At 51.9% G+C, this 230,686-nt stretch carries 198 protein-coding genes, 1 tRNA gene, 3 pseudogenes and 1 riboswitch (1 of these 203 cut by a window edge); of the genes and pseudogenes, 109 read left to right on the top strand and 93 right to left on the bottom strand.

Going from position 1 to position 230,686, the window contains the following annotated elements:
• Nucleotides 1-841 carry the 3' portion of a lysophospholipid acyltransferase family protein gene (locus tag GW590_RS16160; protein WP_169404085.1) on the top strand. 887 nt of this gene lie to the left of the window's left edge, so the window shows 841 of its 1,728 coding nt (coding positions 888-1,728); the start codon falls outside the window, past its left edge; the stop codon is at nt 839-841.
• Nucleotides 842-861: 20 nt separating this feature from the next.
• Here the strand turns inward: GW590_RS16160 and GW590_RS16155 are convergent, their stop codons facing one another.
• Nucleotides 862-1,794, bottom strand: coding sequence for a sugar-binding transcriptional regulator (locus tag GW590_RS16155; protein WP_211186800.1), 933 nt, complete (start codon nt 1,792-1,794; stop codon nt 862-864).
• Nucleotides 1,795-2,028: 234 nt separating this feature from the next.
• On the opposite strand from GW590_RS16155, the gene GW590_RS16150 reads away from it, so the two are divergent.
• The 12 genes from GW590_RS16150 (at nt 2,029) to GW590_RS16095 (ending at nt 13,183) form a co-directional block, all read left to right on the top strand.
• Nucleotides 2,029-2,973 carry a tagatose-bisphosphate aldolase gene (locus GW590_RS16150; RefSeq protein ID WP_169404084.1) on the top strand — a complete coding sequence of 315 codons (945 nt, stop codon included), beginning with the start codon at nt 2,029-2,031 and terminating at the stop codon, nt 2,971-2,973.
• On the top strand, nt 2,966-3,544 hold the full coding sequence (locus GW590_RS16145) for an AAA family ATPase (protein WP_169404083.1): 579 nt from the start codon (nt 2,966-2,968) through the stop codon (nt 3,542-3,544). The genes GW590_RS16150 and GW590_RS16145 overlap by 8 nt, the downstream gene beginning before the upstream one ends.
• Before the next feature lie 222 nt (nt 3,545-3,766).
• Nucleotides 3,767-4,210, top strand: a complete 444-nt coding sequence (locus GW590_RS16140) for a PTS sugar transporter subunit IIA (protein ID WP_169404082.1) — start codon at nt 3,767-3,769, stop codon at nt 4,208-4,210.
• Nucleotides 4,211-4,282: 72 nt separating this feature from the next.
• A complete protein-coding gene (locus tag GW590_RS16135) occupies nt 4,283-4,588 on the top strand; it encodes a PTS sugar transporter subunit IIB (RefSeq protein ID WP_169404081.1) in 306 nt (101 codons plus the stop codon).
• Nucleotides 4,589-4,680: 92 nt separating this feature from the next.
• The gene (locus GW590_RS16130) at nt 4,681-5,946 is read left to right on the top strand and encodes a PTS sugar transporter subunit IIC (protein ID WP_169404080.1); all 1,266 of its coding nucleotides are present in this window, start codon (nt 4,681-4,683) and stop codon (nt 5,944-5,946) included.
• A gap of 17 nt (nt 5,947-5,963) precedes the next feature.
• Nucleotides 5,964-6,269: a hypothetical protein gene (locus GW590_RS16125; protein ID WP_169404079.1), complete on the top strand. Its 306-nt coding sequence runs from the start codon at nt 5,964-5,966 to the stop codon at nt 6,267-6,269.
• A 126-nt stretch (nt 6,270-6,395) separates the two neighbouring features.
• Nucleotides 6,396-7,205: a Cof-type HAD-IIB family hydrolase gene (locus tag GW590_RS16120; RefSeq protein ID WP_169404078.1), complete on the top strand. Its 810-nt coding sequence runs from the start codon at nt 6,396-6,398 to the stop codon at nt 7,203-7,205.
• Between the two features lie 30 nt (nt 7,206-7,235).
• On the top strand, nt 7,236-8,609 hold the full coding sequence (gene hglS / locus GW590_RS16115; protein ID WP_169404077.1) for a 2-oxoadipate dioxygenase/decarboxylase HglS: 1,374 nt from the start codon (nt 7,236-7,238) through the stop codon (nt 8,607-8,609).
• A 157-nt stretch (nt 8,610-8,766) separates the two neighbouring features.
• Nucleotides 8,767-9,879: an FIST N-terminal domain-containing protein gene (locus GW590_RS16110; protein ID WP_169404076.1), complete on the top strand. Its 1,113-nt coding sequence runs from the start codon at nt 8,767-8,769 to the stop codon at nt 9,877-9,879.
• Between the two features lie 4 nt (nt 9,880-9,883).
• Complete coding sequence (locus tag GW590_RS16105; protein WP_211186799.1) at nt 9,884-10,984, top strand: sensor histidine kinase; 1,101 nt, start codon at nt 9,884-9,886, stop codon at nt 10,982-10,984.
• Nucleotides 10,975-12,072: an HDOD domain-containing protein gene (locus tag GW590_RS16100; protein ID WP_169404075.1), complete on the top strand. Its 1,098-nt coding sequence runs from the start codon at nt 10,975-10,977 to the stop codon at nt 12,070-12,072. Before GW590_RS16105 ends, GW590_RS16100 begins: the two co-directional genes overlap by 10 nt.
• Nucleotides 12,065-13,183 (top strand): response regulator, encoded by a 1,119-nt coding sequence (locus GW590_RS16095; protein WP_169404074.1) that lies wholly within the window; start codon nt 12,065-12,067, stop codon nt 13,181-13,183. Before GW590_RS16100 ends, GW590_RS16095 begins: the two co-directional genes overlap by 8 nt.
• Here GW590_RS16095 and GW590_RS16090 read toward each other — a convergent pair.
• The 5 genes from GW590_RS16090 to GW590_RS16070 all read right to left on the bottom strand — a co-directional run bounded on the left by GW590_RS16090 (nt 13,180) and on the right by GW590_RS16070 (nt 16,262).
• Complete coding sequence (locus GW590_RS16090; protein WP_328803082.1) at nt 13,180-13,440, bottom strand: type II toxin-antitoxin system YhaV family toxin; 261 nt, start codon at nt 13,438-13,440, stop codon at nt 13,180-13,182. The genes GW590_RS16095 and GW590_RS16090 overlap by 4 nt on opposite strands.
• A gap of 50 nt (nt 13,441-13,490) precedes the next feature.
• Nucleotides 13,491-13,595: an AbrB/MazE/SpoVT family DNA-binding domain-containing protein gene (locus GW590_RS16085; RefSeq protein WP_169404073.1), complete on the bottom strand. Its 105-nt coding sequence runs from the start codon at nt 13,593-13,595 to the stop codon at nt 13,491-13,493.
• 233 nt (nt 13,596-13,828) lie between these two features.
• A complete protein-coding gene (locus tag GW590_RS16080; protein ID WP_169404072.1) occupies nt 13,829-14,509 on the bottom strand; it encodes a type 1 glutamine amidotransferase domain-containing protein in 681 nt (226 codons plus the stop codon).
• 95 nt (nt 14,510-14,604) lie between these two features.
• Entirely contained in the window at nt 14,605-15,210 is a 606-nt protein-coding gene (locus tag GW590_RS16075; protein WP_169404071.1) for a TetR/AcrR family transcriptional regulator, read from the bottom strand.
• Nucleotides 15,211-15,347: 137 nt separating this feature from the next.
• The gene (locus tag GW590_RS16070) at nt 15,348-16,262 is read right to left on the bottom strand and encodes a LysR substrate-binding domain-containing protein (protein ID WP_169404070.1); all 915 of its coding nucleotides are present in this window, start codon (nt 16,260-16,262) and stop codon (nt 15,348-15,350) included.
• Between the two features lie 95 nt (nt 16,263-16,357).
• Here GW590_RS16070 and GW590_RS16065 point away from each other — a divergent pair, with 95 nt between their 5' ends.
• Complete coding sequence (locus tag GW590_RS16065) at nt 16,358-17,215, top strand: aldo/keto reductase family oxidoreductase (protein WP_169404069.1); 858 nt, start codon at nt 16,358-16,360, stop codon at nt 17,213-17,215.
• 111 nt (nt 17,216-17,326) lie between these two features.
• On the opposite strand, the gene GW590_RS16060 is transcribed toward GW590_RS16065, so the two are convergent.
• Entirely contained in the window at nt 17,327-18,514 is a 1,188-nt protein-coding gene (locus GW590_RS16060) for a BaiN/RdsA family NAD(P)/FAD-dependent oxidoreductase (protein WP_169404068.1), read from the bottom strand.
• 343 nt (nt 18,515-18,857) lie between these two features.
• On the opposite strand from GW590_RS16060, the gene pitA reads away from it, so the two are divergent.
• Nucleotides 18,858-20,357: an inorganic phosphate transporter PitA gene (gene pitA / locus GW590_RS16055; protein ID WP_169404067.1), complete on the top strand. Its 1,500-nt coding sequence runs from the start codon at nt 18,858-18,860 to the stop codon at nt 20,355-20,357.
• Nucleotides 20,358-20,542: 185 nt separating this feature from the next.
• On the opposite strand, the gene uspB is transcribed toward pitA, so the two are convergent.
• Nucleotides 20,543-20,878, bottom strand: a complete 336-nt coding sequence (gene uspB / locus GW590_RS16050; RefSeq protein WP_169404066.1) for a universal stress protein UspB — start codon at nt 20,876-20,878, stop codon at nt 20,543-20,545.
• A gap of 500 nt (nt 20,879-21,378) precedes the next feature.
• On the opposite strand from uspB, the gene uspA reads away from it, so the two are divergent.
• Together uspA and GW590_RS16040 are read left to right on the top strand one after the other, a co-directional pair.
• On the top strand, nt 21,379-21,822 hold the full coding sequence (gene uspA / locus GW590_RS16045; RefSeq protein ID WP_169404065.1) for a universal stress protein UspA: 444 nt from the start codon (nt 21,379-21,381) through the stop codon (nt 21,820-21,822).
• A 297-nt stretch (nt 21,823-22,119) separates the two neighbouring features.
• Nucleotides 22,120-23,022 carry a MerR family transcriptional regulator gene (locus GW590_RS16040; RefSeq protein ID WP_169404064.1) on the top strand — a complete coding sequence of 301 codons (903 nt, stop codon included), beginning with the start codon at nt 22,120-22,122 and terminating at the stop codon, nt 23,020-23,022.
• Here the strand turns inward: GW590_RS16040 and rsmJ are convergent.
• The 3 genes from rsmJ to GW590_RS16025 form a co-directional block, all read right to left on the bottom strand.
• Nucleotides 23,019-23,765, bottom strand: coding sequence for a 16S rRNA (guanine(1516)-N(2))-methyltransferase RsmJ (gene rsmJ, locus GW590_RS16035; RefSeq protein ID WP_169404063.1), 747 nt, complete (start codon nt 23,763-23,765; stop codon nt 23,019-23,021). The genes GW590_RS16040 and rsmJ overlap by 4 nt on opposite strands.
• A 9-nt stretch (nt 23,766-23,774) precedes the next feature.
• The gene (gene prlC, locus GW590_RS16030) at nt 23,775-25,847 is read right to left on the bottom strand and encodes an oligopeptidase A (protein ID WP_169404062.1); all 2,073 of its coding nucleotides are present in this window, start codon (nt 25,845-25,847) and stop codon (nt 23,775-23,777) included.
• Nucleotides 25,848-26,014: 167 nt separating this feature from the next.
• Nucleotides 26,015-26,446 carry a TOBE domain-containing protein gene (locus tag GW590_RS16025; RefSeq protein ID WP_169404061.1) on the bottom strand — a complete coding sequence of 144 codons (432 nt, stop codon included), beginning with the start codon at nt 26,444-26,446 and terminating at the stop codon, nt 26,015-26,017.
• 224 nt (nt 26,447-26,670) lie between these two features.
• Here GW590_RS16025 and GW590_RS16020 point away from each other — a divergent pair, with 224 nt between their 5' ends.
• Together GW590_RS16020 and gorA are read left to right on the top strand one after the other, a co-directional pair.
• Nucleotides 26,671-27,513, top strand: a complete 843-nt coding sequence (locus tag GW590_RS16020) for a 23S rRNA (adenine(2030)-N(6))-methyltransferase RlmJ (RefSeq protein WP_169404060.1) — start codon at nt 26,671-26,673, stop codon at nt 27,511-27,513.
• Nucleotides 27,514-27,678: 165 nt separating this feature from the next.
• Nucleotides 27,679-29,031 (top strand): glutathione-disulfide reductase, encoded by a 1,353-nt coding sequence (gene gorA / locus GW590_RS16015; RefSeq protein WP_169404059.1) that lies wholly within the window; start codon nt 27,679-27,681, stop codon nt 29,029-29,031.
• A 316-nt stretch (nt 29,032-29,347) separates the two neighbouring features.
• On the opposite strand, the gene GW590_RS16010 is transcribed toward gorA, so the two are convergent.
• On the bottom strand, nt 29,348-30,727 hold the full coding sequence (locus tag GW590_RS16010) for an NAD-dependent succinate-semialdehyde dehydrogenase (RefSeq protein WP_169404058.1): 1,380 nt from the start codon (nt 30,725-30,727) through the stop codon (nt 29,348-29,350).
• 163 nt (nt 30,728-30,890) lie between these two features.
• Here GW590_RS16010 and GW590_RS16005 point away from each other — a divergent pair, with 163 nt between their 5' ends.
• Nucleotides 30,891-31,760, top strand: coding sequence for a LysR substrate-binding domain-containing protein (locus GW590_RS16005; RefSeq protein ID WP_169404057.1), 870 nt, complete (start codon nt 30,891-30,893; stop codon nt 31,758-31,760).
• Nucleotides 31,761-32,025: 265 nt separating this feature from the next.
• Here the strand turns inward: GW590_RS16005 and GW590_RS16000 are convergent, their stop codons facing one another.
• On the bottom strand, nt 32,026-32,778 hold the full coding sequence (locus tag GW590_RS16000) for an SDR family NAD(P)-dependent oxidoreductase (RefSeq protein ID WP_169404056.1): 753 nt from the start codon (nt 32,776-32,778) through the stop codon (nt 32,026-32,028).
• Nucleotides 32,779-32,890: 112 nt separating this feature from the next.
• Between GW590_RS16000 and GW590_RS15995 the strand changes: the two genes are divergently transcribed.
• On the top strand, nt 32,891-33,802 hold the full coding sequence (locus tag GW590_RS15995) for a LysR substrate-binding domain-containing protein (protein ID WP_169404195.1): 912 nt from the start codon (nt 32,891-32,893) through the stop codon (nt 33,800-33,802).
• A gap of 37 nt (nt 33,803-33,839) precedes the next feature.
• Here GW590_RS15995 and GW590_RS15990 read toward each other — a convergent pair whose 3' ends face one another.
• On the bottom strand, nt 33,840-35,054 hold the full coding sequence (locus tag GW590_RS15990; protein WP_169404055.1) for an alpha/beta hydrolase family protein: 1,215 nt from the start codon (nt 35,052-35,054) through the stop codon (nt 33,840-33,842).
• A gap of 636 nt (nt 35,055-35,690) precedes the next feature.
• On the opposite strand from GW590_RS15990, the gene GW590_RS15985 reads away from it, so the two are divergent.
• A complete protein-coding gene (locus GW590_RS15985) occupies nt 35,691-36,800 on the top strand; it encodes an ABC transporter substrate-binding protein (RefSeq protein WP_169404054.1) in 1,110 nt (369 codons plus the stop codon).
• 132 nt (nt 36,801-36,932) lie between these two features.
• Here GW590_RS15985 and GW590_RS15980 read toward each other — a convergent pair whose 3' ends face one another.
• Nucleotides 36,933-37,352, bottom strand: a complete 420-nt coding sequence (locus GW590_RS15980) for a DoxX family protein (RefSeq protein ID WP_169404053.1) — start codon at nt 37,350-37,352, stop codon at nt 36,933-36,935.
• A gap of 58 nt (nt 37,353-37,410) precedes the next feature.
• Nucleotides 37,411-38,052, bottom strand: a complete 642-nt coding sequence (locus GW590_RS15975; RefSeq protein WP_169404052.1) for a hydrolase — start codon at nt 38,050-38,052, stop codon at nt 37,411-37,413.
• A gap of 479 nt (nt 38,053-38,531) precedes the next feature.
• Between GW590_RS15975 and wrbA the strand changes: the two genes are divergently transcribed.
• From wrbA to GW590_RS15960, 3 genes and pseudogenes are all read left to right on the top strand, one after another.
• Nucleotides 38,532-39,131 (top strand): NAD(P)H:quinone oxidoreductase, encoded by a 600-nt coding sequence (gene wrbA, locus GW590_RS15970; protein ID WP_169404051.1) that lies wholly within the window; start codon nt 38,532-38,534, stop codon nt 39,129-39,131.
• Nucleotides 39,132-39,176: 45 nt separating this feature from the next.
• Nucleotides 39,177-39,320, top strand: a pseudogene (locus tag GW590_RS15965) (helix-turn-helix domain-containing protein); the annotation flags it as partial.
• 102 nt (nt 39,321-39,422) lie between these two features.
• Entirely contained in the window at nt 39,423-40,547 is a 1,125-nt protein-coding gene (locus GW590_RS15960) for a GNAT family N-acetyltransferase (RefSeq protein ID WP_169404050.1), read from the top strand.
• A 12-nt stretch (nt 40,548-40,559) separates the two neighbouring features.
• Here the strand turns inward: GW590_RS15960 and GW590_RS15955 are convergent, their stop codons facing one another.
• Entirely contained in the window at nt 40,560-42,392 is a 1,833-nt protein-coding gene (locus GW590_RS15955; protein ID WP_169404049.1) for an ABC transporter ATP-binding protein, read from the bottom strand.
• Nucleotides 42,393-42,591: 199 nt separating this feature from the next.
• Nucleotides 42,592-44,097, bottom strand: a complete 1,506-nt coding sequence (locus GW590_RS15950; protein ID WP_169404048.1) for an MDR family MFS transporter — start codon at nt 44,095-44,097, stop codon at nt 42,592-42,594.
• Between the two features lie 86 nt (nt 44,098-44,183).
• On the opposite strand from GW590_RS15950, the gene GW590_RS15945 reads away from it, so the two are divergent.
• The 5 genes and pseudogenes from GW590_RS15945 (at nt 44,184) to cytX (ending at nt 47,803) form a co-directional block, all read left to right on the top strand.
• Nucleotides 44,184-44,903 carry a TetR/AcrR family transcriptional regulator gene (locus GW590_RS15945; protein WP_169404047.1) on the top strand — a complete coding sequence of 240 codons (720 nt, stop codon included), beginning with the start codon at nt 44,184-44,186 and terminating at the stop codon, nt 44,901-44,903.
• A 354-nt stretch (nt 44,904-45,257) separates the two neighbouring features.
• Nucleotides 45,258-45,779, top strand: coding sequence for a hypothetical protein (locus GW590_RS15940; protein WP_169404046.1), 522 nt, complete (start codon nt 45,258-45,260; stop codon nt 45,777-45,779).
• A gap of 1 nt (nt 45,780) precedes the next feature.
• Complete coding sequence (locus tag GW590_RS15935) at nt 45,781-46,284, top strand: hypothetical protein (protein WP_235955965.1); 504 nt, start codon at nt 45,781-45,783, stop codon at nt 46,282-46,284.
• Nucleotides 46,283-46,384: pseudogene (locus tag GW590_RS24400) on the top strand (type VI secretion system tube protein Hcp); the annotation flags it as partial. The gene GW590_RS15935 and the pseudogene GW590_RS24400, both read left to right, overlap by 2 nt.
• A 147-nt stretch (nt 46,385-46,531) precedes the next feature.
• The gene (gene cytX / locus GW590_RS15930; protein ID WP_169404045.1) at nt 46,532-47,803 is read left to right on the top strand and encodes a putative hydroxymethylpyrimidine transporter CytX; all 1,272 of its coding nucleotides are present in this window, start codon (nt 46,532-46,534) and stop codon (nt 47,801-47,803) included.
• An 8-nt stretch (nt 47,804-47,811) separates the two neighbouring features.
• Here cytX and GW590_RS15925 read toward each other — a convergent pair whose 3' ends face one another.
• On the bottom strand, nt 47,812-48,474 hold the full coding sequence (locus GW590_RS15925; protein WP_169404044.1) for a GntR family transcriptional regulator: 663 nt from the start codon (nt 48,472-48,474) through the stop codon (nt 47,812-47,814).
• A 160-nt stretch (nt 48,475-48,634) separates the two neighbouring features.
• On the opposite strand from GW590_RS15925, the gene GW590_RS15920 reads away from it, so the two are divergent.
• A complete protein-coding gene (locus GW590_RS15920) occupies nt 48,635-49,570 on the top strand; it encodes a ketopantoate reductase family protein (protein ID WP_169404043.1) in 936 nt (311 codons plus the stop codon).
• A 204-nt stretch (nt 49,571-49,774) separates the two neighbouring features.
• Here the strand turns inward: GW590_RS15920 and mqo are convergent, their stop codons facing one another.
• On the bottom strand, nt 49,775-51,379 hold the full coding sequence (gene mqo, locus GW590_RS15915) for a malate dehydrogenase (quinone) (protein WP_169404193.1): 1,605 nt from the start codon (nt 51,377-51,379) through the stop codon (nt 49,775-49,777).
• A gap of 670 nt (nt 51,380-52,049) precedes the next feature.
• On the opposite strand from mqo, the gene GW590_RS15910 reads away from it, so the two are divergent.
• Nucleotides 52,050-52,796: a flagellar brake protein gene (locus GW590_RS15910; RefSeq protein WP_169404042.1), complete on the top strand. Its 747-nt coding sequence runs from the start codon at nt 52,050-52,052 to the stop codon at nt 52,794-52,796.
• A 71-nt stretch (nt 52,797-52,867) separates the two neighbouring features.
• Here the strand turns inward: GW590_RS15910 and GW590_RS15905 are convergent, their stop codons facing one another.
• Nucleotides 52,868-53,626, bottom strand: coding sequence for an SDR family NAD(P)-dependent oxidoreductase (locus GW590_RS15905; RefSeq protein WP_169404041.1), 759 nt, complete (start codon nt 53,624-53,626; stop codon nt 52,868-52,870).
• 138 nt (nt 53,627-53,764) lie between these two features.
• Between GW590_RS15905 and GW590_RS15900 the strand changes: the two genes are divergently transcribed.
• The 4 genes from GW590_RS15900 to GW590_RS15885 all read left to right on the top strand — a co-directional run bounded on the left by GW590_RS15900 (nt 53,765) and on the right by GW590_RS15885 (nt 58,298).
• A complete protein-coding gene (locus GW590_RS15900) occupies nt 53,765-54,664 on the top strand; it encodes a LysR family transcriptional regulator (protein WP_169404040.1) in 900 nt (299 codons plus the stop codon).
• A gap of 99 nt (nt 54,665-54,763) precedes the next feature.
• The gene (gene yhjD / locus GW590_RS15895) at nt 54,764-55,783 is read left to right on the top strand and encodes an inner membrane protein YhjD (protein WP_169404039.1); all 1,020 of its coding nucleotides are present in this window, start codon (nt 54,764-54,766) and stop codon (nt 55,781-55,783) included.
• Between the two features lie 362 nt (nt 55,784-56,145).
• The gene (locus GW590_RS15890; protein WP_169404038.1) at nt 56,146-57,468 is read left to right on the top strand and encodes an MFS transporter; all 1,323 of its coding nucleotides are present in this window, start codon (nt 56,146-56,148) and stop codon (nt 57,466-57,468) included.
• Nucleotides 57,469-57,527: 59 nt separating this feature from the next.
• Nucleotides 57,528-58,298, top strand: a complete 771-nt coding sequence (locus GW590_RS15885; protein ID WP_169404037.1) for a CDP-diacylglycerol diphosphatase — start codon at nt 57,528-57,530, stop codon at nt 58,296-58,298.
• A gap of 80 nt (nt 58,299-58,378) precedes the next feature.
• Here the strand turns inward: GW590_RS15885 and GW590_RS15880 are convergent, their stop codons facing one another.
• Together GW590_RS15880 and pdeH are read right to left on the bottom strand one after the other, a co-directional pair.
• Nucleotides 58,379-60,442 (bottom strand): AsmA family protein, encoded by a 2,064-nt coding sequence (locus GW590_RS15880; protein WP_169404036.1) that lies wholly within the window; start codon nt 60,440-60,442, stop codon nt 58,379-58,381.
• Nucleotides 60,443-60,581: 139 nt separating this feature from the next.
• Nucleotides 60,582-61,358 (bottom strand): cyclic-guanylate-specific phosphodiesterase, encoded by a 777-nt coding sequence (gene pdeH / locus GW590_RS15875; protein ID WP_169404035.1) that lies wholly within the window; start codon nt 61,356-61,358, stop codon nt 60,582-60,584.
• A gap of 493 nt (nt 61,359-61,851) precedes the next feature.
• Between pdeH and kdgK the strand changes: the two genes are divergently transcribed.
• Entirely contained in the window at nt 61,852-62,790 is a 939-nt protein-coding gene (kdgK, locus tag GW590_RS15870) for a 2-dehydro-3-deoxygluconokinase (protein WP_169404034.1), read from the top strand.
• An 88-nt stretch (nt 62,791-62,878) separates the two neighbouring features.
• On the opposite strand, the gene GW590_RS15865 is transcribed toward kdgK, so the two are convergent.
• From GW590_RS15865 to hmsP, 3 genes are all read right to left on the bottom strand, one after another.
• Nucleotides 62,879-64,327, bottom strand: coding sequence for a M16 family metallopeptidase (locus GW590_RS15865; RefSeq protein WP_169404033.1), 1,449 nt, complete (start codon nt 64,325-64,327; stop codon nt 62,879-62,881).
• Nucleotides 64,328-64,899: 572 nt separating this feature from the next.
• Nucleotides 64,900-66,180 (bottom strand): dicarboxylate/amino acid:cation symporter, encoded by a 1,281-nt coding sequence (locus GW590_RS15860; RefSeq protein WP_169404032.1) that lies wholly within the window; start codon nt 66,178-66,180, stop codon nt 64,900-64,902.
• A 332-nt stretch (nt 66,181-66,512) separates the two neighbouring features.
• Complete coding sequence (gene hmsP / locus GW590_RS15855; RefSeq protein WP_169404192.1) at nt 66,513-68,513, bottom strand: biofilm formation regulator HmsP; 2,001 nt, start codon at nt 68,511-68,513, stop codon at nt 66,513-66,515.
• A 565-nt stretch (nt 68,514-69,078) separates the two neighbouring features.
• On the opposite strand from hmsP, the gene GW590_RS15850 reads away from it, so the two are divergent.
• The 8 genes from GW590_RS15850 (at nt 69,079) to GW590_RS15815 (ending at nt 82,602) form a co-directional block, all read left to right on the top strand.
• A complete protein-coding gene (locus tag GW590_RS15850; protein ID WP_169404031.1) occupies nt 69,079-69,789 on the top strand; it encodes a cellulose biosynthesis protein BcsO in 711 nt (236 codons plus the stop codon).
• Nucleotides 69,780-70,583: a cellulose biosynthesis protein BcsQ gene (bcsQ, locus tag GW590_RS15845; RefSeq protein WP_169404030.1), complete on the top strand. Its 804-nt coding sequence runs from the start codon at nt 69,780-69,782 to the stop codon at nt 70,581-70,583. The genes GW590_RS15850 and bcsQ overlap by 10 nt, the downstream gene beginning before the upstream one ends.
• A 29-nt stretch (nt 70,584-70,612) precedes the next feature.
• Nucleotides 70,613-72,712, top strand: a complete 2,100-nt coding sequence (gene bcsA / locus GW590_RS15840; RefSeq protein ID WP_169404029.1) for a UDP-forming cellulose synthase catalytic subunit — start codon at nt 70,613-70,615, stop codon at nt 72,710-72,712.
• Complete coding sequence (gene bcsB / locus GW590_RS15835) at nt 72,709-75,162, top strand: cellulose biosynthesis cyclic di-GMP-binding regulatory protein BcsB (RefSeq protein ID WP_169404028.1); 2,454 nt, start codon at nt 72,709-72,711, stop codon at nt 75,160-75,162. Before bcsA ends, bcsB begins: the two co-directional genes overlap by 4 nt.
• Before the next feature lie 54 nt (nt 75,163-75,216).
• Nucleotides 75,217-79,050: a cellulose biosynthesis protein BcsC gene (locus tag GW590_RS15830; protein WP_169404027.1), complete on the top strand. Its 3,834-nt coding sequence runs from the start codon at nt 75,217-75,219 to the stop codon at nt 79,048-79,050.
• A gap of 12 nt (nt 79,051-79,062) precedes the next feature.
• Nucleotides 79,063-79,542, top strand: coding sequence for a cellulose biosynthesis protein BcsD (gene bcsD / locus GW590_RS15825; RefSeq protein WP_169404026.1), 480 nt, complete (start codon nt 79,063-79,065; stop codon nt 79,540-79,542).
• Between the two features lie 9 nt (nt 79,543-79,551).
• Nucleotides 79,552-80,568, top strand: coding sequence for a glycosyl hydrolase family 8 (locus GW590_RS15820; RefSeq protein ID WP_169404025.1), 1,017 nt, complete (start codon nt 79,552-79,554; stop codon nt 80,566-80,568).
• 555 nt (nt 80,569-81,123) lie between these two features.
• A complete protein-coding gene (locus GW590_RS15815; protein WP_169404024.1) occupies nt 81,124-82,602 on the top strand; it encodes a PhoPQ-activated pathogenicity-related family protein in 1,479 nt (492 codons plus the stop codon).
• 83 nt (nt 82,603-82,685) lie between these two features.
• Here GW590_RS15815 and dppF read toward each other — a convergent pair whose 3' ends face one another.
• The 6 genes from dppF to GW590_RS24630 form a co-directional block, all read right to left on the bottom strand.
• Nucleotides 82,686-83,696, bottom strand: coding sequence for a dipeptide ABC transporter ATP-binding subunit DppF (gene dppF, locus GW590_RS15810; RefSeq protein ID WP_169404023.1), 1,011 nt, complete (start codon nt 83,694-83,696; stop codon nt 82,686-82,688).
• On the bottom strand, nt 83,686-84,708 hold the full coding sequence (dppD, locus tag GW590_RS15805; protein WP_169404022.1) for a dipeptide ABC transporter ATP-binding protein: 1,023 nt from the start codon (nt 84,706-84,708) through the stop codon (nt 83,686-83,688). The genes dppF and dppD overlap by 11 nt, the downstream gene beginning before the upstream one ends.
• A 10-nt stretch (nt 84,709-84,718) precedes the next feature.
• Nucleotides 84,719-85,633: a dipeptide ABC transporter permease DppC gene (gene dppC / locus GW590_RS15800; RefSeq protein ID WP_169404021.1), complete on the bottom strand. Its 915-nt coding sequence runs from the start codon at nt 85,631-85,633 to the stop codon at nt 84,719-84,721.
• A gap of 10 nt (nt 85,634-85,643) precedes the next feature.
• Nucleotides 85,644-86,663 carry a dipeptide ABC transporter permease DppB gene (dppB, locus tag GW590_RS15795; protein WP_169404020.1) on the bottom strand — a complete coding sequence of 340 codons (1,020 nt, stop codon included), beginning with the start codon at nt 86,661-86,663 and terminating at the stop codon, nt 85,644-85,646.
• 212 nt (nt 86,664-86,875) lie between these two features.
• Nucleotides 86,876-88,483: a dipeptide ABC transporter periplasmic-binding protein DppA gene (gene dppA, locus GW590_RS15790; RefSeq protein WP_169404019.1), complete on the bottom strand. Its 1,608-nt coding sequence runs from the start codon at nt 88,481-88,483 to the stop codon at nt 86,876-86,878.
• A gap of 718 nt (nt 88,484-89,201) precedes the next feature.
• Nucleotides 89,202-91,127, bottom strand: coding sequence for an anthrax toxin-like adenylyl cyclase domain-containing protein (locus GW590_RS24630; protein WP_169404018.1), 1,926 nt, complete (start codon nt 91,125-91,127; stop codon nt 89,202-89,204).
• A 306-nt stretch (nt 91,128-91,433) separates the two neighbouring features.
• On the opposite strand from GW590_RS24630, the gene GW590_RS15780 reads away from it, so the two are divergent.
• A complete protein-coding gene (locus GW590_RS15780) occupies nt 91,434-91,658 on the top strand; it encodes a YdgH/BhsA/McbA-like domain containing protein (RefSeq protein ID WP_169404017.1) in 225 nt (74 codons plus the stop codon).
• A gap of 104 nt (nt 91,659-91,762) precedes the next feature.
• On the opposite strand, the gene GW590_RS15775 is transcribed toward GW590_RS15780, so the two are convergent.
• Nucleotides 91,763-92,635, bottom strand: a complete 873-nt coding sequence (locus tag GW590_RS15775) for a LysR family transcriptional regulator (RefSeq protein ID WP_169404016.1) — start codon at nt 92,633-92,635, stop codon at nt 91,763-91,765.
• Nucleotides 92,636-92,807: 172 nt separating this feature from the next.
• On the opposite strand from GW590_RS15775, the gene GW590_RS15770 reads away from it, so the two are divergent.
• The gene (locus GW590_RS15770) at nt 92,808-93,233 is read left to right on the top strand and encodes a VOC family protein (RefSeq protein WP_169404015.1); all 426 of its coding nucleotides are present in this window, start codon (nt 92,808-92,810) and stop codon (nt 93,231-93,233) included.
• Between the two features lie 388 nt (nt 93,234-93,621).
• Complete coding sequence (locus GW590_RS15765; RefSeq protein ID WP_169404014.1) at nt 93,622-94,197, top strand: hypothetical protein; 576 nt, start codon at nt 93,622-93,624, stop codon at nt 94,195-94,197.
• A 159-nt stretch (nt 94,198-94,356) separates the two neighbouring features.
• On the opposite strand, the gene GW590_RS15760 is transcribed toward GW590_RS15765, so the two are convergent.
• The 3 genes from GW590_RS15760 to GW590_RS15750 form a co-directional block, all read right to left on the bottom strand.
• A tRNA-Pro gene (locus GW590_RS15760) sits at nt 94,357-94,433 on the bottom strand.
• A gap of 135 nt (nt 94,434-94,568) precedes the next feature.
• The gene (locus GW590_RS15755; RefSeq protein ID WP_169404013.1) at nt 94,569-94,994 is read right to left on the bottom strand and encodes an organic hydroperoxide resistance protein; all 426 of its coding nucleotides are present in this window, start codon (nt 94,992-94,994) and stop codon (nt 94,569-94,571) included.
• Nucleotides 94,995-95,160: 166 nt separating this feature from the next.
• On the bottom strand, nt 95,161-95,625 hold the full coding sequence (locus tag GW590_RS15750) for a MarR family winged helix-turn-helix transcriptional regulator (RefSeq protein ID WP_169404012.1): 465 nt from the start codon (nt 95,623-95,625) through the stop codon (nt 95,161-95,163).
• A gap of 277 nt (nt 95,626-95,902) precedes the next feature.
• Between GW590_RS15750 and atzF the strand changes: the two genes are divergently transcribed.
• The 8 genes from atzF (at nt 95,903) to urtE (ending at nt 107,848) form a co-directional block, all read left to right on the top strand.
• Nucleotides 95,903-97,756, top strand: a complete 1,854-nt coding sequence (gene atzF, locus GW590_RS15745) for an allophanate hydrolase (protein ID WP_169404011.1) — start codon at nt 95,903-95,905, stop codon at nt 97,754-97,756.
• 12 nt (nt 97,757-97,768) lie between these two features.
• Nucleotides 97,769-101,398: an urea carboxylase gene (uca, locus tag GW590_RS15740; RefSeq protein ID WP_169404010.1), complete on the top strand. Its 3,630-nt coding sequence runs from the start codon at nt 97,769-97,771 to the stop codon at nt 101,396-101,398.
• 13 nt (nt 101,399-101,411) lie between these two features.
• Complete coding sequence (locus GW590_RS15735) at nt 101,412-102,131, top strand: GntR family transcriptional regulator (protein WP_169404009.1); 720 nt, start codon at nt 101,412-101,414, stop codon at nt 102,129-102,131.
• A 126-nt stretch (nt 102,132-102,257) separates the two neighbouring features.
• Complete coding sequence (gene urtA / locus GW590_RS15730; protein WP_169404008.1) at nt 102,258-103,526, top strand: urea ABC transporter substrate-binding protein; 1,269 nt, start codon at nt 102,258-102,260, stop codon at nt 103,524-103,526.
• A 112-nt stretch (nt 103,527-103,638) separates the two neighbouring features.
• A complete protein-coding gene (urtB, locus tag GW590_RS15725) occupies nt 103,639-105,246 on the top strand; it encodes an urea ABC transporter permease subunit UrtB (RefSeq protein WP_408014943.1) in 1,608 nt (535 codons plus the stop codon).
• A complete protein-coding gene (urtC, locus tag GW590_RS15720) occupies nt 105,246-106,319 on the top strand; it encodes an urea ABC transporter permease subunit UrtC (protein ID WP_169404007.1) in 1,074 nt (357 codons plus the stop codon). The genes urtB and urtC overlap by 1 nt, the downstream gene beginning before the upstream one ends.
• Nucleotides 106,319-107,125, top strand: coding sequence for an urea ABC transporter ATP-binding protein UrtD (urtD, locus tag GW590_RS15715; RefSeq protein ID WP_169404006.1), 807 nt, complete (start codon nt 106,319-106,321; stop codon nt 107,123-107,125). The genes urtC and urtD overlap by 1 nt, the downstream gene beginning before the upstream one ends.
• Nucleotides 107,126-107,149: 24 nt before the next feature.
• Nucleotides 107,150-107,848: an urea ABC transporter ATP-binding subunit UrtE gene (urtE, locus tag GW590_RS15710; RefSeq protein ID WP_169404005.1), complete on the top strand. Its 699-nt coding sequence runs from the start codon at nt 107,150-107,152 to the stop codon at nt 107,846-107,848.
• A gap of 49 nt (nt 107,849-107,897) precedes the next feature.
• Here the strand turns inward: urtE and GW590_RS15705 are convergent, their stop codons facing one another.
• A complete protein-coding gene (locus tag GW590_RS15705) occupies nt 107,898-108,146 on the bottom strand; it encodes a GlsB/YeaQ/YmgE family stress response membrane protein (RefSeq protein WP_169404004.1) in 249 nt (82 codons plus the stop codon).
• Between the two features lie 393 nt (nt 108,147-108,539).
• On the opposite strand from GW590_RS15705, the gene bhsA reads away from it, so the two are divergent.
• Entirely contained in the window at nt 108,540-108,800 is a 261-nt protein-coding gene (gene bhsA / locus GW590_RS15700; protein ID WP_169404003.1) for a multiple stress resistance protein BhsA, read from the top strand.
• A gap of 198 nt (nt 108,801-108,998) precedes the next feature.
• Complete coding sequence (locus GW590_RS15695) at nt 108,999-109,445, top strand: GNAT family N-acetyltransferase (protein ID WP_169404002.1); 447 nt, start codon at nt 108,999-109,001, stop codon at nt 109,443-109,445.
• 109 nt (nt 109,446-109,554) lie between these two features.
• Here GW590_RS15695 and yfcF read toward each other — a convergent pair whose 3' ends face one another.
• The gene (gene yfcF, locus GW590_RS15690) at nt 109,555-110,190 is read right to left on the bottom strand and encodes a glutathione transferase (protein WP_169404001.1); all 636 of its coding nucleotides are present in this window, start codon (nt 110,188-110,190) and stop codon (nt 109,555-109,557) included.
• 312 nt (nt 110,191-110,502) lie between these two features.
• On the opposite strand from yfcF, the gene GW590_RS15685 reads away from it, so the two are divergent.
• Nucleotides 110,503-111,042: a hypothetical protein gene (locus GW590_RS15685; protein ID WP_235955964.1), complete on the top strand. Its 540-nt coding sequence runs from the start codon at nt 110,503-110,505 to the stop codon at nt 111,040-111,042.
• Here the strand turns inward: GW590_RS15685 and GW590_RS15680 are convergent.
• Both GW590_RS15680 and GW590_RS15675 read right to left on the bottom strand, forming a co-directional pair.
• Nucleotides 111,039-111,491, bottom strand: coding sequence for a GNAT family N-acetyltransferase (locus tag GW590_RS15680; protein ID WP_169404000.1), 453 nt, complete (start codon nt 111,489-111,491; stop codon nt 111,039-111,041). The genes GW590_RS15685 and GW590_RS15680 overlap by 4 nt on opposite strands.
• A gap of 64 nt (nt 111,492-111,555) precedes the next feature.
• Nucleotides 111,556-112,128, bottom strand: coding sequence for a helix-turn-helix domain-containing protein (locus tag GW590_RS15675; protein ID WP_169403999.1), 573 nt, complete (start codon nt 112,126-112,128; stop codon nt 111,556-111,558).
• A gap of 147 nt (nt 112,129-112,275) precedes the next feature.
• Here GW590_RS15675 and GW590_RS15670 point away from each other — a divergent pair, with 147 nt between their 5' ends.
• The 6 genes from GW590_RS15670 (at nt 112,276) to GW590_RS15645 (ending at nt 118,915) form a co-directional block, all read left to right on the top strand.
• Nucleotides 112,276-113,481, top strand: a complete 1,206-nt coding sequence (locus GW590_RS15670) for a benzoate/H(+) symporter BenE family transporter (RefSeq protein ID WP_169403998.1) — start codon at nt 112,276-112,278, stop codon at nt 113,479-113,481.
• 152 nt (nt 113,482-113,633) lie between these two features.
• Nucleotides 113,634-114,665, top strand: a complete 1,032-nt coding sequence (idnD, locus tag GW590_RS15665; protein WP_169403997.1) for an L-idonate 5-dehydrogenase — start codon at nt 113,634-113,636, stop codon at nt 114,663-114,665.
• A 294-nt stretch (nt 114,666-114,959) separates the two neighbouring features.
• Nucleotides 114,960-115,403 (top strand): hypothetical protein, encoded by a 444-nt coding sequence (locus GW590_RS15660; protein ID WP_169403996.1) that lies wholly within the window; start codon nt 114,960-114,962, stop codon nt 115,401-115,403.
• Nucleotides 115,404-115,440: 37 nt separating this feature from the next.
• Nucleotides 115,441-116,811, top strand: coding sequence for an FKBP-type peptidyl-prolyl cis-trans isomerase N-terminal domain-containing protein (locus GW590_RS15655; RefSeq protein ID WP_169403995.1), 1,371 nt, complete (start codon nt 115,441-115,443; stop codon nt 116,809-116,811).
• Between the two features lie 150 nt (nt 116,812-116,961).
• Nucleotides 116,962-117,993, top strand: a complete 1,032-nt coding sequence (locus tag GW590_RS15650; protein ID WP_169403994.1) for an isochorismatase family protein — start codon at nt 116,962-116,964, stop codon at nt 117,991-117,993.
• A 1-nt stretch (nt 117,994) separates the two neighbouring features.
• Nucleotides 117,995-118,915: a GlxA family transcriptional regulator gene (locus GW590_RS15645; RefSeq protein WP_169403993.1), complete on the top strand. Its 921-nt coding sequence runs from the start codon at nt 117,995-117,997 to the stop codon at nt 118,913-118,915.
• A gap of 2 nt (nt 118,916-118,917) precedes the next feature.
• On the opposite strand, the gene GW590_RS15640 is transcribed toward GW590_RS15645, so the two are convergent.
• On the bottom strand, nt 118,918-119,913 hold the full coding sequence (locus GW590_RS15640; protein WP_169403992.1) for an acyltransferase: 996 nt from the start codon (nt 119,911-119,913) through the stop codon (nt 118,918-118,920).
• Between the two features lie 244 nt (nt 119,914-120,157).
• Here GW590_RS15640 and GW590_RS15635 point away from each other — a divergent pair, with 244 nt between their 5' ends.
• On the top strand, nt 120,158-121,393 hold the full coding sequence (locus tag GW590_RS15635; protein WP_169403991.1) for an MFS transporter: 1,236 nt from the start codon (nt 120,158-120,160) through the stop codon (nt 121,391-121,393).
• Between the two features lie 68 nt (nt 121,394-121,461).
• Here the strand turns inward: GW590_RS15635 and exaC are convergent, their stop codons facing one another.
• Nucleotides 121,462-123,000, bottom strand: a complete 1,539-nt coding sequence (gene exaC / locus GW590_RS15630) for an acetaldehyde dehydrogenase ExaC (RefSeq protein WP_169403990.1) — start codon at nt 122,998-123,000, stop codon at nt 121,462-121,464.
• A gap of 197 nt (nt 123,001-123,197) precedes the next feature.
• Nucleotides 123,198-123,803 carry a glutathione S-transferase gene (locus GW590_RS15625; protein WP_169403989.1) on the bottom strand — a complete coding sequence of 202 codons (606 nt, stop codon included), beginning with the start codon at nt 123,801-123,803 and terminating at the stop codon, nt 123,198-123,200.
• Between the two features lie 220 nt (nt 123,804-124,023).
• On the opposite strand from GW590_RS15625, the gene fdhD reads away from it, so the two are divergent.
• From fdhD to yiiM, 5 genes are all read left to right on the top strand, one after another.
• On the top strand, nt 124,024-124,818 hold the full coding sequence (fdhD, locus tag GW590_RS15620; protein ID WP_235955967.1) for a formate dehydrogenase accessory sulfurtransferase FdhD: 795 nt from the start codon (nt 124,024-124,026) through the stop codon (nt 124,816-124,818).
• A gap of 199 nt (nt 124,819-125,017) precedes the next feature.
• Complete coding sequence (sodA, locus tag GW590_RS15615) at nt 125,018-125,638, top strand: superoxide dismutase [Mn] (RefSeq protein WP_169403987.1); 621 nt, start codon at nt 125,018-125,020, stop codon at nt 125,636-125,638.
• Between the two features lie 306 nt (nt 125,639-125,944).
• Nucleotides 125,945-127,894, top strand: a complete 1,950-nt coding sequence (locus GW590_RS24560; protein WP_169403986.1) for a methyl-accepting chemotaxis protein — start codon at nt 125,945-125,947, stop codon at nt 127,892-127,894.
• Nucleotides 127,895-128,092: 198 nt separating this feature from the next.
• The gene (locus tag GW590_RS15605) at nt 128,093-130,036 is read left to right on the top strand and encodes a methyl-accepting chemotaxis protein (protein ID WP_169403985.1); all 1,944 of its coding nucleotides are present in this window, start codon (nt 128,093-128,095) and stop codon (nt 130,034-130,036) included.
• A gap of 270 nt (nt 130,037-130,306) precedes the next feature.
• Complete coding sequence (yiiM, locus tag GW590_RS15600; RefSeq protein WP_169403984.1) at nt 130,307-130,990, top strand: 6-hydroxyaminopurine reductase; 684 nt, start codon at nt 130,307-130,309, stop codon at nt 130,988-130,990.
• Nucleotides 130,991-131,075: 85 nt separating this feature from the next.
• Here yiiM and GW590_RS15595 read toward each other — a convergent pair whose 3' ends face one another.
• Nucleotides 131,076-131,438, bottom strand: coding sequence for a YibL family ribosome-associated protein (locus tag GW590_RS15595; protein WP_169403983.1), 363 nt, complete (start codon nt 131,436-131,438; stop codon nt 131,076-131,078).
• Nucleotides 131,439-131,527: 89 nt separating this feature from the next.
• Complete coding sequence (locus GW590_RS15590) at nt 131,528-133,018, bottom strand: aminotransferase-like domain-containing protein (protein ID WP_169403982.1); 1,491 nt, start codon at nt 133,016-133,018, stop codon at nt 131,528-131,530.
• Between the two features lie 160 nt (nt 133,019-133,178).
• On the opposite strand from GW590_RS15590, the gene GW590_RS15585 reads away from it, so the two are divergent.
• Complete coding sequence (locus tag GW590_RS15585; RefSeq protein WP_169403981.1) at nt 133,179-133,787, top strand: LysE family translocator; 609 nt, start codon at nt 133,179-133,181, stop codon at nt 133,785-133,787.
• A gap of 19 nt (nt 133,788-133,806) precedes the next feature.
• Here GW590_RS15585 and GW590_RS15580 read toward each other — a convergent pair whose 3' ends face one another.
• The 4 genes from GW590_RS15580 to GW590_RS15565 all read right to left on the bottom strand — a co-directional run bounded on the left by GW590_RS15580 (nt 133,807) and on the right by GW590_RS15565 (nt 139,159).
• The gene (locus GW590_RS15580; protein WP_211186797.1) at nt 133,807-134,355 is read right to left on the bottom strand and encodes an MltR family transcriptional regulator; all 549 of its coding nucleotides are present in this window, start codon (nt 134,353-134,355) and stop codon (nt 133,807-133,809) included.
• Nucleotides 134,356-134,535: 180 nt separating this feature from the next.
• The gene (locus tag GW590_RS15575) at nt 134,536-135,684 is read right to left on the bottom strand and encodes a mannitol-1-phosphate 5-dehydrogenase (RefSeq protein WP_169403980.1); all 1,149 of its coding nucleotides are present in this window, start codon (nt 135,682-135,684) and stop codon (nt 134,536-134,538) included.
• A gap of 144 nt (nt 135,685-135,828) precedes the next feature.
• Nucleotides 135,829-137,739 (bottom strand): PTS mannitol transporter subunit IICBA, encoded by a 1,911-nt coding sequence (locus GW590_RS15570; protein WP_169403979.1) that lies wholly within the window; start codon nt 137,737-137,739, stop codon nt 135,829-135,831.
• A gap of 628 nt (nt 137,740-138,367) precedes the next feature.
• A complete protein-coding gene (locus GW590_RS15565; RefSeq protein ID WP_169403978.1) occupies nt 138,368-139,159 on the bottom strand; it encodes a DsbA family protein in 792 nt (263 codons plus the stop codon).
• A 370-nt stretch (nt 139,160-139,529) separates the two neighbouring features.
• Between GW590_RS15565 and GW590_RS15560 the strand changes: the two genes are divergently transcribed.
• The 3 genes from GW590_RS15560 (at nt 139,530) to GW590_RS15550 (ending at nt 142,042) form a co-directional block, all read left to right on the top strand.
• Nucleotides 139,530-140,108: a hypothetical protein gene (locus GW590_RS15560; RefSeq protein WP_169403977.1), complete on the top strand. Its 579-nt coding sequence runs from the start codon at nt 139,530-139,532 to the stop codon at nt 140,106-140,108.
• Nucleotides 140,109-140,466: 358 nt separating this feature from the next.
• On the top strand, nt 140,467-141,645 hold the full coding sequence (locus GW590_RS15555) for a hypothetical protein (RefSeq protein ID WP_169403976.1): 1,179 nt from the start codon (nt 140,467-140,469) through the stop codon (nt 141,643-141,645).
• Nucleotide 141,646: 1 nt separating this feature from the next.
• Nucleotides 141,647-142,042 (top strand): hypothetical protein, encoded by a 396-nt coding sequence (locus GW590_RS15550; RefSeq protein ID WP_169403975.1) that lies wholly within the window; start codon nt 141,647-141,649, stop codon nt 142,040-142,042.
• A gap of 170 nt (nt 142,043-142,212) precedes the next feature.
• Here the strand turns inward: GW590_RS15550 and GW590_RS15545 are convergent, their stop codons facing one another.
• Nucleotides 142,213-142,929: a DUF3053 domain-containing protein gene (locus tag GW590_RS15545; RefSeq protein ID WP_169403974.1), complete on the bottom strand. Its 717-nt coding sequence runs from the start codon at nt 142,927-142,929 to the stop codon at nt 142,213-142,215.
• A 416-nt stretch (nt 142,930-143,345) separates the two neighbouring features.
• Nucleotides 143,346-143,448, top strand: a riboswitch (guanidine-I (ykkC/yxkD leader).
• 68 nt (nt 143,449-143,516) lie between these two features.
• Here GW590_RS15545 and GW590_RS15540 point away from each other — a divergent pair.
• From GW590_RS15540 to uca (GW590_RS15515), 6 genes are all read left to right on the top strand, one after another.
• Nucleotides 143,517-144,581, top strand: a complete 1,065-nt coding sequence (locus GW590_RS15540) for a putative urea ABC transporter substrate-binding protein (protein ID WP_169403973.1) — start codon at nt 143,517-143,519, stop codon at nt 144,579-144,581.
• 30 nt (nt 144,582-144,611) lie between these two features.
• Entirely contained in the window at nt 144,612-145,424 is an 813-nt protein-coding gene (locus GW590_RS15535; protein WP_169403972.1) for an ABC transporter permease, read from the top strand.
• A 16-nt stretch (nt 145,425-145,440) separates the two neighbouring features.
• Nucleotides 145,441-146,235: an ABC transporter ATP-binding protein gene (locus tag GW590_RS15530; protein WP_169403971.1), complete on the top strand. Its 795-nt coding sequence runs from the start codon at nt 145,441-145,443 to the stop codon at nt 146,233-146,235.
• Nucleotides 146,236-146,252: 17 nt separating this feature from the next.
• Nucleotides 146,253-146,987 (top strand): urea amidolyase associated protein UAAP1, encoded by a 735-nt coding sequence (locus GW590_RS15525; protein WP_169403970.1) that lies wholly within the window; start codon nt 146,253-146,255, stop codon nt 146,985-146,987.
• Nucleotides 146,987-147,622, top strand: a complete 636-nt coding sequence (locus GW590_RS15520; protein WP_169403969.1) for an urea amidolyase associated protein UAAP2 — start codon at nt 146,987-146,989, stop codon at nt 147,620-147,622. The genes GW590_RS15525 and GW590_RS15520 overlap by 1 nt, the downstream gene beginning before the upstream one ends.
• 98 nt (nt 147,623-147,720) lie before the next feature.
• A complete protein-coding gene (gene uca / locus GW590_RS15515) occupies nt 147,721-151,320 on the top strand; it encodes an urea carboxylase (protein ID WP_169403968.1) in 3,600 nt (1,199 codons plus the stop codon).
• Between the two features lie 31 nt (nt 151,321-151,351).
• Here the strand turns inward: uca (GW590_RS15515) and GW590_RS15510 are convergent, their stop codons facing one another.
• The 3 genes from GW590_RS15510 to glyQ form a co-directional block, all read right to left on the bottom strand.
• The gene (locus tag GW590_RS15510) at nt 151,352-152,542 is read right to left on the bottom strand and encodes a trans-sulfuration enzyme family protein (RefSeq protein ID WP_169403967.1); all 1,191 of its coding nucleotides are present in this window, start codon (nt 152,540-152,542) and stop codon (nt 151,352-151,354) included.
• A 281-nt stretch (nt 152,543-152,823) separates the two neighbouring features.
• A complete protein-coding gene (gene glyS / locus GW590_RS15505; protein WP_169403966.1) occupies nt 152,824-154,893 on the bottom strand; it encodes a glycine--tRNA ligase subunit beta in 2,070 nt (689 codons plus the stop codon).
• 9 nt (nt 154,894-154,902) lie between these two features.
• Nucleotides 154,903-155,817 (bottom strand): glycine--tRNA ligase subunit alpha, encoded by a 915-nt coding sequence (gene glyQ, locus GW590_RS15500; protein WP_169403965.1) that lies wholly within the window; start codon nt 155,815-155,817, stop codon nt 154,903-154,905.
• A gap of 284 nt (nt 155,818-156,101) precedes the next feature.
• On the opposite strand from glyQ, the gene GW590_RS15495 reads away from it, so the two are divergent.
• A complete protein-coding gene (locus tag GW590_RS15495) occupies nt 156,102-157,628 on the top strand; it encodes a SidE phosphodiesterase domain-containing protein (RefSeq protein ID WP_169403964.1) in 1,527 nt (508 codons plus the stop codon).
• 88 nt (nt 157,629-157,716) lie between these two features.
• On the opposite strand, the gene GW590_RS15490 is transcribed toward GW590_RS15495, so the two are convergent.
• The gene (locus GW590_RS15490; protein ID WP_169403963.1) at nt 157,717-159,732 is read right to left on the bottom strand and encodes an autotransporter outer membrane beta-barrel domain-containing protein; all 2,016 of its coding nucleotides are present in this window, start codon (nt 159,730-159,732) and stop codon (nt 157,717-157,719) included.
• Between the two features lie 221 nt (nt 159,733-159,953).
• On the opposite strand from GW590_RS15490, the gene GW590_RS15485 reads away from it, so the two are divergent.
• Both GW590_RS15485 and GW590_RS15480 read left to right on the top strand, forming a co-directional pair.
• Complete coding sequence (locus GW590_RS15485; protein WP_169403962.1) at nt 159,954-160,520, top strand: DNA-3-methyladenine glycosylase I; 567 nt, start codon at nt 159,954-159,956, stop codon at nt 160,518-160,520.
• Complete coding sequence (locus GW590_RS15480; RefSeq protein ID WP_169404188.1) at nt 160,517-160,981, top strand: N-acetyltransferase; 465 nt, start codon at nt 160,517-160,519, stop codon at nt 160,979-160,981. Before GW590_RS15485 ends, GW590_RS15480 begins: the two co-directional genes overlap by 4 nt.
• Before the next feature lie 5 nt (nt 160,982-160,986).
• On the opposite strand, the gene GW590_RS15475 is transcribed toward GW590_RS15480, so the two are convergent.
• From GW590_RS15475 to GW590_RS15460, 4 genes are read right to left on the bottom strand one after another with little or no spacing between them, the layout of a single operon-like run.
• The gene (locus tag GW590_RS15475) at nt 160,987-162,753 is read right to left on the bottom strand and encodes a bifunctional alpha/beta hydrolase/class I SAM-dependent methyltransferase (RefSeq protein WP_169404187.1); all 1,767 of its coding nucleotides are present in this window, start codon (nt 162,751-162,753) and stop codon (nt 160,987-160,989) included.
• On the bottom strand, nt 162,753-163,382 hold the full coding sequence (locus tag GW590_RS15470) for a lysophospholipid acyltransferase family protein (protein WP_169403961.1): 630 nt from the start codon (nt 163,380-163,382) through the stop codon (nt 162,753-162,755). The genes GW590_RS15475 and GW590_RS15470 overlap by 1 nt, the downstream gene beginning before the upstream one ends.
• 9 nt (nt 163,383-163,391) lie before the next feature.
• A complete protein-coding gene (locus GW590_RS15465; RefSeq protein ID WP_169403960.1) occupies nt 163,392-164,321 on the bottom strand; it encodes a phosphatidate cytidylyltransferase in 930 nt (309 codons plus the stop codon).
• Complete coding sequence (locus GW590_RS15460; RefSeq protein ID WP_169403959.1) at nt 164,314-164,916, bottom strand: CDP-alcohol phosphatidyltransferase family protein; 603 nt, start codon at nt 164,914-164,916, stop codon at nt 164,314-164,316. The genes GW590_RS15465 and GW590_RS15460 overlap by 8 nt, the downstream gene beginning before the upstream one ends.
• Nucleotides 164,917-165,626: 710 nt before the next feature.
• Between GW590_RS15460 and GW590_RS15455 the strand changes: the two genes are divergently transcribed.
• The 6 genes from GW590_RS15455 (at nt 165,627) to GW590_RS15430 (ending at nt 172,463) form a co-directional block, all read left to right on the top strand.
• Nucleotides 165,627-166,289, top strand: coding sequence for an OmpA family lipoprotein (locus GW590_RS15455; protein ID WP_169403958.1), 663 nt, complete (start codon nt 165,627-165,629; stop codon nt 166,287-166,289).
• Nucleotides 166,290-166,447: 158 nt separating this feature from the next.
• Complete coding sequence (locus GW590_RS15450) at nt 166,448-167,485, top strand: LacI family DNA-binding transcriptional regulator (protein WP_169403957.1); 1,038 nt, start codon at nt 166,448-166,450, stop codon at nt 167,483-167,485.
• Nucleotides 167,486-167,845: 360 nt separating this feature from the next.
• Nucleotides 167,846-168,625 carry a sugar phosphate isomerase/epimerase family protein gene (locus GW590_RS15445; protein ID WP_169403956.1) on the top strand — a complete coding sequence of 260 codons (780 nt, stop codon included), beginning with the start codon at nt 167,846-167,848 and terminating at the stop codon, nt 168,623-168,625.
• Between the two features lie 93 nt (nt 168,626-168,718).
• Nucleotides 168,719-169,987 (top strand): MFS transporter, encoded by a 1,269-nt coding sequence (locus GW590_RS15440; protein WP_169403955.1) that lies wholly within the window; start codon nt 168,719-168,721, stop codon nt 169,985-169,987.
• Between the two features lie 59 nt (nt 169,988-170,046).
• On the top strand, nt 170,047-171,027 hold the full coding sequence (gene ghrB / locus GW590_RS15435; protein ID WP_169403954.1) for a glyoxylate/hydroxypyruvate reductase GhrB: 981 nt from the start codon (nt 170,047-170,049) through the stop codon (nt 171,025-171,027).
• A 176-nt stretch (nt 171,028-171,203) separates the two neighbouring features.
• Nucleotides 171,204-172,463 carry a valine--pyruvate transaminase gene (locus GW590_RS15430; RefSeq protein ID WP_169403953.1) on the top strand — a complete coding sequence of 420 codons (1,260 nt, stop codon included), beginning with the start codon at nt 171,204-171,206 and terminating at the stop codon, nt 172,461-172,463.
• A gap of 73 nt (nt 172,464-172,536) precedes the next feature.
• Here GW590_RS15430 and ibpB read toward each other — a convergent pair whose 3' ends face one another.
• Nucleotides 172,537-172,986 carry a small heat shock chaperone IbpB gene (gene ibpB, locus GW590_RS15425; protein ID WP_169403952.1) on the bottom strand — a complete coding sequence of 150 codons (450 nt, stop codon included), beginning with the start codon at nt 172,984-172,986 and terminating at the stop codon, nt 172,537-172,539.
• Nucleotides 172,987-173,103: 117 nt separating this feature from the next.
• Nucleotides 173,104-173,514, bottom strand: coding sequence for a small heat shock chaperone IbpA (gene ibpA / locus GW590_RS15420; protein ID WP_169403951.1), 411 nt, complete (start codon nt 173,512-173,514; stop codon nt 173,104-173,106).
• 428 nt (nt 173,515-173,942) lie between these two features.
• On the opposite strand from ibpA, the gene GW590_RS15415 reads away from it, so the two are divergent.
• On the top strand, nt 173,943-174,287 hold the full coding sequence (locus GW590_RS15415; protein ID WP_169403950.1) for a YceK/YidQ family lipoprotein: 345 nt from the start codon (nt 173,943-173,945) through the stop codon (nt 174,285-174,287).
• A 23-nt stretch (nt 174,288-174,310) separates the two neighbouring features.
• Here the strand turns inward: GW590_RS15415 and GW590_RS15410 are convergent, their stop codons facing one another.
• From GW590_RS15410 to dnaA, 6 genes are all read right to left on the bottom strand, one after another.
• Nucleotides 174,311-175,588, bottom strand: coding sequence for a DUF3748 domain-containing protein (locus tag GW590_RS15410; RefSeq protein ID WP_169403949.1), 1,278 nt, complete (start codon nt 175,586-175,588; stop codon nt 174,311-174,313).
• 69 nt (nt 175,589-175,657) lie between these two features.
• Entirely contained in the window at nt 175,658-176,473 is an 816-nt protein-coding gene (gene yidA / locus GW590_RS15405) for a sugar-phosphatase (RefSeq protein WP_169403948.1), read from the bottom strand.
• Between the two features lie 161 nt (nt 176,474-176,634).
• Nucleotides 176,635-179,049, bottom strand: coding sequence for a DNA topoisomerase (ATP-hydrolyzing) subunit B (gyrB, locus tag GW590_RS15400; RefSeq protein WP_169403947.1), 2,415 nt, complete (start codon nt 179,047-179,049; stop codon nt 176,635-176,637).
• A gap of 19 nt (nt 179,050-179,068) precedes the next feature.
• Nucleotides 179,069-180,157: a DNA replication/repair protein RecF gene (gene recF, locus GW590_RS15395; RefSeq protein WP_169403946.1), complete on the bottom strand. Its 1,089-nt coding sequence runs from the start codon at nt 180,155-180,157 to the stop codon at nt 179,069-179,071.
• Nucleotides 180,158-180,298: 141 nt separating this feature from the next.
• Complete coding sequence (gene dnaN / locus GW590_RS15390; RefSeq protein WP_169403945.1) at nt 180,299-181,399, bottom strand: DNA polymerase III subunit beta; 1,101 nt, start codon at nt 181,397-181,399, stop codon at nt 180,299-180,301.
• A gap of 4 nt (nt 181,400-181,403) precedes the next feature.
• On the bottom strand, nt 181,404-182,798 hold the full coding sequence (dnaA, locus tag GW590_RS15385) for a chromosomal replication initiator protein DnaA (RefSeq protein ID WP_169403944.1): 1,395 nt from the start codon (nt 182,796-182,798) through the stop codon (nt 181,404-181,406).
• Between the two features lie 924 nt (nt 182,799-183,722).
• Between dnaA and rpmH the strand changes: the two genes are divergently transcribed.
• From rpmH to GW590_RS15355, 6 genes are all read left to right on the top strand, one after another.
• Complete coding sequence (gene rpmH, locus GW590_RS15380) at nt 183,723-183,863, top strand: 50S ribosomal protein L34 (RefSeq protein WP_169403943.1); 141 nt, start codon at nt 183,723-183,725, stop codon at nt 183,861-183,863.
• 18 nt (nt 183,864-183,881) lie between these two features.
• On the top strand, nt 183,882-184,241 hold the full coding sequence (rnpA, locus tag GW590_RS15375; protein WP_169403942.1) for a ribonuclease P protein component: 360 nt from the start codon (nt 183,882-183,884) through the stop codon (nt 184,239-184,241).
• A complete protein-coding gene (gene yidD / locus GW590_RS15370) occupies nt 184,205-184,462 on the top strand; it encodes a membrane protein insertion efficiency factor YidD (RefSeq protein ID WP_169403941.1) in 258 nt (85 codons plus the stop codon). The genes rnpA and yidD overlap by 37 nt, the downstream gene beginning before the upstream one ends.
• A gap of 2 nt (nt 184,463-184,464) precedes the next feature.
• Nucleotides 184,465-186,102, top strand: coding sequence for a membrane protein insertase YidC (gene yidC, locus GW590_RS15365; RefSeq protein ID WP_169403940.1), 1,638 nt, complete (start codon nt 184,465-184,467; stop codon nt 186,100-186,102).
• Nucleotides 186,103-186,237: 135 nt separating this feature from the next.
• Nucleotides 186,238-187,602, top strand: coding sequence for a tRNA uridine-5-carboxymethylaminomethyl(34) synthesis GTPase MnmE (gene mnmE / locus GW590_RS15360; protein ID WP_169403939.1), 1,365 nt, complete (start codon nt 186,238-186,240; stop codon nt 187,600-187,602).
• A gap of 1,039 nt (nt 187,603-188,641) precedes the next feature.
• Complete coding sequence (locus tag GW590_RS15355) at nt 188,642-189,286, top strand: acyl-homoserine-lactone synthase (protein WP_169403938.1); 645 nt, start codon at nt 188,642-188,644, stop codon at nt 189,284-189,286.
• 8 nt (nt 189,287-189,294) lie between these two features.
• Here the strand turns inward: GW590_RS15355 and GW590_RS15350 are convergent, their stop codons facing one another.
• The 3 genes and pseudogenes from GW590_RS15350 to GW590_RS15340 form a co-directional block, all read right to left on the bottom strand.
• A complete protein-coding gene (locus GW590_RS15350; protein ID WP_169403937.1) occupies nt 189,295-190,017 on the bottom strand; it encodes a helix-turn-helix transcriptional regulator in 723 nt (240 codons plus the stop codon).
• A 128-nt stretch (nt 190,018-190,145) separates the two neighbouring features.
• Entirely contained in the window at nt 190,146-190,451 is a 306-nt protein-coding gene (locus tag GW590_RS15345) for a hypothetical protein (RefSeq protein ID WP_169403936.1), read from the bottom strand.
• A 459-nt stretch (nt 190,452-190,910) separates the two neighbouring features.
• Nucleotides 190,911-191,312: pseudogene (locus GW590_RS15340) on the bottom strand (methyl-accepting chemotaxis protein); the annotation flags it as partial.
• Between the two features lie 384 nt (nt 191,313-191,696).
• Here GW590_RS15340 and GW590_RS15335 point away from each other — a divergent pair.
• Both GW590_RS15335 and GW590_RS15330 read left to right on the top strand, forming a co-directional pair.
• Nucleotides 191,697-192,419, top strand: a complete 723-nt coding sequence (locus GW590_RS15335) for a 4'-phosphopantetheinyl transferase family protein (RefSeq protein WP_169403935.1) — start codon at nt 191,697-191,699, stop codon at nt 192,417-192,419.
• A gap of 73 nt (nt 192,420-192,492) precedes the next feature.
• Nucleotides 192,493-193,062: an NADPH-dependent FMN reductase gene (locus GW590_RS15330; protein WP_169403934.1), complete on the top strand. Its 570-nt coding sequence runs from the start codon at nt 192,493-192,495 to the stop codon at nt 193,060-193,062.
• A gap of 202 nt (nt 193,063-193,264) precedes the next feature.
• On the opposite strand, the gene GW590_RS15325 is transcribed toward GW590_RS15330, so the two are convergent.
• Nucleotides 193,265-194,596 carry an NCS2 family permease gene (locus GW590_RS15325; RefSeq protein WP_169403933.1) on the bottom strand — a complete coding sequence of 444 codons (1,332 nt, stop codon included), beginning with the start codon at nt 194,594-194,596 and terminating at the stop codon, nt 193,265-193,267.
• Between the two features lie 279 nt (nt 194,597-194,875).
• On the opposite strand from GW590_RS15325, the gene yieH reads away from it, so the two are divergent.
• Complete coding sequence (gene yieH, locus GW590_RS15320; protein ID WP_169403932.1) at nt 194,876-195,541, top strand: 6-phosphogluconate phosphatase; 666 nt, start codon at nt 194,876-194,878, stop codon at nt 195,539-195,541.
• A 731-nt stretch (nt 195,542-196,272) separates the two neighbouring features.
• Nucleotides 196,273-196,854, top strand: a complete 582-nt coding sequence (locus GW590_RS15315) for a TetR family transcriptional regulator (RefSeq protein ID WP_328803081.1) — start codon at nt 196,273-196,275, stop codon at nt 196,852-196,854.
• A 121-nt stretch (nt 196,855-196,975) separates the two neighbouring features.
• Here the strand turns inward: GW590_RS15315 and phoU are convergent, their stop codons facing one another.
• The 5 genes from phoU to pstS form a co-directional block, all read right to left on the bottom strand.
• Entirely contained in the window at nt 196,976-197,716 is a 741-nt protein-coding gene (phoU, locus tag GW590_RS15310; RefSeq protein ID WP_169403931.1) for a phosphate signaling complex protein PhoU, read from the bottom strand.
• A gap of 164 nt (nt 197,717-197,880) precedes the next feature.
• Nucleotides 197,881-198,648 carry a phosphate ABC transporter ATP-binding protein PstB gene (gene pstB / locus GW590_RS15305; RefSeq protein WP_013577692.1) on the bottom strand — a complete coding sequence of 256 codons (768 nt, stop codon included), beginning with the start codon at nt 198,646-198,648 and terminating at the stop codon, nt 197,881-197,883.
• Nucleotides 198,649-198,690: 42 nt separating this feature from the next.
• The gene (gene pstA, locus GW590_RS15300; protein ID WP_169404185.1) at nt 198,691-199,578 is read right to left on the bottom strand and encodes a phosphate ABC transporter permease PstA; all 888 of its coding nucleotides are present in this window, start codon (nt 199,576-199,578) and stop codon (nt 198,691-198,693) included.
• 2 nt (nt 199,579-199,580) lie between these two features.
• Nucleotides 199,581-200,537 (bottom strand): phosphate ABC transporter permease PstC, encoded by a 957-nt coding sequence (gene pstC, locus GW590_RS15295; RefSeq protein ID WP_169403930.1) that lies wholly within the window; start codon nt 200,535-200,537, stop codon nt 199,581-199,583.
• A 102-nt stretch (nt 200,538-200,639) separates the two neighbouring features.
• Nucleotides 200,640-201,680: a phosphate ABC transporter substrate-binding protein PstS gene (pstS, locus tag GW590_RS15290; protein ID WP_169403929.1), complete on the bottom strand. Its 1,041-nt coding sequence runs from the start codon at nt 201,678-201,680 to the stop codon at nt 200,640-200,642.
• 488 nt (nt 201,681-202,168) lie between these two features.
• Between pstS and GW590_RS24210 the strand changes: the two genes are divergently transcribed.
• Nucleotides 202,169-202,609, top strand: coding sequence for a hypothetical protein (locus tag GW590_RS24210; protein WP_211186795.1), 441 nt, complete (start codon nt 202,169-202,171; stop codon nt 202,607-202,609).
• Between the two features lie 282 nt (nt 202,610-202,891).
• Here GW590_RS24210 and glmS read toward each other — a convergent pair whose 3' ends face one another.
• The 17 genes from glmS to ravA all read right to left on the bottom strand — a co-directional run bounded on the left by glmS (nt 202,892) and on the right by ravA (nt 221,305).
• The gene (gene glmS, locus GW590_RS15280; RefSeq protein WP_169403928.1) at nt 202,892-204,721 is read right to left on the bottom strand and encodes a glutamine--fructose-6-phosphate transaminase (isomerizing); all 1,830 of its coding nucleotides are present in this window, start codon (nt 204,719-204,721) and stop codon (nt 202,892-202,894) included.
• 230 nt (nt 204,722-204,951) lie between these two features.
• On the bottom strand, nt 204,952-206,325 hold the full coding sequence (gene glmU, locus GW590_RS15275; RefSeq protein ID WP_169403927.1) for a bifunctional UDP-N-acetylglucosamine diphosphorylase/glucosamine-1-phosphate N-acetyltransferase GlmU: 1,374 nt from the start codon (nt 206,323-206,325) through the stop codon (nt 204,952-204,954).
• Between the two features lie 305 nt (nt 206,326-206,630).
• Nucleotides 206,631-207,053 (bottom strand): F0F1 ATP synthase subunit epsilon, encoded by a 423-nt coding sequence (locus GW590_RS15270; protein ID WP_169403926.1) that lies wholly within the window; start codon nt 207,051-207,053, stop codon nt 206,631-206,633.
• Nucleotides 207,054-207,104: 51 nt separating this feature from the next.
• Nucleotides 207,105-208,487, bottom strand: a complete 1,383-nt coding sequence (atpD, locus tag GW590_RS15265) for a F0F1 ATP synthase subunit beta (RefSeq protein ID WP_169403925.1) — start codon at nt 208,485-208,487, stop codon at nt 207,105-207,107.
• Between the two features lie 32 nt (nt 208,488-208,519).
• Nucleotides 208,520-209,386 (bottom strand): F0F1 ATP synthase subunit gamma, encoded by an 867-nt coding sequence (gene atpG / locus GW590_RS15260; protein WP_169403924.1) that lies wholly within the window; start codon nt 209,384-209,386, stop codon nt 208,520-208,522.
• A gap of 71 nt (nt 209,387-209,457) precedes the next feature.
• Complete coding sequence (atpA, locus tag GW590_RS15255) at nt 209,458-210,999, bottom strand: F0F1 ATP synthase subunit alpha (protein ID WP_169403923.1); 1,542 nt, start codon at nt 210,997-210,999, stop codon at nt 209,458-209,460.
• Nucleotides 211,000-211,011: 12 nt separating this feature from the next.
• Nucleotides 211,012-211,545, bottom strand: a complete 534-nt coding sequence (gene atpH / locus GW590_RS15250) for a F0F1 ATP synthase subunit delta (protein WP_169403922.1) — start codon at nt 211,543-211,545, stop codon at nt 211,012-211,014.
• Nucleotides 211,546-211,559: 14 nt separating this feature from the next.
• Complete coding sequence (gene atpF / locus GW590_RS15245; RefSeq protein ID WP_169403921.1) at nt 211,560-212,030, bottom strand: F0F1 ATP synthase subunit B; 471 nt, start codon at nt 212,028-212,030, stop codon at nt 211,560-211,562.
• Nucleotides 212,031-212,096: 66 nt separating this feature from the next.
• On the bottom strand, nt 212,097-212,336 hold the full coding sequence (gene atpE / locus GW590_RS15240; protein WP_004093904.1) for a F0F1 ATP synthase subunit C: 240 nt from the start codon (nt 212,334-212,336) through the stop codon (nt 212,097-212,099).
• A 49-nt stretch (nt 212,337-212,385) separates the two neighbouring features.
• Nucleotides 212,386-213,168, bottom strand: coding sequence for a F0F1 ATP synthase subunit A (atpB, locus tag GW590_RS15235; RefSeq protein WP_169403920.1), 783 nt, complete (start codon nt 213,166-213,168; stop codon nt 212,386-212,388).
• A 42-nt stretch (nt 213,169-213,210) separates the two neighbouring features.
• Entirely contained in the window at nt 213,211-213,603 is a 393-nt protein-coding gene (atpI, locus tag GW590_RS15230; protein WP_211186794.1) for a F0F1 ATP synthase subunit I, read from the bottom strand.
• 641 nt (nt 213,604-214,244) lie between these two features.
• On the bottom strand, nt 214,245-214,865 hold the full coding sequence (rsmG, locus tag GW590_RS15225) for a 16S rRNA (guanine(527)-N(7))-methyltransferase RsmG (protein WP_169403919.1): 621 nt from the start codon (nt 214,863-214,865) through the stop codon (nt 214,245-214,247).
• Nucleotides 214,866-215,043: 178 nt separating this feature from the next.
• Complete coding sequence (gene mnmG / locus GW590_RS15220) at nt 215,044-216,933, bottom strand: tRNA uridine-5-carboxymethylaminomethyl(34) synthesis enzyme MnmG (protein WP_169403918.1); 1,890 nt, start codon at nt 216,931-216,933, stop codon at nt 215,044-215,046.
• A gap of 378 nt (nt 216,934-217,311) precedes the next feature.
• Nucleotides 217,312-217,755 (bottom strand): FMN-binding protein MioC, encoded by a 444-nt coding sequence (gene mioC / locus GW590_RS15215; protein WP_169403917.1) that lies wholly within the window; start codon nt 217,753-217,755, stop codon nt 217,312-217,314.
• A 90-nt stretch (nt 217,756-217,845) separates the two neighbouring features.
• Nucleotides 217,846-218,307, bottom strand: coding sequence for a transcriptional regulator AsnC (gene asnC / locus GW590_RS15210; RefSeq protein WP_169403916.1), 462 nt, complete (start codon nt 218,305-218,307; stop codon nt 217,846-217,848).
• Nucleotides 218,308-218,323: 16 nt separating this feature from the next.
• Nucleotides 218,324-219,793 carry an ATPase RavA stimulator ViaA gene (gene viaA / locus GW590_RS15205; RefSeq protein WP_169403915.1) on the bottom strand — a complete coding sequence of 490 codons (1,470 nt, stop codon included), beginning with the start codon at nt 219,791-219,793 and terminating at the stop codon, nt 218,324-218,326.
• Nucleotides 219,794-219,796: 3 nt separating this feature from the next.
• The gene (gene ravA, locus GW590_RS15200; RefSeq protein ID WP_169403914.1) at nt 219,797-221,305 is read right to left on the bottom strand and encodes an ATPase RavA; all 1,509 of its coding nucleotides are present in this window, start codon (nt 221,303-221,305) and stop codon (nt 219,797-219,799) included.
• Nucleotides 221,306-221,645: 340 nt separating this feature from the next.
• Between ravA and kup the strand changes: the two genes are divergently transcribed.
• The 7 genes from kup (at nt 221,646) to rbsR (ending at nt 229,620) form a co-directional block, all read left to right on the top strand.
• Nucleotides 221,646-223,514, top strand: a complete 1,869-nt coding sequence (gene kup / locus GW590_RS15195; RefSeq protein WP_169403913.1) for a low affinity potassium transporter Kup — start codon at nt 221,646-221,648, stop codon at nt 223,512-223,514.
• A 234-nt stretch (nt 223,515-223,748) separates the two neighbouring features.
• Nucleotides 223,749-224,168: a D-ribose pyranase gene (gene rbsD, locus GW590_RS15190; protein WP_169403912.1), complete on the top strand. Its 420-nt coding sequence runs from the start codon at nt 223,749-223,751 to the stop codon at nt 224,166-224,168.
• Between the two features lie 7 nt (nt 224,169-224,175).
• A complete protein-coding gene (gene rbsA, locus GW590_RS15185; RefSeq protein WP_169404183.1) occupies nt 224,176-225,681 on the top strand; it encodes a ribose ABC transporter ATP-binding protein RbsA in 1,506 nt (501 codons plus the stop codon).
• 6 nt (nt 225,682-225,687) lie between these two features.
• Nucleotides 225,688-226,659 (top strand): ribose ABC transporter permease, encoded by a 972-nt coding sequence (gene rbsC / locus GW590_RS15180; RefSeq protein ID WP_169403911.1) that lies wholly within the window; start codon nt 225,688-225,690, stop codon nt 226,657-226,659.
• A gap of 29 nt (nt 226,660-226,688) precedes the next feature.
• Complete coding sequence (rbsB, locus tag GW590_RS15175; protein WP_169404182.1) at nt 226,689-227,579, top strand: ribose ABC transporter substrate-binding protein RbsB; 891 nt, start codon at nt 226,689-226,691, stop codon at nt 227,577-227,579.
• Between the two features lie 103 nt (nt 227,580-227,682).
• Nucleotides 227,683-228,612 carry a ribokinase gene (rbsK, locus tag GW590_RS15170; RefSeq protein ID WP_169403910.1) on the top strand — a complete coding sequence of 310 codons (930 nt, stop codon included), beginning with the start codon at nt 227,683-227,685 and terminating at the stop codon, nt 228,610-228,612.
• Nucleotides 228,613-229,620, top strand: coding sequence for a ribose operon transcriptional repressor RbsR (rbsR, locus tag GW590_RS15165; RefSeq protein ID WP_169403909.1), 1,008 nt, complete (start codon nt 228,613-228,615; stop codon nt 229,618-229,620). It abuts the gene before it with no gap.
• On the opposite strand, the gene GW590_RS15160 is transcribed toward rbsR, so the two are convergent.
• A complete protein-coding gene (locus tag GW590_RS15160; RefSeq protein ID WP_169403908.1) occupies nt 229,613-230,305 on the bottom strand; it encodes a FadR/GntR family transcriptional regulator in 693 nt (230 codons plus the stop codon). The genes rbsR and GW590_RS15160 overlap by 8 nt on opposite strands.
• Nucleotides 230,306-230,686: the final 381 nt, after the last annotated feature.

Raw genomic sequence — 230,686 nt, 5'->3', positions numbered from 1 at the left:
CCCCGATGGCAAGCACATTTATCTCTATCGCCGCCAGGACGAAGATTATGTGCCGGTGCTGCGCGAGCTGGGACGCCTGCGCGAAATCGCCTTTCGTGCCGTCGGTGAAGGCAGCGGTCGCCGCCGCGATCTGGACAGCTATGATGACGACTATTATCACCTGGTGCTGTGGGACCCGCAGGCGCTGGAGATCGTCGGCGCCTATCGATTTATTCCCACCGCCGAACAGCTGGAAAAACGCGGCATTAACAGCATCTACAGCCAAAGCCTGTTCAATTATGGCCATCAGATGGACCCGATCCTGGCCCAGGGTATTGAGTTGGGCCGCAGCTTTATTCAGCCGGCTTACTGGGGCAAACGCGGTCTGGACTATTTGTGGCTGGGTATTGGTGCCTATCTGGCGAAATATCCACAGTATCGTTACCTGTTTGGACCGGTATCGATTTCCGGCGGATTGCCACTGGCGGCACGCGACCTGCTGATTGCCTTTTATCGCCTCTATTTTGCCCCAACCCTGCCGCTGGCCACCTCACGACGTCCCTATCCTGCCTCTTTACCGGAGGTGCTGGCACAGTTTGAGGGTGATAATTATCAGGAGGATTTACAGCGGCTTAAACGGCTGCTGGCCAATTTAGGCTGCAGCATTCCGCCACTTTATAAGCAATATACCGAACTTTGCCAATGCGGCGGTGTGCAGTTTATCGACTTCGGCTGCGATCCGGCGTTCAATAACTGTATTGACGGCCTGGTACTGGTCGATTTGTCGGCGCTAAAACCGTCAAAATATGAGCGTTATATTGCCGTGCATCAGGATAAGGCGGCAGTGGCCCAAGCGGATTAGGCTATTGATGGATACCTTGGTTAATTCATTGGCAATCTGTCCAAAATAGCCTGAGCCGTATTGACGTCGGTGACCAGCGAATTAATCATGCCGGAACGCACGGCACCGATAATCCCGGCGGCTTTTTCTGGCGTGGCGGCGACGCCGATAGTCAAAGGCGTACGGCGCAGTTGTTCAACGGAGGCGGCAATCATGCGGTCTTCGCCCTCCCAATGGAGGATCTCCCCGGACTCGGTAACGTAGTGTCGCAATACATCGCCCGCAGCCTGGTTTAATGCCTGCTCTCCCGGTGTGGCAGTAGTGGATTCGCTGGCTTTTGGCGCGTGGGTCAAGCCGACGCCGACAATGGCCACATCCAGCCGATCCCACAGGGAAATAATCTCCTGGACACTGCGGTCACGCAAAAAAGCATCGCGCAGCTCGGCGGAAGAGATATAGGGCGCATGCAGAAAATAGGGCGTGCCTTCCATCTGCTCGGCGGCACGGCGCACAAACTCGGTGATCTGAAAATGCGGGGCTGACTGCTGCATACCGCCGTTTAACGCCACGGTCAAAATTCCCGGCAGACGCGGCAATCCCGCCAGCGTCACTTCCCGCACCGCCCTTCCCCAGCCAATACCCAGTACCGACCCCGCACCCAATGCCGACTGCGACAGAATGGATGCCAATGGCGCAGTCAGCGAGCCCAGCACGTTATTGGCTGGCGCATCCACTACATAGGCATTCTTCAATCCCAGGCGGGTCATAAGGTCAGCGGTCATATTTTCGGGAGAAGATAAGCCGATGACTTCTATACGTACAATCCCCGCCGCACGGGCTTTATTCAACAGTCGAGAGATGGTGGCCGTAGACACATCCAGCTTGCGGGCAATCTCCACCTGCGACATATCTGACTCGTAATGCAGCTTGGCAACCATATGCATCATTGTGCGCGTTGCTGCAATATCTTGCAAAATTGGCTCTTTCAGCTTGAAATTCCTTTCAGTAATGAATTACACTCAAATTGTCGATTGAGGAATTATTGCGCATCAACTGCTAGATTGCAATCTTCCTCACCGGGGAAAAACCCTTTAAAACCGGCGTTTTCCGTGGGTTTTAGCCACCCTGGACCCAGAGGGTAACGACAGAGCATCCAGTGTAATCGAGATTTTTTAATCTGTAATAAATTTCACGCAAAGGAGCGTTCCATGTCAAAGATGTCTACTTCAGAGTTACGCAGCTACCAGCAAATTTGTGGTAAAAACGGTGCCATGCTGGTGATCGCCTGCGACCAGCGCGGCGGAATGCGTACACTGCTCAGTAATGACCCTCAGCAGCAATCCACCATCTCCGAGCAGCAACTGGGACTGATCAAAGCCGATATTACTCAGTATCTGGCCAGCAAGGCGTCCTGCGTGCTGGTCGATCCGGTCTGCGCAGTGCCGCAACTGGTGGATGATGGCATTATTGCCCGTGATACCGCCCTGCTGATTGGCCTCGATGCCTCCGGCTGGGATACTTCTGCGCAAGGTTATCGCCTGTCTCGACTGGCAAAAGATGTCGATGCTCGCCGTGTACGTGAACTGGGGGCCACCGGAGGGAAAATTATGGTCTATCTGCGCGCCGACCAGCCGGAAGCCAACCGCCATAATATCGCTATCCTCAACCAGTGTATCGAGGACTTCAGCCGCGAAGATCTGCTGTTGGTGGTGGAGTTCCTGACCTATAAACTGGAAAACGAAAGCGATGCCGACTATAAAGCCAAGATCCCCGAACTCATCTATGGCGGCACCAAGATTTGCCTCGAGTGTGGTGCCAAGGTGCTGAAACTGCCTTACCCGGGTTCTAAACAGGCCTGTGCCGCCATTACGCAACTTGCCGGCGATGTGCCTTGGGCGGTACTGTCAGCAGGTGTCGATCATGAGACCTTCCTTAAACAAGTAGAAGATGCCATGAGTACCGGGGCGTCGGGAGTGATTGCCGGGCGTTCATTGTGGAAAGACTGTATTTCACTGGATCGCAGCACCACCAAAAACAAACTGGAATCGCTGGCTATTCCGCGGCTAAAAGAGCTGCAGGCAGTGATCCAGCAATATTTCCATGCCGCTCAACACGGTAAAAATGCATCAGCAGAACAGGTGGAACATGTCTGAGAACAGAGCAGCTTTTAACGCCGACACGCGCAGCCAGCCAGGTAAAAGGGTCATTCTGGTCAACGGGATCCCCGCTTCCGGTAAAAGCAGTCTCGCCGTTGAGCTCTCTGCCTGTACCGGCTGGTTAGCGCTGTCCCTTGATGGCATCAAAAATCCTTTTCTCCAGCGCCTTGAAGGGGTAGATCGTGCCTTTAACCGCGTACTGGGCCAGGCGAGCTATCAGGTTATCTGGTCAATCGTCGGCGATGCACCGCAGGGCAGTACCTTTATTATCGATGCCTGGTTTGGTTTTCAACCCAAAGCGCTGCTGATCGATTATCTGCAGCAAGCAGGGGTTAGCCAGGTGGTGGAAGTCTGGTGCCAGATCACTGCCGAGCGAGCAGCCGCACGTTACCAGGCCAGATTGGGAGAACGCCTTCCCGGCCATTTGGGGGCGGAATATATTCCAGAGTTAAAAATCTTGGCAGGCAAGGCACAGCCTTTGGAATTGGGTCCGGTCTATTATTGTGATCAGGAAAAGCCGGTAGATATTAACGCCATTAACAGTTGGATAGCTAATGTATTAAAATAATAACGGCCACTATGGCTTATTTATAATACCCACTATCTTTCTATTGATAAAAGTTAGCTAAAGATATTTTTGGCCGACGTTAATACCCTGCGCCCTTAATTTATTAAATAAGATTAATATGAATATTTTTTAGCAATCACTAATAGGCATAGATAGATCACAGTTTTTATATTTTGCCGCAATGATACTGCTAGAAGCCACTGTTTATTATTAAGAGGACCTATGTTAACCGACTGGATTAATGAACATAATATTCGCATCATTGAACATACGGATAACTGGCAAAGTGCCGTGGCATTAGCCGTACAGCCGTTAATTGATGTCGGCGCAGTGGAGAGCCGTTACCTGCAGGCAATATATGATATGCACCGGGAAATCGGCCCATATTATGTATTGGGCGAAGGTATCGCCATGCCCCATGCCAGACCAGAAGAGGGGGTGATTCATACGGCATTATCCCTGGTTATTGTTTCCGGTGGCGTGACGTTCAACAGTGAGGAAAACGATCCGGTCTATATTATTTTTGCCTTGGCCGCGATAGACAGTCATTCACATATTGAAATGATCGCCAGTCTGTCTCATTTATTTTGCGACGATGAAGTGGTCGAAAAACTACGCGGATGTCGCAGTAAGCAAGAAGTGCTGCAGACCATCCGTCAGTACTGAAAACCGGCCCTGTGGCGCTGCCCCGGGCTTTACCAGACATGTGTCTTACTCACGATCACCTAAGGAATTCCTATGAAAAAGTTATCCATTTTGGCGGTATGTGGCGCAGGCCTGGGCAGCAGTTTTGCCTGTGAAATGAGTATTGAAGCCGCATTAAAAGATTTGGGGATTGATGCTGACTTGTCTCATTGCGATATCTCCAGCGCGACCTCAACGCGTGCCGATATTATCTTTACCGGCGAAAATTTCAGAACACAATTCCAGCACTACAATATTAGTGCCACCATTATTTACCTGAAACGTTTAGTGGATAAAAATGAAATCAAAGAAAAAATTACGCCCGTTCTGCAAGAGATGGGACTGATGATCCATCAGTAATCATATTCACCTATAAAAATAACGTATATATAAAAACGTAAAAATACCTTATCCGATAGCTCGATCACCGTGAACTCTACAGGGGACTTATTATGTCTTTCCTTCACTTTATTGTTAACGACGTGCTGGGCCAGGCGTCAATATTAATCTCCCTGATCGCCATGATCGGGTTGATCGCCTTAAAGAAAAGCCCGGGGCAAATCATTACCGGCACGCTAAAAACGCTGCTTGGCTTTTTAGTCTTGCTGTCAGGCGCCACTATTATTGTTAATGCGTTAACCTTTCTGGGAGAAATATTCCAGAAAGGTTTCCATATGCGCGGGATTGTCACCGACGTCGGCTCTATTGCCGGGATCGCGCAGCAAACCCTTGGGCGAGAAACGGCATTAATTATGGTTTTGGCTTTTATTGTCAATATTCTGATTGCCCGTTTTACCCGTTATAAATATATTTTCCTTACCGGCCAGGCTTCACTGTGGATGGCCACCGTCTGTTCAGTTATCGGCTATATGGGCGGCTTACGCGGTACCGAGCTGATCCTGATCGGCGGGGTGATTGCCGGGGTGATGGCGGTGGGCATGCCGGTGCTGGCACAGCCGATTGTGCGTAAAATTACCGGCTCCGATGATATCGCCCTGGGGCATTTCTGCACCATCGGCTATATCGTTCAGGCGGGCGTGGCAAAAGTGACCGGCGACGTCAGCAAAAGCACCGAAGATTTTGAACTGCCACAGTCATTCTCCTTCCTGCAAGATACCTATCTGTCGATGATGGTGGTGATGATCCCCATTTATCTGATCCCGGCGGTAGCAGCAGGTCCTGAGGTGATTGCACCTTACGCCAGCAATGTTAACTACCTGATTTATGCTTTCCTGCAGTCAGTGCAATTTGTGGTCGGTGTCTATGTACTGCTCTCCGGTGTACGTCTGTTACTGGCGGAGATCGTGCCGGCCTTCCGCGGTATTGCCCTGCGCATTGTGCCTAACGCCATTCCGGCCCTCGACTGCCCGGTGCTCTTTCCCTACGCCCCTAACGCGGTGATCATTGGTTTTATCTCCACCACCATCGGTTCGATTATCGGTATGTTTCTGTTCCCCAGCATCGGGCTGGCGATGATCCTGCCGGGGATGTTGACCAACTTCTTTGCCGGTGGCACCGCCGGGATTTTCGCCAATGCGGTTGGCGGACGTCGCGGTGCCATTATCGGCGGCATCTTCCACGGGCTGTTTATCACTCTGCTTCCCGCGCTGCTGCTGCCGCTGCTGGGCAAATTCGGCTTCTCCAACGTGACCTTCAGCGACTCGGACGTGATCAGCGTCGGGCTGGTATTTGGTCACATCCTTAACTTCTTCCACTAAGTTTAACGGAGGTGAAAATGAACAGCGAAATCGAGGCCATTCTGGCCAAAAACCTGGCACCGGCCGACTGCGCCAAGGCGCTCAATGAACTGGGTAAAAGCTATGCCGAGCAACAGGATAGCGACAACGCCATCGCCTGCTGGGAAAAAAGTATGGAATGTTATGGCAAACCCGGTTTTGCCCAGGCGCAACTGATGAAAGCCTACAACGCCAAACGGCGTCAATGTTCACAGGCCGGTGACGGCAACGGACTGGAGTTGTATTCGAATAAAATCGACGGTCTGATGCAAAAAAGCAAAGACGCCATTCGTTACGGCTACTGAAGACGGCGCCATCAGCCGATAGTCCCGACAAAAAGTCAGTAACTGCCTGTTACTGGCTTTTTTTTTGACCTTTACGGGATAGCTTTTATGATAAAGGTGATATTTTGAGCAACACAAGAGGGATTTATGTCAGTCAAACTTATTGCAGTGGATATGGATGGTACCTTTCTCGATGATAAAAAGCAGTACAATAGAAGTCGGTTTCTTTCACAATATACGCAATTAAAACAGAAAGATATCAAGTTTGTTGTCGCCAGCGGCAACCAATATTATCAGCTGAAATCCTTTTTTCCGGAAATTGCCGACGAGATCGCTTTCGTCGCCGAAAACGGCGCATACATTGTAAATCAGGGACAGGATTTTTCTGTTGCTGCGCTGGACAAGGACGCCGTCAAAAAAATCCTGGATTTTATCGACCATACTCCCGGACTGAATACGGTGATTTGCGGTAAAAACAGCGCCTATATTCTGGCCACACAGCCGCAAGCTTTTTACCAGAAAATGCACAGGTACTACCCTCGATTAAAAAAAATCGAAAGTTATCACGAAATCGACGATATCCTGTTCAAGTTTGCCACCAATATTGACGATAACCATTTAGCAAACTTTATGAGTTCACTCGAACGCGCCCTTGGCCATATTATCACGCCAGTATCCAGCGGCCACGGCTCGGCAGATCTGATTATTCCCGGCAGACACAAAGCGAGCGGACTGCGTATGCTGCAAAAAGTCTGGGGAATTGATGACAGCCAGGTGGTGACCTTCGGCGACGGTGGTAACGACGTCGAAATGCTCAAACAAGCGGCTTTCGGTTTTTCCATGGCTAACGCGATGCCGGTGGCAAAAGCCGCCGCCCGCTATTCGACGCTTTCTAATAACCAGGAAGGCGTATTACATATCATTGATAAAATATTGGCGGGCGAAGCGCCGTTTTAACGCCTGTTCGGTGTTTTCGGGAGTTATGCCATGGATCCTGAGTATGTGAGCCCCGATGCGATCCGCGATCGTTTCTCAAAGGCCATGTCGTTGATGTATCAGCAAGAAGTGCCACAATACGGCACGCTGCTGAATATTGTCCGCCAAGTCAATGAGGAGTGTCTGGCCCGCAGCCCTGATACTTTCCTGCATAACGAGTACGCCCAGGCAGTTAATCGTCTAAGCGTCGAGCGTCACGGCGCTATCCGTCTCGGAAGCGCCCGTGAACTGGATGAAATCCGTCAAATGTTTGCGGTTATGGGCATGTACCCGGTCGGCTATTACGATCTCTCGGCGGCGGGCGTACCTGTCCATGCCACCGCTTTTCGTCCGGTTACCGAAGCCTCATTAGCCTTTAACCCTTTTCGCATCTTTACCTCTCTGTTGCGACTGGAACTGATCGACGATCCCGCGCTGCGCGACAAGGTGGCCGCTATTATTGCCCACCGCCATATTTTCACGCCGCGTGCGCTGGAACTGATCGCCGAAAATAACCGCCAGGGAGGATTAAAGGATTGTCAGGCCGCCGAATTTGTTAGCGAAGCGCTGGAGACCTTCCGCTGGCATCATCACTCTCCGGTCGATAGGACCATTTACCAACAGCTGTTACAGCAGCATCGGCTGATTGCCGACGTTGTCTGTTTTAAAGGGCCGCATATTAATCATCTGACGCCAAGAACGCTGGATATTGATGAGGTGCAAAGGCGCATGCCGCAGCAGGGTATTGCTCCCAAAGAGACCATCGAAGGGCCGCCGCCACGCCGTTGCCCAATATTGTTGCGACAGACCAGCTTTAAGGCGTTAAGCGAAAATATCCTGTTTGCCGACCAAACGGCAGGTACTCACACCGCCCGCTTTGGTGAAATTGAACAACGCGGACAGGCTCTGACCCCTAAAGGCCGTGCCTTGTACGATAAGCTGTTATTGGCTGCTTCTGCGGTACCAAGCGACGGCAATGTCGATCGTCAGGCGCAGCTGGCGCAGGCATTTGCTGACTTCCCCGATGATATCGCCAGCCTTCGTCAGCAAGAGTTGGGCTTCTTTCGCTATCTGCGCGGCCCCAATCGGCAGGCGATTAATCTGGCCAAGGTCAGCGAGATAGAATCATTGATCGCCTCGGGCCATGTACTGGCTGAACCTATTATCTATGAGGATTTTCTGCCGGTCAGCGCGGCGGGGATTTTTCAGTCCAACCTGGGCGGCGATACCAGCAGTGTCAGCCGCGGTCACCCCGACAAAAACGCATTTGAAGCCGCACTGGGTAGTGGCGTTATCGATGAATTTACTCTTTACGCCACCCTTGAGCAGGCATCGTTGCAGGAACTATGGCAAGCACTGGAGGCGGAGCAGCAGCCAGCAAACTAGCCCGGAAAATACATAAGATAAAATGCTAGATCTTTACTATCTGTGCAACAAACCCCTGATGTATCTGCATCACGATCGCTTAAAGAATGATCAAGAGATCGAACGCAGGCTCGCAGGCGAAGCTTTCTACTTATAATTACAATCAGGAGAATTCGTCGTGAATACCCAACTCAAATATGCCAGCAGTGAGTCGCCGGACCCTGGCCAGGCCGTCGCAGAATTTGCCAGCCAGCTCGACATGGAAGGCATAGAGACTATTATTTTCTTCTGTTCACCGGACTACGATCTGGAGGTACTGGGTCGGGAGTTAAAAAACGTATTCTCCTGTCAATGTATTGGTTGCACCTCCTCTGGCCAGATTGGCAAACAAGGCTTCCAGCACTCGGGGATCCTCGGGCTCGGACTGGGTACAAACTTTCGCACCCGCTCCTTTATGATCCAGCCATTGATGAACTACGCCGCAACCGTGGCCGACATCGCCGAAAAGCTGCGCCATGATACCGAGGCGAGGCCGAATCTGCAGCGTTTTGGTCTGTTGCTGGTTGACGGCCTGTCTATGGCCGAAGAACGCCTTATTGCCAACCTCTATCAGCAGATTGGTAACGTTCCGATTGTCGGCGGGTCCGCTGGTGATGATCTGCGTTTCGAGAAAACTTACGTCTATAACGGCGATGGGCAGTTTGTTTCCGACGCCGCCATATTCGCCGTTATCGAAACCAGTGCACCGGTCACCATCTTTAAGGTGCAGCATTTCGAAGCCAGTGAGGTAGAGCTGGTGATCACCGAGGCCGATCCCGAGAAGCGACTTATCCTCGAGATCAACGGCGAACCCGCTGCTCAGGTTTACGCCGATGCCCTGGGTATCAGCGTGCAGGAATTGACACCAACAGTATTCTCGCGCAATCCGCTGGTGCTCTCTTTCGGCGATGAGCCCTATATCCGTTCGATCCTGAAATGGAATCCGGACCTCTCTCTCACCTGCTACTGCGCCATAGAGGCGGGGCTGATCGTGGCTATCGGCAAAGCCAAGGACCCGGTGCAAACCTTCGAGCAGGCCTTTGTCCGGGTCCGCGAGACGATTCCGCAACCCGCGGTCATTCTTGGCTGCGATTGCATTTTGCGTCGTCTCCAGTTCGAACAAGAAGGACTCGAGCAGCAGATCGGCGATATCATGGTGCAGAACCGGGTGGTGGGCTTTTCTACCTACGGCGAACAATATAACGGATTGCACGTGAACCAGACATTCACAGGCATCGCCATTGGAGGATAGAATATTGACTGAAGAAGCCTTTGCTGCACTGACCGCTGCCGAATATCAGCGCAAGCTCGCCGCGCGGGACAAGACCATCGATGTACTCAAGCGCCGCATTGCACAAGAGGCGAGGCACAGCAGCACCACGCCTTTTGCCATCCTCGAGCAAAATGTCGGTCTGGAGCAGGTGGTGGTGCGCAAGACCCTGGAGTTGGAAAACGAGCGGCATGAATTGGAAAAAGCCCTGGCCGAGCTACGTCTCACTCAGGTACAGCTGCTGCAGGCGCAAAAGATGGAGTCCATCGGCCAACTCGCTGCCGGCATTGCCCACGAGATAAATACGCCAACCCAATACGTCTCGGACAATGTGGGTTTCGTTAAAACGGCTACCATCGCTCTGCTTAGCCTGTTGGACTCGGCGATGGCGATGTCCGCTGCCGCGCAGGAAAAAATGGCCGATGAGCCAACCGTGGCAGAATTCGAGGCGCTGCTCAAGCGCACTAAAATGGCTTTCCTGCGCCGCCAGATCCCCAGCGCCCTGGACGAGTCACTGGAGGGTCTTGGCCATATTGCCAAAATCGTTTCTGCCATGAAAGAATTCTCGCACCCCTCCAAAGACGAAAAGGAATTGGTGGACGTGCGTGAGGTGATCAATACCACGGTAACCGTTGCCCGTAACGAATGGAAATACGTATCAGAACTTGAGACAGACTTCGAGGACGACTTACCGCTGCTGCCCTGTCTGCGCGATATGATTGGCCAAGCCATTCTCAACCTGGTGGTGAACGCCGCCCACGCTATCGCCGATACCATCCAGGAAGGAGTCAAAGAGAAAGGCAGCATTATCGTATCTGTAATGCGCAACGGCGAGTATATGGAGATCCGCGTCAAAGATGATGGCGGCGGTATCCCGGTGGCGATCCGCAGCCGTATTTTCGATCCCTTCTTCACCACCAAAGCCGTCGGTAAAGGCACGGGACAAGGGCTCGCCATTGTCTATTCAACCGTGGTGGACAAACATAAAGGCCGCATCCGTTGTGAATCTGAAGTAGGCGTGGGTACGACTTTCATTCTGCAGTTGCCGCTTCGCTGCGAAAAAGAGGAATCCCCTGTATGCAAGTGATGTTCGTCGATGACGAAAGTCGGGTGCTCTCCGGAATTGAGCGGGCGGTCATGATGCAAGAGAGCGATTGGGAATGTCGCTTTGCCAATAGTGGCCACGAAGCCCTTATGATGCTGGAGGAATTGCCAGCCGACGTGGTGGTCTCTGATATGCGCATGCCCTTTATGGATGGCGCTGAATTGCTGACGCAAGTACGCAACCGCTGGCCGGCCACCATACGTATCATCCTGTCCGGCTACTCAGAGCCGAGCGCCACCCTGCGAATGGTGGACGTGGCTCACCGCTTTGTTGCCAAACCCTGTGACAGCTCGACGCTGCTAACCATGGTAGCCAGCGCGCTGGCTCTGCGTGATATGTTCCAGGATCCCGCCGTGGTCGGGGCCGTGGGCCGTACCAGCCGACTGCCTGCCGCGCCAAAAGTGTTCAGCGAAGTATGCCGGCAGCTGGCCAATCCCGGCAGTGATATCCGACAGATTGCCGAGCTTATAGGCAGCGATCCGGCACTAAGCGCCAAAATTATGCAGCTTGCCAATTCGGCCTATTTCGCCAGAGGTACGCTGATTCATGATATCGGTAATGCCATCACCCACCTGGGACTGGAACAGGTAAAGCTGCTGGTTCTGGCTTCTCAAGTGTTTGCCGACGCCAAGACCGACCCTTATGTCGACCGATTACAACGTAGCGCCCTGCTGGCTTCTACCCTGGCGGCTCGCATTTCCGGTCATCAGGGGCTGGAACCCACCGCCGCGCTACTGGCAAAAATTGCACTGCTAATCCCCGAACTAAGGCAGGCCGACATCGAAGAAGTGACAGTTCTCGGCGAAACGTCGCTGCAAGCCGCAGTGAGCGCCTACCTGCTCGCCTTATGGGGTTTGCCTATGGATATCGTCGAAGCCGTGGCGCGTCATATGCAACCATCCCTTAGTGCAGATAAAGACTTTGGCGCGACCGGTACCGTACATGTCGCGGTCGCGCTCGCCAATCACGGTGTCCTCGATTTGGACTACCTGGAAAAAACTGGTGTGCTGAATAAACTGCCTCAATGGCAGAATATGCTCGCCCATACGCAGGAAAATCTTGATGACTGAAACTGCCTTACCTCGGGTGTTATGTGTAGATGATGAACCCAATGTGCTCGCCGCAATGGAGCGCAATCTCTTTGGTGATTTCGACGTCGTGGTTGCTCCCAGTGGTGAAGCCGGCCTCGATGCCGTCCGCTGGGGCAAACCTTTTGCCGTGATCATGTCCGATATGCGTATGCCGGGCATGGATGGTGCCACCTTTCTGTCGAAAGTGCGGGAGATCGCCCCCGACAGTGTGCGCGTGCTTCTCACCGGGCAGGCCGATCTGGAATCCTCCATTGCCGCCATCAATAAGGGAGCCATCTTCCGCTATCTCTGTAAACCTTGCCCCAAGGAAGAACTGGTTGCGGCGCTTAACGACGCCGTCAATCAGCACCGCCTGATCTGTGCGGAAAAGGAATTGCTGGCTACCACCCTGACTGCGTCGGTGCAAACGCTGACCGAGATGCTGGCGATGGTGGCACCATGGGCTTTTCAGCGCTCGGCTTTCGCCCAATCCTGTGTTATCCACGCCATGCCAGAACTAAAGTGGCCGGATGAATGGATATACACTATTGCCGCCTCGTTAAGCCAAATCGGCTGTGTAGGTATTCCCGCCGACGTGGTGCAGGCCGATGCCGCGCAGCGAAAACTCTCGGATGAAGAGAAAAAACTTCTCCAGGATCATCCCGATGTCGGCAGCAATTTGGTGGCACGCATCCCGCGCCTTGAGTTAGTGGCCGAGATTATTCGTCACCAGGCTACGGTGGCACCCTCTGATGCTCCGATCACGGTGATCCGCGGTGCCCATCTGCTGCGGGCAGCCCTTGAACTCGAGCGCCATGCCTCACGGGGACGGAGTCTGAGCAATGCCTGGGACGTCCTGCGCGCAGTAAAACCGCCGATCCCTGAGCACATTATCAAAGCGCTGGCTGATTTCCGTTCTAATGTCGCCGTTGTGCGCAGTGTACATATCGGCGAATTGCTTCCGGGTTGGGTGTTGGAGGAGGATATCCGCACCAGCAATGGTTTGATGGTATTGACCAAAGGTCATGAACTGACCGATACCGCTATCTCAGCGTTGCAGCGCCTGCTGACCTTACACGCCGTCAAGGACCCGATCCGCGTGCGTTATTAGCAGAGATTATCCCAGCGTCCTGGAGACGGGAGGCTGGGTGTTATTTTCGTCGTTGACCCAGGCAACACAATCGTTTTGTATTGATTGCTGTAACGAAAGAATAAACGGTATTGCGGTAAAAATTTTGCACGGAACCAGTGCTTATTTTCAGCGCCTGGCGTATTTCCCCGTAGGAAATGTGCCCCAAGCGGGTCTAAAGCTATGCGCTCAATAACTTGGCTGATAGCAGCTAACAGCTTCGCTGGCCGCTTGTTAATGTAGTCGTCCTGATTTGACGTTTTAAGTGAATCTACTTCTTGTCACAGCTTCAGTAGTTGCTCGACAAAATCACCTGCCCACCGGGCAACAGGGAATAAACTATATTTCCCCTTGGTTTCAGATGCAGTGCATCACGAATTGATGCGGGGATCATGGTCTGGCTACGTTCAGTGAGCCGAGACTCGGCACGTAAAGAACGTCCGCAATATTTAAAGTAACCCTATTTTATTCTCCAGTCCTCACGGGTTATCCATCCGTAAGGTTATGGGTTGACCTCGCCTGCCCATACTACAATGCAAACGCATTATAACTTCCCCTTTAGTATGTTTATGAAGCAGTTTTACCGCCCTGAAAGGGCGGTAAAATTATAAATAGAATGGGTATCGATTATTCCGCCAGTTGCTTAATCAGCTGTTCTGCCGTCGCCGTTGAGGACATTGGATTTTGCCCGGTGATCAACAGACCATCACTGACCACATAAGAACTCCAGTCAGCGCCTTTGGAATAAATACCGCCCTTGGCAATCAGCTCGTCTTCAACCAGGAAAGGAACAATCTCAGTCAGACCTACCGCTTCCTCTTCTGTATTGGTAAAGCCGGTCACTTTTTTGCCTTCCACCAGCGGTTTGCCTGCCGGTGTTTTTACATGGCGAAGTACGCCTGGTGCATGACAGACAAAGGCAACCTCTTTGTTTGCGGCCAGAAATGCTTCGATCAGCGCGATTGAGTGCTTATCTTCTGCCAGATCCCATAGTGGGCCGTGACCGCCCGGATAAAAAACAGCATCGTAATCAGCTTGCGAGACGCTGTCGAGACGGACAGTCGACGCCAGTTGGGCCATGGCCGCAGAATCTGCCTCAAAGCGGTGAGTCTGCTCGGTTTGAAAATCAGGCTCATTGCTTTTTGGATCTAATGGCGGGTTGCCGCCTTGCGGTGAAGCCAGGGTGATCTCCGCACCAGCATCCTTGAAGACGTAATAAGGTGCTGCCAGCTCTTCCAGCCAGAAGCCTGTTTTATGTCCGGTATTGCCCAGTTTGTCATGTGAGGTCAGAACCATAAGAATTTTCATATTACATCTCCAGTATTGCAGGTTTTGGATTAGACCGGTCGTATAGTTACCGGATAAAAAAAAGCGATTTCGTTTGTGCTCTCTATCCCTCCCCCCTAAGGAGAGAGATGAATAACTTGCCGGGTCATGCGCATTGCCGAATCAAACGGGTCGGTAGTGCGTACAATCTTGACCATAACGCTTGCGCCAAGCCACAGCTGATAAAGACTTTCGGCCACTTTGCCGGGTTCATCATCAATAACCAGAGAACCTTCAGCCACCCCTGCGGCTAATGCCTGCGCCAGCCGCGATATTATCCCTGACGTGCCTGATTTTAACGTCAGACGCATACTGTCAGAAAGGTCGGCCACTTCAGCCCCCAGTTTCACCGCCAGGCACTTGCCCTGACAGTCAAAAAACGACTGCGATGCTTGCCATTGCTGCCAGTAATTCATCAGTCGTTGCGCCATATTGAGACCCGGCTGACTCAGCGTGCTATCGAGTTCTGCCAGATAGTCGGCAAAATAGCGTGCCAGCATCGCCACACCAAAGGCTTCTTTGGAAGCAAAATAGTGATAGAACGACCCTTTTGGCACACCTGCGTCAGTGAGGATCTCATTCAATCCGACAGCCGAGAATCCCTTGCCCGCCATAATACGTTGGCCGGTTGCCAGGATGTGTTCGCGGATATCATTGTTATGGAGTTGGGTTGTCGTCGTCATGTAGGTAAACTATCAAATAATAGACCAGTCGTCTAGATGTAATTTAAAAGAATTTGATCACTGACGATCTGCTGAGGATAACCTGTCCCCCCGCAAGCTTATACCAACCAGATTAAGGCCTCGTCGCTACCCAAGTCTTAGCGGGTAAGTCGGAGATTGTCTTCCCGGACAAAGTCGATAAACGCCTGTAAGGGCGCAGGGATCAAGCGACGATCGTTATAGTAAAGATAGGGACCGGAAAACGACAACCACCACGGCTGCAATATTGCTTCCAGCTGGCCGCTGGCCATCGCCGGCTGCAGCCACTCTTCAAACAAATAGATAATACCGCTCCCGGCAATCGCTGTTGTCACCGCCAGATCTACCGCGCCCCCGACGCTAACCACCAGCGGGCCACTGACCTGCACGCTAAGGTTTTCGCCATCACGCTCAAATTCCCAGTCCGGCATAATGCCGCTGGCATAGCGGCCACGCAGACAACGGTGTTGCATCAACTCGCGCGGGTGCAGCGGCCGCCCATTAAGGTCAAGATAAGCCGGTGAAGCCGCAGCGGCATAGCGCTGACGACGCGGCCCGATGGGTATCGCAACCATATCCTGCTCAAGTCGTTCGTCATAACGAATACCGGCATCGCAGCCGTCACGAAACACATCCTGTACGTTACTTTCGGCGATAATCTCCAACTGAATATCCGGATAGCGGCGAAGAAATTCCGGTACCAGCGCCGGCAATACCAGCCGCGTGGCGCTGACCGGCACATTCAGGCGCAGCGTACCACCGGGCGTATTACGATAGCGATTGAGGGCATCCAGCGCAGCATTCACCTCATTCATTGCCGGTAGCAGACGCTCGATCAAAGCTCTGCCTGCTTCTGTCAGCACCACGGCGCGGGTAGTGCGGTGAAATAAGCGGATACCAAGCTGCTGCTCGGCGCGGCGCACCGCATCACTCAGCCGGGAGGCATTGCTGCCGGTAATGCGCGCTGCCTCGCGAAATCCACCGGCTTTCGCCACTTCAACCACTGCATGCAGCAGAGCGATATCCATCGACATTGTGCGTAACCTCGTACAGTTTGTCCTGATTTCACCGGATAGTTACACAGTAAGAACGCCGCTACAATCAATGAACACTCACACAGGAGATGGCCATGTCACAACCCTCAATGATTTATCGTCTCGGCGACCGCCAGGTAGGGCGTTTAGGTTACGGCGCGATGCAACTGGCAGGTCCCGGTGTTTTCGGCCCGGTAAAAGATGAAGCGCGGGCCATTCAGGTGCTGCGGGATGCTGTGGCTAGCGGCGTAAACCATATCGATACCAGCGACTTTTACGGGCCGCATGAAACCAACAGACTGATCAAGAAAGCGTTGCATCCGTATGCCGACAATCTGTGTATCGTGACCAAAGTCGGCGCCAGACGCGATGAAAAAGGCGGCTGGCACCCGGCCTTCAGCCCTGAAGATCTGACCCGGGCGGTGGAAGATAACTTGCGCAATCTCGGACTGGAAGTGATGGAGGTAGTAAACCTGCGCAGTATGCTCGACGTCCATAAACCATCAGAAGGATCGCTGGAGCCACAGCTGGAGGCGCTGATCGCGCTAAAAGAACGCGGTTTGGTTCGCCATATCGGCCTGAGCAATGTTACGGCCAGGCAGATAGAAGATGCCCAGAAGATGACAGCAGTGGCCTGCGTTCAGAATATGTATAACCTGGCCAACCGCCAGGACGATGCGCTGGTCGATCAACTGGCAGAACAGGGCATCGCCTATGTTCCCTTCTTCCCGCTTGGCGGTTTCTCGCCGTTGCAGTCAACGCAGCTTGACGAGGTGGCGGCCTCATTACAGGCGACGCCAATGCAGGTGGCCCTCGCCTGGCTGCTCAAGCGTTCACCCAATATTCTGCTGATCCCCGGCACCTCTTCGCCGCAGCATTTACAAGAGAATTTGGCCAGCGCACAGCTGACACTGTCCGATAAAATCATGGCTAAATTGAACAGTATGGGGTGAGTTGCACAACGCTTAACCCGCCAGGGGAGTCTATACCGGCTGGTGACAGGGTTTTCGCGTCACCAGCCGTTGCTATGCTGCCAGGTTATTGCCAGTCAGTGCCGGTAGTATTCAAATCAAAGCCTGCGCACAAGCCCAGGCAGAGCTCCAGGCCCACTGGAAGTTATACCCGCCCAACCAGCCGGTAACATCCACCACCTCGCCAATAAAGTAGAGGCCGGGGACTTTGCTGGCGGCCATGGTTTTCGACGACAGCTCACGAGTATCAACCCCGCCCAGCGTCACTTCGGCGGTGCGATAACCTTCGGTGCCGTTTGGCTGCACCTGCCAGTTTTGCAGTTGTGCCACCAGCGCCATCTGTTGCGGCAGGTTGAGCTGTTTCAGGGTAACGTCCGGTAACTGCTCCAGAGTTTGCAAACATTCCACCAGCCGTTTCGGCAGCCATAACGCCAGGGTGTTTTTTAGGCTTTGATTAGGGTGCTGCTGCCGTTGCTCATCGAGTAATGCGGCGAGATCGACATCAGGAAGTAAGTTAACGCTCACATACTCCCCCGGTTGCCAATAGCTGGAAAGTTGCAAAACGGCAGGTCCGGACAGTCCGCGGTGGGTAAAGAGAATATTTTCACGAAATACCGTGCCATCCTCTGCCGTCAGCACCGCTGGCACCGAAACGCCGGAAAGCGTCTGTAAATGCTCCAGCAGCGGTTTATGCAAGGTAAAAGGCACCAGACCGGCGCGAGTTGGCAACACCTTTAGCCCAAACTGCTCGGCCAGACGATAGCCAAATGGCGAAGCCCCCAACCCCGGCATCGACAGGCCCCCGCTGGCGACAACAAGTGAGTGTGCGCTCACATCTTGACCATTCACCGACAGGCAAAAACCTTGCTCAACCTTTTCTACCGCAGTAATTTCACTGCGCAGGCGCACCGTGACCTGGCCCTTTTGACACTCTTGCTCGAGCATGGTGACAATCTGCTCGGCAGAATCATCACAAAACAGTTGCCCCAGGGTTTTCTCATGCCAGGCGATACCATAGCGATTAATCAGATCGATAAAGTCCCACTGGCTGTAGCGCGCCAGCGCAGATTTGCAAAAATGCGGGTTTTGCGACAGATAGGCGGCAGGTTCAGTATAAAGGTTGGTAAAGTTGCAGCGCCCCCCGCCCGACATCAGTATCTTGCGGCCAAGCTTTTTACCGTTATCCAACAACAGTACGCTGCGGCCACCCTGGCCCACTTGCGCCGCGCAAAACATTCCTGCCGCACCGGCACCAATGACAACAACGTCGTACTGTTCCACATAAACCTCTCAAAATTACGCTATGTTAGTGTCTGCTCACGGGCAATTTGCCTTGCAACGCACCGCGGTGGCGAACAAAAAGCCGCCAATCTTACTGCCGGGGCGCACGATTGTATGCGTTGCTCCGGCGATAAGCCAGAAAACGGCGGTTCAATACCCTGTTCGTAAGGAAATGTGAGGAAAAAAATATCAACAGTAACTCAATGAGTTATATCGTCATTTTAGCTATTTGCTCGTTGTTTAACCCGGGTTTAGTCAAAAAAATGTCATATTTTTCTTTTCCCATCCCCCTGTTCTCGCAGATAATGCGTGGCGTTCATGTCCACAAACTGGCGTAACAATTATGCTGCATTTATTTGCCGGGTTGGATTTCCATACCGGCCTGTTATTGATTCTCGCACTACTCTTTGTACTGTTTTATGAGGCCATCAACGGTTTTCATGATACTGCCAATGCAGTAGCGACAGTGATTTACACGCGTGCCATGCGCTCGCAGCTTGCCGTAATGATGGCAGGCGTCTTTAACTTTTTGGGTGTTATTCTCGGTGGCTTGAGCGTGGCCTATGCCATTGTGCACTTGCTGCCAACCGATTTGCTGTTGAACGTAGGTTCTACGCATGGTCTCGCTATGGTGTTTTCTATGCTATTGGCGGCAATTATCTGGAACCTGGGAACCTGGTATCTTGGCCTGCCGGCCTCCAGTTCACATACGCTTATCGGAGCAATTATCGGCGTCGGCTTGACCAACGCGCTGATGACGCATAGTTCTGTTGTGGATGCCTTAAACATTCCCAAAATGATTGGGATTTTCCTGTCGCTGATTATCTCGCCAATCGTCGGGATGGTACTGGCTGGGACCATGATTTTTGTGCTGCGTCGCTGCTGGAACGGAACACAAAAACGTCAGCGCATCCATCTGACACCGGCAGAGCGTGAAAAGAAAGACGGTAAGAAAAAACCGCCATTCTGGACGCGTATCGCGCTGATCCTTTCCGCTATCGGGGTCAGTTTCTCCCATGGTGCGAACGACGGTCAGAAAGGTATCGGGTTGATTATGCTGGTGTTGATTGGCGTAGCCCCGGCAGGATTTGTGCTTAATATGAACGCGACAGGTTACGATATTACTCGTACCCGTGATGCCGTCTCACATTTGCAGCAATATTATCAACAGCACGCCGATGCCCTGCCGCATGTGGTGGCACAGACCCCGCTGGTGCCTGCGCCAACGGACGTGGCACCGAGTGCCGTGGCGGAATTCCACTGTAACAACGGCCACGCCATGGATGCCATCAACCGCGCTCAGGAACTGCTGACTAACCTGCAAAGCTACAATGATTTGGCACCGGAGCAACGCAGCCATATGCGCCGCCTGCTGATGTGCGTGGCGGATACCGCAGACCGGGCCGCCAAATTGGATGAAACCAGTGGCGCCGACAAGCGCTTCCTTGGCGATCTGCATAGCGATCTGCTGCAAACCGTTGAGTATGCGCCCATCTGGATTATTGTTGCCGTCGCGCTGGCTTTGGCGCTGGGCACCATGATTGGCTGGAAACGTGTCGCCACCACCATCGGCGAGAAGATTGGCAAAAAGGGCATGACTTACGCACAGGGTCTCTCTGCGCAGGTCACCTCCGCAGTGTCTATCGGTATCGCCAGCTATACCGGCATGCCGGTATCTACCACGCACGTGTTGTCCTCCGCAGTGGCGGGCACCATGCTGGTCGACGGCGGTGGTGTACAGAGTCGCACGGTTAAAAACATTGCCATGGCCTGGATACTGACCCTGCCGGTGTGCATTGTACTTTCCGGCGCACTCTACTGGTTGTCGCTAAAACTGATTTAATCACATAGCGAAAGCCGGTATTCGCGGCAAATAAAAAAGGCGGTGCAATTGATATTGCGCCGCCTTTTAGTTTTCAATACCCCGATAATGATTCACTGTCGTGCCACTCTCATTCCATCTTCCTTATGTTCCATGGGTCCTGCCATTTTTACTCGCCAGGGTAACGCCAGATGATAATCCGCGATTTAATACCAAATCAGCATTGCCAGCATACTGACCAGAATTAACCCGCATAAGCCGGTGGTCAGAACAAACTGGCCACGAACGCGCTCACAGCGGCGAATAAACTCGGGATCGTGATGATCGACATAGCGTTGAGCATAGATATAGCGCACCAGTCTTATCTGCTTGCTGGGTTGCCCGTGAGCCGTAAAAAAACCGCCACCATCAACATACTGATAAAGAAGCGGATCGCAGCCACGTAACACCACCAGTAATGCCCGCAGAGAAGAGTAATAACGCAGCATATTTATCACACATACCACACACAAAGCCCAAAATAGCGCAGTGGGACTGATCATGATACCCCCTTAAGGCGACATCAACCCGACAACAACAGCCTGTGAGTTTCTCGCCCTGACTCTCTGCATATTGCACGATACCCCCGGGCAACCATCTGCCCTTCCCCCAGACCTTTACAGGTCAGTCATCTCGGCGTGTACCTGATAAAACACGCTACGCGTCGGCTCATTATTAATTGTAGGAAATGAACGATAAAGCGGGGACAAAATAGTGATCTTTTCTCTCACCAGCGCCCCCCACGACCCGTTGCTCATCATTTGACCACAGGATGTATCATTATCATCGGCGGCTTAGCGCTATACTTGAATTATGTTATGGTCAAAAAAGCGATTTATGACACAAAAATGTCCACTTTGTGAGTTAACACGCCGATCTTGGGTTGTTGTGATCCTGATGACATTTTGCGTCAGTATTGCGGTGGTACATTATTGATAACGGCAGGAAGATACGCAGATAATAATCGGAATAAACATTAACTGACTTATGGAAGGAGTTTCTTATGGCTTACAAACACATCCTTATTGCTGTTGATCTCTCCCCAGAGAGCAGAGTACTGGTTGAGAAAGCCGTTTCTATGGCCCGGCCTTACAATGCCAAAGTGTCTCTTATCCACGTCGATGTCAACTATTCGGACCTCTACACCGGCCTGATTGATGTCAATCTTGGTGATATGCAAAAACGCATCTCTGAAGAAACCCATCATGCCCTGACCGAACTGTCAGAAAATGCCGGTTATCCGATTACCCAGACCCTCAGCGGCAGCGGCGATCTGGCTCAGGTGCTGGTGGATGCGATCAGAAAATATGACGTAGATTTGGTGCTTTGCGGCCATCATCAGGACTTCTGGAGCAAGCTGATGTCTTCAGCACGACAGCTGATTAATACCGTTCATATCGATATGCTGATTGTTCCTCTGCGCGATGAAGAAGGAACCGCAGAGTAAAATTCACTCACTGAAAGGTAATCAAACCTTAAGTATCGAGAAGCAGTAACGGAACACATCCCCGGTCGCTTAGCATTAAAGTCGCCGGGGATTATTCCATAATGTCTATATTTCACCCAATATGTATATTATTTAAGCCGACATGTATCCAGGCTCGGCTTTCTGTTACATGCCGTTAACTGATTTAGCTCAATGTTTGACTTATTAAACTTAACTCAAATTAAATCTTACTATACAAAGCAACCTTTTTGTCATATAGCTAAAGGCTGAATATTGAGCAAATGGAATTGTTAACTTATGGAAAGACATTATTCGCATAAAGGGCCCGTGACGCCCTGTCATTACAATATTGAAACGACTGCCCAGCTTTGTGGTGTGCTTCCGGTTACCTTGCGTGCCTGGCAACGCTATGGCTTGATTAATCCGCAGCGTGATGAGAACGGCAGCCGTTGGTACAGCGAAAACGATCTCACCCGCCTGCATTTGATCGTGCAAAAAGTTAATGCCGGGATCCCGATCGCGCAGATCGATACCCATCTCCAATCTCATGATCCCGCCCAAACCCACAACGATGCCGATAGTCCCCCTCGCCATAACAGCAACTGGCGTGATTTACAGGCGGAGATACTGCATTGTCTCGGTGAAGGCGAACTGCAAAAACTACGGCGTTTAGTCTGGCGCTTTGGTCGCGAATATCCGGCCAGCTGCCTGGTCAAACAGGTTTTGCGCCCGATCAGAGAGTTTATGTCCACCAGCCGCCAGGCCGCTTGCATTCAGCAAAGGGGATTGCTGGACAGCATCATCATTGAATATGCCACTTTTGTCATGGCGTCCTCCCGCAAACGCAATCGCCCGCGAGTACTGCTGATCCCGATGCAATATGATGACTCGCTGGAGCTGTGGCTGGAAGCGCTGAACCTGTCGGGGGAAGGTCTTAACGTCGAGCTGATCCGCTCTGCGGTGAGCGAACCCGATTTATCGCCCTTTACCATGGAGCACTATCTGATCTGGTCAGATAGCCCACTGAGCGAACGTCAGCGGGCGCTGTATAACTATTGGTTGATCCAGGGGTTGCCGGTAATGCTACTTGGCCGCGCCGGACCATTACTGCAATCTTCGTCATCCCGCTTGTTGTCGCCGCATCCGTTGAACTCGGTGTTGGTAGACCACTGGATCAAACAGGGTGCCTGCGAGGCTTAAAGCGGCGTATAAATATCGAAACGATGGCTTTTGGTGGTGACTGCCGCCTGGGCGGGCGTATCGGCCATGGGCGGTGCGTAATCCGGGCGCTTCACCACAATACGTTTGGTTGCCAAATGTCGTGCGGGGACCAATAAGCCATCCGCATCCTCGTCTGCCCCCACCAGTCCCTGAAATACTCGCATCTCCTTTTTCACCAGCGCACTTTTCTGCCGATGAGGATACATGGGATCGAGATAGACCACCTGGGGACGCGGTGAAATCTCGCTAAGCGCAGTCAGACTTGAACCATGCAGCAGGGTCATACGCTCGCGCAGCCAGGGACCGATTTCGCCATCCTGATAGCCGCGGGTAAGTCCGTCATCCAGCAAAGCCGCCACTACCGGGTTACGTTCAATCATGCGCACATGGCAGCCCAGCGCCGCCAGCACAAAGGCATCTCGCCCCAGCCCCGCCGTCGCATCCACCACATCGGGAAGATAGCTGCCTTTAATGCCGACTGCTTTCGCCACCGCCTCACCGCGCCCCCCGCCAAAACGACGGCGATGCCCCATGGTGCCGCCGACAAAATCGACAAAAATCGCCCCCAGTTTCGGCTCATCGCGCTTACGCAATTCCAGCCGCTCGGCGGTCAACACCAGCGCCATCACGGCATCGGCATCGGAAACCAGCTGCCAGCGCTGCGCCAGAATAGATAAGGCGCCTGCATCGGCGCCTTCTTCACATGCTAAAAACACACTCACGGGATGTTGTTATCCTTTAATGCCGTAATGACGCAGCATAGCATCCAGCTGTGGTTCACGACCACGGAAGCGTTTAAACAACTCCATCGGCTCTTCTGAACCACCGCGCGACAGGATGTTATCAAGGAACGACTGGCCGGTTTCACGATTGAAAATCCCTTCTTCTTCAAAGCGTGAGAAGGCGTCTGCCGATAACACTTCCGCCCACAAATAGCTGTAGTAACCCGCCGCATAACCGCCGGCAAAAATATGGCTAAAGGCATGAGGGAAACGGCCCCAGCTCGGTGTCGGCACCACGGCAACCTGCTTTTTGATCTCTGCCAGGGTTTCGAGGATCTGTGCACCTTTCGCCGGAGAGTATTGCGCATGCATGCGGAAATCAAACAAGCCGAACTCCAGCTGACGCAGAATAAACAGCGCCGCCTGATAGTTTTTCGCCGCCAGCATTTTATCGAGCATTTCCTGCGGCAGCGGCTCATTGGTCTGATAGTGACCGGAAATAAAGGCCAGCGCCTCAGGCTCCCAGCACCAGTTCTCCATAAACTGGCTTGGCAGTTCCACCGCATCCCAAGGCACACCGCTGATGCCGGCAACGCCGGAGGTGTCGATTTTGGTCAGCATATGGTGCAAGCCGTGACCAAATTCATGGAACAGGGTGGTGACTTCATTGTGGGTAAACAGCGCAGGATCGCTGCCCACCGGACGGGTGAAGTTACAAGTCAGATAGGCGACCGGTTTTTGCAGTTCGCCGTTGCTACGACGCAGGCTACCGACATAGTCGTTCATCCAGGCGCCGCCGCGTTTGTTTTCGCGAGCGTAGAGGTCAAGATAGAAGCTGCCGCGCAGTTCACCGTCTTCAGCAAACAGGTCAAAGAAACGCACGTCTTTATGCCAGGTATCAACGCCCTGGCGTTCTTTGGCGGTGATGCCATAAATGCGTTTGACTACTTCGAACAGGCCGTCAATCGCCCGCTGTTCCGGGAAGTAAGGACGCAACTGCTCGTCATTAATAGAGAACAGATGCTGTTTCTGTTTTTCGCCGTAGTACGGCAAATCCCAGGCGTTCATCTCTTCAACAGCAAAATGCTCTTTGGCAAAGGCACGCAGCTGCGCCAGCTCCTGCTCGCCCTGTGGACGGGCACGTTTGGCCAGATCATTGAGGAAATCGATAACCTGCTGCGGATTCTCTGCCATTTTGGTGGCCAGCGACATATCGGCATAGGAGTCAAAACCCAGCAATTGAGCCAGCTCGTGGCGCAACGCCAGCACTTCGGCCATCACTTCGCTGTTGTCCCATTGACCGGCATGAGGTCCCTGATCCGAGGCGCGGGTAACAAAGGCGCGGTACATCTCTTCGCGCAGCTCGCCACTGTCGGCATAGGTCATCACCGGCAAATAGCTCGGCGCATCGAGGGTCAACAACCAGCCCTGCTGTTCTTTGGCTTCAGCCAGCGCCTGAGCGGCCGCCAGCGCACTTTCCGGCAAACCGGCAAGGGCAGTTACATCGGTGATCAGCTTGCTCCAGCCCATGGTGGCATCGAGCACATTATTGCTATAGGTCGAGCCGAGTTCGGACAGACGGGAAGTGATTTCGCCGTAGCGTTTTTGTTTCTCCGCCGACAGGCCAATCCCCGATAATTCAAAATCACGCAGGGCGTTATCCACGGCTTTCTTTTGTGGCAGGGTCAACGCCGGGTAGTTATCACCGTCGCGCAGATCGCGGTAGGCCTGATACAAACCGGCGTGTTGCCCGGCCCAGGTGGCAAATTCCGATAGCAGCGGCAGGCACTGCTCGTAGGCTTCACGCAGCTCGGCGCTGTTTTTTACCGCGTTAAGATGACTAACCGGCGACCAGATACGACTGAACTTATCGTCACTTTCTGCCAGAGGCTGACACAAAGAGTCCCAGGTATAAGGACCGGGCGCGGCGACAACCTGTTCAATGGTGGCACGGCAGGTATCAATGGCGGACTTCACGGCGGGAACAATATGCTCCGGGCGGATAGCAGAAAAAGGCGGTAAATCGAACGGCTCCAGGAGCGGATTATGGGCTAACGAATGGTTTGAGGAAGATTGGGTCATAGGGCAGTCCTGGTTATCCTTAAGAGTCGGCCGGCGGCGGTACTTGCATCGACGCGCCGCGGGCCGATTAATCAGTATGAGACATTATCAGTGAAGCGCGATACCTATTAACATGAGGACAGGCGCCGCGAAAATCAAGGGTCAAGATGCTGCCCGCTCACGGCTCCTCAGGACTTTTTCACCGCCAGGATCACGCTGGACGCCTTGACCAGAGCAATAATTGGCGAGCCGCTGGCCAACGCCATATCATCGACGCTGTCATTGGTGATCACCGCAGTCAACACCAGACCATCGTCGGTTTTGATGGCTACGGTGGCATTGATCGCCCCTTTTTCCAGCGAGGTAATGGTGCCGCTAAACTGGTTACGCGCCGAGAAGACCAGATCGCTGTCCGGCGTCGCCAACAGCACCCAGGACGCCTTGATTAACGCCGTCACTTCTTTACCGAGGGTCAAACCCAGGGTATGGGAGCTTGACTGGGTGACTACCGCCACCAATTTTCCTCCACCATTAAGTTGAATTTCAATTTCATCATTAACTGCGCCTTCGGAAAGCGAAGCGATAACACCGGTAAGCTGATTGCGTGCAGAAACAGACATAAAGAACTCCTTAAAATAAACAAAAAATAGCGGCCTACTAAGAGGTTAGCATGCCGTTGCCAGAAGGGTTTATACTAGGGAACATGATATGCTTTGTATTGAGAAATTAGCGCTGACAATCACGCCGCAATTCGGCAAAGCATGGCATCCTTGCACAGTATAAACTTTCGGTAACCTACTGATTTTACTGTCACTATACATTATTCGGAAAACGTAAAAACACTATGTTGAGTTACCGCCACAGTTTTCATGCAGGCAACCATGCCGACGTTTTAAAACACAGCGTACAAAGTCTAATCATTGAATCCCTCAAAGAAAAAGACAAACCCTTTCTGTATCTCGATACCCACGCCGGTGCCGGGCGCTACCAATTGAGTAGTGAACATGCCGAACGTACCGGTGAATACCTCGAAGGTATTGCCCGTATCTGGCAGCGCGATGACCAACCCGCCGAGCTGGCGGCCTATATGTCGGCGGTCAAACACTTTAATCGCAATGAAAGCCTGCGTTACTATCCCGGCTCGCCGCTGATCGCCCGCCAGTTGCTGCGCGAATATGACAAACTGCATCTGACCGAACTGCATCCCAGCGATTTCCCGTTGCTGCGCAATGAGTTTCAGAAAGATGCCCGCGCCCGTGTACTGCGTGCCGATGGTTATCAGCAAATCAAAGCGCAGCTACCGCCGCCGAGCCGTCGCGCGCTGATCCTGATGGATCCGCCTTATGAGCTGAAAACCGATTACCAGGATGTGGTAAAAGGCATTCAAGAAGGCTACAAACGTTTTGCTACCGGCACCTATGCGCTGTGGTATCCGGTGGTGATGCGTCAGCAAATCAAACGCCTGCTGCGCGAACTGGAAGCCACCGGCATTCGCCGTATTTTGCAGATTGAGCTGGGCGTACGTCCGGACAGCGATCAACGTGGCATGACCGCCTCCGGCATGATCGTGATAAATCCGCCGTGGAAACTCGAGCAGCAAATGAACAACTTGTTGCCATGGTTGCTGGAAGCGCTGGTGCCCAACGGCCACGGCCATCAACTGGTTAAATGGGTCGTCCCCGAGTAAGTCCGGCCCTGCCTGGCCGAAGCGCTGCTTCGGCCATCATTCCTGCCCAACCTATCACAATCATCGTTGCAAACTTTGCGACAAAATCGAATCTGGCGTTAAACTCTATACCAATATATTTTGGGAACAACAGCTTCCCGGCCTTCTTAACTTATGGAAAATTCGATGACCAAACATTATGACTATCTGGCAATTGGCGGCGGCAGCGGCGGTATCGCATCAATCAACCGCGCAGCCATGTATGGACAAAAATGTGCCATTATCGAAGCAAAAGCCCTCGGCGGTACCTGCGTCAACGTCGGTTGCGTTCCAAAGAAAGTGATGTGGCATGCGGCGCAAATTGCTGAAGCTATTCGTAACTACGGCCCGGATTATGGCTTTGATACCCAGGTTAACGGTTTTAACTGGAAAACCCTGGTCGCCAACCGTACCGCTTATATCGATCGTATCCACACCTCTTATGACAATGTGCTGGGTAAAAACAACGTCGAGGTGATCCGCGGTTTTGCGCGCTTTGTCGATGACCATACGGTAGAAGTGAACGGTGAAACCATCACCGCCGACCATATTCTGATCGCTACCGGCGGCCGTCCAAGCCATCCGCAAATTCCCGGCGCAGAATACGGTATCGATTCCGACGGTTTCTTTGATTTAAAGGAAATGCCGCAGCGCGTCGCGGTAGTCGGCGCGGGTTATATTGCCGTGGAGATCGCCGGGGTCATGAACGCCCTGGGCGCAGAAACCCATCTGTTTGTGCGTAAACAGACGCCATTGCGCAGCTTTGACCCAATGATTATCGAAACCCTGGTGGAAGTGATGAACACCGAAGGACCGGCCTTGCATCCGGAGTCTATCCCGCAGGAAGTGGTGAAAAATGACAACGGCAGCCTGACGCTGAAACTGGAAAACGGCAAAAGCTTTGAGGTTGACTGCCTGGTCTGGGCCATTGGCCGTCAGCCGGCAACAGACAACTTTAATCTGCAGGCCACCGGCGTAAAAACCAACGCCAAAGGCTATATCGAAGTCGATAAATACCAGAACACCAGCGTCAAAGGCATTTATGCCGTTGGTGATAACACCGGCGCGGTAGAACTGACCCCGGTGGCGGTAGCCGCCGGACGTCGTCTGTCCGAACGCCTGTTTAACAACAAGCCGGAAGAACATCTCGATTACAACCTGATCCCGACCGTGGTCTTTAGCCATCCGCCTATTGGCACGCTGGGTCTGACCGAGCCACAGGCTAAAGAACAGTACGGCGACGATCAGGTAAAAGTCTATAAATCGTCGTTTACCGCCATGTACACCGCCGTAACGCAGCATCGCCAACCCTGCCGGATGAAACTGGTTTGCGTCGGCGAAGAAGAAAAAATCGTCGGCATTCACGGCATTGGCTTTGGTATGGATGAAATTCTGCAAGGTTTTGCGGTCGCAGTCAAAATGGGCGCGACCAAGAAAGACTTTGATAATACCGTTGCCATCCACCCTACTGCGGCGGAAGAGTTTGTGACGATGCGCTAAGAGGGAGCAGGTAAAATATACCTGCGCCTTTGTCATTTTTAAAAACTGGCCGTAACAAGCCAGTTTTTTTTATTTCTATTTTGCTAGCGCAAAGCAGGGATTCACTTCAAAAGAGGTCAACGGAGTATGCTTTATCACTCAGGCTCCACAAATGTACCCCGCTGAAAATTGCTGCATGCCGTCGAAATTGCAATAAACACCGGCCCCACAGTTGATACAGCGGTGACAGGCCAGGCATCAGGAAAAAACACCCTTTTCGCCTTACTGAGTTAACTGGCAGCAATTATGGCGGCAATGGCGCTCCCCCTGAGAGGTGTTAGCGGTTTTGACCCGCCATCAGAACATATTTGACATGGACATACTCTTCAATGCCGTAGTGACCGCCTTCACGACCATAGCCGGAATGCTTAATACCACCGAACGGCACTGATGCGGTGCCCACTGAGCCTGAATTGAGGATCACCATGCCAGCCTCCAACTGTTTAGACAGACGGAAAGCACGGCCCAGATCGCGTGTCCAGGCATAGGCCACCAGACCGTATTCGGTGTTGTTAGCGCAGCGGATCGCCTCTTCTTCCGTGCTGAAGCGATAGATAGCAAATACCGGTCCAAAGATCTCCGTATTGTGCACGGCAAAGGTTTCATCCAGATCACAAAGAATGGTCGGCTCATAGAACAAGCCACCTTTCTGATGCGGTTTACCACCAAGGCGCACTGTGGCGCCGTTGAGCACCGCGTCGTTAACCAGCGTGGCGACTTTATCAATCGCCATCTGGTTAATCAGAGGGCCAACAACAAAATCTTTTTGCATCCCTTGATCAACAGGGATTTTAGTGACCGCAGCCACCAACTGCTCGACGAATTGGTCGTAAATGTCGTCTTGCAGAAAGACACGGTTAGGCGAGATACACACCTGACCGGAGTTACGTAGTTTGGCGCTGACCAACCCGGCAACAGTCTCTGCAATTGGGCTGTCGTTAAAGACGATAAAGGGCGCGTTTCCACCTAATTCCATGGTCATCTTTTTCAGGGTTTCGCCACAACTTTGCGCTAACAGCTTGCCTACGCGAGTCGATCCAGTGAAAGAGATTTTGTGGATGCGCGGGTCTTTAGTGAAGGCTTCGCCGATAGCTTTCGCATCACCGCTCACCATCTCAAATACGCCCTGGGGAATGCCCGCTTGTCGTGCATATTCTAACAGTTTGTAGGCCGTCAACGGTGTCTCTTCCGCCGGCTTGATCACCATAGTGCAACCCGCCGCCAATGCGGTGGCGATTTTGCGGGTGATCATCATAAACGGGAAGTTCCAGGGTGTGATAGCGGCAGTCGGGCCGACCGGCTCTTTTACGATCAATACCGTGGCATTGGGATCATGAGACGGCAAGGTGTCACCGTTCAGGCGCTTGGCTTCTTCGGCATACCATTCGATAAAGCCCAGCCCATATTCAATTTCACCTAGTGCTTCGCTTAAACATTTACCGTTCTCTTTCACCAGTAGTTCAGCAAAAACCTGTTTGTCAGCGCGCACCAAATCGTACCAGCCGCGTAACAGGTCTCCACGCTCTTTAGCCGTTCTGCGCGCCCAGGCGGGGAATGCCTCACAGGTCCGGTTAATGGCAGAGGCCACTTCTGCTGCATCCATGCAAGGCACTTGGCCGACAATGCTGCCATCGGCAGGGTTAGTCACTTTAATCATCGAAAGTTATTCCTACACAGGGGGACGCTGAACCTCAGCGGAGTTGCACAGGCAGAGATTATTACCGAGTGCGTTTGACGTGACTGATAATGCGGCAGTAGCTATTTGCCAACAATCGATTAAAATTGCTCGATTGTTGAGAAAAACTAAACGGTCATAATCTATGCGCGAGCTTCCCCCGTTAAATGCTTTACTCGCCTTTGAATTTGTTGCCAGAACAGGAAGTGTTCGTGCGGCTGCCGAAAGTATGTCGGTGACACCAGGCGCAGTAAGTCGACAGATTCGTCTGTTGGAAGAGCACTTCGGTACCGCGCTTTTTCAGCGACAGGGGCGCGGGTTAATCCTTACTCTCCCCGGCAACGCTTATTTCCAGCAAATCAGTGTACACTTCGAGGGTCTGCGCCGCGCAGGTCAGGTGCTCCAGCGCAACGCCGGACGGGCGGTGATCCGCTTACATTCCTTTACTACTTTCGCCACCCGCTGGCTTATTCCACGGCTGGCCAAATTCCAAATGGCTTATCCCGATATCGACGTCCGCCTGACCACCGCATCAGAGTGGGATGACGACATGGATTGTGACGCGGCTATTCGACTGGGTAACGGAGAGTGGCCACAGCGCCACGCCACTGCATTGGTGAAAAATGTGCTGATGCCGGTGTGCCGCCCAACGGAAGGACGTAAAGCGAATAGGGATCTCGACGGGTTGTCGCAGCACACACTACTGATGGTGCGAGGGCGTCCTGATGATTGGCAACTGTGGTGTAGTGCCTTCGGGATTGATATGAACACCCTGCCGCATCGGCGAGAAATGGAAAGTTCGGCGCTAGCCTACCAGGCTGCATTGGAAGGGCAAGGTATTGCTCTGGCACAACGGGTACTGGTGGAAGATGAGCTGCGTTCAGGCTCACTGATCGCCATGGACAATTATCAATTGGACTGCGGAAGCTTAACTTACTATCTGGTCTGGAATAAAGACAGCCCAAAAGAATCGACGCTGATGAGGCTGGAAGCCTGGCTGACTACCCCCCTCTGATACAGCGAGAAATGGAGAATTCCCGGCGTCATGTCTATTTTAAGGCCTGCAACTGCGGATAAGCCAACAAGCCCACTTAATAAATCAAGTGGGCTTGTGAGTTTGATGACAACGTCGTCTTGATGATCGAGATACCCGGGCATAGCACACCTAGGGGCGCTCCGGCGGGCAAGCCCGCTACGACCCCAACGGTGCACTCTCCCTAATAATGGACTTTGTCAGCAGTCTGACAAGCCCACTTAATAAATCAAGTGGGCTTGTCACCTCAGATCTGCGCCTGACCGCCATCAACAAACAGCTCCACGCCATTCACAAAACTGGCTCGGTCCGAGGCGAGGAAAAGCACCGCCTGGGCGATCTCTGCGGGTTGACCTATCCGCCCGACCGGGATCTGCGCCGCCAGATATGACTTGGTGCCTTCGGCCTGTTCACCATTGCCAAACAGTTCATTCAATCCGGCAGTTTCCGTTAACCCGGGGCTAATGGCATTGACGCGAATATGACGTTCTTTCAAATCCAAAATCCAGTTGCGGGCAAAGCTTCGTACCGCCGCTTTGGTTGCCGAGTAGACGCTAAAGGCCGGGGTACCGGAAATACTGGTGGTTGATGACGTCAGTACCACTGAACCGCCGTCACGCATCAGGGGTAACGCTTTCTGCACGGTAAACAGCACCCCCTTCACATTGGTGTCAAATGCGCTGTTAAAGTGCGCCTCGCTGATTGCCCCCAGTGGCGCAAATTCGCCGCCGCCAGCATTGGCGAAAACGGTGTCAATATGGCTGTGTTTTTGCTGAACGGCATCGTACAAACGGTCGATATCTTCCAGTCTGCTCATATCAGCCCGTACGCCCGTTACCTGACCACCAATTTCACGGACAGCGGCATCAATGGCGTCCTGACGACGACCGGTAATAAACACATAGGCCCCTTGCTCAGAGAAGGCTTTTGCCGTTGCCAGACCGATACCACTGGTGCCACCGGTAACAATAACGACTTTTTTATTGAATTCGTTGCTCATGGTATATCTCCTGTTATTGACGACCCTTCGTCATAGGAAGGAGAATATATCTGCAACGATAACCTGAATAGCTGGCAAAAGTGGGTTGCATCGTTCCAAAAGGAGAACAATGATGCGGGCAGATTTTAACGATTACTATTGGTTTGTGCAGGTGGTCTCTCACGGTGGATTTGCCGCGGCCAGCCGGGCTATCCATCAGCCGAAATCCAAGCTGAGCCGAAGAGTGGCCGGACTGGAAGAGCGGCTGGGCGTGCGTCTGATTGAACGTTCCAGCCGCCGGTTTCGGGTCACGGATATCGGCCAGGCTTTCTATGAACGCTGCTGCACACTGCTGCTGGATGCAGAACAGGCAGAAGCCGTGGTCGCGGAGGTGAAAACCGAACCCTACGGGCCAGTACGCTTTAGTTGCCCTACCGGGTTGGTGGAGATTATCCAGGACAATGTCCCCACTTTTCTCAACCGTTATCCCAGAGTAAAACTTCAAATTATCGCTAGCGACCGGGCGGTGGATTTGATTAATGAACGCATTGATGTGGCACTTCGCGTGCGTACTTCGTTGACCAGCGATGCCGATATGGTGATGCGCTCGCTGGGTGAGTCCTATCGCATCTTGGTGGCCAGTCCGCAGCTGGCAAACACCCTAAGCAGTGATATCAACACCCTCACCCAGTGGCCAACATTGGGCACCAGCGATGAATCGGGAGAGATCACCTGGCAGCTTGCCGATCCGCAGAACAACAGCCTGCTAATCCGCCATCAGCCACGGATGACCTGCAGTGACTTTGCCGCGGTTCGCGCCGCTGCGGTCGCCGGCATAGGTATTGCGCTCCTGCCGGATCACACCTGCACAGAATATCTGGCCAAGGGGCAACTGGTACGCGTTTTTCAGCCGTGGCGAGGACAAGCGGGAATTGTGCATCTGGTTTTTACCACTCGTCGAGGACTGCCACCGGCGGTCAGGGCATTTATCGATCATCTGGCCGCCACCTTCCCGGTGATCGACAAAACGGAAAAGGGCCATTGATCGCAAGATCAATGGCCCCGGGCTATTTCATAACCGATTAGCGTTTACTGTCGAACCAGATTTTCCACAGCGGTACGGCGGTGGCAAAGGTGCCTCGGTGGGTGGTTTTACCGGTGGAGATGGCTTCAACCTGCATGTTGCCGGAACCCATTGACTGCGCATAGGTCATGGCCATTTTACCCACGCCAATGGTAATCGCCTCATCACTCTCACCGTAGTAATTATGCACCGGAGAAGCGATCACCCAACGATATGCCTGTGCAGAGGCAATCAACCGACCATAGGCTGAATTGGCAAAATATTGCGCATTGAAATATTCCGGGCGGATCAGTTTATGCAGGTCCTGAGGAATATCCGCCGGATTAAATGGCTGACGATCGTAGGCTTTTTTAGCCACATCATAATATTCATCGGTCAGCACCGAGTGGGCCAGGCCTGGAATACCGTAATAGTTTTCATAGGCAAAAGAGGAAAGGATCACGATGCTATTTAACCAGTTAGCATCAAACTTGCGTGGAAAGGACAAAAAGCCGTTCAGCAGGGCAAAAACGTCCAGCGGCGCACTGGCGGTGGCAGTCCCCTGCACTTTCATGCCGATACCTTCGAGCTTCTCCAGCAAGGCCATGGTTACAAAGCCGCCCTGTGACCAACCGGCCAAAAACAGGCGAGAATCCGCCAGCTTCATCTGCGCCAGCACCTGCCGTGATGCGTTAATCATGTCATAGGTGGCTTGTTGATGGCTGCCTTTCACCATATAACCTTCAGGCTCGCCGGAGATCCCCAGGCCAAAATAGTCAGCGCCAGTCAGCAGATAGCCCTGCCCGGCAAACTGGGCGATCATTAACTGCGTTTCTGGCGACTCTTCCGGGAAAGAAGGCACCTGATGTTTGCCATATACGGTCCCATGCTGATAGGAAACCATTGGCAATGACTTGTCGGTGGTATCGGGGATCGCCAGCAGGCCAGAGGTGAGGGTCGGTTTATTGCCGTGTTCCGGGATCACCGAAGGATAGGTAACGCGATACAGTTTTACCGCATTGCGCGCCGGGGTATATTTGACATCTACCCCCGAAAACGCTGGTGTATCGCTGGTAAGAATTTTATTTAACCGCGCGACATCCCAACTGCCGATCAACTGATAGGTGATGCCGCCCGCCACCGGGATCGGAGCGCTTTTGGTCTCCTGCGCTAAAGCCGGGAGCAGCCAAAAAGTCAGCAGTAGATAGATAACAGAATTAAAAGCTTTTAACATTCCCTTCCCCTTAATATCGTTATAAAAATAATTTTGTTTATGTCATTAAACACAGGGATCGCTATGCTGTTAGTAGTATTGGTTATTAACGTTGAAAATAGCGCGGTTAAGTGACCTGGATTAGGCAGATTTTGAGTCCCGCGGATGGCAAACCGGCGCTAATCGGTTCTCACGGGTAGAGTGTAGGTCATGATGGAGATTGGGTAGCAAACATAGTTGCTTGCATCTGGTTGAATATCAAAAAATCAGGCAGTATTCAAGACACCTAACCGGCAAAGTGAGAAGGCAATAACATCCAGCGTTGCTTCTTGATAACCCCACCACAGTTGCCAAAAATCGACACTAATCTGCCTTCTGACAGACTGACGTCCCCTCGTTTAACTTCGATGGATATTAATGTTGATAACACGAATTAATACCATTACCATTTTCTTTCAAATAAACAGAATCCATATAGATAGCAAAACCATGAAACCCATTTTTTCGGCTTGCGCTCACCAGGTGACGTTACTTTCTGCCGTCGTCTTTGCCTCCGCACTCAGTGATCGAAGTGTCCGACACCTTCAATAGGTATAACCCGGTCGCAGGACAAGAAACCAGTTCTCCTCACCCGCCAACATTCAGGGATAATTTTTTATGCTCAAGCGCTTTCTTGTGGTCTCGCTGCTGTTGCTGACAACCATCAGCCAGGCAAAAACCCTTACTGATATCAGGCAGCGCCAGGTGGTCATTCCCGACAATCCTCAGCGCATTGTCATTGGCGAAGGCCGGATGATTTACACGCTGGCGTTGGTTGAAGAGGGAAATCCGCTAAAACGCGTGGTGGGCTGGCCGGCTGACCTGCAGCATTTCGATAAACAGACCTGGAACAGCTACGTCGCCAGATTTCCCGATATCGCCCGCATCCCGATTATTGGTCAATCCAACTTTGCCGATATCAGCGTCGAAAAGGTGATAGCTCTGCATCCCGATGTGGTGATTTTACCGGTCTATGCGAAAAAACTGCCCAATCAGGACCAGCTCGAGTTGCAGCTGGATCAGGCCCATATTCCGCTGGTATATGTTGATTTTCGTGTCGATCAATTAAACAACACCGTGCCCAGCCTGCGTATTCTTGGCGAAGTATTGGACGATCAGCCCAAGGCCGAGAAATTTATCGCTTTTTATCGCCAGCATATGGCGGTGATTAGCGATCGCCTGAAGGCTGCGGCTCCCGCCAACCCCTCGGTGATGCTTCAGTTGCATCTTGGCCGCAGGGCAGAGTGCTGCACCACGGTAGGACACGGTAATCTGGCCGACTTAATTACCTTTGCCGGTGGACGCAATATCGCTGCCGGTAAGTTTCCCGCTGTTTTTGGTCAGATCAGCCCGGAAGTGCTCATTACCGCCAATCCGGATATCTATCTCGCCACCGGCATGGCGGGTCCCGATACGCCGGAGTCTCTGCAGTTAGGTCCGCAAGTCAGCAGGCAAAGCGCACAACAAAGTTTTGTGCAATCGCTGTCAAAAGACGCGATCATTTCCGGTTTACCGGCGGTACGCAACGGGAAAACCTATGCTGTCTGGCAAAATCTCTATTTAAGCCCCTGGCACTTGCTGGTTGCCGAATTTTTTGCCAAAACCTTCCATCCGGAGATTTTTGGCGATGTTGACCCGCAACGTACCCTGGATGAAATGAACCGAGATTTCCTGACGGTAAAAGAAACCGGCACCTTCTGGACCGGTGTCAAGGCCTCGCCGTTTTAACCCTCGGCCAAGGGTAAAAGCGGATTTACCCCTGGCAGGGGGTAAGTTTGCTTTTACCCGGCAACAAAATCCCGATAACTACCCACATCGAAGCCTTTGGTGGCAATTGACCATGCCAGACAGATCTCAGGCTCACCTTTTTTGCCGTAAATCTTCCCAGGCCACATAAACAAAACCCCCGACCAAACCGATATGTTCAAAAAAACCGTTCATCGCCATTCCACGCTGCGCCAGCGGCTGCGACCAGAAATTATTGGCCATCAAATTGGCGCTAAAGGTAAACAACGCCAGCGCTAACGCCCCTAACCCGCGATAGCGGCCAGTCAGGATCAGCGCTGAGGCACCGAGTTCCAGCACAATCACCGCCGCCGCCAGCGGCGCTGCCGGTGATAGCCCAAAATGTTGCATTTCAGCAATGGCCGAAGAGAAATCAAACAGTTTGACCAGCCCGCCTTGCAGATAGGCGGCACACAGAGCCAGCAGCGCCAGCCAACGGACAGTTGGCCGTGGAACTACGGCCGACGACCAGCCAGATACAGATGGATTACGCATGTTTATCTCCTGCCGACCCCTGATGCGGGGTCGGCGTCAAGTCACGGCTAGAGTAAGATCAAGCCTGTCGCGCCGGGGCTTTATGCACCATGGTGTAAGCATAATCGACGCCCATACCGTAGGCCCCGCTGTGTTCGCGCACCAAATCCATCACCGCATCGTAAGTCTCTTTGCGTGACCAGTCGCGTTGGTACTCCAGCAACACCTGCTGCCAGGTAACCGGCACGGCACCGGCCTGCACCATACGGTCAATAGAACGTTCATGGGCATCTACGCTGGTGCCGCCGGAAGTGTCAGTGACCACATACACTTCATAACCCGCCTTCAGCGCCATCAATGCCGGGAAAGTGAGACAGACTTCAGTCCACAGGGCGGAGATAATCAGTTTTTTACGCCCCGTGGCTTCCACGGCATCGACAAAGGCGGCATCTTCCCAGGAGTTCATGGAGGTACGTTCAATAGGTTTGACATCGGGATGTACCGCCAGTAATTCCGGCCAGATATAGCCGCTAAAGCTGGCCGTTTCTACTGAGGTGTAAATCACCGGCACGTTAAAAACCTTGCCCGCTTTCGCCAGGGCAACGGTATTATTTTTAAGCTGCTGGCGATCGATATTGGCAACGCCGAAGGACATTTGCGGTTGATGATCGATAAAAATCAGCGCGGAGTTCTGTGGATCGAGCAGATCAAGTTTAGACATTTCTATTTCCTCTCAGAGCCTGTTTCCAGAATGTATGGTTATGTTTCGTCATCGGTTGTTGTGCTGCTGGAACTTACAATACGGGAGGGAGGATCGCGCTGATAGCGGAAAGAATTTATCATCTTGTTAAGAAAATTTTGATAAAAAGTAAAGATAAAATAAGCATATAAATCATAGCACTAGAAAAAAATAACTTAAAAAACCCTCTACACAAGGCCTTAAGCCAGCCATTTTACCGCCAGTTAACAGCCTATTTATCATTCAGACCCCAGGACACGCTGTGCAAAAAAGGTTCGAAAAAACTGAAGGAAGCGGTCAAAAGTTTGCGGTTGTTAACAGGGGATAATAGGCCGAGGATGTAATCTTTAACTAAGCAACTGTCCAGGGTTGTGGAGCATCACGTGGGATTACTGAGTAATTTCTTCGCAAAGATAGTGGGTAATGATCCAGCACCTAAACATCCAAGAGAGGAACCAAAAATGGTCAAAGTATTAGTACTTTATCATTCAATGTACGGACACATTGAAACCATGGCGCAAAGTGTTGCAGAAGGCGCAAATAGCGTGGCTGGCGTAGAAGTCACCCTGAAACGTGTACCTGAAGTGATGGATGCGGCGTCCTTTGCCGCCGCCGGTGGGAAAGCTGATCAACAGGCACCTATTGCCGATCCGATGGAACTGGCTGATTACGACGCCATTATTATCGGCACCCCGACTCGCTTTGGTAATATGTCCGGCCAAATGCGCAATTTCCTCGACCGCACCGGTGGCCTGTGGGCCAAAGGCGCACTGGTCGGCAAAGTAGCCAGCGTCTTTACCTCCACCGGTACCGGCGGTGGTCAGGAAATGACCATCACTTCTACCTGGACCACGCTGGCACACCACGGCATGATCATTGTGCCAATTGGTTACAGCACCCCGGAACTGTTTGATATCTCCCAGGTCAGCGGCGGCACCCCTTACGGTGCGAGCACCATTGCCGGTGGCGACGGCTCTCGTCAACCTGATACGCGTGAACTGAGCATTGCCCGTCATCAGGGCCAACATGTTGCGCAGATTGCCGTTAAACTCAGCGCATAATCTCGCACACGCACAGGCAATTTTGGCCTGTGCGTATTGCACAACGGGCTGAAAGCGGCAAATCTTGCCTCTGAACTGGGTTCAAAATCTAACGTAAGCAATATTCTTAACGGCCGCCGGGCGTTGACGGTTCAACCTCTCAAAGCATTATCCCGATGTTTTGGCGTACCGGCAGATTGGTTTATCTGATCCAGAGTAAAGCCAGATTACCTTAAGCAGCCGGCTTTTTAATTTGCCCCACAAATGTCATTATCAGCCTGATACCCTTTTGCTATCGTTCGGGGACAAGCTATGTCGTTAACCTCACTTGCGCATCTCGGCGAGTTATCCGCCGGGCAGTGGGATGCGTTGGTTCCTGCCGGACAACCCTTCCTGCGTCACGCCTTTCTGAGTGCGCTGGAAGACAGCGGCACGCTCGGCCCACACTCTGGCTGGCAGAGTGAACACCTGCTGTGGCGCGATACCCAGGGCACCTTACTGGCAGCGATCCCCGGCTATCGCAAATCCCATTCCTACGGTGAATATGTTTTTGACCATGCCTGGGCTGACGCCTGCTATCGGGCGGGCATTGACTATTATCCCAAATGGCTGGGCGCGGCCCCCTTTAGCCCGGTAGGTGGGCGGCGACTGCTGGGCGATCCCCAGGCCGCAGGTCAGTTATTACAGGCACTGCCGGATTATCTTGAACAACACGACCTATCCGGCGCTCATATCAATTTCACCGACGACCGCGATAACCAACTGCTGGCTGAAACCTCGCCGTGGCTGCATCGCCTCGGCTGCCAGTATCATTGGCATAATCGTGGCTATCGCGATTTTCAGGATTTCCTCGATACCTTGACCTCGCGCAAGCGCAAGCAGATGCGCAAAGAGCGTGAGCAGGTGGCGGCGCAAGGCTTTGATTTTGTCTGGTACCACGGCGGCCAGATCAGCGAAGCGCAATGGGACTTTATTTATGCCTGCTATGCCAATACCTATCAGGTCCGCGGCCGCATGCCCTATCTGACCCGCCCGTTCTTTAGCCTGCTGGCCGAACGCATGCCCGAAGATATCCGCGTGGTGATGGCGCTACAGCAAGGACAGCCGGTAGCGATGGCGTTAAGTCTGGTCAGCGGTGATACCTTCTACGGACGTTATTGGGGATGCCTGGCCGAATTTGATCGGCTGCATTTTGAGACCTGTTTTTATCAGGGCATGGATTACGCCATCGCCCATGGGCTGACACGCTTTGATGCCGGTGCCCAGGGCGAGCATAAACTGATCCGCGGTTTTGAGCCGGTGCTGACCGATTCCTGGCACTATTTACGCCATCCTGGGCTGCGCAGCGCGGTGGCGAACTTTCTCGAACAGGAAAGGGCCGGGGTGCGCGCCTGGGCATCTGAAGCCCGCGACGCGCTGCCCTACCGCCAGGCGTAGCGCCAAGGCCCATCAATCCATGCCGACAAAACCCCCGGTCTGATGCTGCCACAGACGGGCATAAAGCCCCTGTTTTGCCAGCAGTTGCGCATGGCTACCAATCTCGACAATATTGCCCTGGTCCAGCACCACCAGGCGGTCCATTTTGGCAATGGTCGATAAACGGTGGGCAATGGCGATCACCGTTTTATGGGTCATCAGGGTTTCCAGGCTCTCCTGAATCGCCGCCTCGACCTCGGAATCCAGCGCCGACGTGGCCTCGTCCATAATCAGGATCGGCGCATTCTTCAGCAGTACCCGGGCAATGGCAATACGCTGGCGTTGACCGCCAGAAAGCTTGACGCCGCGCTCACCGACGTGGGCATCCAGCCCCATCCGCCCCTGAGGATCGGAAAGCAGTGGGATAAATTCGTCGGCGCGAGCCTGACGAATAGCGCGTACCAACTCCTCGTCGCTGGCACCCGGTTTGCCATACAACAGGTTGTCACGTATTGAGCGATGCAGCAGCGAGGTATCCTGGGTGATCATGCCAATTTGCGCGCGCAGGCTCTCCTGAGTAACCTGGGCGATATCCTGGTTATCAATCAGAATACGACCACCGTCGAGGTCATACAGCCGCAACAGCAGATTGACCAACGTTGACTTACCGGCACCGGAAGGACCGATCAGGCCAATTTTTTCACCGGGACGGATCGCCAGTTCAAGATGATTAATTACGCTGCGGCTTTTGCCATAGTTAAAATTCACCTGCTCAAAATGAATCGCGCCTTCACTGACCCGCAAGGCGGGTGCCTGCGCTTTATCGGTAACACTATTGGGCTGAGTAATGGTTTGCAGGCCGTCTTGCACCATGCCGATATTTTCAAAAATGCCGTTAACCACCCACATGATCCAGCCCGACATATTGACAATGCGGATCACCAACCCGGTGGCCAGCGCAATCGCCCCGACGCTAATCAGCGACCCGGTCCACAGCCAGAGCGCCAGGCCGGTAGTGGCCACAATCAGCAGGCCGTTAAGCGTGGTGATCGCCACATCCATACTGGTCACCAGGCGGCCGGCCAGCTGGGTTTTTTCCGTCTGCTCGCCGATTGCCTGACGTGCATATTGCTGTTCAAGATCGGTATGGGCAAAAAGTTTAAGGGTGGTGATATTGGTGTAGCCATCAACAATACAGCCCATCAGGCGAGAGCGTGCCTCCGAAGAGATCACCGACCGGGCCTTGACGCGCGGAACGAAATACCACAGACACAGGCTATAGAGCACAATCCAGGTAATCAGCGGGATCATCAAATGCCAGTCCGCTTCGGCAAATAGCACCAGTGCACTGGCGGCATAGATCACCACATGCCAGATGGCATCCACCGCCTGCACGGCGGAATCCCGCAGCGAGTTACCGGTTTGCATAATGCGCTGCGCAATGCGTCCGGCGAAATCATTCTGAAAGAAACTCAGGCTCTGACGCAGCACGGTATTGTGGTTTTGCCAGCGGATCATACTGGTCATGCCGGGGCTGATGGTCTGATGCACCAACAAATCGTGCAACCCGATAAATACCGGGCGCAGGATCAGCGCCACCACGGCCATCCACAGTAATTCCGCGGCATGATCGCCAAAGAAATGGGCAGTGGGCGTCTCGCGAGTCAAATCGATAATGCGGCTAAGGTAACTAAACAGCGACACCTCAATCAGCGAACCGATCAGCCCGACCACCAGCAGCGCGGCAAAGCTCGGCCACACCTGGCGCAGATAATAGAAGTAGAAAGGCCAAACCTTGTCGGGAGCCGCGCCGGCAGGCGGCGCTTTAAAGACATCAATCAACCGTTCAAAACGACGGTACAACATACCAGCCTCTCAAATCCTGGTGGCAACGCGGCGAGGGGCCACCCCGTTCCATGCAAGAAAACAGCGTAAAACAGACAGCTTAGTGCATTTTGATGAATGTTTTTGGCTGGATATATTTGAACTATCAATTCAACACAGGGCGTTTCCGGCAATAGCGCCCGCGAAGGGCGCAGGCTTTGCGTTGAGCGCAGCCGCTTAATTACTCTCTGCGCAGCGGCTGGTCCTTAATAAATAACGCCAGCAAAAAGGCAATCACCATGACACCGGCAGCAATCTGGTAAACGCTATGTATCGCGCCGCCAAACGCCTGCAAATAGTCGATGCGTATTTCATCGGGCAACTGACGAATACTGTCCGCCCCCATTGCCCGAGGCAAGGCGGTGCCTTCCGGTATCAAGGCCATTAAACGGCCCTGTAGCGAGTGGGTAAAGATCGCGCCAAACGCCGCGACGCCAATCGAGCCGCCAATTGAACGAAACAGCGTGGTGCTGGAAGTGGCTACGCCAATTTGCCGGGGTTCAACGCTATTTTGTGCCGCCAGCACCAGCACCTGCATCACCATGCCTAACCCGCTGCCAAGCAGTCCGACATAGAGATAGAGGGTATGTACCGGCGTGGCATTTTTCAGTGTTCCCAGCAGCACCATAGCCGTGAGTGCCAACAGCGTGCCGGCAATGGGAAAGAAGCGGTATTTGCCAACTTTGCTGATAATCCGACCGCTGATAATGGAGGTAATCAACAATCCGCCCATTAACGGCAGCAGTTGCATCCCCGCCTCTGACGGCGTCGAGCCTTTGACCACCTGCAAATAAAGCGGCAAAAAGGTCATCGACCCCAGCAGCGCCATACCGAGAATAAAGCTGATCAGGCAACCGAGCACAAAGGTTCGCTGCCGAAACAGCATCAGCGGAATAATGGGTTCTATCGCCAACCGTTCTTCATAGATAAACCCGCCCAGACACACCAGACCAAAGGCCAGAATGCACCACAACTGCCCGGAATCCCAGGGCATTACCGTGCCGCCTTCGCTGGTAAACAGAATAACGCAGGTCAGCGCTGCCGCCAGGTATATCGCCCCGAGATAGTCGATTTCACGACGAATTCTCGCGATATGTGGCTGAAAAACCGCGCCGATCACCAGCAGCGCAAACAGACCAAGGGGCAAGTTGATATAAAAAATCCAGCGCCAGGAAAAGTGCTGCACCAGAAAACCGCCAATTAGCGGCCCCACTACCGTGGCCAGGCCAAATACGCCGCCAAATAGTCCCTGATACCGCCCGCGATCCGCCGGGGGAATAACATCGGCAATCGCCGCCATGGTCACCACCAACAGCCCACCACCGCCCAAGCCTTGCAATGCGCGCATCAGGATCAGTTGAGTCATATTTTGCGCCAGCCCACACAGCGCCGACCCCAGCAGAAAGATAACGATGGCAATTTGCAGCACCCGTTTGCGACCAAATAAATCACCAAATTTGCCGTATAGCGGCACCACAATGGTGGACGACAGCAGGTAGGCGGTGACCACCCAGGAGAGTTGTTCCAGGCCCCCCAGCTCGCCGACAATGGTTGGCAAGGCGGTAGAGACAATGGTCTGATCGAGCGCGGCAAGCAGCATCACCAGCAGGAGTGCCGAAAACAGTAAGCGGATCGATGGCGCAGCTTGCTGCTCAGGTTCAGCAGGCAGTGGAGTAGAAGATGTCATGGTTGACCTGAACGACCTTGATATTAATTAACAAGGTAATTAATATAGGGGGTAATTTCACGTTGGGTCAATGGATATGATGGATCATGGTGAGTAAAAAATCTGAAAAGGCCCTTGTGCCCAAGCCACAAGCACCGCATGACTCGGCAAATCTGCCGCGCCGACCGGGCCGACCGGCGGGTGCGGCCAAAGGAACCGAACGCCGTACCCTGTTGCTTGATACCGCGCTGGCGCTTTTTGCCCGCTGGGGCATTGCCGATACGCCGTTAACCATGATTGCCCGCGAAGCCGGGGTTACCCCAGCAATGTTGCATTACTATTTTAATACCCGCGAACAACTGCTCGATGTGCTGATTGAGGAACGCTTTTTGCCGATCCGCGCCTCTTTCCGCAACCTGTTTAACGACCAGGCAGACGATCCGGTTGCGGCGCTCACCGCCCTGGCAAAACATTTTATCGATATCTCAGTCGCCCATGACTGGTTTGCCCCGCTGTGGATCCGCGAAATCATCAGCGAAAGCGGCATGTTGAAACAGCGGATGGAAGCACGTTATGGCGATAGTCAACGCAATGAATCTCTGCGTAGTCTGTTACGCTGGCAGCAAGAGGGCAAACTGAATGCCGATCTTGATCCCGAGTTGATTTTTATTTCGCTATTCGGCTTAACCTTTCTGCCCATTGCCGCCGCCAAGCGACGTCACCATGCTCATGTCAGCCCTTTTAATAGCGAGCAATTAGCCAAACATGTTGTTGCCCTTTTGCTGCACGGTATAAGCCCGTTGCCCGAACAGCAAACTGGCCAATAAGAGATCGCAGAGGGTTATATTTACGGCTAAGATAAGCCGTAAATATAAGTAATAACGCCGAACACTAAATAAAATATATAATTTAATTTGTATTAATAGCTGCATTAAATTAATTAAAAAATAAATTCTCATTGCGCAACCATAGATACATGCTTTATATTCCCCAAGCCGTTCCATAGCCATAAATTAAACCCAATCCCGGTTTACCGGCCTGAATTTAATATATTTAAAGAACCACAAGTGCGTTACAAAAAGAGAATAAATCACCTCATTAAATTTAATAGAAGGAATATTTAATGGTGCATATCTACGGCAACGAATGGTCACTTCGGGCGATACTATCCTGGTGGTAAGATGAAAAAAAATATTTTCTGTATTATGGCCGCAGTCCTTACTTTCTCTTATAGCACATTGGCAGCCAACGCCCCTCCCTTGACAGCAAAACAGTTTATTGACTCCGTAAAAAAGGAGGGGGCACAAAAGGTTATTGCCGGAATTCCCGATGCAGATAACGGGGAATGGGATTACATCATGCACAATATCACCAACGGTAACGATGATTGGTTAAAGGCTGTGCCCTGGGTATCCGGCACAAACTCTGAGGCGTGGCACGAAGACATAATCAGCGCACTGGCGGGGGCTATTCCAGCCAATGTCGAAGGGGTTATGTCAGTTATTAAGTCAGGTGATATTACTCCCTCTATCAATCAGGTATGCTCAATGCCTATTTATAATAAAAACATACCCCAACTAAACGAATATTTTGTTCAGGCGGTTCAGGCCCTCTATAAAAGCCACAATCCCAAGGCAAAAAAGTGTCTTGAACAATTGGTAAAAACCGTAGGTCAAGCTGGTCCATTCAAGGAGGTGGATTAATTTGAAAAAAATAATCCTTCTTTATTGCCTGCTCTCTTCATGGGCTTATGCCGTTCCTCAGCCGCCCTCGTCAGCACAGTTAGTCACACAGATACAAAAAAATGGCGCAAAATCCGTTATTGCCAAACTTTACACTGATGATGAAAAAGAATGGCTGTATGTATTGGAAAAAATAGAAAAAGGTAACGATGATTGGTTGAAAATTGCCTCTCTGCTGGCTCCAGGTAGTGATGCTGATTCAGCGGAATCACTCGCAACAGCGGTCGCAATGGCGATCCCCCATAACCCATCCGGTGTACTGGCGATTCTCAATCACGAGAATATCTTGCCCTTAAGCACCGACGTGGTATGTGCTCTGCCTTTTTATAGCATTACTCGGCCACAGTTCAATCAATATATTGTTGACTCTATTCAGGCGCTTTATAAGGTAGCTGCCAGCAAGTCATGTATCGATACCATGGTAAATACCCTCGGTCGCTCAAATGGATTTAAAGAGGATAATTAATATGGAAGCCATCGAGTTAAGCTACGAAAAGATCACCTGGCACTATCTGGATGGTAATATCAAGCATGCAGATAGCTGGCAAGCGCGCCAGACAGCCTGAGAGCTGGCGGGCATTAAGCTGTTATCTCGCCCGCCAGTTGCCATTTATCTCCCCCTGCCCCGCTATGACTAAAAAATGCGCCATTTATCACCTTGATGCACAGAGTATGATATAAACAGCGCTCTATTTGCTTATGATATTAACCACATGAAAAACAATAGCATTTATACCCCGGATCGCCCGGTCACTCCCCAACAGCGCGTGTTGGGCTGGCGTGACCTGTTTTCACTCTGGTTCTCTTTGGGTATGGGCTTAATGGTGCTACAGGCGGGTGCCATTCTGGCTCCCGGCCTCGGTATGGCCGGCTCGCTACTGGCCATTTTTATTGGCACGCTGGTTGGCGTCGTGCTATTGGCGCTGGTGGGAGTGATTGGCGGGCAAACCGGTCTGTCATCCATGTCATCTTTAACCCTTAGCCTGGGTAAAAAGGGCATTGCCTTACCGGCTCTGTTTAATATTTTACAACTGATTGGCTGGGGCGCCTTTGAGATCGTGGTAATGCGCGACGCGGCCACGCTGCTGGCAAAGCAGGCGTGGGGTGCACAGAGTCCCTGGGCCAACCCGACGTTGTGGACCTGGGTGTTTGGTTTTCTGGCGACCCTGCTGGCAGTATGCGGTCCGCTGGCTTTTATTCGCGTGGTATTGCGCCGCTGGGGCATTTGGCTGCTGATCGCCAGCTGTGCCTGGCTGACGATCAATCTGTTGCAACATAGCTCGCTAACCGAGTTATGGCACAAAGCCGGCGATGGCAGTATGCCCTTTGCCCTGGCCTGCGATATTGTCGTCTCGATGGCGCTGTCATGGTTGCCGCTGGTGGCCGATTACACCCGCTTTGGTAAAACGTCGCGCCAGAATTTCCTCGGTACTGCCTGCGGTTTTTTTGTTGGCAGTTTGTGGATGATGGCATTAGGTGCCGCCTATACCCTGGCCTTTGTCAGCTCGCAAGACAGTAATGCGCTGCTGCTGGCCCTTTCTGGTGTGGCGCTGGGTATTCCGCTGTTGCTAATTCTGGTGGATGAGCACGAGAATACCTTTGCCGATATTCACTCTGCGGCCCTGTCTACTGGCGCGCTGTTACCGATGGATATTGGTAAACTCAGCTGGGCTATCGGCCTGCTCTGTACGCTGATTGCCTGGGGCATTCCCCTCGACCGCTATGAGAATTTCCTGCTGCTGATTGGTTCGGTCTTTGCGCCGCTGTTTGGTGTGGTATTAACGGACTATTTTGTGCTGCGTCGCCGTCAGACGGTGGAGAAAAACCTCAAAGCACCTGCGCTGGCGGCCTGGGTGATCGGTATTGCCACCTACCATCTGGTCGCCCATTTCTATCCCGACTTAGGAGCGACGCTGCCCTCTCTGCTGATTGCCGCCCTGTGCTGTGCACTGTTTACCCGTCTGCCAGCACGCAGCGGAAAATAGCGACCGGATTATTTCCCTGACGATTGCAGCACCGCTTGCCGCGCGTTGGTCATATGCCAACGCGCGGCTTTTTCGGCTGCCTCGCCATCGCGGGCGACAATGGCTTGATACAGGGATTCGATCTCTTGCAGGCTTTCGGCCAGGCGATCGGCGGGTACCTGCAAGTTGACCGGCAGTAGATTAAGCCGCAAGTGCAGGCCAGTCAGCGATTCGTTCAGCAACTGATTGTCACAGCGCGCCAGCATAAGGCGATATAACGCCTTTTCCGCAGGCAAATAGCCCGCATGATCCTGCGCCACAGCGGCGGCATGCAGTTGCGCTACCGCGGCAGCAAACTCGGCAAGTTCCTCTGTGCTGGCAGATTGCGAAAACTCGCGAGCAATAAAACCTTCGAGCAGTCCACGCAGGGCCAAGAGATCGGCCGCTTCTTTTACTGACAGGCTGGCGACCATCGGACCTTTATTGGCCACGATGGTCACCAGCTTTTCGGCCTCGAGCTTGCGTAACGCCTCGCGGATCGAGGTACGGCTAACGCCAAGTGAGGCGCATAGCTCCCGTTCAATTAGCCGCTCACCCGGTGCAAAACGGCCATCAATAATCGCTTGTCGCAACACATTTTCTACCTGAAAACGCAGGGTTTCAGGTCGCACCAGGCTCATATCAGCCGCCATTATTGTCTTCCTGTCTGACAAATTAACCTGCCTGCTATCATAGCCATCCGGCCAGTGAAAAGCGATGAAAGCAACGGTTACGATCTGCCGCTTGACGACTGCAACACTATCGCCCATGTTGGAAATCGCTTTATTCTCAATCATCAACAAGGAACTCAGCATGCGTATTCTGGTCGTGGGAGCCGGGGCAACCGGAGGATACTTTGGTGGCCGTCTGGCGCAGGCAGGGAGAGATGTCACCTTCCTGGTGCGTGAAAAACGCGCGCAAGCGCTGAAAAAAACCGGTCTGTATTTACACACTGCCGAGGGTATCAGCAAGGTAGAACCCAAATTGCTGGTGGCAGCCGATTTAAAGGAAAGCTTTGACCTGATTATTCTGACGGTAAAAGGCTTTTCGCTGACGGCGGTATTGGACGAATTTGCGCCCGCCGTCGGTGAACAGACGCTGATTTTACCGGTGCTCAACGGCATGCGCCATCTACAGATCATTGAAGACCGCTTCGGTAAACAGGCCGTGATCGGCGGCTTATGCCGCATCAATGCTACCCTGGATGCGGAAGGTCAGGTTCATCAAATGACCCCGCTGCACCAGTTAACCTACGGGGAAGTCAGCGGCGAGCGCAGTGCACGCATTATCAAGCTGGATGAGACCTTGCAGCATGCCGGCTTTGAAGCCCGCCTGTCAGACGATATCATCAGCGAAATGTGGGAAAAATGGCTGTTTTTATCCAGCCTTGGCGGGATCACCTGCCTGATGCGCGGGAACATTGGTCAGGTGGCGCAGGCCCCGGGTGGTGAAGGTTTTGCCAAAGCCTTTATTCAGGAAGTACTCTCGGCGATCGTCGCCGGTGGCTATCAGGAGCGTCCGCAGGCCACGGCTCATGCCATCAAAGAGCTAACCAATAAAGCGTCGGTTCAGACCTCGTCGATGTATCGCGATATGATGCAAGGTTTTGCGGTCGAGGCCGAGCAGATCCTCGGTGACCTGGTGACCCTCTCGGCAAATGCCGGGCTAAGTACACCGCTGATTGACGCCGCCTTTACCCATATGTCGGTCTATCAGCAACAGCGGGAAAAAACATTGGCGGGGCAATAAACGAGCCAAAAAAACCGGAGCATCAGGCTCCGGTCAGACTGCTGACAAAGCTCGTTTTTAGGGAGAGTACACCGTTGGGGTCGTAGCAGGCTTGCCCGCCGGAGCGCCCCTGGGTGTGCTATGCCCGGGTATCTCGATCTTCAAGACCACTTTGTCACCAAACTCACCGGAGCATCAGGCTCCGGTTTTATCCATACGATGATGTTACGAAGCCAGCTCTTGCGGTTGCTCGTCGGCATCATGATTATTCACCACCGGTTGTACGCTGGTTAAGGATTTCACCTGCGGCGTTTCCAGTTGCAGGATACGGCTGGTGCGATCCAGTTCGCGTTCGGACAGCTCAACGTTGTCGTTCATACTTTGCCCGTAAGTCGGCAGCATCTCTTTCAGTTTTTTCTGCCAGGCCGCTGACGCCATTTTATCCTTAAACACCTGATCCATCAGTTCCAGCATAATGGATGCGGCGGTAGAAGCCCCCGGCGAAGCCCCCAACAAGGCAGCAATAGTGCCATCCTGCGAAGTCACCACTTCGGTCCCCATACGCAGTACGCCGCCCTGTCTGGCGTCTTTCTCAATAATCTGTACGCGCTGACCGGCAACCATGCGCCGCCAGTCTTTTTGGCTGGCATCGGGGAAATACTCACACAGTGCGCCATAACGCGCGTCTTCGTTGAGCAGCACCTGATTGATCAGATATTTGACCAGGTCAAAGTTATCCAGGCCTACCCGCAGCATCGGCAGAATATTGTGTTTATTGATGGTGCCAAACAGGTCCCACAGCGAACCGTTTTTCAGGAACTTACTGGAGAAGGTGGCGAAAGGTCCGAACAACAACACTTTCTTGCCGTCAATAACCCGGGTATCGAGATGCGGTACCGACATCGGCGGAGAACCGACCGCTGCTTTGCCATAGACTTTCGCCTGATGACGTTTGACGATCTCCGGATTATCCGTGACCAGGAATTCGCCCCCGACCGGGAAGCCGCCGTAACGATCAGCTTCCGGAATACCCGATTTCTGCAGCAGCGTTAACGAGGCACCACCAGCACCAATAAAGATAAAGCGAGTTTTAACGCTGACTTCATGGCTGTTTTTACTGAGATCGCTAAAGATAACGGTCCAGGTACCATCGGCATTGCGATTGATATTTTTTACTTCATGGCCGAGATGCAGATTGAAATTTGCCTTTTTCTCCAGCGAGGCCACCAACTGCTGGGTGATGGCACCAAAATTCACATCGGTGCCAGTGGCAATGCGGGTCGCGGCGATCTTCTGTTTGGCATCGCGTCCTTCCAGCACCAGAGGGATCCATTTCTCAATCTGTGCCGGATCTTCCGAGTATTCCATACCACGAAACAGCGTGCTTTGTTGCAGCGCGGCATAGCGTTTGCGCAGAAACTCGACGTTAGTATCGCCCCACACAAAACTCATATGCGGCACACTGTTGATAAAGGTGCGCGGTTCCCCCAACACGTTTTTTTCAACCTGATAGGACCAGAACTGGCGCGAAATCTGGAAAGCTTCGTTAATCTCCACCGCTTTGCTGATATCAATGGAGCCGTCGGCTTTTTCCGGGGTGTAGTTCATCTCTGCCAGCGCGGAATGCCCGGTGCCAGCATTATTCCAGCCATTAGAGCTTTCATCGGCGACGCTAGCCAGTCGTTCATACATATGAATCGACCAGTCAGGCTCCAGTTCCTGGAGATAAGTACCTAATGTGGCGCTCATAATACCGCCGCCAATCAGGACCACATCAACGATTTTTTCTTCCGCCGCTGCCGCGTGGTTAGCCAACGCCATCAGGCCCATAACACCCGGCGCACTGGAGAGTCGATTTTTCATGTTTTACTTCTCACTTATTAGTTAAAGCAGGTGAAAAACCCTACATCCTTGAGACCAAGGCGGCTTTATCTCGCAATACGTGGGTATACAAAAGCGGCCTGACGTTTTCCACACTAACCGAAAGGTTATTTTTAACAAAACACACCAATTTATGTAACCAACATAACATTACTGCTACGTCTGCGATAATAAATTTAATTATTCAAATATTACGATAATGGCACAGTTATGAGAAAAAATTAACCAGCTTTTCGGGTAAAAAACCGCAGCAATCAGCATAAAAGTTCGCAAAAAATTGAATTCAAAGATGAAATAATTCCCCGAACTGGTCAATAAATATCCGGACTATCCACAGACGGCGGCCAAGAGAGATGAACAGAAAGCGCACAGAATGATTAAGAAAACTCGACAGCCAGACGGCAGTGAGAGGTCAGCCCATAAAATCGGCAACAAAAAGTAAGGTGTTACTCACTAATGTGGTTTGGCGCGCATTTTTTTGCGTAACAAATAACCACAATTTTATGTAAAGATTTCGTCAGCTCAACCGATAACCATAATTAATGCTCTGTCGAAGCCAACAGTTCTATCGCGCGAAACACACCGGGCAATCAGAAAAATAACAATCGGGGAACGGCGGGTGAGTGAAAAAAATAAAGAACAGTTTATTAAACGCAATAAACTAGGGATCCTCTCGGTACTTCGCGATCTCAAGAAAAACAATACCTTGATAATGATAAACCACGCCCGAGGGCAGTTTATCAGCCGCATCCTGGAAGTCGATTCCGATAGCAATCAGATGTTATTTGATCTCGGCGGCGTCGAGTATGAGAACAAATTGGCCCTGGAGGCGCAAAGCCTGAATTTTATTGCCGAACCAGCCGGTGCCAAAGTTGAATTCAGCTGTGGCCGTATCACCGAAACGCTCTTCGAGTCCTTGCCGACTTTCAGCTGCGAAATCCCGGCCGAACTCTACTTTATCCAGCGTCGTGAATATTTCCGCGTCAATATTCCTTTGCATGCCGCCTATACCTGTCAGGGGAAATTCGACGATGAAAACAATTTTGACCTGAAATTAAAGGATATTTCCCTCGGCGGTCTAGGCCTGCACGTCGATCATCCGATGTCACTGCCCATTGAGCGCGGGGCGACGATCCACAATGTCACCATCGACATGATTGAGTTCGGTTCTTTTGTGTTGGACATTGAATTCATTAGTGCCTTTGAGCGGCCGACAATCAACAACAAGGGAGAAACGGTACTTCAGCAGCGATTGAGCTTTAAGTTCCCGCATCTGTCCGCTACGCAGGAACGAGATTTACAGCGTGCCATTTTTGAACTGGAAAAAATGCAGCATGAAAAGGCGCGGCGTTTTCAGGAAGATTAACAACGCGACGCCTCCAAGGCTGCCAGAAAGTGCAGAGCTCTCGGCTGGCAAGCAGCCAGCCGATATCGCAGTTACAGGAACATGCCCCCTGATGCTTCAATGCGCTGACCGGTGGCCCAGCCGCTCTGATCACTAAGCAGCATAGCGATCATCGCACCAATATCGTCCGGCAGACCTACGCGACCCAGGGCAGTGTTCTCGGCGATCTGCTGATTAACCTGCGGGTTGTCGCGTACTGTTCCGCCACCAAAATCGGTTTCAATGGCCCCCGGAGCCAGGATATTTACCGTGATACCGCGCGCGCCCAGCTCTTTCGCCTGATAACGTGTCAGCACTTCCATACCGCCTTTCATGGTGGCATAGGCGGCATAACCCGGCAGAGAAAACCGCGTCAATCCTGAAGAAACATTTAATACCCGTCCTCCGTCAGCAATCAGCGGCAGCAGTTTTTGCGTCAGGAAAAACGGTGCTTTTAAATGGATGTTCATCAGTAAATCAAACTGCGCTTCGCTGGTGTCGGCAAAGGCCGCGTAAATCCCGATCCCCGCATTATTGACCAAAAAATTAAACGACTGCCGTTGCCAGACTTTTTCGAGCTGCACTTTTATCTCGGCAACAAAACGGTCAAAGCTCTGGCTGTCGGCAACATCCAGCTGCAAGGCCACGGCTTTTGCCCCTTTGGCGGTAATTTCACGCACCACCGACTCAGCCTCTTCACGCTGACTGTGATAAGTCAAAATGACATCAATACCTTGTTCTGCCAGCTTTAATACCGCGCTTTTACCTAATCCGCGGCTTCCTCCGGTCACTAAAGCGATTTTTTTGTTCATTTTAAGACTCCAGGCTGATGATGTTATGTAATAAAGGACAAAAACTACTCTATTAGACACAATGAAAATAATAAATAGTCTAAAATGAGTTTCACTGTCTCGGTTTAAACAACAATATCGACTTTCAGCGGGGAAAATGTGGATAAAATTCAATCAATGCAGGTTTTTGTCCGTGTGGCAGAACTGAACAACTTTACCCGAGCAGCAGAAAGTCTCGGCTTGCCCAAGGGCAGCGTGTCGCGTCTGGTACAGCAACTTGAAACCCGAATGGCCACCCGGCTGTTACATCGCTCCACCCGGCGGGTGCAGCTTACCCAGGACGGCCAGGTGTTTTACGAGCGCTGCAAAGAGCTGCTGGCCAATATGGACGAGCTGGAGTCAATGTTTCAGTCTAACCCGGCGATGATCAGCGGCCGTCTGAGGGTGGATATGCCGTTGACTATGGCAACTCACCTGGTGTTGCCCCGTTTGACAGAGTTTCTTAATCGCTACCCGGCGCTGGAAATTGAGCTAAGCAGCACCGACCACCGGGTCGACGTGGTACGTGAAGGTTTTGACTGCGTGATCCGCGTTGGGCATTTAAAAGATTCAGGGCTGATCGCCCGCCCTCTGGGACACCTTAGCGTGCTTAACTGCGCCAGCCCTGGCTATCTGGAACGTTACGGCACGCCGGATCATCCCGACCAGTTATCCCAGCATGCGATGGTGAATTACGATCACGCCCTCGGCAACCGCAGCAACGATTTTCTCTACCTGGATGGCAAGGAGCTAAAAACGGTAAAAAGTGGCGGCTCTATTACGGTTAATAGCACCGAAACTTACGCCGTCGCCTGTGTGGCCGGTCTGGGGATTATTCAGGTACCCATTCTAGGTATTGGTACCTATCTGACCAGCGGGCAACTGGTGAGTATTCTGCCAAAATTCCGCGCACCGCCTATGCCGGTCAGTCTGGTTTACCCGCACCGCCGACATGTCTCCCGGCGGGTAAAAATTTTTATGGATTGGCTCTCTGATATTATGCAGGGCTTTGTTGTATAGCGAATTTATCATGAGTCAAGCTTCGCTGGCGGGTCAAAAAACGGATGATGACTATACTTATGGCTGGAACCTGAATATTGCTAAGGACTGAGTGGATTAATGCCATTACCCGCAGATGATAAAAAAACACCGCAAGAGCAGGATACACCGCTGATTACCCTTAAAACCGGCAATCAAAAAATGGATGCCACCCTGTCGGGATTTTCCCGGGTGCTAAGCCGCATCCAGGCCTGGCACTGGGTGGCGCATCTGCTGCGCGCCACCGATCGTTTTAACGATCGTCTGGGCAGCCAGTTTGGTGCCGCCATCACCTATTTTTCCTTTCTGTCGTTGATCCCGATTTTGATGGTCTCCTTTGCCGCCGTCGGTTTTGTGCTGGCTTCCAACCCCGACCTGTTGGCCAAACTGATCAATAAAATCGTCAACAGCATCAGCGACCCCAATCTGGCCAATACCTTAAAAAGTACGGTGAATACCGCCATTGAGCAAAGAACCGCCGTAGGCCTATCGGGGCTGTTGATCGCGCTCTATTCCGGCATCAGCTGGATGGGTAATCTACGTGAAGCTATTCGCGCGCAGTCGCGAGATGTCTGGGAACGCAATCCGCAGGATCGGGAAAAAATTTATACCCGTTACCTGCGCGATTTTATTTCGTTAACCGGCCTGGTGCTGGCGCTGATAATCACTCTGTCATTAACCTCGATTGCCGGTTCGGCGCAGAAAAGTATTGTCGATGCCCTCGGCCTTGGCGGCATTGAGTGGCTGCGCCCGGTGATGACCATTATTACGCTGGCGATCTCCGTAGCGGCCAATTACCTGTTATTTCTGTGGATTTTCTGGATACTGCCGCGCCATAAGCCAAAGAAGAAGGCGCTGCTGCGCGGCACCTTGATCGCCGCCATTGGCTTTGAAGTGATTAAATTTGTCATGACCATGATGTTGCCGCGTCTGGCAAGTTCCCCCTCCGGTGCTGCTTTTGGTTCAGTGATTGGCTTGATGGCCTTCTTTTATTTCTTTGCCCGGCTGACGCTGTTTTGCGCCGCCTGGATCGCCACGGCGCGTTATCACGGTGACACCCCGGTGTCAGAGCCAGAACAGGCGACTGGCTCTAAACAATAGGCTGACTTCTGACGACACAATCAGTCCCTTCATGCCAGACAGGCCCGTCTGTCTGGCATATAATGCTAGCTTCGACAGAAAAAAGCAGTGTAAAGCTCCAATAAATAACCATGGCGATCGGCAAAACCAGAATAACTCACTACTCTGCGCACTTTTCTTTCACTCTTTTCCAGAATGTTACTCTGAAAATATATCATTCGACAAACTTATCACTGCCAGCTGATAACTTTGTGGGTAAATCTGCCATATCAGCCGAAAACTCTGTTTTTATCCCCCTGCATCCGGTTGAAACTGCCTATTGCAGTGCTTAAGATGTTTTTTTTATCAAATCAATTTACATAAAAAACAAATAAGAAACACTTATGCAAGCCATCATCGCTCCAGAACTCGAGGCTGACGCCGAACTCGTTAGCCAAAACTCGCGCGGCAAAGTTATTGTTGCTTCTCTGATCGGCACCGCCATCGAATTTTTTGATTTTTATATCTATGCTACGGCGGCAGTCATTGTTTTCCCGCACATCTTCTTTCCACAGGGCGATCCAACGGCAGCCACGCTGCAGTCACTGGCCACCTTTGCCATCGCCTTTGTCGCCCGCCCGATAGGTTCTGCATTGTTTGGTCACTTTGGTGACCGTGTGGGCCGTAAAGTCACGCTGGTTGCCTCGCTGCTGACCATGGGTATTTCCACTGTGGTGATTGGCCTGTTACCTACCTATGCCACCCTGGGAGTATTCGCCCCGATGCTGCTGGCCCTCGCCCGTTTTGGTCAGGGTCTTGGCCTGGGCGGAGAATGGGGAGGCGCGGCGCTGTTGGCGACCGAAAACGCACCACCGAAAAAACGCGCCCTGTACGGCTCTTTTCCACAGCTTGGCGCACCCATTGGTTTCTTCTTTGCCAACGGCATGTTCCTGCTGCTCTCCTGGCTGCTGACCGACCAGCAGTTTATCGACTGGGGATGGCGTGTCCCTTTCCTGTTGTCTGCCGTGCTGGTGCTGATTGGTCTCTACGTCCGTGTTTCACTGCATGAAACCCCGGTATTTGCCAAAATCGCCAAAGCGGGCAAACAGGTAAAAGTGCCGATCGGTCGTCTGTTTAGCAAACACCTGAAAGCCACTCTGTTGGGCACCTTTATCATGGTGGCCACCTACACGCTGTTCTACATTATGACCGTTTACTCGCTGACCTACGGCACCACGCCAAAACCCGCCGGTTTGGGCATTGCCCGCAACGATTTTCTGCTGATGCTGATGCTTGGCGTAATAGGTTTTGGCGTGATGGTGCCAATCGCCGGTCAACTGGCCGACCGTTTTGGCCGTCGCAAAACCATGATCACCATTACCCTGCTGATTATTCTGTTTGCTCTGACATTCCCGTCAATCATCAGCGGCGGTTCCATTGGTATGGTGATGCTATTTTTGCTGTGTGGCTTTAGCGTGATGGGCCTGACCTTCGGCCCCATGGGTGCACTGCTCCCCGAGCTGTTCCCGACGGAAGTTCGCTATACCGGCGCGTCATTCTCCTATAATGTGTCTTCAATATTGGGCGCTTCCGTGGCACCTTATATTGCAACCTGGCTGGCAACCCACTACGGGCTGTTTTATGTCGGTGTTTATCTGGCGTCAATGGCAACCCTGACCCTGATTGCTCTGCTGTTGACCAAAGAGACCCGCCACCAGTCACTCTGATTATTTCGCCCGGCATCGTCTCTTGTGTCGATGCCGGACTTTATCAAAGAGACTTCTGTATGCGTTTAAAACCTCGCCTGCTATTGCCACTGCTTGTCGTCCTGCTGGTCATTCTTGCCGTGGCTTATTATGTCTGGCCTCATTCCGGTAACCCCAGTGCGTTATGGAACATCGTCAGCCAGAAGTGCCTGCCTAATCAACGTACTCATGGGCAACCGGCACCTTGCACGCAGGTAGATGAACAACAGGGCTTTGTGGTACTAAAAGATATTAATGGCCCCTTGCAGTTCTTGCTGATGCCCACCGCGCGTATTACCGGTATCGAAAGCCCGCTGCTGCTGGAAGACATTACGCCAAATTTCTTTGCCGAGGCCTGGCAGGCGCGACGTTTTATGGCCGCCAAATATGGCAAACCTATTGATGACAGTAATATTTCTTTGGCGATCAATTCAGAGTATGGCCGCAGCCAAAATCAGCTACATATCCATATTTCCTGCCTGTTGCCGCAGGTCAAAACCCAGTTGAGCCAGAATGTCAGCCAGTTTGGCTATCGCTGGCAAGCGCTGCCGGACAAGCTGATAGGCCACACTTATCTGGCACGCAAAGTCACCGCCGCCGAGTTGGGCGAGAAAGGGGCATTTCGCCTGCTGGCAGAGGGGGTACCGCAGGCGCGTCAGCAGATGGGACACTATGGGATAGCCATGGTCAGCCTGAATGGCGGCGATTTCCTGCTGCTGGCCACGCAGCGCGATCTGTTGCAGCTTAACCAGGCGTCGGCAGAAGAGATACAGGATCACCAATGCCAGTTGCTTAATCCTTTACCGCAATAAATGTTGCCGTCGTTTCCCTGCGCGGGTCTTAGCCAGGGAAACGACGCGGCTAATGTAATAAACAAGGGCGGAAACCCGAGCTATTTTTTCGCCTTCATCTTTTGCAGGATAGGGCCACACTGGTTACTTTCGTTATCGCTGGGAGAAATCAGCGCCAACAAAGCCGCCGCCGGTGTCAGTACCGCGCCAAGCGCCACTGCGGCAGCGCCACGGACGATCAGTGGGCCGGGCTTGACGCCGGCATCAGGATGCTTAAAGGTGCCGCGAACATAGAGCGGCGAACGCAATGTCAAAATCCGCACCCCTTTGCTTTCCGGGTCTATCGACAGATCCAGCCGTTCACTGGCAAAGTTGCTGGTGCCGCTGACGTTAATTACCGCATTCTCGGTGTCAAATACCAGCAGGTCCGGCTTTGCCAATCCGCTTTGAATATTGATATCCGCCGCCGCACAGTTAATGGCCACCTCGTCGTCACCAAACAACTGGGCAACCACATAATTACCCACGTTTAGCCCGGCAATCTCCATCAGACTGCGACTGATTACCCCTTTATTGATCAGCAGTTTCAGTTCCCCATTACTGCTCCCAAGTAGAGCCGCCACGGAATTGCCCGTGCCGGTGAGTTTGGCATCACCGTTAAGCTGACCGAGACTTTTTTTCATCGATGCCAGGTTGGGAACCAGCTCTTTAAGCTGTAGCCGACGAGCATGTATATCTGCCCGTCCCTGCATCGGGCTTTTATCGCCTTCAAGTCGGACGGTGGCGTTCAGATCGCCGCCCGCAACGCCAAAGCGCAAAGGATCCAGCAGCAAATCGCCGTTGTTTAATTTCAGATGGGTGTTGAGATTATTCAATGGCAAGGAGGTGCCATGTTCAATCTTTTTGGCGCTAAATTTGACATCGGCATCCATGACTCGCCAGCTCTTGGTATCAAACTTCTCCACCGGCAATACTTTATCGTCGGGCTGACGGCTGGTTTCGCCCCGTTTGGCCTTGTCACTATTGGAGTCGGCACCGATTAATGGCGCAAGATCGGCAAATCTCAGTTGATTGGAGGTGATATCGCCGCTTAATTGCGGACGGGGCTGGCTGGCAAGATAGGTCAGAGAGCCATGAATATCGCTGTCGCCGATTTCGCCGTTAAAATCCTGATACTGGAATTTGGCCCCGGCCGGGTTATGCAATTGGGCCGTCAAATGACCGTCGGTTTCATACGGCGGGGTCTGTGGCAGCAGAACACCGGTCAGTCCATAGAGATCAGACAGCGTTTGTCCGGAAAATTTCAGCCGCAAATCCAGCGCCCCCAGGTTCATGGGGTCAGTCAAGGTGCCCGCCACCACTACGCGGGTATTTCCCGAACGCACATCGGCCTGCAGCGGGAAGCGGACATCGGGGTCCTGCATGGCCAGCATGCCGCCAATTTTACCGCTACCGACAAGGGATTCACCCTTGTATTTCCCCTCGACTTTCCAGCCAAAAACATAGTCAGGCGTCGCTGATTTCGCCGCATCCTGATTTTCCTGCCCACTGCTTTTGCCGGTAACCTCGGCAAATGGCAAAGGTTTACCCAAAGGATCGATCAGCGCACGGAAATCGGCTTTTAGCGTAGCGTCTTTAAAATCGATTTGCCCGCGATCAAAAACAATATCATTGACCTTGAATGACCAGGCGGATGCCGGCTGGCTGCTGTCATGGCTGTCGCTGTTGGCAAGGTTAAAGGTCCAGTTATTTTTTCCGTCAGCCAGACGTAGCAGCGAGGCATCCGGCTGCTTTAACCCGATCCGCGGGATTAGCACTTCTTTATTAAGGAGCGCCAATGGCGACAGGCTGGCATCAACGCGCTGCAAATGCACCATCGGCTTATCGCCTGGCATATCCGGCGGATTTCCCAGCACAATATCTTCAGCATGTAGATGCGGCCAGGGTACCCAGGCACGCCAGCCGCCTTCCTCTTTTTGCCGTGACCAGTCAACACCCAGGTCGCCACGGATGGCAAAAGGTCGATTCAGTTCAGCAGAAACTTTCTGATTGATGGTTGGCTTAAGACGATTCCAGTCAAAAGTCGCCACCAGAATAACGATGCCAACCAGTAAAATAACCAATACAGCAGCCGTCCAACTTATCGTTTTTCCTGTGCGGGTCATAAATCTGTTCCTGTGAAACGATGAATGGATAATTTTAGGCTGTGTCCCGCCACGCAGGCGGCTAACCGACGGGGGCACAGTTTATAAAGATAGTTGAATTTGCACAGGAATGCATAAAGGGGGCAAGCGGACGGGTGACTTAATCTGGAAAGTGAATAGGAATATCGGCAAGAAAATCAAAGGTTTTCGGGCGTGATAAATAGTAGCCCTGCGCGGCCATGGCATCAGAGTTGCGCACCATTGCCCACTCTTGTTCGGTCTCAACGCCTTCAATAATCACCCCTTTGCTATAGCGATTCATCAAGGTGACTAGCGTATAGAACAGACGTACGCCCTCGTCACTCTGACGCAATAAAATAAACAGATCGCGAGCAATTTTGATGTATTCGTAATTCCAGGAGGTGAACGACGAAAAGTTGGCAATCCCTTCACCAAAGTCATCTAGCCACAGGCGGTCGGAATGCTCAATCTGCGAAAGCGGGATACTGAGGGCATTTTCAGCTGTTTCGACCAACTCAAAACGCAGAAACGGCATCTGGTTGATTTTTTTCTTCAAATTCTTATGAGTTTGCAGAAGCTCCAGCACTTGGCCATCAACGTTGATGGAGACCAGCAGGTCGTGTTGTTCAAACATCGGCTGCCATTTTCGCAGCAGATCGATCTGCTCTTCAACAATCAGCAAACGCCGGTTGAGTGACACCGCCGCAAAATAAAGCTCCGGCGAGACAAATTTTTGCGGTTCAGCGGGATGAAAAATGCCACTGAGCAACTCAATGCCCATCATCTGACCGTTAGTGCGATAAATCGGTTGAAAGCGGTATATCCGTTGGCACTGGCGCCAATATGACTGCGCCTTGACGCGCTCTAATGCCGAAAAAGACGGCGTAAAGAGGCCAAGCATCATCTTAGTTATCATATTCTTTTGCCGCCATGAATTTAAAGTCAGATAATCAGGTGACATGCGGCAACATGTTTGCGCGACTACACAAGTAGCCCGGCTCCCTGGCTTTCTATAAGTAGTATTATCTATCGGCGAAGCACGAAGAAACTTTAATCAACTTCCTTTCTGTGGTTTTAAATGCCACTGTAAAAGCACAAAATGCTCCCGGTACTGCCAGACAAATATCAAACAACTCTTGCAGTTATCCCTGGTAATGCCTTGACGACAATCGACGTGAACCTGAAATTTAGCGCCTAAACTTCGAGCCAGCCCTAAAAATTATAAAACCCTGTTTTAATATTCTTGACTGTTCAGCTGCATGCGAAGAGACTAGACACCATCTTTATCTGTAATTTTCCACTTCCTGATTTTATATACCCAATAGATTGCAACGTGCAGGAATGCAACCAACAAGCCTGCTGCTTGAAAGATAACGGGTGGTACCCTTAAACGAGATGGGCAGGTTTGCATGACCAGTAAAAATATTGCCGTTATCGGCGAATGCATGATCGAGTTATCGCAGAAAGGCGATTTGCTAAACCGCGGTTTTGGCGGAGATACTCTTAATACTTCAGTTTATATTGCCCGTCAGGTTGCCGAGGAGGCACTCAAGGTGCACTACGTCACCGCCCTGGGCACCGACAGCTTCAGCAGCGATATGCTCGCCGCCTGGCAGCAGGAAGGGGTAAAAACCGATCTGGTGCAGCGACTGGACAATAAACTGCCGGGTTTGTACGTCATTGAAACCGATACCAGCGGAGAGAGAACTTTCTACTACTGGCGCAATGATGCTGCCGCACGCTATTGGCTGGACAGCCCTGACTCAGAAGCCATTTGCCAGCAACTCGCCGACTTTGACTACCTGTATCTCAGTGGCATTAGCCTGGCGATCCTCAGCGAAGAGAGCCGCGAACGTCTGATGTCATTGCTTAAAACCTGTCGTGCGCGCGGTGGGAAAGTTATTTTTGACAATAACTACCGTCCACGCCTGTGGCAAAGCAAAGAGCAAACGCAACAAGCCTATCAGGCAATGCTCGCCTGTACCGACATCGCCTTCCTGACCCTGGATGACGAAGATATGCTGTGGGGCGCAGTGCCTTATCAGGACGTGATTGCCCGTACTCACGCCCTGGGCGTCAGCGAAGTGGTAGTCAAACGCGGTGCGGACAGCTGTATTGTCTCCAGCGCCGAGGGTGAACTGCATGAGGTTCCGGCAGTGAAACTGCCAAAAGACAAGGTGATCGATACCACCGCAGCCGGTGATTCTTTCAGTGCCGGTTATCTGGCTCGTCGCCTGACCGGTGCCAACGCGGTCGAAGCGGCGCAGCGTGGCCACTTAACCGCCAGCACGGTGATCCAGTATCGCGGTGCCATTATCCCGCTCGATGCCATGTCATCCTGGCAATAAGCGGCCGGTAACGGCAAAAAGCCCCGCTCGTATAACGTTCGGGGCTTTTTTATTGTTTCAAACAATGGAACGCAGTTACCAGGCAGATTTACTGCGCCGATCCCACCACGGCATCATAGGTATCTTGCAAGGTTTTGACGCTTAATTCCGACTCGCCTTTCGGCTGGATCAACAGCAAGGAAGGCGCGTGAGACAGTTGCTGTTTTAGCTCCTGATTAAATTCAGGTAATGTCAGCGTGGTTAAAAACTCCTGACGCAGCTTCTGATACTGTTCAGGAGCGATATCCACCACGGCATTTTGCTGCGATCGCAGACGCTGGCTCATCAATACGCCAGTATCGGTGCGAGCATAGGTGGCAAACAGCTGACTCAGTTGCTCTTTTTTCCTGGCGATCAAGGTATCGAATTCTGCCTGCGAAAGACCGCTATCACGGACTTTTACCAGCTCGCTGGCCAGACGCTTCAGGGCTGGCTGTAAGGCCTCCTGCGGGGCTTCCATACGGATGGCACACTGCGCATGCTGATACTGGACATGGCAATCAAAGCCCAATGCCGGTTTCCCTGCACTGCCTTCTTTGTCTTCGGTCGATGTTTTCAGCCCCTGCTGTAAATGCAGGAACAGTGCCTCACGCGCCAAATCACTGCGCCAGTAAGCGCTTAAAGCCGTTGAGTCCTGAATGGGTTGCCACGACATGCTCCACATCAAAGAGAGACGATCCTGACTGATTGCCGGATCGAACATCGACATGGATTTTGCCGGCACATCCACCAACGTAGGCACAGTCTGCGGGGTTTCACGTCGCCCTTTCAGACCGGAGAAAGCTTTATTAATTTGTTCGGCCATTGCGCGGCTATCGACATTGCCCACCACGTACAGGGTCATGGCGTCCGGGGTATACCACTGATGATAAAACTTGCTCAGATCCGCTGCTTTAGCCGGTTTGGCCGGTAATAAATCCGGCCCATGGCCCACCAGCGTCGAGCCACTGATACGATAGCGCCACCAGAGATCCTGCGAGTCCGCCGGTACGGAGTCAATGGCGTCCTGCGGTGCCTGATAAGCGGCATGCACCGACTCCGGGGTGATCACCATTTTTTCCGTGGTCGATACCATCCAGCTCAGTGCCGACTTGAGCAGATCGGGGCGTCCGTTAGGCAAGCTGAGGTTATAGGAGGTAAAGTCATAAGAGGTGACTGCCGGTGAAGTTGGCCGTTGATTATCAATCACCTGCTGCCAGAAAGAATGCAACTGGGCAGTGGTAAAGCCTTCACTGTGGAGCAACGCCAGGCGCGGTAAAAAGTGCGCAAAACCCTGCTGCTGCGCATTTTCTGCCAGCGATCCGGTGCGCACCAGTAATCTGAGTTCAATGCGATCGTTGGGACGCTGCGGCGTAGTCAATAATTGCCAGGTGAAGCCGTTATCCAGTTTTCCCTGTTGCCAGGCCGGATCGGGTTGTAGTGCTTCAGCCTGCACGTTGCTGCCGGCTGAAGCCAACAACAACCCACCAAGGAGTAAGCGAATTCTGGTGCCCTGCATGTGAACCCCTACGTAAATAACTCTACCCATTGTCTCCGCCGCTGCTGGTGCCAAAGCATGGCGCAGTCATCCGCCGTAAAATGCCTCGGCATTCGCTTGTCGCAGCTGCAGTGACGCTGGATAAATCAAATTTTCAATAATTAAATCTTGCACTTACCTGGTCTGCAAGGTGGCAAGTTCCAATGTAAAAACGAAACAGGCGAATATCGCACTGTGTTAGACAGCGCGACTTCGCAGATGTCACGGCTCACATTGAAAATAATATGATGTCTATATTTTTCATATGGTTATGCCATATTTACTGGCCATCAAGGGCCATAAATATCCTCGGGCCAGCCGGAGAATGCCCTGCACTGGCAGAGACGCGTTGCGGCTAACCGGACGGTGGCGCTGGCAGCGAAAGCGCAAGCTCAGGTCCAGGCTACGGCCATTCAGTCAGGCATATTATGAAGATAATCCATCGGTTACATCAAGTAACCGATGGATTAAAGGGGAAATGAACGGTTAATGTCACTCTTTTGGGGTAAAAAATGTCGCTTTTTACCTGCGAGTCAACACCGGGAAGTCGGGTATCAGGCTATTTTATCCACACCTATTGCCGATTTTTTACTCAGCGTAGCCTTGAGTTGTTTTTCATCCAGTTGATTGCAATATTTTGCCACCACGATGGTCGCGACACCGTTGCCGATCAGATTGGTCAAGGCACGCGCTTCCGACATAAAGCGGTCGATGCCGAGGATCAATGCCAGACCGGCCACCGGCAAATGCCCCACCGCAGAAAGAGTGGCCGCCAGGACAATAAAGCCACTGCCCGTGACCCCGGCCGCACCTTTAGAAGAGAGCAATAACACCACCAGCAAGGTGATCTGATGCCAGATATCCATATGCGTATTGGTCGCCTGGGCGATAAACACCGCAGCCATGGTCAGATAGATCGAGGTACCGTCCAGATTAAACGAGTAGCCGGTAGGAATGACCAGCCCGACAACCGATTTCTTGCAGCCCAGCTTTTCCATCTTGTCCAGCATACGCGGCAGCGCTGATTCGGAGGAAGAGGTTCCCAGCACGATCAGCAGCTCTTCTTTTATATAACTGACGAATTTGAAAATGCTGAAGCCGGTGAAGCGAGCGATTAGCCCCAGCACTACAATGACAAATACCACGCAGGTCAGGTAGAAACAGAGGATCAACTGACCCAGTTGCACCAGTGAACCCAGACCATATTTACCGATGGTAAAGGCCATGGCACCAAATGCGCCAAGCGGGGCCAGACGCATAATCATATTAATGATGCCAAAGATAACGTTCGAGAAACTCTCGATAACGTTAAACATCAGCTGCCCTTTAGGGCCCAGGTGATGCAGAGCAAAACCGAACAACACGGCAAACATCAGCACCTGCAAGATATTACCGCTGGCAAAGGCGCCAATCACGCTGCCGGGAATAATATCCATCAGGAAGGGGATAATGCCCTGGCTTTGCGCCTGTTCGGCATAAACCGCCACCGCTTTGGCGTCCAGCGCCGCCGGATCAACATTCATTCCGGCCCCGGGTTGAACCACATTAACGATAATCAGGCCGAGAATAAGCGAAAGGGTGCTGACGATTTCAAAATACAACAGGGCAATGGCACCGGTGCGACCTACCGCCTTCATACTTTCCATACCGGCAATACCGGTAACAACGGTACAAAAAATAACCGGTGCAATAATCATTTTGATCAGTTTGACAAAACCATCTCCCAATGGCTTCATCTGCGCCCCGAGTTCGGGGTAAAAATGCCCGAGCAACACCCCGAGGGTTATTGCAGCAAGCACTTGAAAATAAAGACTTCTAAATATGTTTTTTTTCATTTACGGCCATCCTGTAGTGAAAGTCTACCCGTGAGGTTCCAAAAAGCAGCAAGGCGGATAATATTCGGATCACCAGACGCTGACTCTGCCCATTGACCGGGCGATTGCGTACCTGCAATGTAAAAAAATGAAAGGTAAAAAGTGTCTCGCCGTATCATTACAACAAACGACAGCGGGAAAATAGCATTGAGATAACAGGATGGAAATAAATTGTTTCTTATTGCAATGTTTGTTGTTAAAAAATAGAACTGAAAGCGTTCAGCAAAAACATTTCCTGTCACTTTATCTGAATAAAAACAGCAGAGAAGCGGTGGTATTCACAGCAGGAGGGGTTATTCGGGGCGGGCATATTCGCTGAGGTATTTTGCTTCAAATTCCGCCTGCGGCAGTGGTGGAGAGAAAAGGTAACCCTGTCCCAAGACGATATTCCGGGAAAGTAACCAATCACGCTGTTGCGGCGTTTCCACCCCTTCAGCAACCAGACGGATCTGCATGGCGCGGGCGATGGTGGCCACAATATTGACCATCACCTCATCATCGGGCAGCGCAGCGACAAACATGCGGTCAATTTTAATCACATCAATCGGCAGGTTGCGCAGGCGGTTGAGGTACTCCAGCCCCGAGTAACCCAGGCCAAAGTCATCCAGCTCCACAGAAACGCCCACCGCGCGCAGCTCCCTCAGCAATAGCAGCGCCCGATCCAAGTCGGTGATACGCGCTGTCTCGGTAATTTCCAACACCAGTTGCCCGAGATCAATTTGATAGCGGCTGAGCAGGCTGCGTAATTCAGGCAGGAAATTACGCTGCTGAATTTGCACCCCGGATAAATTGACCGATAACGGCAAACGGATACCGCGGCGCTGCCAGTCGGCCAGAATATGGCATCCCAGCTCCAGCACCTTATAACCCAACTGCGCCATCACCCCAATTTCTTCGGCAATGACAATAAAATCATTTTCCAGACCGTAGCTGCCATCGCTCATTTTACGACGCAGCAGCGCTTCAGCACCGACAACCGCGCCGGTCAACATATTAATCTGCGGCTGAATAAAGAGAGTGAAATCATCTTTCTCCATGGCGTGGAGGATTTCATTTTCCTGTAATAACCGTTTTTGAATTTTGGCCGTTAAATCCGCTTCGAAAAACAGGATCTGATTTTTGCCCTGCTGATAGGCGGAAACACGCGCCGCTCTGGCATTAACCATTAACTGGTGACCACTGATATTCTGACCGGCAATATGCTGGGCAATACCAATACTGCCCGTAGGATGCAACGTCATTGCCATGGCATCGTTGGCCTGCGGGGCATTAATGCGTTCCATCAACTGCCGGGCCAGCCGCATGGCCATAAAGGGACGTTCAATATCACTGGCTAATAAGGCAAACTCGTTATAACTCAATCGCGCCAGCAAACTTTGTTCCGATAATAATTCGCTAAGCGCGGCAATAACCGGACAATAATCACCTTCACCCTCCCCCAGGCTTTCAATGCCAATCAGCATAATATGGAAATTTTTATCTGCCAGAGAGCCGTGCATGCGCTGTTCCAGCCAGTGAATAAATTGCTGCTCATCCGGAAAACGGGCGGGGGCAGGTACCCGAGTCTCCTGCATAAATTTAACTTTTTTATCAATTAATTGCTGATGGCGATTATAGCTACGGATCAGCATCCCTAATTCATCGTCCTCATGATGCGGCAGCACCGTCAACTGATGAGCATGGACTTCACTTTCCGGCACGGCTCCCAGTTCACGGGCAATCGAACGCAAAGGATGAATAATCAATCTGTTGATACACCAACTGGTGGCAATGGAAAGGATTAACGCCAATAACAGGTAGGTGGTCAGCATGGTGGAGAGTGCGCTGACAATAAACTGATACATCCGATAAGGGTCGGCCTGCATCACCAAAGAGGCCAGTGGCTGCGGTGGAGCATCGCTGGCATTGCTAGCCGGAGAATACAGCGGCACCGAAATCTGGATCGGCAAACGGAAGCACTTTTTCACCCAGTCGGGTACCGGCCTGCCTTCAGCAAAATGCGTGCGTAATGTTTCAGTTTGATTGGGCAACACGACATCTGCGCGATTAAGTATGCCTACCGGGCGTAGGGTATCGAGGATGTGTTGGCTGGTGGTCAAATCGGCATTCATTACCGCTTGCGAGAGAGGTTTTGAGATGGAGCGGGCAATATTTTCCAGTTGCTGAGCGTAATCATCCCTCCTCTGTTGCACAAAGTGAAACAGTTGGATGGCGATAAAAATACAGATGGTAACCAGCATCACGCAGGATACTGCCGCCATCTGCTTAATTGTTAATGAACGCCTGACCCGCAACATATCTCTCCAACGCTGATTAACCCGCCGCCTCGCGAGATCGCATGATACCAGTTAGTCGGCATTGGCGCAGTAACCCCGTTCAACCCCTATTCCGGCACGATAATTCTCGTGTTTTATCTATAAAAACAATGGGTTTTATAATCTATTTCGCAAATAAACGCCTTTACGATTTCCATACAATTATGAATATTTTCGCTGACAACAAATATGGATATTAATTCCCTGAAGTATTCCACTTAGGTTAATGCCACTTAAGCAAGGAATGTGCTGCAATTCACAACTTTTTTCGCCACTTTGGCGGCATTAAGACAAAGTTGCAGCTAATCTACATTAAATAGCTTTTTTCACAGTGAGTTAGGTTGCTAGCTTGTAGAGATGGGGTTAATCCTATTTTTTGTAAAAAATTACTTAACTAATAAAAGAGCTGATATATTAGGACAAATCTTAGTCTCTAACCTTTTCCGGGTACTCTTTTTTCCCCATTTATCTGGCTGTTGGTACGCTCGGGCTTTTTTTGAGCTGCCAAAATCTCGATTGAATATAATCCTAGCAGGCGGGATATATGAACAAGTATGACGACATTAAGCGCTTCATAGAAAAATCAAATATGCAAGGCATTGATTATAAAGAAATCACTGATGACGCCACAACAAAACCGATCTCAGGTTCCATGAATCAATGGACACTGATCAAACAGGTCGCCTTTAGTGAAGAAAAAGCCGGGCCGTTAGAAAGTGGGCGTACGACCCAACCTACACCACAGGCGATTTCCGAGGACGAATTTACCGCGCCTGCTGCTGAGTTGGCCCCTGTTGCTACGCCAGTCAGCCAGCCGGTTGTCCCGGTGTCGAGTGCCATTACCAGTTCAGGCTTTGGCTTGCTGGATTCACTGCGTGAAACTCTGCCGCCGAAAGAAAGTACATCGGTTACTGCTGCGCCAAAAGCTGAACCTGTTGCAGCGCCCCCTGCCAGTCATCATGTTGCCTCGCCAACCCTGTTCGCTCAGTCGGTGACCCCGGATAGCGGTTCAGGTTTGCTTGATTCGGTTCGTCAGGCATTGCCTGCTCAAGCCGTTGCGAAGCCGCAGCAACCTGCTTATGTGGCTCCTGTGCAAACGGTACGCGCTGCGCCAGCAGCCTCCGTCACCCCTGCACCAGCACCTGAACGATACAAACAAATGTTTAAACAAAAAGCGCCTCAGGTCACGGCGGCGTCATTGCCTCGTGATACGCCGCTCCAACCCCTGTTAGAGATGATTGCATCATGCCGTTAGTCTGTGTTTGTTCGCCGAAAGGCGGGGTAGGTAAAACCACTGTTGCCTCCAACCTGGCCTATTCTTTGGCTCGCAGTGGCAGCAAAGTTCTGGTTATCGATTTTGACGTCCAAAATGCACTTCGTCTGCACTTTGGTGTGCCAATTTCTGATACCCGTGGATTTGTTGCCGGTTCAGGAAACGAATCAGACTGGAGTCAATTTATCCTGAAAGCTGGCTCCAACACATTTGTTTTGCCTTATGGCGAAGTGAGTGAAGATCAGCGTCTGGAATTTGAACATCAGTTGGCCACCGATCCGCATTTTCTACAACGCGGTTTAAATACCGTGCTTAATTATCCCGGTTTAGTGGTTATTGCCGATTTTCCTCCGGGTCCAGGTCCGGCATTAAAAGCGGTGCAGAATTTGGCGGATTTGCATGTGGTGGTGATGTTGGCAGATACCGCGTCGCTATCGTTATTACCGCTGATGGAAAATAACAAACTAATTGGTTCACCTTTAAATAATAAGAAGGGTGAGTATTACGTTGTTAACCAAAGTGACACTCGTCGCACATTAAGTCGTGACGTCACGCAATTTTTTGAACAACGTTTAAACGAAAGACTGTTGGGCACGATCCACAGGGATGAATGTGTTCCAGAGGCCAATGCCTCGCAGCGCTCGATTATTGATTTCAGCCCGGTATCGGCCTCAGCCTTTGATATTGAGCTAATCAGCAAGAAAGTTGCCGCCATTTTAGGGATCAAAGTGGGTGATGGTGAATTGCATGCAGCACCTAAGCCTGGATCTTATTAATAACGAAAGTTAAAAGTGACCCTAAAGCGATGACTAAATTCCTGTTCTCTCTGCTTGTGATCCTCTTACTGCCGGTAGCGGCAGTCATTATCATTACGCCAATGGACAGCCCAAAGCAGTATATTTTTGGGTTGATTAGTATTGGGATTTTATTTTTATTGGGCTTTAGTAAGAATAAACGTATCAGCGTTGTTATGGTCATTATGTCCACGATGATGTCGACGCGTTATATTTACTGGCGTGCCACCGAAACCCTGCATTTTAATTCCACCATTGAAGCCATTTTGGGGATCGGGCTTTTCCTGGCCGAACTCTATGTCTGGCTTATTTTGTTGTTGGGTTATCTGCAAACCACCTGGCCACTAAAACGCACCATTGAGCCTTTGCCAAGTGATATGAATCTGTGGCCAACCGTTGACGTTTATATTCCGTCATATAATGAAAGCCTCGACGTAGTGCGTGATACCGTACTTGCCGCGCAATGTATTGATTATCCGAAAGACAAAATCAAAATCTACGTGCTCGACGACGGCAAACGCGATGAATTTGCTGTGTTTTCGGCGGATGCCGGTGTCGGCTACATTACCCGTAATGACAACGCTCATGCCAAGGCCGGTAACCTTAACCATGCCATGAAGTTGACCAAGGGTGAGCTGATTTGCGTGTTCGACTGCGATCACGTAGCCACGCGCGCCTTCTTGCAGGCCACAGTCGGCAGCTTTCTGAAAGATCCGAAACTGGCGCTGATTCAGACGCCACACTACTTCTATTCACCCGATCCGTTCGAACGTAACCTGTCGCCGGCCAGCTCGATCCCCAACGAAGGGGCATTGTTCTACGGCCCGGTCCAGCAAGGCAACGATAACTGGAATGCGACCTTCTTCTGCGGCTCCTGTGCGGTTATCCGCCGGGTAGCATTGGAAGAAGTCGGCGGATTTGCTACCGAAACTGTGACCGAAGATGCCCACTCGGCGCTGAAAATGCAGCGTCGTGGCTGGAATACCGCGTTCCTCGATATTCCCTTGGCTGCCGGTCTGGCCACTGAACGTCTCGGTCTGCACGTGATCCAACGTACCCGCTGGGCACGTGGCATGACGCAGATTTTCCGCGTTGACAATCCATTATTTGGCCGTGGTCTGACCTGGCCGCAACGTCTGTGCTATCTCAATGCCATGCTGCACTTCCAGTTTGGTTTGCCACGCGTGGTGTTTCTGACCGCACCTATCGCCTTCTTGTTGTTCAACCTGAACATTATTTCATCATCGGCGAGCCTGATCTTTGCTTATGCCTTGCCTCACCTGGTGATGTCGCTATACGTCAACTCACGAATGAACGGCAAATTCCGCTACACCTTCTGGGGTGAAATCTACGAAACCGTGATGGCGTTCCACCTGATCCTGCCAACGATTGTGACCATGTTTGCGCCAAAACGCGGCAAGTTCAACGTAACGGATAAAGGCGGTTTGCTGGATGTGGGCTTCTTCGATTTCAACATAGTGAAACCTCATCTGATCGTCGCCATTCTGCTGATGATTGGTATTGGTTATGGCATCGCCCGCATGGTGTTCCACACCTATTTCAATATCGACCCGAACGTAGTGGCGCTCAATATTGCCTGGGGCAGCTTTAGCGTACTGATCCTGCTGGCAGCGATTGCCGTGGCCAAAGAGACCCGTCAGGTGCGCAAAACCATCCGCATTGACGTGGAGATCCCGGCAATTGTCCACTACGCCAACGGTATCTCGCTGCGTACGCGCACCATTGATATGTCAATGGGCGGGGTGCAGCTGATTACGCCAGACGTCCGTTATCTCAACGAAGAGATCGAAGAGGTAGAAATTCAGTTGCAGTCCGGTGCGGAGAGCTTCCCTGTCAGCCAGATCAGCGGTGACAAAGAGGCGATGCGCCTGAAATTTGAAAATCTTACTCTGGATAAACGCCGTGAGTTAGTGCGAGTGGTTCTGGCTCGTGCTGATGCCTGGATTGGCGCCGACTATCCGCAGGATAACCCTCTGCGTTCTCTGGCAAGCATTGTGCGCTGTGTGTTTGAGCTGTTTTACAACACATGGAAAGAGCGTCACAGCAGTAAAAAAGCCGACAAGCCTGGCAGCGAGAGTGAAGTAGCATGAATCAAGCACAGAATTCACCCAAAAAGACTTCTTTAAGAAGCAAGCTGGCCCGTGGTGTGTTATTGGCCTTGGGAGCGCTGCCACTGGTGCAGACCCTGGCAGCACCACAGGAAAATATGACGACGGCAGATACCTCGGCAGCGGCCACTGGCAGTAATATCCCGCCATCACCAAGCTGGCTGCCAGCCACGCCACCTGTTGCTGCTACCGATGAATCGCAGCCCGCGACAAGCACCCTGCCGACAACAGTGGATGCCGGTTCACCGCTCTCTGCAGCATTGGCGGTACAGCCGTTGGTACAACCTATCGGCAATAAAGTGACAGTTGCGGAAATGGGGCAGCCAAATGGCCTGACCCTCGGCGGCGGCCAACTGGAGTCCGGTATTATGTTTACCGTGCCCAGCGATCAGGTGACAACCAACGCCAAACTGTCGCTGGCGTTAAAAATCTCCCCGGCGCTGATTGCCCGCGATACTACGCTGGAACTGATGTTAAACGGCCAGCCGCTGGGCAGCCTGCCGTTAACCCAGAGCAGCAACGGCGGTGATGTCTATGAACTGGACATCCCTTCTGCCATGGTGGTGTCGAGCAATAACCTGAGCTTCCGCGTGCATGACAGCAACACCATGACCTGCGAGAAAGATCAGTCAGAAAAATATTGGGTAACCATTCTGCCGAATACCAGTATTCAACTGGAAGGTCAGCAACTGAATATTGGCCTTAATATGGGTAACTTCCCACGGCCGTTCTTTGATCCGCTGCAAATGCAGGAATCGCAGGTGCCGATGGCATTCTCGGCATCCATGCAGCCGCAGGACGTCAGCTCGGCGGCGATGGTTGCCTCCTATCTCGGTATGCTTTCCGACTACCGCGACGTCAATTTCCCGGTAGTGCTCAACGATCTGCCCGACAAAAACGGCATCCTGTTTGGCAAACCGGGGGATAAAATCGGCTCATTGACCCTGCCCGCCAGCGACGGCGCAAGCATCCAGATTATCGATAACCCGATCAATCCGGTCTATAAACTGCTGCTGGTGTTGGGACATGATGAAAACGAAATACGTCAGGCTGCTTATCGTCTGATCAGTGCGCCATTGCCCAACGGCAGCAGCTCTATTGCTGTAACCCAGGCCACCATTCCGGCCAGCAAGCCTTATGATGCGCCGCACTGGATTGATACGACCCGCCAGGTCACCCTCGGTGAAATGGCCGCACGCGATAAAAATCCGCTGACTTCTAACGGCATTTATCACGACGGTATCCGTGTCGGTTTCCGCGCGGCACCTGACCTGTTTATGTGGGATGGTCACACCATTCCGGTACAGATCAATTATCGCTTCCCGACCGAAAGCTGGATGGATGAAGACAACTCGGTGCTGAATGTCTCGATCAACGGCACCTTCCTGCACAATTTAACCGTGAACAAGATCGGCCTGGTGGAAAACATCTGGCGGAAACTGGGCGGTGACAGTCGTCAGGAACATTACACGCTGCAACTGGCTCCTTACCTGATTTACGGTGATAACCAGCTGGAGTTCTATTTTGGTATCAAGCCCAAGCCAAATGCGCCTTGTAGCATTCTGACCAGCAACAATATCAAAAGCCGTATCGATCCCAATTCCTATATTGATTTGAGCGGCAGCTACCACTTTACCCAATTGCCAAACCTGTCCTATTTCGTCGGCGCATCTTATCCGTTCTCGAAACTGGCTGACTTTACAGAAACGCTGATGCTGTTACCGGACGCACCCAGTGCCAACGATATTCAGATGCTGTTGAACATGGCAGCACGCGCAGGCAAGGCCACCGGTGTACCTGTCAGCCACGTTCAGGTCGCTTTTGGTATTAAAGGGGATGCCAGCGACAACCCGCTGTTTGACCGTGACATTCTGGCCATTACCACGCTGGGTGATACGCCATTCAATCAGCAGCTATTCGAAAAATCACCGTTTAATATCAACAACAATAGCCTGGGAGTTAAAGCACCGACCCAATGGCAACGTGCTATCGCCTGGTTGACCGGCGACTGGTATCGCCAGCCGGTGGATGCTGACCGTTATCTCTCCTCGACGGGGGCATGGCGCGGGTTTGTCAGCTATGCATCACGCTGGTCGAATGGTCATGTAGTGGTAGTAGCAACGGGTACCGACGGTAACCAGCTGCTGAAGATCCACGATGACCTGAAATCGGCGCGGATCAACGCCGGTGTCCGTGGCGATATCGCCATTATCACCGATGAGAACGGTATCCGCAGTTTCACCGTCGGCAAGCAGTTCCCAACCGGCCAGATGCCCTGGTACATGATGGTGCTCTGGTACGCCAGTGCCCACATTGTGATCTTGTCGCTGATCGCCGTGGCGGTATCACTGCTGGTTGGCCTGAGTTTGTACGTCATGCTGGCACGACATGCGGCTAAACGCCTCGGTCGACCATCGAATAAGAAAAAATAAAAATGAAAAAACCCAATAACTCGGGCGGCAACAGGGTGATAACCGGAGTTGAAAATGAAAAAAAATAGACTGTCCCAGGCAGTGATCCGGGCCATTTATCTCGTCGGAATTGTGGGCACAGGGACCCTGCCAATGATAGCCATGGCAGACGACGCCAGCAATCCAGCGATGAAAGCGCTGTTCGATCAGGCCAGCTACTGGCACGATCGCGCACATGACGATCTGGCAAAAGATGCATTGCAAAAAATATTGTTGGTCGATCCCAACAATACCCAGGCACTGTATCTGATGTCGCTTTACGCCATGCAGGGCGGTGACAAAACCGCCGCCAATCAGTGGCGTGACAAATTAACCCAGGTGTCGCCGCAGGATCCGCGGCTGGCCTCCCTTAATAGCGCCAAAGTCTTGCAGTCAATCCCGCCGGCACAGCTGGCCTCGGCGCGGCAGATGGCAGCACAGGGTAATATCAGCGGCGCACTGACCACTTATCGTTCTATTTTTAACGGTAATCAGCCGCTCGACAGTCTGGCCACCGAATATTATCTGACCATGGCGGGCGATAAAACGCTGCAGCCGGAAGCGATCCGCGGCCTGCAAGAGCGCGTGGCTCAGCATCCTAACGATCCCTCGGCGCGTCTGGGGCTGGGTAAAGTTCTGACCTATCAGGAATCTACCCGCCGTGACGGTATTAATCTGCTGGCTACGCTGGCAGGTTCAAGTCCGGAAGCGGACCGTTCGCTGCGTCAGGCACTGCTGTGGATGACGCCGCAGGAAGGCGATCGCGCACTCTATCAGGGTTATCAGGCACGCCATCCCAACGATACCGGCGTCATGGCCTATTTCCAGAAAAATATTGGTGGGGCCACCAAGGGCCAGGGCTTTACCGCCCTCAACAACGGCAATGTCAGCGATGCACAAAGCAAATTTGAAACCGTGCTGCGTGACAATCCTAACGATACCGATGCGTTGGCAGGCATGGGCTATATTGCCCAGCGTAGCGGCAACTTTGACCAGGCGGCAGATTATCTGTCCCGCGCTGCAGCACAAGGCGGCCCGAACAGTAGCCAACTGAGCAATCAGGCACAGGACTCGCGTTTCTACGGCCAACTGGCGCAGGCGAAAAGCGCCGCCGCCAGCGGCAGTTACGACAAAGCGCTGGCTACCATTACCCCATTGACCCAGGCCGGTGGTGATAAAGGTCTGGCGGCCAATCTGCTGCGCGCTGATATTCTGCGCCGCAAAGGCGACCTGCCAGCGGCTGAACAGGCTTATAGCGCCATGGGGGATAATCCCGATGCCCGCGCTGGCCTCTATTATGTCTTGCGTCAGGAAAATAAAGGCGCCGAAGCCACCCAGGTTCTGCAAACTCTGCCGGGGGCGCTGCGTAATAAACTGCAGCCGCCTACTCCGATTGATATGGTCGAACCTTTGCGTCGTCAGGCCGCTCAGGCCGTGGCGGCAAACGATCCGCAGCGCGCACTGAATCTGTTGCAACAGGCACAGGAAAGAGCCCCGGGCAATATCTGGGTCAAACTGGATATGGCGCGTATTCTGCAACAGCAAGGCAACGGTGCCCAGGCACAGTCGTTAATGGCCGGTGCCAGCCGTCCGGGCGCGACGCCGACCGACCTCTATGCAGCCGCACTCTTTGCCTCCGAAACCAAAAACTGGTCTACCGCCAGCAGCCTGCTGTCACGTATTCCGCGCAGCGGCCAGAACAGCGGTATGCGCGATTTGGCGCAACGCGCCAACTTTAATCAGCAAATGGCCACCGCCGAAGCCTATCAGCAACAGGGCAATACCGTCGCAGCGGCCAATACATTACGCGCACTGGCACAGAATCCGCCTTCTGCTCCGGCAGACGTCGGTGCATTGGCTCGCAATCTTGCCGCAGTCGGCGACCTGCCAATGGCGGTGAGTCTGGTGCGCAAAAATATGGCGCAGGGTATCAACGGCAATGCCGGGGACTATGCTGACCAGATCACCGTATTGAATCAGGCCGGGCTTGGTGCCGAGGCGCAAAGCTTCCTGCAAAATCCGCAGATCCGCGCCACCAGCACGCCAACCGCGCTGGCCAATATGCAAAACGGCTATATCATCAACCAGGTCGATCAGTTGCGCGATCAGGGCCAGTATGCCGCCGCCTACGACAAGCTGATTGTGGCGCTGCAAGCGGATCCGCAAAACCGCGATTTAATGCTGGCCATGGCGCGTCTGTATCAGTCGGGCAAAATGAACAAGCAAGCCGGTCAGGTTTATAACTATCTGATGAGCAACGATACGCCAACGCAGGATGCACGGATGGGGGCGATCAATATTGCTCTGGCCGAGGGTGATAATCAACGCGCGCAAACGCTGATGGCCGGTCTCAATGGTCCGCGTACGCCGGATCGTCTGCTGTTGGCCGCTCGCGTAGCCGAAGCCCAGGGCGATCACGACCAGGCACTGGCGCTGCTGCGCTCGGCCAAGGGCAAGATGATTGGTCTGGAAGGCGTTGACGGCTCGGCTCGGGTTGCCGGACTGCAATCGGCAGATAATCCGTTTATCAATAAATCGACCCGCAGCACCCGCACCACTACCCAGTCGGTGTATGGCACGGTACTGCCTTGGCAGCAAAGCGATCAAATTGCCAATGCTGGCAGTACGGCACCGCTACCGGGGGCAACGCCAACAGCCGTGGTACAGCGCAATGCCACCGAAAAGCAAATCGACGATATGCTCGATACCCTGCAGGATAAAACCGCGACTTGGGTACAGGGCGATATGTCTATTCGTGGACGTGATGGTGAAAGCGGCTTAAGTCAGTTGACCGAAGCCAAAGCGCCAATGACCTTCTCTACGGTGCCGTTTGATTCTTCCCGTCTGACTCTGGGCGTTACACCGATTTCTCTTAGCGGTGGCAGCAGTAGCGGTTCGGGTAACACCCGCTTTGGTACGGGTGCCTTGCATGGCGTATTAAGCTCTTCCACCCAGGCACTGGTTAATGCCGGAACCTATGTCGCCACGGCCTCCGATTATCAGGCAGCGACTACCTCGGGCACGCAAAATGAGTCCGGCGTTGAGTTGAGTTCCTCTCTGTCTGGCGAAAGTTATAAAGCCGATTTGGGCAGTACGCCTTTGGGCCAGGACCTGAGTACGCTGGTCGGTGGGCTGCAATGGGCACCTAAACTTAATGATTACACCACACTGACCGTAACTGCCGAACGTCGTGCCATTACCGACAGTATCCTCTCCTATGTCGGTACAAAAGACGCCTACACTGGCGATACCTGGGGTCAGGTCACCAAAAACGGCGGCAGCGTCAACCTGTCTTACGACAATGGTGATGCCGGCTTCTATGCAGGCGGTGGCTATTACGCTTATCGCGGTACCAACGTAGCAGATAACAAAGGCGTCAGCGCCAATGCGGGCATGTATGTTCGCCCTTATCGCTATGATGACCGCCAGTTGCAAACCGGTATTAATATCGGCTATATGAATTACGACAAAAACCTCAGCTACTACAGCTATGGTCAAGGTGGTTACTTCAGCCCGCAGAACTATGTCAGCGTCTCTTTCCCGGTGGACTACACCCAGAAATATGACGACTGGGATCTTAAATTGCACGGTGCTGTCGGCTACCAATCCTATACCCAGGACAAGAGCGCCTACTTCCCGAATAATCCGGATCTCCAGGCTGCTTTGGAAACCAAAGTTGCCAATAATACCGCAGCAGAAGCCTACTACCCTGGCGGCACTAAAAACGGTATTGGCTGGAATGCGGGCGTGGGTGGCAGCTATCACCTGAATAAAAATATGCAGATTGGCGGACAAGTTGGCTACGATACTTTCGGCGACTATAACGAAAGCACCGCCAATGTTTACTTCCGTTATTTAATGGGCCAGTAATTAGGAATGAGCATGCAACAATTTAACGATGCGCAACGGGTACAAGATTACTACCGCCAGCGTCAGCAGCAGCCTGGCTGGTTTAACCTGGTCCAGGCCCTGTTTTCCGGCATTCTGACCTCTGCCGAGGATGAAGATGCCCGGGAATTTCTCAAGATGATTGGCGGCAATCTGGCAGCGCAGCATACGCTGCCCGCTGCCGGTACCGTCGGCGAACTGGAGGACAATCTTAACGCTCTGCTGGCCCGCTTTGATTGGGGCGTCGTCAGCATCGACGCCACCGGACAATATTTATCTCTGCGCCACCTTGCCTGGCCTGTTCCTTCCCAGGGACAAGATGATATCCTGTGGCAAACCGCGCTGATTGCGGTACTCGAAGGCGCATATAGCCAATGGCTGAACGCCCAGAGCAATCATGCCCAGGTCCCGGTTCGTTGGCTGGAAACCACCGCGGAAGGTGGTTTCATTTTCCGTTATCAAAATGGTTTGTAAGGATTTTTTATGTTGCCAATTCGGGCGCGCAGCCTTGTGCTGTGGTTTAGCCTGGTGTTATCCCTGTTTTCCTCAGCTGTAATGGCACAGGACAACGGATGGTCCACCTTTAAAAATCGATTTCTGATGCCCGATGGGCGCATTATCGACACCGCCAATCATAATGTCAGCCATACCGAAGGTCAGGGTTTTGGTATGGTGTTGGCCGTTTTCAATGACGATCAAAAGACCTTTGATCAACTTTGGCAATGGGCCAATACGCGGCTTTATCGTAAAGAGATTGGCCTCTACTCCTGGCGCTATGATCCGGCAGCCAAAGATAAAGTCGCCGATGCCAATAACGCCTCGGACGGTGATACCCTTATTGCCTGGGCGCTGTTGATGGCCGGTGAAAAATGGCATCAACCGAGTTATACCCAGGCATCGGATAAACTGCAGGCGGCGTTGATCAAATATACGGTGATGGATTTTGCCGGTTATAAAGTGATGCTGCCGGGGATCTCCGGCTTTGATCAGACCAGCAGCATTATCGTAAACCCGTCGTACTTTATTTTCCCCGCCTGGAAAGCCTTTTATCAACGTAGCCATCTGAAGGTCTGGAAAGAACTGGACGAGAGCGCCACGCGCATGCTGGACAACATGGCCTTTGGACCTTATCGCTTGCCAACCGACTGGGTGACGATACAAACCGACGGTACCATGACGCCCGGCAGCAAATGGCCAACCCGATTCAGCTTTGATGCTATCCGCATTCCACTTTATCTGGCATGGGCGCATCCCGGCAGTCCGCAGCTGTCGCCTTTTATCCAGTTCTGGCAAAAGTTTCCGCGTGAACAGACCCCAGCCTGGGTAGATGTGATGACCGGCAGCAAAGCGGGCTATAACCTCTCTCCGGGTACCCTGGCCATCCGTGATTTGACCATGGCCAACAGCGGCGCTATCGACTCCACGTTGCAGGCAAAAGAAGATTATTACTCTTCCAGTCTGCATCTGTTGTCGTGGTGGGCTGCAAAGGGTCAGCAGTAACGACCTCTGCGCTTTGCTGCATCAGGTTTTGATGCAGCAAAGCGCTAACCCAGACCTGAATTCGCCACGCAAACACCCTGCACAATTATTTTTATCCGCCTTGCCGACTTATCGCCCCGCTTATCTTTAATATATTTTTGTGAACGATTTATTTCACCAGAATAATAACTGTCGCGTATTTTTATTGTTGATGCCATTCATTATATGTATAAACGTTGATTAAATCACCGCTACCAATTAGCTTAGTGGACATCATCCAGTAAGAAAGCCCTGCCTGATGGCAAAATTAAGAATAACTTATTAGCCAACATACTATTTGAGCGTTAAGCCATTAACAAAATATAAATGAAAATAACATTGCAAAAAGATAATCATTAGTAATTAAATTAACTGGGCTATGATGCTAAGCGTTATGCACATCCAATAATAATAAACCAATCACGCTTTTTCATTGCACTGAATTAAATTAAGCGAAGTATTAACCCAATTGAAATTACGGATTAAATTAAATAACCACAAAGTGTAATAAAAAACCCACCTGTAGAGAGACAATATATGAAAATTAATTCTTATTTAATCATTCCTGCTTTGGTGTTTTCTTTTCCCTCCTTGAGCCAAACAACTTTTTCCCAGTCAATGAGTCAAAGCGATGACCCGGGTTATAGCCATGTTTTACCCGACTATCGCCAGGCGCTGGCGGCACAACCCCTGGACTACAGACTGATAAAAGAAGAGAAACAGCCAGACATAAGCTTAAAATACTATCAGTTGAACTCACAAACCTGGTCGCCGCAACACCAGGTTTCCCCGGAAAAATGGCAGCACAACGTCATTTTTTATATCCCGGCGCATCCGCAAAACCAACGGGCTTTAGTGATTATCAATAATGGCACCAATAATGCGTCATCCTCCATGTCAGCGTCTCCTCCCACCGACTTCACCACCGAGATGCTCACCCGGCTGGCGCGCGAAACACAGACGATTGTTATCGCCGTCAGTGATATTCCCAATCAATATCTGACCTTTGAAAATGACGGCAAGCCGCGCAGAGAGGACGATAGCGTGGCACGCAGTTGGGCATTGTTTATGCAGGCACCGCCACAGTATCAAACACTGCCCCTGCAAGTTCCGATGAGCGGCGCGGTCTCACAAACCCTGTCGCTGGCCGAGCAAGAATTAAAGGCATGGCACATTAAACGCTTTATTCTCTCCGGCATTTCCAAACGCGGCTGGACAAGCTGGCTTACCGCCATTGCCGATCCGCGCGTTGACGCCATCGTGCCTTTTGTTATTGATCTTCTCAATCAACGAGAAGCCTTAACCCATATGTATAAATCCTATGGCGGTAACTGGCCGATCGCTTTTTTCCCCTATTACAATGAAAAAATCGACACCCAGATAACCAGCCCACAGTTTGCGCAATTAATGCAAATACAGGATCCTCTTGCCTATGCCAATAGCAGCTATAAGCATCGGCTGGCTATCCCCAAATATATTGTCAATGCCAGCGGTGACGACTTTTATACTCCCGACAATAGCCGTTTTTATTACGATAAATTACCGGGGCAAAAATCACTGCGCGTTGTCCCCAACTCCAGCCATTATGGCGTTAAAACCGTGGCCACCGAGACCTTGATCCCTTTTGTTAAACGCATTCAGCAAAATAAAGCGCTGCCGGCCATCAGCGTAACGCAGGAGAAAAAAACCGGTGAAGAAACGCTGAAGATATTTTTCTCCGAAAGCCCGGTCAGTATTAAACTCTGGTCGGCCAATAATCCGCTGGCGCGAGATTTTCGCTATGCCTGTAATATTCGCTATCACGCCAGTGACATTCCGCTAGCCGATAACCACAACCTGACGGTAAAACTCGTGGATCCCACACGGGGCTGGACGGCCAGTTTTGTTGAAGCCACCTTCAAGGACGGCTATGTGTCCACGACACCCGTCGTTATCTCAACGGACGAGGTTTACCCTGCCACGCCACCTGAAAAAGGCGGTCCGGCATGTCAAACGCTTCCTGGTCGAGGTCTTTGATTAAACAGGTGACGGTAGCCAAGAAATAAAAAAGGATGTGCCCCGTCTGGCGGGGCACATCCGGTACAGCCTGAACGCCCGGCTTAAACGCCAGCGTTTTCCTTCTCATCCTGATCAACAGCAAAACAGGCAACCAGCTGATCGCCATACTGCTTTAACTGCGGCTGGAACTGTGTACAGGTGCCAAAAGCCCGGCGACAGCGGGCGTTAAAGGCACAACCCGCCGGAGGATTGAGCGGACTTGGCAATTCCCCGGTCAGCTTGATACGTTCACGGCGATCGTCCGGATTAAGCCGCGGCGTCGCAGACAACAGCGCCTGAGTGTAAGGATGACGCGGATTATTAAACACCGCCTCTTTGGAACCTTTCTCCACGCAGCGTCCGAGATACATCACCATCACTTCATCGGCAATATGCTCCACCACCGACAGATCGTGGGAGATAAACACGTACGACAGGCCCAGGTCCTGCTGCAAATCCATCATCAGGTTCAGCACCTGAGCACGCACCGACACGTCCAGCGCCGAGACAGGTTCGTCGGCGATCACCACGTCCGGATCCAGCATCAGACCACGGGCGATAGCAATACGCTGACGCTGACCACCGGAGAACATATGCGGATAGCGATCGTAATGCTCGGTTTTCAAGCCCACTTTCGCCATCATCGCCAGCGCTTTTTCACGGCGCTCCTGGCTGCTTAACGTGGTGTTAATCAGCAATGGCTCTTCGAGGATCTGCCCGACTTTCTTGCGCGGGTTCAGAGAACCATAAGGGTTCTGGAAAACAATCTGGATTTTCTGCCGGCGCAGCTTCTCGGCGGTAACATCCGGCTTGAGCAGGTCCTGCCCCTGATAGTAGAGCTCACCGTGCGAGGGCACTTCAATCATGGTCAGCAGGCGACCCAGAGTTGATTTTCCGCAGCCGGACTCCCCCACTACCGCCAGGGTTTTACCGCGCTCAAGTTCAAACGAAACGCCATCAAGCGCTTTTACCGTCTGTTCGGGCTTGAACAGCCCTTTCTTCACCGGGTAATGTTTTTTCAGGTCAATCGCCTTGAGCAGCGGCTGAGTTCCGGTGGTGTGATTAAGACTCATAGCTTGGTCTCCCGGCATCATCCAACGGATAATGACATTTGGACTGGCGGCCCGGTGCGCCCTGCAATGCAGGTTCCTCTTTACGACAGCGATCGTTGGCATACGGACAACGAGGGTTGAGCAAACAGCCTTGAGGGCGGTCATACTTGCCCGGCACCACGCCTGACAGCGACTGCAGACGCGCTTTATCCGTGGAGAACTCCGGCAGCGAGCGCAGTAACGCCTGGGTGTAAGGATGACGAGGCGCACGGAAGATCTCGGAAGATTTTCCGGTTTCGACCACCTGTCCGGCATACATCACGATAATGTGGTGTGCCGCTTCGGCTACCAGCGCCAGATCGTGCGTGATCAGCATCAGCGCCATATTCTCTTTCTGCTGCAGTTCCAGCAGCAGCTCGATAATCTGCGCCTGGATGGTCACATCGAGGGCAGTAGTCGGTTCATCGGCAATCAGCAATTTTGGTCGACAGGCAATGGCCATGGCGATCATTACGCGCTGACTCATACCGCCGGATAACTGATGCGGATAAACATCCAGACGCGAGGCCGGATCGGGAATACCGACCAGATTCAGCAGGTCAATAGTGCGCTGACGACGCGTTTTCTTATTGCCGCCCTGGTGCACCTTTATGGCTTCCATAATCTGGAAACCCACGGTGTAGCAAGGGTTGAGGCTGGTCATCGGGTCCTGGAAAATCATTGCCACTTCAGAACCGACAATCTGCCGACGCTCTTTTTCGCTAATGCCCAGCAGATTATGACCGCCAAACTCCAGCTGGTCGGCCATCACTTTGCCAGGAAAATCGATCAGGCCCATCAACGCCAGCGAGCTAACGGATTTACCCGAGCCGGATTCACCGACAATACCCACCACTTCGCCTTGCTTGACGCTATAGCTGATGCGGTCAACGGCGCGGAAAGGCGTACCTTCATCGCCGAAATGTACCGACAGTTTATTTACGGTCAACAGCGTTTTGCCGACCGCGACATCTTCAATCAATGTTGTATCCATCTCTCTCCCCTTACTGCTTGAGTTTCGGGTCGAGGGCATCACGCAAGCCATCCCCCATCAGGTTAAACGCCAATACCGTCAGCAGAATGATCACACCAGGGAAGGTCACGACCCACCAGGCGCTTTGCGCGAACTGCAGTACATCGGAAAGCATGGTGCCCCACTCAGGTGTTGGCGGCTGTGCGCCCATACCGAGGAAGCCTAACGCCGCCATATCCAGAATGGCGTTGGAGAAGCCGAGCGAGGCCTGCACGATCAGCGGAGCCAGACAGTTGGGCAAAATATTGACAAACATCTGGCGGGACGAACTGGCCCCTGCCACGCGGGAGGCGGTGACATAATCGCGGTTGACCTCGACCAACACCGCTGCACGGGTTAAGCGCACATAATGCGGCAAGGCCACAAAGGTAAGCGCCAGCGAGGCGTTAACGATGGATGGGCCGAAAATGGCCACCAACACCAGCGCCAGCAACAGGCTGGGCAGCGCCAGCATAATATCCACCACGCGCATGATAATGGCATCGACCACACCGCCGTAGTAACCGGCAAACAGGCCAAAAATCACGCCGAGGATCAGCGACAACACCACGACCAGACAACCGACCAGCAGCGACAAACGCGCGCCGTACATCAGACGCGATAAAATATCGCGACCGACATCATCGGTGCCCAGCAAGAATTTCCAGCTACCACCGTCCATCCACGCTGGTGGTTTTAGCAGGGCATCACGGAACTGTTCCGCCGGTCCGTGCGGTGCCAGCATATTGGCGCCGATGGCCAACACCAGCATGATAATGATATAGACCAGGCCGGTAACGGCCCCTTTATTACGCTTGAAATAGTGCCAAAACTCACGCATTGGCGGCATAGGCGCCGGTGCGCCGGTAACCAGATCAGCGGCGACAGGTTCAGTAACTTGAGTCATTGTACGCCTCTTATTTTTTGTGACGAATGCGCGGGTTAACAATGCCATACAGCACGTCGACCAGCAGGTTAACCAGGATGATCAGTGTCGCCACCAGCAAGACACCGCCCTGAACCACCGGATAGTCGCGACGCTGCAAGGCTTCAATCAGCCAGCGCCCCACGCCGGGCCAGGAGAAAATGGTTTCCGTCAGTATCGCACCGCCGAGCAGGGTACCGACCTGCAAACCAATCACTGTCACCACCGGCAACATGGCGTTGCGCAGGGCATGCACCACAATCACGCGCATGCGGCTGACGCCTTTTGCACGGGCAGTACGAATATAATCCTCACCCAATACTTCCAGCATTGAGGAGCGCGTCATACGCACAATCACCGCCAGCGGAATAGTGCCCAGCACAATGGCAGGCAGGATCATATGCATGACGGCGTCTTTGAAATCACCAGGCTCGCCCCAGATCAAGGAGTCGATCAGCATAAAACCGGTGAGAGGTTGGCTTTCATCGAAAAAGACCACATCGCTTATGCGCCCCGATACGGGCGTGAGATTCCAGTGCACCGAGACCAGCATGACCAGCATGATCCCCCACCAGAATATCGGCATCGAATAGCCGGTCAGCGAGATCCCGACCGCCGTATGGTCAAAGATGGAGCCGCGCTTCACCGCCGCCAGTACCCCCACCGGAATGCCGACGATAATGGCAAAAATCATCGCGCAGATACCCAGTTCCAGGGTAGCTTTAAAGCGAGGCACAAACTCCTTCCACACCGGGGTACGGCTGTTTAATGACATGCCCAAATCGCCGTGCAGCACGCCATTGACATAATGGAAATATTGTTGATAAAGAGGCTTGTCCAGCCCCATTTCTGCCATTAACTGAGCATGGCGCTCGGCAGAAACACCGCGTTCTCCGGCCATGATGGTCACCGGGTCACCGGGGATCATGTGCACGAAGGCAAAGGTCAGCAAAGTAATGCCGATAAACGTTGGGATAACTAACCCCAAACGTCGGAGTATGAACTGCAGCATATCCCGTACTCTCTGTATAAAATGCCCGGAGAACCGTAGTCCTCCAGGCTTATTGTTAGCTCACATTGCTTGTACAACGATGACGCACTCGCCATAGCCGTGGTGAAACGGCCGGTAAGCTACACAGAGGGTGCGTAGCAATCAGAAGGTACCTTTTCAGGCACTGATTGCGCGCACCGCGCTATGTGGCTCCCTGGCATTTCAGTAGGCTATTACTTGATGTCGACGTTTTCGAAGTGATGCTTACCTAATGGATCCACAACATAACCGGTTACTTCTTTACGCACTGGCTCGTACACGGTTGAGTGAGCAATGATCAGTGCTGGTGCCTGGTCATGCATCACTACCTGAGCCTGCTGGTAAAGTGCCGCACGTTTAGCGTGGTCAGGCTCAGCGCGAGCTGGCTGGATCACGTCTTCAAACGGCTTGTAACACCATCTTGAATAGTTGGAACCGTCTTTTGCAGCCTGGCAGCTAAACAGGGTAGCAAAGAAGTTATCCGGGTCCCCATTGTCCCCGGTCCAACCCATCATCACAGACTGGTGTTCGCCGTTTTTCGCACGCTTGAGGTATTCGCCCCACTCGTAGGTTACGATTTTGGCGGTCACACCGATTTTCGCCCAGTCAGACTGGATCATTTCAGCCATGCGACGCGCGTTCGGGTTGTATGGACGTTGTACAGGCATTGCCCACAGGTCGATAGTGAACCCGTCTGGCAGACCGGCTTCTTTCAGCAAGTCTTTGGCTTTGGCCGGATCATAAGGATAATCCACGACCTCTTTGTTGTAGCCCCACATAGTTGGTGGGATCAGGTTTTTAGCCGCCTGGCCTGCACCCTGATAAACCGCTTCGATAATCGCTTTCTTGTTCACGGCCATGGTCAGCGCCTGGCGAACTTTGACGTTATCTAAAGGTTTTTTCTCGGTGTTAAACGACAGATAACCCACATTCAGCCCAGGTTGTTGCATCAGGTTGATGGTGGTGTCTTTTTTCATTGCCGCAATGTCAGCCGGATTCGGGTACGGCATGATCTGGCATTCATTTTTTTGCAGTTTGGCATAACGCACAGAAGCGTCAGGAGTAATGGAGAATACCAGACGATCGATTTTTGGTTTGGTGCCCCAATACTCTTTAAACGCGCTGTACAGAATGCGCGAATCTTTCTGATACTGTTCCATCTGGAAAGGACCGGTACCAATTGGCTCCAGGTCGATTTTTTCTGGCGTGCCGGCTTTGGTCAGGGTGTCGGCATATTCAGAAGAGAGGATAGACGCGAAGTCCATCGCCATATCGGCCAGGAACGGTGATTCTGGGTGATTCAATACGAACTGAACGGTGTAATCGTCAACTTTGACGATGCTGCTGATCAGATCGCCCATGCCCATACCGTCGAAGTATTCGTAAGTGCCGCCCGAAACTTTATGGTACGGGTTGGTGGCATCTTTCTGACGGTTGAAGGAGAACAACACGTCGTCGGCATTGAAATCACGGGTGGCTTTAAACGCTTTGCTACTCTGCCATTTCACGCCCTTGCGCAAATGGAAGGTGTAGGTTTTGCCATCGGCGCTGACGTCCCATTTTTCGGCCAGACCAGGCTGGATTTCTGTGGTACCGATTTTGAATTCCACCAGACGGTTATAGATTGGCACCGAGCTGGCATCGTAAGTGGTACCCGAAGTGAAAAGCTGCGGGTTGAAGCCTTCCGGCGAACCTTCAGAACAATAAACCAGTGTTTTTGCCTGAACGCTGGCCGCCACTGTCAGCGCAATCAGACCCATACTGAATTTCAGCATGCCTGATTTACCCAAGGAAATTCTCATCGCTTTTGCTCCATTTATTAATGGTGATGTGGATGTGTGTGTTATGTGTTCAGCTCACGTCACCCTTTATTTTTTATTTACGGGCAGACGCGCTTGTCCGGTAGCTGCAGAAGTGAAGTTTCAGACGTAGGACAAACGTCTCCAGAGGTGCTGCCGGGCAACGATTTGCACCAAAAAAGACGGCAAATTTTTACCCGATTAATGTTCTGGTCAATCCTGTGGGTATCAATTTCGCAACTCTGATCGGTATCGTCAATATAACCGTCAGGCTTTTACAAAGAGTGTGAGTAACAGCAAACAAACATAAAAAAACACGAAATTAACATTTACAGGATTAATATTTAGTCATAAGCGGATATACCAGTACATAACTCCACATTTAGTGCAATAGCCAGCAAATCGCACCATATAACAAGTCCAAAAAATCCTCGTTAAATGCAGATTTTCTGAACGGTTATTTTTTAAATATCGCTAAATAACAGCGGAAAATGCTGAAACCCTCGACTAAAGAGCCAGGGAGGCAGTGCTTATTTCATTAAAGAAATAAACCCCAGGGGAGCGGGAATTCGCTGTTGCACTATTTTAGTGCGCAGCAATGATAACTTATGGTGCACAGCATATATGCCTTCTATACGGAAAACTGGCGCGTCTAAAAAACAGAGTATTACCGCCTGCCATGTTCCTGGCTCATATTACGGTTCACCCTGCTTTGAGCAGGCTAGAGGCCCAGCCGCGGGCTAAATTCCGGTGAATAGGCCTTATCTTTAAATTTAATATATAAATCAGAAAGTTGCTTAGTAAACTCCGCTTTTTTTGCCGCGTTATCCTTGCCGGACACCCGTACCTGAACCGGCTTTTCATGGGGAATAAAAAATATCGGTTCATCATCCGGATTTAAACCGGGGCTAAAGGGATTGCCCGCTTCATCGTTATGCCAAACCAGCTTGCCCCCCTGATAACCTTCTGCAGCGATATTTTTATTGAGATCGCCAATAATGGTTTGGCCATAAAAATGCACATTGCCCATATTTTGATCCTCGCCTGCGGCGTCATTTTTTTGCGGCTGCAGATAAGGGAGCTTAAAACTCCCCTGGAGTGACCTTGGCGGAATGGTCAATGGCCGACGATTATAAGACTGATTGCCATGGGGGATAAGGGTAAAGAGATCGTAGTCTGCCACAACCGGCTGATTGCCAAGTGCTGCCGATAACGGCATCGCCGCCCCCTGTTCATTGCTTTGCGAAGGATTGGTCATCACTTTGACATTGTTATTATTTTCGTCCAACACCGTCCCGTCTTGCTCGATTTTAAACTGATATTCACCAGCAGGATATTGTGCCTTAAAGTTGCCTTCACCTAGATCGACCAGCTGTTTTTTATCAATCAGCTCCTGGATGCGACCGCTATTTAATTTAAGATCAACGGCCAATGCCCCTTTTTCTTTTGCCCTGGCAATAGATTGCCGCTGGGTATCATGCTGTGCAATCGACACTTTGGAGTAACGGGGGTCTTCGGCGATAAATCCTGCCGTGGGTCCGCTAGCGCTAGACTTGGCTTTCATATGGAAATTTTTGGAAGGATACCCTGCCGTCAGCAGCGACTCACTCAGCAAATTGGGGGCACGCACCCCGATAATGACATTGTATTTTTCCGCAGTACGCTGAAAAGCGGCACCATATAGCAACGGGGGGACTGGGGTATCCGCTTCACCGCCTGCCGCTCCCACAGTATCGCTGGCGATCCCCCCTTGCATACTGACCCGCCGCCACTGCTGGTCTTTGTTGACGGCACTGCCATAAGGCATCAGCTTATTGCGCTGGGTATCAATATAGAAGGTGTTGTACCCTTCGCCGCCCGGTACTTTTCGGGCATAGACCTCACTGCCTCCTGGCCCTGACAGCGTGGTTAGGGTGTGGTGGCGGCTTAATTCCGCCGGGCGGTTGTTTTGATCTTCAACGGCTGGATTTTCCGCTCTGGCGTGGGCATGGTTGTTATCTGGGTTAAGCGCGGGCGGGACAAAGACTTTGCTGGCTGTCTGCAAAAAACCGGATCCTCCGGCCGCGTCATTGCCGCGAGGTGGGGAGCTCCCCCCTTGCCGACTGTGACGGAGCAAAGGCGCGGTCGAAGCGCTGCTGGGGGCTCTTGCCCTGGACGCTTTGGGTTTCCAGGCTGACGGTGCCTGACTGCCAAAGGATGTGCCGCTGCGATCGACAGTATGGGTCGCCATCACCTGTTCTAAATAAGCCACGCTATTTTGCGTGGCTTCGTGGCTAATAATGATGCTGGCGGTATTTTTTATCGCCTCCCAGGCATTTTTTTCATTCTCGAAAACCTTCTCGCTATCTGCCGCATCACCAAACCAGCGATTCATATACGAGGCATCAGCATAAATATTTTTCTTCTGATCTTCGTTATCCGTTGCCTTGATCAGGGCTGATACCACCTGCTTATCGCTGACACCGCAGTCTATTGTTGATGAGAAATCAACGGCTGTTTGCTTCAATGCCGGTAGCTCGGCTGGCGCTTTAAGATTTATTATCGGCGGCGGATGCGGGGGAGCATTATCCTTATTTACCGGCCGATCGGCAGCCAGCAATATTTTAGCGGGGGGTAATGCAGCATAAGCGCTCACTTGATCATCCATGATAATTTTCCTATTGATATAAACGAGATATAAATTTTTATCCTTTTGCGCCTCCCCTTCTTATAAATCATTAAGGCCATAGTGAATAAGTGTCACTTCGTCAGACAAAGTTCATTTGAAAAACACAGCCGTCTACAGCCTTGGGTGGCTGGCATGACATGCTGTTCCCCGTTATAAATTAACATTCAATTATTTTGACAGATAAAGACAAAACAGTCCGCTATTCATCCTGGCGGATGCCGCCTATTATTACTCCATCGAAGGCACAGCGTCTTCTTCTTAACACTAACGAACAGGAATTGAATCATGAAATCTATCAAAAACTTTGTTGCAGTTATCGCTCTGACTACCGCTTCTTTCGGTGCACTGGCCGCACAGGACTTCGGAACCGTTACCGCAACTGATAACAATCTGGACTCACTGGAAGCCACATTGGCCGCTAAAGCCACTGCTGCAGGGGCAACCTCTTACAAAATCATCGAAGCCGGTGGTCAAAACAATCTGCATGGCACTGCTGTTCTCTACAAATAAGCAGTTAATTCACCCTCAATCACCGCGAAATGGGAGCCTATGGCTCCCTTTCGTCATTTCAGACTATTGTATGGTCCAAGCACTCAACGCGTCTGCCCGTCGTGTTACTCCGCCCCGGCCACCTCGTGCAGGCAGCGGGTAATCAGCAGATGCAGCGCTGATTGGCGGTTACTGTGCCGCATTACCAGGATCAGTTCACGATGGAAAGTCATCTCCGCCAGCGGGATCACCCGCAGGTGGGCGTTGCGCTCCAGCCATAAGCCGGCCAATGGCACCAGCGCTACCCCTAAACCACTCTCCACCATTTTGACAATGGCATCGATTTCATCGATCTCCAGCGCAACTTTTGGTTCCAGCCGCTGGCTACGCAAAAACTGGGTGACCAGACGCCCACCAAAAGAGGTGCGGTCGTAACGAATAAAAGGCCGTTCGCGCAGCAATAGCAGCGGATCCTCCGCCACTGTCTCCGTCGGGGCGATAAGGACAAAAGGTTCCCGCAGCAGGGTTTCGCTATATAAATCCTTCGGCAGGGGAAATCCGGGTTTGATCACAATCGCCAGATCGATATTGCCGGCATCCACCTGCGTCAGCAGATTAAAAGACACGCCGGGTATCAGCTTGGTTTCCAACGCCGGTGCTTGCTGATGCAGCCTCACCAAAACTGCAGGCAACATACCGGTCTGAAAAGTCGAGATAGCGCCAATTTTTATCACCCCGCGAAAATCATTGAGCGTTTCGGGTTGTGACATATCAGCAAAAATTTGCAGGATCTGCTCGGCCATCGGCAAGATACGGTTGCCCGTCGCATTGAGCACCGCCGTTCGTCCGCTGCGATCAAACAGCGGCATACCGAGATAATCCTCCAGCCCACGGATTTGCGCACTGACCGCCGACTGGGTCAGACCAATACGTTGACCGGCAGCGGCGAAGGTTCCGTCCTGGGTCACTGCGATAAAAGTTTTTAACTCACGTAGCATCGCCGCCTCATTCATCTGTTTTTTTAATCAGTCACAGCAATATTATTTGTTTTTAATAAAAAATTTTATCGATAACAATGATGAAACACAACATAACACTAACATAACCAAGTTTATTGCCGTGACAGTGGTGTCAAAGGCAGTGGCTCAGCGTATCAACGGGAGTATCAATATGGCATTAAGCCCTTTTCACCTGGCTATTCCGGTCTATGACCTGGCTACCTGTCGCGCTTTTTACGGTGAGACCTTCGGTTTATCTGAAGGCCGTTCCAGCGCCCAATGGGTAGATTTTGATTTTTATGGTCACCAACTGGTGATCCATGAGCATCCCAAAACGGCAACCCAGGACTCGGCTCATACCAACCCGGTCGATGGTCACGATGTACCGGTGCCCCATTTCGGCATTGTGTTGGGCTGGGATGAGTGGGAACAGCTTGCCGCACGCCTGAAATCATTCAATACGCACTTTGTGATTGAACCTTATATCCGTTTTCAGGGGCAGGTTGGCGAGCAGGCCACCATGTTCCTGTTAGATCCTTGCGGCAATGCGCTTGAGTTCAAGGCATTTAAAGATATCGGTCAACTTTTTGCCCGCTAGCAAGAACGCAGTTCTGGCTGTAAAAAATAAAAACCCGCAGAGATTAAGCTGCGGGTTTTTATTTTTATTATATTTAAACAAACAATAACAAAATTCACCTGGTGTTGGTGTCTTATACCATTTAATGCACTAACTGAAATATCTTATAACTATTGATATATAGTTTGCGTGAGTATTTACTCTGTATATTTAAGAAGGAATCATTCACCTGATGAATGAAACTACTTAGGAAGGGCAAAAACGCTCGCTAATGGATAATTTATATTCACCTATAGAAAATTTCAACTAAAATTGCAATTTAATTGCATTCTGTGTTATTTAATGAACTTCGTAACCCTGTTTTTTCAAACTAATATATTTATATCGCGAAATTAACTATTGGTTAAATATGTTAGATACTTTAGGGAAACGCTTAAAATGCTGTCGGTCAGCAACGGGAAAAACGCCACAACAAGTGGTCAGTTACGTTCACAAGTGCGGTGTCAGTCTCTCTTATGCAACCTATACGCGCTGGGAGTCTGGGAATTGTACACCGCGCAGAAAAGAGAACGCTTTTTTGTTTATTCGCGATTTTTTCAAGATCCATGGACTCCCCGTTAACCTTGAATGGTTATTAACCGGACAAGGCTTTCCTCCACAGTTTGTAAAATATCGCAATATTGACGAAGCCACCTTATTTATTTTAATTAGTAGAAATATTCTTGATGCCGAATTACTGCAAGTTGCCGGAACTTACGGCGAGCCTTTTGTTAAGTATGGTGATTTTTGTATTCTGTCTACCAGCAATAATGTGAATTGTAACCATAATAATCTGTGCTATATCAAAACCACCCGCTTTATCAGTATTGGGATTTTAACTATATTAAATGAAGAAGCTGTTTGCCTGACAAATAATACCAGCATCATCATTGAAAAAAACCAGATTTTGGAATGCAAAAAGGTGAAGTGGATCCAGAAAAAATAAAAAGACCGTTGCAGGCTTCGTGAACCCATAGGCAACAAAGGGTAGCGGCTCGGGTGATAAGCGGCATAACCTTGGGCGCTCTACCCTGGCTGACGATCGCCATTGAGCGGCCAAAAGCAAAAAACCCGCGAGCCATAAGCTTGCGGGTTTTTCTAAATGTGGTCGGCGAGAGAGGATTCGAACCTCCGACCCACTGGTCCCAAACCAGTTGCGCTACCAAGCTGCGCTACTCGCCGAATTGGGCCGCATAGTACTGCCGGTATGACTGAGCGTCAATCCCTTTTTCTACCTTTGCTGCCAAGTGCTTATAAAACAGACGATACCGGGAAAATTCCCCTCCTGCATCGTCTGTCAGCACATTATTTATGCAATTATTTAACGTTCAGCGTCACATCAATATTGCCACGCGTTGCGTTAGAGTACGGGCAAACCTGATGAGCTTTGGCGACCAGATCTTCGGCAACGCTGCGTTCGATACCTGGCAGGGTGATATCCAGCTGTACTTCAATACCAAAACCACCGGGGATGGCACCAATACCCACAGCGCCTTCAATTTTGGCTTCGGCAGGAATACGGATCTTTTCCTGTGATGCCACGTGTTTTAATGCGCCGAGGAAGCAGGCTGAGTAGCCCGCAGCAAACAACTGTTCCGGGTTGGAGACTTCACCGCCCGCGCCACCCATTTCTTTAGGCACGCCCAGTTTCACGTCAAGAACGCCATCTGATGAAGTCGCACGACCATCACGACCGCCGGTTGCAGTTGCATGAGCACGGTAAACCACTTTTTCAATAGACATAATTTGTTCCTTTTATCTGACAGAGTAGAGAGTAGGTGTCTGGTAACACCACCCAACTAAAAACACGATTAAATCGCGCGCTATTTATATAACTGTAGCAGAGATACAAAATTCTGCACTCCACATAACATTAAATTTCACTTAGTCTGGCCAGCAATCCGAAAAACTACTGATTGTTTTGCAGATTTTTTCTTAACTTTTCCAACTGCTGCTTCAGCGCCGACACATCTTCCATACTGCATTCACTGGCACAAGCCACTGCTTCAGGAATACCGCGCGCCTTTTCTTGCAGCTCACGTCCCGCCTCGGTGAGGGAAATAATCACCTGACGCTCGTCGGCCTGCGCCCGGCGACGTACCAGCAAACCAGCCACTTCCAGACGTTTAAGCAAGGGTGTCAGGGTGGCAGAGTCGAGATACAGCTTTTCGCCGATATCTGACACTATCAGTTCATCCTGCTGCCAAAGCACCAGCATCACCAGGTATTGCGGGTAGGTCAGTTGTAACTGGCTTAACAGCTTGCGGTAGACTTTATTCAATGCCAGATTGGCGGAATAAAGCGCGAAGCACATCTGCTGGTCAAGATGCAGCATGCGTGTCGATGTCAGTTCAGGGTCGGTTTTTTTGTTCATGCACAGAATATATATAGCGCGCGATATTATAGCAAGCATATTTACACTTGCCCCACGGATCCAGATCCTTGGCTATAAGCGTAGCACGCAGCATGTGGCAGGACGCAAGCCGCCCGAATCTTGCACTGATTTTGTACAAGTGCGCCCCGCTGGTGGTGCGCAAAAATGCGGCACTAGCCAAATTATTTTAAAATACATCGTTAAAACAACAAGTTAATAAATGGCACGGCGCTTGCTTAGATGAATTCAATCTTGTGTACTAGATGGAATTCAACTTATGACATCCGCCTCTACCCCCTATATCGGCTTTCAGTTGCGTGACTGGCAACAGCATTACCAAAGCGCGCCGGACAGCCTGCGCAGTGCACTGGGGATCGTCGTCAACAGCCTCAGTGACCATGATAATGCCTGGCTGTATCGCGTCAGCGCCGATCAGCTTGAAGATCAAATCGTCCAACTGGAGGCGCTGCGCCAGCAGTCTGGCGGCTCCCTCGACGATCTGCCGCTGTTTGGCGTGCCCTTTGCGGTAAAAGACAATATCGACGTTGCCGGTTGGCCCACCAGCGCCGCTTGCCCGGCGTTCACCTATGTGGCACAGCAAGACGCTACCGTGGTGGCAAACCTGCGGGCCAAAGGGGCCATCGTCATCGGTAAAACCAACCTTGACCAGTTCGCGACCGGCCTGGTGGGTACCCGTTCTCCCTTTGGTGCCGTGACCAATACCTTTAATCCCGACTATGTCAGCGGCGGTTCCAGTTCTGGATCGGCATCGGTGCTGGCTCGCGGTCTGGTGGCCTTTTCACTGGGCACCGATACCGCCGGTTCCGGGCGCGTGCCTGCCGGTTTTAACAATATTGTCGGGCTTAAACCGACCAAGGGCTGGCTGTCTAACCACGGGGTGGTTCCCGCCTGCCGCCTGAATGACTGTGTGTCGATCTTTGCGCTCACCGTCTCCGATGCCTGGCAAGTCGCTCGTCTGGCGGCCAGCTACGATGCCGAAGATGCCTATTCCCGCGTCAACCCGCATACCGCTCCGGCGGCCATGTCTTCGCAACCGCGTTTTGCGGTGCCGGACAGCCTGGAATTCTTTGGCGATAGTCAGGCCGAAAAAGCCTTTCAACTGGCGCTGGAAAATCTCAGCAGCAGCGGCGTCACGCTGGTAAAAATCGACTTCACCCCTTTTAAAGCCCTCGCTGAACAGCTCTATTACGGCGCCTGGGTGGCCGAGCGCACCGTGGCGGTGGGTAAAATCTTTACCGACTCGCCAGAAGCCATGGATCCGGTGGTGCGCAACATTGTGGCCAATGGCCTCAATTACACCGCCTGCGATGCCTGGCGCGCGGAATATTTGCGTGCCGAACTGGCGCAACAAATCAACCAGGCGCTGGCAGGATTTGACGCGCTGGTGGTCCCCACCTCCCCCACCATCCGCACCCTGCAGGAAATGGAGCAGGAACCGGTGTTGTACAACTCGCAGTTTGGCACCTACACCAATTTCACCAATCTGGCCGATCTCTGCGCGCTGGCGCTGCCGTCAAGCCTGCGTGACGACGGACTACCGGCGGGCATTACGTTGATTGCCCCCGCCTGGCACGACGGCGCGCTGGCGGCTTTTGGCCGTCAATGGCAACGCAGCCTGTCGCTGCCGCTGGGAGCCACCGGCAAAACCCTTAACGCCGACCACGCCATGACCGGGCCAATGCCGGTCAGCCGCGACCATGTCCGGGTTGCCGTGGTGGGCGCACATCTGACCGGCATGCCGCTTAACTTCCAACTGACGCAGCGCAATGCGGTACGCGTCGAGCAAACCCGCACCGCCAGTGACTACAAACTCTATGCCCTGGCCAATACCCAGCCGCCGAAACCCGGTCTGGTCAAAGCCGAAGGCGGCAGCAACATCATTGTTGAACTGTGGGATATCCCCCTGGCGCGCTTTGGCGAGTTCGTTGCCGAAATCCCCGCACCGCTGGGAATTGGCACGCTCCAGCTGGCCGATGGCCGCAGCGTCAAAGGTTTTATCTGCGAGCCCTGGGCCATTGCCAGCGCCAGCGACGTCACCTCATTTGGCGGCTGGAGAAGCTACGTCGAACATCTGAAATCCACCGCATCCAGCACCGCGAACAACGCCTGAGGAGCCACGTTTATGTTTACTACCGTCCTGATTGCCAACCGGGGTGAAATTGCCTGCCGGGCTATCCGCACTCTGAAACGCCTTGGCGTCACCAGCGTAGCGGTTTATTCCGACGCCGATCGCAATGCGCCCCATGTCAAGGATGCGGATATCGCCGTGGCACTGGGCGGTGAAAAAGCCAGTGACAGCTACCTGTTGATTGATAAAATTCTCGCTGCCGCAGCGGAAACCGGGGCGCAGGCCATCTATCCCGGCTACGGTTTTCTCTCCGAAAGCGCGGAGTTTGCCGACGCCTGCGAGGCGGCAGGCATTGCTTTTATCGGTCCTTCTGCCCTGCAAATCCGTGAATTTGGACTCAAGCACCGCGCCCGTGAACTGGCCGCCGCCGCCAGTGTCCCCATGACGCCGGGAACCGGTCTGCTCGCCAGCCTGGAAGAGGCGGTAAGCGCCGCTGAAGATATCGGTTATCCGATTATGCTGAAAAGTACTGCCGGCGGCGGCGGTATTGGTCTGACGCGCTGTGATGACGAAACGGCGCTGCGTAATGCCTGGGACAGCGTGAAACGTCTCGGTGAACATTTCTTTCGCGATGCAGGGGTGTTTATTGAGCGATTTATCGATCGCGCCCGTCATGTCGAAGTCCAGATTTTTGGCGACGGCCAGGGCCGCGTAGTGGCACTCGGTGAGCGCGACTGCTCGCTGCAGCGCCGCAACCAGAAAGTGGTCGAAGAAACTCCGGCACCGAATCTGCCAGCATCCACCCGCGCCGCGCTGCATCTGGCCGCGGTACAGCTCGGAGAGTCGGTCAGCTATCGCAGCGCTGGCACCGTAGAGTTTATTTACGATGCCACCCGCGACGAGTTCTACTTTTTAGAGGTCAACACCCGCTTGCAGGTCGAGCATCCGGTAACCGAGATGGTCACCGGCCTGGATTTGATCGAATGCATGTTGCGCGTTGCCGCCGGGGAGCCCCTGGACTGGCCACGTATGCAGCAGGCTCCCCATGGTGCCGCTATCGAAGTACGTATTTATGCCGAAGACCCGCTGAAAAACTTTCAGCCCAGCCCCGGCGTATTAACCGAAGTGTTCTTCCCGGACGATGTGCGCGTTGACGGCTGGGTCTCCACCGGCAGTGAAGTTTCAGCCTTTTATGATCCGATGATCGCCAAACTGATTGTGCACGCCGATACCCGTGAGCAGGCGCTGGCGAAAATGTCGCAGGCACTGGCCGCCACCCGTTTGCACGGCATTGCCAGCAATATTGATTATCTGCGCCAGGTAGTGGCGACGCCGCTGTTCCACCAGGGCGAAATGTGGACCCGTATGCTCGACAGCTTTGTCTACGCGCCACATGTTGTGGAAGTGATCGCTCCCGGCACCTACAGCAGCATTCAGGATTACCCTGGCCGCCTTGGCTATTGGGATATCGGCGTTCCTCCTTCCGGCCCGATGGACGATTTTGCCTTCCGGCTGGCTAACCGCATTGTCGGTAATCATCTGGATGCTGCAGGGCTGGAATTTACCCTGCAAGGCCCGACACTGCGTTTCCACAGTGATGCCACCATTGCGCTGACCGGGGCCAACTGCCCGGCAGATCTCGACGGCCAGCAGTTGGCTTATTGGCAACCGATTGAGGTCAAGGCCGGGCAGGTACTGACGCTGGGTCGCGCCACCGCCGGTTGCCGCACCTATCTGGCGGTGCGCAACGGCTTTGACGTGCCGGTCTATCTCGGCAGCCGTTCGACCTTTGCCCTCGGTCAGTTTGGCGGCCACGCCGGCCGCACCCTGCGCGTAGCGGATATGCTTAGCCTGTCACAGCCTGAACTGGCCGCCTGCACTACCCCGGCCCCGGTGGATCTGCCGCAGGCCGCCGCTGCCCATATCGTGCCAGCCTACGGCGATAGCTGGGACATTGGCGTGCTCTACGGGCCACACGGTGCGCCAGACTTTTTCACCGAGGGATCCATTGACGCCTTCTTTGCCGCCGAGTGGCAGGTGCACTACAACTCCAACCGTCTCGGTGTGCGCCTGACCGGTCCCAAACCGCTGTGGGCACGTAAAGATGGCGGCGAAGCCGGTTTACACCCCTCTAACGTGCACGACTGCGAATATGCCATCGGTGCCATCAACTTTACCGGCGACTTTCCGGTGATTTTAACCCGCGACGGACCGAGCCTCGGCGGCTTTGTCTGCCCGGTAACCATTGCCAAAGCCGAGCTGTGGAAAGTCGGTCAGGTCAAACCCGGCGATCGCATTCGTTTCCACCCAATCAGTTTTGAGCAGGCCCAGGCGCTGGAAATGGCGCAGCAAGGCACTATCGATTCGTTAATGCCCATCGAAGCCATGGCGCTGCCGGTGCCTTCCTTGCTGCCGACCACGACCGCCTCGGCGGCGATCCTGGCACAACTCGATGCCACAGAAGCACGCCCGGCGGTGGTCTATCGCCAGGCGGGTGACGGTTATGTGCTGATTGAATATGGCGATAACGTGCTGGATTTGGCGCTGCGCCTGCGTATTTACCTGCTGATGAAGGCGATTCGTGACGCCGCCGAGCCGGGAATTGAAGAATTGTCGCCGGGAGTACGTTCACTGCAAGTACGTTATGACAGCCGCGTGCTACAGCAATCCACGTTACTCAACCATCTGCTGACGCTGGAACAGGGACTGGCAGATGTCAGCCAGTTGAAGATCCCAACGCGTATTGTCCATATGCCGATGGCGTTTGAAGACAGCGCTACCCTCGGTGCCGTAGAACGCTACCAGCAAACCGTCCGGGCCGATGCTCCCTGGCTGCCCAACAACGTCGATTTTATCCAGCGCACCAACGGCCTGGCGACCCGTGAAGAAGTGAAAGCGATCATCTTCAATGCCAGCTATTTAATCCTTGGTCTGGGTGATGTCTATCTCGGCGCCCCCTGCGCCGTGCCCATCGATCCGCGTCACCGCCTGCTGAGTTCCAAATACAGTCCGGCGCGCACCCATACCGCCGAAGGCACCGTCGGCATTGGCGGCATGTATATGTGCATCTACGGCATGGACTCGCCGGGGGGCTATCAGTTGGTGGGCCGTACATTGCCGATCTGGAATAAATTCCTGAAAAATGCCCAGTTTGCGCAGGGCGAACCCTGGTTGCTGCACTTTTTCGATCAGGTGCGCTTCTATGAGGTCAGCGAAGCCGAGCTGGAGGCGCAACGCGACGCTTTCCGCGAAGGCCGGGGCGAGATCCGCATTGAGCACGCAGAGTTTGATTTTGCCGAATATAGCCGTTTTCTTGCCGATAATGCCCGCGATATTGACGATTTTCGTCAACGTCAACAGACGGCATTCAACCACGAAGTGGCGCACTGGCAGGCACAAGAGAGTGCCGCAGAAGATGCAGCGGTTGACGCCGAACCGCTACAGGCCGACGACGACGATCAGCCGGGGCAACTGGTCAGCGCCGACCTAAACGGCAATATCTGGAAAATTCTGGTGGAGCCGGGCCAACAGGTGGCTGCGGGTCAGCCGTTGATCGTCGTGGAAGCCATGAAAATGGAGCTGTCGGTTAACGCCCCGCAGGCGGGTACCGTGCTGAAAATCAGCTGCCAGCAAGGTCGTCCGGTTGCTCCCGGTGATGCCCTGCTGTGGCTGGATAGCGAGTGATAAGGACCGACTGATGCAGCTTACCGACGCACGTAACGGACGCAATAAAACCCGGCCCGAGGGGCTGGCAGAACGGATTTACCTGCAGCTGAAAGACGATATTTTCAGCTTTCGCCTGCTACCCGGTGACCGCTTTAGCGAAAATGAGATCGCCGAGCGCATGGAAGTCAGCCGGACACCGGTGCGTCAGGCGCTATTTTGGCTGGAGCGCGAAGGTTACGTGGAGGTGTTTTTCCGCAGCGGCTGGCAGGTGCGCCCTTTTGATTTTGATTACTTTGAGCAGCTCTATGATCTGCGCATTGTGCTCGAGCTGGAAGCGGTCAAGCGTCTGTGTGCCATGACGCCCCCAGCCGATGCCTTGCAAACTCTCAAGGCATTCTGGATCGACCAACCGCGGCTGGAGGACGGACAGACCGTTTCCCGCTTTGATGAAGAGTTTCATATGACGCTGGTGGCCGCCGCCGGTAACGCCGAGATGGCCAAAATCCATCGCGAACTGACGGAGAAGATCCGCATTATCCGTCGGCTGGACTTTACACAGGACGCCCGCGTCAATGCTACCTATAACGAACACGCGAGCATTTTGCTCGCCATTATGCAAAACCAGACCCAGGAGGCACAACGCCAACTACAAGACCACATTGCCGTCAGTAAAGCCGAAGTGCGCAAAATTACGCTGCATATGCTGCACCAGGCGAGACCTGAAAATGACGGGGACAGCCTCCCGTTATGACTTTTTTAAACTGCTTTTCGACATTCGACACACAGCACGCCCAACAGATTTTGGCGGCAGCGAGACGGTCAACGTCTCAGCCCGTTGAAAGATCACGGGCCCTTTATTTATTACAGGAGCTTCTCTATGCAACGTCGTAGCTTTATTAAAGCCTTTGCCCTTTCGGCGACCGTGGTCAGTATGGGTCTGGCATTCCAGGCCCAGGCCGCCGACACCATTAAAGTCGGCATTATGCATTCTCTTTCCGGCACCATGGCCATTTCGGAAACGCCGTTGAAAGACGTGGCGCAGATGACCATTGATGAAATCAATGCCAAAGGCGGGGTGTTGGGCAAAAAACTGGAGCCGGTGGTGGTTGACCCGGCCTCCAATTGGCCGCTTTTTGCCGAAAAAGCCCGTCAATTGCTGACGCAGGATAAAGTGGCCGTGGTCTTTGGCTGCTGGACCTCAGTATCGCGCAAATCGGTGCTGCCGGTATTTGAAGAGTTAAACGGTCTGCTGTTCTACCCGGTGCAATATGAAGGTGAAGAGATGTCACCTAACGTCTTCTATACCGGTGCAGCCCCTAACCAGCAGGCGATCCCGGCGGTGGAGTATCTGATGAGCGAAGACGGCGGCAGCGCCAAACGCTTCTTCCTGTTGGGCACCGACTACGTTTATCCACGTACCACCAACAAAATCCTGCGCGCCTTCCTGCATTCGAAGGGCGTACAGGATAAAGATATCGAAGAGGTCTATACCCCGTTCGGCTATAGCGACTATCAGACCATTGTTTCCAATATCAAAAAATTCTCTGCCGGAGGCAAAACGGCGGTGGTATCCACCATTAACGGTGACTCCAACGTCCCCTTCTACAAAGAGCTGGCCAACCAGGGCGTGAAAGCTACCGACGTGCCGGTCGTGGCCTTCTCGGTGGGTGAAGAGGAGTTGCGCGGCATTGACACCAAACCGCTGGTAGGCGATCTGGCTGCCTGGAACTACTTCCAGTCGGTGGATAATCCAACCAATAAAGCCTTTGTCAGCCAATGGAAAGCCTATGCCAAGGCGCACAACCTGCCGAACGCCAATACCGCGGTGACCAACGACCCAATGGAAGCCACCTATGTCGGCATCCATATGTGGGCGCAGGCGGTAGAGAAAGCCGGTACCACTGACGTTGATAAAGTCCGCGCCGCCATGGCCGGTCAAACCTACAAAGCGCCTGATGGTTATACCCTGACCATGGATGCCACCAACCACCACCTGCACAAACCGGTGATGATCGGCGAAATCCAGTCTAACGGTCAGTTCAACGTGGTCTGGCAGACCGATAAACCTATCCGCGCTCAGCCGTGGAGTCCGTATATCGCAGGCAACGACAAGAAACCTGACTATCCGGTAAAAAGCGCGCAGTAAATCCATTGCTGACCAGTCCCGCGTTATCTGGTCAACAATAAATCTGACTGCCGTCAGGGTGCTCGCCCTGGCGGCCTCAGCGTCTCAGTGATTGTAAATAGCGATGATGACTATGATGAAATGCTTACGCTTATCCGGTTTGCCATGGCGTGTGTCGCCAGCTTTGCGAACCCTCACTTTCCTGCTTTGTTGCCTGCCGCTGTGGGCCAAGGCCGGTCCTGCTGATGATTTTGCCGCAGCCAGCCGTGCCGACCAGGCCACCTTACTGCAGCAGTGGGCCACCGACCCGCAGCCAGAGCGTTTACCGCTGTTAGAGGCACTAAAGCAGGAAAATGTCGTCATTGATCAGGCGCATCACGCCTTTATCAAACAGGGCGAAACCCTTAGCCCGCTGGAAGGGAACGCCACGCCGCAGGGCGAGACGCAAAAAGTCTGGTTGAACAACCGACTGAGAAATCTGATTGCCAATGCCCTGTCCATTCATCGTCTGGTCAGCCAGGACAGCAGCGTACGCTTGCAGGCGGCAAAATCGCTGCAACGCGAAGCCCAGGCCGATCAGTTGCCGCTGCTTACCCGGCGGCTGGCGCAGGAAAAAGACAGCGTGGTGCATGAAGCCTTAAGCATCGCCCTCGCCAATCTGCAACTGAGCGATGCCGATCCCCGCGTACGGCTGCAAGCGGTAGAACTGCTCGGCTCTTCGTCCGACCCGGATACCCAGGGCCATTTACAGCCGCTAACCGATGAGAAAGTCGAAACCGATGCCAGGGTGCGCAGCGCGGCGCTGGCCAGCCTGAAAGCGGTGCAACATCGTCTGCTGATCGGTGACTTGCTCGGTCAGGCCTTTACCGGGCTGTCATTGGGTTCCATTTTACTGCTGGCAGCGCTGGGACTGGCGATCACCTACGGTCTGCTCGGGGTGATCAATATGGCCCACGGCGAAATGCTGATGCTCGGCTCCTATTCCACCTATATGGTGCAGTCGCTGTTGCAGCACTATGCGCCAGGCTGGCTGGCCCTCTATCCGCTGATTGCCCTGCCGGTGGCATTCTTTATCACTGCCGGCATCGGCATGTTGCTGGAACGCACGGTGATCCGTCATCTATACGGTCGCCCACTGGAAACCCTGCTAGCCACCTGGGGGATTAGCCTGATCCTGATCCAGGGAGTCCGGGTGCTGTTTGGCGCGCAAAACGTCGAGGTAGCCAACCCAGGCTGGCTGTCCGGCGGTATTCAATTGCTGCCCAACCTGGTGCTGCCGTATAACCGCATTGCGGTGATTATTTTTGTGCTGCTGGTGCTGGCGCTGACCTGGCTGCTGCTTAACAAAACCCGTCTTGGCATGAACGTCCGCGCCGTCACGCAAAACCGCGCCATGGCGGCATGCTGTGGCGTACCCACCGGCCGCGTAGATATGCTGGCCTTTGGTCTTGGCTCCGGTATTGCCGGGCTGGGCGGCGTGGCACTCTCGCAGCTAAGCAATGTCGGCCCGGAGCTTGGCCAGGGCTATATTATCGACTCCTTTCTGGTGGTGGTGCTTGGCGGTGTCGGTCAGTTGGCCGGTACGGTGGTGGCCGCCTTTGGCCTGGGTATCGTCAATAAAATCCTCGAACCGGAAATCGGTGCCGTATTGGGCAAAATCCTTATCCTGGCGCTGATTATCCTGTTTATCCAAAAACGTCCGCAGGGACTCTTTGCCTTTAAAGGCCGGGTGATTGACTGATGACGCAACCCTTAACCTTAAGTGCGGTACAAAAAGCGCCTCGCGTGGCGATAACCCTGGGTGCCGTGGTGCTGGTACTGCTGCTGATTATGCCGTTTCTGGCGCTGCTGCCGCAGACTAACCCGCTGGCGATCTCAACTTATACTCTGACGTTGGTCGGCAAGATCCTCTGTTATGCGATCGTGGCGATCGCGCTGGATCTGGTGTGGGGCTATGCCGGACTGTTGTCCCTCGGCCATGGCCTGTTCTTTGCGCTCGGCGGCTATGCCATGGGCATGTACCTGATGCGCCAGGCTGCGGGCAACGGGCTGCCAGAGTTTATGTCTTTTTTATCCTGGAACCAGCTGCCGTGGTTCTGGGCCGGGACCCAGCATTTTGCCTGGGCGCTGTGCCTGATCGTGTTGGTGCCTGGCGTACTGGCCTTTGTTTTTGGCTATTTTGCCTTCCGCTCAAAAATCAAAGGCGTCTATTTTTCAATTATGACCCAGGCGCTGACCTACGCCGGGATGCTGCTGTTTTTCCGTAATGAAACCGGCTTTGGCGGCAACAATGGTTTTACCGGTTTTACTACCCTGCTCGGCTTTCAGGTCACCGCTACCTCGACCCGCGTCGGCTTGTTTATCACTACGGTATTGCTGCTGGTCGCCAGCCTGGCCGTGGGATTTGCCCTGGCGCGCAGTAAATATGGTCGGGTGTTGACTGCGGTAAGGGATGCGGAAAACCGCCTGATTTTCTGTGGCTACGATCCCAAGGGATTTAAACTTTTTGTCTGGACACTGTCGGCCATGATCTGCGGGCTGGCCGGCGCGCTGTATGTGCCGCAGGTAGGGATTATCAACCCCAGCGAAATGTCGCCAACCAACTCCATCGAGGCGGCGATTTGGGTGGCGCTGGGCGGACGCGGCACGCTGATTGGACCGATCCTCGGTGCCGGTATCGTCAATGGCGCAAAAAGCTGGTTTACCATGGCCATCCCCGAGTATTGGCAGTTTATCCTCGGCGGCATGTTTATTATCGTCACCCTGTTTCTGCCCGAGGGCGTTATTGGCCTGCTGCGCAAAAGGAGATCCTGATGAATGCCATGACCACCACCGGCGAACTGTTTACCCAGCCGCTGCCGGCCGATAAACACCGCGAACAGACCGACCCGATCTTATCGCTGGAAAAAATCAACGTCAGCTTCGACGGCTTCAAGGCGCTGACCGACCTTTCGCTGCGCATTGGCGTTGGCGAATTGCGCTGCGTGATCGGCCCCAACGGCGCAGGGAAAACCACGCTAATGGATGTGATCACCGGCAAAACCCGACCGCAATCCGGTCAGGTGCTTTACGATCAAAACATCGATCTGACACGTCTCGATCCGGTACGCATTGCCCAGTCGGGCATTGGCCGCAAATTTCAGAAACCGACAGTGTTTGAAGCACTGACAGTATTTGAAAATCTCGAGATTGCGCAAAAAACCAATAAATCGGTTTGGGCCTGTCTGCGCGCCAAAATGAACAGCGAACAGCGCGACAGAATTGACCAGATGCTGGTCACGCTCCGTCTGCAGGGGGAACGCCATCGCCTGGCGGGACTGCTTTCGCATGGTCAGAAACAGTTTCTGGAAATCGGCATGTTGCTGGTGCAGGAACCACACCTGTTGCTGCTTGATGAGCCCGCTGCCGGCATGACCGATGCCGAAACCGAGTATACCGCCGAGCTGTTCAAGTCGCTGGCGGGGAAACATTCGCTGATGGTGGTGGAACACGATATGGGCTTTGTCGAAACTATTGCAGACCATGTCACCGTGTTGCATCAGGGTCAGGTGCTGGCTGAAGGCTCGTTGCGTGAGGTGCAGGCCAACGAGCAGGTTATTGAAGTCTATCTGGGTCGCTAAGCCGCAGGCAGCGGGAGAAAAGTCATGTTGCAAGTCAATGAGCTAAATCAGTTTTACGGCGGCAGTCATATTCTGCGCGGCGTCTCTTTTGATGCCAAAGTCGGCGAAGTCACCTGCCTGTTGGGGCGCAATGGAGTCGGTAAAACCACGCTGCTAAAATGCCTGATGGGCTTGCTGCCCGCCAAATCCGGGACCATTAGTTGGCAGGGCGAGGTGATCAATGGCCGTAAACCGCACCAGCGCGTGCAGTCCGGTATCGCCTATGTCCCTCAGGGGCGGGAAATCTTTCCCCGTCTGACGGTGGAAGAAAACCTGTTAATGGGTCTGTCGCGTTTTTCTGCCAGCCAGGCCAAACAGGTACCCGATGAGATTTACCATCTGTTTCCGGTGCTGCTGGCGATGAAAAATCGCCGCGGCGGTGACCTCTCCGGCGGACAACAGCAACAGCTGGCCATTGGCCGTGCGTTGGCCTGTCAACCCGGCCTGCTGATCCTCGATGAACCAACCGAAGGCATTCAGCCCTCGGTAATCAAAGAGATTGGCGCCGTGATCAAACAGCTTGCCGCCCGTGGCGATATGGCAATTTTGCTGGTGGAGCAATTTTACGATTTTGCCGCAGAATTGGCCGACAGCTATCTGGTGATGTCGCGCGGCAATATCATCAAACGCGGAGCGGGCAGTGAAATGGAAAGCGAGGGCATACGGGGACTGGTAGCGATTTAAATAAATCAGGCCGCAAAATCGCGGCCTGAGTCATTGACTTATGGCTGTGCTAGTCGCGGATTTTGCGATAGATAAACAGCACCACCAGGGCACCAATTACCGCCACAACAAAGCTGCCAACGTTAAAACCATCGACACGACCATGGCCAAAGAAGGTACTGATATAACCACCCACTACAGCACCGACGACGCCCAAAACTACGGTCATGATAAAACCGCCACCGTCTCTACCTGGCATGATCCATTTCGCCAGAATACCTGCAATCAGACCAAAAATAATCCAGGACAAAATTCCCATTTCGACGTCTCCTAACGCGTTGCTGTTACCGTGAAATTTGTTCAGCCAAGCAAGCCAAACAACCGTAGAAAATATTTTCTACACACAGGCCCGTTATGCAGCAGCCACGGACCTATCCTGCTTTGGCTTGCTGAGTATTTTAGCAGAACTCAACAAATCCGCTGCAAATCAGATACCCAGCCAGGTTACCGCTTTTTTGTGACCGAACGTAAAGCGCTTTCTGCCAAAGTAAATCTGCTGCCAGTAGAAAGTAAAAGCGCGTAAATATTGCACAATAAATTTGAATGACTTCCTCAAATCAATGCGTTTTCTATCTGCGAATAATACGCCTATTATTCTCACATCGAAAGGCAACCACCTTTCTCCCATACGCTAACGATTAGGAATGACATCATGAAAAGCATCAAATATTTTGCAGTAGCTGCGACTCTTTCTCTGGCTTCTTTCGCCTCTTTTGCTGCGCAAAGCGTTTCAGAACAACCGGCTGACCATGCACAAAAAATCGGCGTGATCACCGCTAACGGTCACACCAATCTCGACTCACTGGAAAGCTCGCTGGCCAATCAGGCAAAACTGGCAGGGGCCTCCTCTTACCGTATCACCTCAGTGACCGGTAACAACCGCATGAGCGCCAGCGCTGTCATTTATAAATAAGTCCAAGCTCTTACCCTCAAAAGGCTGGTGGAACTCCTGAAAAGGAAATTTCACCGGCCTTTTTCTTTAGTGACCGTTTTGTCGTCACTTGCCGGGATGTATGATGGATATCATCACCGGCCTGGTGTTTATTGCCTTTGCCTGGTGACAGTTCACCTGCAAACGCCAACTTCTTGCTTAAATCCTGGGAATAAGACCATGAAAACCCGCATCACCGCCACTGTGACCCATGATGATATCGAAGCCATCAAAGACGGTTTACGCGCCTATAATAAGCACTATATTCCGCAGAATTCGTTCCAGGAGCTGGGCGTATTTATCGAGGGAGAGGATGGCAAAAAAACCGGTGGTCTGATTGGCGAAACCGTGGGCAATTATCTGATGATCAAATACCTGTGGGTGGATGAATCGCTGCGTGGTCAGGACTGCGGTACGTTGTTAATCAAACAGGCAGAAGCCGAGGCGATGGCGCGCGGTTGTCGCTATGCGCTGGTGGATACCTTTAGTTTTCAGGCGCGGCCCTTTTACGAACGCCAGGGTTATCAATGCCGGATGACACTGGAGGAGTTTATTGACGATATCAATGGGCTGGAGGAACAGCAGGCAACGCATCAGCGCTTTTATCTAAGCAAAAAACTGGTTTAATGCGCACTCACCTGAGAACCAGGGCGCGCGCCGGATAGCGCATCACCCTTTATTATCGCTTTACCGCTTTGTCTGTGCCTGCGCTAAAGGCGGCACAGACAGAAAAGCATTACGCCGTTTTAGACAACGCCAGCCAGGCTTGCACCGACTCGCGCTGCCACTGACGGTCGGCATATGCCTCCAGTTTTTCCGGCAAGGCATCGCCGTTAAGATGCAGTCGATTAAGCATCAAGGCGAGATCGGTATCAGCAATACACCATTCACCAAACAGATTTTCGCCATCGCCAAGCAAACGCAACGCGGCATCAATCAGCTTTTCTGCCGCCGCTTGTCCGTCAGCACTCAGCGCAGGACGATGCTGACCGGCAAAGACAATCTCCGTTGAACGCTCCTGACGAATAGCCAGCAAATCGCTGCGCAGCCAGGCCTGAATTTCACGGCATTTGGCGCGATCTTCAGGATTAGGGGGGTAAATAGCCGCAAAGGTCGGTGCCGGAAACAGCTCTTCAATATACTCGTCAATCGCCGAAGATTCAGAAAGCTGAAAGCTGCCGTTGGAAAGTGTCGGCACACGGCGGGTGGTCGAAATCGCCGAGTAGTGGTCTTTCAGATTCTCTTCCTGGGCCAAATCTACCGTTTCAATATCGAAAGGAATGCCCTTTTCTGTCAGCGCTACAAACGCAGACATCACATAAGGGCTGTAATAATTGGCATCGGAATACAGCGTTAACGTAGGTTCACTCATGTTGCCTCCTGAGACGGAATCGTGTTTTGTTCCCTGTTTTCATCCCTGAAACATAGCGCACTCTCCCGGCAATGACTATGAGTTGCTTGCACTAACGCCCTTTCCACCCGTTTGCCTGCCTGCACAATGTGGTTACGCCGGGTGCGACGGGCTAACCCTCGCCTCACTATAAAAGCACGGGGAATTACAGGCGCACTTCACCTTATCGTCTCTATCATCGGCAAGAAACGGGATCACTTTAGTTAATGATTTATCGGTTCTCTTCCATGAGACATCTAAATATACTGCTGCGAGATAAACCCTGGAGGCACGATGAAGAAACTTACCCTGGTATGGGCGGCACTGCTGCCGATGCTGGTCAGCGCACAGGCTTTCGCTTCCTCAGCCAAAGAAATCAAAGCGCGATTTAATCAATTGCAGATCGGCGACAGAACGCTGTGTCTGAGCGATATCACCTATGCCAATAACAAGACCATGAAGGTGATCGAGAACGGTTTTGTGATCAAGAAGACGCCAAATGCCCTGGTCTATCAAACCGCGGTGATTTATTTGCTTGGCAATGATGTCACGGTCAATATCAAAGCCATGGTCAACAGCAAGCTGGATAAGACCGAGGTGAAAAGTCAGGTGCAGGATGCCATGATCAAGGTGACGGGCCTTGATCTGCCAGAACAGGCGGCAGACAAGGCCAAAGTCATGAAAAGCTATCAGGATTTGGTGGCCAAGCCGGAAAACAGCGTGGCTTACAGCGACATCACCCTTAACGAAAAAGGCTATGTCACGCAGCAGCATGAAGGCGAGGCGCGGGAAGTCAGCACCTGTTATATCACGCCGTTAAAAACCGCCGGTTAACGACGATATTTAATAAAATCAGTTTGCATCCCCACACGGTCATAGAGCTTTCTTGCCGTGTGATTAAAAGTTTGCGTCATCCAGTACACATTGGCTTTATCATTTTGGTCGGCATAGGCATAGACGGCTTCGATCAGCAACTGACCAACCCCCGTCTTGCGTGCCGCCGGTGAAACATAGAGATCCTGCAAATAGGTCACCTGTTCAATCGACCAGCCGTGATCGTGATTGATGCAGTTGACGATCCCCACCAGCTGCCCCTCATACTCCGCCACATAACCAAACATATCGGCATAGTCGGCGGCCGCCAGACGGGCAAAGGTCCGGTCGACCACCGCGTCATCCAGCCGGGTTTGATAAAAGTCGAGATACTCGCGCCACAGCGCTTCCCATTGTTGACGATCCTGCGGCGTCAGCGGGCGAATCAGCGGATTTTTTGCCTTGGTCATTGCCGTACCCTGTCAGTTCAGTGAATGTAAGCTTGCGTCTGGTGCTAATAAATAGTTGGCCAATTTAACTGGCGGTATCTGCAGCCGGATAATGAATAATATCGTGGAACCGGACTTTTTCGCTGCTGTGGTTGCGGTAGGTATGGGGGCAATCGGCACGAAAACGTAGCCCTTCGCCGGCGGCCAATAGATGGTCGCTACCGTTGACCGTCAGCGCCAGTTGCCCGGCGATCACAATCACATGCTCAATCACCCCGGCGGCATGGGCGGAAGACTCGCTATAGCCCGCCACCTGTAATTCCACCACCAGCATGTCCATATTTAATTCACTGTCATAGGGAAAGAATGACACCACGCTCATGCCGCAACTTTTGCTGTCAAAAGCCGTAGGGGGATCATAGGGGTGCAGCATATCGGCAGTGATCGGCGGCGACTGCAAAAACTGCGAAAAAGAAGCCTGAAAACCGCTGGCGATTTTCCATAACGTAGCGACGGTCGGACTTGATTCCCCTCGCTCAATCTGGCCGAGCATCGCCTTGCTGACGCCGGTTTCCTCGGCGGCCTGCGTCAGACTCCAGCCGCGTTGCGTGCGCAACGTCTTAAGCTGAATACCTATATGACGCGTTAACTCCTGCATTTAGTTGTTCTCCTGCCCTGCGCTGATTGTGCGTTATAACGCACAATGATATGCTGATGATGCCTGTGCGTTATAGCGCACACCCGAGCATACGCCACTCCACGCCGGCTGCCAAGATACCGCCAGCAAACCAAAGGACGTCCGACCATGTCATCACGCGCAAGTCTGCAAGATTGGTCCTTCTCGGCGGTGATCGCCGGTTTCGTCGCCGTGCTGGTAGGCTATACCAGCTCTGCCGCCATTGTGTTTCAGGCTGCGGCCAGCGCCGGGGCCAGTGGCGAACAGATCGGCGGCTGGTTTAGCATGCTGGGCCTTGGTATGGGCGTCACCAGCATCGGCTTATCCCTTTACTACCGCACGCCGGTAGTCACCGCCTGGTCAACGCCAGGGGCCGCCCTGCTGGTTACCAGCCTGCCGGGCACCTCAATCAATGACGCCATTGGCGTATTTGTTTTTGCCAGCGGCCTGATTTTTTTATGCGGCGTTAGCGGGCTGTTTGCCAGGCTGATGCACTATATTCCGCAGGCGCTGTCAGCCGCCATGCTCGGCGGTATCCTGCTGCGCTTTGGTCTTGAGGCCTTTACCTCGCTGCAAAGCAATTTGCTGCTGGCCGCAAGCATGTGTCTGGTTTATCTGCTGGCGCGGCGCTTTTTCTCGCGCTTTGCGGTGATCCTCGCGCTGTGCGCCGGGCTGGTGATTGCGGCATGGCAGGGAAGTATCGCTTTTCACGGTCAGTCACTGCATTTTGCCGCGCCGGCATTAATTATGCCGCACTTTTCCTGGGCAACGCTGGTGGGCATTGGCGTGCCATTTTTTGTGGTTACCATGGCCTCGCAAAACGCACCGGGGATCGCCACTCTGCATGCCTCCGGCTATCGACTGCCGGTTTCACCGCTAATTGCCGTAACCGCCCTGCTGGCCTTGCTACTGGCTCCCTTTGGCGTGTTTTCTGTCTGCATTGCGGCGATCACCGCCGCTATCTGTATGGGGGAAGACGTCCACCCCGATCCTGGTAAACGCTATACCGCCGCTGTGGCTGCCGGAGGGTTTTATCTGCTGGCCGGGCTGATGGGCGGCTCCATAGGCACCTTATTTACTGCGCTACCGGCAGCCTTGATCCACACCATTGCCGGTCTGGCGCTGCTGGGCACGTTTTCCGGCAGTCTGTATCGCGCATTGAGCGAAGAGAAACAGCGTGATGCCGCGGTGATCACCTTTCTGATCACCGCCTCCGGCGTACAGCTATTTGGCGTCGGCTCGGCATTTTGGGGATTGATCGGCGGCGTTATCACCCACTGCATCCTCGGTATTCCTGGGCAAACTTCGGCGCAAGACAAGGGAACAAAGCGCTGAACGCCGCCCACCGGGCGGCATAAATGTTGAGGTCCTTCATGTTATAGGTAACAAGATTTGGTAACACTCTGTTAAGTGATGGTTATCACATTTCGCCTGCGGCAAAGCCTCTTTACTGATCGGATAAACCGCCAGACAAAGAGCCATATAATATGAAAATCGAAACCAAATCTTGCGTAGTAACCGGGAAGAAAGACGTCGCGGTGATCGACCAACAGCTCGATTATCAGGGGACAGGTACTCTGGTAAAAGTGACCCGCGGCGGGATCTGCGGTTCTGACCTGCATTATTACGAACACGGTCAGGTGGGCGATTTCAAAGTCAGAGAAGCCATGGTACTCGGCCACGAGGTGGTCGGTGTGGTGGAACAGTCAGACAGCGCCGCGCTGCTACCCGGGCAGAAAGTGGCGCTTAATCCGAGCAAACCCTGCAAAAGCTGCAAATACTGCCTGGCTGGTGAAGAGAACCAGTGCACCACCATGAAATTCTTTGGTAGTGCCATGTACTTTCCGCATATCAACGGTGCCTTTACCCAGCATAAAATCGTCGATAGCGCGCAGTGTATCCCCTATGACAACGCAGTCAGCGATCGCCTGATGGTGTTTGCCGAACCGCTGGCGGTGGCGATCCATGCAGTCAATCAGGCCGGTGATGTCAGCGGTAAAACGGTGTTTGTTTCCGGCGTCGGCCCAATTGGCAGCCTGATTGTCGCCGCGGCCAAAGCCAAGGGCGCGGCGCAAGTGGTCTGTACCGATTTGAGCGAACGCTGTTTGCAGATTGCTCTGGCGATGGGGGCAACGCAAACCCTGCAGGCTGCCGGTGGCGATTTTGCGCCTTATCTGCTGGATAAGGGCTATTTTGATATTTCCTTTGATGCCTCCGGTCATCACTCCTCTATTCGTCGCTGCCTGGAAGTGACCCGTGCCAGGGGTACACTGGTGCAAGTGGGTATGGGCGGTGCGATCCCGGACTTCCCAATGATGATGCTGATCGCCAAAGAGATTAAATGGGTCGGCAGTTTCCGTTTTACCGAAGAATTTGCTACTGCCGTGCAATGGCTGGCTGACAAAGTGATCGATCCTATGCCGCTGCTGTCGGCGGAATATCCGCAAACCGATCTCACTCAGGCTCTGGATTTTGCGTTAGATAAATCTAAAGCATCGAAGGTGCAACTGGTGTTTTAAGCATTTTTTTTGCCTAAATTAAATTGTATAAAACGCAGCCGCTTTTTGTGGCTGCATTTTTTTTATTTCTATAATAGAGTGAGTTGCGACCAAGTTTCGGGACGAAAGACCTACTAAAAATCTTAATTTTCCGACGGCTTAATCGCGTTTTTATTCACGTCTATTGCTGCGACGAACGCCGTATCATTTCATCTGGAGGTTGTTTCCACAGCTGCGCAATAGGTTTCTAAAAATAAGTAAAAATAGTCTGGCGATGGAATTTGCCCGGCAGTTTTACCCTGGAGTCTGAACATCATGAAAAAATGCGTCGTAATCTTGAGCCTCTCGCTCTCTCTGCTGGGATGCCAAAGCGCAAGCAAACCTTCTCCCATCGTTAAACCCTTCCCGGTTGACCCCCCTGTTGCGCAACCGGTAGCACCCGCCACGACCTATACTCCCCCGCCTGCGGCTACCCACATCAGCGGTGCCAATCAGGTCGAAGATCAGGCCATGCTCAAGTTTTGCCTGAAGGAGCTGGATGCCCTTAAAAAGGTCGATGCCAAGCAGTATCAAGGCAAAAGTAGCGAACTAAACCATTTGCTGAGCGAAGCGAAAACGTACGTCCAGGTGCGCAATAGCCTCAACAATGATATGAGCGTGATCCTTGATTCCGCTTTCCAATACCGCATTGCCAAGACCTGCAATGACATCCGGGTAGATTTGACTCAATCGCTGTTACAACGCATCGAGAAACGTTAATTCAACCGCATGACAGTCGGTGGTAAGGAGAGCAAGGATGGAAAGGAAGACGCTGGCGCTGGTCGTGGCGCTGTTATTATCCGGCAACTCGGCCCAGGCGGCAGAGGCCCAGGTATCAGCACAGGAGATTGATGCCGAGGTATTGTCGCTATTAACGCAGAGCCATCAGGTTTTTTTAGACAGTCTGGACAGTGCGGAGATTGCTACAGAAAAAAACGTCGCACCGCGGGTACAATCGAGTAATGCGCAGAGTGCCAACCGGGACTATCTGACAGAAATTTCTGCGTTGAAAAAACAGCGCGCCGAGCTGCAAAAGGAAATTGATGCACAGGGCAAAAAGTCTCGCTCATCAATAGACGCGCTGTCAGCGCAACTTGCCCAGCTCCAACAGTCGGCCAGCAAAAGTCCCCCCCGACCAACGTCCTGTCCACCTCCTCCTGCCGCCGAACCCATTAATAAAATCCTGGCTACCTTTTTAAGCAACCTGAGCAAATGGAATCTGCAACAGGATCAACACGCCAGTCAGGAAAAAATCGGCCAACTCACGCGCGAAATCGACGAGGTCAGGGGCAAGCTGGCCGCCGCTGAAAAACTGAGCCAGCAACCTGCGGCCGCCAGTTCAGCGCTGCAACAGCAGTTGCAAAAAGCGGCCGACGCCAATAAACAGCAGGAAGGCAAGATCCAGCAGTTGCAAAATCAGCTGGCGGCTGCCGATAAGGCCCTGAAAGCCCGGCAAGCAGCAGTCTCTGCCAGCGCGCTGACGGCAAAACCCCGAACCAAACCCGAGTCCTCGGCGCAAAAACAGGCCTATGCCAACGGCATTATGTTTGCCAATCAGCTCAACGAAATCGCCCGTCAGCAACAGCAGATTGGCTTAACGCTCGATCCTGAATCCTTGCTAAACGGTCTGCAGGATGGGCTGGTGCATAAGTCGATCCTTAGCGATGGCGAAATTGGCAAAGCGCTCAACGAATTCAAGCAGCAAACCGACAAAAAGCTGGCAGCCCTGGCCAAACAGTCTACGAAAAACAGCGATAACTTTCTTAAAGAGTTCGCCAGGCAAAAAGGGGTACGCCAGCATCCTTCCGGCTTTAGCTACAAAATTGCCGCGGCTGGCAAAAAAGATAAAGCGAAAGCCGGTAGCCAGCTGCGTATCTCGCTGAAAGAGTCACTGTCTAACCATGTTGTGGTCAGTGACACCGCCAAACAGGGGGGACCGGTGACGCTGTACCTCGACGAGCTGCCGCCCCCTTTGCAGGAAGGGGTGAAAATGCTCGGTGCCGGGGGAAAAATAAAAATCGTGCTGCCTGCCAGCAAAATTTATACCCAGGAAACGGCCCCACCGCTGGTGCCGCTTAAGTCGGTGCTGGTTTACGATATCAATCTGATTGGTATTGTCGGCAACTAACTGTCCGGCATTACGGTGGCTGATTTCCCCAGGGGACGATACCCGATCGACAGGTCGTCCCCCGCAGCCATCATCATGTCCGTTTTTGGCCTTCTTATGTTTTAATGCCACGCGCAATATGGCGTTATACTTAATAACGGAGGTCCGAAAATGTCCCATAGCGCATTGTTGATCATCGACGTACAGCGTTCCTTTGAACAAAAAGATTTCTGGCAGGAACAGGACTTCCCAGCGTTTAAACAGGCGATCTCTCGTCTGATTGACGGTTGCCAACGCCGCGACGTACCGCTGGTCGACGTCTTCCACGTCAGCCAGGGCCCTTTTTCCCTCGACTCTGGCCTGGTTGTTCCCATGTCGTTTCTCAGCCATCAGCCACAGGTGAGGATTTATAAACATGTGCATAATGCGCTGACCGAGTCGGGCCTCGAACTCTGGCTGCGGGAACGTCAGATCGATCATCTGATTATCTGCGGTATGCGCACCGAGCAGTGCTGTGAAACCACTGCCCGCGTTGCCTCAGATCTCGGTTTTAAGGTGACCTTTGTTACCGAAGCGACCCTGACCTTCCCCATGCAGCACCCACAGGGAGCAACGTTAAGCGCGGCAGATATCAAGCTGCGTACCGAGCTGGTACTGACCGAGCGCTTTGCCCGTATTACTGATGTCGCAGGCGCCCTGGCTGAACTGGATCAACTGGCGGAAAATCAGCCGAAAACCACGCCGCCCGCAGAGCACTGGCAAGCCAAACCCTATCTGCCGCGTAAAATTACGCCGCTGGCAACCTGGAAATTTGCCGACTGGCAGCTTAAACGCTACGGCATCGAGTTTGCAGGCACCACTTCTGCCGCCGATATCTTTGAGCGTGCCTATAGCCGGGTCGCCAGTTGGTTGCCGCCGCAGGCGATTACCGCCGATCGTCCCGGCGTCGGTTGGATGCTGGAGCACCGGGGGAAAACCATGGATTATCTGGTTGTCGGCTGGTGGGACAATGAAAATGAGCTGCGCATAAAGATCTGGGTCACCGAGCAGGGTCAATGGCGCGAAGCTATCACCGAATCCTTCTGTGTCTGGGATATGCAAGTGATGGCCTTTGAACGCGATGCCTTCGTTAACACTCTGCTGCAACCGACGCCGGATATTGCTGCTTATATGCAACAACACTTAACCCTCAATCTGGAGTGATATGCTGCGCGATGTTTTCTTTGTCACCCTGCCGGGTTCATTGGCGCTGGATCTCACCGGCCCGGCGGAAACCCTGCGCCTGAGCGGCCAGTTCAGCCTGCACTACGTCGGCCCGCTTGCCGAGGTTGAGCTGACCACCGGTCTGGTGGTCAGTCGCCTGGCACCACTGCCTGATGTCCTGCCAGATCACAGCATTATTGTGCTGCCAGGCGTCAATAACTCTGCCACCGAGTTTGAAACGCCACCAGCGCAGGCAGCCTGCCGCTGGCTAAAAATGCAGAAAACACGCATTGAGCAGGGAGACATTCAGTTGGTATGCATCTGTTCCGGCAGTCTGCTGGCGGGTATGGCCGGGCTGCTCGACGGCTACCAGTGTACCTCGCATCATGCGGTGATCCCGCGCCTGCGCGAGCGTGTGCCGGCAGCGTTGGTGAAAGACAATCGGATATTTGTCGAGGATCGTCATATTCTGACCAGCGCGGGTATCACCGCCGGTATCGATGTCGCGCTGTACTTGATTGGCCGCCATCTTGGGCCGCAGGCCGCGCTGGATGTGGCGCGGGAAATGGTGGTCTATTTTCGACGGACGGGGGAGGATCCCCAGCTTTCACCCTGGCTACAGTACCGCAACCATCTGCACCCGGCGGTTCATCGCGCGCAAAATGTCATTGCCGCCGAACCGGAATCCCCCTGGCAGGTGGAAGAGGTAGCAGCCCGGGCGCATATCAGCGGTCGCCATCTCACCCGGCTGTTTCGCCAATACCTCGGCATCAGCGTGCGTGACTATCATGAACAACTGCGTATCGCCATCGCCAGGCAGCGCATACAACAGGGATTCGGTCTGGAAAAAGCCGCTCTGGCGGCGGGATTCTCCTCAGGCCGCCAACTGCGACGCGCCCAACAGCGCTGGCAAAATGAATAAATTCAGCTGACCCAGCGTTTACCATCGACCCGGCTTAACAACAGCGCCAGCAACAATCCGCCCAGCAACCCGCTAATAAACAACCAGGCTATATTCAATAGCGGGTAGCGGGGAAAATCGAGATGACTGCTGCGCAAGCCAATGATAATAAAGGCATGAAAGCCATAAATCGCCAATGAGTGGCGCGAGATCAACCTCAGTGGCGGCCAGCTAAGACGCGCCAGCGCCTGTCTGGCCCAGAGAAACAGCGCCAGCGCAGCGATAAACACCAGCGGACCGCAGTAAAAATAATAGGTGCTGGCAAAATTCTGGTTATGCTGCGACTGCAGCTCGGTGCCAATGGCAATCAACAGACTACTGGCCACAAATGTGGTCGCGGCCGCCCAACCCAGCCAAGGTTTATCGTAATCAAGGATGCCCAGGGCGCGGCCAAACAGCGCATACAGCAGATAATAAAAGGCATCGCCGGTGATATAGAGATTAAGCGGCAGCAGATGAAATCCCTGCCAGTTAAGGGCCGGCAACTGAGGATTGGCCAGCACCCCCAGCACCATAGCCACGGTCACCAGCAGCGGTAACGATACCTTTTTGATGGCGATAAACGGCGAAAGCAGATAGACCCCCCCAATGGCATAGAAAAACCAAAGGTGGTAAAAAACCGGCCTTTGTAAAATATTTTTTAATAACGGCCAAAAACCCATCTTTGTGCTGACGTAGAGATAAAAAACCGCCAGCGCGCTGTAAAAAAACCAGCACAGTGCGATACGCAAAAAATGACGTGGCCGGGCACTTTTTTCGCCCCAAAAAAGATAACCGGAAATCATAAAAAATACCGGAACAGCGGCCCTGGAAAAGGCATTAAGCACATCAGCCAGTTGCCAACTCAAGGAATTAATCGTGGCAAAATTGACTACCTGAAAGGTGCTGGCATGGATCATCACCACCATCATACAGGCCAGAGCACGAAGGTTGTCTATCCAGGCTATTTTTTGACTCATTATTGCCTTAATCCTTAATTATTTTCTAACTTAATAGCCATTAATAACCATTTGGTCGATAATTACTTCGCTACCAGCTTAAATACAGGGTCTCATATTGTGCTTAACGGCTGAAAGAGCATTGCCATTTGTTTAAATTTTCGGCAGAATAACCCGCATTACTGACTCCGCTTGCGTCACCCGCCCGGACAGTCCATTTTTTCTGCTAATTATCAATTAATTGGCCCTTTTTTGTGAAGTGAATATGCATAACTCACCGAAGACTGCGTCCCTGTTGGGCCGTCAGGCACTATTGTTTCCTTTGTGCCTGGTACTGTTTGAATTTGCGACCTATATCGCCAACGATATGATCCAACCCGGCATGTTGGCCGTTGTCGCCAACTTCAACGCTGGCGAAGAGTGGGTCCCCACCTCAATGACCGCCTATCTGGCTGGCGGTATGTTTTTGCAATGGCTGCTGGGACCACTGTCGGATCGCCGTGGACGTCGACCGGTGATGCTGGCGGGCGTCGGATTTTTTGTCGTCAGTTGTCTGGCGATCCTCCTGGCGCAAACCATAGAACAATTTATGGTGATCCGCTTCTTCCAGGGGATCAGCCTGTGCTTTATTGGTGCCGTTGGCTACGCCACCATTCAGGAATCTTTTGAAGAATCGGTGTGCATTCGCATTACGGCACTGATGGCCAACGTTGCCCTGGCGGCACCGCTGCTCGGCCCGCTGGCCGGTGCGGCACTGATCCAGTTTGCTCCCTGGCAGTCGATGTTTTTGCTCTTCGCCCTGCTGGCCGCCATTGCCTTTTGTGGCCTGAGTAAATCCATGCCCGAAACCGCATCGCGCATTGGCGAGGAGTTCTCGTTTCGCAGTTTGCTGCGCGACTATAAGATCGTCCTGAAAAATCTGCAGTTTATTTGTGGTTCACTGGCCATCGGTTTTGCCAGCCTGCCGCTGCTGGCATGGATTGCCCAGTCGCCGGTCATTTTAATCAGCGGCGAAGGTCTGACCGCTTTTGATTATGGTTTGTTACAGGTGCCAGTATTTGGGGCGCTGATCATCGGCAATCTGACCTTGGCTAAACTGACCGGCAAACGCAGTGTGGAGCAATTGATTAAATTGGGCGCGGCACCGATGGTGGTCGGCCTGTTTATCGCCGCCCTGGCCACCCTGCTGGCGGGTCACGCCTATCTCTGGATGACAGCCGGGCTGAGCCTGTATGCATTTGGCATTGGTATCGCCAACGCCGGATTATATCGCCTGACATTATTCTCCAGCGAAATGAGCAAAGGTACGGTTTCTGCCGCCATGGGCATGATCAGTATGCTGGTGTTTACCCTCGGCATTGAGCTGGCCAAGCAGGCCTATCTTGGCGGTGGCAGCGGGTGGTTCAACCTGTTTAACCTGTTAAGCGGGCTGCTGTGGTTGGCACTGGTCACGGTATTTATTCGTCACCGCAAAACCGCTACCACAGAACCCGCCCTCTAAAAAAATGCGCCCACCGTTTTATTGGCGGGCGCAGATATCAGTAACCAAGCCGGATAGCCGACAATAACTCAGAACAGGCCGAGCGCTTTATCGGAGTAACTGACCAGCAGGCACTTGGTTTGCTGATAGTGGTCGAGCATCATTTTATGCGTCTCACGCCCAATACCGGATTGCTTGTAGCCACCAAAGGCCGCATGTGCCGGGTAAGCGTGATAGCAGTTGGTCCATACGCGACCGGCCTGCAACCTTCTGCCCATATGGTAGGCAATATTACCGTCCCGGCTCCAGACACCGGCACCGAGGCCATAGCTGGTATCATTGGCAATCGCTAACGCCTCTTCCATATCTTTGAACGTGGTCACCGACAGCACAGGTCCAAAAATTTCTTCCTGGAAAACGCGCATATTGTTTTTACCCAGCAAAATAGTCGGCTGCAGGTAATAGCCTTCGTTAAGTGACCCTTCGAATTTTTTACGTGCGCCACCGGTCAGCACTTCTGCACCCTCTCTTTTACCAATCTCGATATAATCCAGTATGGTTTTCAACTGACCTGCGGAGACCTGCGCCCCCATCTGCGTATCGGCATCGAGAGGATTACCGGTGCGGATAGCTTCAACACGTTTAATTGCCCGTTCCATAAAGCGCTCAAAAATCGACTCCTGCACCAGCGCCCGGCTTGGACAGGTACAGACTTCCCCCTGATTAAAGGCAAACAGGGCGAATCCCTCCAGCGCTTTATCAAAAAAGCTGTCTTCTTTATCCATTACGTCGGCAAAAAAGATATTCGGCGATTTACCGCCCAGCTCCAGGGTAGCGGGGATCAGGTTTTGCGCCGCATAGCCGGCAATCTGTTGGCCGACTTCGGTAGAGCCGGTAAAGGCAACTTTGGCAATACGTTTTGAGGTAGCGAGATATTCACCGATTTCGCCACCGGCACCGTTCACCACGTTGATCACGCCAGGAGGTAAAATATCCTGCACCAGCTCCATCAGCAGCAGTATCGACAGCGGGGTCAGCTTGGCCGGTTTCAGTACAATACAGTTACCTGCCGCCAGCGCCGGTGCCATTTTCCAGCAGGCCATCAGCAGTGGGAAGTTCCAGGGGATAATCTGCGCCACCACGCCCAGCGGTTCATGAAAGTGATAAGCGACAGTTTCATTGTCTATTTCGCTAATACCGCCCTCTTGCGCACGTACGCAGGCAGCAAAGTAGCGGAAGTGGTCAATGGCCAGCGGCACATCAGCTCCGCTCGTTTCGCGGATAGGCTTACCGTTGTCCCAGGTTTCGGCATTGGCCAATAACTCGATATTGGCCTCCATACGGTCGGCCACTTTGTTCAGCAGGTTGGCGCGGTCCTGTACCGAGGTTCGTCCCCAGGCATCTTTGGCTTTGTGGGCGGCATCCAGCGCCAGCTCGATATCCTCGGCACTGGAACTGGCCACTTCACACAGTGGCTCACCGGTGATCGGCGTCAGGTTGCTGTAATATTGCTGCTTAACCGGGGCGACCCACTCCCCGCCGATAAAATTATCGTAGCGTTGTTTAAGTTTGAGCGGGAATCCATATTCCTCGGGTTTGATTGCGGGTGACACTTTGTCATAGGCCATGTTTCTTCCCCTTTTTATTCCCATATCGCGGTAGGTTTAGCGAGATAAACCTGGAGTGTTGCCTGCAAACTTACAGCTTGCTGTTATCAGTTTAGACGTACAAAAATTGCACGATGCTTTGTAAAGACAACTCTTCGAGTTGTCTCACAGATTAAATATTCGTCATTAAAAATGGGATAAATACGGGGAGCATGCCTTCAGGATGGGCGAGTACGGGCAAAGCTCTCGCGGGCAAAAAGTCGCTCCACCAGCTTGATTAACGTCGGACGTTCGACACACCAGCCTGGGGCAATATGGCGAAAGTTAAGATAGCCCAGAGTGCAGGCCACGCTGATATCGGCGACGTTCAGACTTTCGCCATTTAGCCGCTGCCCCTCACTGGCATATTTCTCCAGTTGGTCGAGACCGCGCAACACTTTGCCGCGCTGGCGGATCAGCCACTGTTCATTACGTTGCGAGGCATCTCGCCGATTTTCCAATACCAGCGCCACCGCCGCGTCAGTCACCCCATCGGCCAGTGCAGCAATTTGTTTAACCCGCAGCGCCTCGAGCGGTTCCCAGGGCAACAGGGTGGGAGCGATATTGAGCAGTTCAAGGTATTGCACAATGATCGGCGAATCATAAAACACCTCGCCCTCGTCGGTCAGCAAGGCTGGAACTTTGCCGAGCGGATTAAACTCGGTAACTTTGCTACCTGCGGAAGTCGGCGGATCGTTAACAAATTCAAAGGGGATGTCTTTCTCCAGCAAGATCACCGAGATTTTACGCACATAAGGACTGGTATAGCTGCCAATCAACTTCATTAAACCCTCCTTATCCTGGTGTGGCAAAAGCAAAAATTATTGCCCGACGCCTTATAAAACTAGCAGTCGCTGCGCTTTTTACCAGCAATATGCGCCGTGGGGGGATTCATTTTCCCTGGGGTTAGGACTACCCTAGTGGACAGGCAGTAGCGACCTTTTTTAGCCAATGGAAATTATATTGAACAGCCCTCTCACCCAACAAACGCCCGACGTTTCAACCATGCCGGGCCTGCAACAGCGTCTCGTTGTTCAGCGTCGTAACCTGGCCGACAGTCAGCCGGACTGGGTGGCCGAAGAAGTCCCGGTCGCCCTGGTCTACAACGGCATATCCCATGTGGTGATGATGGCCTCACCGAAAGATTTTGAGGCGTTTGCCGTCGGTTTTTCGCTGTCCGAGGGCATTATCGAATCGGTGCGCGATATTTACGGCCTCGAGGTGACCACAAACTGTAACGGTATTGAGGTTAATATCGAACTCTCCAGCCGCCGTTTTGCCGGACTGAAAGAGCGTCGGCGGGCGATGGCCGGTCGTACCGGCTGTGGCGTCTGCGGTATTGAGCAGTTGGGCGATCTGTTTCGGCCACTGGCACCGCTGCCCTTTACCCAGACCTTTACCGTCGGTCATCTGGATCATGCGCTATCGCAGTTGCAATCTGTGCAACCTATCGGTCAGCTCACCGGTTGCACCCATGCCGCCGCCTGGATTGATACTCAGGGCCAACTGCTTGGTGGATGTGAAGACGTGGGACGTCATGTTGCGCTGGATAAGATGCTGGGACTTAAAGCCCGGCAACCCACCTGGCAGGCCGGTGCCGCGTTGGTGTCCAGCCGCGCCAGCTATGAAATGGTGCAAAAGACCGCGATGTGCGGTATTGAGATCCTGTTTGCGGTATCGGCGGCCACCTCGCTTGCCGTTGATGTCGCCGAACGCTGTAACCTGACGCTGGTCGGTTTTAGCAAGCCGGGACGCGCTACGGTGTATACCCATCCGCAAAGGTTGGTCGATAACATTTGATAGCACGTGCTTAGAACCTTTATTAACTGATTAGTCCATCTTGCTCTAAGCCACGGATAACGCGGGCTGCGCAGTACCCACACAAAGTGCGGAGCATAGATAATCATTTTCAATATCAATTTATTAACTATAATGATCCGACTGATTACGCAGTGCTCATATTACCCTGCACTGCCCAACATAAATGGAGCTGATGAACATGAGTTATTCACTACCATCCCTGCCTTACGCGTATGACGCACTTGAACCACATTTCGATAAAGAAACGATGGAAATCCATCACAGCAAGCATCACCAGGCTTATGTGAACAACGCCAATGCCGCACTGGAAAGCTTGCCAGAGCTGGCTAAATTGTCTGTTGAAGAACTGATCGCCAACCTGGACAAAGTGCCAGCAGACAAAAAAGTGGCACTGCGTAACAACGCAGGTGGCCATGCCAACCACAGTCTGTTCTGGAAAGGCCTGAAAACCGGCACCACTTTGCAGGGCGAACTGAAAACCGCTATCGAACGTGACTTCGGCAGCGTTGACGCTTTCAAAGAAGCCTTCGAAAAAGCGGCTGCTACTCGCTTTGGTTCTGGTTGGGCCTGGCTGGTACTGAAAGATGGCAAACTGGCGGTAGTCTCTACGGCTAACCAGGATAGTCCGGTAATGGGCGAAGCTATCTCTGGCGCTGCCGGTTATCCACTGCTGGCTCTCGACGTTTGGGAACACGCTTACTACCTGAAATATCAGAACAAACGTCCTGACTACATCAAGGCCTTCTGGTCTGTAGTCAACTGGGACGAAGCGGCAAAACGCCTGGCTGAAGCCAAATAATCTGACAATACCGATTCTGTTAATATCTACCCGGACCGACAGTGCTTGCGCTGTCGGTTTTTTTTCTGCCCTACTGTTTTTAGCCGCCGCTACCGCCTGCCAATACTGAAATAATTTGCCTCTCGCCAGCAGATCCTGTCGAAACGAACCTAATGTTACACAATATCGTCTTTTTGACTAAAGTTTGCCGTTTTGTTAACCGATACAAGGCATTGGAGAAAAAATGCCAGGCTTGTATCAGGGCCTGGCGACATCTGCCAAAAACACCGCCCATTAAGCCGTAGGGAAAAGGTAAACAAAATTACTATGTCAAATTCAAACGTATGGACCCGCAGTATGCAAAATCTGCGGGTAGGAAAAAAACTCGGCCTGGGTTTCGGGCTGGTTCTGCTCTTTACCGCTATCGTGGCCGCCGCCGGTATTAACAAGCTGGTGACCATCAAACAGCGAATGGAGAAAATCGATTTCTATACCTCCATTAGCACCCTGTTAGGCAATGCCCGAGATAATCGTCTGCATTATCAGATGACCCATGATAAGACCTATCTCCAGCAACATACCGACAACCTCGCAAAAGCCGTGGCTATTTTCAAAGAGCAGATGCCTCACTATGACTGGGCTCCGGAACTGCTGGCCAAGCTCAATGCTTTTCCCGATCTGGTCACCCAGTACCAGGCGTCTATGGATAACTTCACGCAATCATTTAACGAGCGTGACACCCTTAAAAACAGCTGGAATCTGTCAAAGAGTGAAGTAGCCTTTACGCAACTCAAGCAACAGCTGGCGGCCAGCATGACGCCACAACTGCAAATCGCCATCAGCGACCTTGATTACCAGTTGCTCAACGTCCATTACATGGTCCGCGGTCTGGTGGCGGCCCCTTCCAGTGACACCCAGGCGCTGTTAAGCCAGGCGGCAGATACGGCAGCCAACTCGCTGCGTTCTCTGGATAATAACCTGACCAGCGAGCAGCAAAGTCTTATGGCCCCCCTGCTGGATCGGCTGCAAAGCTATAAAGCCAGCGTGCTCTCTTATGTCCCCGCCTATCAGCATGAGCAGCAGGCCGCGCTGGAGATGACCAATAAAGCCACACTGATGAATACCCTGGTCGAGACCGCCGTTAAGACACAGCTGACCAACACCAATAATGACGTCGCCAACGCCATTAATATTATGCTGATCGTCACGCTGCTGGCGCTGCTGTTTAGCATTAGCGTCGCGCTGTGGATTTCGCGGCAAATCACCCTGCCGCTGCGTGCCACCCTCGGCACCGCGGAACGCATAGCCCGTGGGGATTTAACCTTTGCCGCGCACAGTACACGTCGCGATGAGTTGGGCCTGCTGATGAACAGCGTCGCTGGCATGAGCGACAATCTGCGCAATATGATTGGCGAAATCCGTCAGGGTGTCAGTCAGGTAGCCCATGCCGCCGCTGAAATCTCCGCCGGTAATACCGATCTCTCCTCTCGCACCGAACAGCAGGCTGCGGCCGTGGAACAAACCGCCGCCAGCATGGAACAACTGAGTTCCACGGTAAAACAGAACACCGACAACGCTCATCACGCCAGTAAACTGGCCACTGCAGCCTCGCAAACGGCGCAAACCGGCGGCAAGCAGGTCAGTGATGTGGTGCTGACCATGCAGCAGATCTCCGGCAGCTCGAAACGTATTGCGGAAATTACCTCGGTGATCAATGGCATTGCCTTCCAGACCAATATCCTGGCACTGAATGCGGCGGTGGAAGCTGCCCGCGCCGGTGAACAGGGCCGCGGATTCTCGGTAGTCGCCAGCGAAGTACGTAATCTGGCACAGCGCAGCGCGCAGGCGGCCAAAGAGATTGAAGGGCTGATTGCCGAATCGGTTGAACGGGTAAACAGTGGTGCAAAACTGGTGGAGAATACCGGACACACCATGGAAGAAATTGTTAAATCGGTCTCCGATGTGCGCGATATCATGAGTGAAATTGCCTCGGCCTCCGATGAGCAAAGTCGTGGTATCAATCAGATTTCATTGGCAATAGTCGAAATGGACAGCACTACTCAGCAGAACGCCGCCTTGGTCGAGCAATCCGCTGCCGCTGCCAATTCACTGGCAGAACAGTCGACCTTGCTTGATGCGGCGGTCGCCGTCTTCCGCCTGGAGGAAAATAACGGCCAGCAACGCCCGGCATTTAATCAACCCAGGGAGTTGGTAAAAATTGCTGCTCCGGCGAAGCCGGCATTGACCAGGCAACAACAAGATTGGGAAGATTTTTAACCGCCACGTTTTATTGACCTTGCAGGCCAAAGTGTAATGAATCTCATTGGCCTGCAATTTTATGGAACCGCCCTCACAATAGTGAAATATAGCTAACCTTTTCTCTAAAGTTTTACCCCCCGCCACCGATAGCCCTGTCTCAGGGTCTTTATATTCAACAAACTTGCCTCTTTGCAGGGAATCTGGCGGAGCGTATCTATGGGTAGTGGAATAGGTTTGTTACAACGAGTAGAAAATCTTCGTGTTGGGAAAAAGCTCGGTTTGGGTTTTGGTCTGATTTTAATGCTGGTGATCGCCATTGCAGCAACAGTGTTATTAAAGTTTAACGATATTAATCAACGCGCCGATAAAGTCGACTTCAGTATTAAAATGAGCAATCTGCTCAGTGAAGCACGCGTTAACCGCACCCTATACCAGATCAATTACGACCCTCAGTATCTCGAAAAAAACCGCGAAAAAATCAGTGCCATACTTGAAATGGTGACTGGCCCTGGCGCCCAACTGCAGTGGGATGAGAGTATTCAGGCCGATTTCAATATGCTCCCTGAGCGTATCAAACAATACACCGCTGCCCAGGCAGATTTTCAACGTGCGGTAACCGCCAAAAATGCCATTCGCGACAGCTGGAATCTCTCTGAAAGTGAAGCTATCGCCAAAGCGCTGCAGCAACAACTTCGCGTAGAGGATGCCGACCCAGCCATTCGTTTGTCACTTTCCGAAATGATCCAGAAGCTGATCAGTATCCGTTATGACGCCAGTAACCTGCTGTTGGTCATGGATAAAAAGGCCGAAGCCGAGGTGTTGAAATCAATCGATATCACCCTGGATAACACCAAAAAACTTAATGCCCTGCTGCTGCCTGAGCAACAGACTACGCTGGCTCCTCTGGTCACCACCCTGTCCGGCTTTAAATCGCGCATTGTCGCTTATATTCCCGCCTATGAGCAGGAAGCCGCCTATTCCAAAACCTTGTCGGCAAAAGCGGGTGAGATGAACGCGCTGGTAGTAAAAATCGCGCAAAACGAACTGGGTAGCACCCACAAGGATATCCGCGATGCCGAGGTGCTTACCGGTGTGATTGCACTGGCAGCCCTGGTAGCCGGGGTAATTATCTCCCTGGGTATTACTCGCCAGATCACCCTGCCGCTGAATAATACCTTGCTGATTGCCAAACGTATTGCCGAGGGCGATCTGACTGCCGCACAACCTACTGTGCGCAGCGATGAGCTGGGGATGTTGATGAACGCCGTTGCCGGGATGAACGATAACCTGCGCAATATGATTGGCGAGATCCGTCAGGGCGTTCGCGAAGTGTCAAACGCGGCCTCAGAAATCTCATCCGGTAACACCGATTTGTCATCACGCACCGAAGAACAGGCTGCTGCGGTGGAACAAACCGCCGCCAGCATGGAACAGCTGAGTTCAACGGTGAAACAGAACACCGACAACGCCCATCAGGCCAGCAAACTGGCTACCGAAGCCTCGCAAACGGCGCAAACCGGCGGCAAGCAGGTCAGTGATGTGGTACTGACTATGCAGCAGATTTCCGGCAGCTCTAAACGTATTGCGGAAATCACCTCAGTCATTAACGGTATTGCCTTCCAGACCAATATCCTGGCACTGAATGCGGCGGTAGAAGCTGCCCGTGCCGGTGAACAGGGTCGCGGATTCTCGGTGGTCGCCAGTGAAGTACGCAGTCTGGCACAGCGCAGTGCGCAGGCTGCCAAAGAGATTGAAGGGCTGATCGCCGAATCCGTTGAACGGGTAAACAGCGGCGCGAAACTGGTAGAAAAAACCGGTCATACCATGCAGGATATCGTGAAATCGGTCTCCGACGTACGCGATATCATGAGCGAAATTGCCTCGGCCTCCGACGAGCAAAGTCGCGGTATCAATCAGATCTCGCTGGCAATTGTCGAGATGGATACCACCACCCAGCAAAACTCCGCGCTGGTTGAACAGTCTGCCTCAGCCGCCGACACCCTTGAAGAACAGGCCCGTGCGCTGTCCCGCGCTGTATCGGTATTCCGCCTTACCAACGGCGAGAACAGTAATAAAACCGGCACCCTGGTGCCCGCTGCGGCCAAAGTCACCACCTTTACGCCGCGTCAGAACGACAAGGATAACTGGGAAACCTTCTAACTCCGTGCCTGAGCTAAAAAAAACCATGCCACGCATGGGTTTTTTCAGACTGCTGACAAAGTCCATTATTAGGGAGAGTGCACCGTTGGGGTCGTAGCGGGCTTGCCCGCCGGAGCGCCCCTAGGTGTGCTATGCCCGGGAATCTCGATCATCAAGACGACTTTGTCATCAAACTCAACCCCATGCCACGCATGGGTTTTTTATTACCTGTTTAAGCCAGACAAGGCAGGTTATGCTGTTTGTTAACATGAGCACCACCACGGGGGCAATATGCATAATCCGGATGTCTATATCGGCACGATAAAACCTTTGGGACAGGGCGTGAGCAGCGCGATTGCCAAACGTCAGGTCGACGGCAGTCTGTTACTGACCCTGGAGGGACTTGAAGGCGACGAACAGGCCGCGCTGGAATATCATGGCGGCGCCGATCGCGCACTGTGTCATTTTCCCCGCGAGCATTACGCCTGGCTGCGTCAGCAATTTCCCGAGCAGGAAGGCAACTTTCATCCGCCCGCGCTGGGGGAAAATATTTCCACCCTGGGGCTAACCGAAGATAACGTATTTATTGGCGATATTTTCCGTTGGGGAGACGCGCTGATTCAGGTGACGCAACCGCGTCAGCCCTGCTACAAGCTCAATACCTGGCTACAGTGCCAGGATTTATCCCTGCAACTGCAGCAGAGCGGGCGTTGCGGCTGGCTATATCGGGTGATCACTGCCGGCAAGGTCAGCGGCGACCGTCCTCTGGAGCTGCTGACCCGTAATAGCGAGATGTCGGTAGCGCAGGCGATCGCCATTGCCTATAGCATGCCGTTTGATGAAGAGCAGTATCGTCGCTTGATGTCGGCGGCAGGGTTGGCGGCAAGCTGGCAAAAAATGATGCAAATGCGCCTGCTGAATCGCAAGATCGAGGATTTTAATCGTCGGTTGTTTAATAGCGAGAAAAAAGAGTAACACCGGGCGAGGAAGGCCCCTTCGCCGGAAACAGCGAGGGGTAGCTCTTATGATGGCCGCGCAACAGGCAGCCATCATGGCATAATCAAAAGGCTTTTTTGGCGTAACCGGTGACCACTTTCAGCCCCATTTCACGGCCCAGAGCGGTCATCGGATGCACCACCACAATACCGCGCACGGTTTTCTTCAATGTGCCCATATCTGCCTGCTCTTTCTTGGTGATCTCGCGGCTAAAAGGCAAACCTGCCAGCTTCTGCGCTTCGACGCTCAGCTTGCTGACACGCACATTGCGCAGACGTTCGATCTCCGCCGCCAACTTCTCTTTTTCTTTCATATGCTGGTCAATCAGCTCGGTCACGCCCTGCTGAATAACGGTAACATCTTTATGATTCAAGGCGTCCAGCATATCGCTCAGGCGCTTAATCTCGGCTTTTTCTTGTTCTTTCATCTTGGTAACCCGTATGCCATCAGGCGCCGTCACAATGAGGGGCAGGATGGAGGAAAATGGAATCAACGACTAGTGTAACAGGAAGTTGCTCATTCAGCAGCCTGCGTAACGATACCGGGCGGTAATCCACTTATCTCACAGGCTCGCCGTCCCACCCGCGCCAGTGCCTCGGTATAGCGGGCATTAAACGGATAACAGCAGGAGAGCCGCAGCGCATTGCGATAGCGGCCGCTGGGGGAATATAGCGTCCCTGGCGTCATACAGATCTTTTCCTCAAGCAACTGCTCAAAAAGCCTGACCGTATCCACTGCGGGCGGAAGGTCGACCCAAAAAACAAAACCGCCTTTAGGCTGTGTGGCACGGGTTCCCTGCGGGAAATAGCGCACAATCAGCGATTTGGCTTCATCAACCTGGGCGGCATAGCGTCTTCTTAGCGTACGCAGATGATGGTCAAAGCCCCCTGACTCCAAAAATACCGCCAGTGTTTCCGACAACAGCGCCGACTCCGACATGGAGGATACGGCTTTAAGATGGCGCAGTTTTTCGGCAAAACGGCCGCCCGCCATCCAGCCAATACGAAAATCCGGTGCCAGGGTTTTGGTAAAACTGGTACAAAACAGCACCCAGCCATGGGTATCAAAGGATTTTACCGCCGGCGAAAGCGTGGGGCCAAACTGGATTTCGGCATAGAGGCCGTCTTCAATCAGCGGCACCTGGTGATCGTTCATCAGCTTTGCCAGGCGCTTTTTCGCCGCCAGCGGCATGGTAAATCCCATCGGATTTTGCGCCGTTGGCATGGCGATCACCGCATGCAGCCGTTTTTCATTTAACAGCAGCTCGAGGGCGTCCAGGGAGAGGCCATCCTGCGGATCGGTGGGAATTTCCACCGCTTTCAGTCCCAGACTGGCCAATAACGGCAGCAGGTAAAAATAGGTCGGCGTCTCCAGCCCTACGCTATCACCCGGCTTGGTAGTCACCCGCAGCGCCAGTTGTAACGCCTCCATGCAGCCATGGGTCAGCGTGATATCAGTTGGCTCCAGCATCATGCCCAGCGCCATTGAACGTCGTGCTATCTGCTGCCGTAGATGCAAACTACCCGGCGGCAACGCATATTGCCCAATCAGCTGCGGCTGACGGCGCAACAACGAGGACATAATGCGTCCCAATTTGCCACCGGGGTAGAAATCTGTGGTCTGCGGACACGCCAGGGAGATATTGGTATAAGCCGGATTAAGCTGCGCCGCAAACACCGTGTCGATAAGCGCCAGCACGTCATTGGACGGCTCCGCCGCCGGGGAGAACTCCTCTACCCGACTTTCCAGCACCGGCAGTGCATTGCAAACGTAAAAGCCGGACTGTGGCCGTGCTTCAATCAGCCCGCGGTCTTCAAGACGACGATAGGCAGCCACCACGGTATTAATACTGACCCGATGCGTTTCGGCACTGCGCCGCACCGAAGGCAAACGACTGCCGGGCAGCAGCGTACCCCGGCGAATGGCCGCCGCCAGCCGATCGGCAAGCTGGTGATAACGCGTCTCTGTTGGGACATCGATAAGGGTATCGGGTATCAATTCGGCCATGGTGTCAATTCCTGTCAATATAGTAGTTACAGTTTTATTTTTATCACACTGTAACCATAACAATATACAAAAACTGTCTCTGTACCCAAATCCTTTCTGTGACTTATGCTAATCACCTATCAGCCAGCCGCTGGCGGGCATTTTTTATAAGGGACAGTCGATGTTGGATACCGCTTTTGTCAGTTACGTCACCGTGATGTCTATTACCCCGGGCCCCAACAATCTGCTGCTGGCCTCGTCGGGTGTTAACTTTGGTTTGCGAAAAACCTTGCCCATGACACTGGGTATCACCCTCGGCTGCTCCCTACAATGCGCACTGACGACCTCCTTGCTGGCGGTATTATTGAGTTGGATGGCGGTGATCCGTTTGCCCATGGCCATTGTTGGCTGCAGTTATCTGTTTTGGTTGTCATGGAAAATATTTCGTTCTGCCACGCCGCAAAGCAAGGCCGAGCAGCGCCCAATGCGACTGATCAACGGCGCACTGTTCCAGGTGGTAAATCCCAAAGCCTGGCTGATGGCCACCAACGTCGCTATCCTGTTTACCCCTCCGCAGGGCAATATGCTGCACCACACGCTGGTTAACTGTCTGGGCTTTGCAGTGCTCAACTTCCCGTGTGTAGTAATTTGGGCCTTGATGGGCGATCGGCTGCGTCAGGCGCTACAGGTGGAATGGAAACTCAAGGCGTTTAATACTCTGATGGCAGGACTGATGGCGTTAACCGCGCTCTGGCTGGTGGTTGACGAGTTAAAAACGGCTTGGAGTTAACGGCAGCGGGGTAAATCGATCAGCGTTTAACCGGTGACAGGCGAGAGGGTTGCTGGTTGCTGATATGGGCAATCAATCCGGTGACGGAAAGTACCATGGTGGAACGTACAATCTGCTGGTAGCGCTGGCGTTGCATGGCGATTAACGACTCGTCAGCCTCACCTGGCTTGAGAAAGGTCGGGGCTGGCGGCAGCTCGCTGACACAGTGCAGTTCGCCAAAAGGACCGAGGATTTCATCGTCAGTAAAACGGTATTCATTGCCGTCGTAATTCAGTTCTTCACGCAGCGCCATCAACAGCTCGGCGTCTTCGTATTCGTTACGACCAATCACACCCAGTGCATAAATTAATTTCAAACGTACCGACAGCTCCCCCAGGGGACCTGTGCCGGTCAGTAATGGCCCAACGGCGTATTTCACCGCATAGTCATCTTTTCTAAATACCTGAACGACCAGCATATCCAGCGCTTCGGCCAGCAGTTCTACCGCGGTCATTAAAAAGCTGCGTACGGTTTTGCCCGCATTTAGCATTTCCAATACTCGATTTTCGAACGCCTGTGCTTTTTCCATGGTCGCTATTCACGATGTTAAGTGAGTCTATCAACGCCCACGGCGTCATCCCTGATTGACACTTGCCGGACGGCAGTGTGACGCCGCCCGACAAGGCTATCTTTACCTGGTGTTGGCCTCCCCATGTACTTGACGCCGCAGCGTCAATGCCCTGGGGTTATTAATTTATTGCGACTACTATTAGTGCATTTTCTCGTAGACGCTGACAGCCTGAGCCACCACTTCGCCATCGATCGGTAGACCGGAAATCTGCGCCAGCGTTGCCTTCGGTCCCAGTTTGCTGAGCAGGGCAACCAGCTCCTGCGCCTGCGGATCCTGCTCGCTGCGATAACGCATGGCGGCTGCGATACCGACCACCAGATTGGCGTGCGGTAACTGATACTCTTCGGTACCCAGCAGAGGCTTGATCAGGCGATCGCCCGCACTGAGTTTACGCAGTGGCTGACGACCAACGCGCTCAACGTCATCGTGCAGATACGGGTTTTCAAAGCGGGAAAGGATCTTCTGGATGTAGGCTGCATGTTTGTCAGCATCAAAACCATAGCGCTTGATCAATACCGCGCCGCTCTCTTCCATGGCGCCTTTAACCACGGCACGCACTTGCGGGTCGAGGATAGCGTCGCGGATAGTAGCATGACCAGCCTGCTGACCCAAATAAGCGGTAATCGCATGACCGGTATTAAGGGTAAACAGCTTGCGTTCAACGAAGGCCATCAGATTATCGGTCAGCTCCATGCCTTTGATGTCAGGCAGCGGGCCTTTAAACTGGGTTTTATCAACGATCCACTCGCTGAAGGTTTCCACGGTAACTTCCAGCGGATCGGTAGTCCCGGCAGCAGCGGGTGGCACAATGCGGTCAACGGCAGAGTCAACAAAGCCAACGTGCGCTTCAACCCAGACTTTTTCATCTTCTGGCAGCGCGTTGAATACATGCTGTTTAAACTGGCTGGTACCGCGCACCATATTTTCACAAGCGATGATATTCAGTGGGCTGTCATTGCCCTGCTGGTGACGCAGCACCAGGCCTTTTGCCACATTACCGGCAATTTTTTCCAACACGGTCGGGCCGACGGCGGTAGTCACCAGATCAACCTGAGCAATAAGGTTGATGGCGTCCTGACCGGCGCTGTTCACGGCGCTTACATTGCTGACAGGCTCAACGGTCGCCTGTTCACCGACAACGTGCACGTCATAGCCTTTACGGCTGTTAAGTGCATCCAGCAAAGCAGGGCTGACATCAGCAAACGTCAGCTCGACCTGGGCATCGGCAAGCAACTTGCCAATAAAACCGCGGCCAATATTACCTGCACCAAAATGTAAAGCTTTCATGATAACTCCTAAAACGGTGACAAGAACCAGGAAGCCCCTGGGCTTCGAATCAACAACCGGGTCTGCAACAGACCCGGTTAGTGACGTTCTCTATAATTTTGCGTCGTCGATTATCGCCGCCTGGCCATTATCGACGACAGGACCTCAACCGCGAATGATCTGCAGCACTTCTTCAACACTTTTGGTATTCGCCAGACGGTCAATCACACCGTCTTCGTCCAAGGCATTGGTCAGCTTGGTAATAACACTGATATGTTCGTTGTTACGGGCAGCGATACCAATAACCAGACGGGCTGAATCATCGGCATCATCACCCCAGCGCACGCCCTGCGGATACTGGCAGAAGACGATACCGGTTTTCAGTACGCGGTCTTTAGCTTCAATAGTGCCGTGTGGAACTGCAATGGACTCACCCAGATAAGTGGATGTCAGTTTCTCACGGGCCATCATTGCATCAACATATTCAGGTTCAACATAACCCCCTTTCACCAGTTGCTCACCGGCAAAGCGGATTGCCTGCTCTTTGTTGGTCGCAGTCAGATTCAGGAAAATATTGGCTGCGCTCATGCGGAACAGATTTTCGTTGTCGCTATCGGCAACCATGCTGTCGTTAAGCGCGGTGGTCACTTTGCCTTTGTACTCGCTGGTTTTATTCACTTCTACCAGACGGGCAACCAGGTCGGTATACAGACCGCTGTCGAGGAAGTTGGTCAGCGAAATATGCTGTGCATGTGGCACTTGACGCATGGCACGTTCTGTCAGATCGCGGTGAGTGATCACCAGATCGACGTCGTCCGGCAGGTTGTTGATTGCGGTATTGGTGACCGAAATCATCGTCAAACCTGCATCCTGCACTTTCTTGCGCAGCACGCCGGCACCCATGGCGCTTGAACCCATACCCGCATCGCAGGCAACAATGATTTTACGCACGGTAGACAGGTCGCCCGCGACGCCAGTTGCCCCTTTACCGCCTTTAGATTGTGCTTTCATATCCTGCACACGACGGGTGGCTTCTTCCAGCTCGTCTTCTTCTTTCACTTTAGAGCTTTTCAGCAAGATTGAAGAAACGATAAAGGAGACTGCAAAGGCTGCCACAATGGCACTGATATTGGCAAAGTAAGCGCCTTTAGGCGTCATGGCCAGTACAGCAAGAATTGAACCAGGAGAAGCCGGAGACACCAGACCGCCGTTCAGCAGGGTCAAAGTGAACACACCGGTCATACCACCGAGGATCACTGCCAGCAACAGGCGTGGATTCATCAGCACGTATGGGAAGTAAATTTCGTGGATACCACCGAGGAAGTGGATGATTGCCGCGCCGCCCGCAGACTGCTTGGCGCTACCGCGACCAAAGAACATATAAGCCATCAGCACGCCCATACCTGGTCCTGGGTTAGCTTCAATCAGGAAGAAGATAGACTTGCCGGCTGCTGTCGCCTGCTGGATACCCAGCGGAGAGAAGATACCGTGGTTGATGGCGTTATTCAGGAACAGAATTTTTGCCGGTTCAACGAAGATAGAAGCCAATGGCAGCAGGTTATTCACCACCATAACGTGCACACCGGCGGCCAGGACTTTAGACAGCACTTCGACCATTGGGCCGATAGCCATAAAAGAGATCAGCGCCAACAACATACCGATAATACCGGCAGAGAAGTTGTTAACCAGCATCTCAAAGCCGCTTTTGATTTTACCGTCAACCCAACGGTCAAAGTGTTTGATACACCAGCCACCCAGAGGACCGGCAATCATTGCACCGAGGAACATCGGGATATCGGCACCAACAATCACACCCATGGTAGTGATAGCACCGACCACACCACCGCGATCGCCACCAACCAAACGTCCACCGGTAAAACCGATCAACAGTGGCAGCAAATAGGAGATCATCGGGTCAACTAATTTGACCAGCGTGGCGTTAGGGATCCAACCGGTTGGAATAAACAGTGCGGTAATAATACCCCAGGCGATAAATGCCCCGATGTTGGGCATTACCATGTTACTCAGGAAGCGGCCAAAGTTTTGAACTTTAACCTTAACGTCAGGTGAAAACATAAAACACACCCCTATTGGTACGCGCTAACAATAAGAGCGCGTGATACGTGATAATTATTGGGACGGCCTTCTTTAAAAGAAATCCGAAGCCGTCGAATTACTGTCTGCAGGCAAACTCTAGCACGCGTTGTTCTCCCCGCGTAGACCATGGGCCATGCGTGACGTTGATCACAGCTACCCCCCCTGATCACCCCACATTTAAGTGACATTGATCACACAAAAGGCATGTAACTTAAGCACAAAGAACAAAAAACAGACATATACGTGAAATTATTGTGAGTTAGATCACCTTTTTGTAGCGGAGTTTTATAATTAAATCGTGACTTTGATCACAATTTATTTTCAGGCTAGCGCTTAAATTTGGCTTAACAAAACTGCAACGCACCCGCCAGCGGATAAAGCAGGAGTTTACAGCCGCTTTATTGAAATAAAATTACACAGGGAAAGGGTATCGCTATGGCGATCAAAACAGGGGGATAAAGGCGAAATAGTAATTCTGTGGGACTGGCAAGATCGCTCAGGGGAGAAATATATCTGCGGGCATGATGCCCGCTATTTAGGTAATAAAAATCTGCTACAAAGTGATAGCCGCCAACGTAAAATACGCAACGGCTATCGACAGCCTTATTTACTTGCCTTGTGCCTTGCTGATGGCAGCCTGCAACTCTTCCGCCGATACCGCACCAGGTAAAACGGTGGTATTGCTGGCATTAGCGCCACTGACCGGCATCACAATAAAGCCCGGGGTCCCCTGAAAGCCCAGGGTTTTGGCCAGTTCATCATTTTTTGCCAGCGCCGCATGGGTTTCCTGACGGTGTGCCTGGCTTGGCAGGGCACCATGCACGCTTTCCACGGCGGCAGAGATATCCGCGTCGGTCAACTTGCCTTCATCATGCCCGGTGGCATAAATCGCGTTGTGATAATCCAGATAGGCCTGAGCGCCTTTTTGTTTCCAGATCGCCAAACCATTTTCCGCTGCGGTAATAGAAGCTTTCCAGCGGTCGCCAAAAATTGGCCACTCTTTAAAGACAAAACGCACATCTGAGTTGGCTTTAATGGTTTGCGCCACCAATGGAGCCATATGGCTACAGTACAGGCACTGATAGTCAAAGAACTCGACCAGCGCCACTTTGGCGTCTTTTGGCCCGTAGGACGGGGTATCCTGATCCTGTAACAGCGCCGGTACATTGGCCAGCACGGCGTTCAGTGCATCATTGGTTTGCTGCTGTTGCTGCTGCGCCTGCAGCTTCTGGCTGGCCTGCACCAACACTTCCGGGTGGGCAATAATGTAATCAGCGGCAATTTTACCGATCGCCTGCTGCTGCGCGTCGCTAAAATTGGCCGCAGTACTGTCGGCTGCGGCAGCCAGACCCGGCGTTGCGATCAACGCGGCAAGCAAGGTCATCATATGACGTTTCATAAAACCCTATCCTTAAGCTAAGAGGTATGCATTTTTTCATAAAATGAAAGCAGAGTGATGACATAAAAGCCAGCCGACGGGCAGCGTTAAATTGTCAGCGTATATTAATTATGTCCTGTTAATGCAAAAAAACACTGTAAAAAGTCTAGCTCTCTGCGCACCGTGTAACAAGCAGCAGGCATTTGTCGCGAGCAGCCAATGCCGCCCAAAGCAGCCTGAGAAATATCTTAAAAATTAAGGCTATTCCGTTGATGGGCAAGGATTTTTCTACGGATGAGGGACAAAAGTAGACGGCAAGGGGTTATTATGGCATTAAGAATGCGAATTACTTTAACAGACAAAAATAGTGAGTGCGGAGATCGCAGGGATAATGAATCTTTCCTATAAAAAAGCCAAATCTTATGTATTTTCTAAGAATTTCGTGGTGCTGGCGGCAGTTATGACCATTCTGGGCCTGATTATGTGGTATATGCTGTGGGCTTCGGCCTTGTCGCAAAGTAGCGTGCTGATAAAAACTATACCGGAATACTCTCTTTATCTCGCTTTCGCCGCAATATTGGGGCTTATTGCTGCCGGGTGGTCAGCCTATTCTGCTCAGCGGCCAATAGCCATAAAACCGCTATTGAATACCTTTGCCTCCGGCTGTTGCCTGGGATTTATTGCCATTCTCAATAGTTTTAGCGTTTACGTTTATCTTTTCCCCGAGAAAGTCATCAGTTATGTCTCCGAGTACGAGGTGGTTTTTCCCGGCCCGGCAAGAGGGAAATATGGCCATTGCGAGGCAGGTCTGTGGATTAAAGACGTCAATACCGCCCAGTGGATCAAACTTTGTACCAATAAAAACGCGTTGTATAACCATAGAAAGCAAGGGATGGATGCGGTCTGGGTGACCGCGCGCATCAATAAGCTCGGCTCTTATATTGTCAATTACGAGTTTATCTATAAATAAATGCCAGTCAGTTAACCCTGACTGACGTTATTTCTCCGCCTAAGCCTGGTCAGCGGCAGATTGTGTTATCAACGATTAGAAATGCCGACAATGATTTTTTGCGCATCCACCAGTGCCTGCTGCTGAGTAGGAAACTGCACACCGCCATTGGCCGGAATGGAACCTGTTAATCGTGTCTGCGTGATATCACAAAAAAATAAATAAAATTTGAGTTAACTATCTCCAACTGGTTATGATAAATACAGCTAGACTTATAAAATTAAAAGGATTTAAGTCAATAGCAAAGAAGTTTAACGTTCAGTAAGTGACCTGGACATTTTGCTAGAAATATTAGCCTGCATATAATTATGGACTTATTATGCCTGTATATCACCTCAGTACCCGAATTAACGCTAACGTTCCGCCGAGTTACCTGTTGTATGATTTAAGTATTTATCGAATGGACTCAGATAGAAATAAATATCTTTTGGTGAATGTGAAACAACAACCCTTTCAAGATAATTATGAAACCCAACGTCATATGACTGCGAATATTAGTGAGCCGCTGTCTACTATCTATATTATGGAAGTCACGCTTTATCGTAAAACCCTACTTGAAACCATCTGTGTTTCACTCGTTCCCTTTACTCACATGTATACGCTGGAAGAGTTTGCTAACGGTAAAGCCTGGTCTGCGGTTAAACGCGAAAATCCTTGTTATTTCGAATCAACTGGTATACCGAAACCGGTAAGTCAAGGTGGAGAAACAAAGGTCATAAAAATATCGATACCGGAACGGCCTTTTATTGCCAAGGAATATGCCATTGGTAGCCCCCGAGATCCTTTTGAAAAAAAATTAATAGAGTATCAAATTAATAACAGATTCAACTTTATTAATTCTCCAAATCAGGGTCGTGGCAGCCTATGTGGTCCGGCGGTGTTTTTCTACTGCCTGCAAAAAGATCGCCCTGAGGTATATGCGCAAGCTGCGCGGGAACTATGGCGGTATGGAAAAACCAAAATAGGAGAGCTAATGATCTCACCTGGTGAAGGTTGCCTCCACCCATCTGGTTCGTTTTACGATGATGACGGATCTCAGCGAATATCTGGTCTGGATTGGATAACCATGGCTAGCCTCAGGGACTCAGAAAATGCTGTTTTGAGTTTTGATACGCTCGATTCACCGCTTGCAGGAATGACTATGTGGCAAACGTTAACCGAATGGTTTGAGAAAGCTGGCTATAAGAAAGTATTTAGCAATGTTGGCGTAACTCAGGCTGGCATACAGGGAATTCATGAGTTAAATGAATATGCCAAGAAAGGCTATAAAGTCGTCACATTAATTAATGATGGGCTTCTTGAGGGTGGAACTTCCGTTTTAACTGTGCCAACACACTGGATTGTCTGGGATGGGCCGGTGACAGAAGATGCAGACAGAAGTATTCATTTAGAATTATTCTCATGGGGAGAAGTTACTGATTGGATTACAAGGGGAAAAAATTTGTCTTTTTTCATTAAGCGATTTTTTGGAGGCCTGGTTTTTAAACCATTAAAATAACATGCTTAAAATGTTAATTGTTTTATTTTTACTTGGATTATCCGCCTGTACCTTGCATGCGGAATTTTCTCCGCAAAGCAATAAACTTCATAATGCCACTGTCGGCATTCCTTATAATGAAAAAATAAATATAATTGGTGGAGCCGTCACTTCATTAGATTCGGCTGGTAGAAAGAGATTTGTTGGCGATATCACTCCCGTAGATTCTGGATTATATCTCCAATACTGTAATAATTCTCCTGCGAATAACTGTGTTCAGATTAAAGGGGTGCCTGTAAAACCAGGCTTAGTTAAAATCCGCGTACACGGTGGATTATATGGAACGAATTTTTCTGTAGGTAGTGAATTCGATAAAACTTACACCATTATAATCAAAAAACCAGATGGGACCTCCTAAGCTATTGTGGCTTGTTAAGTCATCATATTGTCCTCTATATGGTGTTTAAGATGAACCTGCAACCGATGATTCACACGGACTGAATACAAAAAAATGCCAGTCAGCATAACCTGACCGGCATTTTATCTCGCCACCGCAGAGTGACCCTCAGCGGCGTTTTTTGTCAGCGATTAGAAATTGCCGACAATGATTTTTTGCGCATCCACCAGCGCCTGCTGCTTGCCGAGCAGTCCGGTCATCAGCGCATTATACTGCGTAGCCTGCTGCTGAGTAGGGAACTGCACGCCGCCATTGGCAAAGCCTGCCTGGGTTCCTTGCTGAGCAAGGAAATCACCCACGGCAGCAATATCCTGGGTAAAGCTGGCCAGCGCGGGCACCACCGGCAATAAGGCATTAGCCGGCTTGGTTACATCCTGGGCATAAACCTGGCTGTAGACCGCTTTCAAATCTTCAGGCTGTTTCAGCGCCGCCTGAGCGGTATCTGCCGTCGCCTTGGCGGTTTGGATCTGCTGCGCCAGCGTATTCAGGGTGCCAGCCGCTTGCTGCAATGCCGCTTTCTGCGACATATAGTCCTGAGGCACACGGATTTGCGCAATACTGTTTACCGCCGGAGCCAGACTGTTATCAACCGACTGCTTCATTTGACGCGAGAAGGTCAAAATAATGGTGTAGTCGTTGACGTAAGGACCAAATTTCTGTTTTTGGTCTTCGCTCAGCGTCGGCAGATTTTGCCCGCTGCGCATCACGGTATTTTGCAAATAGTCGATAAAGGCTTTTCTTTGTTCCGGCTCTTTATCACCACAGGCGGTGAGTTGAAAAACGACAAGCAATGCAATGACCGGCGCCAGCCAGCGCGCGAATGTCTTGCTCTTGATCCCTACAGCCATTTGTCCTGACTCCTGATTAAATAGTCTTTACTACAAAACCTAAACGTTATTGCCATTGCCCCAGGGCAGTCAGCGAACAGCAAGGTGTAGCGTTCGCCATTTTGTCCCAAGCGTAGCCTAATAGCATAGATCATCCCAACCGTGGAGGATACAGCAAAGACGCCAGCGCCCAAAGCCGGTGCAGGTTGCACAAAAAAAGTGAAAGCGCACCGGTGTTGTCCGTTACGCCACGCCACTGTCACCCGCTCTTTCCAGTCAGCCCTGTGCGGGCAGTAAAAAAAATAACCTTATGCTTTTATTATAATTTATCCATGAATGGGCCAGGGTGTTTTTTATTTATCAGCAAACTGGCAAGAATATTGCGTAATGTTCCTCGCAGGAGCGATAGCGGGAAACCGGTGTCGCCATACAATTTGCAATAAGGTCACTAGGGTTCCGGTCTGTGTTTTGCAGATGGCTGGTCCGAGAGTGACCGACCGCTCTCTGGCGGTTACACGGCGGGATAAAAGCCCGGGAGGCCAAAGCGAGAACCTTTCTCGCCGCCGACCTCCTGCACTTTATCCGTGGTCAACGTCAGAGGAAATGTCATGATTAAAGCTTGCCAACGCCTGTTGCTCAGCGCTCTATGCTTTGCCGCCCTTCTCGCCCAGCCCGCCCTGGCCGCAACTAAACCTACCTTTAAAATCGCCTGGTCCATTTACGCCGGTTGGATGCCCTGGGACTTTGCCCAGCAAAGCGGCATTATCAAAAAATGGGCCGATAAATACGGTATCAATATTCAGTTTGTGCAGGTGAATGACTATATCGAATCGGTCAATCAGTACACCTCCGGGGGATTTGACGGCTGCACCATGACCAATATGGATGCCCTGACCATTCCGGCAACCGGTGGTGTAGACAGCACCGCGCTGATTGTCGGCGACTACTCCAACGGCAACGACGGCATTATGCTCAAAGGTGCTGGCGATGTGAAATCGCTGAAAGGCCAGCCGGTCAATCTGGTCGAACTTTCCGTCTCGCAATATCTGCTGGCGCGCGCGCTGGAAAAATCCGGGCTGAGCGAAAAAGACGTACCGGTGGTCAATACCGCCGATGCCGATCTGGTTGCCGCCTTTGGTACCCCGGCGGTGAAATCCATCGTCACCTGGAACCCACTCCTGGCGGAAGCCAAAAAACAGCCTGACAGCCACGAAATTTTCTCCTCGGCCCAGATCCCCGGCGAAATTCTCGACCTGCTGGTAGTTAACAGCAAAACGCTGCAAGCCCATCCGGAACTGGGTAAAGCGCTGACCGGTGCCTGGTATGAGACCCTTAACGCCATTAAAGGCAATGGTGCCGACGCCATCAAAGCCCGCACCTTTATGGGCAAAGAAGCCGGTACCGATCTGCAAGGCTTCGATCAACAGCTGGCCGCCACCTATCTCTTCGCCACCCCGCAGCAAACACTGGCCTTTGTCGGTAGCCCGCAGCTGAAAACCACCATGCAGTCGGTGGCGGAGTTCTCCTTTAAACACGGCCTGCTCGGTCAAGGTGCCGCCAATGCCGAAACCGTGGGTATCACCACCCCGGCGGGCAACTGGGGCAACCCGGCCAACCAGAAGCTGCGCTTTAGCGACGAGTTTGTAAAACTGGCTGCCGCCAACAAACTGTAATTTTTTCAACCTAATAGCCGGGGTAGTCCGATGCGCAAAATGATCAATTACCAACCGCAACGTTTGTCGCGCAGTCTGCTCGGGCTATTGCCCCTGCTTCTGCTGCTGTTGGTCTATCTGATGGCCTCGGATGCCCGTTTGGCGGTCAATGCTTTCGACAAATTATTACCAAGTTTCAGTGCTATGGGCGACGCCATCTATCGGATGGCGTTTACTGCCGATCCGCGCAGCGGTGACTATCTGCTGTGGACCGATAGCTACGCCAGCCTGGTCCGTCTGCTTAGCGGTATTGTTATCAGTGCCTTTCTTGGTCTGCTGCTGGGGATATTTTGCGGGGCCTTACCGGCGGTACGCGCGCTGATTTCGCCGTTGGTAACCCTGTTTGCGCTGATCCCGCCGCTGGCGGTACTGCCAATCCTGTTTATCTGTTTCGGTCTTGGCGAGCTGTCGAAAGTGGTATTGATTGCCGTCGGCGTCACCCCGTTTATTGCCCGCGATCTGCAACAGCATGTGCAGGCCATTCCCCAGGAACAGCTGATCAAGGCACAAACCCTCAGCGCGCACAGCGGACAAATCCTCTGGCGCATTATTCTGCCGCAGCTAATGCCACGCCTGCTGGATGCGGTGCGTTTGTCTCTGGGTTCCGCCTGGCTGTTTCTGATTGCCGCCGAGGCCATTGCCGCCACCGAAGGTCTGGGTTATCGCATCTTTTTAATGCGTCGCTATCTGGCAATGGACGTGATCCTGCCTTATGTCGCCTGGATCGCCCTGCTGGCCTTTGCCCTCGATGCCCTGCTGCGCCTGATCAGTCGCCGCTGCTGGCCCTGGTACCATGTTAAATAACGTAAAGGAGCCAACCATGAGCTTACTGAGCATGCGCAACCTGGAAAAACACTACGGCAAACAAGTAGTGCTGGAACGGGTCAATGCCGAGGTGCAGGAAGGCGAATTTGTGTCGATTGTCGGCGCGTCCGGCTGCGGCAAGACCACCTTTTTAAAAATGATGCTGGGAACCGAAAGCCCAAGCAAAGGCGAATTGCTGCTCGACGGCAAGCCGATCGTGCAAGAACCGGGGGAAGACCGCGGCGTGGTATTTCAACGCTACTCGGTATTCCCGCATCTGACCGCGCTGGAAAACGTGATGCTTGGCGAGGAGTTTGTCCAGGCGCGCTGGCTGGGACGCGTCTGGGGCAAGCAACGTCAGGCCATTGCCGAACGCGCCCGCGCCATGTTGACGCAGGTGGGGCTGGGTCACGCGCTGGATAAGTATCCGCATCAGCTTTCCGGCGGTATGCAGCAACGGCTGGCGCTGGCCCAGGCATTAACCAAAAAGCCGAGAATTTTGCTGCTCGACGAGCCTTTTGGCGCGCTGGATCCCGGTATCCGCAAAGATATGCATCAGCTGATCACCGATTTGTGGCAACAGCACCAACTGACCATCTTTATGATCACCCACGACCTGAAAGAGGGATTTTCTCTCGGTTCACGCCTGTGGGTGTTTGACAAAATCCGCCATGACCCCCAGGCCCCTGATGCCTGGGGTGCCAGCATCACTTATGACATTCCGCTGGATCGTCAGGCCGCCGGCAGTGGCCCACAGCCGAGCGAACAGCAGATCCGCGACCGCGTTTACACCACGCCGCGTGTCGCCTGAATCAACTGGAGAACCTTATGAGTCAATGCCAAGATAGTCTCTACCAAACCGAGCTGCCCGCCGGTGCACACTGGTCGCTGCGGGTAAAAAGCGGCTCGGCGCTGCGTCTGACCGATGTCGAGGGTGGCGCCAATCTGGGAATGCTGTTTTATAACCCGGAGAATCTGCTCGAGCGTTATAACGCCCCGGATACGCTGAAATGTCAGCACACCTTTCGCCTCACCAGCGGCCACTGCCTGTACTCCGATATGGGACGTATTTTTTGCGGTATCGAGCACGACAGCTTTGGCTGGCACGATACGGTCTGCGGCACCATGAACGCGCAGCAGACCACCGAACGCTTTGGCGCACTCAGCTACCAGCAGGCGCGAAATCAGCGCCATCAAAATGGTTACGACAGTTTTTTGGTCGAGCTGGCCAAATATGGGCTGGGCAAGCGAGATATGGCCGCCTGCCTGAACCTGTTTTCCAAAGTCAACGTCAATGATAATGGCGATCTGGCCCGCGATCCGCAGCCGCATCCGGGTGCCAGCGTCACGCTGCGCTTTGCCATGGATACGCTGGTGATTATGCATAACTGCCCGCATCCTCTGTCGGAAGAGCAGCGTTATCCGCGCTCGCCAGTCACCATTGCCCTGCTCGCCGATAGCGCGCCGCTGCCCGCCCACTGCCTGCTACAGGCAGAAAACCAGCGCGGCCAGGCCAATAACGCCCTCTACCATCACACCGCTTGCTGCCAGGGAGCACACTGATGATCCGTACCAGTTCACGACTTATCGACCAGGCATCCTATCGCCAGCCCATCGCCGCCGGTGACTACTGGCTGCAACGTATCGAAGCCGGCCAGACACTGCGCATTATTGATTGTGAAGGCAATCAGGCCGCCGATACGCTGTTTTTTAACGCCGATGACACCGCAGAACGCTACAGCATGACCGATACGCTGCGCGGGCAAAAAAACGTTTTTCTCACCGCAGGTACCGTGCTGCGATCCAATGACGATCGGCCGATGCTGGAGATTGTCGCCGACACCTGCGGTCGTCACGACACCTTGGGTGGTGCCTGCGCCACCGAAAGCAATACCGTGCGCTATTCGCTGGAAAAGCGCCATATGCATGCCTGTCGCGACAGCTGGATGTTGGCGGTAGCCGAACACCCGCAGTACGGGCTGACCAAGCGCGATATCACCCACAATATCAACTTTTTTATGAATGTGCCGGTCACTGCCGAAGGCGGGTTAACCTTTGAAGACGGAGTGTCTGCAGCGGGGAAATACGTCGAAATGGTGGCGAAAATGAATATTCTGGTGCTGATCTCCAACTGTCCGCAGCTTAACAATCCCTGTAACGGCTATAACCCCACGCCGATTGAAGTGGTGGTCTGGTAACCCCAGTCAGACAACGCGTGCCTCGGGACGACCCGCAGGACCACACGCAAAAGCCCTACGGCAGGACGACCTGCCCGTCGAAGCACAGAGAGTCAACCATGTTTAAATGCGTTCTGATTGCCAATCGTGGTGCCATCGCGGTGCGCATCATCCGCACCCTCAAGCAGCTGGGCGTGCGCGCCGTGGCGGTGTATGCCGAGGCCGACCAGCACTCCCTGCACGTTCGTCATGCCGATGAGGCCTTTTGCCTCGGCGCCGGTAACGTCCGCGAAACCTATCTCGATCAGGATAAATTACTGGCTATCGCCCGGCAGTGTGGTGCCGAGGCGATCCATCCAGGCTATGGTTTTCTCAGTGAAAATGCCGGTTTTGTCGCCCGCTGCCAGCAACAGGGTGTGGTATTTCTCGGGCCGACGGTGCAACAGATGGCGGCCTTTGGACTAAAACACAGCGCACGGCAACTGGCCGAAGAGAATCAGGTGCCGCTGCTGCCCGGCAGTGGCCTGCTGCAGGATCTGGCGCAGGCACTGCTCGCCGCCGACACCATCGGCTACCCGGTGATGTTAAAAAGCACCGCTGGCGGTGGCGGTATCGGTATGCAGCGCTGCGATGACGCCGCCAGCCTGAGCGACGCTTTTACCCGCGTAAAACGCCTGGCAGGCAATAATTTCGCCGACGATGGCGTATTTTTAGAGAAATTTGTCGCCCAGGCACGCCATATCGAAGTACAGATTTTTGGCGACGGTCAGGGAGGGGTGATCGCCCTGGGAGAGCGCGACTGTTCCGCCCAGCGCCGTAATCAGAAAGTGGTCGAAGAGACCCCGGCCCCCAATCTGCCACAGAGCGTGCGCGAAGCGCTGCAAAGCACCGCCGTACGACTTGGCCAGGCGGTAAACTATCGCAGCGCCGGAACCGTGGAATATGTTTACGATGCCAGTTGCGAACAATTTTATTTTCTCGAAGTTAATACTCGTTTGCAGGTCGAGCACGGCGTTACGGAAATGGTTTACGGCATCGATATTGTCAGTTGGATGGTGCAACTGGGCGCGGGCTGCCTGCCGCCGCTGGCCGACCTGGCCCGCGCAGCACCCCAGGGCCACGCCATTCAGGTGCGGCTGTATGCCGAAGATCCGGCCAAACAGTTTCAACCCTGCGCCGGTCTGCTTAGTCATGTCAGCTTTCCGCAGGCACCCGCCGACGCCCGGCTGCGTATCGATAGCTGGATCGATAGCGGCTGCGAGGTATCGCCGTTTTACGATCCGATGCTGGCCAAAGTCATTATTCATGCCGACAGTCGCCCACAGGCGCTGGCCGCCCTGCAACAGACCCTGAGCGCGACCACGCTGTACGGCATTGAGAGCAACCTCGCCTATCTGCGCTATTTGCTGACGCAACCGGCGCTGCGTGACGGCCAGGTGATCACCGCCACCCTTGGCAACCTGCACTACCAACCGATGACCATTGACGTGCTCAGTCCCGGTACGCTTACCAGCGTGCAGGATGTGCCGGGACGCAGCGGCTACTGGCACGTTGGCGTACCGCCCTCTGGCCCTTTTGACAGCCGCGCCTTTCGTCTGGGCAATCGCCTGCTGGGCAATCCGCTGGAAGATGCCGGGCTGGAGATCACCCTGCGCGGCCCGACACTGCGTTTTAATTATGACTGCGCCATTGTGCTCACCGGCGCCCCCATTGATGCCCGTCTCGATAATCAGCCGCTGCCCATGTGGCAGGTTTGCCAGCTACGCGCCGGTCAGACCCTGAGCCTGGGTCAGATTCAGGAACACGGCTGCCGCAGCTATTTGTTGTTGGCGGGCGGCATCGACTGCCCGACCTATCTTGGCAGCCGCAGTACCTTTACCCTCGGCAAGTTTGGTGGTCACGCCGGACGCCAGCTGCGTAGCGGTGATGTCCTGCATCTCGCCGCACCGCGCGAGGCGGCACCACAAACATTGCCTGAGCCGTTGCAACCCCAGTGGCCAGCTATCCGTACCTTACGGGTGATCTACGGACCCCAGGGCGCACCGGAGTTTTTCACCGCGCAGGATATCGAGATCTTTTTCGCTGCCGTCTGGGAGGTGCATTACAACTCCAGCCGTACCGGCATTCGCCTGATAGGTCCGAAACCGGAATGGGCGCGCAGCGACGGCGGTGAAGCCGGTATGCATCCCTCCAATATTCACGATAATGCCTACGCCTTTGGCACCGTCGACTTTACCGGTGATATGCCGGTGATCCTCGGCCCCGATGGCCCATCGCTCGGCGGTTTTGTCTGTCCGGCGACAGTGATCCACGCCGATTTATGGCAGTTGGGTCAGCTAAAATCCGGCGATAAAATTCGTTTTGTCCCCATCTCGCTGGCCGAGGCCGACCGTCTGGCGCAGGAAGCTGAAGCGACGTTTTCCACATTGAGCGTTCCGGCACCCCGCGAGATTATGGCGGAACGTCGCGACCCGGTGCTTTGGCAACGCCCGGCGCAGGGCACGCTGCCCGGCGTAACCTATCGCGCCGCAGGCGATCGATTTATTTTGGTGGAATATGGCGATCCGCTGCTGGATATCGCCCTGCGTTTTCGCGCCCATGCGCTGATGCAATGGCTGGAAAACCACCCGCTGCCCGGTATCGCGGAACTGACGCCGGGGATCCGTTCGCTGCAAATCCACTTCGACAGTCTGCGCTGCCGCCGCCAGGATCTCATCGCGCATTTACAGCAGGCAGAACAGGCACTGGGCGATTTGCAGCAGGCCGAGGTGCCTTCGCGCACCGTCTGGCTGCCGTTAAGCTGGGATGACGAAGCCTGCCGCGAGGCGATCGAAAAATATACCCAATCGGTGCGCCCCGGCGCGCCCTGGTGCCCAAGTAATATTGAATTTATCCGGCGCATCAATGGCCTGGAGAGCATCGAACAGGTTAAAGAGACGTTATTTAATGCCCGTTATCTGGTGATGGGACTGGGTGATGTCTATCTTGGTGCTCCGGTTGCTACCCCGCTGGATCCGCGCCACCGGCTGGTAACCACCAAATACAACCCGGCCCGCACCTGGACGGCAGAAAATTCGGTAGGCATTGGCGGTGCCTATCTCTGTGTTTACGGGATGGAAGGACCGGGGGGCTACCAGTTTGTCGGCCGCACGCTGCAAATGTGGAACCGCGACCGCCAGACTGCCGCTTTTCAACAACCCTGGCTGCTGCGCTTTTTTGATCAGATCCGTTTCTATCCGGTCAGTGCCGAAGAATTAAAAGCCATCCGTCTGGCTCATCCTTACGGCGATTATCCACTACGCAGCGAGGAGGGCCGTTTTTGTCTCGCCGATTATCAGCAAATGCTTATCGACGAACAGGGGGCCATTGACCACTTTCAGCAGCAGCGCCAGCAGGCGTTTGACCTGGAGCTGGCACGCTGGCGAGCCGAGGGGCAATTTACCTTTGACAGCAGTCTGCAAGAAGCCACGTTGAACGAGGAACAACAGAGTATCCCTGAAGGTTGCCAGGGGGTAGACAGCCAGGTCGCTGGCAACGTCTGGCAATGGCTGGTAACACCCGGCGATAACGTCACTTTGGGACAAACGTTGGGGATCCTCGAGTCAATGAAGATGGAGATCCCCATCACCGCACCGGTGAGCGGCAAAGTTAAGCATCTTGCCCGCCAGCCGGGCGACCGGGTACACGCCGGACAAACGCTGATGATTATCGAAGAGTAAAATACGGCCACCTGGACGAGGTCTGGGTGGCTTACACCCCTTCCAGCGCCTGCTGAAAATCGGCAATCAGGTCTTCGGTATCTTCAATACCAATACTGATCCTGACCAGACCATCGGTAATACCGCTTTCCAGGCGAATCTTCGCGGAAACTGCGCTATGGGTGGTGGTCGCCGGATGGCAGGCCAGCGAATCGGTATCACCCAGCGATACCGCCTGGGTAACCAGCGTCAGTTTGTCGAGAAAATGACGCGCAGCCGGAATACCGCCTTTGAGATCCACGGCCATAATCCCGCCAAACAGTTTCATTTGCTGGCGAGCTACATCATAACCAGGATGGGTTTTCAAACCGGGGTAAAACACCGTGCTAACGGCCGGATGCCCGCTGAGATACTCGGCAATTTTTTGGGCGCTATTGGAGCTGGCCTCCACCCGCAGCGGCAGGGTTTTTAATCCCCGCGTCAGCAGCGCTGCTTCAAATGGGCTAAGACAGCCGCCAAACTGTTTCAGACACAGGGTACGAATAGGGTCGATCCACTGGCGGTTGCCGACCACGACACCCCCGGTAGCATCACCGTGCCCGCTGATATATTTGGTTGCCGAATGCAGCACAATATCAATACCCTTTTCCAGCGGACGGGTGAGATACGGTGTAGCAAAGGTATTATCCACCACGCTTATCGCGCCAGCCTCGCGGCTTAAGCGCGCAATCTCGGCAAGATCAACAATCGCCATCACCGGATTGGCCGGGGTTTCTACAAATACCATTTTGGTGCGCGGGGTAAAGGCGCTTTTTAATGCCTGCACATCGGCGGCAAATACCGGCGTAATACCATAGCGCGGCAGTAAATTACGGATCACGCCCTCGGTACCACCATACAGCACACCGACGTGAATAATTTCATCACCACTTTTTAGCAGCGCAAACAGCGTGGCGCTGATCGCCGCCATACCGCTGGCACAGGCCACTGCGGCTTCGGCATCCTCAAGCACCGCCATGCGCTGTTCAAACGCCGTCACCGTAGGATTGGCAAAGCGACTGTACATATAGCCGGGTTCTTCACCGCTAAAGCGTCGGGCACCGCTGTCAAAATCTCCATAGGAGAAAGAAGAGGTTGCGGTTATCGGCGTCGATATTGCGCCGCTCAGCTCGTCGGGACGCTGTCCACCGTGAACGGCAAGAGTGCGCATACCCAGTGAGGCATGATTGCCAAGCTTTTTCATAAGACAGTCCTGTTTATGTTAACCGGGGTAGCAAACCACCCGCATCTGGCCAGGTCACGGTATTGCCGTGTTCATTGCCATTTAGGCGAACAGGATGCCAAATTCTTAATGAACACCCAATTCATTATAATAGATATGAATATCAGCAATAGGTCTAAAGGGGGAATGGCGAGAAATCTGTACGCCCGGTTTGCCAGCACTTGCCCTATTTTCACCCTTCGCAGGCAAAAAAATACCGGTTCGGGTAACCCCGGAACCGGTATTTTCAACAGCTTACAGGTTTATTGCAGCACAGAAATATCCGCAACCTGCAGGAACAGCTCGCGCAGTTTGCTTAACAACGTCAGGCGGTTGATACGTACCGCTTCGTCGTCGGCCATCACCATGACGCCATCAAAGAAGGCATCGACGGGTTCACGCAGGGAAGCCAGCTCCACCAGCGCCTGCTGATACTGACCCGCGACGAACAGCGGTTCCAGCTTGTCACGCAGCACCACCAGATGGGTCGCCAGTTTCAGCTCCGCAGGTTCTTTCAATACCGAAGCGTGAACCTGGTCGTACAGTACATCGCTCGATTTCGCCAGAATATTGGAGACGCGCTTGTTGGCTGCCGCCAGCGTGGCCGCTTCGTCCAGGGTGCGGAAATAGGTCACCGCCTTCACTCGGGCGTCAAAGTCTGCCGGTTTGGTCGGACGACGCGCCAGGACCGCCTGAATGGTATCCACCGCATGGCCTTCTTCCTGATACCAGGCGCGGAAACGGCCAAGCATAAAGTCCACCACGTCATCGACAACCTTGGCATTGGTCAGCTTATCGCCGTACAAACGCACCGCTTCTTCGGTCAGGGTTTGCAGATCCAGTGACAGGTTCTTCTCAACGATAATACGCAGTACGCCCAATGCTGCACGACGCAGCGCAAAGGGGTCTTTATCGCCTTTAGGATGTTGAGCAATGCCGAAAATACCGGCCAGGGTGTCCATTTTATCGGCAATGGCCAGTGCACAGGCAACCAGCGACTGCGGCAACTGATCGCCGGCAAAGCGCGGTTGATACTGTTCGTTAAGCGCCACCGCTACTTCTTCGGCTTCGCCATCATGACGCGCATAGTGCATGCCCATCACGCCCTGGGTGTCGGTAAATTCAAACACCATATTGGTCATCAGGTCGCATTTGGACAGCAGGCCCGCACGTTTGGCGTTATCGACGCTGGCACCGATTTTATCGGCAATCCAGCCAGACAACTCCTGAATACGGTCAGTTTTGTCACGCAACGTACCGAGCTGTTTCTGGAACAACACGGTCTGCAAACGCGGCAGATTGTCTTCCAGACGCTTTTTACGGTCGGTATTAAAGAAGAATTCGGCATCGGCCAGACGCGGGCGCACCACTTTCTCATTACCGGAAATAATCTGCTGCGGATCTTTTGAGTCGATATTGGCAACAAAAATAAAGTTCGGCAGCAGCTTGCCAGCGGCGTCATACACCGGGAAATATTTCTGGTCGCCTTTCATGGTGTACACCAGCGCTTCCGCCGGTACCGCCAGGAATTTCTCTTCAAATTTGGCAGTCAGCACCACCGGCCATTCCACCAGCGAGGTGACTTCTTCCAGCAGGCTTTCGCTTAAATCGGCAATACCGCCAATTTCTGCGGCGGCTTTTTCGGCCCCTTGCCTGATGATGGCTTTACGCTGTTCATAGTCGGCGATGACTTTACCGCGCTCAAGCAGCAGCTGCGGGTATTGATCGGCATTATCGAACGTCAGCTCTGGCTCACCCATAAAGCGATGGCCACGCACCGTGCGCGCAGAATCAATACCTAAAATTGTGCCGGGGATCAGTTCATCACCCAATAGCATGGTCAGGGTATGCACCGGACGGACAAACTGCACGTCGGAGTCGCCCCAGCGCATCAGTTTCGGGATCGGCAATTTTTGCAGTGAGGTGGCGATCATCGCTGGCAGCAGCGCCTGCGCGCTTTCACCTTTAACGTGCGCCCGATACACCAGCCACTCGCCTTTATCGCTGGTCAGACGCTCGGCCTGATCAACGGTAATACCGCAGCCGCGCGCCCAGCCTTCGGCCGCTTTGGTAGCCTTGCCCGCAGCGTCAAACGCCTGAGCAATCGCCGGTCCACGCTTTTCGACTTCACGATCGGACTGCGCTGCGCTCAGTGCGGTCACTTTCAGCGCCAGACGGCGCGGTGCAGCAAACCATTTAACTTCGCCGTGTGCCAGATTGGCGGCATCAAGTTCAGCGGTCAGGTTGGCAGCAAAAGCTTCGGCAAGGCTACGCAGTGCCTTTGGTGGCAGCTCTTCCGTGCCGAGTTCCACCAGAAATGTTTTTTCAGTCATCACTGTTTCTCACTTCTCGTTCTTTTTGCACATCGGGAAGCCCAGCGCTTCGCGGGAAGCATAATAGGCTTCGGCCACCGCTTTGGTCAGGGTGCGGATGCGCAGAATATAGCGCTGACGTTCGGTCACGGAGATCGCTTTACGCGCGTCAAGCAGGTTAAAGCAGTGCGCCGCTTTCAGAATGCGTTCATAAGCCGGCAATGCCAGCGGTTTTTCCAACGCCAGCAGGGTTTGCGCTTCTTTCTCGTGCTGTTCAAAGCAGGAGAACAGGAAATCTACGTCGGCGTATTCAAAGTTATAGGTGGATTGCTCCACTTCATTTTGATGGAACACATCGCCATAGGTGGTTTTACCCAGCGGACCGTTGCTCCACACCAGATCGTAAACGCTGTCTACGCCCTGGATATACATGGCCAGACGTTCCAGGCCGTAGGTGATTTCGCCGGTAACAGGTTTACACTCAAGACCGCCCACCTGCTGGAAGTAGGTAAACTGCGTCACTTCCATCCCGTTGAGCCAGACTTCCCAGCCAAGACCCCAGGCACCCAGCGTCGGGTTTTCCCAGTTGTCTTCCACAAAACGGATATCGTGAATAGTCGGGTCCAGACCCAGCTCTTTCAGCGAGCCAAGATATAGCTCCTGAATGTTCTCGGGTGAAGGTTTGATCATCACCTGGAACTGGTAGTAATGCTGCAGGCGATTAGGGTTTTCACCATAACGGCCATCGGTAGGACGACGAGAAGGCTGGACGTAAGCGGCAGCAAATGGCTCCGGGCCAAGCGCGCGCAAGCTGGTCATCGGGTGGGAGGTGCCCGCACCGACTTCCATATCCAATGGCTGCACGATAGTACAGCCCTGTTGTGCCCAGTAATCCTGAAGTGTCAGGATCAGGCCCTGAAAGGTCTTGGTATCAAACTTTTGCATGTTGGTTTTGCACGCGAGACAGTGAGTTTATAAAGAGTCGGACAGTATACCCGCTGCACGGAAGATAATCAGCTATCTGTTGGCATATATCAGGCTTCATCTAACGGAACCGCCAAACAACCTCTTTGTCACGCCTTCGATGTTGACCGCCGCGGTTGATAACGCCTTTTCTCCGTAGGGCAAAAATCATAATTAAAGTCATAAACCCGAAAGCACGACGCCGGGGGAAACGTTATTCTTGGGCTCCAACATCCCAGTTAACTTGCTTATGTAACGGTAAATTTATGCCCATCGCGGAAGGTGTAAAAGCTACACCCATTCACATTCCCTACTCTTCTCCGTCATCCAGCAGTATCAACCGCGATGACGATCAGCATATGGCGATGGAGAAACTGCTGGGAAAAAAAACCTCTCAGAATGAACTGTCAGAGCAAGGTCTGCTTAAGCCAATGCCCGCTGAACTCAAGGAGTTGCAAAACCTGAATCGAGCGGATTTGGAAAGCGTATTACAAACGTTTATGGATGAACATCAGCCACCGTTAACCGCCATTACCTTTGTCTGTTTTGATGATCAAGGGAAAATGTCTGCCGCGACCACGGTCAACGCCGGAACAGAGAACATACCGGGTTTACGCTTCCAGCACTCCTGGTTGACACCGGGAGAAGAAATTGGTCACGAAAATGGCAGCTTTGACCAGGCCAGCGACATTGATTACTTTCGTAGCGTTCTACAGTCTGCTGAGCATAAAATTGCTGAAGCGACGGCAACACAGCCATCAGCAGCGCTAAAAACCTGGCCCACATTTAATAGCATAGAGGCAATTAACCATAGGGTAGCGGCAAAACGCCGTGCCCCGCCAGCCAATGCGCAGAATTTGAGTTCGCCTGCGCAGATCGAAAAATTAAAGCTCGAGTATATTGCAGAAATTAAAAGTGTTGAGAAAAACAAAACATATCGTTTTAGTACGCAAAATTATAACTATAAATTCCCGGAAGTCATTTTTAACAAAAACAAGCGTTTTGAAATCAAAAAAGACCTGTTGCCGGTTTTCTCTTTAGCTAATGAGATATTTTATAAAAGAGATTATCCCCATATGGCGAAAGATCATAAGCAAAATAAAATAGAGGTTGATAAAAATCACATTATCCATCGTCCAAACCATAATGGCAGCCACGGCATCAGACAGTCCTTTATCTGTCAGGCCCTAATTGAAAACTTGTCTGCAGAACAACAAATGCTGTTAAGCGATGTTGATAGAAAAGCGATAGCAGTCATGGCCTTTATGATGCGTTCCGGCCGGTTACATGAAACTTATCCAGAGCAAAAACAACATAGCCAAGATGAAAAAAAACAAATAAAAAAAGAAGTTTACGGACACTATAGTCAACTATCGGCGCGGGCATTCCGTAATATAGCCACTAATATCGCCGAGTTTACTGCTGAAGATATTGACCGCTATACGCAAATACTGGCAAATACTTATACTCGAGCATCTAAGGATGCCACTGACAGCGATCGTTTAATCAAACATATTCTTGAGACGTCTCATGATTTAGAACTTACTCGCTGCTACTCCAAAACTGAATTTGACGCATTACAGCCATCAATGGGCAAAAAACTGGGTCTCGATGCCCAGTGCGTTGAGAAACTTAAAAAATATACCCTTGCCCTGCAAGCCAAATCCGGGTTTCAGCCAAGATATACAGATCCCCGGAACCGGCACGTTGATTATAACACTGAAAAATATCACTTATTTTCAAATAATATGCAGCATTGCGTTGAAGTGTATAACACCATACCCAAACCTTAATGCCACAGGTCAAACCTGCAGTATTGAACGATAAACAACCACAGCCTGGCTGGCTTCCTTGCTGGCCAGACCGCAGCAATCACGGGGCTTAAAATCTTGCGCTGATCCCGGCGTTGTAGGAGGTTTGTTCGCCGGAATCCAACCCGGTGGTCTGTGAAACGGCAGCAAAGGCGGCGATGCTGTTGGTAATTTGTATATTTGCCCCCAGCGTCATCTCCACCCAATCCTTATCCTGCTCGCCGGTAGTGCGACTGAAATGGGTGCGCGTCGATTTAATGGCCCCCGTCGCCGTATAACTGTCATCAGCAAACTGACGATCGTAGGTGACTTGCGCATAGGGATTGACGATACCCAGTTGGGCATTTACCCGCCAGCCCAGTGCACCAATCTGCGAATGTGAAGTCTGATCGCCAAAACGCATTGAGGTACTGTTATCGCCCTGCTCGGCATAACCATCAACGCGGCTGTAATCCCAGCGATATTGTGCCACCGGGCCGGTTTTCAGCTGTGGCAGGATCGGGAAATCCCAGCCTGCGGTGACTCGCCCACCGATCTGGCGACCATCGGTATCGCCGCGTTCAGTGCGGGTGGTGGGCCCGAGCGCCATGCTGCGGTAGATATCCTGATAACGCAGCGAACCATAGTGCACATCGCCGTTGATCCAGCCATTCTCGGCGATTTTAATGCCGGTAAAGGCGCTGGCCATCCAGCCGTGAGTACGGTAGCTGAAATGGTCGGTGGGATGTTGTCGGTCATCGCTGCCGGAGAGCAGTACCCCCAGCATCCAGCGCTCGGTCAGTTGATAATCCATACCGATATTTAATGTATTGTCGATGGCATCCCCGTTGCCCAGCGACGGGTTAAGCTTGCTGTCATTATGTTGCCCGGCATAGCCGCCAAACATGCCAAAGGTGCCCGACGCGTTATCCTGAGTGCGCAACTGTTGATAACGGCTGTCAAGCAGCCCCTGACTGTTGCGCGCCAACGCCAGCGAGCCCTGATTCAGTGCGGTAACCTCCAGCGGACCATTAATCACCGACTGCATATAATCGGCAATCAGCGCATGCGCCTGCGGCGATGGATGGAAATGATCGGCAAACAGAAACGACTGGCTGCGGTCAAACCCCGGCAAACTGGAGTTACATTCCGAGGCCGAGGTGCCCACCGGGCAGGCGGTACCGGCGGTATTACTAAAACCGTAGCGCAGCGGATCGGCTACGACTTCGTTAAACAGGGCATTAATATCTACGCGGGCAATATTGCCGCCGTTCTGCGCCAGCGCAATATCTTCGGTGGTGTTATAGGTATCCGTCAGGCCGGTAGCCAGGGTTTTTAAGGTGTCATAGGCGGCGATCAGCCCTTTTGACAGCAGCGACTGCAACAGCTCGGAATCGATACCGGCAGTGGTGGAGGCAGCCAGCGCATTATGGATCGCCTCGGTACGGGCATCTGTATTGGGGGTAGTCTGCGCATTAAGATATTGATACGCCGCCGCCAGTGCCTGTTGCTGCACCGGCAAGAGCCCCACCTGGATCACTCCTTCCATCAACACCGGTGTAAGTCCGATATTAGGCACCGTCGGTACCACCACCAGGCCTGCGCCCGCTTTTAGCAAGGTATTTACCTGATCGGCCGCCTGAGTGGCGCTATTGGTGGCAATATTAACCGCACTCACCGGGTTGAGACTCAAGGCTGCCGCGGCTAAATCATTGCCGCCAATCCAATGGATATACAGCCCGTTGCTATCGGCCTTACCGCCAGTGGCGGCCAGATAACGACTCACCTGATCCTGGGTGGTGTAATCGGAGTCCAGCCCTGGCACCGCTACGCCGCCCCCTTGCGCATAGTTGTTGCCGCCCAGCGAGGAGGGAGTCAAATGCGTGCCAATATTGCCTGCCAGGATCTCGTCATACAGCGGATGAATATTGCTGTCATAGGTCCAACGGCCGTTATTGCCGGTGTCACTTAAACTGTCACCGAACACATAAAGCTGGTCATACGCCTGCGCTGGCAGGTTGATACCCAGACAGAGCAGGGTCGCCAACGAGAGTTCCTGCCAACGAAAACGCACATTTTTAGCAGGTAGAGGGTTTTTGTCGGTCATTTCCATTTTCCACAGAGCCTGAAGGTAGAGGGTCAATCAGAATGTAAGCATTCTGTAAGTGTGGGTTTCAATATGGTTCAGATTGGCTCAGGGTCAAGGTAATGGAGCGTACAACTGTCGCTTACAGAGTTATCTTATTGGCTGACAGGAAGCGCTTGCACCGCCGTAGGCGAAAGGACAAGATTAGGCATATTCCCCAGTTGGTAATGCAGGATACCTTGATGATGCGATGCAGTTGGGTCTCTAATGACCCACTTTATATTGAGTACCACGACAAAGAGTGGGGCGTGCCCATCAAAGACGGACGACAACTGTTTGAAATGCTCTGTCTGGAGGGGCAACAGGCTGGCTTATCCTGGATCACAGTGCTGAAAAAACGCGAAAATTATCGCCGTTGCTTCCATCAGTTTGACCCACAGCGCATTGCCGCCATGACCGCGCAGGATGTCGATGCTCTGGTACTGGAAAGCGGGATCATTCGCCACCGCGGCAAGATAGAGGCAATCATCACCAATGCCAAAGCCTGGCTGGCAATGCAGGCCAGCGGCGAGGATTTTGCCACCTTTATCTGGCAGTTTGTGGACCAGCAGCCGCTGATCAATAATCCCGGCGGTCCGGGTGACATTCCGGCAAAAACGCCGCTGTCAGATGCGCTGTCCAAGGCATTGAAAAAACGCGGATTCAAGTTTATCGGATCCACCATTTGCTATGCGTTTATGCAGGCCAGCGGCCTGGTGAACGATCATCAAACTTATTGTCTATGCCATCCCCAGCAACAACCTGCCTGATACGTCCGTCAGGCAAAGATGACCTTGAAGCGTTGCTGCTGCTGTGGCTGCGCAGCACCTTGCTGGCCCACCCTTTTATCGATGAAAGCTATTGGTATGAAAGTGCCGCCATGGTGCGGGAAACTTTTCTTCCCCAGGCCACCACCTGGGTGGCCTGCCGCCCGCAAGACGACAAGATTGTCGGTTTTATCAGCGTATTAAATCAGCAATTTATTGGTGCATTATTTATTGAACAAGCCTGCTACGGCAGCGGCGTCGCACAACAGTTGATGGCACAGGCCAAAGACCATTACGCCAGCCTGTTGCTGGAGGTTTATCAGCAAAATCATCGCGCCCTGGCGTTTTACCGTAAAGAGGGCTTTACCATCACCGCCGACACCCGCCATCCCGGCACCAATCTGCCCACCTGGGTGATGCACTGGAAATACACCCCCAGGGACCAAGGTGTTTCCGCGCAATAGCAAACTTAAGTATTCGGTTTTCTTATCGCCAGCGAGACGGTGAAAATGCCATATTGATCAATAAGCTGAGAACATTTCTCAAATCCGGCCTGGGCCACCAGCGCATCCATTTCGTTTTGACTGCGCACCCGCATCATCCACGGAACACCGTTCTGATGGCTGGTCAGGGTATAGGCGATAGTTTTTAACTGCGGATGCCAAGGTTGCCCGGTATAAACCAATATGCCACCCGGCGGAATCGCCGCAGCCAGGCCAGCCAGCGATGTCCTGAGCAACGCATTATCAGGAAACAGTTCATATAATCCCGAGACAATTCCCAGGGTAGGCTGGGGTTCGAGAGCCGCAAGGGAGGCAAAATCAAACGCATTCCCCTGTTTGAATTGCGCAATATGGCTTAGGCCGCGCTCCTTAATCAGTTGCTGGCCCTTTTCGACATTGATATCGCTATAATCTCTTAACTGGATACTTTCAATATCAGTTTGTTTTTCAATGGCATCCAGCACATAACGACCATGCCCGGCAGCAATATCCAGCAGTCGAATGGGTATCTGCCGTTCACGCAATCTCTCCAGCGCTTGCCGGATCATTTGCTGGAGATGGACTTTACGTATGCGGATCCCTTTCCAGCCGATACTGTCGAGATAGAAACGGTCAAGCAGCACGCCCAGCGGCCCGGTTCCTGCCGGGGTATTGCGGTAGACGTAATCGAGCGTACTCCCCGAATCAAATCCCGTTTCATAACCCAGTTGTATGCCTTTTGACTGCCGTCCCAGCGTTTTCATGCCATAGCTTAATATCCGGTAGGCGATGCCTGCCAGCGAACCCGCTTTTGGCGGCACCTGCAATGCCCGGTAAGCATCTGCGCTGGGGCTCCAGCGATCCTCATCACTATAGTCAAATATTTCTGGCCGAGAGGAGTGCCAGAGGTGGTTAATAAAGGGCCTTATTTTATCAAAGGCTATGCTACGGTCCTTTTCTCCCAGCGTGTCGTGGTAAAAACCTGGCAGAATATGCAGCTCTTTTATTTTACTGCGCAGTCCCGCGTAAAATTGTTTTTGTGGTTGGTCAGCAACGACAAAATCATCACCGGAAATCAGCAACTGCGTCGGCACGGTGATAGCCGAAGCGTCTGAGACAACACGTTCCGCCGTTTTATACAGGTCTAACAAGACATTGACCGCAATCTGGCGAGTGATCTGTTTATCCCTGACATAGCTGGCAATACGCTGTGGGTCATGGGTCAAAAATTTAGCCTTAACGTAGGAGTTCAGGTAAAACAGGCCGCGTATTCGCTGCAACAACGCCAGCCCGGTGCGGGCAAATGGCACATAAAGTTTGACCTTAAACGCCGGTGACGCCAACACCATGCCACGGATTTTCGGCGCATAATCATGCACCCAGGTAGCAACCAATACCGCCCCCACGCTTTGGGCCATCACCAGAATATCTTCGCTGCCTACCTGCGCGTCTTCCGCCACAAAGCGCACAAACTCGTCAACATCCTGTACTGAACGCCCGAGACTGGGGCTGAAGCCACGGGGACCGGCAGACTGCCCGTGTCCACGTGCATCCCAGGCGTAAAAATCGGTATCTGGCATCATCAGTTCATCAACAATATGTTGTAAACGTCCTGAGTGTTCATGGCCACGATGGAACAGAATAATGACTTTGCGTTTGCCATCTGCCGCCGCTGGCCAGTGACGAAAATAGAGCGAGGTTTTATCACTGGTTAAAAACAAGCCTGTCCGAAATATACGCCTCTGCGGAATCATCATACTTTCCTTGTCGCTTGCTGCTGCAATATATAAAAACGATTTAACAAGTTGCGCATAAACGAGACTTTGTCATTATCAAAATACAGTGGGTCATCAATATAAATATCAATAAAAAAGGGGACGGGGATTTTCTGTCCCTTGCCCATGACTCTGCCCAGACCCTGCATATACACCGGAATAATCGGCACCTCGGGACACTGTTGACTCAAATACCAGATCCCCGATTTCAGCTCGGAGAACTTGCCCGGCTCACCCCGTGTTCCTTCCGGAAATAAGATAATGATTTTATGCGCTGCCAACGCCTTAACACAGGCTTGCAGCGGATCGGCTTTATTGGCTCCACGGTAAACAGGAATAATGCCAATCACCTTCAGGGCAAACCAGGCGATAACTTTGTTCTTGAGAAAATAATCTGCCGCCGCCACTGGTTGCACCTTGACCAGCGTTGACAACGGAAAGAGGGTAAATAAGGTCAGCACATCCAGATGACTGTTATGATTTGCCACGATAATGGCAGGGCCGGTAACCGGCAGTTTTTTTCTGTTGGCCACCGAAACCCCCAACCAAATCCATACCAGGGGATAAGCGATACAGAGCGTAAATAACCAACGCAGCATAGGGTTCATCAGCGCCCCCTAATAGTAGAAATAGTAGAAAAAGTGAAAGAACAGCGGTCCGCTATATATCAGCGAGTCCAGCCGATCCAAAATGCCGCCATGGCCCGGAAGCAGCCTACCGGAGTCCTTAACGCCAAAGTCTCGCTTAATAGCTGACATCACCACATCGCCGCAGAAACCACTGAAACTGATCATGGCACCGGCGGCAAAACAGAGACCCCGGTCCATCGGCGTTAACAGCGGACCAACCATCCCGGCCAACAGCGTGGTGGTCAAGATGCCACCCAGCAGTCCTGCCAGGGTTTTATTTGGACTGACCTGGGGTGTCACTCTTATTCTCCCCAGCCCCTTCCCCCACAAATACTGTGCAATATCATTAATCTGTGTTGCGGCGACCAGGAAGATAACCAGCAGTGCGCCAGATTTGCTGTCTTCGGTCGGCAGAGTCAGCAAACAGGCGACATGGCTTAGCGCAAATACCGTGGTCATCATTCCCCAGTGCATCACCGATGCGGAATGCAGAAAACCCTGGGTATCACCCACCGCCACCATTCGCGCGGGCAAGAACAGAAACACGTAGACCGGAATAAAAATAATAAACATGCCATACCACGACATCCCGACCCAGAGGTATTGCAAGGGAATAGCGGCATACATCCATAGCAGGGGAATGCTGTCAGAGCGGCGAGTCGGTGTAAGCGTCAGATATTCTTTTAATGACAGAAAACTGATAAAGGCGAAAAAAGTTACCGCCAGCCATTTGGGAGACAGCATGGCTAATGAGAAAATAGTAATGATCAGCCACCAACTGCTGATACGTTGCCGTAGTTCTCGCCAGTCACGCTGCGGACAACATTTTATCAAGACGAATAAAATAACCGTCGCCAGCAGTAACAGGCTGAATATCGTGGCCAGGCAATAGTGCAAGGTCGCGGAGCTATCAGTCATGGCGCACCGCCACAGCGCTGCGACAGCGATTAATCACGGTCCAGATCAGCAACATGGCGGCAGTAATAAATAGGCTGTTGACCACCGCTATCCCCTGAGGCCACAGCGCGATCATCAGCCCCAAGGCACCAAATAAAAAAGCACGATCGCTTTTGCCCAGCGGTCCGCGATAGTCTCTTTGACCAGTAAGCGTTTGCGCCATAACTCCACAAAATTCGCTAAGCCAGGACAGCAATACCACCAAAACAACTAACGGTAGCGGCACGCCAGCCAGGAAACCAAATGAGAGATACAGGGCGGCATCGGAGATGATATCGCCGACTTCATTAAGCAGCGCGCCCAGCGGCGTTTGCTGATTGCACTCTCTGGCCAGCATGCCATCGATGGCATTTAGGGCCATACGTAAAAACAGAAATACCGGCAAAGCGCAAAAGAGAAGAGGTTCCGGACGATAAATTAATATCCCCCCCAGTATCAGCGACCCCAGCATGGCCAACACTGTTATCTGGTTAGCCGTCACCCCCCAATGGTGGAGTTTGATAACCAAAGGTCTTAATATATTTTGAAACTTTGGTTTAATATTATATAACGTCATTGCGAGGCTCCTGCTTATCACTCAAATAGAGATAACACGCGCAATTTTTTGCTTTCTGGCCAGCTTATTGGCTTTGAGCGTCTCATCCATGAAAACAGATAGCAATTACAACCGAGAACGTCATTTATCGGTAATTATAAATAGTTCAACGTTTAGAAATAAAGGATTACAGATGATTAACCCAAACTTTATAACAATAAATTGCGACAATGGAAATCAGCAACCAGTACATTAAAAATAATTAATTATTTTCTGCTGGCAAGACAAAAGATAAGCAAATTAACCCAGGGAGATAAATAACAGCAAGAAATAATATTCACCAAAGAAATAAAATGTATTATTAAATTATTATTCTGAATAATTAATACTGCCTGGCCAGAAGCCAAACAGCAGCATACCTCAACGAATAAGCCAACACGGGCAGATAAACCTGAAGCAGCAAAAACCGAAACCTCTGGCGATAACAGAATTGTCTGAGTGCTTAACCGCGGCTTTTCTCGCATAAAGAGCGCAGCCTGCCAGCGAAGTGATGACAGGTGGTAGCACTTTTTATGTTTCGAAACGATTTTTCGCTGAACAGACTTCGCTAATTCAGGTCATATTCAGCGAGTCCTGCCACACTCAGGGTGACACAGTGCCTGGCCCATGGCTCAGGCAGCACCCTCAGGTGGCGACGGCAGGCAGACTTTATCTTTAGGGAAAGAATAAATATGAACAAACGCATTCTTATTATCGCCAGTACGCTGTGCTTAACGCTGGGTCTGTCGGCTTGTACCACCAACCCTTATACCGGTGAGTCTCAGGCCGGAAAATCGGGCATTGGCGCGGGCATCGGTGCCGCGCTGGGTGCCGGTGTCGGTATGCTCTCCTCATCAAAACACGATCGCGGCAAAGGGGCACTGATTGGTGCCGCTGCCGGTGCCGCACTCGGCGGCGGTGCGGGATATTATATGGATGTGCAGGAAGCCAAGCTGCGTGACAAAATGCAAGGTACCGGCGTTAGCGTTACCCGTCAGGGCGATAATATCGTGCTGAACATGCCGAATAACGTCACCTTTGACAGCAACAGCAGCACGCTGAAACCGGCAGGTGCCAATACTCTGACCGGCGTGGCCATGGTATTGAAAGAGTACCCCAAAACGGCGGTCAATGTGGTCGGTTATACCGACAGCAGTGGTACCCGCGCGCTTAATATGCGCTTGTCGCAACAGCGTGCCGACGGCGTAGGCAGCGCACTGATCACTCAGGGCGTGGCCGGAAATCGGGTACGTACTTCCGGAGCAGGTCCGGATAACCCTATCGCCTCCAACAGCACCGCTGAAGGCAAAGCGCAAAACCGTCGCGTAGAAATCACCCTCAGCCCGCTGCAATAACGAAGCTATTTTCTTTATCACAACTCTGGCAACTTCTCTTGCCAGAGTTGTTAAATCCCCCCTGCCTTGCCCCGGCGCTCTGTGCTAGTCTCCAGCAATAAGATTAATTAATTTTTTAGCACAACAGGTTATCTGGCGACGACCTCAGGAGACAGAACGTGAGCAGGGCCAAGACAACGCAGACACCCCCTCCCCGGGCAACCATCAGAGACGTGGCCAGTGCCGCAAAAACCGGTAAAACCAGCGTATCGCGTTATCTTAACGGCGAGCAGCATCTGCTGTCCGATGCCTTGAAAGAGCGCATTGAGCGGGCGATTGCCCTGCTTGATTATCAACCCAGCCAGATGGCACGCAGCCTGAAAAGCGGTCAAACCCGACTGATTGGCCTGATCATCGCCGATATCACCAATCCCTATTCAGTCGAAGTGATGCGCGGCGTGGAAGCAGCTTGCCGCCAGCAGGGACTGACGCTGTTGGTATGTAATACCAACAATGAGCTCAATCAGGAAAAACACTACCTGCAACTATTAAGCAGCTACCGCGTCGACGGCATTGTGATTAACGCCGTGGGGATGCGCGAAGACGCCATTTCCGCGCTGCAGCAGTCACCGGTGCCGATGGTATTGATTGATCGCAAGGTGAACAACTTCTCTTGCGATGTGATCGGTTTAAATAACGTCGATGCCACCCGTACGGTGACGCAACATTTACTGCAACAGGGCTTTGAAGCCATTCTGTTTTTAAGTGAGCCCATGACTATTAATACCCGTCTGGTTCGCCTGCATACTTTTCTGCAAGAGATGCAACACCAACCGCATAAATTCGCCGCCCAGGGCGAGGTAGAACTGAGCGACAGCCAGGGTCTGGAAACACTGCTGCGCGACTTTGCTGACCGCTATGCCGATAAACGGCGGGCGGTGATCTCGGTCAATGGCGCACTGACGCTGGTTATTGCCCGGGCGATGCGCCGTATTGGCATGGTCTGGGGAAAAGATATCGGTCTGTTGGGTTTTGACGATCTGGAGTGGGCCGAGTTGGCGGGCGTGGGCATCACCACCCTTAAGCAACCGACGTACGATATGGGCTATGCCGCCCTTGAGCAACTGGTGACCCGTATTCAGGGCAGCAACGAGCCAATTCAAGAACATGCCTTCCCCGGCGAGCTAATCGTTCGCGGTTCTACGACCCTGGCCTAAAGGATGTCCCGTTATTGCCGGGACTTATCCTGGCAATCTCTGGCAGCGACAGGCTGAAAGCGTGATTTTGATCTCGTTATTAGCAGGCGGGAATATGTTTTCCTGATACCGATCTTTTACTTGGGACCGGTTCCAGATAACGTAGGATTAACAATCCTGCGTCCCAGGTGAAAATTGGCCTACCTTTAACTTAATGAAACGTCATTTGCAGTGACGGTAAGTCTGCGTAAAAACGACGCGGACGGAGGCAGAACAAACGCCGTGACTGCAACTTTGGGTATGACGGTTATCTCGAGTTTACCGGGCTATTAGGTTCTTATATTTATTTAAAAAAATAACGTCGCTTTAAGGAAAATTGGCATGAACAAACCAGAGAATGTGGCAGAAATCGTTATCGTAACCGCCGCTTATGGCTATAAAGCAGTTAAAGAGCTGGGCGGACAGTCGGCTCTGCTGGCCACCATTGCCGCAGCAGGTGCCGATGGCGTGGAAATTCGCCGCGAGCTCTTCGCCGAAGGCGAGCTAAGCAAACTGGCATCATTGGCGGAAGAGATCCGTCAACATGGGCTCTTTGCTTTTTATTCTGTTCCCGAGTCGCTGTTTCTGGCCGGGGGCATTGTTAACCCTGACCTGTCCGATTTTCTGACCGAAGCCGACGCTCTGGGCGCTCGCAAACTGAAAATTGCCCTCGGCAACTTTGTACCCGGTGCCGATCTCACCGCCCTCAAGGTCTTGCTGAAACAACACCACGTCGAAATGGCGGTCGAAAACGACCAGACGGCGCAAGGCGGTATTCTTTCGCCAATGAACGCCTTCTTCTTTGCTGCCGAAGCACTGCATCTTCCCGTTGCCATGACCTTTGATATGGCCAACTGGCTGTGGGTGGGTCAGGACGCGCTGGTCGCCGCCAAAGCACTCAGCGAGCATGTGCACTATATTCATGTCAAAGCCGCCAACGAACGCGATGGCAAACTGCATGCCGTAGCCCTCGATGACAGCGATGGCAGTTGGCAGGCGGTGCTGGCCGCATTGCCTGCTACGGCACCGCGCGGTATCGAATTCCCTCTCGAAGGTGAAGACCTCACGGCGGTAACCCGCTATTACGTTGATTTACTGCGTAAGGAAGCCGCCCAAGCCTAGCAACCAAGCCAGGAGGCAAGATGAATTTTGCAACGAGACTGTGTCGTCAAATTACGCGAAGCAACGCGATAACGCCGCAAAAGGAGATCAATCATGACTAAGGCCAGGTTAGCCGCCAAACGCTGGTGGTTTATTATGCCAATCATTTTTATCTCCTACAGTCTGGCCTATGTCGATCGTTCCAATTTTAGTTTTGCCTCCGCCGCCGGTATCAATGACGACCTGGGGATCAGTAAAGGGATGTCCTCCCTGCTTGGGGCGCTGTTTTTTCTGGGCTATTTCTTCTTTCAGATCCCCGGCACCATTTATGCCGAAAGACGCAGCGTCAAAAAGCTGGTGTTCTGGTGTCTGGTGCTGTGGGGGGGATTTGCCTCGTTAACCGGCGTGGTGAACAGCATTCCGCTGCTCGCGGTGATCCGCTTTATGCTCGGCATTGTCGAAGCGGCGGTGATGCCCGCCCTGCTGGTCTATATCAGCAACTGGTTTACCCAGTCAGAACGCTCGCGAGCAAATACCTTTTTAATCCTTGGCAATCCGGTCACTGTACTCTGGATGTCGGTGCTGTCGGGCTATTTAATCCACGCCTTTGGCTGGCGCGAAATGTTTATTTTTGAAGGCATTCCGGCGATTATCTGGGCGATATTCTGGTGGTTTTTAGTCAAAGACAAGCCGCAACAAGTCAGTTGGCTTAGCCAGGATGAGAAACAGGCGCTGGCCGATGCTTTGGCCCAAGAGCAACGCAGCATTAAAGCGGTGGCCAACTATGGCCAGGCGTTTCGCTCGCGCAATGTCATCCTGCTCTGCCTGCAATATTTTACCTGGAGCATTGGCGTTTACGGTTTTGTGCTCTGGCTGCCGTCGATTTTGCGTGCCGGTAAATCCATGGGCATGGTTGAGGCCGGCTGGCTCTCATCGGCACCTTATCTGGCGGCCACTCTGGCGATGATCCTGGTCTCCTGGGCTTCGGACAAGAAGCAAAATCGCAAACTGTTTATCTGGCCGCTGTTGCTGATTGGTGCACTGGCCTTCTTTGGCTCCTGGGCCCTCGGTCAGCACAGTTTCTGGCTGTCCTATAGTCTGTTGGTAATTGCCGCCGCGGCAATGTATGCCCCTTATGGACCCTTTTTTGCCATTGTCCCCGAAATGTTGCCAAAAAATGTCGCAGGAGGCGCGATGGCGCTGATCAATAGTCTTGGCGCGCTGGGGTCATTTTTTGGCTCCTGGTTTGTCGGTTATCTCAATGGCAACACCGGCAGCCCCGCCGCCTCTTTTATCTTTATGGCCGTCTCCTTACTGGCTTCCGTCGGCTTGACGCTGATGGTCAAACCGGAAAAGTCCCTGGCTACGCAGACTGCGCACTAAGGCAGTATTTATGTTAATCAATACGTTATCTTTTAATCGTTAGCTTGATGGAGTAAGTCATGAAGCCGTCCATTGTCCTGTACAAACCACTCTCTGCCGATCTGCATCAGCGCCTTGAGCAACATTATTCAGTCGTTGAATTTGATGGTATTAACGCCGGCAACCGCGATCGGGTATTTGCCGCCTTGCAACAGGCAGAAGGCTTACTGGGGTCCGGTGGACCGATCAATAAAGAGCTGCTCGACCATGCGCCGCGTTTGCGCGGTGTCTCCACCGCCTCGGCGGGTTTTGACAGCTTTGATGTCGCCGAATTAACCCGTCGCGGTATCCCGCTGCTTAATGCTCCTGCCGCACTGACCGATACCGTAGCCGATCTGGTGCTGGGCCTGATGCTGGCCACCGCACGGCGCATTGAAGATCTCTCAACGCGAGTGAAAGCCGGTGAATGGCAGAGCAATGCCACTGCCGACTGGTTCGGCATTGATGTACACCATAAAACCCTGGGTATTGTCGGTATGGGCCGCATCGGTATGGCCGTCGCTCAACGTGCACATTTCGGCTTTGATATGCCCATTCTCTACAATGCCCGCAGTCAGCATAAGGATGCAGAAACGCGCTTTGCCGCACGTCACTGCGATCTGGATACACTGCTGCAAGAGTCAGATTTTGTTTGCGTGATCCTGCCGCTTAGCGATCAAACCTTCCATCTGATTGGCAAAGAACAGTTTGCCAAAATGAAGTCCACCGGCATTTTGATCAGCGCCGGTCGCGGGCCGGTAATTGACGAGCAGGCGTTGATTACTGCTCTGCAAAACGGCGAAATTTACGGCGCGGGCCTCGATGTGTATGAAAAAGAGCCGCTGGCCAAAGATTCTGCGCTGCTTTCTTTACCAAACGTGGTTACCCTGCCGCATGTCGGTTCCGCCACCGCGCAGACCCGTTATGATATGGATGCCGCGGCAGTGGAGAATCTGATTGCTGCCCTGTCAGGCAATATCAAAGATTTTTGCGTCAACCCGCAGGTGCTGAAAAAAGCCTGATCCGCTGCCCGCCACGGTGCCGGTGCCTTCCGTATCGCGGACAGGCGCAGTGCCATGGCGGGCTGTCCCCCTCCGCTCCCCGCATGAAAATTTCCGCGAATATCTTCAGCCGATTGCACTGCTCCCGCGCAGGCGTTATGGTGGGCGTCACATTTTGATAACACTAAAAGCTAGCTATGACGTTTTCTGTTTTCGGCGAAAAATTTACCCGTTTTTCCGGCATTACCCGTTTGATGGCCGATATGAACGAAGGTCTGCGCACCCCTGGAGCCATTATGCTTGGCGGCGGCAATCCCGCCCACATCCCGGAGATGCAGGACTACTTTCAGACCCTGCTGGGCGATATGCTTGCCGAAGGCAAACTCGCCGATGCCTTGTGTAATTATGATGGCCCCCAGGGCAAAGATGTGTTGCGCCATGCCCTGGCCAAAATGTTGAGTGAAGAGCAGGGCTGGGAGCTCAGCGCCGAGAATATTGCGCTGACCAACGGTAGCCAAAGCGCCTTCTTCTATCTGTTTAATCTGTTTGCCGGGCGACGTCGCGACGGTTCGCTGCGCAAGGTGCTGTTTCCTTTGGCTCCGGAATACCTCGGTTATGCCGATGCCGGGGTCGATGAAAATCTGTTTGTCTCGGCCAAGCCCAATATCGAGCTGTTACCTGAAGGGCAGTTTAAGTATCACGTCGATTTTGAGCATCTGAACATCGGCAAGGATATTGGCCTGATTTGCGTCTCACGCCCCACGAATCCCACCGGCAATGTGCTGACCGATGACGAGCTGATCCGTCTTGATGCCCTGGCTCAGCAGCATGATATCCCGCTGTTGATTGATAACGCCTACGGTGTGCCTTTTCCCGGCATTGTCTTTACCGAGGCCACGCCGCTGTGGAATCCCAATATTATTCTCTGTATGAGCCTGTCAAAACTGGGCTTGCCGGGATCGCGCTGTGGCATCGTAGTCGCCGATGAGAAAACCATTAAAGCCATCAGCAATATGAACGGCATTATCAGCCTGTCGCCTGGCAGCGTAGGACCGGCAATGGCCAATGAAATGATTGCCCGCGGTGATTTGCTGCGCTTGTCAGAACAGGTGATCAAGCCGTTCTATTACCAGCGTGTGCAGCAAACCCTTGCCACCCTGCGTCGTTATCTGCCGCCGGAGCGTTGCCTGATCCATAAACCGGAAGGGGCGATTTTCCTCTGGCTATGGTTTAAAAATCTGCCGATCAGCACCGAGGTGCTCTATCAACGGCTGAAAAAACGCGGTGTGCTGATGGTGCCGGGCGACTATTTTTTCCCCGGGCTTGAGCATCCGTGGCCGCATACTCATCAATGTATGCGTATGAACTATGTGCCTGAGGCCGATCAAATCGAGCGCGGCGTGGCCATTCTTGCCGAAGAGGTAGAACGCGCGCACCAGGAGCATAGCAACAGCTAATGCCCAGGCGTGACAGACAAAAAACCGCAAACCTGGGGAGGCTTGCGGTTTTTTCAGTCAATAGCAGCAACAATTACAGCGAAGAATTCTCCAGCGCCGGTTTTTCAGCGGCCGTGCTATCGGTGCCAATGGCAATACGCTGCGGCTGTAGCGCCGGTGGCACATCGCGGATCAGGCTGATATGCAGCAGGCCGTTAATAAACTCGGCGGAGGAAACCTGCATATGTTCGGCGAGGGTAAAGCTCAGGGTAAAGGCTTTGCACACCAGTCCCTGATGCAGATATTCCACCTTTTCTGGCGGTGGGGTCGGAGTACCGCTAACGGTCAGTCTCGGCCCCTCAACTTCAATATTCAGTTCGCTTTGCTGGAAACCCGCCAGGGCCAAAGAGATGCGATAGTGATTATCGTCTGATTTCTCAATATTATAGGGAGGAAATCCCTGCTCACTACCCTGTAATGAACTGGCTAATTTATCAAACCCAATCCATTGACGCAGCAATGGGGAAATATCATGGTTACGCATATTAACTCCTTCTTTGAAGCGAGATGATTAACTATTAATGACATTCTGCAGTGGTATAGACGCGCCGCAGCACAGCCCCCTTACGGCGGGCTAAACAGATATCTAATATTAAAAAAATTAAATTATTTCGATACGCCGCGGTTTGGAGGATTCCGGCACCACGCGTTGTAAATCAATATAAAGCAGGCCATTCGCCAGATTGGCGGATTTAATTTGGATATGTTCGGCCAACTGGAATTTGCGCTCAAAATTCCGCTCGGCGATCCCCTGATATAAATAGGTACGCTCAGCGGGTGGGTTGATATGTGCGCCTTTAATCAGCAAAATATTGTCCTGGGCGGTGATCTCTAATTCGGATTCGGCAAATCCCGCAACGGCAATAGCGATGCGATAGTGATTTTCATCAACCAATTCAACATTATAGGGAGGATAGCCGCCCCCTTGATTTTGGCCAGATTCAATCAAATTAAATAGACGATCGAAACCAATGGCGGAACGGTAAAGCGGGGAAAGATCGAAATTACGCATCTAAACTGCCTCCTAATATTGCAGCGAGGAATAAACTGACCTTCCATTTGGACAGGCCGCTAACACCAAATACCCTGACGGCGTATTCTTTTGTGGCGTCGTATGATAAAAATGGCGCTGAAATGTGAGATTTCAAGTTATCGAGAGAAATTTTTTTGAAATAAACTAAGATAACCTGACCAGAAAGGCTATCCCGCCGCTGCGCTGTTTACGATAATGGTAAGATGTAACTATTAGCAGCAACGGTTAATCGTCAGTGCGCGGAGAAGGTGAGTAAAGGGATAAATGCGACCGCCACCACATTGCTGCCAATGCCTGGTGTAAATTTTTGGCTGACTGCTATAACTCAGGGTCTGAACCTGGTTAACAGGATTTGATGACCCCCCTCAGCCCGACAGCAAGAGATGAGTGTAGAGATGAGTGTAAAGATGACAAAATTTTCATTGTTACCTATCGCCACAGGATGCATTTTTATGGCCAGCGGCTGTTCCAGCGTCATGAGTCATACCGGCGATTATCAAGGGTTATATCCCGGCTCAAAATCTGACGTCAATATGATTGCCAGCGATGAAACCAGCTGGGCAATGACCCCTCTGCTAATCCTCGATCTGCCGTTTAGCGCCGCGCTGGATACCTTGTTGTTGCCTTATGATTATTATAAAAAAGGCAGCGTAGGTACCCTGGATCGCATCAAGGCCAGCGAAGACCATAATATGGCCATCAGTCATGGCGTGGATATCAACCATGTTCCGCCCGTGCCTGCTGCCAACTGAGCCGCGCCTGGCGGCAGCACTACTTATACCGGGGTGACAAAAAGTTGGGCAAACCCGGCTATCTCTCGCATAAAGGCCACCCAGCAACCATCCGGTGAGAAAACCACGGCATCGCCACTGGGAGCTTGTTCGCTGCGTGGTGTAAGTCGCCGCATCTCGCCGCTGGCCACGTCCAGCAACATCACCGAGTTATCACACACCAGCGCCAGCATGTCGCCCTGCGGATGCCAGTTGAATGCCGATTGAATATCCGTAGCAGCATGGCTTATTGGCCACGGCTCGCCGCCGGTCGGAGATATGCCCCACACTTGCACAATACCGTTATCATCTTTCATCAGAAAAGCGATAGTGCTGCCGTCTGGCGAGGTGCGTAGCCAATGACGCGGTTGCAACACCACCCCCGGAAAACGTCGGTGCGCGGTGTAGGTCAGCCGACGTTGCACCACGCCTGCCGGTGGCGCAGGTAAACGCGTTTCACTCCCTTGCAAGGGAGCAGCCCCCGCACTGGCATAGTCTTTATCATTCTCGGGCAGATCGACCACAAACACTTCCGGCAGCTTTTCGCCCTGTGCCGACAAGGTATCGCCAATAAAGGCTAAAGCCCAACGCTGTCGCCTGCCATCGGCGTGCAGATAGCCTTGCTGCCCAATCCACCCCTCTTCATAGGCGCGGTTGATATCATCACTGCCGGCCTGCGGCGTGGCAGTGGTCTGGCTGACCAGCACGCAAAAGTGGCTACCGTCGTACTCGCGAGGATGGGCCTTGCTGATATAAATCGGATGACCGGCCAGCGCCACCCCGACGTTGCGCAGATCCTCGGCACTATGCCACTCATACATTAGATGATCGTTATAGGTAAAGCTCAGGCGGCTGCTGTCTGGGCTGAATACGTGAACGTGCGAGCCGCCACGCAGTGCGCCCGGGGTAAAAGGTGGCGTAATATCAAAAGCATCGAGGGTTACTGGTGTGGCGGATTTGTGCGGCGCCAGGATCACGCCACGGCGATGGTGAAAATCATATCGCCAGTGATTATCCGGATGCTCCGGGCCATGAATAAACACATAACGCGGCGGCGTTTCTGCGCTAACGGTAACCACGCCGACGTGCGCACCGTCGCCCGCCCGATACAGGGTTTCGACCTCACCGCTGGCAATATTGATACGTTCAATGGTCAATCCGCTAAAATCACTGCCTTTTGGACGGACATCGTAGGCCAGCCACTGACTGTCTGCCGTCCAGACATTGATATTGGTCAGTTGATGACCCCGTGCATCGAAGGTTAACTGTTGTTCGCTCGCCACGTTCTGTTCCTTTTATCCTCTGTTACCTGTCGCCGTCACACGGGGTATATGGCGGGAAAACAGGCTGTCTCAGCGATTAAGCACAAACTTTTCCACCGCATAGGCGACACCGTCTTCACGGTTGCTTTTGGTGACAAACTGGCTGATGGCTTTGACGCTATCAATGGCATTGCCCATGGCTACACCCAGCCCGGCATATTCCAGCATGGCGATGTCGTTTTCCTGATCGCCGAGGGTCATCACATTTTCGCGGGCAATACCCAGTTTTTCTGCCAGAACTTTCACCCCTTCGCCCTTATTGACGCGTTTATCAAGAATTTCCAGATAATAAGGCGCGCTTTTCATAATGGTGTAACGGGATCTGATCTCGTCGGGAATTTGGCTGACTGCCTGGTCGAGGCGTTCCGGCTTGTCGACCATCATCACTTTCGGGAAAGTCAGCGCAGGATCCATTTGTTGCGGGGTACGAAAACGCAGCGGAATGCCGGTCAGATAGGCTTCGTGGATACTGTAAGGGCTGATATCCGCATTGGCGGTATAGAGATCGCTCTGTGTCAGGGCATGGAAACCGACACCCAGCTGGCGAGACAGCGCCTCAAAGTAGAGATAATCGGCAAATGTCAGGGTAACTTCGGCGAAACAGCGGCCATCGTTGGCATGTTGTACCAACGCGCCATTATTGGTAATGCAATAGCAATCCTGCTGCTGCAAATCCAGCTCTTCGAGATAACGCTTAACGCCAATAAAGGGTCTGCCGGTAGCCAGCACCACCTGCACACCCAGCTTTCTGGCGGCGGCCAATGCCTGTTTTACAGCAGGGGTCACTTCATGCTGCGGATTGAGCAACGTGCCATCCATATCTATTGCGATCAATTCAATTGCCATAGCGTCCTCAGAGTTAATGTAATTTTGCCAATGCTATCGCGTTTACAGTGCGCAAAGCCAGACAGAATCATCGCCCGCTGTCGGGAAGACATTTTTTGGACAAAAAAAACCGAGGCAGTTTCCGGCCTCGGTTTTTTAACTTGCCACTGCAACAACCCTTATCAGATATCGATATTGGCGGCTTTCAGGGCATTTTCTTCGATAAAGGCGCGACGAGGTTCCACCGCATCCCCCATCAGGGTTGTAAACAGCTGGTCAGCGGCGATGGCATCCTTGATGGTCACGCGCAGCATGCGACGCTGATCCGGATCCATGGTGGTTTCCCACAGCTGATCCGGGTTCATTTCGCCCAATCCTTTATAACGCTGGATCGACAGGCCACGGCGCGACTCTTTCACCAGCCACTCCAACGCTTGTTCGAAGCTGCTGATCGGCTGGCGACGTTCGCCACGTTCGATAAAGGCATCTTCTTCGATCAGGCCGCGAAGTTTCTCGCCAAGGGCGCAGATCTTGCGATATTCGCCACCGTGAACAAATTCGAAATCGAGATCGTAGTCGGTATCGACGCCATGGGTACGAATACGCAGCACCGGTTCAAAAATCTGACGTTCACGGTTTTCACGCACAATCGCACTGTAGTTGCTGCCATGCTGCTCTTTTTCGTTAAGCAGCTGCACCAGTTGCTCAATCCATTGCTGAACTTTGCCCTGATCGGTGAGGTCGGCTTCACCCAGCGTTGGCTGATACAGCAGGTTGTTGAGCAGTGCACGTGGATAGCGACGCTCCATACGACCGATCATTTTCTGCACGGTGTAATGTTCGGCAACCAGTCTTTCTAATGGCTCACCGGCCAGAGCAGGTGCGCTGGCATTGGTGTGCAGCGTTGCGCCGTCCATTGCAATGGAGATTTGGTACTGATCCATCGCTTCGTCATCTTTAATGTACTGTTCCTGCTTGCCTTTTTTCACCTTATACAACGGTGGCTGAGCAATAAAGATATGACCACGCTCAACAATTTCCGGCATCTGGCGATAGAAGAAGGTCAGCAGCAGGGTACGGATATGCGAACCATCGACGTCGGCATCGGTCATGATGATGATGCTGTGATAGCGCAGTTTGTCCGGGTTGTATTCGTCACGGCCAATGCCGCAACCCAGCGCGGTGATCAGCGTGGCGACTTCCTGCGAAGAGAGCATTTTATCAAAACGCGCTTTCTCTACGTTCAGGATCTTGCCTTTCAGCGGCAAAATAGCCTGATTCTTGCGGTTACGGCCTTGCTTGGCAGAGCCGCCCGCGGAGTCCCCTTCCACCAGGTAAAGTTCAGAGTGGGCCGGGTCGCGTTCCTGACAGTCTGCCAGTTTGCCCGGCAAACCGGCCAAATCCAGCGCGCCTTTACGGCGGGTCATTTCGCGGGCTTTACGCGCAGCTTCACGGGCACGGGCAGCATCGATGATTTTGCCGACGACGATTTTCGCATCGCTCGGGTTCTCCATCAGATAATCCACCAGCTTCTCGTTCATCAGGCTTTCAACCGCTGTTTTCACTTCGGAAGAGACCAGTTTGTCTTTCGTCTGTGACGAGAATTTAGGGTCCGGCACTTTAACAGAAACCACGGCAATCAGACCTTCGCGGGCATCATCACCCGTAGCGCTGATTTTTGATTTCTTGCTGTAGCCTTCTTTATCCATATAGGCGTTCAGGGTACGGGTCATTGCCGAGCGGAAGCCCGCCAGGTGAGTACCGCCGTCACGCTGTGGAATGTTGTTGGTAAAACAGTAAATGTTTTCCTGGAAACCGTCATTCCATTGCAGGGCAACTTCCACACCGATATCGTCTTTCATGGTAGAGAAATAGAAGACGGTAGGGTGAATAGGGTTTTTGTTTTTGTTCAGATATTCCACAAAGGCTTTGATACCGCCTTCGTAATGGAAATGATCTTTTTTGTCGTCACGCTTATCGTGCAGGCGGATCGCCACGCCGGAGTTCAGGAACGACAATTCACGCAGGCGCTTGGCCAGGATGTCGTACTGAAATTCGGTGTGGTTGGTAAAGGTCTGGAAGCTTGGCCAGAAGCGCACGGTGGTCCCGGTTAATTCGGTCTCACCCACCACTTTCAGCGGGTTTTGCGCTACACCGTGGACATAGGTTTGCTCATGAACACGACCTTCACGGCGGATCACCAGTTCCAGTTTTTCGGATAAGGCATTAACTACCGACACACCCACGCCATGCAGGCCGCCGGACACTTTGTATGAGTTATCGTCAAATTTACCGCCGGCATGAAGAACCGTCATGATGACTTCTGCGGCAGAGATGCCTTCTTCTTCATGAATACCGGTAGGAATACCACGACCATCATCCTGAACGGACACGGAGTTATCCGCATGGATCGTGACTAAAATCTCTTTACAGTGGCCAGCGAGGGCTTCGTCAATAGCGTTGTCCACAACCTCGAATACCATGTGGTGCAGACCCGTGCCGTCATCGGTATCGCCGATATACATGCCGGGGCGCTTACGCACCGCATCCAGCCCTTTTAATACCTTGATACTTGAGGAGTCATAAGTATTCGACATCAACGTTTCTCGCTCATTTTTAGTCCTGTGATAGAACGGCTATTTTACCTTGTTCCACGCGGAACATCTTGCCCTTTTCACCCACCATATCGGTTACTTGCCGAACGCTGAGTGCGCTGACAAAAACCTGTGCCTCGGTGGCTTTCAGGCGATCGGCTAATAACCGGCGTTTACCGGTATCCAGCTCGGAGGCAAAATCGTCAAGAAGATACAGGCAACGCCGCCCGCTCTGTCGGGTGAGAAACTCACCCTGCGCTAACCGTAGCGCGCACATCAGCAATTTTAACTGCCCACGAGAAAGCAAATCCTCCACCGGCGTGCCGTCGGCACGGATGCGAAAATCGGCTTTATGTGGGCCTGATGCGGTATAGGTCAAGGCTCTGTCGCGCTCAAACTGACGCTCCAGCAGTTCGCCATAGTCGCTTTCTTTGTCCCAGCCACGCTGAAACGAAAAGCTCAGGGCAAACTCGGGCAAAAATTGCGCACAGGTCGCGCTGATATCAGCGGCGATCGCCCGGCTATATTCTGCCCGCCATTCGCTGATGCGCTCGGCCAGGGGGATCAATTCCTGATCCCAGGCACGAATTTGCGCATAGCGACTTACCTGACGCAGCGCGGCGTTGCGCTGCTTGAGTAACCGACGCAGGTTACTCCAGGCAAGGAAGAAACCGGGGTCGTGATGAAAACAACCCCAGTCGAGAAATGCACGGCGGTATTTGGGTCCACCGTTAAGCAGCGTGAATCCTTCCGGGGTGATCAGCTGCATGGGTAACATCTGCGCCAGTTCCGACACTTTATGGCCGTCGCTGCCATCAATCCTTACCTTGCTGTCACCCTGACGGCTTTTGCTTAACCCGACGCTTAATTGCCGATCGCCGCCCGCGTCAATACGACCATGCAGCACAAATTCCGGTTGCTCGTGGCGGATCACTCTTGCTGCCAGCAAACTGCGAAAGGCGCGCCCATGCCCAAGCGTATAAACCGCTTCGAGGACACTGGTTTTACCGCTGCCGTTGGGACCCACCAGGAAATTGAATCCGGGCGACGGGTCTAAATCCGCCGCCTCGATATTGCGGAAATCTTTAATCAGTAATCGGGTTAATGCCATCTATATATACAATTCCAGGGCGTCAGCGTCGCAGCCAGTTTGCGTGCGGACAGCGCGCAGTAAGCGGAGCATACTCCAGTACCTGAGCAATACCAGCACTGCCCAATCGCAAAATGGCAAGTAAGCCAGCCCGTCCAGAAATTACAATCTCATTGGCATAACAACATAGGCCGCGGCCTGGCTTTTGCCATCTTCGATCTGCACACTGGAAACGGAGTCGGTGAGCAGCAGACGCACCTCTTCACATTTCAGCGCATTAAGCACATCGAGCACGTAGCTGACGTTAAAGCCAATTTCCATCTCGGTACCGTCATAATCAACGTCGAGGATCTCTTCGGCTTCTTCCTGTTCGGGATTGTTGGCAGTAATCTTCAGCTGATTGTGGCTGACATACAAGCGTACACCGCGAAACTTCTCGTTGGAAAGAATGGCAGCACGGGCAAACGCCTGCTTGAGCAAGTCACAGCCTGCCTGTAGCGTTTTATCGGGATTTTTCGGCAACACGCGGCGATAGTCAGGGAAACGGCCATCAACCAGCTTGGAGGTAAAAATAAAATCGCCGACATGTGCGCGGATATTATTGCTGCCAATCTGCAAACGCAGCGGCGTATCGCCACCGTCGAGCAGACGTACCAGCTCCATGACCCCTTTACGCGGCACGATCACCGAATGGGAAGGCAAGGATTGGCCAATTGGCATTGAACAGACCGCCAGGCGGTGTCCGTCGGTGGCCACGGTACGCAGCTCTTCCCCTTCGGTTTCAAACAACATGCCGTTGAGGTAATAGCGAACGTCCTGATGCGCCATGGAAAACTGGGTGGCTTCAATCAGGCGCTTTAAGGTCGCCTGCGGCAAGGTAAACTCCACCTCGCTCTGCCAGTCGTCAAGATTGGGAAAGTCGCTGGCCGGCAGCGTCGACAGAGAGAAACGGCTGCGTCCGGAGCGGACCAGCATGCGGTCGCTCTCCAGCGTTACCGTGATCTCGGCGCCTTCGGGCAATCCCCGGCAAATATCAAAGAATTTACGCGCCGGGACCGTAGTGGCACCGACGTCATGAGGCTGAGAGAGGGCGACTTTGGCGACCATCTCCATTTCAAGATCCGTCCCGGTCAGCAACAACGCGCCTTCTGTCACCTGCAACAACAGGTTACCCAGAATCGGCAGTGTTGGTCGTCCACCCAGCGGGCTACTGACCTGTTGCAGCGGTTTCAGCAAATGCTCACGTTCAACGATAAATTTCATAGCGCTAGGAGGATAGTGTCCTGATTAAGTTAGAGAAATCTTCTTTGATGTCATGACTTTCTTCACGCAGTTGCTCGATTTTTCGGCAGGCGTGCAACACCGTGGTATGGTCACGACCACCGAACGCATCGCCGATTTCTGGCAGGCTGTGGTTGGTGAGCTCTTTGGCCAACGCCATCGCCATCTGGCGCGGACGCGCAACCGATCGGGAACGGCGTTTCGAGAGCAGGTCGGCAACCTTAATCTTATAATACTCAGCAACTGTTTTCTGAATATTATCAATAGTGACCAGCTTTTCCTGCAGTGCCAGCAGATCGCGCAGCGCTTCACGTACAAAGTCGATAGTAATGGCGCGACCGGTAAAATTGGCATTGGCAATAACGCGGTTCAGTGCCCCTTCAAGCTCACGCACATTAGAGCGCAAACGCTTGGCAATAAAGAAGGCCACTTCACCCGGCAGACGGATATCGTTCTCGTCGGCCTTTTTCATCAGAATCGCCACGCGGGTTTCCAGCTCTGGCGGTTCAATGGCTACGGTCAATCCCCAGCCAAAACGCGATTTCAGACGATCTTCAACGCCGTTGATCTCTTTGGGATAGCGATCAGAGGTCAAGATGATCTGCTGATTGCCTTCAAGCAGGGCGTTAAACGTATGGAAAAACTCTTCCTGGGATCGTTCTTTATTGGCAAAGAATTGGATGTCATCGATCAGCAGGGCATCCACCGAGCGGTAGTAACGTTTGAATTCTTCAATGGCGTTGTTTTGCAGGGCTTTTACCATATCCTGCACAAAACGCTCGGAATGCATATAGACCACTTTGGCATTGGCTTTGCGCGCCATGATCCCATTACCGACGGCATGCAGCAAGTGGGTTTTACCCAGCCCGGTACCGCCGTATAAAAACAATGGGTTATAGGCACCACCAGGATTGTCTGCCACCTGACGTGCCGCAGCACGCGCCAATTGGTTGGACTTACCTTCCACAAAATTATCGAAAGTATGTTTCGGATTGACGTTAGAACGATAAGAGAGTTCAGGCTGGGCCGGCGAGCTATCCCAACTGGGACGGGAAGGCGCCTGGCGCGGCATGGTACGTGCGGCGACCGGTGAACTCACGGCAGCAGCGACGGTTTCATTAACGCGTTGAACCAGAGGTTTGCTACCCACCTCAAAGCGTAACAAAGGCGCATCCGTGCCACAAAAATCGTTCAACAGTCCGTTAATGTTGTTTAAGTATTTGTCGCGCACCCAATCAAGGACAAACCGATTTGGGGCATACAGCGCCAAGGTATTGTCACTCAATTCCGCCTGCAAAGGGCGTATCCACATACTGAATTCTGTGGCAGGTAACTCATCCTGCAATCTGGCAAGACACTGCTGCCAAAGCGAAAGTGACACGGCGGACTCCACTCGAACAAGACCAAAAAAGAAAAAGGATCAGGATATTTTTTAAATCATGATTTTAGGCACACGCCTCGCTCATACACCGACGACTGAGCCACGGGATTGCACCGTAGTGTCAGCAATAAATGTGAGGAGTAGTCTTTCGTCACCCTGTCAGTGATCAAAAGCAACGTGTGAACCGATTTTTACGGTTTTTTGTCGGCGACTTTACCCTTAATCATTCAAGGCGCAGTCAAACAACCGCAACCTGATGTATGGCGGGCATCGCTTTGTTTAAAAAATCTACAGCCGATCGTCATTCAGGGAAGGATCGCGATCGGAATGGCGGATCATAACGCAAACAGCGCCAGAGATCCTCCCCTTCATCACAGAATAGATCCTTTTTATCCACAGGCCAGATTCTGTGAGTGGGTAAGCTTAGCCGATCGCGCTCAAATTAGCAGCGACACGCGGCGATTGCCCGCATAAATAGGATTCCACTGAACAGCGATCGCCGGGTATAAAAGAAGATCTTGAGAAGAATGTTCAAGGATCGAGCGGCGATCCTTGCGATTTGGAGCAGAGTCCGTATAATCTTCAGCCCTACGTGTGATGCCCGTGTTCCTGATGGTCATCGTTAACCACGGGAATATCCGGTAAACATTTAGGCATCTTTTTAGCAATGTATACCCCAGGATTTCGAGATGCAGAGCGCAGACGCCGCCCGCTCTCCAGGTGCTTGCCTCGGTAAGTGGCCAGGGTGAAAAGGCAGTAAATGCATCTGTTACTGGAAAGATGAAGGTTATAAATTGACTCGGGACTGTACAATTATTACAATCCCGCTTCTTTATATATTGCGATAAAGGCATCGGCTGCTTCAGCGCCGAAGGCCAACGCGTTTACTGATCAGTTATAATTTAAGTTTAGGTAGAAATCGCCATGAAACGCACTTTCCAACCGTCCGTACTGAAGCGCAACCGTAGTCACGGTTTCCGTGCTCGTATGGCCACCAAAAATGGTCGTCAGGTTCTGGCCCGCCGTCGTGCGAAAGGCCGTTCTCGTCTGTCTGTTTCTAAGTAATAAAAGCTAACCTGTTTAGTGGTTAAGCTCGCTTTTCCCAGGGAGTTACGTTTGTTAACTCCCCGTCATTTCACTTTCGTCTTCCAGCAGCCACAACGGGCCGGCACGCCTCAAATCACCATCCTTGGCCGCCTGAACGAGCTGGGGCATCCCCGCATCGGTCTTACCGTCGCCAAAAAACATGTCAAACGCGCTCATGAACGTAATCGGATCAAACGCCTAACCCGCGAAAGCTTCCGCTTAAATCAGCATACGCTGCCGTCTATGGATTTTGTTGTGTTGGTAAAAAAAGGGGTTGCCGAGCTTGATAACCGTGCGTTAACAGAAGCGTTGGAGAAATTATGGCGTCGACATTGCCGCCAGGCTCCCGCATCCTGATAGCCTTGATACGTGGTTATCAATTGCTAATCAGTCCAATGCTTGGGCATCATTGTCGTTTTCACCCGAGTTGCTCTCAATACGGTATTGAAGCAGTTGGGCGCTTTGGCATGATAAAAGGCAGTTGGTTGACATTGAAACGCGTATTAAAATGCCATCCTTTGAACCCAGGTGGTGATGACCCCGTACCGCCGAAAACCGACAATAACAGAGAACACTAACGATGGATTCGCAACGCAATCTTTTCCTCATCGCTCTGCTGTTCGTGTCTTTCATGATCTGGCAGACCTGGCAAACGGACCACGCTCCGCAACCAGCCAACCAGACCACGCAACAGACTGCGAACACAGCCACCGGTGATGCTGCTAACCAGGCTGTTCCTGGAAGCGGACAGGGCAAACTGATCACCGTCAATACTGACGTCCTCTCATTATCCATCAACACCCGTGGTGGCGATATTGAGCAGGCGCTGTTGACGCAATACCCGGTAGCACTGAACTCTACGGCACCATTCCAGCTGCTCGAAACTACCCCTTCTTTCGTTTATCAGGCACAAAGTGGCCTGACAGGCAAAAATGGCCCAGACAACCCGGCTAACGGCGAACGTCCTCTGTTCACCACCAGCCAGGACACCTTTACCTTGGGTGAAGGCCAGACTGAATTGCGCATCCCAATGACCTACACGGCTCAGAACGGCGCAATCTTTACCAAAACCTTTGTGATCAAACGCGGCTCATACGCGGTGAACGTTGAATACAACATCAACAACACCACGCCAGCACCGTTGGATCTCACGCTGTTTGGTCAGTTAAAGCAGACCATCGACCTGCCTAAACACCGTGAAACTGGCAGCAGCAACAACTTTGCCATGCATACCTATCGCGGTGCGGCTTATTCGTCCAGCAGTGACAAATATCAGAAATACGCCTTCGATAAGAGCGAAAATCTGAATGTCACTACCCAGGGCGGCTGGATTGCCATGTTGCAGCAGTACTTTGCAACGGCCTGGATCCCTTCAGCGAAAGATAACAATACCTTCTATACCAACACCACCAACGGTATTGCCTCTATCGGCTTTAAAGGGGCGCCATTTAACGTAGCGCCTGGTGCTCAGCAACAAGTTGCCTCGACATTGTGGCTCGGTCCGGAAATCCAGGACCAAATGGCCGCCATTGCGCCGCATCTTGACCTGACCGTGGATTACGGCTGGTTGTGGTTTATTTCTCAGCCGCTGTTCAAACTGCTGAAATTTATCCACAACTTTATTGGTAACTGGGGCTTCTCCATTATCATCATCACCTTTATTGTCCGCGGTATCATGTACCCACTGACCCGTGCGCAATATACGTCGATGGCGAAAATGCGTATGCTGCAGCCAAAACTGGCCGCCATGCGTGAACGCATTGGCGATGACAAACAGCGTATGAGTCAGGAAATGATGGCGCTGTACAAGTCAGAGAAGGTCAACCCGTTGGGTGGCTGTCTGCCGCTGGTTATCCAGATGCCTATCTTCCTGGCGCTGTATTACATGCTGTCTGGCTCCATTGAACTGCGTCATGCGCCGTTCGCGTTGTGGATCCATGACCTGTCATCACAAGATCCGTACTACATTCTGCCGGTGCTGATGGGTATCACGATGTTCTTCATTCAGAAGATGTCGCCAACTACCGTCACCGACCCAATGCAGCAGAAGATCATGACCTTTATGCCAGTGATCTTCACCGTGTTCTTCCTGTGGTTCCCGTCTGGTCTGGTGGTGTATTACATCGTCAGCAACCTGGTGACCATTATCCAGCAGCAGCTGATTTATCGCGGCCTGGAAAAACGTGGCTTGCATAGCCGCGACAAGAAGAAAGCGTAAAAGAGAGATCTTTACCCGTTAGCTTTCTGGCGGCCGGGACATTGGCCAATAGCAAGATAAAGGGATAAACGTGCATAATAGAGAAGGCGGTCTTATGACCGCCTTCTTTTTTTAGCCAAAAAACCAGAGAACGCTATGAATACGTCAGACACTATCGTTGCTCAAGCTACGCCGCCAGGCCGCGGTGGCGTCGGTATTGTGCGCATATCGGGTCGTGCCGCCAGCCTGATCGCTCAGGCGGTCCTCGGCAAGCTGCCCAAGCCACGCTATGCCGATTATTTGCCTTTTCGCGATACCGACGGCAGTACGCTGGACCAGGGCATTGCCCTGTGGTTCCCCGGCCCCAACTCCTTTACCGGAGAAGACGTCCTCGAGCTACAGGGACACGGCGGCCCGGTGATCCTTGATCTGCTGATTAAACGCATTCTGGCGCTGCCTGACGTGCGTATCGCGCGGCCAGGGGAGTTCTCCGAACGTGCCTTTCTCAATGACAAGCTGGATTTGGCCCAGGCCGAAGCCATTGCCGATCTGATTGACGCCAGCTCCGAGCAGGCGGCACGTTCTGCAGTCAATTCATTGCAGGGTGCTTTCTCCTCACGTATCCATCAACTGGTGGAAGCACTTACTAACCTGCGGATTTACGTGGAAGCGGCGATTGATTTTCCGGATGAGGAAATCGACTTCCTTTCAGACGGTAAAATCGAAGCTCAACTTAATGCGGTGATCGGCGACCTTAATGCAGTACGCACCGAGGCTCGTCAAGGCAGTTTGCTGCGCGAAGGGATGAAAGTGGTGATTGCCGGACGGCCAAATGCCGGCAAATCCAGCTTGCTCAATGCGCTGGCAGGCAGAGAAGCCGCCATTGTTACCGCGATTGCCGGTACCACCCGCGACGTACTGCGTGAACATATTCATCTCGACGGCATGCCACTGCATATTATCGACACCGCCGGGCTACGCGAAGCAAGCGACGAAGTTGAACGTATTGGTATCGAACGTGCCTGGCATGAGATTGAACAGGCAGATACCGTACTGTTTATGGTTGATGGCACCACCACCGACGCCACTGAACCTGCCGCTATCTGGCCAGAATTTATGGCCCGTCTGCCTGCCACACTACCCATCGTTGTGGTACGGAATAAAGCAGATATCACCGGTGAGGCAATGGGTAAAACAGAAGTGAATGGTCACTCACTTATTAGGCTTTCAGCCAGAACCGGTGAAGGCATCGATCTGCTGCGCGACCATTTAAAGCAAAGTATGGGCTTTACACAAAATATGGAAGGCGGCTTTTTGGCACGACGCCGTCATTTGCAGGCACTGGAACAGGCCGCACAGCATCTGCTGCAGGGTAAAGAGCAATTATTGGGTGCCTGGGCCGGAGAATTGCTGGCAGAAGAGCTGCGTCTCTCTCAGCAATGCCTGAGTGAAATCACCGGCGAGTTCAGCTCTGATGACTTGCTGGGCCGTATTTTTTCGAGTTTCTGTATTGGCAAATAAGTCACCTCGCGCAGACCTTCGCTTGGCTCCGTTAATCCCATATCACTCATTGTGTTATGGGATTTTTGTTTCTCTTGCCATCTGTTTGTTAAGCGGCGGCGATCTTTATGGCACTTACTGCATCGACGGTGATTGTTAAGCATTGGCAAGATCGCATGCTATCTTTTCAGGACATAAGCTCACCCCCTATCACAGGGAGTATTACGCAGCCAGTGTCTTTCTCTGAGCATTAACGAGCATCTCGAATGGGGCCGCCTGCAATGACAAAAGCCCTCAGAGAGGGCTTCAGACGGCTGACAAAGTCCGTTATTAGGGAGAGTGCACCGTTGGGGTCGTAGCGGGCTTGCCCGCCAGAGCGCCCCTAGGTGTGCTATGCCCGGGTATCTCGATCATCACGACGACTTTGTCATCAAACTCAAGCCCTCCAGAGAGGGCTTAAAGGCGATGTTTGCCAGACATCATCACAACTGGCTTAGTTTTACAGGGTGTAATAATAACCTCAAGGCGTTAACTGCCAGCGATCTTGGTAAGCAGCAAAAAAATCTACCCATAAGGGATTATTTCCCATATTATAAAAATATATTAGCTTATATTTTAATTCTATTAAGTAGTGATTCATTCATATTATAAATATAAAACAAAGAACCCATACAAATAAAAAATACTCGCTTTTAAATTTAAATGTAACTTGACTCTTAAACCCTAACGAGACGATAATTCAAGTTGAGAACGATTTTCCCTGGTGTTGGCCGATAATTGGCACCCTGACTTCAACCGATAAATTGAAGTCAGGTTTTTTTTTGCCCTAAGTATCGTTGGGAATAATCTAAGCGATTTTGTGTGATATTGATAGCTATACTAAAGCACAGCCTGGTGCTATACTTTTATCTGCAAGCAGTCTTTTATTAAAATAAAACAAAGCATTTTTTCAAAATAACCAGTCATCTATTATATCTTTTAATATTTATCAATATTAAAAGTTTGGAAAGGCTACGTTTTATTTTTTAAATTAAATCATTAATGGATTAATGAGGGTGAAATGATTGACATAATTGATGTTAAATATGAGCAGTTATCTAAAGAAAAATCGGACGAACTTTTTGGTCTTAGAAAAATGGTTTTCAAGGATCGACTAAACTGGGCGGTGACTTGTATCAACGATATTGAATTCGATGAGTATGATAATAATCATACAACTTATTTATTTGGGATACATAATAATACTGTTATTTGTAGTCTTCGCCTTATTGAAATGCAATACCCTAATATGATCGAAAATACTTTTAGCTCTTTTTTTAATGATGCAAATATCCCGAAGGGAAAGTATATTGAATCAAGTCGATTTTTTGTTGACAAAACCAGAGCCAAAGAATTTAACTTCACTCGCTACCCAATTAGTGCAATGCTATTTCTTGCTGCATTAAATTATTCAAAAAAAAATGGCTATGATGGAATTTTGACCCTTGTAAGCCAGTCAATGCTAAAAATAATGGCGCGAACAGGATGGCAACTATCTATTGTGGGAGAGGGGGTCTCAGAAAAGAATGAAAACGTATATATATTAAAGTTACCTAATGATAATGAAAATCAAAAAATACTAATCGATAATATCAATCAACGAATTAATTTTACAAAAGAAAAACTGACTGAATGGCCACTTTCTTTTAACGTTGCTAAAAATTAAATTTTTATTTAACAATTATCAAGGGGGCGAATAAGCTGTAATTCAGTGCCTAATCTTATAGCCTGTTTAGCATTAAGAACCCCCAGTTTTTTGACTACATTACCCATATGAAACTTTACTGTACTCTGGGTAATCCCCAAAATAATGGCAATTTCATGGTAGCTTTTTCCCATGCTGGCCCAGTAAAATATTTCATTTTCTCTTTGAGACAAAAGTCCCTTCTCCTTAAGAGTAGAATTATGTTCAATCTCACCATACAGCGAGATAAGCATGTCATGGATAGTCATGAGGATCATCTGTATTTTATCTTTATTATCAACAATGATTTTTAAAATCCCACCATCCTCAATGCTATCAACAAGAATACTTAAGGTGGCCAAATTATGATTATTATCATGCAGAATAAAAGTATAACCACCTATAATATTGTATTTTCTACCAATGCTTATTACTTTGGTTAACTTTAAACTGGCCTTGCTCATAATTTCTTCATTCCAGAAAAATGGCAACACATTGCGCAATGAAGTAATCATTACAGGATCGATGTATTGATAGTCATTTTGTATATAGATATCAATCCATTCATCTGGATAATTTGATAACGCGAAAAAATCACTAGGATTTTTCTTGTTCATAACCGCATAGGTATAACTTATTTTTCCATAACTTAACAAGTCTTTCTCTAACGAGTTTTTAACCACGTTATTTATTAAATCATTATTAAAATACATTCCTCACCTCCAAGATAAGTTACAGCACAAAGTAAAGATAGCTATCCGCTTATATCTATTTAATAAATATAATAACTTATGTAATTCTGTCTCACTGCGTTGATAAAAACACCTTACTAAACATATTTTCATCTCATCTTGTCAAAAAACCGCCCAATATTTCGCTTTACCAGCTCCGTAAATCCATTGATCATATGCGGCCAGGCCACGGCAGAAAGGCCGGCAACGATAACTACCTTAAACACAGAGGCGTTATCCATTGCGCCATAGACCCAAATGATAATCCCTACAATGACAACACGTAATAAATCACCGATCATCTTGCGAAAGGTTATCTGCTCAACAGACAAAAAAATATTCGAAACTGCACCAGCCGCCAATATAAAAATGACTAACCAAAGATCGGGGTTCCCATACTCAATCACTGTGCTCATAGCACCCTTCCTGACAGCTTATCACGCTATGCTCAACCGAATAAAACTTTACTATTAATTAAGCTCAACACCTGATGCCAAATCATCATTATGAATGTATTGATAATGAAACATCAATAATATACATACTATGTATATGGCCCCTTACTAAAGAAGATTTAAGTTATGTGGATTATCAGTTGTATTATATTTATTAGAATAATGGCACACCTAAAAACTATACCTTTAGCTAGGGCGAGACTATACCTTAGTCGTTATTTTTTACCATAGTAACTTAGTTAAATTGATAATTTCCTGACTTGTCCGATAATCATTTAATTATTTATAATTAAATAATACGCATTGCAAGCTTATACCTCTCTTCACACCTCGCTGACAGACTGAATTTGCTATTTTTTAAACAAAAAAAAAGCCCGACCATCAAGGTCGGGCTAAGCGTAACCACCACACACGTCTTAATCAGATTTTAAATCCTGCTACCATACCTTTCAGCTGCACGCTTTGGTCCTGCATAGCCTGGGCCGCAGCAGAGAACTGTTCGACCAACGCAGCGTTTTGCTGAGTGGTATTATCCAGTTAGTAATAACAATGTTGACCAGCTCGATGCCCAGGCTTTGCTGCTGGCTGGAGGACATGATTTCACTCATCAGCGTGGCCACATTATTTACGCCCAACATCAGCTCATCCATGGTTGATCCGGCGGTTTCTTCCAGCTGCGAACCCATGGAAATATCCGCCACTGAGTCCTCTATCAGCTTTTTAATTTCTGGTGCTGAAGTTGCAGAACGTTGAGCCAGGCTACACACCTCAGAAGTCACAACCGCACTGTTCTCCCGTCCTTGCCGCTTCAACCGCCGCGTTAGTGCCGGAACAATAAAGAACAAGCTGATCAAACTGATAAATCGAGACTGCGTTGTTTTAAGCATTCTCGGCACTCACGCTAAAAACAGCGAGATAGCTGTTCTTATAATAACGGCATTTTCTTATGCTTCTTTACATGAGATAAGTAGATTTATCTGCTCGATAAGTTATTTATAAGATTCATAAGAAGATCGTACTATTATAAGACTTGTTTAAAAAAGCTTAGATTGTGATTTTGCAGACTTTTTTTAAATAACCGCCTTCCTCCTGTCTGTCTCGTCGCTCAAAAGCTGAAGCTTTACTGATTTTTTAATAATTTCTCTTAATGTTATCCTTAATTCATTCATACAAACTATGTATTGACCATTAATCATGGAGTGAACAATGGCGTGTCATTTTGCCCGATGGGTTGTAACGGATACCGAGCCGGATACTCACCGTTTACCTGCAGAAGTTTTATTATCCGCAAATAGCCTCTCCCCCAAGCAGCGCAGACGCTTTCTTCACGGCCGCGTGCTGCTGGCAGAACTGATGTTTTATCTCTACGGGATGACGCAACTGCCGCAAATTATCGCGTTGCCCAGCGGACGCCCAAGTTTTGCCAGTAGCGGATTACCTGACTTCAGCCTGGCCTATGCAGGCAGCACCATCGGAGTCCTGTTGAGCAGTGAAGGGAAAGTCGGACTGGATCTGGAGATCCTCCATGTGCACAGTGCCCTCAGTCAACCCCAGCAGTCAGCGCTTTCCACCGTCGAACAAACCTGGATAGCCATGCAATCCGATCCCGAAGAGTCGGCTGCGCAGTTGGAATGCATTCGTCAAAGCGTACTTAAACTCTCGGGTCAGAGTGATATTACTGGCGACACATTAAGCCTGCACCCGTCATCCGGTCGACTCCGCTCAAGTATTGCGCCAGAGGTGCAGGTAATGAGTGATATTGAAAGTCCGCTGATTTGGGCCTGCGCGCACAGTCCGGTTATCGTGCGGCTAATCTGCTGGCATTATCAGCCTTCCCAGGGATTTGTACGGGCGCAGACATTTTCTGCGCAGCAACAGGTTGATTCGCTACACTTTATGAAGTTCACCAGTTTACCGCCGGCAAAATAGCGTTCAATGTAGCTACAAACTGGCCGTTATCAGTTGTCAAAAATCAGCTTTCTATAATCAAACAGGAGCGTCGATGTCAACTCAACCACTGAAGTTTGTGACTCTACTCGGTAGCTTGCGCAAGGGATCTTATAACGCCATGATCGCGCGTACCCTGCCTAAACTGGCTCCCGAAGGGATAACCATCGAAGCCTTGCCCTCCATTGGCGATATTCCATTGTATGATGCCGATGTTCAGCAAGAATCCGGCTTTCCGGCAAGTATCGAAAAAATTGCCGAACAAATCCGTCAGGCAGACGGCGTTATTATAGTGACACCGGAATATAACTACTCGGTGCCTGGCGGACTGAAAAATGCCATTGACTGGCTTTCTCGCCTGGCCGATCAGCCATTGGCGGGTAAACCTGTGCTGATCCAAACCAGCTCAATGGGCGCTATTGGTGGTGCCCGTTGCCAGTATCATCTGCGTCAGATTTTGGTATTTCTCGATGCCATGGTCATGAATAAACCGGAGTTTATGGGCGGAGTGATCCAAAGCAAGGTGGATAGTCAGCTGGGGGAAGTGATTGAACAAGCCACCCTCGATCATCTGGCCGGGCAGCTCAGCGCATTTTCAGACTATACGCGCCGAGTGAAAAAATAATTGTCATCCTGCCAAAAAAAGCCCGCATAACGCAGGCTCAGACTGCTGACAAAGTCCATTATTAGGGAGAGTGCACCGTTGGGGTCGTAGCGGGCTTGCCCGCCGGAGCACCCCTAGGTGTGCTATGCCCGGGTATCTCGATCATCAAGACGACTTGGTCATCAAACTCAGCCCGCATAACGCGGGCTATCTGCCGTTCGCGTTAATCGATAAAGATAATTTTCAGCAAAAAAAGCAGGGTAACAATAATGACGCAGGGAGTGATATCTCTCCAGCGGCCGCTGCCTAGCTTCATCACCACATAAGAGATAAAGCCCAACGCAATCCCTTCGGTAATCGAAAAACTAAAGGGCATCATAACTGCCGTCACAAAAGCCGGTACGGCTTCCGTCAGGTCATCCCAGGTTACTCGCGCCAGGCTGGATGTCATCAGCACGCCAACGTAAATCAATGCACCGGCGGCGGCGTAAGCCGGCACCATGCCAGCCAAAGGCGAGATAAAGATAACCAGCAGGAATAACAACCCGGTGACCACCGCCGTCAGACCGGTACGGCCACCAATGGCCACCCCTGAACAGCTCTCTATGTAGGCGGTAACCGAGGAAGTGCCAATAAATGCCCCGGCGACAGAGCTTAGGCTATCCACATACAGCGCCTGCTTCATTTGCGGGAATTTGCCCTGGCGATTGGTCAACCCGGCTTTGTCGGTCACGCCAATCAATGTTCCCGACGAGTCGAACAGGTTTACCAACATAAAGGAGAAAATAACGCCCGCCAGACTAAGGTTTAATGCACCCTTGATATCCACCTGGCCGACCACTGAGGTCACGCTTGGCGGCAGCGACCAAAAGCCCGCATAGTGCACATCACCCAACGCCCAGCCAATCAGCGTGGTGGTGATAATGGAAATAAGTACCGCAGCGTGGATATTACGAGAAGCCAGAATGGCAATAATAAAGAATCCCAGCGCGCCCAACAGTACCGAGTGGGATGTCAGATGACCGATAGCCACCAGCGTCTCAGGGTTGGCTACGATAATACCGGCATTTTTCAGCCCCATCATACCGATAAACAACCCTATACCGCTGGTGATACCAATACGCAGGCTGAGCGGAATATTGGCAATCATCCAGTAACGGACACGGAAAATCGTCAGCAATAACAGTCCCACGGCGCCCCAGAAAATGGCCCCCATACCGATCTGCCAGGAGATGCCCATGGCGCCGACGACGACAAAGGCAAAAAAGGCGTTCAGGCCCATAGCCGGTGCCACCGCTACGGGAAGGTTGGCAATCAGTCCCATTAAAATACTGCCAAAGGCGGCGATCAGACAGGTAGTTACAAACACCGCCTGTTTATCCATCCCCGCCACGCCCAAAATCTGCGGGTTAACGAATACGATATACACCATGGTCAGAAAGGTGGTCAGTCCGGCCACGGTTTCAGTTTTCACAGTGGTGCCATGCAAAGTCAGCTTAAACAGGCGCTCTAACAACCCTTGCCCGGTAGCGGCATTGTTTTGTGGTGTGCTCATTAGCGAGTTCCAAAAGAGGAGAAAATCAATCGGTGGCTATCCTATACCAAATGACCAAAAGTTTAAGATGAATATGCTGATTTTTATTGCATAAATTCAGTATTTAGCTGGTATATCACTCACATTGATGGTTTTTGCCACTTACTTATGCGTTATTTATCGAACACTTCACCGGTAAAATTGATAGCTTGCCATTCGGCAGCAAAGCGCATCTTCTGTAGGATGTCTGTGGACGATCTGCCCTAACCAGGTGATTGAACTTTTAAATAAGGAGGAGCGATGCCCCGGATTGAATGCGTTTTCTTTGACTGTGACGGCACACTGGTCGATAGCGAACGCCTGTGTTGCGAAGCTTATGTCCTGATGTTTGCCCATTTTGGCGTTCAGGTTGCCTATGACGATATGTACAAAAAGTATAAAGGCATCAAGCTCTATGAGATTATTGCCATTATTAATCAGCAACATGGATTAAAAGTCAGTAAAGAGGAAATGGAGGTGGTGTTCCGCCGGCATATAGCCCGTCTGTTCGATGAAAAACTTGAAGCCATCTCGGGTGCCAGAGCGCTACTGGAAATGATAAAGGTACCGATGTGTGTGGTGTCAAATGGTCCGGTAAGTAAAATGCAGCACTCCCTGGGATTAACCGGGTTGTTGCCCTTTATGGGCGAACATCTGTATAGCGGGTATGATCTGCAACGCTGGAAGCCCGACCCCACGCTGCTTTATCATGCTGCCAAGGAGATGCAGGTAGCGATTTCCACATGCATTCTGGTTGAAGACTCGGTAGCTGGCGTGCAAGCTGGCATTGCGGCAAACATACCGGTTTACTATTACTGTGCCGATCCCCATAACCCCCCCATTGACCATCCATTAGTTACCGCGTTCACCGATATGCAGCAACTTCCCCAGCTATGGCGGGACAGAGGTTACGAGATCCTCAAATAATATTACTGAATTATTCAGATATCAGCCAATGCGGGTATCTGAATATTAAGCAATCAGACTAATTATATTATTAGCAAACAATCTGTTTTTTATTGATTACATGATTAACTAATATTATATAAATGAATCAGCGATAAATTTTGCTTAAAAAAATCCCCGATTGCCATGCAGGTCAATCGGGGCGTGTCACACGACACCAACACCAGGGAAAAGGAATAGTTTTCATTGAAAGTTAAGCTACCACATTCCATTAAAAAAACTTTTGATTCAGATCTGCTTTAAAATAATCCAAACAAAAACAGCAATAACCAGGTTACACAAATAAATGTAATACTAATTACCACGTTAACACAAGCCTATTATTAAAGATAAAACAAACATTCCGGCAACATTAAATAAACAGCTAACCTTAGCGATATTAATTAATGATTTATAAAAAATTATGCTGATAAATATTATTGCCGATAGTTAAACGCGCAGTGTTACTGCATTTTTAAGTTAAATCACTTACTCGAGCGTTGAAAATAGTTGAAACCCTTTGCCCCAGCGCATGCAGGATTGCCAGATGTGGTGGTACCTTACTTGGATAAAATTTTTTTGATTTGTAACTGGGCCGGGCAATAGATACTCTTTAGCAAGATGACACTGTTTCCGCTAAGGAGAAGACGCTGACTAGTCCAAGTCCCCAGACAACGGGGCGAAAGAATGATCCAATTGGCCTCAAATTACGCATATTTAATAGTGCGCTCACTGAGTTTGCCGAGTCCGGTTTAATGGGTGCCCGGATGGAAAACATCGCCTCAAATGCTGATACCACCAAACGTATGGTGGTCTATCACTTTAAATCAAAAGAGTCGCTCTACATGCTGGTGCTGGAGCATGTTTATCGCTGTTTGCGACAACATGAGCTTGAGTTGGATCTATCCGCCTATCCCCCTGCCGAAGCGATCGTTAAGCTGGTAGAAGCCAGTTTTGATTTTCACGTCTCGCATCCGGAATTTATCCGCATTGTTTCAACGGAAAACATGCTGCGGGGACGTTTTATCCGTCAATCCACCAGCATTCGTCAGCTGAATCAAACGGCATTGACCGTACTGGATGAGATCCTTGAGCGCGGGAAAAAAAGCCATCTGTTTAAAGAGGATGCCCAGGCGCGAGATGTTCACCGCCTGATAAGCAGTCTTTGCGTGCATCAGGTTGCCAACCAATACACTTTTGGGGCGTTATTTGAAGACCCGGACGAGTTTGATACGCAAACCGCCCATTACCGTCAGCTCGCGGTGATGGTCGCTTTGCGTTATCTGATGATTTAGCCTAAAAAAATGGCCCCCGCAAACCGTTGATAATTTTCTCAGGGTTGCGGGGGCCATTTTCTGGTCATGCCGGTCAAAAACCAGGCAGCCCGATTAACAGCGATCGGGCATCGACAGGATACTATTCGCTTTTATCGCCTGGCTGTAGTTTTTCACCTGCCAGCAATTTCTCCAGCGCATCGCCACCCACGTGACGGAAGTCCTGGCCTTTAACGAAGTAAAAAATAATCTCGCAGATATTCTGGCAGCGATCGCCAATACGCTCGATGGAACGCGCGCAGAACAACGCCGTCAGTACGCTCGGGATGGTGCGCGGGTCTTCCATCATATAAGTCATCAATTGACGCACGATGCCCTCATATTCCTGATCGACCTTCTTGTCTTCGCGATAAATACGAATGGCTTCATCGAGATCCATACGCGCAAAAGCATCCAGTACATCATGCAGCATCTGCACGGTATGGCGGCCCAAAGACTCAAGGCTGACTAACAGCGGCTGATGCAAATGGGAGAATTTCTCAAGCGCAGTGCGACAAATTTTATCCGCCACATCACCAATACGTTCAAGTTCAGAAATGGTCTTGATAATGGCCATCACCATCCGCAGATCGCTGGCGGTAGGCTGACGTTTGGCAATAATGCGCACGCAGGCTTCATCAATGGCCACTTCCATCATATTGACCTTGTCATCACCCTTGATAACGCGTTCAGCCAGTTCACCATCCTGATTGTGCATGGCAGTGATGGCGTCGGTAAGCTGCTGTTCAACCAGCCCGCCCATGGCAAGAACCTGAGTACGAATATGCTCAAGTTCTGCGTTGAACTGGGCGGAAATATGTTTGTTTAGGTTTAAATTATCCATCGTATTTCCTGTAAACCCATGCCTATCTCAGTAGGCGTAGAGAACATAGCCAGGTTGGGCAGACTGCCAGCGGAAACCGCATTGTAAGTAAATACATGGGGGTTTCAAGCTCGCTTCAAGCCCGAGATGGCAAGTGTAGTTAGCCTTTTGAGACAGGCAGGCAATCAACCATAGCGGCCAGTAATATAATCCTCAGTCTGCTTGCGAGCAGGCGAGGTAAACAGTGAGTCGGTATCGCTATATTCGATCAGTTCACCAAGATACATAAAAGCGGTGCGATCGGAACAACGTGCCGCCTGTTGCATATTGTGAGTCACGATCACCACGGTGTAGTCGGACTTCAACTCGGTGATCAATTCTTCGATGCGACCGGTAGAGATTGGGTCCAGCGCCGAACAAGGCTCATCAAGCAATAACACATCAGGTCGAATGGCAATGCCGCGAGCAATGCACAAGCGCTGCTGCTGGCCGCCAGACAGGCTATACCCACTCTGGTGCAGCTTATCTTTCGATTCGTTCCACAGCGCCGCCTTGGTCAAGGCCCACTGTACGCGCTCGTCCATATCGGTACGCGACAGTTTTTCAAATAAGCGCACGCCAAAAGCGATATTGTCATAAATCGACATCGGGAACGGTGTCGGCTTCTGGAAAACCATGCCCACTTTAGCGCGCAGCAAGGCAATATCCTGTTTATCAACCAGAATATTTTCGCCATCGAGCAGAATTTCACCCTCGGCATGTTGTTCCGGATAAAGCTGATACATCTTGTTAAAGGTACGCAACAACGTTGATTTGCCGCAACCTGACGGGCCGATAAACGCTGTGACTTCATTTTTTGCAATATCCAGGGAGATGTTTTTCAACGCATGGAATTTGCCGTAATAAAAATTCAGATCGCGGACCTGGATTTTACTGTTGGATGCATCAGTCATTCGACTCATTAAGACATCTCTCTTTAATCAATATTTTTGTCTTCACTGCTTTTTCTTGGCGAAAATCACGCGAGCAATGATATTCAACAGCAGCACACAAACCGTAATCAGCAATACGCCTGCCCAGGCCATCTCCTGCCATTGGGAAAACGGACTCATGGCAAATTTGAAAATGGTAACCGGCAGGTTAGCGATCGGCTGCATTAAATCGGTGCTCCAGAACTGGTTGGAGAGCGAGGTAAACAGCAAGGGAGCGGTTTCACCGGCAATACGCGCAATGGCCAGCAGTATGCCGGTGATAATGCCGGATACCGACGCTTTTAGCGTGATAGCAGAGATCATCTTCCATTTTGGCGTTCCTAACGCATACGCCGCTTCACGCAGGCTATCCGGTACCAGTTTGAGCATATTTTCCGTGGTGCGAATAACAATAGGAACCTGCAACAGCGCCAGGGCAATAACGCCGGCCCAGCCTGAGAAGTGGCCCATTTTTGCCACCATAATGGTGTAAACAAACAGACCGACAACGATAGAAGGCGCAGAAAGCAAAATATCGTTAATAAAGCGGATCACTTCAGCCAACCAGGACTTGCGACCATATTCTGCCAGGTAGACACCGGCCATAATGCCCAGTGGAGTACCAAACACGGTGGCCCATACAATTAGTAAGCCACTGCCCGCCAGGGCGTTAGCCAGACCGCCACCCGCCGTATTGGGTGGTGGTGTGTTTTCGGTAAACAGCGCCAATGTCATGCCATCGATGCCTTTGGACACCGTAGTAAACAGGATCCACACCAGCCAGAACAACCCAAAAATCATGGTGCACATTGACAGGATCAGCGCGATGCGGTTTTTCTGTCGACGCCATGCCTGACGTTTGCGGCGGGATTGCAAGAGCGCGTCGTTGCTTTGCATTTCAAGCGTTGCCATCATTAACGGCCCTCACTCTTGGCCAGGCGCAGGATCATCAGTTTTGATAATGCCAGCACAATAAAGGTGATCACAAACAGGATCAGGCCAAGTTCCATCAGCGCAGAGGTATGCAGACCTGATGCCGCTTCGGCAAATTCATTAGCCAGGGCGGAGGTAATACTGTTACCCGGCATATATAGCGATGCGCTGTCGAGCTGGTAGGTGTTACCGATGATAAAGGTCACCGCCATGGTTTCACCGAGCGCACGTCCCAGGCCCAGCATAATGCCGCCAATCACCCCATTCTTGGTGAAAGGCAAAACAATGCGCCAAATCACTTCCCAGGTGGTGCAGCCAATGCCGTAAGCCGATTCTTTCATCATCACCGGCGTTTGCTCAAACACATCACGCATCACCGAGGCAATATAAGGAATAATCATGATCGCCAGGATCACGCCAGCCGCCAGGATACCAATACCAAATCCCGGACCGGCAAAGAGTGCGCCGACAATCGGAACGCCGGACAGCACATCGCCGACAGGCTGTTGAAAATAGGTGGCAAATAACGGCGCAAATACAAACAGGCCCCACATGCCATAAACAATACTGGGGATCGCCGCCAGCAGTTCAATGGCTATCCCCAACGGACGCTTCAGCCAGTTAGGAGCCAGTTCAGTCAAAAACAGAGAAATACCAAAGCTGACGGGAACGGCAATCAGCAGGGCAATAATCGAGGTCACCACCGTGCCGTAAATCGGCACCAGCGCACCAAACTGTTCATTTGGCACATCCCAGGTTTTATTCCACAGAAAGGAAAGGCCGAACTTTTCCATGCTGGGCAAAGATGCAATAAACAGCGAGACGATAATACCGCCGAGTAACAATAGCGTAATCAGCGCAGCCAGTTTAACCAGCGCGCTGAAGATAATGTCACCATGTTTGCCTGGGGCTTTAATAGACGGCTTATTTTCAGCCATACCACTCTCTTCTTATTCAGATTTAATTCTCCCCCGACAATACGTTATCGGGAGAGAATGAGACAGAAGACTCGTACTTTATCTCAGACCGGGGGCCTGCGACTAGTAAAGTGCTTTGCCGCTGCTGTCTTTAACGTTGGTTTTCCAGGCTGCATGGATTTGCTCAACCACAGACTGTGGCAGAGAGGCGTAATCCAGACCGGTGGTCAGCTTGTCACCATTTTTATATGCCCAATCAAAGAACTTCAGCACTTCTGCGCCTTTGGCGGCATCTTGCTGCTGTTTGTAGATCAGGATAAAGGTGGTGGAAGAGATTGGCCATGCGTTGTCGCCCTGCTGGTACGTCAGGTCTTGAGCGAAGCTTTTGCTCCAGTCAGCGCCTTTGGCAGCAGCGCTGAACGCAGCTTCAGAAGGAGCGATAGCCTTGCCGCTGGCATCAACCAGTTTGGTATAAGTCAGGTTGTTCTGTTTGGCGTAAGCGTATTCAACATAACCAATTGAGCCTGGCAGACGCTGAACAAAGGCTGCAACACCATCGTTACCCTTGCCGCCCAGACCGGTTGGCCAGTTAACGGTAGTACCGATACCGATATCTTTTTTCCAGTCGGCGTTGGCTTTAGACAGGTAGCTGGTGAAAACGAAAGAGGTACCTGAACCATCGGCACGGCGCACGACAGCAATATTGGTGTCTGGCAGTTTCAAGCCTGGGTTCAGTTTGGTGATTTCTGCATCATTCCACTTTTTGATTTTACCCAGGTAGATATCACCCAGAGCTTTGCCGTCCAGTGTCAGTTCACCTGATTTAATACCAGGGATATTTACTGCCAGCACAACACCACCGATTACGGTAGGAAACTGGAACAGACCATTTTTTTCCAGGTCAGCATCGCTCATTGGTGCGTCAGAGGCACCAAAGTCGATGGTTTTAGCGATGATTTGTTTCACGCCGCCTGAAGAACCGATGCCCTGGTAGTTAACCTGAACGCCGGTGGCTTTTTGATAAGCATCAGCCCATTTAGCATAAACTGGGGCTGGGAAAGTGCCGCCTGCGCCGGTCAGATTGGTTGCTGAGAAGGCAGACATTGCTGTTAAAGAGAAGGTCGCTGCCACAATACCGGCGACGGTGGTACGCATCAGTTTCATGTTCCACTCCTGGTGGGTTTTTTATTTGAGTCGACTCTAGTCGAAGCTTAGTAAAGTGTTTGGCACAGGAGGAAAATAGGACAGTTTGGTGACAGTAAAATGTAGTTTATATTACAGTTTTATGACAAAGGGCATAATGTAAACAGAAAGCTGACGGCGGATTTGCCCAATCGCCCATCCCATGCCGGTTAGAGACTATAAAGGCTTTATGACAGATTTAGTTACGGTGCACCCAAAGAAGCCATAAAAGGGTGATCTTGCCGACAAATGGCGTACTTAATAGGTCGGTTTTTCTCCTTAGAGGAAGGAGAGAGGCACTTATGATCGCTATCAAAAAGATACGATTATCCAGGCCACAAGCTAGAGAGATCGCTGGAATACAAACATGAGTCCGTTCAATATATTGAAAATATTTTGGTGAAAAAACACCTCTAACGTAAATTAAATAAAACCAAGAAAAAACCACCAAAACAATATGAGATATCAGAATGAAAATTTGGGTTGGCATGACAGCTTTTCTGATGCTATCTGGATGTGCAAATCATCCGTTAGACTGCGCTACCGGATTGGTCGCTTGGGATGATTGCTTGCCTGGAACAAGAGGCTATGAAATAAGACAAGAAAGCCTTAAAAGACTTGCTATTAGCCAGCAGGGACAAGCAACGACAGATGACCAGCAATGCAGATCTTATGGGGCAATACCTGGCTCAGATGCCTATGTAAACTGCCGAGTTTTGCTGAGTACGAGTAAAGTGCAAACGGATGCTCAAATCAAATATCAACAAAAAACCTTGCTCTATGAGCAACTTAAAAATACATCCCAGAACCAGAAAACGGTGTCTCCTGCGTTACCTCAAATGCCAATTCAAAAAAGTATTAGTTGTACTGCAAACCAGATTGGAAATACGACATATACAAATTGCCGCTGAATAAGTTTTTAAAACGCCCTAGTATTTTCAACAAAAGAGTCATTAAAAAAATTTATAATTCTAAGTTGCCTAAAGCTCTTCAATAAAACCCATATAGATAAAATATAAAAACCTGGACTTTAAAGTTAATATATTGATTTGTATAGCTAATATTTATTCAGTAGCAGTTGTTTTATTAATTTAACCATAAAAAAATCCGGAGTGCTTTGTAACAGCACCACCGGATTTTTGCTATTTACCACGTTATTGACCGCCCACAATTACCTTGGGCGACAACATTTTTTATTCTACCGTTACCGATTTCGCCAAATTACGTGGCTGATCGACATCGGTGCCTTTAATCAAGGCAACGTGGTACGCCAAAAGCTGTAACGGCACGGTGTAGAAAATCGGCGCCACAATATCTTCTACATGGGGCAGCTGAATGATTTTCATGCCATCGCTGTCGGTAAAACCGGCATCCTGATCGGCAAAGACATACAGCTCGCCACCGCGCGCGCGCACTTCTTCAATGTTGGATTTCAGTTTTTCCAGCAGTTCGTTGTTTGGTGCAACGACGATAACCGGCATATCCGCATCAATCAGCGCCAGAGGACCGTGTTTTAACTCACCGGCGGCGTAGGCTTCGGCATGAATATAGGAGATCTCTTTCAGCTTCAGCGCCCCTTCCATGGCTATCGGATATTGATCGCCACGTCCGAGGAACAGTGCATGATGTTTGTCAGAGAAACCTTCGGCCAGCGCTTCAATGGTTTTATCCAGCGACAGCATCTGTTCAATGCGCGCAGGCAGTGCCTGCAGCCCGTGAACAATGTCGTGTTCAAGCTGTTCACTCATGCCCTTCAGACGGCCAACACGCGCCACCAGCATCAGCAGGACGGTCAACTGGGTGGTAAATGCCTTGGTTGAAGCAACACCAATCTCAGTGCCAGCTCGGGTCATTAACGCCAGATCGGATTCGCGCACCAGTGAAGAACCGGCCACGTTACAAACCGCCAGCGAACCCAGATAGCCCAGCTCTTTTGACAGGCGCAGCGCCGCCAGGGTATCGGCGGTTTCACCCGACTGAGACAGGGTAATAATCAGGCTGCCAGGACGCACCGCTGATTTGCGATAGCGAAACTCAGAGGCAATTTCCACATCGCAAGGTACGCCAGCCAGCGCTTCAAACCAGTAGCGCGCAACCATACCCGAGTGATAGGAGGTGCCACAGGCAATAATCTGCACGTGCTGCACTTTAGCCAGCATGTCATCTGCCTGTTCACCCAGCTCACTGAGATTGATTTTCCCTTGGCTGAAACGGCCTTCCAGGGTGTTTTTAATCGCAAGCGGCTGTTCGTAAATCTCTTTTTGCATGTAATGGCGGTAAGCGCCTTTATCACCGGCGTCATACTGCACTTTAGATTCGATTTCAGCGCGTTCTACAGGTTTACCCTGTTTATCAAACACCTGCACAGAACGACGTTTGATCTCGGCAACATCGCCTTCTTCGAGGAACATAAAACGACGGGTGACCGGCAACAGTGCCAGCTGATCGGAGGCAATAAAGTTTTCGCCAACGCCGCGGCCAATGACCAGCGGACTACCAGAACGCGCAGCCACCAGCACGGAAGGGTCGCGTTTATCCATCACCACAGTGCCATAGGCGCCACGCAGCTGAGGGATAACACGTAACACCGCTTCCAGCAGTGTACCGCCCTGTAATAACTCCCAGTGCACCAGATGGGCGACCACTTCGGTATCGGTCTGCGAGTCAAAACGGTAACCGCGCGCAATCAACAGCTCACGCAGGGGTTCGTGGTTTTCAATAATGCCGTTATGCACCACAGCGATATAATCAGAGATATGCGGGTGAGCATTGATCTCGGAAGGTTCGCCATGCGTTGCCCAGCGGGTGTGCGCAATACCGGTGCCACCGTGCAGCGGATGGGCATCCAGCGCTTCGGCCAGCATCTGTACTTTGCCCAGACGACGCAAACGGCCCATATGACCTTCGTTATCCACTACGGCCAAACCGGCAGAGTCATAACCGCGGTATTCCAGACGGCGTAACCCTTCTAACAGAATTTCAGCAATATCGCGTTGCGCTACTGCGCCAACAATTCCACACATCAGTTTTATTCCTATAGAAGATCTGTTTGCAGATCTTTTTTGATGCCTTCAACCTGATTGATAGCCGCTTCGGTCTTGCCAGCAAGCCGCGCGGGTTCCCCGAGCCTTGTAGAGAAGGGGATTATTATGTTTTGCATTGCTGTCAGGCTGCGAAACAGACGAAACGCAATGCAAAACACAATAGATAAAACCCGCCAGGTGCAGAACGCCCGCACCTGGCAGATGATGACTTAGGACGTCTTCTTGAGCGGACGCTGCCACTGCTGCTTATGCACCTGTGCCACGCGGCTAATCAGCAGCCCACCGGCGGCGACATCACGGGTCACGGTGGTGCCTGCGGCAATAGTGACATTATCGCCTACGCAAACCGGTGCCACCAATTGCGTATCGGAACCGACAAACACGTTATCGCCAATAACGGTTTGTGATTTATTGACACCGTCATAGTTGCAGGTGATGGTGCCAGCGCCAATATTGACGTTATTGCCAATCTGCGCATCACCAAGATAGCTGAGATGGCCGGCTTTGGAACCGACGCCGAGACGTGCTTTTTTCATTTCGACAAAGTTGCCGACATGGGCACCTTGTGCCAGCTCGGCGCCAGGACGCAAACGCGCAAAAGGTCCCACGGTGCAGTCGGCCTGCAAAGTGGCACCGTCAAACACACTATAGGGGCTGATTTCGCAATCGTCACCAATGGTGCAGTTTTTCAGCACACAACCGGCACCGATTTTAACCCGGTCGCCCAGCGTCACTTTGCCTTCGATCACCACATTGACGTCGATAGTGACATCAATACCGTGAGAAAGCTCACCGCGGAGATCAAAGCGGGCGGCATCCATTAGCATCACACCGGCCAGCAGCAGACGTTCGGCCTGCTCACTCTGATAAACGCGTTCAAGACGCGACAGTTGCAGGCGGTTGTTGACGCCTTCAACCTCGCTAAGACGGGCTGGATGTACCGTTGCCACCTGCTGACCTTCGGCATGGGCCATGGCAATAATATCGGTGATGTAATATTCGCCCTGGGCATTATTGTTGCGCAGCTGGCCTAACCAGCGTTTTAAACAGGCACCGTTGGCCACCAGAATGCCGGTATTGATTTCATTGATCTTCAGTTGCTCAGCGGAAGCATCTTTCTGCTCGATAATGCCGACGACCTCGCCATTTTCACGCAGGATACGGCCATAGCCGGTGGGATCTTCGAGTTTTACGGTCAACAGGCCAATGCCGCCCTGTGGTTTGGCGTCGAGGAGTCTTTGCAGCGTCTCGACGGCAATCAACGGCACATCGCCGTAGAGCATTAACACGTCTTCATCATCGGCAAAATAAGGTGCCGCCTGCTGCATGGCATGTCCGGTACCCAACTGCTCAGCTTGTAATACCCAATTCAGTTCGCTGCCAGCCAGATTCTGCTTCAGCAAGTCTGCGCCGTGGCCATACACCAGGTGCACCTGATTGGCACCCAGGCGCGTTGCCGCATCGATCACATGCTGAACCATGGATTTTCCTGCAAGAGGATGCAGCACCTTGGGAAGATTGGAGTACATACGCGTACCCTTGCCAGCAGCAAGGATCACGACACTTAATGCGCTGTTAGACATAAGCAACCTGACAAATCCAGTTTGATTGACAAAAGTAACCCGTTAGGCGGTCGGATTACTACATATTTTTCAGCAAAAACTACCCGCAGGCCGCATGGTGCAAGGGTTGCACACTCTATAAGCGACATGAAAAAAAATGGGCTAAAACTGTCTGCAAAAGCCGACAGTATTCCACTGAAACGCACGTAATAGAATGCTGAAAAGACCGAAAAACCGGCTTTTTTAAAGGTAAAAAAAAAGCGACCCGCAGGTCGCTTTTCTAACTGGCAGTGCTGGTATAACCGTGCCGGTGATTGCCCGCTCGGTTACATTGCCTTCCTGGTCAACTCGATAACGCGAAGTTGCGCGATCGCTTTAGCCAGTTCAGCTGACGCCTGAGCATAGTCGACGTCGCCGTGAGAACCACTGATGTGATCTTCCGCTTTACGCTTAGCTTCAAGCGCGCGCGCTTCGTCGAGGTCTTCCCCACGGATTGCAGTGTCAGCCAACACGGTAGTCGCATTCGGTTGCACCTCAAGGATGCCACCGGAGAGATAGATAAACTCTTCTTCACCGTGTTCTTTAACAATGCGCACCATGCCAGGCTTGATGGCGGTGAGCAGCGGAGCATGGCCCGGGTAAATACCCAGTTCACCTTCGCTACCCGTCACCTGGATTTTTTGCACCAGGCCGGAGAACATTCTCTTTTCCGCACTGACAACATCCAGATGGTAAGCTTTATCAGCCATGTCACCTTCCTCTCTTAATACTGCAACGATCCTGACCCCGAAGGGAGAACATTACAGTTTTTTGGCTTTTTCCACGGCTTCTTCGATGGTGCCAACCATGTAGAACGCTTGTTCTGGCAGGTGGTCGTAGTCACCGTCCATAATGCCTTTGAAACCACGAATGGTATCTTTCAGCGATACGAACTTGCCCGGAGAACCGGTAAAGACTTCGGCAACGAAGAATGGCTGGGACAGGAAGCGCTGGATTTTACGCGCACGGGATACTACCAGCTTGTCATCTTCTGACAGCTCGTCCATACCCAGAATCGCGATAATGTCTTTCAGTTCCTGATAACGCTGCAGAATAGACTGCACACCACGAGCCACGTCATAGTGCTCTTGACCTACAACCAGCGGGTCAAGCTGACGGCTGGTAGAGTCAAGCGGATCTACCGCTGGGTAGATACCCAGAGAGGCGATCTGACGGCTCAATACCACGGTCGCATCCAAGTGGGCGAAGGTGGTGGCTGGTGATGGGTCAGTCAAGTCATCCGCAGGTACATATACAGCCTGCACAGAAGTGATTGAACCGCTTTTGGTTGAGGTGATACGTTCTTGTAAAACGCCCATCTCTTCCGCCAGTGTTGGCTGATAACCTACCGCTGATGGCATACGGCCCAGAAGTGCTGACACTTCAGTACCGGCCAGGGTATAACGATAAATATTATCGATAAACAGCAGTACGTCACGACCTTCATCACGGAATTTCTCCGCCATGGTCAGGCCAGTCAGTGCAACGCGCAGACGGTTACCTGGTGGCTCGTTCATCTGACCATATACCAGGGAAACTTTGTCGATAACGTTGGAGTCGGTCATTTCGTGGTAGAAGTCGTTACCCTCACGAGTACGTTCACCCACGCCCGCAAACACAGAATAACCGGAGTGTTCGATCGCGATATTACGGATCAGCTCCATCATGTTTACAGTTTTACCTACACCAGCACCACCGAACAGACCGACTTTACCGCCCTTGGCGAACGGGCACATCAGGTCCATAACCTTGATACCAGTTTCCAGCAATTCCTGGGAGTTTGCCAGCTCTTCGTAAGAAGGAGCCGGACGGTGAATAGCACGACGTTCTTCTTCGCCGATTTCACCTTTCATGTCGATTGGTTCACCCAATACGTTCATGATACGACCCAGAGTCGCTTTACCAACCGGAACTTCGATTGGGTGTTGCAGGTTGTTTACTTTCAGACCGCGACGCAGGCCGTCTGAGGTACCCATTGCGATACAACGAACAACGCCGCCGCCCAATTGTTGCTGAACTTCGAGCACCAGCTTGGAGGCACCGTTTTCTACCTCAAGAGCATTGTACACGTTCGGTACTGCATCCTGAGGGAACTCGACGTCCACCACGGCGCCGATTACCTGGATAATCTTTCCAGTAGCCATCTTGAATCCTCTACGTAATTCGTAAACCTAGCTTAAACCGCGGAGGCTCCCCCGACGATCTCGGTGAGTTCCTGAGTGATGCTGGCCTGACGAGCTTTGTTGTATACCAACTGCAGCTCTTTGATCAGGCTGCCGCCGTTATCGGTTGCGGCTTTCATCGCTACCATTCGCGCGGCCTGTTCGCTGGCCAGGTTTTCTACGACGCCCTGATAAACCTGAGACTCTACATAGCGACGCAGAAGGGTATCCAGCAGCGCTTTAGGATCGGGCTCATACAGGTAATCCCAGGATTTCTTCGCCAGTTCGCCTTCTTCTTCCGCACGCGGAAGAGGCAGCAGCTGAACGATTCTTGGTTCCTGAGCCATGGTATTGACGAATTTATTGCTAACAATACACAGCTTGTCTAAACGACCTTCGTCAAAGGCTTGCAGCATCACTTTAACCGGACCGATCAGTTCTGACAGGGAAGGGTTATCCCCCATGCCAGTAACCTGGGCAACCACGTTGCCACCCACGGAACCGAAGAAAGAGGCCGCTTTTGAACCGATCAGAGCCAAGTCAACCTCGACGCCCTGCTCATTCAAACCTTTCATCTCTGTCAGCACTTTTTTGAACAGGTTAATGTTCAAACCGCCACAAAGACCGCGATCGGTAGACACAATCAAATACCCAACGCGCTTGATTTTACGCTCGTCCAGGTATGGGTGCTTGTATTCCAGATTACCTAACGCAAGGTGACCTATCACTTTACGAATGGTATCTGCATAAGGACGGCTGGCCGCCATGCGATCCTGCGTTTTACGCATTTTGGAGGCGGCGACCATCTCCATCGCTTTAGTGATCTTTTGCGTGTTTTGCACGCTGCCGATCTTACTACGTATCTCTTTTCCGCCGGCCATCTCTGCTTCTCCTCATGACCAAACGTCCTGCTGCTTATCTGCTTAGTGCAGGGCAGCAGGCGCGCTTAGTGTTACCAGGACTGGGTTGCCTTGAAGGTTTCGAGGATATTTTTGAATTTCCCCTCGATCTCATCGTTATACGCGCCAGTTTGGTTGATTTGTTGCATAAGATCGGCATGCTCGCGGTCAGCATAAGCCAACAGCGCAGCTTCAAAGCTGCCTACTTTAGACAATTCAACGTCTTCCAGGAAACCACGTTCTGCAGCAAACAGAATCAGAGACTGCGCAACGATAGACATTGGCGCATATTGTTTCTGTTTCAGCAGCTCGGTCACTTTCTGACCATGGTTCAACTGTTTACGCGTTGCATCATCCAGATCGGATGCAAACTGTGAGAACGCAGCCAGTTCACGATATTGTGCCAGAGCGGTACGGATACCACCGGACAGTTTTTTCATGATCTTGGTCTGAGCAGCACCACCAACACGGGATACGGAGATACCCGGGTTAACCGCAGGACGAATACCGGCGTTAAACAGGTTGGATTCCAGGAAGATCTGACCATCGGTAATGGAAATTACGTTGGTCGGAACGAACGCGGAAACGTCACCCGCTTGGGTTTCGATAATTGGCAGCGCGGTCAGAGAGCCGGTTTTACCTTTCACTTCACCGTTGGTAAATGCTTCAACGTAGGCAGCGTTAACGCGTGCAGCACGTTCCAGCAAACGGGAGTGGAGATAGAACACGTCACCTGGGTAAGCTTCACGGCCTGGCGGACGACGTAACAGCAGGGAGATCTGACGGTATGCAACGGCCTGTTTAGACAGGTCATCATATACGATCAGGGCATCTTCACCGCGGTCACGGAAGTATTCACCCATCGCGCAACCAGAGTACGGTGCCAGGTATTGCAGTGCAGCTGATTCAGATGCAGTAGCAACAACCACGATGGTATTTGCCAGAGCGCCGTGTTCTTCCAGTTTGCGAACCACGTTGGAAATGGTGGAAGCTTTCTGGCCGATAGCGACATAAATACATTTGATACCGGAATCGCGCTGGTTGATGATCGCATCAATAGCCAGAGCAGTTTTACCGGTTTGACGGTCACCGATGACCAGTTCACGCTGACCACGACCAATTGGGATCATGGCATCGACTGACTTGTAGCCAGTCTGAACAGGTTCGTCAACGGATTGACGATCGATAACGCCAGGTGCGATTGCTTCAACAGCGGAGAAGCCGTCGTTATCAACCGGACCTTTACCGTCAATAGGTGCACCCAGGGTGTTAACCACACGACCCAGCAGGCCGCGGCCAACTGGAACTTCCAGGATACGACCCGTACATTTTACTTTCATACCTTCGGCGAGGTCAGCGTAAGGGCCCATAACTACGGCACCTACAGAGTCGCGCTCCAGGTTCAGGGCGATAGCGTAACGGTTACCCGGCAGCGCAATCATTTCGCCTTGCATGACATCGGCAAGGCCGTGCACGCGGATGATCCCGTCACTGACGGAAACGATAGTACCTTCATTGTGAGCTTCGCTCACCACATTGAACTGAGCAATGCGCTGCTTGATCAGTTCGCTGATTTCGGTGGAATTCAGTTGCATGCTCCAGTCCCCTTAAGACTGCAAGACGTCTGCCAGGCGTTCAAGACGACTGCGAACGCTGCCATCAATCACCATATCACCTGCACGGATTACGACACCGGCAAGAACAGACTTGTCAATTTTGCAATTCAGCTTAACTTTGCGAGACAAACGTTTTTCCATCGCAGCAGCAATTTTTGCCTGCTGTTCTTCAGACAGCGCGCTAGCAGAAGTGACTTCCACTTCCACCGTCGCCTCTAAGGCTGCACGCAGTTCAATAAACTGTTGCAACACTTCAGGAAGAACACGTAAACGTTTGTTTTCGGCCATTACCCTAATCAGGTTCTGGCCCGCGTCGTCGAGTTGTTCACCACATATCGCAATAAACGTTGCAGAGAGCGCTTCAGGTGCAGTTGCACCAGAGAGCAATTCTTCGATCTGTTCATCACGGGTGACTTCAGCCGAGAACGCTAACATGGACTGCCAGCGATCTAAGCTTTGGTGCTCAACGGCAAAGTCAAAAGCTGCTTTGGCGTAGGGGCGAGCTACCGTAACAAATTCAGACATCAGCCCCTCCCTCCTTACAGTTCAGCGACCAGTTTATCAACGATGTCGCTGTTAGCAGCTTCATCCACGGAACGTTCGATGATTTTCTCGGCGCCAGCAATAGCCAAAATACCGACTTGTTTACGTAACTCTTCACGAGCACGTTGACGTTCTGCGTCGATCTCTGCCTTCGCTTGCGTCACGATTTTGTTACGTTCCTGCTCAGCTTCAGTTTTAGCTTCATCGATGATCTGAGACTTGCGCTTGTTAGCTTGCTCAATGATCACCTGGGCTTCTGCCTTGGCTTTAGTCAGTTGGTCGGTCGCATCAGCTTGCGCTAAATCCAGCTCTTTTTTAGCTCGTTCTGTAGAAGCCAAACCGTCAGCAATTTCTTTTTGACGTTTTTCGATGGCAGCCATAATTGGCGGCCATACGTACTTCATACAGAACAAGACAAACAGGACAAACGCGATAGCCTGGCCGAGGATTGTTGCGTTAAGATTCACAGCACAATGCCTCTTTCAAAGTGAAATTAGTCGATGTCTATCGTTTAACCCAGAGAACTCTCTGAGTTAGGCGACAGCAAACATCACGTACAGACCCAGACCAACAGCGATCATCGGGATGGCGTCGACCAGACCCATAACGATAAAGAACTGTGTACGCAGCAGAGGAATCAGGTCAGGCTGACGAGCAGCACCTTCCAAAAATTTACCACCCAGGATGCCGATACCGATCGCAGCACCGATTGCCGCCAGGCCCATCATCACAGCGGCAGCCATGTACAGCAGATCCATACTCAGGTTTTCCATGACAGTCTCCAGTTTGTTTCAGTTAAAACGCAGTAGTGTTGAAAGAAAATCAGTGTTTTTCAGATGCCATCGAAAGATAGACGATCGTCAGAACCATGAAGATAAAGGCTTGCAATGTAATGATCAGGATATGGAAAATGGCCCAAGGCACATTCAGAATCCATTGTGACCACCACGGCAACAGGCCAGCAATAAGGATGAAAATCAACTCACCCGCATACATATTGCCAAACAGTCGCAGACCCAGTGAAACTGGTTTGGACAGCAGGCTGACGCCTTCAAGAATCAGGTTAACAGGAATAAAAACCGGATGATTGAACGGCTGCATTGTCAGTTCCTTAACGAAACCCCCAATGCCTTTCATCTTAATGCTATAGAAAAGAATCAAAATGAACACGCCAAGGGCCATCGACAACGTAATGTTTACGTCAGCGGTTGGCACAACACGCAGGGCTGGCAGACCGATAATATGCTCACCAATGTACGGGAGCAGATCGATCGGCAGCAAATCCATCAGGTTCATCATAAAGACCCAGACGAACACGGTCAGCGCGAGAGGAGCAATCACTTTGCTTTTGCCGTGATACATGTCACGCACGCTGCTGTCGACAAAACCTACAACCAGCTCTACCGCTGTTTGCAGTTTACCCGGAACACCACTGGTGGCATTTTTGGCGACACGATGGAAAACAACCAAAAAGAGTACCCCGAGGATCACGGAGAAAAACATCGAATCGATGTTAATCGACCAGAATCCCGTCCCAACCTGAAGCTGTGTCAGATGGTGACCGATATACTCTTGTGGAGTAGAGATTTCTCCTGATGCAGACATGATGCCTCTTACCCTTTAGTAGTTAAGTACGGTTATCTACGGTTACGACCGATTCAACACGGCCGGCGCTACTATCTGTGTGATTAGCACAGTTAAATAGGCCAAACCCAACGGAGTAAAAGCCGCCTTGAACAACCCCAGCGCCATAACCAACAGCGTTATGGTCACCAAAACCTTCAGCGCTTCCCCAATGGCAAATGACCAGGCAACTCGTCCAGAGACCGTTGTTTGCGCCTGATGGCGCCACGCATACAGCATAAACAGTGCATTCGGTAACCAGGCAGCCATGCCTCCCATAAGCGCGGAGGTAGACCACAACAGGCTTTTCAACCCAAATGCTGCACTGAGTAGGACAAACGTCAATAGCTGCAGTATTAACAGCTTTCTCGCTACTTTCCCGCCGTTCTTATCGTATAAGGAGTAAGACACAGACATGACGTTTATTCTCTCGTACCTAACTGGAGGTATGCTGAATGCCGTATAACACTGCCTTTACCCAAAGGAGTCAAGCAGCAAAAAACGAGCAAATTATACGGGCCACTCAAACGAATTCAATGGATAAGTAGCGAAAAGGTGAACAATTATTTAAATTTACCTTTTTATCGCTATTTCCCTAAGGAAACTATCCTGCTAATAAACCACACAATGGTTGTTGAGTTATTCAATCAAGATACAAAGAAGCGTGAAGGTGATCACAAAAAATGTTTCTCTGCGCCCATATACCGTCGGGCATTTGATTGTCTTTAACTAAAAAAGCTTTTTAAAAACCATAAAAAACAGAAAGTTATAAAGCCAGGCAGTCAGACAAAAAGCAAAATTCAATTAACTTCCCATTTTTTATACATATAACCAACAAATAACAACATTTTCATTACAACCTGATTATCTGACACTCACATCCTTTTCAATTTCAAAAATGATGATTTCACCAAACGGTAAACACAAAAGGTCAACACGGTGATGCCAGGCTGTAAATGAAAGGTAAAAAGACAATTAATCGGCAAACTAGTTAGCTTGCTTATTTTTACCTTAATAACACAATTTACTTCCGACCATTTTATTGATGTAAAACAAACTTAGAAAGCCTTGAGGATCACTAAATGCCTTTCACCTTCAAGTTCTGGCACCTGCAACTTGACGATCTCTTGTAATTGAATACCTGCCGGTAAACTCGCCAACTCCTCATCAGGACGTATTCCCTTGAGAGCGTAGAAACGTCCCTGCCCTTCTACCGGCAAATGATGGCACCAACTGAGCATATCCTGTAACGAGGCAAATGCCCGACTTATTACGCCGTCAAACGCCGGTTCTGGGATAAAGTCCTCAACCCGGCTTTGCACTGCCTCGACATTTTTCAGTCCCAGCTCATGCTGAACCTGGCGCAGGAAGCGTACGCGTTTTCCCAGGCTATCAAGCAGCGTAAAATGAGCGTCAGGACGAACAATGGCCAACGGAATACCTGGCAGGCCCGGTCCGGTACCGACATCGATAAAGCGGCTGCCGCTCAAATGTGGGTTGACCACGATGCTATCGAGGATATGACGTACCAGCATCTGCATAGGATCGCGTACCGAGGTCAGGTTATAGGCCTTGTTCCATTTATGCAGCAACTCGACATAGCCAATCAGTTGATGTTTTTGTTGATCGGGTAGCGCTATTCCTGCCTTGGCAAGCAGCGAGTCCAGTTTCTTTTGCATGGTAGTGTCCTTGACGAAATCTGATACCGATCAGACCGGGTATATCAGCCAACTGGATGAGCAGAACCCAAGGTGAACCAGGGTTCAAAGCACAGAGCCAGGAGTCCATCGGTATCCAAAGCAGAAAAAGTCTTACGCGGTGGCCACGAGCTAACTCGCAACCACCGATATGCTTAAATCAGGCGCTGCGACGCAGCAGACCCTGTTTTTTCAGCCAGACCAGTAAAATTGAGATGGCAGCCGGGGTGATCCCCGAAATGCGCGTGGCTTGCCCGATCGACGTTGGACGATGGTCATTCAGTTTGGCGATCACTTCGTTGGATAAGCCATTGACCTGACGATAGTCCAGACCTTCCGGCAGCAGCGTATTTTCATTGCGCTGTTGTTTTTCGATCTCTTCCTGCTGACGAGCAATATAACCTTCGTATTTAACCTGAATTTCGACCTGTTCAGCAGCCTGAGCATCGGTCACCGCAGGGGCAAATGCCTGCAGGCTGGTCAGCAGTTGATAAGTCATTTCGGGACGACGCAACAACTCTTCGGCACTGGCTTCTTTTGACAGCGGCGCAGAAAGGCGAGTATTGATCTCTTCAACCTGAGCGTGATGCGGATTGACCCAGATACCGCGCAGACGCTGGCGTTCTTGCTCGATCATCTCCAGTTTCTGGTTGTAACGCGCCCAGCGCAGATCGTCGACCAGGCCCAACTCGCGGCCTTTTTCGGTCAGACGCAGATCGGCGTTGTCTTCACGCAGCATCAGGCGGTATTCGGCGCGCGAGGTAAACATGCGGTACGGTTCTTTGGTACCCAGGGTGCACAGGTCGTCGACCAATACACCGAGGTAGGCCTGGTCGCGACGTGGCGCCCAGCCTTCTTGTTCTGTGGCATGACGAGCGGCATTCATACCCGCCAGCAGGCCTTGGGCGGCGGCTTCTTCGTAGCCGGTAGTGCCGTTGATTTGGCCGGCAAAGAACAGCCCCGGAATAAATTTGCTTTCCAACGTCGGTTTCAGATCGCGCGGATCGAAGAAATCATATTCGATCGCATAGCCAGGACGCACGATCACCGCATTTTCCATGCCCTGCATTGAACGGACGATCTTCATCTGTACGTCAAAAGGCAGGCTGGTGGAGATACCGTTTGGATAGACTTCGTTGCTGGTCAGGCCTTCGGGTTCCAGGAAGATCTGATGAGCATTGCGATCGGCAAAGCGCATCACTTTATCTTCGATCGATGGGCAGTAACGTGGACCGATCCCTTCGATGATCCCGGCATACATTGGGCTGCGATCGAGGTTATTGCGGATCACATCATGGGTTTTTTCGTTGGTATAGGTGATGTAGCACGGGATCTGACGCGGATGCTGTGCAGCATTGCCCATAAACGAGAACACCGGGGGAATCTCGTCGCCATGTTGTTGGCCGAGAACGCTGAAATCGATACTGCGGGCATCGATACGCGGCGGTGTCCCGGTTTTAAGACGGTTAACGCGCAGCGGAAGCTCGCGCAGACGTCGTGATAGCGAGATAGCCGGAGGATCGCCGGCACGGCCACCGCTGTAGTTTTCCAGGCCAATATGGATCTTGCCATCGAGGAAAGTCCCGACGGTCAATACCACCGCTTTGGCGCGGAATTTAAGTCCCATCTGGGTTACCGCACCCGCCACACGATCGTTTTCGACGATCAGGTCTTCAACAGCCTGTTGAAAGATCATCAGATTGGGTTGGTTTTCCAATGCGGTACGCACAGCCTGGCGGTAAAGCACGCGGTCGGCCTGTGCTCGGGTCGCTCTGACAGCGGGTCCCTTGCTTGCGTTTAGTATCCTAAACTGGATGCCGGCATGATCGATCGCCGTGGCCATCAAACCCCCGAGGGCGTCCACTTCTTTAACCAGATGTCCTTTCCCGATCCCGCCAATTGCCGGGTTGCACGACATCTGTCCCAGCGTGTCGATATTATGGGTTAACAACAGGGTTTGACGTCCCATTCTGGCTGCTGCCATGGCGGCTTCGGTGCCTGCATGGCCACCACCGATGATAATGACGTCAAATTGATCCGGATAAAACATGGTACTGCACCTCGAAGTTCAACGAATGATCGATGTATTGCGTTGGGATGACGGATTCTACGCGAGTTTGGAGGTTCCACAAGTCCCAGGGGATCGTCACTAATTAAAAGAAGATCTTTTTATTTAAAGATCTCTTACTACTATCTCTTATTAGGATCTCGATCCTCTGTGCATAAGTCTTTATTGTCTTTTTAGATCAATATGCTAGAGAGGATCAAATGCTGTGAATGATCGGTGATCCTGGACAGTATAAGCTGGGATCTAAAGGGCTAGTTATGCACAGCACGAAATGAAGCCTAGGGTTGTTAGAGGGATAACTACCGGTTGTACCCTGCTTTTAAGCATAGTTATCCACAACTGATCGCATAAAATTTACACTTATTTGAGTAAATTAATCCAGTTGAGGACCCAAATCTCGGCAGGATCCTCCGGAATTTCATGTTGCGTGACGTCGATCTCCAGTCGATCGCCGATCCTTTTGGCACCCAAAGACGTCAGTTTTTGATCCAAAGTGCGGATCGCGCCGCAAAAAGTATCGTATTCACTGCTGCCTAAACCCAGTGCGCCAAAACGGACTTTGGAAAGATCGGGCTGCTGATCTTCTATCTGCTCAAGGAGAGGCTGAATGTTGTCAGGAACCTCGCCAGCACCATGCGTTGACGAGACCACCAGCCAGATACCTTCGGTTGGGAGCTCATAGAGTTCAGGTCCGTGGAACATGGCGGTAGTAAAACCCGCTTCTTCCAGCTTCTCTGCCAGGTGTTCAGCGACATATTCCGCGCTGCCAAGCGTACTGCCACTGATCAGGGTTACGTCAGACATAATGCTCTTACCCGAAAAAAGAATGGCTATTGTACGCTGTGAATCAGCTGGGATCTACCTGTGGATAATAGGGGGATAGAAATTTTGTAATCAGGGCTGGATCGTACGCATGATAGGGTTCTGCAAGGAGATTAGGGTTTCAGTTGACTGGATCTCGTCAATGGTCTGGATCTTGTTGATAAGTACCTGTTGCAAGGCATCAATGGAGCGACACATCACTTTGATAAAAATGCTGTAATGGCCGGTGGTGTAGTAGGCTTCTACCACTTCTTCCAGACTTTCCAGACGTTTAAGCGCAGAGGGGTAGTCTTTGGCACTCTTGAGAATAATGCCGATAAAACAGCAAACGTCATAGCCGAGACGCTTGGGATCAACATTGACGCAGGCGCCGGTGATAACGCCAGCCTGCTTCATTTTTTCTACTCTGACGTGGATCGTCCCCGGACTAACGTTAAAGATTTTTGCCAGTTCGGCATAAGCGGTACGGGCATTGTCCATCAGGGCATTGAGTATGCCGCGATCGAGATCGTCAATTTGGTAGCTTTCGGACATGGCTAGGTTTCTCTTGTTAAGGGCGCTTCCAGCGACGCTGTACGCGGCTTTTTATGCCAGTGTCAAAGCGCCAGATATGATCAAAGATACGCATAATCCCCGGTTTGCCATAGTGCGACATCGCCAAGGCATGAAAACGATGACGCTGTTGGTTCTGTTGCTGTTTGACCCGCTGCTGGATCTCGTCAGGCAAGCGCTGGGCGATAAAATCCGAGATAATTACCGCATCGGCATCTTGCCATTCCGGGGTCGCCAGCTTGTCCAGGGTGGCACTCAAACAGGCGGCCAAATCGGTGCCACCACGAAAATGCTGCCCCAAAAAGCGCATCGCCTGCTCCAGCCCGCTGGCCGAGGTCAGTTCATAATGGATCACTTCGCTGGCAAACAACATAATATGTACGCGTCGATGATCGGCCAAGGCAATGCGCAGCAGTGCCAGGCAGAACGCCTTGGAGCACTGTTCATTAAAGCCGCCCATTGAGCCTGAGGTATCGACACACACCACAAAAGGACCGCGCGGCTGTGGCTCCTGTTGCTGATAGACCACCGGGCGCATAACCACTTTTTCACGCCAGATATCCCCTTGCAGACGATAGGTCATCAGGCGTTTTTCCAGCAAGCGACGATAAAAATCCACTTCCAGCTCAGGTATACCCAACGTGGCCAGCTCGCTCGGCAGTAGCCGCAAAATATCGTCACTATGATTAATGCCATTGACCTCTTCCGGCACCGTCGCCGGTTCTCTGACCATCAGCCGATAAGGCTCCATTTTGGCTTCTTCGTGAGGATTGGCTTTTGCCGTCTGGCTGCGGCCCAGCTGTTCGGCCAGCTGTTGCAGCTCCGGTTGTTGTTGCAAAAACATGCCGTAGCGGATCAGCGACTGATAATCCCCCCTCTGACGTTTACCTTTACTCATGTCCCACAATCGGCCTGCGGCAGCATCGTTTTCTACTAATAAAGGAGAGAGTTCACCACTGAGTTCAAGCCGCTGTTCCAGCTCGTTTTGCAACTGTTCCTGTTCCTGCTCGAGCAGTTGATGATGCAGTGTCACGGTTTGAAAGGTGATATTCAGCCGCCAGCGTTGCATAAACAGGCCGTGAAAACTGCCGTTACTGCTGGCATTGTCGATTTTGGCCTGGTGGGCCATCAGTGAACGAGCCTCGGTGGCAAAAGGGGAATTAAGCTGTTCCAGCTGCTCTACCGAGCTCTCCAGCTCGCTGTGAAACACCCCGGCGCTACTTTGCTGGCAATGCTGGTAGAGATAGAACTCCTTTGCCAGTCCCTGAGGTACCGGTGTGTCATGGATACGTTGCTGCAGGCGAAATCGCCAGGCCGGCAGGTCTTTACTCAACGCACGTTTTAGCCGGGGAAATTTCTCAAAGAAAACCGCCAACTGTGGGGTTGCCAGCAGCGTCAGGATCAGTTCGTCGATCAGTTCGGCTTCCTTGATGGCCAGCATCAGATCCAGCGTTTCCAGGCTAAACATGGTTTAACTTCTGCCAAACAGTTGTTGCTGTTGCTGGAATTGTTCACTCACCCGGATCAGGCTGGCTTCAATTTTAGCGGTCCATTCAACGGGTACAAACAGGCAGGGGTGATGCTGACTAAACTGTTGTCGCTGCTGCGTCAGGGTTTCGCCTATCGCCGCCAGAGTGTTTTTCATCTCATCTGGTACGGTAATATGCTGATTTCCTGGTATATTCACCAAGCTTGGCTGACGACTGATATCATGGACCACCAGTTGTTGCTTATCGTCGACTTCGATATCGAGTGGCTGCGCAAAACCAATGCCGTTGAGTTTGGCTTTTAATGTGCCGCCCCTGGCTAGCCATTCAACCAGCTGTTCACGTTCCACCAGCACATGGGTGACACGGATTTCGTGCAGATGCAACGGTTGCTGTAAAAGCAAGGTCAGGCTGGTGGCCGATAGCGCATCGGGGAGCTGATATTGCGGACGGCGGTTAAAGATGCCGGATTTTTTGCTCACCTTTAATGCCTGGCGGCTGTTTTGCTGCTGTTGGTACTGCATCCATTGCTGATTGAGCTGTTGTATCTTGAGACTTAGCGCTTGCTGCTGATAGGCCTGCTCGGTAATGCTCTGTTCGATCTGCGCCTGTAATAAATGATAGGACCCCATATCATGCCACAGGCAGTCTTTTAGCAGGATCAGATCTACCGGCGTCACGGCGGGGCGACCGCTGAAATAGGCACTGGCCTGCAGTAATCGCAGCGCTTTCTTCCAGCGGCGATCCGAGACGTAAGGTGCGGTTTCCAGCGCCGCCAGTCGTTGGCGCAATTGAAAGATCAGTTCAAAACAGTGATCGCTTAAGGTCACCTTTTCAATCTCATGCTGCCATTGGCGATATTCTTCATCACCAATACTCAGTGCTTCGGCAACAGGGTGGGTGTTTTCTGCATGGCTGCTGGTCAATAACGATCGGAAGTTTTGTTTGTCCTGCACGCGGTCAAGCCAAAGCCGGATCAGCATACGGTCATAAAGCGCTTCCAGGCCACCATCGGCTTCCGGCAGTTCGTTCGAAGCACTGACCAGCAATCGCATCGGTATCGCTTCTTCGCTGTCGCCATTACGAAAACGTCTTTCGTTAATGGCGGTCAGCAGCGTATTGAGGATCGCCGGACCGGCTTTCCAGATTTCGTCCAGAAACACAATTTCTGCTTCCGGCAAATAACCTTGTGTCAGTCGCAGATAACGCCCTTCATCTTTTAGCGCCTGGATCGAAAGCGGGCCAAATACCTCTTCCGGCGTCGAGAAGCGGGTCATTAGGTATTCAAAAGCCCGGGCTCCGCGAAAAGCATATTTTAACCGCCGGGCAATCAGACTTTTGGCAATACCCGGTGGCCCGAGCAGAAATACGCTCTCACCGCAAAGGGCCGCCAGCAGGCACAGGCGGATGGCATCCTGTCGTTCATAGAGGCCATGTTCCAACGCGTTGGCCAGTCGGGTGATTCTTTCTGCCAAAAGGGGTGATTGCGCCATAATATGTCTTTATTTGCCTTAAATTGTCACGGAAGTGATAGAAGCCTGGAGTGCAACTTGATAATAAACCATGATTTTTTTTGGAGATATAGCCGGGTGATGATTAAAATTCTGTTGTGAACGGATATGTGATCCAATCCGATGAAATGTTTACTTGTCTTTAAAGTAAAGGGTAGGCAATCTTGTTTATTCGTGCATACTGTGCGGCTTTTGGTGGGGCTAAGGCATTGCTGACCATTTGGCTAGTGAATTTTTGGCAGAATTTTGTTAGCGGAAAACGCGTTATTATTAGCCAAACACTAAATGTTATCCAAACGATAAAGCATAAAAGAAACCAATTATGAGCACAGAACATAAACGGTCACTCCCTGCAGTAACCCTGGCCGCCATCGGTGTGGTTTATGGTGATATCGGTACCAGCCCTCTTTATACCTTAAGGGAGTGTTTTTCAGAACACTATGGCTTTAACGTTGAACCTAGCGTTGTTTTTGGTTTTCTCTCACTGATCTTTTGGATGCTGATCATTATCGTTTCGGCGAAATATCTTTCGTACGTTATGCGTGCTGATAACGCCGGCGAAGGTGGCACCCTGACGTTAATGTCGCTGGCGGGAAGAAACACGTCGGCGCAGACGACCGCCGTATTGGTGATCCTCGGTTTGATTGGCGGCAGCTTCTTCTATGGTGAAGTGGTCATCACGCCCGCAATCTCGGTCCTTTCCGCCATGGAAGGTCTGCAAATTATTGCGCCAAATCTCGACCCCTATATTGTTCCCCTTTCTATTACGGTTTTGACGTTACTGTTTTTTATTCAAAAACACGGCACCGGTATTGTAGGCAAACTTTTTGCTCCGGTTATGCTGCTGTGGTTTTTGGTATTGGCCCTGCTGGGTATCAACAGTATTATCGATAACCCTGAAGTTTTACGCGCCATAAATCCTATGTGGGCGATGAACTTTTTTATTAAGCATAAAGCGCTATCCTTTTTTGCTCTTGGCGCGGTGGTGCTGTCGATTACCGGTGTGGAAGCGCTGTATGCCGATATGGGACATTTCGGCAAACTGCCCATTCGCCTGGCCTGGTTTAGCGTGGTATTGCCATCACTGATTTTAAATTACTTTGGTCAGGGTGCGCTGTTACTGAAAAATCCAGAGGCTATTAAGAACCCGTTCTTTTTGCTGGCCCCGGATTGGGCATTGATCCCGTTGTTAATACTGGCGACGCTGGCGACCATTATTGCCTCACAGGCGGTGATCTCCGGCGTATTCTCGTTAACGCGTCAGGCAGTTCGTCTGGGGTATTTGCCACCCATGCGCATTATTCATACCTCCGAGATGGAAGCGGGGCAGATTTATATTCCGGTGATCAACTGGCTGCTCTATATCGCCGTGGTGATCGTCATTGTCAGCTTCCAGCATTCCGGCAATCTGGCAGCGGCTTATGGTATTGCGGTCACCGGGACAATGGTGTTGACCAGTATTCTGTCTTGTACCGTGGCCTATAAAAACTGGCACTGGAAAGGTTTTATCGTTGCCATATTGCTGGTGGCGCTGCTGTTTATTGATGTGCCGATGTTTGCCGCCAATGCCACCAAATTCTTCTCCGGAGGGTGGTTGCCGCTGGTGTTGGCGTTGGCGATGTTTATTGTCATGACCACCTGGAAGAGCGAGCGCTTTCGTCTTATGCGTCGCATGCATGAACATGGCAACTCCCTGGAAGCCATGGTAGCTTCACTGGAAAAATCGCCGCCAGTGCGTGTACCAGGTACTGCAGTCTATATGTCCCGCGCCATTAACGTTATCCCCTTTGCCTTGCTGCATAATCTCAAACACAACAAGGTGCTGCATGAACGCGTGGTTTTGCTGACTTTACGCACCGAGGATGCGCCTTATGTCCATAATGTAAAGCGTGTCACTATTGAACAGATGTCCCCGACCTTCTGGCGGGTGGTGGCCAGCTACGGGTTTAAAGAGACGCCTAACGTCGAGGAAGTCTTCCATCGCTGCGGCCTGGAGGGATTGTCGTGTCGGATGACGGAAACCTCGTTCTTTATGTCCCACGAGTCGTTGATCCTGACCAAACGCCCCTGGTATCTCTACTTTCGCGGCAAGCTGTTTATTGCCCTTAGCCGTAATGCATTGCGCGCCGCGGACCAGTTTGAAATCCCGCCTAACCGAGTTATCGAACTGGGTACCCAGGTCGAAATTTAACCGTCTTTTTTGTTGCTTTTATCAGCGCCGCAGGGGAAATCTTCTGCGGCGTTTTTTATGCTCACGCCACTTTCCCGCCCGATTGCCTTGCAGGCAAGCTGATTTAACTTATGTTGCCGGGAAGTCAGCGAAACGTTTCGACGGCGATCACAGTTTCATGGTTTGTCGGTTGCCATGTTGCTTAAATTTTCTAGAATCAAAGACGAGCGAAACGTTTCGCTGTTGGAGCTGATAATGAAAAAAGCCATGTTACTAAATGCCGACATCTCTCACCTCGTTGCCAGTTTGGGCCATACCGATCGCCTGGTTATTGCCGATGCCGGTTTACCGATCCCCGCCATGACTCAGCGTATCGATCTCGCCTTGACTCACGGGGTGCCTACATTTTTACAGGTTTTCACGGTGGTGACCGATGAGATGCAGGTTGAGCATGCCATTCTCGCCGAGGAAATCATCAAACAAAATCCTGAGCTCCATGAGGCGTTACTCAAACAGGTAAAACAGCTTGCGCAACACCAGGGAAATACCATTACGTTGGAATATGTCAGCCACCAGGCTTTCAAACAACAAAGTCAAACCAGTCGCGCAGTGATCCGCAGCGGGGAGTGTTCGCCTTATGCCAACATTATCCTGTGTGCCGGCGTCACTTTCTGAGGCACTTATGCAACCTTTGCTGCAACTCTCAGGGATTGATAAAGCATTTCCCGGCGTGAAGGCCCTTTCAGGGGCTGCACTTAGCGTCTATCCGGGAAAAGTGATGGCGCTGGTGGGTGAAAATGGTGCGGGCAAATCCACCATGATGAAAGTACTGACCGGTATCTATCAAAAGGACGCCGGTTCCGTGCATTTCCTCGGTAAAGAGGCCAGCTTTCAGGGGCCCCGAGAATCTCAGGCTGCCGGCATTGGCATTATCCATCAGGAACTGAATCTGATCCCGCAACTGACCATCGCAGAGAATATTTTTCTCGGCCGTGAGTTTGTTAATCGTCTGGGTCGTATTGAGTGGAAAAAGATGTATGCCGAAGCCGATAAGCTGCTGGCGCGTTTGAATCTGCGCTACAGCAGCCATCGTCTGGTGGGCGAACTCTCCATCGGCGATCAGCAAATGGTCGAAATCGCCAAGGTACTGAGCTTTGAATCGCGGGTCATCATTATGGATGAACCGACGGATGCGCTGACCGATACCGAAACCGCCTCGTTATTTAAAGTTATTAACGAGCTTAAAGCAGCAGGCTGTGGGGTGGTTTATATCTCTCACCGCCTGAAAGAGATTTTTGAGATTTGCGATGATGTGACTGTTTTCCGCGACGGCCAGTTTATTGCCGAACGTCCGGTCAGCGAATTGCAGGAAGATACGCTGATCGAAATGATGGTCGGCAGACGCCTGGAAGAACAGTATCCGCGTCTGAACCAGCCGCGCGGCCCTTTGCGTTTATCAGTCAAGAATTTGTCAGGGCCAGGGGTGAAAGACGTCAGTTTCCAACTCTACGGTGGCGAGATCCTTGGCGTGTCTGGCCTGATGGGCGCCGGGCGTACCGAACTGATGAAAATCCTTTACGGTGCCCACAAGAAAACTGCAGGTAGCGTGGCTCTCGATGGGCACGAAGTATTAACCCGCACGCCGCAGGATGGCTTGGCCAATGGCATTGTCTATATCTCTGAAGACCGTAAGCGTGACGGTCTGGTGCTGGGCATGTCAGTCAAAGAAAATATGTCGTTGACCGCGCTGCGTTACTTCTGCCGTTTTGGTGGTGGTTTGAAACACGCCGAAGAGCAGCAGACGGTCGGTGATTTTATCCGTTTATTCAATATTAAAACGCCGTCGATGATGCAGCCAATTGGCCTGTTGTCCGGGGGCAATCAGCAAAAAGTCGCCATTGCCCGTGGCTTGATGACGCGACCCAAGGTGCTGATCCTCGACGAACCTACGCGCGGCGTCGATGTCGGGGCAAAAAAAGAGATCTATCAGTTAATCAATCAGTTCAAGCGCGAAGGCCTGAGCATAATTCTCGTCTCTTCGGAAATGCCCGAGGTGATTGGCATGAGCGATCGCGTCCTGGTGATGCATGAAGGGCAGTTAAGCGGTGAATTCACCATTGAACAGGCTACGCAAGAAGTCTTGATGGCGGCCAGCGTAGGCAAGCAATACGGCGTGAAGCAGGAGTAATCAGATATGAGTTCTCAGACATTGCCAGCCAAAAAGAGCTGGATCAGTAAAGAGTGGTTGTTAGAGCAAAAGTCGCTGATTGCGCTGCTGGTGCTGATTGCGGTGGTCTCTTCCATGAGCCCGAACTTTTTCACCCTTAATAACCTGTTTAACATTCTGCAGCAGACTTCGGTAAACGCCATTATGGCGGTGGGGATGACGCTGGTTATTCTGACCTCCGGCATTGATCTTTCGGTGGGGTCGTTGCTGGCATTAACCGGTGCCGTTGCTGCTTCGGTAGTGGGTTTTGAGTCCAGCGCTATTCTGGCCGTGGTTGCATCACTGGCTTTGGGTGCTGCGGTTGGTGCGGTAACCGGCGTGGTGGTAGCCAAGGGCAAGGTACAGGCATTTATTGCCACACTGGTTATGATGCTGCTGTTACGCGGTGTCACCATGGTTTACACCAACGGCAGTCCGGTCAGTACCGGCTTTAATGATGTTGCCGATGCCTTTGGCTGGTTTGGTATCGGACGTCCGCTGGGTGTGCCAACACCGGTATGGCTGATGGCGGTGGTGTTTATTGCTGCCTGGTACATGCTGCACCATACCCGTCTCGGGCGCTATATCTATGCCCTTGGCGGTAATGAAGCCGCTACGCGTCTATCCGGGATCAGCGTCGATAAAGTCAAAATTATCGTCTACTCCCTGTGTGGCCTGCTAGCCGCGTTGGCCGGGATTATTGAAGTTGCCCGTCTCTCTTCTGCCCAACCGACTGCCGGGACCGGTTATGAGCTTGATGCCATCGCCGCCGTTGTTTTGGGGGGCACCAGTTTGTCCGGTGGTAAAGGACGCATTATGGGTACCCTGGTGGGCGCACTGATCCTGGGGTTCTTGAATAACGGACTGAATTTATTAGGTGTTTCTTCTTACTATCAGATGATTGTTAAAGCCGTTGTCATTCTGCTTGCTGTTTTAGTAGACAACAAAAGTAATAAATAACCTCCCCTACAGGAAAAAAGATAATGACTATGTCCATGAAGAAAATTGCAATATGGGTATCTGCTGCTGCTATCACTGCATCATTTAGTGCCAACGTGCTGGCTAAGGACACTATCGCGCTGGTGGTTTCTACGCTAAATAACCCGTTCTTTGTTTCCATGAAAGACGGTGCGCAGAAAGAAGCCGATAAACTGGGTTACAACCTGGTGGTACTCGATTCGCAAAACAACCCGGCAAAAGAGCTGGCTAACGTGCAGGACTTGACGGTTCGCGGCACCAAGCTGCTGCTGATCAACCCAACCGACTCTGACGCGGTAGGCAACGCGGTCGCCATGGCCAATCAGGCTAATATTCCGGTGATCACCCTCGACCGTCAGGCCAGCAAAGGTCAGGTGATCAGTCACGTCGCTTCAGATAACGCCTTTGGCGGTAAAATGGCCGGTGACTATATTGCCAAAAAACTGGGTGAAAATGCCAAAGTGATCGAACTGGAAGGGATCGCCGGGACTTCGGTTGCGCGTGAACGTGGCGCCGGTTTTAAACAGTCTGCCGAAAAACACCATTTTGCTATTCTGGCCAGCCAGCCTGCTGATTTTGATCGTACCAAAGGCTTGAACGTCATGCAGAACCTGCTGACTGCTCACCCTGAAGTGCAGGCAGTATTTGCACAAAATGATGAAATGGCCCTGGGTGCACTGCGCGCCTTACAGACCGCAGGCAAGTCTGATGTGCTGGTGGTAGGTTTTGACGGCACCGAAGATGGCATCAAAGCGGTAAATGGCGGCAAGATGGGCGCTACCGTGGCGCAACGTCCTGATCAAATTGGTCTTATTGGCATCGATACCGCTGATAAAGTGCTGAAAGGTCAGAAAGTGCCAACTATTATCCCGGTTGATCTCAAACTGGTTACCAAGCCGTAATGTTGCCTGGCACTCAGTATTGAGTGCGCTAAAACAATCGCAATAGTTTGCGCGATACTGCGCCACCTGAGTGGGTGGCGCATCAGACTCAGGAATGAATGCAATGGGTAAAGGTAAATTGGTGGTTCTGGGAAGCATTAATGCTGACCATATCCTGAATGTCAGACAATTTCCGCAGCCGGGCGAAACGGTGATCGGTTCGCAATATAATGTTGCCTTTGGTGGTAAAGGGGCCAACCAGGCCGTCGCCGCGGGCAGAAGTGGCGCCGATATATCTTTTATTGCCTGCGTAGGAAGTGATGACATTGGTGAACGCATTCGCAAGCAGCTGGCCAGTGACCATATTGATACCCGTCCGGTAGAAGCGATTGCCAATATGACCACCGGCGTGGCGTTGATTTTCGTTAATGCTGAAGCTGAAAATGTGATCGGCATTGATGCCGGTGCCAATAAAGCCCTGACACCCGCTTACCTGGACCGTTATCAGCAACAGATAGTAGAAGCTTCTGCCTTATTAATGCAGCTTGAGTCACCGCTGGAATCGGTGATTGCCGCTGCGCATCTTGCCAGACAGCACAATACCCAGGTAATTTTAAATCCAGCGCCAGCCTGTGAGTTACCCGATACGCTTTTATCGCTGGTGGATATCATCACCCCGAATGAAACCGAAGCCGAGAAACTGACGGGAGTAAAAGTTACCAGCGAAGACGATGCCGCCCGTGCCGCGCAGATTTTGCATGATAAAGGTATCGCCACAGTAATGATTACTCTGGGCAGCAAAGGCGTATGGTTGAGCCAGCAAGGCCAGGGTAAAAATATTCCAGGATTTAAAGTCAAAGCCGTTGATACCATCGCCGCCGGTGACACTTTTAATGGTGCTTTAGTTACCGCGCTACTCGAAGAAAAACCGATGGACGCTGCCGTCCGTTTTGCCCATGCCGCTGCCGCCATTGCTGTGACGCGTGCCGGAGCTCAGGCTTCAGTTCCCTGGCGCCATGAAATTGATGATTTTTTAGCGCATCAGGAGTCCTAGTTGCCGACCATGAAAGATGTCGCCCGCCTGGCGGGCGTTTCAACCTCGACAGTCTCACATGTGATTAATAATAATCGCTTTGTTAGTGAGTCGATCCGCGAAAAAATCAACGCTGCCATTGCTCAGCTTAATTATGCTCCCTCCGCGCTGGCGCGCAGTCTGAAAATCAATCAGACCCGCACCATTGGTATGTTAATCACCTCCAGCAGTAACCCCTTTTACTCCGAAGTGGTGCAGGGCGTTGAGCGTAGCTGCTATGAGCGCGGTTATAGCCTGATCCTGTGTAATACCAATGGTGACGAAGAGCGGATGAATCGCAGTATTGAGACATTGCTGCAAAAGCGGGTAGATGGCTTGATCATGATGTTTACTGAAAATCACTGCCCGTCGAAAGAAACATTAAGCCGTTATCCTTCTATTCCGGTGATCATGATGGACTGGGCTCCCTTTGCCGGGGTGAATGACATTATTCAGGACAATGCCTTTATTGGTGGCAAGATGGCCACGGAATTCCTTATTGCACAGGGATACCAGCGCATCGCCTGCATTACCGGGCCGTTGGATAAAACCACCGCGACTCAGCGGCAAGCAGGGTTTCGCCAGGCGATGCAAGATGCCGGCTTGGCTATCCTGCCGGGTTTTGAAGTGACCGGTGATTTTGAATTTGCTGGTGGGTTGGCCGCCATGCACACATTGCTGGCACTGCCAGAACCGCCGCAAGCCGTTTTTGCCGGCAACGATGCTATGGCCGTGGGCGTATATCAGGCTATCTATCAGCATAAATTACGTATCCCCGAAGATATTGCCGTGGTGGGATACGATGATATTCAGCTCGCGCAATACTTGACTCCCCCGCTGACGACCATTCATCAGCCAAAAGACGAATTAGGGGAACTGGCAATAGATACCTTATTACACCGTTTACAGGAGCCAGAGGCCGAAGCGCAGATCCTGGTATTAACGCCTGAGCTGGTGGTTCGAGGTTCGGTGATAATAAAAGCTAAATAATCGGTTCGCGCAGCAAAATAACGCAGGCGTCCATTGCGGCTTGCGCGTTACCGGCCAGAATGGCATCGACAATCTTTTGATGATGTTCCAGCTTGATCACCTCCTGACCGGTAATCGCCCGAAAGTAACTTTGATAGACCGAACTGAACAGATTGGCAAAAGAAGTCAGGAAGGGGTTCTTGCTTGCTTCGTAAATCAGCTGATGGAATTGTGCATCTACTTTAATCCAGCGTTCGCGGTCAAAGTTTGCATGCAGTTCGCGCATTTCAGCCATATATAGAGAAAGCTGTTGTTTTTGATCTGCGTTTGCCTGCAGGGCGGCGAGTGAACAGGCTTGGGGTTCAAGTGCGGTACGCAGCAAGACAAAGTGTGACATCACCTGATCAAAGTTTTCATTGGTCATCCACCAGGTCAGCAGTTGCTGATCGAGAAAATTCCAGTTACTTTGCGGCATCACACGGGTGCCGATGCGCGGGCGGGCTAACAGCATACCTTTGGCGCTTAACGTCTTGACCGCTTCACGTACCGCTGTACGACTTACGCCAAATTGTTCACCGAGTTCAATTTCACCAGGCAATATACTTCCCTCTGCAAACTCCCCGGACAAAACCCGCTGTGCAATATTCTCGGCAAGCAGATAAGAAAGGTTTCTCTGCGCCGCCTGTTGTTGAGCGTTGAGTGGCATGTAATGGCTTCCTGTGCGATTGAAGGTCTAATTATGCAAACTAGTCTACCCCACTAAAAGCCATGTTTTTGGAGATATTACGGTGAAAGGTGCTGTTTTATTGTCCGATACAGGCAGTTTTGTAGAAAAAAGAAACGGTTGAACGTTTTTCTCTAATTAGGGGTTGCGGCCTTCTGAGAACTCCCTATAATGCGCCTCCACTGACCGGGAACAACGACTCCTCTAACGAGAACCAAGTCGCCAGGCAGTGAAGAGTTGGTCCGGTGAAAACACCGCGTCTCGCAAGAGAAAAAGACTTGACTCTTCAGTGGGAAAGCGTATTATCTGCCTCCCACGTTACCGGATAAATAGTCCCGTAACGAACGCTCTTTAACAATTTAT

The sequence above is a fragment of the Rouxiella aceris genome (assembly GCF_012933545.1).
GTDB classification, from domain to species: Bacteria; Pseudomonadota; Gammaproteobacteria; order Enterobacterales; family Enterobacteriaceae; genus Rouxiella; species Rouxiella aceris.
Note: the sequence above shows the minus strand (reverse complement) of the source record. Positions and strands in the feature narration are given on the sequence as shown.

Bases quoted from the DNA above. Each gene is read 5' to 3' on its own strand.
- GW590_RS16150 (WP_169404084.1), top strand. From the start codon at position 2,029: ATGTCAAAGATGTCTACTTCAGAGTTACGCAGCTACCAGCAAATTTGT.
- GW590_RS16145 (WP_169404083.1), top strand. From the start codon at position 2,966: ATGTCTGAGAACAGAGCAGCTTTTAACGCCGACACGCGCAGCCAGCCA.
- GW590_RS16140 (WP_169404082.1), top strand. From the start codon at position 3,767: ATGTTAACCGACTGGATTAATGAACATAATATTCGCATCATTGAACAT.
- GW590_RS16135 (WP_169404081.1), top strand. From the start codon at position 4,283: ATGAAAAAGTTATCCATTTTGGCGGTATGTGGCGCAGGCCTGGGCAGC.
- GW590_RS16130 (WP_169404080.1), top strand. From the start codon at position 4,681: ATGTCTTTCCTTCACTTTATTGTTAACGACGTGCTGGGCCAGGCGTCA.
- GW590_RS16125 (WP_169404079.1), top strand. From the start codon at position 5,964: ATGAACAGCGAAATCGAGGCCATTCTGGCCAAAAACCTGGCACCGGCC.
- GW590_RS16120 (WP_169404078.1), top strand. From the start codon at position 6,396: ATGTCAGTCAAACTTATTGCAGTGGATATGGATGGTACCTTTCTCGAT.
- hglS (WP_169404077.1), top strand. From the start codon at position 7,236: ATGGATCCTGAGTATGTGAGCCCCGATGCGATCCGCGATCGTTTCTCA.
- GW590_RS16100 (WP_169404075.1), top strand. From the start codon at position 10,975: ATGCAAGTGATGTTCGTCGATGACGAAAGTCGGGTGCTCTCCGGAATT.
- GW590_RS16095 (WP_169404074.1), top strand. From the start codon at position 12,065: ATGACTGAAACTGCCTTACCTCGGGTGTTATGTGTAGATGATGAACCC.
- GW590_RS16085 (WP_169404073.1), bottom strand. From the start codon at position 13,595: ATGATCCCCGCATCAATTCGTGATGCACTGCATCTGAAACCAAGGGGA.
- GW590_RS16080 (WP_169404072.1), bottom strand. From the start codon at position 14,509: ATGAAAATTCTTATGGTTCTGACCTCACATGACAAACTGGGCAATACC.
- GW590_RS16075 (WP_169404071.1), bottom strand. From the start codon at position 15,210: ATGACGACGACAACCCAACTCCATAACAATGATATCCGCGAACACATC.
- GW590_RS16070 (WP_169404070.1), bottom strand. From the start codon at position 16,262: ATGTCGATGGATATCGCTCTGCTGCATGCAGTGGTTGAAGTGGCGAAA.
- GW590_RS16065 (WP_169404069.1), top strand. From the start codon at position 16,358: ATGTCACAACCCTCAATGATTTATCGTCTCGGCGACCGCCAGGTAGGG.
- pitA (WP_169404067.1), top strand. From the start codon at position 18,858: ATGCTGCATTTATTTGCCGGGTTGGATTTCCATACCGGCCTGTTATTG.
- uspB (WP_169404066.1), bottom strand. From the start codon at position 20,878: ATGATCAGTCCCACTGCGCTATTTTGGGCTTTGTGTGTGGTATGTGTG.
- uspA (WP_169404065.1), top strand. From the start codon at position 21,379: ATGGCTTACAAACACATCCTTATTGCTGTTGATCTCTCCCCAGAGAGC.
- GW590_RS16040 (WP_169404064.1), top strand. From the start codon at position 22,120: ATGGAAAGACATTATTCGCATAAAGGGCCCGTGACGCCCTGTCATTAC.
- prlC (WP_169404062.1), bottom strand. From the start codon at position 25,847: ATGACCCAATCTTCCTCAAACCATTCGTTAGCCCATAATCCGCTCCTG.
- GW590_RS16025 (WP_169404061.1), bottom strand. From the start codon at position 26,446: ATGTCTGTTTCTGCACGCAATCAGCTTACCGGTGTTATCGCTTCGCTT.
- GW590_RS16020 (WP_169404060.1), top strand. From the start codon at position 26,671: ATGTTGAGTTACCGCCACAGTTTTCATGCAGGCAACCATGCCGACGTT.
- gorA (WP_169404059.1), top strand. From the start codon at position 27,679: ATGACCAAACATTATGACTATCTGGCAATTGGCGGCGGCAGCGGCGGT.
- GW590_RS16010 (WP_169404058.1), bottom strand. From the start codon at position 30,727: ATGATTAAAGTGACTAACCCTGCCGATGGCAGCATTGTCGGCCAAGTG.
- GW590_RS16005 (WP_169404057.1), top strand. From the start codon at position 30,891: ATGCGCGAGCTTCCCCCGTTAAATGCTTTACTCGCCTTTGAATTTGTT.
- GW590_RS16000 (WP_169404056.1), bottom strand. From the start codon at position 32,778: ATGAGCAACGAATTCAATAAAAAAGTCGTTATTGTTACCGGTGGCACC.
- GW590_RS15995 (WP_169404195.1), top strand. From the start codon at position 32,891: ATGCGGGCAGATTTTAACGATTACTATTGGTTTGTGCAGGTGGTCTCT.
- GW590_RS15990 (WP_169404055.1), bottom strand. From the start codon at position 35,054: ATGTTAAAAGCTTTTAATTCTGTTATCTATCTACTGCTGACTTTTTGG.
- GW590_RS15985 (WP_169404054.1), top strand. From the start codon at position 35,691: ATGCTCAAGCGCTTTCTTGTGGTCTCGCTGCTGTTGCTGACAACCATC.
- GW590_RS15980 (WP_169404053.1), bottom strand. From the start codon at position 37,352: ATGCGTAATCCATCTGTATCTGGCTGGTCGTCGGCCGTAGTTCCACGG.
- GW590_RS15975 (WP_169404052.1), bottom strand. From the start codon at position 38,052: ATGTCTAAACTTGATCTGCTCGATCCACAGAACTCCGCGCTGATTTTT.
- wrbA (WP_169404051.1), top strand. From the start codon at position 38,532: ATGGTCAAAGTATTAGTACTTTATCATTCAATGTACGGACACATTGAA.
- GW590_RS15960 (WP_169404050.1), top strand. From the start codon at position 39,423: ATGTCGTTAACCTCACTTGCGCATCTCGGCGAGTTATCCGCCGGGCAG.
- GW590_RS15955 (WP_169404049.1), bottom strand. From the start codon at position 42,392: ATGTTGTACCGTCGTTTTGAACGGTTGATTGATGTCTTTAAAGCGCCG.
- GW590_RS15950 (WP_169404048.1), bottom strand. From the start codon at position 44,097: ATGACATCTTCTACTCCACTGCCTGCTGAACCTGAGCAGCAAGCTGCG.
- GW590_RS15945 (WP_169404047.1), top strand. From the start codon at position 44,184: ATGGTGAGTAAAAAATCTGAAAAGGCCCTTGTGCCCAAGCCACAAGCA.
- GW590_RS15940 (WP_169404046.1), top strand. From the start codon at position 45,258: ATGAAAAAAAATATTTTCTGTATTATGGCCGCAGTCCTTACTTTCTCT.
- cytX (WP_169404045.1), top strand. From the start codon at position 46,532: ATGAAAAACAATAGCATTTATACCCCGGATCGCCCGGTCACTCCCCAA.
- GW590_RS15925 (WP_169404044.1), bottom strand. From the start codon at position 48,474: ATGGCGGCTGATATGAGCCTGGTGCGACCTGAAACCCTGCGTTTTCAG.
- GW590_RS15920 (WP_169404043.1), top strand. From the start codon at position 48,635: ATGCGTATTCTGGTCGTGGGAGCCGGGGCAACCGGAGGATACTTTGGT.
- mqo (WP_169404193.1), bottom strand. From the start codon at position 51,379: ATGGGCCTGATGGCGTTGGCTAACCACGCGGCAGCGGCGGAAGAAAAA.
- GW590_RS15905 (WP_169404041.1), bottom strand. From the start codon at position 53,626: ATGAACAAAAAAATCGCTTTAGTGACCGGAGGAAGCCGCGGATTAGGT.
- yhjD (WP_169404039.1), top strand. From the start codon at position 54,764: ATGCCATTACCCGCAGATGATAAAAAAACACCGCAAGAGCAGGATACA.
- GW590_RS15890 (WP_169404038.1), top strand. From the start codon at position 56,146: ATGCAAGCCATCATCGCTCCAGAACTCGAGGCTGACGCCGAACTCGTT.
- GW590_RS15885 (WP_169404037.1), top strand. From the start codon at position 57,528: ATGCGTTTAAAACCTCGCCTGCTATTGCCACTGCTTGTCGTCCTGCTG.
- GW590_RS15880 (WP_169404036.1), bottom strand. From the start codon at position 60,442: ATGACCCGCACAGGAAAAACGATAAGTTGGACGGCTGCTGTATTGGTT.
- pdeH (WP_169404035.1), bottom strand. From the start codon at position 61,358: ATGATAACTAAGATGATGCTTGGCCTCTTTACGCCGTCTTTTTCGGCA.
- kdgK (WP_169404034.1), top strand. From the start codon at position 61,852: ATGACCAGTAAAAATATTGCCGTTATCGGCGAATGCATGATCGAGTTA.
- GW590_RS15865 (WP_169404033.1), bottom strand. From the start codon at position 64,327: ATGCAGGGCACCAGAATTCGCTTACTCCTTGGTGGGTTGTTGTTGGCT.
- GW590_RS15860 (WP_169404032.1), bottom strand. From the start codon at position 66,180: ATGAAAAAAAACATATTTAGAAGTCTTTATTTTCAAGTGCTTGCTGCA.
- GW590_RS15850 (WP_169404031.1), top strand. From the start codon at position 69,079: ATGAACAAGTATGACGACATTAAGCGCTTCATAGAAAAATCAAATATG.
- bcsQ (WP_169404030.1), top strand. From the start codon at position 69,780: ATGCCGTTAGTCTGTGTTTGTTCGCCGAAAGGCGGGGTAGGTAAAACC.
- bcsA (WP_169404029.1), top strand. From the start codon at position 70,613: ATGACTAAATTCCTGTTCTCTCTGCTTGTGATCCTCTTACTGCCGGTA.
- bcsB (WP_169404028.1), top strand. From the start codon at position 72,709: ATGAATCAAGCACAGAATTCACCCAAAAAGACTTCTTTAAGAAGCAAG.
- GW590_RS15830 (WP_169404027.1), top strand. From the start codon at position 75,217: ATGAAAAAAAATAGACTGTCCCAGGCAGTGATCCGGGCCATTTATCTC.
- bcsD (WP_169404026.1), top strand. From the start codon at position 79,063: ATGCAACAATTTAACGATGCGCAACGGGTACAAGATTACTACCGCCAG.
- GW590_RS15820 (WP_169404025.1), top strand. From the start codon at position 79,552: ATGTTGCCAATTCGGGCGCGCAGCCTTGTGCTGTGGTTTAGCCTGGTG.
- GW590_RS15815 (WP_169404024.1), top strand. From the start codon at position 81,124: ATGAAAATTAATTCTTATTTAATCATTCCTGCTTTGGTGTTTTCTTTT.
- dppF (WP_169404023.1), bottom strand. From the start codon at position 83,696: ATGAGTCTTAATCACACCACCGGAACTCAGCCGCTGCTCAAGGCGATT.
- dppD (WP_169404022.1), bottom strand. From the start codon at position 84,708: ATGGATACAACATTGATTGAAGATGTCGCGGTCGGCAAAACGCTGTTG.
- dppC (WP_169404021.1), bottom strand. From the start codon at position 85,633: ATGACTCAAGTTACTGAACCTGTCGCCGCTGATCTGGTTACCGGCGCA.
- dppB (WP_169404020.1), bottom strand. From the start codon at position 86,663: ATGCTGCAGTTCATACTCCGACGTTTGGGGTTAGTTATCCCAACGTTT.
- dppA (WP_169404019.1), bottom strand. From the start codon at position 88,483: ATGAGAATTTCCTTGGGTAAATCAGGCATGCTGAAATTCAGTATGGGT.
- GW590_RS24630 (WP_169404018.1), bottom strand. From the start codon at position 91,127: ATGGATGATCAAGTGAGCGCTTATGCTGCATTACCCCCCGCTAAAATA.
- GW590_RS15780 (WP_169404017.1), top strand. From the start codon at position 91,434: ATGAAATCTATCAAAAACTTTGTTGCAGTTATCGCTCTGACTACCGCT.
- GW590_RS15775 (WP_169404016.1), bottom strand. From the start codon at position 92,635: ATGCTACGTGAGTTAAAAACTTTTATCGCAGTGACCCAGGACGGAACC.
- GW590_RS15770 (WP_169404015.1), top strand. From the start codon at position 92,808: ATGGCATTAAGCCCTTTTCACCTGGCTATTCCGGTCTATGACCTGGCT.
- GW590_RS15765 (WP_169404014.1), top strand. From the start codon at position 93,622: ATGTTAGATACTTTAGGGAAACGCTTAAAATGCTGTCGGTCAGCAACG.
- GW590_RS15755 (WP_169404013.1), bottom strand. From the start codon at position 94,994: ATGTCTATTGAAAAAGTGGTTTACCGTGCTCATGCAACTGCAACCGGC.
- GW590_RS15750 (WP_169404012.1), bottom strand. From the start codon at position 95,625: ATGAACAAAAAAACCGACCCTGAACTGACATCGACACGCATGCTGCAT.
- atzF (WP_169404011.1), top strand. From the start codon at position 95,903: ATGACATCCGCCTCTACCCCCTATATCGGCTTTCAGTTGCGTGACTGG.
- uca (WP_169404010.1), top strand. From the start codon at position 97,769: ATGTTTACTACCGTCCTGATTGCCAACCGGGGTGAAATTGCCTGCCGG.
- GW590_RS15735 (WP_169404009.1), top strand. From the start codon at position 101,412: ATGCAGCTTACCGACGCACGTAACGGACGCAATAAAACCCGGCCCGAG.
- urtA (WP_169404008.1), top strand. From the start codon at position 102,258: ATGCAACGTCGTAGCTTTATTAAAGCCTTTGCCCTTTCGGCGACCGTG.
- urtB (WP_408014943.1), top strand. From the start codon at position 103,639: ATGATGAAATGCTTACGCTTATCCGGTTTGCCATGGCGTGTGTCGCCA.
- urtC (WP_169404007.1), top strand. From the start codon at position 105,246: ATGACGCAACCCTTAACCTTAAGTGCGGTACAAAAAGCGCCTCGCGTG.
- urtD (WP_169404006.1), top strand. From the start codon at position 106,319: ATGAATGCCATGACCACCACCGGCGAACTGTTTACCCAGCCGCTGCCG.
- urtE (WP_169404005.1), top strand. From the start codon at position 107,150: ATGTTGCAAGTCAATGAGCTAAATCAGTTTTACGGCGGCAGTCATATT.
- GW590_RS15705 (WP_169404004.1), bottom strand. From the start codon at position 108,146: ATGGGAATTTTGTCCTGGATTATTTTTGGTCTGATTGCAGGTATTCTG.
- bhsA (WP_169404003.1), top strand. From the start codon at position 108,540: ATGAAAAGCATCAAATATTTTGCAGTAGCTGCGACTCTTTCTCTGGCT.
- GW590_RS15695 (WP_169404002.1), top strand. From the start codon at position 108,999: ATGAAAACCCGCATCACCGCCACTGTGACCCATGATGATATCGAAGCC.
- yfcF (WP_169404001.1), bottom strand. From the start codon at position 110,190: ATGAGTGAACCTACGTTAACGCTGTATTCCGATGCCAATTATTACAGC.
- GW590_RS15685 (WP_235955964.1), top strand. From the start codon at position 110,503: ATGAAGAAACTTACCCTGGTATGGGCGGCACTGCTGCCGATGCTGGTC.
- GW590_RS15680 (WP_169404000.1), bottom strand. From the start codon at position 111,491: ATGACCAAGGCAAAAAATCCGCTGATTCGCCCGCTGACGCCGCAGGAT.
- GW590_RS15675 (WP_169403999.1), bottom strand. From the start codon at position 112,128: ATGCAGGAGTTAACGCGTCATATAGGTATTCAGCTTAAGACGTTGCGC.
- GW590_RS15670 (WP_169403998.1), top strand. From the start codon at position 112,276: ATGTCATCACGCGCAAGTCTGCAAGATTGGTCCTTCTCGGCGGTGATC.
- idnD (WP_169403997.1), top strand. From the start codon at position 113,634: ATGAAAATCGAAACCAAATCTTGCGTAGTAACCGGGAAGAAAGACGTC.
- GW590_RS15660 (WP_169403996.1), top strand. From the start codon at position 114,960: ATGAAAAAATGCGTCGTAATCTTGAGCCTCTCGCTCTCTCTGCTGGGA.
- GW590_RS15655 (WP_169403995.1), top strand. From the start codon at position 115,441: ATGGAAAGGAAGACGCTGGCGCTGGTCGTGGCGCTGTTATTATCCGGC.
- GW590_RS15650 (WP_169403994.1), top strand. From the start codon at position 116,962: ATGTCCCATAGCGCATTGTTGATCATCGACGTACAGCGTTCCTTTGAA.
- GW590_RS15645 (WP_169403993.1), top strand. From the start codon at position 117,995: ATGCTGCGCGATGTTTTCTTTGTCACCCTGCCGGGTTCATTGGCGCTG.
- GW590_RS15640 (WP_169403992.1), bottom strand. From the start codon at position 119,913: ATGAGTCAAAAAATAGCCTGGATAGACAACCTTCGTGCTCTGGCCTGT.
- GW590_RS15635 (WP_169403991.1), top strand. From the start codon at position 120,158: ATGCATAACTCACCGAAGACTGCGTCCCTGTTGGGCCGTCAGGCACTA.
- exaC (WP_169403990.1), bottom strand. From the start codon at position 123,000: ATGGCCTATGACAAAGTGTCACCCGCAATCAAACCCGAGGAATATGGA.
- GW590_RS15625 (WP_169403989.1), bottom strand. From the start codon at position 123,803: ATGAAGTTGATTGGCAGCTATACCAGTCCTTATGTGCGTAAAATCTCG.
- fdhD (WP_235955967.1), top strand. From the start codon at position 124,024: ATGCCGGGCCTGCAACAGCGTCTCGTTGTTCAGCGTCGTAACCTGGCC.
- sodA (WP_169403987.1), top strand. From the start codon at position 125,018: ATGAGTTATTCACTACCATCCCTGCCTTACGCGTATGACGCACTTGAA.
- GW590_RS24560 (WP_169403986.1), top strand. From the start codon at position 125,945: ATGTCAAATTCAAACGTATGGACCCGCAGTATGCAAAATCTGCGGGTA.
- GW590_RS15605 (WP_169403985.1), top strand. From the start codon at position 128,093: ATGGGTAGTGGAATAGGTTTGTTACAACGAGTAGAAAATCTTCGTGTT.
- yiiM (WP_169403984.1), top strand. From the start codon at position 130,307: ATGCATAATCCGGATGTCTATATCGGCACGATAAAACCTTTGGGACAG.
- GW590_RS15595 (WP_169403983.1), bottom strand. From the start codon at position 131,438: ATGAAAGAACAAGAAAAAGCCGAGATTAAGCGCCTGAGCGATATGCTG.
- GW590_RS15590 (WP_169403982.1), bottom strand. From the start codon at position 133,018: ATGGCCGAATTGATACCCGATACCCTTATCGATGTCCCAACAGAGACG.
- GW590_RS15585 (WP_169403981.1), top strand. From the start codon at position 133,179: ATGTTGGATACCGCTTTTGTCAGTTACGTCACCGTGATGTCTATTACC.
- GW590_RS15580 (WP_211186797.1), bottom strand. From the start codon at position 134,355: ATGGAAAAAGCACAGGCGTTCGAAAATCGAGTATTGGAAATGCTAAAT.
- GW590_RS15575 (WP_169403980.1), bottom strand. From the start codon at position 135,684: ATGAAAGCTTTACATTTTGGTGCAGGTAATATTGGCCGCGGTTTTATT.
- GW590_RS15570 (WP_169403979.1), bottom strand. From the start codon at position 137,739: ATGTTTTCACCTGACGTTAAGGTTAAAGTTCAAAACTTTGGCCGCTTC.
- GW590_RS15565 (WP_169403978.1), bottom strand. From the start codon at position 139,159: ATGAAACGTCATATGATGACCTTGCTTGCCGCGTTGATCGCAACGCCG.
- GW590_RS15560 (WP_169403977.1), top strand. From the start codon at position 139,530: ATGAATCTTTCCTATAAAAAAGCCAAATCTTATGTATTTTCTAAGAAT.
- GW590_RS15555 (WP_169403976.1), top strand. From the start codon at position 140,467: ATGCCTGTATATCACCTCAGTACCCGAATTAACGCTAACGTTCCGCCG.
- GW590_RS15550 (WP_169403975.1), top strand. From the start codon at position 141,647: ATGCTTAAAATGTTAATTGTTTTATTTTTACTTGGATTATCCGCCTGT.
- GW590_RS15545 (WP_169403974.1), bottom strand. From the start codon at position 142,929: ATGGCTGTAGGGATCAAGAGCAAGACATTCGCGCGCTGGCTGGCGCCG.
- GW590_RS15540 (WP_169403973.1), top strand. From the start codon at position 143,517: ATGATTAAAGCTTGCCAACGCCTGTTGCTCAGCGCTCTATGCTTTGCC.
- GW590_RS15535 (WP_169403972.1), top strand. From the start codon at position 144,612: ATGCGCAAAATGATCAATTACCAACCGCAACGTTTGTCGCGCAGTCTG.
- GW590_RS15530 (WP_169403971.1), top strand. From the start codon at position 145,441: ATGAGCTTACTGAGCATGCGCAACCTGGAAAAACACTACGGCAAACAA.
- GW590_RS15525 (WP_169403970.1), top strand. From the start codon at position 146,253: ATGAGTCAATGCCAAGATAGTCTCTACCAAACCGAGCTGCCCGCCGGT.
- GW590_RS15520 (WP_169403969.1), top strand. From the start codon at position 146,987: ATGATCCGTACCAGTTCACGACTTATCGACCAGGCATCCTATCGCCAG.
- uca (WP_169403968.1), top strand. From the start codon at position 147,721: ATGTTTAAATGCGTTCTGATTGCCAATCGTGGTGCCATCGCGGTGCGC.
- GW590_RS15510 (WP_169403967.1), bottom strand. From the start codon at position 152,542: ATGAAAAAGCTTGGCAATCATGCCTCACTGGGTATGCGCACTCTTGCC.
- glyS (WP_169403966.1), bottom strand. From the start codon at position 154,893: ATGACTGAAAAAACATTTCTGGTGGAACTCGGCACGGAAGAGCTGCCA.
- glyQ (WP_169403965.1), bottom strand. From the start codon at position 155,817: ATGCAAAAGTTTGATACCAAGACCTTTCAGGGCCTGATCCTGACACTT.
- GW590_RS15495 (WP_169403964.1), top strand. From the start codon at position 156,102: ATGCCCATCGCGGAAGGTGTAAAAGCTACACCCATTCACATTCCCTAC.
- GW590_RS15490 (WP_169403963.1), bottom strand. From the start codon at position 159,732: ATGACCGACAAAAACCCTCTACCTGCTAAAAATGTGCGTTTTCGTTGG.
- GW590_RS15485 (WP_169403962.1), top strand. From the start codon at position 159,954: ATGATGCGATGCAGTTGGGTCTCTAATGACCCACTTTATATTGAGTAC.
- GW590_RS15475 (WP_169404187.1), bottom strand. From the start codon at position 162,753: ATGATTCCGCAGAGGCGTATATTTCGGACAGGCTTGTTTTTAACCAGT.
- GW590_RS15470 (WP_169403961.1), bottom strand. From the start codon at position 163,382: ATGAACCCTATGCTGCGTTGGTTATTTACGCTCTGTATCGCTTATCCC.
- GW590_RS15465 (WP_169403960.1), bottom strand. From the start codon at position 164,321: ATGACTGATAGCTCCGCGACCTTGCACTATTGCCTGGCCACGATATTC.
- GW590_RS15460 (WP_169403959.1), bottom strand. From the start codon at position 164,916: ATGACGTTATATAATATTAAACCAAAGTTTCAAAATATATTAAGACCT.
- GW590_RS15455 (WP_169403958.1), top strand. From the start codon at position 165,627: ATGAACAAACGCATTCTTATTATCGCCAGTACGCTGTGCTTAACGCTG.
- GW590_RS15445 (WP_169403956.1), top strand. From the start codon at position 167,846: ATGAACAAACCAGAGAATGTGGCAGAAATCGTTATCGTAACCGCCGCT.
- GW590_RS15440 (WP_169403955.1), top strand. From the start codon at position 168,719: ATGACTAAGGCCAGGTTAGCCGCCAAACGCTGGTGGTTTATTATGCCA.
- ghrB (WP_169403954.1), top strand. From the start codon at position 170,047: ATGAAGCCGTCCATTGTCCTGTACAAACCACTCTCTGCCGATCTGCAT.
- GW590_RS15430 (WP_169403953.1), top strand. From the start codon at position 171,204: ATGACGTTTTCTGTTTTCGGCGAAAAATTTACCCGTTTTTCCGGCATT.
- ibpB (WP_169403952.1), bottom strand. From the start codon at position 172,986: ATGCGTAACCATGATATTTCCCCATTGCTGCGTCAATGGATTGGGTTT.
- ibpA (WP_169403951.1), bottom strand. From the start codon at position 173,514: ATGCGTAATTTCGATCTTTCCCCGCTTTACCGTTCCGCCATTGGTTTC.
- GW590_RS15415 (WP_169403950.1), top strand. From the start codon at position 173,943: ATGACAAAATTTTCATTGTTACCTATCGCCACAGGATGCATTTTTATG.
- yidA (WP_169403948.1), bottom strand. From the start codon at position 176,473: ATGGCAATTGAATTGATCGCAATAGATATGGATGGCACGTTGCTCAAT.
- gyrB (WP_169403947.1), bottom strand. From the start codon at position 179,049: ATGTCGAATACTTATGACTCCTCAAGTATCAAGGTATTAAAAGGGCTG.
- recF (WP_169403946.1), bottom strand. From the start codon at position 180,157: ATGGCATTAACCCGATTACTGATTAAAGATTTCCGCAATATCGAGGCG.
- dnaN (WP_169403945.1), bottom strand. From the start codon at position 181,399: ATGAAATTTATCGTTGAACGTGAGCATTTGCTGAAACCGCTGCAACAG.
- rpmH (WP_169403943.1), top strand. From the start codon at position 183,723: ATGAAACGCACTTTCCAACCGTCCGTACTGAAGCGCAACCGTAGTCAC.
- yidD (WP_169403941.1), top strand. From the start codon at position 184,205: ATGGCGTCGACATTGCCGCCAGGCTCCCGCATCCTGATAGCCTTGATA.
- yidC (WP_169403940.1), top strand. From the start codon at position 184,465: ATGGATTCGCAACGCAATCTTTTCCTCATCGCTCTGCTGTTCGTGTCT.
- mnmE (WP_169403939.1), top strand. From the start codon at position 186,238: ATGAATACGTCAGACACTATCGTTGCTCAAGCTACGCCGCCAGGCCGC.
- GW590_RS15355 (WP_169403938.1), top strand. From the start codon at position 188,642: ATGATTGACATAATTGATGTTAAATATGAGCAGTTATCTAAAGAAAAA.
- GW590_RS15350 (WP_169403937.1), bottom strand. From the start codon at position 190,017: ATGTATTTTAATAATGATTTAATAAATAACGTGGTTAAAAACTCGTTA.
- GW590_RS15345 (WP_169403936.1), bottom strand. From the start codon at position 190,451: ATGAGCACAGTGATTGAGTATGGGAACCCCGATCTTTGGTTAGTCATT.
- GW590_RS15335 (WP_169403935.1), top strand. From the start codon at position 191,697: ATGGCGTGTCATTTTGCCCGATGGGTTGTAACGGATACCGAGCCGGAT.
- GW590_RS15330 (WP_169403934.1), top strand. From the start codon at position 192,493: ATGTCAACTCAACCACTGAAGTTTGTGACTCTACTCGGTAGCTTGCGC.
- GW590_RS15325 (WP_169403933.1), bottom strand. From the start codon at position 194,596: ATGAGCACACCACAAAACAATGCCGCTACCGGGCAAGGGTTGTTAGAG.
- yieH (WP_169403932.1), top strand. From the start codon at position 194,876: ATGCCCCGGATTGAATGCGTTTTCTTTGACTGTGACGGCACACTGGTC.
- phoU (WP_169403931.1), bottom strand. From the start codon at position 197,716: ATGGATAATTTAAACCTAAACAAACATATTTCCGCCCAGTTCAACGCA.
- pstB (WP_013577692.1), bottom strand. From the start codon at position 198,648: ATGACTGATGCATCCAACAGTAAAATCCAGGTCCGCGATCTGAATTTT.
- pstA (WP_169404185.1), bottom strand. From the start codon at position 199,578: ATGGCAACGCTTGAAATGCAAAGCAACGACGCGCTCTTGCAATCCCGC.
- pstC (WP_169403930.1), bottom strand. From the start codon at position 200,537: ATGGCTGAAAATAAGCCGTCTATTAAAGCCCCAGGCAAACATGGTGAC.
- pstS (WP_169403929.1), bottom strand. From the start codon at position 201,680: ATGAAACTGATGCGTACCACCGTCGCCGGTATTGTGGCAGCGACCTTC.
- GW590_RS24210 (WP_211186795.1), top strand. From the start codon at position 202,169: ATGAAAATTTGGGTTGGCATGACAGCTTTTCTGATGCTATCTGGATGT.
- glmS (WP_169403928.1), bottom strand. From the start codon at position 204,721: ATGTGTGGAATTGTTGGCGCAGTAGCGCAACGCGATATTGCTGAAATT.
- glmU (WP_169403927.1), bottom strand. From the start codon at position 206,325: ATGTCTAACAGCGCATTAAGTGTCGTGATCCTTGCTGCTGGCAAGGGT.
- GW590_RS15270 (WP_169403926.1), bottom strand. From the start codon at position 207,053: ATGGCTGATAAAGCTTACCATCTGGATGTTGTCAGTGCGGAAAAGAGA.
- atpD (WP_169403925.1), bottom strand. From the start codon at position 208,487: ATGGCTACTGGAAAGATTATCCAGGTAATCGGCGCCGTGGTGGACGTC.
- atpG (WP_169403924.1), bottom strand. From the start codon at position 209,386: ATGGCCGGCGGAAAAGAGATACGTAGTAAGATCGGCAGCGTGCAAAAC.
- atpA (WP_169403923.1), bottom strand. From the start codon at position 210,999: ATGCAACTGAATTCCACCGAAATCAGCGAACTGATCAAGCAGCGCATT.
- atpH (WP_169403922.1), bottom strand. From the start codon at position 211,545: ATGTCTGAATTTGTTACGGTAGCTCGCCCCTACGCCAAAGCAGCTTTT.
- atpE (WP_004093904.1), bottom strand. From the start codon at position 212,336: ATGGAAAACCTGAGTATGGATCTGCTGTACATGGCTGCCGCTGTGATG.
- atpB (WP_169403920.1), bottom strand. From the start codon at position 213,168: ATGTCTGCATCAGGAGAAATCTCTACTCCACAAGAGTATATCGGTCAC.
- atpI (WP_211186794.1), bottom strand. From the start codon at position 213,603: ATGTCTGTGTCTTACTCCTTATACGATAAGAACGGCGGGAAAGTAGCG.
- rsmG (WP_169403919.1), bottom strand. From the start codon at position 214,865: ATGCAAAAGAAACTGGACTCGCTGCTTGCCAAGGCAGGAATAGCGCTA.
- mnmG (WP_169403918.1), bottom strand. From the start codon at position 216,933: ATGTTTTATCCGGATCAATTTGACGTCATTATCATCGGTGGTGGCCAT.
- mioC (WP_169403917.1), bottom strand. From the start codon at position 217,755: ATGTCTGACGTAACCCTGATCAGTGGCAGTACGCTTGGCAGCGCGGAA.
- asnC (WP_169403916.1), bottom strand. From the start codon at position 218,307: ATGTCCGAAAGCTACCAAATTGACGATCTCGATCGCGGCATACTCAAT.
- viaA (WP_169403915.1), bottom strand. From the start codon at position 219,793: ATGTTTAGCCTGGAAACGCTGGATCTGATGCTGGCCATCAAGGAAGCC.
- ravA (WP_169403914.1), bottom strand. From the start codon at position 221,305: ATGGCGCAATCACCCCTTTTGGCAGAAAGAATCACCCGACTGGCCAAC.
- kup (WP_169403913.1), top strand. From the start codon at position 221,646: ATGAGCACAGAACATAAACGGTCACTCCCTGCAGTAACCCTGGCCGCC.
- rbsD (WP_169403912.1), top strand. From the start codon at position 223,749: ATGAAAAAAGCCATGTTACTAAATGCCGACATCTCTCACCTCGTTGCC.
- rbsA (WP_169404183.1), top strand. From the start codon at position 224,176: ATGCAACCTTTGCTGCAACTCTCAGGGATTGATAAAGCATTTCCCGGC.
- rbsC (WP_169403911.1), top strand. From the start codon at position 225,688: ATGAGTTCTCAGACATTGCCAGCCAAAAAGAGCTGGATCAGTAAAGAG.
- rbsB (WP_169404182.1), top strand. From the start codon at position 226,689: ATGTCCATGAAGAAAATTGCAATATGGGTATCTGCTGCTGCTATCACT.
- rbsK (WP_169403910.1), top strand. From the start codon at position 227,683: ATGGGTAAAGGTAAATTGGTGGTTCTGGGAAGCATTAATGCTGACCAT.
- GW590_RS15160 (WP_169403908.1), bottom strand. From the start codon at position 230,305: ATGCCACTCAACGCTCAACAACAGGCGGCGCAGAGAAACCTTTCTTAT.